Below are 230,686 nucleotides of genomic sequence, written 5' to 3' on the forward strand. Positions count from 1 at the left end.
AGAGTTCAATCCACGAGTGGTAGTGGTTACACCATTGAATACAGTGTAAGTATCCTGTCTTACTTCCTTAATCATAGCTTCGCCAGCTTTTCTAATAAAGGTATTAAAATCAACTCTGCCGGCCATGAGTCTCTTCAGTTCCTCATACACCTTAATAATTTTAAGCTGAGTTTTGACGTTGTACTTTTCCATTGCGCCTAGTCTCTGTCTACGAATACCGCTAGTACCGTATGCGGCATCAGCAACGACAAACTCTGTCTTGTCTTCAGTCCAGAAATCAATATCGTCTCCTAATGCGATATTTCTATAATCTACGAGGTTAAAGAAAAATTCATCGCCAGTAAATCCTTCATGGACAATTATAGGAATGATTTCCTCTACAATATCGAATACAGGATTCCCTCTATGAAATCTTTTAAAGTCTAAATCCTTAGAACCACCATTTAATTCAATTAACTGCTCGACAAGTGCTTCGGAATTTTTGGAAGTATCAGCAAAGTTACTATCTACTCTGCCCTTAATCATATCAGTAGCAAGTTTTAACACTTTTAATTTATCTGCCATTATGTATATTCCTCCTTAATATTTTTATAAAATTAGTCAACCTGAACGGCGTATTTACCATTCACGTAATCAATGATTTTTCCTACGACGGTAGAACCAGAAGTGGCGGTGGAAACTACTTTTAACTTCGTACCAGCCTGTAATTCTACGATACTACCCTCCGCTGGTGTGCCAGTAAATCCTTCGGCAGTAAGAGAGAAGATATCACGAGAGAATAATAGATCGGCTGTACATACTTCACCTGCTTCATTTCTAAATTCTGCAATATTTTTCTTTCTTTCATCGGCCATTACCTCTGGGGTTGTGATAAGAGCCAATTTCGCTACGGGCGTATCAACAGCAGGAGTAGAAGTTGCATAAACTTCCCTTTCACCATCAATCAAATCACCCACAACTACAACATTTCCGTTTTCGATTGCAGCATCAACGCCACTTGGACGGTACTTTACAGAAATTCTTTTAGAACCATCCCATTCGCTTGTCATTTTTTCTCGTGTAACAACACAATAATTTGCCATGTTTTGTTCCTCCTTATTTTCGAACATAAAAATAGAGCGTCTAATGCGCTCATACTATTTGTTTATTTATTGTATTTAGAAGCCAAGATTCCGCCATAGCCATCGTCGGTATTGGTATCTTTCTCTGACACTTCAAAATCTAACTTTACAACATCGCTTTTCTTTTCTGTTGAAAAGTTGGTTGCAATCTTACCAATTAAAGCAAAGCATTTCATCTCAATATCTTCTACGGAAAAGTCCGTATCAGACTCTTTTAATGTTTTGTACTCATCACAATCTGCAAGCTTCTCGTCGAACTTTTCATACAACAATTTTAAATCTGCTTTTCTTCGATCATTCAAAGTATCTTTTTCAAATTTCTGCAAACGTTCTAGTTCACATTTGTCTGCTTCAAAAGCTTCGTAAGTGGAGCGCATCTTTTCAATGGTGGCATATTCCTCCGCGGTAAGCCACTTTACAATCATTGGTTCAAATTCGGTCGTAACAGAGACAAAACTTTCCGAAACGGTATATCCAAATCGTCCCTTCTCATAAGACCATTCTTCGCCGTTATATTCTTCCTTTTCAACATAAACATAAGAATCATCAAAGTCGGCGATCCAAAATCCTAAATAATACTCCAAACTTCCGTTTCCATCTCGCATTTCCTCACGCTTCAGCGCACTTCTCAATAACTCACGTTTTTCATTATATGTTGAAAAACTAGTATATACTTTTGGTGCGTTTCCGTCTTCAATTTCATTGCTAGAATTATTTTCTTTAAAAGACTTTAAATTATCTCTTAATTCAGTTTCTGTCATTGTGTCTGTAATCTCAAAATTAATGTCTTCTCTTTTAACACTAAATTCTTTTAAGACACCCTCAATCTTATCATTGTCCAATATATTATTTTCTCCTTTCTTGGAATTATCTGTTACGGGTGTTTTGTCATTAATACAAGTATTAAACTGTTCCAGCTTTGTTTGTATTTCATTTAAAGCAAAATTGACTTCTATATTTGCACCCTTCATAGCTGGTTCAATATTATTTCCCAGAGCACAGATTCCGTCAAATTCTATTTTAGTAAACACAAAATGATTGTCCTCATCAAATTTTCCAGAATAATTTTCCGTGAGCTCCATACTTGCATCTTTAATAAAATCACGAGTAAAGATGTCGGTATGTTCAATTTTGTTCCAAATTAGTCCATCAACAACTAAGTATGTGCGCTCAACGCCGTCTTCGGTAGTGTGATTTTCATATCTTGGATTGCATGATTCTCCAATAACTCCAAATGGAATACATTTATACGTAACCTTGATAGTACCATGTTCAATACTTAATTCTTGTCTATGATCTGAAAAATCATCGTCCCCATCACTATTTTTTTCTACATAAGCCAGTATGGGGGTGTTACATAGTGTCGGAATGGCTTCATCAACTACTTCTTTATTAAAGATGCTGTTGTTGAGATTCAGACCTAAATGCATCATTTTAATCTTTACTTTTGTAAATCTTGTATCCGCAACTGAATAGTCTTGAACTTTTTCAAAAATAATCGGTATAATTCTATTTACTTCTGACATGATTTCCTCCTTCCCTAAAATCTCAAACCCTTGTTCAGAAGGAAATCATTATTAGAAAAATGCGTATTTACGTATTTTAAAAGTTCCTCTGAAAATAAAAAGGCATGAACTTTATTACCGTTCATGCTGTCAAATGTATATTTAAAACCAAGAGAAGAGAGCAGTACAGCTTTCTTTTGGTCAAATACTAATATTGTATTATACATATAAATACCTATGCCTTCCGATTGTCATCTCGTGACTGCTCACCTGCGGGAGTTAAATCATCGTCATCTTTAGTTGGTCTTCCACCTTCGCCACCAGTATCTGACGGCATAGTATTTGAAGATTTTAATGGTTTCCATTTTGACGTTAAATCTAATATATCTTCCAACAATGTCATGCCATATGTGTCTGCTGGAGAATAGCCAAACAAAGATAAGATTAATGTCTTTGTGGGGGTTCCATAGGTTGATACCTTCAGTAAGTTATCCAGATATTCTTTTTTATTGTAAATAGTACAGTCAAGAATGTTTATCTTAAACTTATATTTTCCAGATTCTCCTTTTAACTTTCTGTTTATTACCCGTTCAATCATTCTATGTACATAGAAAATCAAGCTCTGATCTGAATTCAAACTTGCATTAATAGCGGCGGCAGTAGAGGTATCTCCGGAAAACAAACTACCGTTTACTCCTGCCGAATCCCAAAAGTCCTTTTGTGCCTGGCTATATGCACTAATTTCATTTGCTGTTCCGCTTCGCTCAAACGCATAATCTTTGATATCAGCGATTGACATGCCAATTCCAATGTTTTTTGGTAAAACAGAACTGATCATGTTGTAAAATTTTTCATATTCTTTATAGTCAACCTTATAATCTCCATCATCATTTAGCTCTAATTTCATCATTAAGAGTTTGTAGTTGTCCAATTCTTTCTTACTCTTATCAAGTTGCTTTATATCTTCAATGTCATAAAGGAAAGGAATCAGATTTGCAAACATGGGAATTATATAATCAAGATTATCAGATAATTTTAATGCGAATGAGTTTTCACTATTAAGCTCTTGCCATTTATATTTCTTTCTATTGCTCTTATAAAGAGTATATTTCGTTTGAAATTCTTCTCCGTACATTGATAGTCTTTTGGGATAATTATCGAAGAATCCAAAGTCAAATGAATATCCTAATACACCATCTACAATCGTATTCACTTGGCAATAATTATAAGGCAAAAGTTTTATAAAGTAGCTGTCATTTGTAGAGTACTCATAGCAGTAAGCAATGTCTTCACGGAACATTACATCTATTACTTTTGAAAATTCATTTTTAATGTTCATTACTTCTAGTTTATCTATGATTTTTTTATACTGCTTTTTAAATTGAGTGGCATCAAAATTTTCTTCGTCTAACTTATATGGAAGTACAACATAGGCGAGCATAGACATTTTCCCAAAGTATTCATATAAACGCCTAAAATGTTGAGAACTTCCTGCTAAATACCTGCACACTTCAATCAGTTTTGCTTCATATCTAGAAGGGTTTTCCAACCATCTTAATATATCTTCTCGTTTATACTTCTTAAAAAACTGATTTGCTTGTTGTTCGTTTTCCAAATCACGAAGTATAAGCTTAGCTGTTTTCATATATTGCAAGGCGGATTCAAATTGTAAACGTTGTTTTTCTGTGATTTCTTGTTTTAAAATATTTTGCTCTGGTTTAATATTCACAATATCTGTCTGTGACATTTTGTGGTTTTCCTCCTTTCTCAGTAATTTAGTGTTAATGTGCATATAATTGTGGCGCACGAAATGGGAGAGTGGTGGGAGTAGAGGTGTTTCGCTTCTTTTTCTCCTGGTTGCAAAACTCCATTATATAAAATATACAATATGACAAGGCAGAGAATTTGTCCTTATCTATCTTTCTTACAACTTTCTCAACCGATAAATTACTTCCAGCCATAACCTTTAATTTTAAATTTGTAATTTCCATAAATAGCAATTCGGTGTTTACAAAAGGCAATACATTTTTATCGAAAAATTCCCTCTCTTTATCTGTGAAGTCCTGTTCTTGTTTTCTTATAAGCATATGCAATATTCCACTGTCTACAGCGTTTATAAAATAAGATACAACTTTTGTTTGATAACCTTGTGCTTTCATATCAAATAAGCATTTTTCTGCATTTGAATTTTCAGGTTTGTTATCAGTATTGATAGTATCAAAGCAACCCAAATACTCACCAGTAACTGGATCATATGACTCCAGAAGAAGCTGGTCAACGAGGCCGCTTCCAAGTCCATTGCCATCAACAATTACCATTTTTGCTTTATATTGATTTTTCAACTTCTTAATCATACAGGCTTGATTTTTAAAGTTCATTTTATTTGTTACACCAAGGATATTCACAATTTGTAAATCACAGATTCTTTTGTTTACCGGACTTCGCAGTGCTTTTATTACAACAATAGCTGATTGATTATTATTTGTATTTTCACTACGTGCAACGTCAACTCCAATATAGTATTCATCAGATTCGCGTTGTGCTTCCAATATCGGTTCCTCTAATATTCGAGACGACATAAGCTTATTTACATCAACTAGGGCATTATCTGCACAGCCAACCCATTCTTGCTCATAGTTTTGCGCAAAGAAAATCGGATTTGTATTACGTTTTTTCTTTATAATCTGCGCTTTTGTACTACCCCTACCATAATAACAAGGAAGTCTCCATGATGAACCTAATACAATATCACCACTCAATTCCCTCATACCATTAACCATACGAACACTTCTTGCAAATTCATCTGAACCACGATAGCCGCTTGTAGTAAAGAAGTGTATTTGCTGATTCATTTCTTCGGGATCTATTATTGCGAGGCTACCTACGGTAGTACGACCAATTTCCACTATTGGTTCAAGTGCATCTTCATATAGTGCATTATTAAGTAAAGCTGATTCCTCGATCTTAATTCTGTTTCTACGTCTGCCTTTACTGGTTTGTGCATTGGCAAGATTTGTAATCAATGCCCCGTTATGAAACTTGATAGTCGCATCATTTTTTGAAAATCGTTTATATTCAATTTCATTTTCTAAAAGGGGAAAGTGCTGAAGAATTTCGTTAGTTTTATCTTGTAGAAGTGCTGCACTATTTTCTCTAGTCTGAGCTGTTACTGACATAGTAACATTTGGTGAGAGAGTAGCAACGATGAAATCATCTAAAACCTCTGTATACGTTTTGGCATATCCACGACTAAAAGTTCCATACATACTTTGAAACCTTACATCGCATCGCATAAACACACGTTGATCATAATGGAGCTGCATGTTGCTTTCTTCGCTTTTAAACAGTTCTATGTATAAGTCTGGATACCACCTCGCCCAACTAACAAACTGATAGTAATTCCAAAGATTTTCACCAAACAAGCTGTCATCGGCAATCTCTAAAATACGTTTCTTTTCCTGTTCATATAACAAATTAATCTGCTCATTCGTCATCTGAACCACCTGCTAATTCATCATAATCGTCAGGCATCTTCAAAAACGTTTTTACGGTATTCCTATTATTTGGTGTTGGGTCATTTTTAAATATACCGTATGGATCACCGTTCTGCTTAACATATTCTTCTTTCTTTTTATCATAGAAGGAATAAACATCTTCATACTCGACCTGTGGTTGTCCATTTAATTTCCTCTCGTAATTTACATAGCACATTATTGTAAAATCAACAGAGTCAATAGGTCTATACTTAAACTGTGGCATGATTTTAACCACATCGACGGCTTGCTCCACAGCCTTTACTAATTCGCAAACACTGTTCATACCTTTCTGCAGGTCCGCAGCTGATAATTGTTTAGGAGTTAATTTGCCATTTGCCGCCGCATTTTGTGCTGCATCGTACCATTTTTTTGCTTCATCAACATTTCCCCTTGCCGTTGCGTCTTCTTCTTTAACCTTAAAACGCACGTAGGTTGCCAAGGCTTCCTGGTGAAGGTTTGTTTGTAGCGTATAATTAAGTTTAAGCTTTTCATATTTATCATACATTTTCTTGTATTCTATAGTAGAATAGTCGGCCCCAAAAAGACTTTTTATTTCATCTGTGACTGTAAAATCACCAACATCATATGTGTGCTTATCTTGTTCGCTTTGGTTTATGCTGGTTTCAAGTCTTAGTTTTGCTGCTTGCATACCTGGCTTTCGTACAAAGCCTTCTTTTTCACTATCTCCATAGGATTTTGACTGATATTGACGTAAAGAATTTTGTTTAGTGAAATACAGCCCGATTAATTCTTTTCCGTATAACCTTATATCTTCATCAGATACAAAGTCATGTTCCTTCTTAAATTGCTTAATTGCGATTTCAATTAAATCTTTATAATACGGCTTGTCGATCTGACGAAGAATACTTTTAAACTTTTGCTCATCTATTTCCCCGGATTTATTTAAACTATTTTTTATAATACATTCTTTACACCATGGGGTCTTTCCGTCTCTATGAAGAGGAGATTTACTTATATAAAATTGAGATAATGGCAAACTATCTTCACAAGCTAAACACTTTTTCTTAGTTGATTCATTTTTTGTAGCCAATTTGCCACCACCTTTCTTTTTTATCAATAAAATAAGTCGGCCGTTTTAGCAGTCGACTTTTAAAAATTATGTTCTATTAATTTTCCAATGAAAGCGCAGATTCAACCCAGAGTGGGAGAATGATTATGTTAATTAAAACCTATGACAACATGACTTTCTTTTAATTTGTCAATTTGTTCATAACTTAATCCAGAAAACTCATCAAGGAATAAAATCCTATTTTTTGCCTGTCTTAAACTTAAAACATCTCTATAACTGTAAATTAGTACGTTAAATCCAAACTGCTTACAATTATTCTTTATTCCATACAAACCATTAGTTTTTTCAGATACTACAATACCATTATATTTGTTGCATAGACTCGCTAAAGCATAAGATTTTCCTGTCCCTCTACATTCATCTCCATAGGTACAGATATAAGATTTCCGATTAGCAATACAAGATTCAAACTTTTCAATCCAAACGTTCTTCTTATCTATTGAGTCACAAGTATAATATTCTTTTAGATTTCTAATCTCACCACAATGATTCTGCTCCCATATTTTCAACTGCTTACCGGTGGTGGTTTCATGCTCTGCATACTTTAGTTCCCAGTCATACTCTTTAATAAGTGAAAGTGTATCTTTCAGCAGCCGCATACAACTTAGTGCTTCTGTAAAGTTATTGTTTTCTTGACACTTTGAAAATTTTGTTTGTAGTTTATTAGCATCTTTAATTAATGTTTCTACAGTTTCTTCAAATACATTTTTGTTTTCCATTATTTTTCTCCTAGCGGTAAGTCGCGACCTGTTGTTTTATAATAGAAGAGGGCAGTAGTTACCACCCTCAACTTGCCTTATTATGTAATAATTCATCAATATCAACATCGTTCTCTCTACATATGGAAACTGCCGTACTAATCGCATTTGGCAATTCTGAATCCTCTAACATATTCAATGTTTTTGGTGGTGTCTTTTTACCAGTACTTTTCTGATACTTGGTAATCCTTGAGTTAAGATTAATTCCGTGTTTATACAACAGTTCTTTTTTAAAGTTATTCCATGCCTTACCAAAGTCACCAATAGACGCAGCGTATGCTCTTACTAACGAATTAATCAAAGGTCTATCTGCCCATTCCAATGCTTTCTGAACAAGTAAGTCATTTTCATTGGACAATACCTTGTTTTTATTTTGAAGTCCTTCTATGTTTGAAAGTAATCCTTTTACAAGGTTTTTCTGTTCATCTGGGATATCAGAAAAATACGTATTAACCATCAAATCTACATTGTTAATATAGCCACCGGCTTTCCGAATAGTGGGCAATACATCGTCCATAACCCATGACTCAAATTTTTGTGCATTTTGCAATTTAGATTTCATGATAAGTCTATATACATCACCTTCTGAAATAAACTTTGCTTCTTGCTTTCTGCCTAATGAGTCTATGACGGTATGAAACGTACCGCCATCTTTTTTACAATGCCTCTCAACAGCTTTATGTGGTTGACCATATCCTAACGCTTTAGCGATATCACTGCCACAAAAATATGGTTTATCACCAATAACGACAGTTCTTACTTCTCCAAATTCTTCATTTTTGAAAATTTCCATTTTTGACATAGTATTGTCCTCCTTATTTTTTAAGTTTCTAAGCCGTTATGTGCTTACTAGAAAAATCCTTTTATCTAAACTTTTTAATCGCAGAGTATGAGTAGCTATCCCATACTCTGCAAAGGCTTAGATAGTAGTGGTTAGGATTCCACTAGTAAACACATAATCAAATCTGTAATACTTAATTCTCCATATCAATTTCAAAGCAATATAAAAAGAGCCGCCTTAAAAGACGACTCTCTAAAATTTATAGTGTTCACAAGCAAAAGGTCGGTATTCCCTCTTATTAATACGTACCAATAGTATTAATTTACGGCTCTCCACACTATACGAACAGCGTAAAGCATATGCAACTATCTGTTCTCGGCTTGTACTTCGCCAGTTTTGAATACTTTTATATGGCCTTTATAAAATTATTCTGCTAAAGATGATTGTAATTTTTACGGCATAAGAACCCACTTATGACAAGGAATTACCCTACCTTTGATGTGCCAAGACCCGCACTTACGTTTGCGTCACATCTTCCAATTCTCTATTTCTTACCTCGTTAACCCCTTATACACCAATGCTCCGTCACTCAACGTTGAGAGTAATATTTCTCCTGTTACCATCTTGCCATCAGCATCGACTGCGTAGATCTTTTCGGAATTTGCTACTAACTGAGATGTACACATGGCACCATCAGGCCCTAGATAATACCACGCTTGGCTATACTGATACCATGTATTTATCACCATGATTCCAGCACCATTAAACCAATACCATTTGCTATCAACTTGCGCCCAATCATTGCGGACTGGAAGACCGGTATCTCCGTTATAATACATCCAACCATCTGTAACCTGCACCCAGCCTGACGATTTCTTTACCTCTGTACCTGTCAGTGCCGCTTTGAAGGCTTCCCAGGTATGTTGTGTATGATTATATATAAAGGGATTGGGACAGATTTTTCCGGTAACGTCATAGTGTCGAATTACATGATCCGCCGGGATATCGTACAATTTCATTAGATACTTTGTAAGTTCTATAGCAGAAGAAACGGTGGCGTTCTCAAAGTACCAATCTTTACTTGTATCCGCTTTGCTTCCATTGTTTCTTACACACATTTCAATACTAACGCAATTAACATTTTTTGCAATACCATATAATGAGCCACCACCTGTAGATAACCTTGATCCACCAACAGCCCAACAATATCTTGCAACTGGATCTGGATTATACTGCCAGACATCTCCAGCGAACCCAACAAAAAAATCAGCCGATGCACTTGTTGTAGTCTGCTGATTATAATAATTTACGTTAGCCTTGGCATCGCCGGTGGCCCCAACGTAATGTATAACTATGTATTCTATTTTTCCTGGGCGTACAGATGTATTGTGTGTCCCGAAGTTTGTGTTTTGATTAATATTCATGTTTAACTCCTTTCGATGAGATAGGAGAGTAGTTTGCTCTTCTTGATTTTTGTTTAGGATTTTCCTTTCCTTTGGCATAGGTTTAGAGCCTCACACGCCGACTATTGAGCGCTTTACGCTTGTTGTGAGAAAAATAATATATTTAATTCAATACTATATTTCTTAATAACAATTTGATATAATAAGTATATATCTTATAAGTCATGGAGACGGGTACAATATGAACAAAAGCAATATACCAACATATAAGTGGATTATTTTTTGCATTTTAATTTCCATCATATCTTTTGTAATAGGCTTTTATCGGGGAGAAAAGATATATTTATGGATAATTACTCCGTTTAATAACGCTCAAGGAGAATTTGATTATAGCATCCTATGGACTGCTATCGGTGGAATTGGAACGATTTTTCTTTCTGGAGTTACCATATGGCAAACACAGCGTACAAATCAACGAGAAATAATAGACAAAAATACTGTGAGAATTATTGCTAATAGCGATTTATATTCATCAGGCTCCTTTGATAAAACCAAGCGGCCTTTGATATATAAACCCAGTAACGCAGCAAATGAAATTCTTGTATATAAACAAGATACCATAATTAACATGTTAACCATGTACTTTGAGTACAAGGTCTTTAATGATTGTATTCCTGATGAGTTTTTTATCGAAAATCCAAGATTGTTGTACAATAATGGTGCCGGTAACTTATTGTCTGCAAATGTCAATATCAGCGGTAAGGCAGTAATTGCAAACAAAATGAATCCATTTTTAATTTGCTTTAGAATTGTAGATGATAATATTGACTTATCAAACGATGATTTCTGGTTTTTTTATGAGTTAACATTAATAAAGAAATGTGCAATTGGGTCTGTTGCTACTTCATATGAATGTATAAATGTATTCCATATGACTCAAAATAAGGATAACACTTTATTTTACGACACTGAAATTAGAAACATACTAACTCACCAGAAGAGCAGCGCATACTTGTTGAAATAGCAATGAAAGACGGATTCTATATGAATGCCTCATCTGATTCATCTGACTCGTCATTTTTAATAATGTAGTGGTTTTTTGTGGTTGTTACATCGTTGTGCCCTAATAATTTTTGAGCAACTTCAGCGGATTTCTTTTCATACACGACTAAGTTAGTTGCTCTGCTTTCACGAAATAGATGCGGATGAACCCTACGTCCAACGATTTTTGCAAATAAATTAGTACACCAACCGTTAAAAGTACCTTCTGCAACCTGCCTTACTTCACCTGTTTTTTTAACTTTTATTATGAACATATAGGGGTTATCGTCATCTCCACGAACTTCCAGCCACTTCTTGAATACGTCCATAACCTCTTCGCCAAATTTTAATTTTCTAGGTTTTCCAATAACCGAGGCTCCCTTGCATCGTATAGTGTGAGTTAAATACCTCTTAGAAATTGCCTTGCGCTCAGTTCCATCTTCATCTACTACTGTAATTTCCTTTTCAATAGGAGTGTAATTAATAACTTCCTTTAAAAGTTGTCTTGCTTCAGCTCTACGACAACCCGTTGAATATGAAAACATTAGATAGGCCAATTTTTCCCATTCTTCACGGCTTTCCAATTCCTCACATAAATTAATATACTCATCTGGAGTAAGTGGTTCTTTGGGGTGTACGTATCCAGTTTTAACTACTTTCATTTCTTTTGTAACGAAGGATCTGAATGTAGGATACTCCTCCTCGTACATCATCATGATATAGTTACATATATTGCTAACTGCTGATTTTTTGAATTTAATTGCTGAATCAGACAATCCACGATTTGTTAGCCAATTTAAGTACCTGACAAATTCCTTTTTCTTGATGTCTAAACAGCTTTTGTTTTTAAGATTGTCTTTTACCCAATAGAAGAATATTTTAAGCGCTGATTCATAACCTATTTTTGATTTTATTGAAAGCTCCGCTTGATTTTCTAGATATTCTTTAACCATATCTCGATTAAATTCATTTACCTCTGCCCACATTTCGTCAGTAACGTCATCGCTTCTTTGTGCTATTTTTGTATCCATACATTTATTCACTTCCTTTCATTGCTTCAAATAAAATAAGCCCGTATCCTTTGACAGATACGAACCCACTTATACCAAATTATTATTCTGCATTTTCCTCCTCTTCGAATGTAGTGCCAGGAAACGTCTTCCAACCTCTTACAGAATAGCTATCGCCTGGATGAGACTTACCAGTAGCTGGCCCATACTCAACCATATGATAAAATTTTAAATGGTAATAATGCATACACAACTATCCTGTCGTTTCACGACTTATTGCTGAAATTTGATGCATAAATGATAGAACAAATTTTTTCATGCTTCATATTTTAAATTATAGAAATATAATAGGAGTGATATAATGACAAATTATCCCCCACCTTTTGGAGCACCTACTACTCCTCCTCCAAGAGTTCCTCCCAGAAAACCAAGAAATTCATATATTATTGATTGTATGTTCATGTGTACGTATGTATGGCCATGGATAGGAGATGAGTTTTGGTATTATCCAATTAGTGTACAGCACGGTGCAGTGTCAGGATACCGCTGGACAGGAAGAAATTGGACATTCTTTGGTTTTGATCCAGACTTGATTGATGAAGTAGCATGTGTTCCAGTACCTACACTTTATTAGTTAATAATAGGAAAAATATTAATCGAATGTAATATAAAATAAAGGCATCAAGATTTGCTTGTCCTGATGCCTTTACCATGTCATCATATCAAAAAACTTCATCCAACTTCTCCAAAAGTGTTTCAATAGTAATCATTTCTCCTAATGATACACGCCTATCCTGTCGTTCTTCGAGAACTTCTTTAAGAATCGAAATCTCATCCTCTGTTAGTTTGATTTCCTTAACATAAATGTCGTACACCTAAATCACCGCCCATCAGATTTCTTTTACATTGCTTGAAATCTTAAAGCGGATTTCATCATGTTCTGGCTTAGTCCATGCCTTTCCACCTGCGAGGGCAGCAACACCGGATCTTTCGCCAACGTGCTTTACAGAAAATGTACCAAGTCCAGGGAAAGTAACCTTTTCATTTTTGTTAGAAGCTAAAGTTTTCTTTACCACATCTGCATATGCCGCTAGTATATCGTCAACATTTTTCTGAGGCAACTCGGTAATTCCTGCAATTTCCTTTAATAAGTCCGCCTTGTTCATAATTTATTAAATCCTCATTCTTTCTTAATTTTAGTCAATAAAATAGAAGAGTAGTAAACTCTTCCTTTAATTAGATCACTACATTAAATGTGGAATCCAGCCCACATTCTTTGTCCCATAGGAAGCAAGTACATTTCCTAATTGCACCGACATATCCGGAATTATGATGCCACGCATCTGTTCCTGTTACAGAAGATAAGTTTCTAACTATAACTCCGCCATCTTCAGACACTTGTTCAGAGTGTAGATGACCTAAATGAAATTCCCTGAACCTAGTACGTCCCCATGCTTCAGCAGCTTCCACTTGCATAATTTTTTCTATGCGCTTTTTCTCTTTTTCTCCATGTGAATATCCAATGAGACATTTGCCAAACTCTTTATATTTACGAGGAGAGGTTGATAGATCAACTGTAACATTCTCATTATTATAAAAATAACACCAAACAGACATTACAGCATGATAGCTCGTCATAAAATCATGATTGCCAGGAACACAAAATACTTCGATTGGGGCTTTTAATTCAGAAGACAGCTTTGATATCCCGTCAATTAATAGTGTAACACCATCTTTGAATAAGGTCTGATGCTTTCTATCTGAATCTTGTGGAGTTCCACCTGTGGTTGTTGTAGAAACTGTATCGTAATGAAAAAAATCTTGTCCAATTGGGAAAAAAATCTTTTCAATAGACTCATTTCTTAATCTAGCGACGCAAGTATCAATTACCTTATTAAAGCAATCTCTTGCAATTTGTGTATTATATTCGTCAGATACAATATCCGATGTTGAATATTTACCTAAATGCAAATCCATAATAGGAATTTCCGCTAAAAGACCAGTTTTCTTATTATATCTTTTAATAACTGGAGATGAGTACTCATTAATAAGACTCTCGTAAAAGTCATGAATTTCTTCTATAGATATTTCACTTCTTGGCTTGACTACTATTTTACTAGAGTAAAGTTCCTGGATTCCATCTTGTTTACTGTATACATTCCAAATATTATTTCTGGCTGAAACAAGCTCCCAATCTCTTATATCAAAACCATGTGCTTTTAATAAGCTATTGGGATTTTTTAATTCATCTTCCTTTATTACAATGAGTTTATCACTTGTAAAAGTACCATCTTTATTAATAGACGATTCCGACTTATATGTATTTTGAGCTTTTACAATATCGTTAATGTTTTCAGAAAGTGACCTATTTTTTAGATACTCTGTTCTAAATTGGCCACCGAAAATAGTAGAAGATGACTTCCTAATTGTATCAGCAGCACATTGAATGTCGTATTTATCTTTAATTTCAGACCAGTCTATATCACTTGACCCGTTAAGTTTCATTTCAATATCTTTACACACAGCTTCGTATGCATTAGTGGTTAAGCCATACTTTGCTATTTCTTCTTCGATGTTATACAGTATGTTCACCGCCCTTACTCGTCAAATTCATCTGGATCATCTTCATCAGACTCGATCAATTCGAGATCCTCATCTGATTTGAGCTGAACAGCAAACTCAATTGGCTGGTTTTTAAACGCATTAAGCAAATCGACAACCTTGACTTCCTGTTCAATATCATTTTCATCTGTATATGTAATTACGGCTCCATCTTCTGATAGAACACCTTTTACTGCTAATTTATCAACAATATTTCTCTTGAAAACTAATTTGGATTTTCCCATTCGATTAAATCTTCCTTTCATTCTTGAATTTTCACATAAAAATAGAAGAGTACTATACTCTTCCGAATTATTTTACCTGTCTAATGATTTTAGACTTTCTAATCTTATTTAAATCTGTAATTGCCTTTCTGGATTCAGTTACGTAATATTTCTTGTACCGGCTGTAGGTGTGATGTAGGTCGCCTTCACTACCAAATGAATGCCCTAATCGATGCAACTCAATGCTTTCTGACTTCGTAATTACTACGATTGTAAAAACCTTCTTTCTTAATATGTATTTCCGTATACTACGGGAACTGGCTAAGTAGGAGTTGAACCTACGCCATCCTGTTTAACAGACAGGCGCTCTAACCAACTGAGCTATTAGCCAAGAAGATACCAATGACAACAAAACCAGAATTGTAATGCTGCCATTGGCATGAAAGGATATATGAACTACATAAAAGGTAAATTTCAATTTGAATTACTTGTACTTCCATACATGATATATACGAAGGCAAAAACGCCTATAAATGGCTTAACCACGATTAAAAATAGGATTTTTCTAAATCAAACATTTTTATTCCTATGTTCTTTCATGCGAATTTTTGTTTTGATTCTGTTCACTTCAACACCGCAATTTTCACAATATAACGTTCTATTGTTTGTTTTTTCAATAAGTCTGCCACACATTTTACAGCGTTTGTATTTCTTGTGATCGCGTACATTGTAATATTGCTTTTGATATTTTCTAATTTCTCCGTCAAGACTTCTGTTTATGTATCTAACATAAAAATTATCTTCAGTTAGAAAATCAAATCTACTTAACAATCTTGTCTTATCTTCGTATTCGCCTATGAGTTTACAATTATTAAAACATCTTCGTAAGAACCCCTCAATTAATTCCTTATAGTTTTCCCATGATAATTCCATTTTTTGTCTTTGTAGCTTTTCCTTTAGGTCTATAGATTCCTGTATGGCGTTATCTATGGTAGCTGTAACAGAGTCAGCACCCATATCCTTTATGCTTTCAATCCACTGGAAATATAGATGTTTTGGTGTTTTAAGTAATTCCATGTACTCTTTTGATAAAATTATTTCCTTATCAAAATACCTAGTATAGATATTATTTATTTTTTGCCTAATGATAGAACACCAATTTTCATCTTTTGTCATTGATTTATAGTATTTATACTCAACGCTTGACCAAGCGTTAAATACTTGTCCCATATCTGTTTCCAATAAGCCTTTTCTTACATTAAACTTTATTGATTTTGTGTAAATGCGTCTTTTATTATTGGAAGACCAGATAGAAGAGCAGAACGATTTGAATATTTTGTCCTTTTCTTCTTCTGATCCAGCCTCTTTATAGTCCTCAATTATTTCGTACAAATATGTTTCATTACTATCGTATATATGTATCACCCACCTCAAACTCATAAAATTTACCTAGATATTCATAGGAGTCGTTTGTTTTATAAGGAACTTCTTTTATGGAAATGTTTCTTTTAGGATTTGTATTATTCTTAAGATTTTGAATAATATATTCCCCATATGCAGACCAAGCTAGTGACTTGCTAATAGAAAGACTACTATAAGATACCTTAATTATGTAATTAGCAATTAAATTTTCGTCCATGTTTATATCTTTGGCGATTCTTGATTTAAACTCATCAATCAGAAGACCCATTGGAAAACTATCATGTTTACCAGCCGAGTTATCTCTTACATTTAAATGCTTCCTGATTTCGCTCGCATAATCATTAATGTATCTCCTGCATATCCTCATCACCCTTTTGTTGGATAGATCTAAATCATTATCTATAATCAAACATCTTGTATCAACTAAATTATTAATGTCATTGTCCCATAAAACTCTTTTCTTTTCCCAAGTGCAAATATAATCACATAACTCATTCATGGGGGAAGGAGAGAAGTATGCATTTAGCTTTACCTTGTCTTCTGATTTTTCTATACCTTTATTTTTTTCACGCAATGATAAAAAGGTTTTCATTTTTTTGGGATAATTAAAGAGTAGAAAATATGGTAATTGCTTCATGTACTTTCGCAGTCCACTATTCATATGCCACCTAAATCCGGTTTTGATAAAATCAATCTCTTTACCCTGGAACACTCTTAAAAGAGAAGAATAGTCTGAATATAACTTCTTGATGTCATCATTTACTGCATATCTGTTTTCAATACTTGTGGCGACGTTAGTTATTTCCCCAATACGATTATCTCTTGTCATAACCTCATATTCGATGATATTTTCCTTTGTATATGGCTTTGCTTTTGCAGTCACTTTATCCTCTATATCTAATATTATCGGCTTTTCAATTTTAGAGGATACGAGGATTTTATCTTCGCTCAACAGGAAAATATCCCCATCTGTATCGGCACCCCCCTGTTGTGGCAGAGAGATATCATTCATATTGAACATAACAACATCCTGGTCTTTAAAATGGCTAAACCATTTTGATGTGATTTCGTTCTGAACAATTTTAACCTTATTTACCTCTGATGGGTCAACCAATGGTGATCTAAATGACACACAATCTCCGATATTAAAGTTCCCACTATATAATTCTCTTTCTCCTAAGCAGCCCACCGGCTCCTTACCAACAACATATTGCAAATACCCGTACATATCGCCAACACCAGTATGATAAAATCCAGAGCAATATATTTTTCCAACCTTCATCTCATCAATAGACTTCTTTAGCTTGCGATATATAAATTGCTTGACGGCAGGATCTTTTAACATAACATCATTTATCATAGCAGCTTCTAGATATTTGCTTTCTGGTTCATAATCTTCAGTGTTGTTTATACCCATGAATTTATAGGTATAAAACTTATCACCTTTGATTATTTTTTCAAATAGTTCTGTCGTATATCTTGCCAATTTAATTATTTTACCATCATTGCTATTATCGAGAACATCATAAACACCATCAGTCCCACTGTTATAATAATCTACGTATTTCTTATTCCACAGATCCAGGCACTGCAAATACTGAAAGTTCATGCGCGTATATTTGTTTAAGTGTTTAACATGATGACTGTATTTGCTTATACCAAGGCTAAAACCATATTTGCTAACCGTTTTCATGTATTCAGTCCATGCCTCGTTGCCATATTTTTCTTTGAAAATTTTGTGGCCTTTAAACATAGATGTATTCCAGATACAATCTACATCGTCTATATGATGCCGCTTACCATATATGTCGGTTATGTATTCATATCCCCACTCTCTAAAAATGTCTCTAAATGGAACATATACTGAATAGCCTTTCATGAGTGGAATTCGTACTTGTGAACCGATTGCGTCATAATCAAGACCTATCTGTGAGCTTACTTTTTCCACAAATTCTTTTTCATGGCAACCACTTCCGTCAAAAGGAGAAATTTTAATATCTCGATAGCCTTCCTCAACTTCTCTGGAATTATATTTCTTTATTTTTCCAGTTTCTTTATCCACAAACTCTTTTTCTTTTTCTACCACATACTTAATCCATTGATGTTTGATTATCTTTTCATACTCATCAACTATTATAATTCTTGGCATATAATCTTTGATCAAAGTGCATGAGCTGAATAATAGACACCTTTGAGATTCGTATTTAGAAATAACGCATTCTGTAATCTCAATGTCCATCTGGGTTATCATATATAGTTCATCAAATATCTCATCGCAAACAAAAGCTGTTATTCCATCCTTTCCCTGAGAAGCGGATTTCCCAAAACGAGTATAATGGACACCGTTATATATAAATCCAGTATCTAATATTTGTCGCAAGGCCGATTCTTGCTTTGGATTTTTTTTGGCAACCATAAGGATTATTTCACTTATATGTGTAGATTTTCTACCGCGTAGCTTTTCTATTTGGTCAAACAATAGTGAATCACCTTGTTCTATTAAGTACTCGTTTTCAATTTCAGCCTTTTTATCAATAGAAACATTGAAATCCTGCTTTATTAGTATATTGATTGGTATTTTTACAAGCGTATATTGAGCATTATTGATTGCACCTCACCCCTATCTTAAAAACTTTCTTGTATCCATTACTTGAGTTCTATCTATTATTAATCAACAAACCACACTGGAACCTTACAATCAATCCCTTCAGCTGCTCTATATATTTTATAAGAACTATACCCGTCAACCAGCTCGAAGTCCTCTTTCAAAACAATCTTACTTTCGCAATATCCATTCCTATGGTAGAACTGCCATTTTCTTTTATATTTAGCCGGTTTAATTATCGACCGCCTGAATTGTGGCGTAATATGTATATCACTCAATTTAACCCAGTACTCATATCCAGGTTCATATATACCAACCAACCTCTTTACGAATCTGATAAACCCCTTAATCATTTGCACTTTTCCTCTCTTTCTCTAAAATTTCAAAACCCATATCAAAACATTTCAACTCATACTCATATCTGTCTATGTACTTCTTAAAGAATCCATTTGTGAGAAGATCCGTAGCATACTGAGCCATATCTCGCTTGATGGCTTTCATGTCAAAATCCATTTCGATATTAGCTGCCTCTTCAATGAGATCCCATTTACTCACGGTATTTTCATGTAGTAGGAGAGTAGTGTAGTATTTCTTTTTCTCGTTATCCCACCTCGCCATTGCAATGATTGAATAGCCATTCTGTAAATCAATTGAAACTGTCACATTTGCCTCTGTTTCGTATCTAAGCATATTTAATTTCCTTTCTATACATTAATATTGAATTTTTGAATGTGCGCCTGTTAGGTAAGTATTTCTCCATTGAATGTAGTGAAATTTTCTACGTAATGGTGGTTATTGAAAATTTTGGCTTAAAACTCATTCTACGTTGTTTTGCTCGCCTGGTATTTTCTCATTCGTTCGCCGGCCGCTTGTCTCTGCTCGTCTGACAGCTCCTTTTTCTTTGCCCGAAAACTGATCAATGTTTTGTCTTGAAGTAAATATGTTTTGCCACACTTTGTCTCCTCGATAATGGAATACATTTCAGGACTGGAATTACATAATTTATCTAGTTTGGTAATATAGGTACTGTCAGACGTATAGATCGTCGCAATTTTCTCGTCCCTCATCATATTGATACATACTTCTTGTTCATAAACTGGAACAGAAATTGGCGATTTAAATTCCAATAACTCCTCATTTTCGAAATAATCATCGTTTATTTTCATCATTTTCTCCTTTTGAATTTTTTATTCGTTACATTTATATATTCTCTAACCACACTTCCCAATATCCATCACGATACTTGGTCTTCAACTGTTCTTTACCAAAGTAAAACTTTGCAAGATCCATAATTTGATATATGTAATAACAATAGTCAACCTGCCCGGAACGAATATTACTCAATACATCATTTATGAAAGCACAATATTGCTGCCAATTAGTACAACCATGGTAATCCCCCTTTGTTTCTTCGTTCCACAAGCCTGATTCTTTTGAACCTTTTCCGCCAAGTTTCTTAACCTCTTTTGAATATCCTTGATTAAATAATTTTCTAACATTAAATTCCTTTTGCCATTTTTCATCTGTTAAGGTAGAAGATGGGCGTCCATTTGTATTTGATACAATTTTCATTTCTCTTAATTCTTCAAGTGTCATATTTTTATACTTTCTCTCCTCAATATTTTTAACTTTCTTATTTTCTAGTGATGAATGCAAATTATCGGCATTGATCTGGTTATTAATTCTCTTTTTATTTGGGAGAGTGGTGTTAAAATCTTCTAGTGAAATTTCACCTCCATATGTTCTATGTTTTCTGTTTACGTATGTATTTGTTCCTGTCATGTAATTTGTAATTCTCCTTCTTATATTTAGTTTTTGTGATTATTTCTTGCATCATCGTTGACCGCCTTTCTGGTGAGCCACTGATTGATTTGGTTTCATGTATATATTCTCTGTTTTTACTTTATATCAGTTCGTTTTCCTCCCTTTGATTCATCAAAACTTTCAACACCGTAAATTTCTAACATCTTGCAAAGCGCCCACTCAATTTCCTGTTGATACCCTTCTTTATTAAGAACATAGATATTTGGTACGTTTTTGGGAGGTTTGCTTTTATCCGGTTGTATACTACCTACTTCTCTTTTGACCAACAAGGCATCTCTGTTATTGGTATGGGTAGTAAGATAATCAATACATTGACTAATTGTATCTTTTGACATAGAGAGCTCACGTGCCATACTTTCTATGCTTCTCCAATACGCCTCTGGTTTAGTTTCTGGGTTGAACATGACTTCTGAACCATCTTCATTTTTAGGCCTGGTACCTATGTATGAATTAATATAGAGAAATGCCATAAGTAAACATTCTCTGTTTATGCTTGAATCGTTCAACATAATTACATCAAATTGAGAAGACGTAAGTTTACAAAAATGTCTCGGATAATCGAAGTTTTCTGATATGATTTTTATTTCAATTCCAGTATCATATCCAAGCGAATCAAGGTCTTGTTGAACTTCAATCATCTTATTGTTTATCATGTATTCGAGAACATCTAATATTTCTCCAAATGCTTTTGGTTTTCTACTGGTTGTTTTATAGCCATAGAACTCCAAAATTTTTCTTATAGTAATCCAACTAAAATTTTCATATGAGCGATATTTATCAATTAAGATATATGTAATATAGAATTTGCGGCTAACTCCAAATTTCGTTTTTATGTTTTCCTGTATGTATTCATTTGGAAACCTAGTAAAATATTCTGATTTTGTAATAATATAATCCTCCTTTTATTTAACGAGCGTTCAGCAAACGCTCTTTTTAGAGCCTCTAATTTAATTTAGTCGTTCAGCAAACGTCACTTTTATGTATGTCTACTGAACTGAAATAAGATATAACCATTTAATAAGACAGACAATTGTTTTCGCTTTCAGCTCAAACAGAACGAGGTGCGTGTTTTGTAGTTTTCATATCATCTCTTTATTAATTCTGTAACAAGTATTGCTTCTAGCCTTTTGCAAGTTTGTCCTGGTAGCAAATACGACTAATCCGTCTTTAGAGTATGTAACTCTATCAATATGGTAATCAGACCATTGACTCTGCCACATATCACCTGGCTTTGGAGCTGTGTTTTTTGGTAAAACAGGATGATCAGATGATTGGTAATGATATTGTTGCTGTGGTAGCTCTCTGATATAAAACCTCATAGTGAAATACCTCCTTAATAGGTGCTTTCCAAAATTGTGATTAAGTATCTGATATATAATTCTCTATTTCTATAATGATTCCTTTGATTATTGATTTGTATTTTACCGGTAGCATTAAATAGGAGAGTAGTGGAGTAATATTTGATTCTCTGTTTTAATGTAAAAATACCCCACCATTACAGTGGAGATATTTATGTGTGATTATTAAAAGACCCCACTATCGTTAAGATAATGGGGTTTAGCTATTTATAAAGGTTTTGGCAATTGGGTAATAAACTTTGCCCTTCCGTCTTCGTAATTTATGAGATTTAGTGAATGGTATTGTGGTAACACTTCCATATCTTCTAATGTATATGGTGCTAATTCGTCTTTAAACTCGTTAAAATTAGATTTTCCACTTCCCTTCATAAGCATATAACTTGCCCCTGCGCTTCTTAGGGTTTGGTCAATAATTGAAATCTGACCTAAGTATTGACATGAAAATACAAATTTGTTTCCGAATTTTCTAGTCTGTGGAAGAGTTTCCTGTTCTTTTAACATTTGCATAGCTGTTTTAGCTTGAAATATTTCATCAACAAGTACATGAAATCGTTTTGGCTGATTGTAAATACCACCTCTTACCAGAGTGGCACACCATATTTTCGTGAGCCAATAGGTTACTATTACATTTTTTGAATATGGAGTAGCAAAATATTCTTGCGGCATTTTGACTAAAACTATTTTTCCATCGTCCATTGCCTTGACTAGATCTATATTGTCTTCGCAATTCTTGTTGAACATCATTTTCAGTCGCAAATCTTTCTTTAATAGGTTAATTCTATGATTTATACCGTCTATTTTTGCGTTTCTAGTGCCTATAACGGAGTTATCCTTACTTAGATCATTCAACTCCTTTAAGGCGCTGATTTCATCTGCTAGAATTTCTTGCAGATTCGCAGGTATCTTTTTAATACATATTTCACGATATTCAAAATCGTTTAAACACCTTACCACATCTTTGAGGCTTGCATTTGGATTAAGAAATACAATATTGCTAGCAGAGCTTAGATATCTATCCATACTAGTGGATAAAGGTTCCCCGTCTACATTTAAGGCATCTATAAGCATTTGTACATATAGAGACTTTCTGTTAGATACGTCAAGTAAGTCAAGGTGATTATTTGTTTTGGGCTGTAATTCATTGTATCCAAATCCCTGTGCTTCATATATATTTGACATATCCAATATTATTAATTTGTCTTTAGAGACAATCTTTTCGATCGTTGTTGATAGGTCGCAGTTCTTAATATAATCAATGACAATCGCACCTTCGTCTCTTGATTGAATATTATTTACATAATTACTTATATAAGTAGTCTTACCACTTCCTTGCTCTCCAATTAGTACCAATGGGAAATTGCCCTGGTCGTAATTATCTCTTAGATACGCTTTTGTCTTGCTGCCTTTAAATGTGCAGGTTCCAAGATAGATATACCCACTTTGCAACTTATCTGGTACTTGCGTTTCCAATATATTTGTATGATCTATGCTTTTATATTCATCTAGCAATTCTCTTCCGGGCAGACTAATAAAATTCTGCCCCTCTCTAGGTTGTATTTTGATTGATTCAACCCCTTTGATTCTCGTATCTAGTAAATCTATATCTCGATTCATTTTCCTTGAAATAAGTCGATTATCAGCGTCTAGGCACTGAAAGCTTCCACATATACTTATTGCATTATTGTATTCTCGTTCTTTGTCATTGCTCTCCGATAAGCATAAAATCTGTGCATTTACTATTGTTGATTCGCGCTTTTTGCTCGTGTCGTCGCTCAGAACAATATCCTTCAGACGTTTTTCTATTATATTTGTGGGGCTTAAACTTAAACAGCTTAAAACTGTATCAAAAGCTTTGCTTAATAGCATTAGACCCAATCTAACAATATAAACAGTAGATGCTTTGTTTTTATTAATTGGCAGGTCTTCTTTTAGTTTTTCAATGGTTTTATCATATCTTGCTCTCCAAGATTTTTGATATATAGGGGCAAAATTATAAAATACCCCTACCTTGTCACCGTCCTCCATTATATGTAAAGTGGTTAATAAGCTGTTTAGTAGCACATTATTTCGCTTGTCACATGTTAGACTCATAGCATCATCATTTTTATATGTCATGTAATATTTGGTACACTCCTTGTTAAAAAGAGGTATTTCATCAACTTTAGTGATTGTGATTTTATTGCTCCAAGTATCTATAATCTTATCTTTAAAAAGGTTAAAGTGAGTTTCTGGTACCACAAAATAAAATTGAACATCATTTTTCTCCATGTAAATATAATAGCTAACTTTGGCATTGCACTCAAAGAATAGTTTTTTATTAATGGTTCTTATTTGTTTATCAATACTTTTGTACAGTCCGGCTACTAAGGTAATAAACTTATCTGAATTGTAATTACGGATAGAATTAGACGGTGTAAGCTTTAGGAACACATATTTAGGTCGCTTATATTCAATGTAATCACTAATCTTTATGGAATGTTCTTTCATATTAGTGCACTCCTAATCATTAAAAATAAAAGATATATCAAGAAACATTTCATGCCCAGAGCAAGAGATTTCTTGTCGCCTGTGCAATATACCGTTACAATGCACCAAACGACTACTAATTTACAACCCCAAGTAACAAACGGATTCAAAACATCAAATATGCCATTAACTAGCCATATACCGAAATCTACGAGATTTACTCTAAACGCTTCACCAAACCAGTCAATGGAATTTCCCACTAATCCTTTGTCTGTTCCATCACCACTGGCGATAGAATTAGTATTACTATTCAACATCATAGATATTTTAACTACGAACATATACAAAAATATCACCTACTTACAAAATAAGATTTATGATTAGACTAATAATCCATTGAATTAATGTTAAGAAAGTGGTTAAAACTAATGATAGAACGATTGCGATAACATCCTTATTTTTTATATTAATTTTGTTAATTAAGATACGAGTGAAAACAAATACACCACACAACACAAAAATAAATGATAACATGGCGACCCTCCTATTGGAATTTACTCTGTACTGCGTCTAAAACATTAACGATCGCATATAGACAACCATAGCTTAAGCCACCGTGAATTACGCTTTTAATAACTCCCTGGATATCGGAATTGTTACCATCCTTTATTATGTCGCTTGCCATCTTAATGGCGAATATCCATTTTGCTATGTCGCAAATTGAATAATACATCATTTTAAAAATGTCATCTAATTGATTCATATATAATTTCCTTTCGAAATGAGGTGATCTTAATGGGATATTTAGATTTAGTAATAATCTTTGGTTTAATTAAGTTTTTTGGGACTGTAGCTGGATATTAATAGATTCTTTAGAATAGGTACAAGAAGTACACGCATAATTCGTAAAATTTGCGCATACACATGTCGTGTAGTGCAATCGACGCGAGTTGATGTAATGGAATGACATTCATATGGGGTAAGCCTACCCTTTTGTTATGGCTTGATTACCATAGTTAAATATGTTAATATTAAGAGGCTGATCTACTCGGTTAGCAATAAGGTTTCTCCCTGTGTAATGTTAGCGCATTACATGGGGATTTTTTAATCTAAGAAATTAAGTAATCCTTGGTGCTGTTGCTTTGGTTGTTCCTCTGTGTTTTTTCTTTTGTACTCATCAATGGCTAAATCCTTTAACCATGCACTTGGAGAACTGTGTTCCCAAACAAAGTCATGTAACCATTTTTCATCTGCTTTCCATGTGATCTTGACTGGCTTTAAATCATCGGCCACATGCAACACTCCTTTCTGCAAATTTGAAATAACCTATATTATAGTACCCTATCGCATTAGCGAATTGTGGGTTAACTATCTTATTGACATCTTGGAACCTCTTTCGGAATGCATTATATAACAAGTCAGTCCCGCCACCTACTAGATACATCGGTGTAGTTTCTGTTGGATATTTTAGCTTAATTTCTTCGACTAAAATATCTATGTAATCTTGGAGTAAAGGCTTTAAAAAGCTGAGGTCTTGCTGCACACCTCTAAATTTTAATCCCATTAAGAGTATCTTTTCTGCATATGAATTATCTAGTTTTAGTCCATATCTATTATTGACTATTTCCATAATAGAAGAGTAGAGAGTCCTCATTCCCTTGTACCATGTATCAGATTTAAGTATCTGGGAACTAGTTGCTGTAAATTCTACGAGGCATGGGTCTACCGTTAGTCCTCCAATATCTATTATAATGTACTCGCCAAGAAGCTCTTTCAGTGTGTATAAAGAAGATACTCCTTGTGGACTTACTATGACATCATGTATTTTGAAGCTACAAGGCTTGTTATCGTACGATACAACACATTTATTGTAGCCTAAGATGCTTTCCTTAAGCCTTACCTTTTGTTCCTCATATTGACCGATTGGTAAGCCAGCAACTACGCACAAATCTTTTGCGTCACTCATTACGATATTGTAAATGGTACAAACCTTATTCAATTCAGTATTTGTCTTGTCAACCTCACTCGTCATTTTACCAGATCCAATGTAATAGTTCTTTCCGTCTATCGTAAGTTTTTTAGAGCCAACCACACTAGTATCATTTGTTGAATATGCGCTCCGAAAAATTCGTCCATTGTTATCCTTTGTATGGCTGTAACCTACATCTAGACCTTTAATTAACATGAAAACCCCTTTCGAATATTTTACCTTGTTTTGGCAAATTTTCTCTTGCTCTTTGCTAAATACTATGCAAGGTTTTCGAAAGTAGTACCTAATTGGGGAAAATTTTTCCTAATTTAATTTACTGAAGATTATTCATTTATAGAAGAAAATTGGTAGGGTAGGAGAGTTATATGGACTTAAGAGCGTTTTACTGTAATTGCAATTAATTTAGAAGCAACTTGCTTATATAATTTTTAGATGAACTAAAACCGTACTTCGGTAGATGGGGTAATTTGCGGTGAGAAAACAAGGAAAAGCATTGATTATATTGGGATTAAGGCTGATCTGGGACGAGTGATATTAATGAGATGTGGAGCTGATTTTGGCTAAAATGAGGAAACTTCGGGGAAAGCTTGATAAATCAATGGTTTTTGGAGTTTTAGAGGTGATATTTGAGGATTTTGATGTGATTTTGAATTGTCTGAAAACTTTATAAGTACTGATTTTGTTGGGTTTTGTGGTGATTGTCCCGAAGGTGCTACCGAAGTGATTTTGTTAATTGTTTGTATTCGGAGTTCAATTTTAAACATTTCATGCGGATGGAACTGATAGGAGCTTTTGGAGAGGTAGGAACCATTCCTAAAATGTAAACCTACCCCCACCCATCAGGAATCCCACAAAAGCCTTGTAAATCAAGCAAAAAAGTGAACTTCTGTTATTTCTTCACTTTTATATATTCTTACACCATGACACATAGTATCGATAACTATATGAAACTCATCTGGTTTTGTTGCTTTTACAACGAAATAATAACGTGTGTGGTTAAATTGTATATACAATAATTATTGCCGGTATGTTCGAAAATAAAGATTCATTTATCAATGGATAATAGACTAGTATACTAGTAGTTCATTACCACGCATTCGTATCACATGATACAAGTCATAATCCTAGCTTACCCTTTCAGCCAGTGTAATATCAATCCTTCTGATCTGTTTCCTGGTCTAACTTTAGTCGTTCTTTCTTTTGATATCAATATGCAATTCGCAGCCAACAGCATCACACAATGCAACTAGTGTATTAAGAGTAATATTTCCGGTTTGCCCATTCAATAAATTGCTGACAGTCTGTTTGCTTTTACCCATTCCCTTGGCAATATCCATATTGCTTATATCGTAATCAATTTTTATATGCTCTATCACTTGCATAATGTCATTTATGTTTCCGTCATATATCATAGTATTTCCCCTTTTCATTTATGAATAGTATTGATTATACAATACATTTCATGATATGTCAATATACACAAAAATATAACGATATAAATATCAATCTTTATATACTATTATATCAATATAAGTATTGCAATATCGGTACAGTTATGCTATAATTAAGACAGTTAAGAAATACGAATCACAAACAAGTCAATCGAGAGGTGGTAACAAAAATGAAAAAATCAGAATATGGAATGACACTTGATGAATTATTAGATTCTCCAGAATGGACTTCGCTTATGAATAATTTAAATCATGAGCCACAAATGCAAAAACAGAACCATAATATTAGTTTAGCAGACACGGGCAGATATCCAGAACATATGTATTATTAACATATAATCAAGCCTAAATGACAAGCGTTATGTCAGATGCAACTCCTGACTAGGCTATCAACTGATTAAGATATCAGTTCCCATAATGAACGGACATAGGCTCATGAGTAGCAACGCCTCATAGTTGTGCTACCACTGGTAACTACTCCATTACAAAATTAGCGTGAAATGGGAAGTCCTACGAAAACGGACATTAAAGGCAGGGCGTTGATCTGGATAATCCGACGGCATAGGCAGAACAAAAATGAGTGGCGATAGTGTGTAAGCAGATAAAAAGGGATATATCTGAAAAAGCTGGTATATTCTTAGAGGCTGATATTGTCTATATCGTTCCTATGCATAAACAAATAACAAGCGTGCTTTGTGTCAGTACGAATATGGACTAGAGAATATTTCCTTAGAAACTCTAGGAGACACAACCTCATACAAGTGATGATACTTGCCCCATAAAACGGAAAAGAGCCTGACAGCTACCAACTGTCAAGCCCTAACCAACTACATAATGGGAGGTGATGGAAATGCCAAAAGGCTACTATGTTCCTTCCGGTTACATGGGTTTCATAAATAATAGCTACCAACTATTTGCCACTGAATCCGAGTATCTGGAATACATAAGTTAATCACCAAAGGCGGGAAGCTACCAACTTCCTGCCGATCCCAAAGGGAAACACATCGAAATGTGCCTCACTCCAACAAGTTGAGATTATCACATTTCATGCAATCTGTCAATTCTGGCAGAGAGTTTCCCAAATCAAACAGAGAATTACAACTTAGTAACCTTCCATACCGATTGACTATGCAACACGCTGTCAACCGCTTATCTATAACAATTCTTAGATGGTCCCTATAATGAAACGTCTGACTGATGTGGTACAGACAGGGCATTCGCCTACACGACATTGATAATAGAATAAATCCGCAACGTATGAAATATGTAAACGCTATACCGTAAAGGATAGTAGGAAGAAACCAGAAGACGTTAGGCAGGACGAAACAAACCGCTATAAGGCTATAGGCAAGACGGAGGCAACTACCTATAGAGGCAGATCAAAAGCGGTATATAAAGTAAATAAGCGATAAATTGAATTAGGGCCAGTAGGCTTGTTTTATATAAGAAGCAATATAATTTTATCAGTTATACAATGCAAGCGAAAATACACCATCACAGTATATAGCAAAAGGATTTTGAGGAAGTCGGGCAAAAGCGTAAAGCCTGGATTGGTGGCAAGTAGTAGACATAATCAAAATAGATATGCTTTCCCTGTCTGTGATACCGTATAAAAGCAAGTTGTGTCAGTAGTGCACAAGTATGAAATAATGACTTGCTTTTTCGTTTGCATGAATATCTGATAAAGATAAAATATAATAGGAGGAAAAGATATTCATGAATGCAAATGATTTATTAGAAAGTAAAGAGTTACGAGAAAAATTAGTTGCTAAAGTGGAAATTTTGGATAAGGTTAAAAAGTTACTTCTTATTCCTGGCACAGAGTTAGCAACGGTTAAACAAGTAGCGGACTTTTACGAGGTAGGAGAAGAGGCCATAAAGGCTGTAATCTTCCGTAACCGTAATGAGCTAGAAGAAGATGGATTAAGTTCTATATCAGGCAAGGAAACAAAAGAAATGTTAGGAAGTTGCAACTTGCAACCTCGTAACATGAGAGGTGGTTTCATATTTGAAGGCTTGGAAGATATACGCTTTAATAATAAAAGCAATGTATTTCTTCCTCGTCGGGCAATATTAAGAATCGGAATGCTGCTTAGAGATTCCGAGATTGCAAAGGAAGTCAGAACTCAACTTCTTAATATAGAAGAAAAGGCAACTCCTGAAGTGAAAACCGCCGATATCACAGAAGAACAATCCCTTGCTTTATCCGTTGGCATGGCATATGCTAGTGGCGATCCGGACGCAATTCTGATTGCCACAACTAAAATGATGAACTACAAAAACCGGCACATAGCAAAGCTTGAGGAATCAAAGATAGCATTAGCAAATGGAATTCTTGAATGGGAAGATAGAAGCCGGATCAATTTTGCAGTCAAGAAGATGGCGGCATTCGCCAAGATACCAGTAAGCCAGGCTTGGAATGAGTTATATAAGCAGCTAAAGAACAAGTACCATATTGACTTACCGAGCAGAGGCAAGCAGCCATGGGTGGATCACATTAAGGAAGAAGAATGGAAGAATGTAATTAAAGCTTTTTCTGCACTATGTGAATATTACGAAATTGAACCAAGCGAAATGTTTCACGATTTAAAAATAGAAGTTTAAAAGTAGGACTTGTAACGGTCAAATGTTATGAGTCCATTTTTATTATTAAAAAAGGAAAGAAGGTCATAAAATGAAAACCAAAAACATGATTATCATCGCAGCACTTGTAATTAGTGCTTTTTTCGTCGGTAAGCTTACTAATACGGACACCATCAACATGAATCAAGTTGTTGATATTCAGGCAAGCGAGTATGGAGCACAGATTGTTTTAAGTGACGGTAACGGCTACTATTGGGAGAGATAGCAAAGAAATATCCATTTCATAGGGAGGTAGGACACATGAAAACATTTTTAGATGATTATGAAAATATGGCAACGATTAAAAAGGGTTATGGTTTTCCGTACAAAGGGGCAACGCAAAAGGTGGATGAATTTACATTAACTTTGTATTCATTGTACGATAATTGTAAGATATATTTTCTTTCTATATATGAAACTGAAGAAGATGCAGTCAACAAGTTAAATTCTTTCAGTTGTGGAACATTTAAATAAAGTAAATGAAAACCGAATTTGATTTAGAAAGTAGAGGTGGCAAGATGAATTATTATTTGTTTGGTAACTCCATATTAACGGAGGGTCAGATGCATGTAGTATGGATGGAAAATTACATGGCAGAAAATAAAAATTTTCAGAAGTGGTTACAAACGCAACAAAGAGCATCTTAATAAAGCAGAGTGGAGCAGTCATAATAGACTGCTTTAATGCACCTGACACAAGTCAGACGGTCACAAGTCCGTAAGCATATAGAGGGAGGATCTATAATGGAAAAATTAATTAATATTGGTACATTGAATGGAATATCACACTATGCGAGTTTAAAGGTGGAACGCGATTGTTTTGGACACATTCATAATAAAGAATTATACAGTGTTCAGGGCGGTACTATGGAGTATATAAAGTCTGTGGGAATTAAAAAATGCATACGGTATGTGAATTTCGATTCTATGAAAATTGATATGGAAGATGTATACAAAAATTGTATTTTTACATGGAATGATAGCGAATATATAAATGCGATGGCTGAATAAAAATTCTTATTTTATCCCTAGTCAGAAGCCATTAGAAAATTCTAGTGGCTTTTATAGTGGGAATAAATGAACAAAACAATAAATAACGGAGGTAATTACAATGTCAAATTATTATGATTATAGGGAAGTAAAAGTTATGATAGCGCATAGATTAATGGCTTTAGACGGTTGGAAAGTTTACAATTATTCACCGGATGAGTCGGACAGTATGATAGACTATTATTGCCCTGCCACTTGGGGCGGTGTTGCAGAAAAGAACGGATATGTTCTTTGTGTTGACGTTTATGGAGCCAGAGAGGCAGAAGAAATTAGAAGGTATGACTATACTGGCTTTTCTGAAGATAGAGGCATTATGGACAAAATAAAGAAACTGGAAGCTATGACCGTTGAGCGTGGCGCGTCAGAATCAGAAGAAGCAAGCGCAAAAGTGATGATTGAAAGACTCCAGAAGAAATCCGAAGCAGCGACAGAAAACAAGGAGAAATATATCGTTGTCGGTATGATACCAGGGCATCAGGCACACCCAAATAAATGCAACTGGCATATTGAGAAAGATGGCATTATTATTGCAAAGGGTAATGGTATTTTAAAATATTCTGGAATCTATTATAAAGAGAACTACAAAAAAAGAACAGAAGATGAAATTAGAGAACAGATAAGAAGAACAAATGGCGGTTGTAGTTGGTTTAATGATACAGAGTTAGAAAAGTCAGTTAAATACCAGATGGAAGAGCAGGAAGAAACTTTAAAACTCAAAACAGATTTTGACAAATTCATTAATAAATTAGATACCACGTGCGGAGGACTTCTTGGAGAGGGTGACGGTTTCATTTATGAAAAAGTAACCGTTACAGAATACAAAAAGGAAAACAAAGCAGTTGAAACAGCAAGCGGAGAAGTTAAGGACGGACAATGCTTTATTCTTAAAGGCAGTTTTAATCATAATTGTTATAGGGGACTCGTTTACCGTATTCATGAGAACAAGACCGAAAGAGGATCATATTTTACAGCCTACAAACTAAACGGAAAATTGACAAAAGAATGCACCGGATCAGCTAGTCAAAATAACCGTTGGGGAACCTTTGGAGATAAGTTCCTTAAATGGGTAGAACAAGGACTTATTTCTTTCTGTGAAATACAGGAAGTGAAAGTACCTTATGAAGTAGAAAAGGTATCTAAAAAGAAAGTTACTACATCAAAAAGTACCAGAGCCGAAGAAACGGAGGAACAGCAGAAGAAAGAAACCGATAGCAATATTTATACCTATGAGATACTAGAAGATGTCGACACAAGAGACAGTTCAAATATATGGGTTGTAAAAGTAAAGGATTCTTTAAGTCGTGAGGAATACAAGGAGTTAAATAAGTATATGGGAGATATCGGCGGATATTATTCACGATTTAAACATGGATTTATTTTTAAAGAGAATCCAAGTGATTTATTGAATAACGAATCGGCCACGAAAACGGACGATCAAACAGAAGGTAACCAGGAAGAAAACAGGGAACCAGAGAAACAGAAACTCGTCATTGAATACGATATTACGGAAGATAAAAGCCCATCAGGAAAGATCATCTATTTGGTAAAAGTCAAAAATGAATTATCAAAGGATAATTTTTCAGAAGTCAAACGGAATCTTGCAAAAATACAAGGATATCATAGCAGCTTGAAGGACGGGTTTATTTTTAAATATGATCCAACAGAAAAATTAATTATATAGGAGAAGAAAACAATGTTTACATCGAATGCAGATTTTTACCCAACGCCAGGGCATCTTATTGAAAAAATGCTCTTTTCTTTGGATTTTAATAGGATTAAAAGTATTTTAGAACCAGAAGCCGGTAAAGGTGACATAATAGAAAAGATTAAGAAAAAAGAGGAGTCGATGTCCGACCGTTGGCAGAAGGTTTCCTTTGATATTGATTGTATAGAGCGGGACGAAAACTTACGACTTATTCTTAAGGGGAAGGGCTATCGTCTTGTACACAACGATTTCTTGACCTATGACACGATGAAGGAATACGACCTTATTATTATGAATCCTCCTTTCTCTAATGGCTGCAAACACCTTTTAAAAGCCTTGGAAATGCAGAAGAGAAACGGCGGTGCTGTCGTTTGTCTTCTTAATGCGGAAACACTTAGAAACCAGTGTAACAATGATAGGGTAATGCTTGCTAGACTATTAGAGGAATACGGCGCAGGTATTGAATATATAAAAAATGCCTTTACGGACGCAGAACGAAAGACAGATGTTGAAGTAGCGTTAATTAAGGTACAGCTTCCAGAGGTCAAAAGACAATCGTTTATCTTTGATGGACTTAAGATGACTAAAGAACAACAAGAATACGAGCAGACAGAAAACGCATATCTAGCAGAAAATGACTTATTCAAATCCATTGTAAGTCAATATAATTTAGAGGTAGAAGCAGGTATAAAACTGATTAAAGAATATAATGCAATGTATCCTTTAATAATGACTTCTTTTGGAAAAGATGAAGAGACGGGCGAAACAATACAGAAAGGCGGTTGCATTCTTAGCCTTGATTTATCGACAAATAGGGATAAATACAGCAATAAATTATCAGTAAATGGATTTATTAGGGAAGTACGAGGGAAATATTGGACAGCATTATTTCATAATGAAAAATTCATAGGACAGCTAACGGAAAACTTACAACAAGATTTTTATAATAGGCTTGAAGATTTAAAAGACTATGATTTTTCTTTATATAACATTTATGAATTGAAAATAGAGATGCAGAAGAAAGTCGTTTCTGGAGTAGAGGAAACTATCATATCTTTATTTGATGAATTAAGTCATAAGTATTATTGGGATAAAGACACATCAAGCAATATTCATTATTATAATGGTTGGAAGACAAACAAAAGTTGGTTCATTAATGAAAAGGTCATAATACCCCTTTCAAGTTGGGATTCAATATGGAATCAGTTTAGAATAAACGATTATAAGATCGTAAGAAAATTACAGGATATCGAAAAGTGCTTCAATTATCTTGACGGTGGATTAACTGATGCTATTGACTTAAAAGAAACATTGGAATTCTCACAGGAGTACGGTGAGACAAGGAATATCACTCTAAAGTATTTCAACATAACATTTTATAAAAAGGGAACCTGCCATATTACATTTACTAATCCAGAACTATTAAAGAAGTTCAATATTTTCGGTTCACAGAAAAAAGGCTGGCTTCCTCCTTCTTATGGTAAGAAGCAGTACAAGGACATGACATCAGAAGAAAAGGCTGTAGTAAACGAATTTGAGGGCGAGAAAGAGTATAGCAAGGTAATGAGTGACACTAAGTATTATCTATTCGACGGAAACAGCAGTATAAACTTATTAGAAGACAAGACAGCATAAAAGTCGATAAAAAGTAAGTTTTATTTGCTAAATGGAGGTTGATTTTATGAAAAGAAAAACATATAACAATGTTCTTAAAGCTGGAATACTTATTCAGAAAAAAGGATATGACGAAAAAGAAGCATTGGAACTTGCAGTAAGATTATTTGATAATTTACCAGAAGGAAAGGACGTTGAATTTTTAATTGATAAGGTAGCAACTAAAGAGGAATGGTTAAAGGATCAACAGAAATACGGATATTTATTTCAGGGTGGAATGAAAAGTTATCCAGTTGGGTATTAGGATAAAATGCACGTTTGATGGTGAGCAATCGGAGAATATATACCTGGTTGCTTTTATTATGCTCAAAATTAAGAAGGAGATTGTAATGGAGAAGTTTACAAATAAAGAACTGAAAATTATCAGTAATGGTTTAATAAGCCTTATCGTGAATGCTGCGAAGGCAAAGGGGCTTGTAACTGATACGGTTTCACTAGGCGAAAATGAACAGTAAAAATTATGTTGGTGGAGTTAGTTATTTGCCGTCGGACTGTGAAGACAATCCAAACGAGGTGGAGTTAGATTTATAGATCAAATTATATTTTTCAAAATATGTAAGGTTAAGTTGACAGGGCTATTTTATTGTGATAAAATCTGAATGTAAGGTTAACATTACATATAAGAAGGTGGAATAAACTTAATGAAAAATAAGGTTCGTCAATTACGAGAGGCATTGGGTATGACTCAAGAGCAATTGGGTGAAAAAGTCGGAACTTCAAGACAGGCTATAAATGCAATTGAAACAGAAAAAAATGAGCCTTCAATATGGCTTGCGTATGATATAGCACAAGTATTCAATGTGCCGATTGAAAGTGTATTCTTATTTGAAGAAAGTGAACGAAAATCCCGTGCGGATATCAGTAGGAGGTTTACAGATGGCACTAAGAGAAATTCGACTGTTTGATGATCATGTTTTACGTAAAGTAAGCAAACCTGTTGATATGGTTGATGATCGTATCAGAGAAATTCTTGGCGATATGGCAGAAACAATGTATAGCACAGAAAATGGAGGTGGATTAGCCGCATGTCAAGTCGGAATATTACGCCGTTTAGTTGTAATTGATATGGGTCAAGGCTTATTAAAGTTAGTTAATCCCCAAATTGTTGAATCTGAAGGAGAACAACTGGTTATTGAGGGATGCTTAAGTTGTCCTGGTATATGGGGTAGAGTGCGGAGACCCAAAAGAGTATTGGTTAAGGCACTTAATGAAAATGGAGAAGCCATTACAATTGAGGCTTTTGATGAACTTGCAAAGTGTCTATGTCATGAAACTGATCATTTAGATGGAGTATTATTTACAGATAAAGCAATCGAGTATTTAGACATCAAATAGTTCTCGAATTGAATTGTAGCATGTAACTGCCTTTTAACATAGGGTCTTTAAATGTAGTTAAACCTTCCAATGATAGTGATTGGAAGGTTTTTATACGAATCTTTAGATTTAAAATGAAGTTTTATAGAAATATTAAGCAAATAAAATTGTAATTTGATTGGAGGAAAGTAATAATGGATGTTAAAATTTCTTATTTACCAGTTATTTGTATTTCAATTAGGGAATCAGTGCCAGACCAAATTAAAGTTGATCATGAATACATGATTGACCGTCTATCTATTTGGATTGACAGAGAAGGTGATTCTTATGGCACTGTTTATGATGCGAAAAACAGACGTGTTGGTGAAATGATGTTATCACATTTTAGATGCAAATAAAAAATAGATTTTATCTAAAAGGAAGAAGGCGAATATCATGAAACAATATGTTACGTATATATGTGAAAAGTGTAGCAGAGAATCAAGAAATGCTGATGAGATAAGAGAGTGCGAAGCCTCACATTTAGGTCTTACTATAGATGAAAAGTTAGAATATGATGTTCTACAAGAAATTGTTAGAAGACGAAGCTATACTGTCAGTGTAACCAAAAATGAAAAGACTGATAAAGAATTTGAAGATGCAATTATTGAAATGCTTGCGTTTGAAAGAAAGCATGGAATAATCAAGTAGCTACATGAAAGACAGGATTTATAGGAGGATTTAAAATGAATGAATTATTAAAATATTGTGTAGGAAAATTACACGCTGAAGGCTATAGCGATTATATTCTGTTTAATTTAAGTCTGGCATTAGAAGCTGCTAAACATGGTGATAGTATTCTGGAAGTAGATAAAATGGTAAATATCAGAGATATTACAGGAATATCTCCATCATATGATCTATTCAATTATATTGATTCATATTATGGAGATGTCAGCCTGTTAGAGCTTGGAGAAGACGATAAAAATGATTTAATGAATCTTATAACTGAATATACAAACGGGATTTAGGAGGAAATAAAATGAAAAATCAATTAAGAACGTATTTTAGCATTGGTGCAAATACAACCAGAAGACTCACAAAAAGAGAAATTATTGACGCTATTAATAAAAATTTTCCGAATGACGATGATTGCATAGCAATTGCAACTAATACAGAAGTCAGACAAGAAGACGCGATTATAAAAAATCAATCAATAACTTTTGGTAAAATCATTGACTTAGATTGAGATGCACATTTTATAGCTAAGGAGGATGTATGGAATCGTTTTATATTTTAATAAGAAGTTTTTCTATAGGAGCGTTAATAGGGTATGCTATTTCTCGTTTGACTTGCAGAGGAGAGCATAAAAGGGGAGGGAATTATGATGAATTTGGTAAGAGATACGACAAGTGATTATAGCTGCCCATATAGCTATCGACGCATTGAAAAGCGAAAACAAAGACGAAATTTCATAATATGGAATCGAATCGTAGGAAGCATTTTATTATTGCTTTCTTTTTTTGTGCTCTATATGCTGCCAGACCAGGACGGAAATTGGACATTGACGGCTTTGTTGATAATTGTAAGCGCAGCTTTATTCGTAAAGACAGGAGGATTAAGACATGAGTAAGGCAAGGTTTAGATACGAACGGACAGAAAATGGACAAATCAATATTTACTTTGGAGAACAGTACATAACAACATGCGATGACTTTTCAGAAATTCTTAAATTACATAGGGCTTTATTAAGTGCTTAATACATAGCCTTGTCGGTGATCCGGAAGGATAGACCGTAGCTGTCAAAGGCAAACAAGGCATTCCCGGCAGTCAGAAAGTGATTGCTGCTTACCATAGATAATTAGTGGTTGATCTGGCATAGGTCACTAACCGCACATAATTAGCGGTAGATTTAAAATAGGAGGTGTTTTGTATGGGATATGGAGAATTAGAACAGTGCAAGGACTTTGACAAGCTGAAGGTAGTGTTTGATGATGATATGCTTAGATACTTTGAAGGTCAGCTTAAGGGTTATTTAAACGGATCAGAGGAACGTCCAACGATTGTTTGCTGGTGGGAAGGTATGATGAGCACTGATGATTTTATTGAGATGTGTAGTTAATAGATGAGGTATGGGAGGTTATTATGTTAGAAATTACAAACAAAAATTGGAAATATATTAAAGTAAAAGGAAAGTGCCCACGTTGTGGAAATAAGGTTGCAATTGGTAGTTGCGGGTTTTATGGAGAACCTGGATCATATGAATTTCTTCCGGTGTGTACCAACGAAGATTGTGAAGAATCATATGGATATGGTGGAACAATTAAAATAAGATTCATAAATCATAGAACTGTAAAAATAGATGGATTGTGGGAAACGTAGAGGCAAAGAAACTGTTTGCTTACGAATACAATCGATAGAAGTATGCTTTCATTTGATAATACAGGAGGAAATTACAATGTCAAAAGTAGAATTTTTAGAATTAGACATGGGTATGAGTGAAGAAGCCCTTGTGAAAAAAGCAAAAAGACTAGAAATGGACGGGTATAAATTAACAGGTCAAAGCGGGTATACAATGTTTTATGAGTCAACAGATGAAGAAGATAAAAACGATGTAATTAAAAAACATGAAGAATATATGCAACTTCTTAAAAGTATGGGAATAGATTGCTGATTTAATGGGAGAAAAGTATATGGGAGATCGTAGAGATGACAAAAGAAAAGAAGTTATTCATTTAATATTACAGGAAGATTTTCTTCCGCTGAATATGCAAATTATAAGAGAAGATTCTGAGTTTAGAGCAGCTATGTATGAGATGATAGCGGAAGGAACGCTAAGATTTAGAGACTGTGAAGGTGCTGCTGTTGAATTAAATGAGGCGTAGATTAAAGGAGAAAGAAGTATGAGTGAATATAAGATGGAGTATGTAAAAACCTTAAGAGATGAGGACATGGTATGGATTCAAAAAGATGGTGATGACACTGAGATTAAGCAGCTCATAGGTATTGATTCAGAGCAGAAATATGGAATAGGGGATAGCTTTGTACATGTAAATATTGCAACAAAGCCGAATGATGTATTGAAATGTGAATGGAATGGAAGAACATTTTATTATGTTGTGATCAATCCGGTAGATGATGTTATGGCATTTTGTTATATATTGTATCCAGAGACACAGTAAAGCGCGATTTTATAATAAATGGAGGAGATTATGTTAGCAGTAAATTATAGAGAAGAAGAAAAATACGGATGTCCTAATTTTGGATGTGATAGATGGAGAAGGGATGCCTCCTATATGGGAAATCAACCAGCAGGAACATGTAGATCATGTGGTCTACATTATCAAATATTTGCCGATGGAATAACGGAATCATCTGTTGGTTTTGGGACTGGCAGACAAGATAACAATGGTAAAGATATTATGGAATACCCTAAATTAATTTCGCACCCAAGAAGAGGCATTCCTAAGTGGAATTATGGAATACCAGATGTTCGCCCGGAATATGGTGAATATTGGAGTCCAAGGGGATTGGGATATGATCTAAGTGGATTCGTTAAGTCAAAGCAAGCGGGTGAACGACTATTGCAGCTTGTTATAGAAGTACTTAATAACGAAAATCCTTCCTCTTGGTTGGATTATAGAGAACGAGAACCAGAGTGGATTCAGTTTAAGTTTCAGAAGGAAGAATTTAATTTATCCAAACTGGAAAAGATGGTTTTAGAAAATAATAAGATTATCAACAAGGAAATATTGTTGTCTTGTGCTATATGCCAATAGAAGAGATATTTCAAAGAGTACATGGTAAAAATTAGGCCGGTAGCTGTCAAATGCTACCGGCTGATTTGTTGCATTAAAACAGGCAGATGAAAATGGAGGATATGATATGACTGAATTTATAGAAGTGGATTTACTTGCGAATTTTCCTGCTCGGCAGCTTGGTTTGTATCAAAAGGTGGTAAAAGAATATGGTGATACAACAATCTATATATCTGATGAGGCATATGACATTATGGGGAATAGCTTACAAGGATATTATTCACTAAGAACCAAATCAAACTGTAACAGATCAGGCTTTTGGAAACTGTTTAACAAGTTAAGAAACAATTGAAAGATTACCACTGGATTTCCGGTGGTATTTTATTACCATAAGAACAATCATTTAATTATGATAATTAGGATTTATGAGATGAAAGGGAGTATTGAGGAGGATATTATGAAACAGATTAAAAAATATATCTTTACAAATTTAAGAAAGAATTTCTGTAATCATGAGTTTTATAATCTCGAAGATGATAAAGATCTGATGCGAAAAGATGGCTTTATTTTTCAAACATGCAAAAAATGCGGAAGAAGAATTAAAACTATTAAAATAAATGAAACGTTCTGGTAGGGCTAAGATTTCGATAGCCATCACGTTCCTGAGCGGCTGGAACTGCCGGTGGTAATTAGCTCTAGGACATCCTGGTTTTAACCAGAAAACTGAGATTTTACTGATGAAAGAACTATTTCTTAAAGTAGTATATGATATTGTATCGTGATATAATTAAGAGATAAAGAGCTTAAGTGTAAAATGGAGGAATCTCTATGAGCAACGAACCAGTTATTCATTTTGGTATTGCAATGAAATCCAAATCTCGTGGCTATAGATTGACGCGTGATAATTATGCTACTATATCAAATAAAAGTACACATGGGAAAAATATGCATTATATCCAGGCGTTAAAAGATAATAATCAAAGAATTATTGCATTATATTCAAAAATATATGCCGATGAAGAAGGGCTTGTCTATAGTGAGAGTTGGTGCGAAAAACGCTTAGTTGAAGCAATGCAGAATTATGATCTTAACATGGAGTTTTTTAAGAAATTAGACGCAGTAAAATTTAATAATGAATTAATGAATTTTCTTGAGACTACAGATTTTTTTGAAGTCACTGATTTGAGTAAATTTTCATGTCCAGGATACTATGCAATGGTACTAGGGGAATATAGTCAAATTTATATTGGAACTTCAACAGATATTAAGAGACGGATAGGACAACATTGGTCTGGTGGAAAAATGAAATTAGATAGATTATTATGTGGTGATATGACCAGATCTAAATTATCTATAGATAGTTTTAGAGCACTGGATACAACGAGAATATTTGTTTATCCAACAGACAATACTTTTTATAAAGAAGATCAATTTATTAATTGTATTTCGAATGAGTTTGTTTGTAACAGGATTAAAGGAGGCAATATTGAACTTGGATCACTTGAGGCTGTAGCAAGTATTAAAACCAGAGTTTTAGAATAAGGATTATGATTTACATAAATTTTTATAACAAGGAAGGAGAAGGGTATATGACTGATCACGAAAATGAATTTCATGAAAAGATGCTTTATATTTGCAGAGAGGCGAATAAACAGGGATACAATCCAACGATATTTGCTTCGATGATCAATAAGTATGGTGGTGTTGAAGCTGCTAAAATATTGGTGGTACAAAATGAACCAACCGAGGGATTTTTGCGCTTGTATATGATGAATAGACTGGATTTGACCGCTGAGAGGTTTGTTATTGACAAGGAGTTTTGTGATTTATTTGCTGAAAGAGAAATAAATATTAGCAAAGAGCGATTGAGAAGTTATAATTATAAAGTTGACTAGGAGATAGGAGATAATATCATGGGAGCATTAGCATTTGTCGGATTACTTATAGGTTTGTTTCTATGGGGGAAAGAAAGCGTCACTCCAAACACACCGGCCGAGAACACAAGAGATTTAGACGGGATCATGAGAGATTCTAGTAAATATTCAAAGAAAGAGATGACGAAAAGAATCAACAACGGGCACTACAAATGAATGAATAGAATACATTGCTGACAGCCATCGGATTATGAAAATCTGGTGGCTTTTGTATTATGAAAATAGTATAATGGAGGAAGATTATATGAATGGCTTAGATGGATATAAATTGATTGGTATGTTTGGTTGTGGTAATGAGTATATGGCGGTTATCGAAGCAGCACATGGAACTCATGTAATGTCGTCTAACGACTGGGAGCAGCTAAAAAGAAGCCTAGGTTGGGAGCAGACTCCCACTAGAATGCGTTGTTTCCGAAAAGAAAGAGGCAATGTGGCATAGTAAATTGTTTTAACGGTTTGTAATTGGAGGAATGTTATGAAAATTAAAACATGGCTTGATAGAAAAGGTGATTTAACAATGTCGGAAATTAGACTAGATGAACAGGACTTAAATTACAAAAAGCGTAGGAATATAACAGAAGCAGAACGTGAAGATTTATTTGAAATCGACGGAAGACAAAGATTGAAATGATTATTTGATGGGAGGTAAAATTATATGAAGTTTTTAGTTATTCTTACTTTTACAGACGAGAGTAATACATGGAACTGGTTTAACACAGAAGAAGAAGCCGTTGCTTGGATTAATGGGTACAAGAAAGACTTTTATGGGCAATTTGAAGTATCAGAATTTGTAGAAGTTGACGTGAAAAGGAAAATTACAATAGATTAATAGTTCTATAGTCAAGTGAAAATTTAAAAGAAAGGAAACCTTATGAAAGAGACGTTAGAAAACTTTAGAAAAAATTTTATTAATAGTAATTATGACATTGCAGACATATCGTCTTATGGGGATATTCCTCATGAATTAATGGGAGAGGATGTATATACTTATACTTTTCTTTTTAAAAATGAAGAGATTATGATTAACTATGTAATGAATACATATAATTTATCAAGGGAAGATATTTTAATGCAAATAAAGGAAGAAGAGACACTTCGTGAAGAATATGGAAAAGAAAATTATTTAAGGTCAGTCCAAATAAAGATAGATTTATTTGCGTCAGAATTATTGGACGGAAGTTATATATTGTGGCAAGCTTATTAATATAGAAGATGAAATTTGAGTTTGGTTGAGGAAGGAAGTGTTTTAGTGCAAGAAAGATATAGGCTTATTAAAGATCTGAACACAGAAGATACATGGGAATATGATAAGGGAAATACTACTCTTAAAAAAGGACTCACATGTTATTTAGATGATTGGAATAGATCGCTTACTATTATGTATGATGGGAAGGCTATATGTGACTTTGATAGTAAGATGGCAAACGATTACTTTGAAAAGGTTAATGAAATCTAAGATTCATATAAGAGGAGTGTTAAAATTATATGGGAAAATATATGCAAAACGAGAGTCTTGACATAGCGGTTGGTGCAATTGTCGACGAAGAGATAAAAAAATATAAGCTGAGATTATTAGAGGAGATGTCAAAACATTTTAATAATCCGTATTGCGCAAGTACAGATATTGGAAAAGTGATGTATGAAAAAGAGATCGTGGGTATTATTGATAGGATCAGTTGATATCAAAGGTTCACATGGAGGGGCATAATATGTACATAATTAAAGATAGCAATGAGAGGTATTTTGTGAACTGGATTGGTAGTACTCCGGTTTTTAATGGGGATATATTTTCAGCAAAGGCACTTAACGAGAGTGATGCAAATAAGGCAATAATATCTTTAAAAATGATAGTCAAAGGCAACTACGAAAAAATATTGTGTGACGAGGAATCTATTAAGAAGATGAATAGAGCTAAACCTGAATGGTATCGTCAGCAGATTGAAAAATTGCTAAAGCAATATGAACAGAAATCAAAAGATACCTATGATTCAAATGGAGCGTACTTAATCTACGAGCAGGTTATTGATGAATTGGAATCAATATTAGATGAATGAAACTAGGTTTTCAAAGGGAGGGGGATTTGATGGAGGAACTAAAAAGGCAGTTTACTGAAGATATGAGGCGGCTTTGTATAGAAATAAAAAATGCCAGCCATAATCCATCGAGATTCATACAAATGTTGACTGATGGTGATTCTGTTGAAGTAGTTAAAAGGCTGATTATGAATGAACCAACCGATACATTTCTAAAATTGGCTACAATCCGCAAATTAAATCTGACTGTTGAATATTATGTGGTCATGTCGAAATATCAAGCATTATTCAGTAAAGAAGAAATAATTAAATGCAAAGAAAGATTAGAACTGTACAAATATTAATTAGAATTAATTTGTAAGTACTACATAGGGCATTGGAGAATAATAATCCGGTGCCTTTTATAGTGCTTATAAGGCGGTGAATATAAGGAGGTAGTCAATATGTCAGCTATGCAGGAAAGTCGTTGTATAATGGAAAATAGGAGTGCAGAAGTGATCCAGTATCCTCATATTAAAGCGGATGGAACACCAGATTTGCGTTATGGTTCTAAGCAAAAGGTAGGTACAAGAGAATCTACAAAAATGGAGTGTTTATACGAACGTGATGATATCATTGCAATATATAAGATATTCCAAGACAGAATTGAAAACGCCGCTTCTCTTTCTAAAGAGAAAATCGCTAGACGAAACCTTACGATGTTTGTTTGTGCCATCAATGTCGGCCTACGAGGTGGAGACTTTTGTTCTCTTAAATGGTCTGACATTTTCGATAAAAATTGGGATTACAAAACATCGGCTGATTATGTACCTGAAAAAACGATTAAGAGAGATGATAGTGGAGAAATCGTCAAGGCCAAACACATTGAACTATCCTGGAACGATGATTTTGAAATAGTACTATCTGATTGGTTGTCTTGGTTGAATAACTATGATTCGGAGCAGGAATTTGATACCTACATCTTTAGAAGTCAAAAGGGCGGGAGCATTAACCCGAAAGAGTGGTGGAAGATAATGGAGACCGTAAGAAAAGATGCCGGTATTAAGCAGAAGATAGGGACTCATGGGCTTAGAAAAACAATGGCCTATCAGTATATTACAAATGCACCGGATAAAAGCCAAGCATTATTGGAGGTATCAAGTCAGCTTGGTCATAGTGATCTACGAATTACAGAAAGATATGCATGTTTGGAAAAGAAAAATATTGAGGCTGGAAAACAGAGAATGTCGTTTATATACGGAAAGTAATGTGGTAGAATGGAGGAAAGAAAGTTCATAAAATAAATGGTTAATTTCTAAACAACTTTATTATTTAGGGGGTAAAAAATGAGTAAACCTACTACTGAGAATCCAAAGGTTTTTATTTCATATGCATGGGGTTCAGAAGAATTCCAGGAAAAGGTATTGTCATTTGCGACAGATTTAGTAAATGATGGTATAGATGTTATATATGATAGGTGGTCACTAAAAGAGGGTAATGATACTTACAAGTTTATGGAACAATGCGTAAATGACTCGAGTATCAACAATGTTTTAATACTCCTTAGCCCCAATTATGAGAAAAAGGCAAATGAGAGAAGCGGTGGGGTTGGAACTGAAACGCAAATTATTTCACCAGAGATTTACAATAGAGTGGAACAGGAGAAGTTCTTGCCGGTTGTTTTTGAAGTGGGAGAAAATGGAGAAGTACCCAAACCTACATATTTAAAAGGGTTGCTTCATTTTGATTTGTCTGACGGTGATCGTTATGATACAGAATATCAAAGACTTGTAAAAAGGCTGTACGGAATAGAAATCGTGAAAAAACCAGAGCTTGGCAATAGACCAGCTTGGCTTGAAACTACTGCAACAGTTGGTGTGAAAGTTAGAAATTCATACAGTGTATTAAAGAGTAATTTGGCCAACATCGTTAAAAAAGAGCAGCTAGAGTCATACCTTTCAGATCTAAAGAATAAAATTCTTGAATTCAAAAAAGAAGAAACCTTTCAGGGCGAAATGGGCTACGATGCATACATCGCCTTATACGAAGAAACAAAAACTATACGTGATGAGTTTATATTATTAATGCGTCACATATCATTCGTCGACGATGGAGAAAAATTAGTTGCAACAAAATTTGAAGAAATACATGAAATCTTAATTAGAGAATATGGAATTATAAATGATATTCGAAAAACACTCTTACATGAACTTTTTATTTATGTTATAGCAATTTACTACAAAAGTAAAAACTATGAAGCACTTTCTTATACATTAAATAAAACTTACTTTACTTATGATTTTCAAAATCCCACACAAAGTTTTACTGCGATATACTATAATAATGAGCACTTAGATAATGCAATGAACAAACGAGATAATAAAAAATACCATTCAGGAACAGCGCAGTATTGGATAGATAATATAAATACAGAAATATGTTCGAAAAATGATTTTATATTTGCCGATGAATTATGCTATAATGCATCTATTTTTGCTAATTGTAAGGCTTCATGGCATTGGTTCCCGTTAACATATGTATATGATAATTATAATGCTATGATGAGAAAATTTTCTATAAGATTACAATCAAAAGAACATCTAAGTGAAACTGCCTCCATCTTTGGACATAGTGTTGAATCATTTAAGAGAAAATTTTCTATTATTGAAGCAAATTTTAAAAATGATGATTTTAAATATAACAGATATAGCGGTCATTTTGAATATGCACCTATTCTATGCGAATATATTAAGTCAGAAGAGTTAGGGATATTAAATTAAAACAAATAAAGATTAATTAAAATTTTTACATCGCCTATAATTATTTTAGTAATAAATGTTTCTTAAAAGAACTGTTTCATCAATATGAGAGAAAGACGATAGATTTATTTACTATCGTCTTTCTTTACGTCCTGTTGCATTTTGTCAACATATAAGAGTAATCGACTAACGGTAGGATCATCAGAAACGATAATGTCGTTAGGGGTACATTCTAACTCGCGACAAATCGCCTCAAGAGTATCAAATGAGATGCGAGTTGTTTCGCCTTCGTAAATTTTTTCGGCAGCATCTCGTCCTATTCCTATGGATTTCGCAAATTGATTAATATTAGTTTCTCCAAGTCGTGCGCTGGTGTTATGCGGGAATTTTTCGTCTACTAACTTTTTTAAATTTAATCGCATATTGCTCTGCCCCCTAATTGTATTGTTGAGAGTGTGTTCTTTAACGTGTACTTTTAACATTATATACTATATCACATATTGTAGTATAATAAAATACATTTTTAACAATATACTATTGACAGTACAATGTTAAGATGGTATTATATGTAATATAAAAGTTAATACCGTACATAAGTAACGGAAAGGAGGTAGCGTATGGAAATTAAAAGGATGGAAATCTTCCGTGTTAATCTAAGTGGCGGTGTTGGAAGAGAAGAAAATAAAATCAGACCATGTTTAGTGGTTTCTAATGATATTGGTAATAAATGCTCAGATATAATTACCATTATACCTATAACCTCAACCAAACGTATGCTTCCAACTCATGTATGGATAGAGAAAGATGAAGTAAATGGATTGTTAAATGATTCTATGATTATTGCAGAGCAGCTTAGAACAATAGATAAAAGTAGAATTATAGATTATGTGGGCTGTATTGATTCGAGTGTAATAGAAGAAAAGATAAATAATGCCATTAGAATAGCCTTGTGTGCGTAACGGAGGAAAATATGGAAGAAAAAATAATTTTTTTAACTAAAGATCAACTAAAGAAAATGATAGATGAATCTCCTGTTGACTTAATACCAGTTGCAATTGTTAAAGAAGATGGACGTGATGGTGGGAAGTTTTTAAAGGTATGCAAAGGAAAATGTTACGTTTATGTTGATGAATCTAAGTCGATAACTTGCGAGTTTGGAAATATATTTAATAATATAGCATTGTATAATATAAATCAGTTAGATATCAATAGACTTGCCAGAAATGGGACGGAGGTAAAAAATATATTTTTGCCAAATATAACATAAAAAAGACAAGAATCGAACATATATTCGAAAGACCTTGACATGAACGTATGTTCGATTTATAATCATAACCAGTCACAGTGTTATTGATTAAATAAAAAATCACAGTCCGTTTAGCTTCATTGGTGTTGGCGCACCTCCACAAACAGACTGTGATTCTACACATAACATAAATCAAGGCCAGAAACGGCCAGACTTATGAAACATAGCAGATTACTATGCTTGATTGTATTTTACATAATTTCTTTTTATTAGTCAAGTAATTTCATGTATCAGCGTTTTCTGCTATAGATTCCTCATAAATAAAAGAAGAATTTAATATTGTGACCGATCGGTGTAAGGTGACACAGGGTATTTTGATTATCTTGTGGGTGTGTTCAAGTTGCGCATCGGTTGTTTAACACTGTTGACTCATTAGTATAAAAGGCGGTGGCAAAATGGATTCAATGCAAAAACAGCAATTATTGGACGAGTATGCTTCAAATAACATGGCTAAACTCAGAAAAATTTCATATCCGTTATTCATAAAGTTTGGCGGAATATCAGAAAAAGATCATGATGATTTTTACAGTAAAGCCAATGAAGAGTTATGGAAGGCAACAGAAACTTTTGATGAATCAAAGGGGATTCTGTTTGAAGTCTATTTAAAAGGTTGTCTTGCTAGAAAATTCAAAACGGAGATGACTGGATTAAACAGAGAAAAGCGTAGAGCGGACAGACTATCAGTTTCTATTGATACACCCATTGGTGAAAGTGAAAATGCCACAATTGGCGACCTGTTGGCATCTGACTTTGACATTGAAAAAGAAGCATTGGATAAAATTGGTGTTTCAAACGATGAAAAAGTAGAAAAATATCTCAATGGCTTATCGTCGGTTCAACGGAAAATAGTTGAGATGAAGATGGATAATGCTACTATTTCGGAGATTAAATGCAACTTAAACTTAACAGATGGTCAATATGAAGATCATTGTAGGCAAATAAAGTCTTTTCGTAACACGCAAATATTATTTAGAGATAGAACGGCATGTTCAAAAATTGAGGAGAAGAAAATGGGGCAAACATTTACACAGACACTGGAAAAAAGCAAGCCTGATAGGCTTAGTATCGCGGCCATTATCAAAAAGATTGATAATTATACTATCAGGTTTGATCATCCACTCCAGAGGGAATCAGAGCAATGGAGTCCTGGCATGAAGGGGAATCTGATTTCTGACATTTTACAGGGGAATCCAATTCCTGCCCTTGTATTTGCAGAACAGATAATGAATGGACTTGCTATTATATGGGACTTAGATGGAAAGCAACGCTGCACAAATGCACATTCATTCGTTAAGGGCGGATATAAGATTTCAAAAAATATTAGAAGATGGAATATCGAGTATCAGGCTCAAATTAAAAACGAAGATGGAAGCCCAAAACTTGACGATAAAAGATTCCCTATCAGCGAAAGAAGAGAATTTGATATACGTGGGAAAAAGTTCTCAGATTTACCAGAGGAATTGCAGGACAAGTTTAATGAGTATAACTTTGAAATCGTACAGTATTTAAACTGCTCTAGTGAGGATATTGCTTACCACATCGCACGATACAATGAGGGAAAGCCTATGACGGCTTCTCAGAAGGGTATTACTAGGCTTGGAGAGGAGTTTGCTTCAATGGTCAAGAGTATATCTGGTATGCCATTCTTCAAAGATCTTGGTGGGTATAAAGTGTCAGAAGGAAATAATGGCACTGTGAATCGAGTAGTCGTTGAATCCGTAATGGCTGTCAACTTCTTAAATGATTGGAAAAAGAAGCAAGAGGATATATGCGAATACATGAAAGAAAATGCCACTACTGAATGTTTTGACAATTTTGAGGATATGGTTGGAAGAATCACAAATGTTGGAACAGAAGAGGTCTTCAATATGTTTGATTCTAAGGATTCCTTTATTTACTTTGGATTATACGCCAGGTTTATGGATACCGGATTAGATGACAAGAAGTTCATCGAATTTATGGCTGAATTTAATCAGTCATTACATAGCAAAGAGATCGACGGCGTTTCATTTGATAACTTAAATGGAAAATCAACTAAAGATAAAGCCGTGGTTGTCAGCAAGATAAATCATTTAGAGCATTTGATGAATGATTATTTACATATTGAAAAAGCAAAAGTATCAAAGAAAGAGATTAAAACCACATCTGCCGATTATGTGGACAACTTTTCAAAATCAGACTATGTAAAAGCATGTGTAAGTAGTACAAACGATGATATTTGCAAGGCAGCGATTCAGACATTAGATTTTGTACGTGAAAATTCTGGCTCCGAAAAGACAGAGGAAGATGTAGAGTTATATCTATCTATGCTTGATGAGTGGACATTGGATATAGACTATGACTCTAAGCTAATTAACTTGGACAACCTCTCTTCGCTACTTGGTATTGTGGGATATGCATGTGATCATGAATGTGATGACATTGCGCAGAGCTGGTTTGCGGAGTTTGCAAAGAAAAATAGTACATACATAGTGAATCAAAAAGAGAATTATTTACATATGAGAGATGATTTAGATGGCTTTGCTCAGCTGCTAAAGAAGAGGGCGGTGTAATATGGGTGAATCTATTAAAAATTATGACACTTACATAGAAGGAATGGGGAAATCTTTTCAGGACAAGTTGTTCTTTATGGACAAGATTGATGACATTACAGAGTTGGTTGATTTTGGCTGCGCAGACGGAACGTTAATTGAGCATATGTCAAAAGGGCTACCTGGCGTAAGTCTTATAGGATATGACATTAGTCAAGAAATGATTAAATTAGCAAAAGGTAAGGATAAAACGAGTGGATTGTTTACTAGCGATTTTAATGAAGCTTTAAGTATTGTTAATGCTAATAAATCACTCCTAAATTTATCTAGCGTGATTCACGAAGTTTATTCATACTCTATGCCGTATGCCATTAGTGAATTTTGGAATAGTGTATTTAATTCGGGCTTCCAATACATCGCAATCAGAGACTTTTGTGTTAGCTCTTCTGTAAATCGTAAGGCGGATGTGAATGATTGGGTAAAGGTAATACAAAAAGCAAATGCAAATCTAGTATCAGACTACGAAAGTATATGGGGAAGTATAACTGAGAATAGAAATTTAGTACATTTTCTCATGAAATATCGATATGTTTCAAACTGGGAGCGCGAAGTAAGAGAGAATTATTTTCCTATTACTATGGAAAAGTTGCTAAGCAAAATTCCGACCGATAAATACGAAATTATATATTTCGAGGATTACGTGCTCCCATTTACAGCAAATAAGATAGATGAGGATTTTGGAATTCAATTGCATGATAGTACACATGTAAAATTATTACTCAAGAGAAAGTCCGGTGTGATGAAATATCTCTCATAAATTTAAAAGAGATGAATCTCAAACGGTATTGGCAGTACCTCGATTCATCCCTATTTACAGACCTACTACACATGCCCGAATGAGCAAGATCCCGCATAGGGGAAAAGTGAAGTAGAAGTGGCATTAGCCACGATTGAATTATAGCATGTCGGAAAAATACTGTCAAATTGCGCAGTGATATCAAAGGAGGGTATTCATGAAGAATTGCGATAGAGGTGGACACATTATGATTACTGGAACACATTTCGAAAATGGGCAACACAACAGATATGCGGAATGTACAAAATGTCATGTAAGGATTGACGGTAAAAGAACAAATAACAATGATCTGAGTTTTAGAGATATCCTTTTGATGGCGGCAAGATAAAAACGGAATTTTATTTTGAAAATTAATATAAAAAAAGGAGGGTTATAGGAATTATGAATTCTATCATTAGAGAACTACAAAAATCTAAATTAAAACAGGAAGAAAAAGTAAAGATGTGCGAGTACGAGTTGGCAGTAGTAAAAAAGGGATTGATAGAAGAAATACATAAAGAAACGGAGCTATTAAATAAAGTACTAAAATATAATATGATAGAAATTATAAATTATATCCACAAAAGAGGATTAAAGTGTTCATCAATACAAAATGCGGAAACCATATGGCACGATACTGTTTATAGGGTTTCTGACGATTTCTACTTCGCCGATATAATAGCTAAAGATGGAGAAATCGCAATGGACTTAACTCATATTAATAATGGCGGAGCAGGTACTGGGCTTTATAAAATTGTTAAAAATTTGATTGGTTATGACATATCTCCGTTTTGTGAGAAGGAAAAAGTTAAGTACATAGATTGAACCTTTTATGTGGCGGAAAGGAGGAATGGAAATGATTATACTTTATTTATTGGGTGTTCTGCTAATCATGCTTTTAATCTGTATCTATTTATTATTTAAAAATGAAAATACTTGGAAAAAGCATAATATGGTATTAGAAGCTATCTATAAATATAACATGAATATAATCAGTAATGAAGAATTATATGAAGAAAAATTGATTGATTTTGATTGCATTGAAAGTTATGATAAGACATTTTACAGGCTTTATGACTGGGGACTTAAACGCATTGTTCACAAAGATGTATATGAAAAGATTAAAAATTATCTATAGCGAAGAAATGGTTCTTTTATCGGTAAGGAGAGTGATTATGGTATGGATAAAGATGATTATATTTGTAGATATTTTGAAAATGTGAAAATTTTACGTTATCCGGAAGCAGATGTTTTTGTTAACAGGTGCGAAAGAACTGGAAAACAATTTGATGAGTTCCACGGCCCATGTAAAAATTGTAAATACGATACATCTAAATAAAATAAATTTTTCAATCTAATAATGAAAGGCATAAAGGATGAAGATAAAAATAATTAGCAGAGCGAATGGTAATTGGTACAACATCGGAGAAATCTATGACGTGAGAGACGCTGACAAATATTCTGTTATTGGAGTACAAGTATGGAATTCGCACGAAGACAATAAACACCCAGACGTTGTTATGCATGGAGATTATGAGTATATATAACATGTTGATAAAGGAGAAAATATGACAAGCGACCTAATTAGCAGATCAGTGCTTATAAAAGAAATTGAAGACAATTATGATTGTAACTTTGGAGAAATATTAATTGATCCGAGACATTTTCTTGATTTAGTAGATGAGCAAGGCACGATAGAAATTAAGACAAATAACAAAGAAATTTCGATGAAAATTAATCGTCATGAATCTAATTACGGGAGAGGTGGAAGTTTAGTGGCGGTTTTCCCTCATTGTCCTGTTTGTGACAAATGGTTTCCAATTGGTCATAGGCAAAATTATTGTGATAAATGTGGTCAAAAGTTAGATTTTAAATTATAAAAGAGGGATTTTTAAAGGGAATATGTTTGGGGGTGCGGAAGTTGAAATGAGCTTAGAAGAAGCTATTAAACATTGTGAAGATAAAGCAAGGGAGTTAGGCTGCTCAGAGTGTGCAAAAGAACATTTACAGCTTGCAGACTGGCTAAGGGAGCTTAAACAACTAAGAAGAATGCTATGTAACTGAAATTAATTAATACCTAATCATAGCCAGAGAATTAGTATTTCCCAGAGTACCGGGAGAAAGGAAATCATGGGTAATACAGATGTAAAGAGAAAAGCAATCCCTAAAAAGATACGAAAAAGGGTCTATGAAAAATATAATGGGCATTGTGCCTATTGTGGCTGCGAGATGGAGCTTAGTGAAATGCAAGTTGATCATGTGGAATCTTTATACTGGTATGGCGGAGCTGATGATTTAAGTAATTATATGCCAGCGTGTAGGGCATGTAATTTTTACAAAAGCACTTTGCCGTTAGAAGAGTTTAGAGAACATGTAAAGACTATTCCGGAACGTTTGGAGAAGGAATTTATTTATCGTCTCTCTAAAAAATACGGCATTGTTCACGAAATAGATAAGCCGGTGAAGTTTTATTTTGAGACTGTAACCCCAAAGTTTGATTGCTGAAAGGAGGTATAGAAGTGGAGAATGAAAATTTAAATAAAGCAGTTTGTGTATTACAAGACGCACTGAAATATATGAAAATAAACGATGTAAGGATTGACTCGATAGAATTTAAAATTGGAAGCGATTTTTTTAAAGCAGGTATGCCGAAAAATTATACAGTATCTTATAACTTAGAAATGAACGGTGAACATATTAGAATGGCGGAAGGAAATACATTATGTAGGGGAGATGGCAGGTGTTATGAATGCGGACACTGCTTATAATAAACAGATAAAAAGTTGTTTTCATGTAATTAATATAATATAGGAGGAATGGAATGAGAAAAGAGGTAAAGAGAATAGTATTAATTTCTATAATCTGTGTTTCAGGTTTACTTGGTGGATGCTCTTCTTGTAGTAGAATTGGAAAGTCAATCAGTAGTGACATGGGTGGCGGTTTGAATCGTACTGTCACACTTTATGACTATAATGGCGGTGCAATTAAGTCTTGGTCAGGTAAATTTGATGTTTCAGAAAGTGAAAATGAAGTTTATTTTGATGACCAAAATGGGAAACGGGTGATCCTTCATGGTGGAATCGTGGTAAATGAAGAAAACTAACAATTAAAGTAAAGGGTATTATTTTTTTAATCTTACTGCTATACACGTTATAGAATAATAGGTATTAAAACCATCGGTTCAATGGAGGATAGAAGATGGCAGAATTACAAGTAAAAGATATTAAAAATAGAGAAGTAGTTTATGGTTGTGCCTTTAATATCGACTTTGATAGAAATAGCTGGTATGGAGGGCAGGTAGTACATAATATATGCAAACCTGTTAAAGGTATCGTTAGTAAGTGGAAAGAGCAAGATAATTATCCTAATGGGCAATTTTATATTTTAAAAGCAGATGGTTCTCCTAGAAAGTCCGGTGCAGTTTCAACTAATTCCAGGCACTTTGCTCGTACATATGAGGAGTGTACAGAGATTTATAATCAGCTCATCAGAGATAAGATTGAAAAACTCAGGAAAATTGCAGAAGATTTGGAGAATGAATTGTTGTAGGATAAGACACATAATTTAAGAAAGAAAAGGAGAATTATGAATTTAGAAGACAGTATTAGCGGAGTAATTCAGCAGAAATTATCTGATGGAACCATTGAAAACATCATTACTGTAAAGTTAGAAAAAGGTATTAATGAAGCAATGGAAGATTTATTCAGAAGCTATGGAGATGTAGGTAAGGTAATTAAGGATAAAGTTAAAGAAGTATTGATTCCTGCGATTGAAAAACATGATTTTTCTGATCACATTGTTAAACTAGATACTGTTCTAACGGAAATTGTAAACAGCACAACATTAGTAGAGAATAAAACATTACTTGAAAATTTCAAGGATTTGATGGTTGAAGAAGATATCAAAGAAATCAAAACATCAGATCTCTTTGAAAAATGGTGTGAGTTCGTAGCAAAAGAAGTTAATACTAACGGATTAGAAGTTGATACTTGTGATGGAGAGCCTACATATGAATCTGTGAATTGCATAATGGAAGTAGAGCACGTAGATGGCAGAAGTTGGTCTGATATCAAAAAAGCAAATATTATTTTTGAGTGCGAGCATGATGATAAGATGAATTTTATGATTCCAATTAGTCGGTGGGAGAAATATGATGGAGATAATTGGTCAATCAATTATTCAGTAAATCCAGATATTCAATCACTGAGACATATGAGTCAGTTTGAAATTTTCTTGTTTAGATTAAAGAGGTCGTTTACTAAAATAGTAATTGATTATGAATATTCTAATGAAGATGTTGTTCCTGAAGCAGAACCAGAGGTTAGTTTCAGTTGATTGAATACGACTTTCAATTTTGAACAGAATTTTGAGAAAAGAGGTGAATTAATATATCAACACTGAGAGAAGAAGTTTATAAGAAATTACATCCTATATTAGAAGAGCTGGTTGACTTAGCGTGTGGTCAAATCGAAGCAATTGAAAAAGAGAATATATCCGATAAATCAATTGATTTTGATATAGATATGGTACTCGACCAGCTTGAAGATTATGGAAAATACAAAGGCGTTTTAGAACTTGATGATGACAAGTGCGAGAATTACATTCCCATATCAGTTGCAAAGCAGATTGTAAGAGGCAGAGGATTTGGTGGAGTTCTGGGTTATTTAAAAGAGAATGATGAAATAGTTAAAGACTGTTCAACCTGTAAGAATAACGTGGAATATCCACCGCCACATACTTGTGATATTTGTACAAGTCTTGACCAGGAAAAAGAATATGAGATGTGGGAAGGAAAGGATAACAATGAATGATGATTTAGGAAAGCGGATGAAAGAGTATTATGAGCAGATTCCAAAGACAAGATTGGTGCGACGAATGCCAGTAATTATCCGGATTGATGGAAAAGCATTTCACACCTTTACAAGAGGGTTTAAAAGACCGTTTGATGAACTTTTAATTGAAACGATGCAGGAAACAACAAAGTATTTATGTGAAAATATTCAGGGTTGTGTACTTGGTTATACTCAATCTGATGAAATTACATTAGTGCTTGTGGATTATAAGAAATTTACATCGTCCTCTTGGTTTGATTATGAAGTCCAAAAGATGTGTAGTATTGCAGCGAGTATTGCGACTATGGCTTTTAATAACATTTTCAGCAAAAAGTTGGCAGATAAATACTGGAAAGACCTCACAAGTGAATTGGAAGTATACAATGAGGTTCGCGGAAAAGCTATGTTTGACGCTCGCTGTTTCAATATCCCAAAAGAAGAAGTGACCAATTGCATTTATTGGAGACAGCTTGATTGTAGTAGAAATAGTGTTCAAATGGTAGGCCAGGCTAATTTTAGTCATAAGGAGTTGCAGAAAAAATCTTGTAATGATATTCAAGATATGCTTATAACACAAAGGGGAATTAACTGGAATGATTTTCATACATATCAGAAACGAGGAACTTGTGTAATTAAAAAACAAATCCTAGATCCTAAGTGTGAATTCAATTTAGGAAGCTATTGGGAAATTGATAAAGACATTCCTATATTTAAGGGCGAAGGTAGAGAATATATTGATAAGTTGATTTATGTCGGTGAAGAATGAAACACGTCTTTCATTTAAAGATTATGATTAGGAAGGGAGAAAATATTAGTGAAATTTCCAATTGAAATGTATAAGATTCGAGAAGAAGATATGAAGATTCAAGTACCTTACGAGAGGTGTTTAGAAAAGAGAATTATCGATCATACATGTTCTAAGTGTGGCGGCAAGGGGGTACATAGCAAAACAATTAAAGTTTGGAAAGTTGCGCCTAAAACGGTTACTGTGGAGAAAATCGACAGAAGTTTGGGTGACAACTTCTACAAAGGCGTTCAGACCTCTTATAAGAATGGATTAAGGTACTGGACATGTAATTATGAATTTTATAATGAAGCAGATTTATACTTACATTTTACCAAGAGTGAGGCACAAAAAGAATGTGACAAGAGAAATGAAAGCATTAAGGGGCTTTTGGCTGTCAATAGAAAAAACAACTTAACCCCACCGTCGGTAAAATCCGATTATGGTGCAACCGACGATGATAATCAAATGGAGACTATTGATTCACTCATAAAAAGATTGGCGTATTCAGATCCATGTTTTGCTCAATATTTAAGAGATACTGGATATACTGTATGTAGAATTGAATTTCTTTAAGTACACAATATATAGTGAACAAAAAGACTTGAAACTTCGATTTCCTTGGTTAGTGAGGTGGTAATATAGAAAATATAATAGGAAAAGAAATTGTGAACAATAAAGGAACTTTGATGAAAATAGTTGAGGTGAATTCGTTGGCTGATATAGTTGTAGAGTTTCAGGATGAGTATCACTTTAGAAAAAATACAATGTATATAAATTTTAAACGGGGACAGGTCAAAAATCCATATGATATCACAGTTTATGGTGTTGGCATGGTAGGAGAAGGAGAGTATAAAACTTGGGAACAAGGACACATAACGACCGAGTACAGTACATGGGCAGATATGTTAAGAAGATGTTATTCAGAGAAAATAAAAGATAAACAGCTTTCATATTTCGGAATTGTGACGGTTTGTAATAAATGGAAAGTATATCAGCGTTTTGCAGAATGGTATAGCAGCAATAAATACGAGGTAAACGAAAGGCTTCATCTTGATAAAGATATATTATGCCCCGGTAATAAATTATATTCACCCGATACTTGCTTACTGGTTCCGCAAAGAATAAATATGCTTTTGCTAAACAAGCCAAACAAAAGAGGTTTACCGAATGGCATAAGGAAAGTTAAAAATGGATATATGGCACAGTATGATCAATTTGAGCTGGGTATTTATAATACAGTTGAGGAAGCTTATTCTTATTATGCAAAAGAAAAGGAAAAGAAAATCATAGAGGTAGCTGAAGAATATAAAAATATTATCCCCAAAAAGGTTTATGATTCACTTTTAAAGTATAGGGTTAATATTACATATGATCAAAATTACTGCATTGGTTAATATTCGTTTGGAGAATATAAAAGTGGAGGTGATTCAAGATAAGAGTTTATAAAGAGAGACAATTTCTTGTCTTCGACTATGAAGATGGGAGAACGGTAAAATACGATTTCGCAACAAAACAATCGATTGGAATTAAAGGGAAGCCCGTAACAAAACTGTGTAGTCAACTAAGGGGTTTCACAATGGCTCAATTGTGTGAATGTTGTGATGATAAAAAATATGCAAAGTTTTTAGAGTTTGTTCAGAGAATAGAATCTAAAACGTATTATGGCATTAATAATATTGGAACTATTCTCGATAGGGTGCCATTATATTCAAATTACGAACAATTATTTTCAGCCGGCATTGATGAGATATTAGATAATGGCAGGAGTACTGATATGTTTAAGTATACCATAAATGATATTCCCAAAGCACTTATTAAACTATGTAAGAATCACAGTATTCGGTTATCTAATAATTTGCTTGATTTTTATAAAGTAAATCCCAATGCGCATGTGCTCGCCTATAATTTGGAATACATGAGTTTAACTGATAATGATATTTATAAAGTTTGGTCAACCAATAACTATGATTACGATAGAGAAACCGGATATCATTATTGGTCATATTTCAATAAATTGTTAACCGAATATGGGTACACAGCAAAACCTCTTCTTCTTTATCTGGATCAATTAAAGACATTTGAGGCATTAGATGATGTAAAAACGACATTATCAGAATTATATGATTATGCCAATATGATGAATACAATCAGTCCTAAGTTTGATAAGTATCCAAGGCATTTTTTGACGACACATAAAATTGCATGTCGTAATTATGACAGGCTAAAAAGAGAATTTCCAGAAGATATCTTTAAAAAGAGAATAGATAAGTCATTAGAATTTACCTTTAAAGATTACATATTCATATATCCTGATTCGACAGAGGACATTAAAACTGAGGCGGTAAGACAAAATAATTGTGTGGCTTCATATATAGATAAAGTAATTGATGGGAAATGCCATATTCTATTTATGAGAAGAAAGAATGAGCCAGATGAGAGTCTTGTGACGCTAGAGGTGAGAAATAATTACATAGTACAGGCTAAACGGAGATTTAATGATCCTGTCACGAAAGAGGATCAAGAAGCCATAGACAAGTGGAACAAAAATTTTTCTAAAGGAGAGGAGAAAGCAGCATGATTAAGGGAGACAAAATTAAACTGGTAAAACCAATGGGAGCATTTACGAATGTTGGTGAAGTGTGTGAGGTTACAGATGTTGCGGAAGGCGGTGTTATTAGTTTTAGATTTGGGGGAGTTCATCTAGGCTGTATGTCATATGATGAATACGAAAAATACTTTGCACCTTATGACGAACCTGTGCAGGCTGAAAGGAAATGGACGGAGTGGAGCGAATGTGAAATTGAACATATCGATAAGAATGGAATCTGTGATGTAATCATTGAAACACGTGATAATGGTAAAAAGTATCAGGTGAGAACAGTTGATTTTGATGTTGTTTTAAAAGCAGAAGCAACTTGCTCCCCAACGGATGAGTTTAATTGTAACGACGGATATGATTTAGCAGTTGCAAGGTTGAGAACAAAAATGACAGCATGGGACGCACAGGTGCTTGCAAAATCGATGTGATTTTCTCAATCAAATTCCTGTTTCATCCTGAAAACTGAGGAGGTGAGTGAGATGTTAGAATGGAAGGTTGTAACCGGTGACGAGAAATTGCGAAAAGAAATTCAGAGATGTAAGGATACTTTTGAGAGTTGGTTTAGTAGTTATTGGGCCAAGAAATGCACCAGAGAGAAAATGTTAAGTGTAAATTCACCTGTAGAACATGTTTATTATAAAATATGCAAATCATTTGATGAAGTAAGAGAGAAATACCCATTGGAGGTTACTGAGCGTTGTTCGTCTTGTGGCAAAGATGTTGATGAATGGCTAGAGACATCATTTAGCTTTTGCGATGAGTATGGTTGTGGAATGACTCTTTGTAAAGAGTGTTTAGAAGTATTACATAATAAGATTCATGAGTTCGTAGGTAAGTGACACCCTATCACATTGGTTTGGCGACTGGTGAGATAGACAACACATAATATAAGTTCAATCAATATAAATCCCCATTTGATTATTAAAAACTGAACAGAGAATATCTGTACGGGTGCTGAAATAGCTCACCCTTGGGAGAGTTCGCCCATAAATAGCTATTTTGACATAGATGTTCATTATAGAGTGATTTTCTATGTTCCGCTTGGAGAGACAGGCGTTGAGGTAATAGATGTTTTTATATTTTACATATTTAACATACAAAATTTTATTTAACGGAGGTAATTTATGAAAGAATTAAAAAATGTAGTAACGGTAACAGGTGAGTTGGTAAAAAACAATATTGAAGAATTTCAGACTAAAAAGGGAGAAGACGCAATCGGTGGAAGTCTTGTATTAAGAACTTCCGATGGTAGTGAGCATGAAATTAATTTATTCGCCTATAAGTTCAAGAAAGATGAGAACAAAAATTTCACGTCAGAAGAAAGTTATTTCTATAAGCAGTACAGTGATGCGAAAGAAAATCTCAAGGATATCGAACATTGTTTAGAAGGGGAGAGACCGGCGATTGTATCCATTACAGATGGTTCATTTAGAGTAAATGATTTTAAAGGAAATGATGGAAGAGTAGTATCAACTAATAGAATTTCAGCTAGATTTATTAATAAAATTGAACCAAAAGATTATGATTCGACAGTATTAGAATCAAAGTTTGAAGTTGAAGGAGTGGTAGAGTCAATCAAAGATGAGATTATAAAAGATGTTCCTACTGGTAATTTGGTTGTGAATATGATGGGAATCGGTCAGACTGCTGATGGGTTTGGAAAAGATGCAGTGTATACAGCCGATCATTTAATTCCAATTAAAATGACAGTTGACAAATCTATGGCTGCTCCATTCAGAAGTGCTGGTTATTATGATGGTTGTTATACCAAATTTGTCGGAACTGTAATTAATTCTGTTGAAACAGAAGAACAAATTGAAAAGGTTGCTTTCGGTGATGATATTAAGCACTTGGTTAAAACATATGTACGTAAGAATGAAATTAAATCTGGGACTATGCCAACCACAATTTTTGAGCATGAACTTACCCAGGAAATTGTTGATGCATTAAGAGCAAAGAGAAAAGCCACTATCGCTGAAGTTGCTAGTGGCCAGTCAAGGCAGGAAGAATCACCTTTCAAGCCTGATACGTCTACACCAGCTCCTCAGACTACATACAATCCATTTGCTCAACGTTAACGCAATCAGTAACACATATTAACCCTATCTGGACTTTCCAGATAGGAAACAAAACAAATATAATTAAAGAAGTTAAAGGAGATTTACACCTATATGTATATAAATTTAAATGATTTAACACCAAATAAGGTCTCTGTTAATTTGAATCAGTATTCAATGATTTGGATGGGAGACACTGGTGTTGGTAAAACGACTACTATGATGAAATTCTTAAAGGAATTGGCACCCGAAAAAGAACCGTTCTTCTTGGAATTTGAAGATAGATATCAGAATATTCCAGGCATTATGGCAGTTAAAATTGATACGATGTCCGATTTTAAGTCAGTCATTGGTCAGTTGAGAAATCCAACATTCAGAGAAAAGTTTTCATGTATTATCGTTGATACACTTGACAAATATGAAGAATTTTGTGAAAGATATGTTCTTGAAAACAGGGATGCTGAGATTCTTAAAGATGTAGGTGGGTTTGGTGAAGGATCACTCCGTTTTAAAAGTGCTTTGAGAAACATTGGTGTCATTCAGAGCTTGGGTTATACGGTTCATTCAATTGCTCAGTCTTCTCACAGTAAAGATTTTGACACTAAGAAAGAAAGCGACACATTGAAACTTAACAAGAATACATTTTCCTATTGTAGAGAATCCGCTTATTTAGTGGGCTATATGTTTGCTGACAACAAAGGTGAAAGATACATCACATTTAAGAAGAATGACAAATATCCTGATTTAAAAGATACTTTTGGATTACCTGAAAAGATTAATGTAAAAGAATTAAAGTCAGTATGGACAAAAGCTGTAGAGGATCTTGGTGGTGACTTTACGACTAAAGAAAAGACTATTGATAAGAAAACTGTGGTGGAAAACTTCGAAGAGGTCAAAGCGAAAGGTGTTGAATTAGGTAGTTTGTTATTCTCAAATGGACATGCTGCTGAAGCTACTGCTGTTTTACAAAAGAACCTTGGATTAGATGACAACGGTAACGTAAAAATGTTTGACTCATTAAGAGATAGTCAGATTGATCTTACAAAAGTAATTGTCATGGAGCTTCAGGAATTAGTAGACAAATTTGCAGTCAAATAATGATGGGGAGGATTAATCCTCCTCGCTTTTTAAATAGGGTGGTGAATAATGGCAAGACTAGCGACATGTAAAGGGTGTGGCAAACCACTTCAACCTGGAGAAAAGGTTATACATAATTCAAAATCATATTGTTCTGACTGTTATGCGTCCATAAAAAGATATTCAGAAGAATATAAAAATCTAATAGAATTTATATGCATGAATTTTGAGTTGGATAAGCCGACTGGAATTATGTTTAAACAGATTAAGGAATTTAAGGATGAGTTTAATTATTCCTATGCTGCTATGACTTATACATTGTGGTACTGTAAAGAGATTCTAAATAAAACTCTTGACAAGAAATACGGTATGGGGCTGATAAAATATTACTATGCTGAAGCTAGAGAATACTATGAACAACAAGAACGATTAAAAAATCAAGTTGCAAAATTGGAAAACACAAATGTTATTACTAAGAGAATAAAGCAGTCAAGCTCTAAGAAGAACAATAGCGTTTCGTTAATAAATTTAGAAAAATATTGAATGGAGGTGAGATAAATAGTTTTTAATCAACAAGTAGACAAAAAAGCAATTTTCTTATTATTCGGTTGTTATTGTATAAATCCTAGATTGATATTAGATGAAAAGTTATCTACAAATGAAAATGATTATCCTGAAAACTTTCACAAAATGATATGGGGCGCAATAGCCAATATTGCAAAAAAGGGAAACGTAGAGAAAATTACATCTCTAGATATAGAAAATGAGGTATCATTTTTTGAATCAGCGTCATTGTTGTGGAAAAATAATAATGGTTGGGAATATATAGAAGAAGCTATTAATATGGCCACTGACAAATTGGTAAATGTGGGAAGATATTATGATGATGTAAGAAAATACTCTATTGTCAGAAATGCATCTGAATCATTAAAAATAGATGTTGGTTTTATTTATGATGAGACTGATGACATCAAAATGGAAGAATTTAATAATCTTACAAGTAATGACGTACTTAATGCAATCAATAATAGATTTTTGGATTTTAAATCATTATGGAAAAATGCATTTGGTGATAATTTTTCTTTTCATGTCGGTGATGGTATAAAAAGCAGATTAGAGGAACATAAGCGACAAGAAAATGTTTACGGTTATCCTTTTCAATCAGGATATCTCACTACTATTTTCAAGGGAATGCGAGAGAAAAAATTCATTATTAGAAGTTCTATATCAGGTGGGTCAAAAAGTAGAAATGCTATGGCAGACGCATGTAATATGGCTTGTGATAGAATCTATGACTGGAATAAGCATGAGTGGAAACCAACTGGACAGAAACAGCCAGTTCTATTTATTTCTACTGAGTTGACAAAGGAAGAGATTCAAGATTGTTTACTTGCTCACATAAGCGGTATTGAGCAAGATAGAATTGAAGAATGGAGAGATATAGGCGAAGAAGAAGAATGTGTGTTACGTCTTGCCGCTGAATATGTAGCAGAATCATTGTTATATGGCGAATACATGCCAGATTTTACGATTGATACTATAAGTGAAACCATTGAAAAGTATGTAATAAATTTCAATATAATTGCTTGCTTTTTCGATTATATCAATGATTCACCATCTTTATATGCTTACTATTATGAAAAAACAAAGTCAAGATTAAGAACGGATCAGATACTATTTTTATTTAGCAATTCATTAAAACTCGTATGTAATAAATACAACATTTATCTAGGTTCATCTACTCAGTTGAACGATTCCTATAAAGATGATGCAAATAAAGATGCCGGTGCATTAAAGGGTTCCAAAGCTATCATAGAAAAGGCTGATGGTGGTATTTTAGCACTACCAGTGACACATAAGGACATAAAAAAATTAAAACCAATCTTAGAATCAGAAGGTAGATTTGGGACACTAGTACCCAATATGTCATATTACATATTTAAAAATCGTGGTGGAAAATGGAAATCTATTATTGTGTGGACAAAGATAAATTTAGGTACCATGCGAGAGGTGGACTGTTTTGTAACTGATTACAATTTTGAATTGATTACTGATATCGAAAGAACCGTAATTGATTTTGAATTAGACGATGTGGGTAATGTTGGAATTATAGAGACTGATAATTCTGATGTATCAGGTACCGATTTAGCTACAAAATTATCGAAATAGGGAGGTATAAATGACCGCCCAGGAGATTAAAGAAAAGTTATCTGATGAAGACATAAGAAAATTACTTTTGAAAATGGGGGCAACTTTCTATTATGAGGATGATGACATGTGGATAACAAACACCATATGTCATCATGGAACAAAACCTAAACTTTATTATCACAAAGACTCGAAGTTATTCCATTGCTATACGGAATGTGGGCAAATGGATATTTTTGATGTAGTTATGGGATATAAGGGGTACGAACAGGAAGAATTTCAAAAAGTAATCAATTGGATTTGCATTAAATTAAACATTGATAATTGTGAATATGGATTCGGCAAGCAGGAACAAATTTCTGATTGGGAATTTATTCGAAAGTATAAAAAGAACACGAAGAAGGAATTAGAAACGAAGTCACTTGTTCCATATGATAAAAACATATTGAATATCTTTCAAAAAATGTATTCAAAAGATTGGGTGACAGAAGGAATATCTATTGAAACTATGGAGAAGTACAATGTGCTGTATTCGACATGGCAGCAAAAGATAATTATTCCTCACTTTGATATAAATAATCAACTTATAGGAGTTAGAGGTAGGTCACTAGTTGATGAAGATATTGAGTTGTTTGGAAAATATACTCCATTTAAAGTAGGTAGGAGGTTTTATAATCATTCGCTTGGACAAAATCTTTTTGGACTAAATCATAATATGAAGACGATTCAGCGAAAAAGAAAAATCATGTTAGTAGAAGCTGAAAAATCAGTTTTTCAAACAGATACTATGTTTGGAGATGATAATTTTACGGTAGCGTTGTGTGGAAGTAATTTGACCGATTATCAAAAAAGTATGTTATTAATGCTTGGTGTTAGAGAAGTAATTGTTGCTTTAGATAAGCAATATCAGACTTTGGATTCAGAAGAATGTAAAAAATGGGCAAAACATATAAAAGATAAAATAATAAACAAATTAAGTTCGTATTTTTCGGTTTCTGTAATTTGGGACACAACTGACATGTTGGACTACAAGAATTCTCCTACTGACAAAGGAAAAGACATTTTACTTAAACTGATGGAGAATAAGATTTATGTGGGAACGAATGATTAGGAAGGAGATGATTAATTGAGTTTTAGATATAAGTTATTGGGTAATATTCGTTTTGGAAACGAATTGGAAGATATATTAAGATTGAAAGGAATAAATGACTTATCTTCCTTTCTTAATCCTACATTAGACAATATTGAGAGTGAATTATTGCTTGATAACATTGAGTTGGCTAGAGATGTTTATGTACGGCACATTGTAAATAATGATGAGATAGACCTTCTTGTAGATTGTGATGTTGACGGCTATACTTCTGCGTCGGATATTTATTTGTATACAAAAAGAATAAATCCTAAAGTTAAAATTAATTGTTTTATTCATGAGGGTAAAATTCATGGACTACAAGACAAGATTGATGTAATTTCATCAACAAATAGCAAACTTGTCATCATACCTGACGCTGGAAGTGGTGATTTAAAGGAATGTAAAAAGTTAATTGACATGGGGAAAGATGTAATAATACTGGATCATCACCCAATTAAAGAAGGGAGAGATAATCCGGCAATAGTTGTAAATAATCAATTATCTCCTAGAGTATCAGACAAGGCAATGACAGGAGTAGGTATAACATATAAATTCACTAAATTACTTGATAAGCATTTTAAAGTAGATTATGCAGATGATTACCTGGATTTAGTTGCGCTCGGCATGATAGGTGATCGAGCAGATGTTCTAAATTTACAGACCAGGTATCTGATTAACGAAGGTCTGAAACTTATGAGAAATATGACTGGAAAGAATAAGCTGATAAGAACATTAGTGGAAGCTCAAATGTATGCTATGAATAATAAAGTAACATTGAATAGTGTAGGATTTTACATATGTCCTTTAATAAATTCTATGATTAGATTAGGAACTTATGAGGATAAGAGCATTTTGTTTGAGGCAATGTGTAATTCTGATAAATGTCTTGAAAGAAAAGTACCAGGAAAAGGAATGGTACTGATGAGCATTCAAGAATACACGTTGAGGGCTTGCCAGTCTACTAACAGAAAGCAAAAGAAACTTACAGAGGAGAGTGCAGCTGTTTTATCTGAAAGTATCAATTTATATGGATTAGACAAGCTACCTATTTTGATATGCAACGCTGAAGATAAAGTAGATAGTAATTCCACTGGATTAATCGCTAATAAATTAGCAGATCAATATCAGAGACCATGTTTACTAATGAGAAGAAAAGGTGACATTTGCAAAGGTAGTGGTAGAGGGTATGACAAATGTGAAATACTAGATTTTAACCAATGGTGTAAAGAAACAAAGTTATTTAATAAGGTTGATGGCCACCCAGGAGCATTTGGATGCCAAATTACTTTTGAAAATACAAATAAGTTATTTGAAATTCTTTCTACTATGAAAAGAATAGATGAACCTACATATCACATCTACGGAATATATGAAGCTGATGTCATACACGATCAAATAATTAGGAATGTGGCAAAACATGATGACATATGGGGGAACTCAGTCAGTGAACCTATTTTCCTAATTAAAAATGTACCATGTAATATATACTATTTAAATTTACTTGGTAGTAAACAGAATAAAATTGAGTTTGAGTATCACAATATAAAATTTACAAAGCAAACAAAAGGAAGTTCTTTGAGTTCAGATTATAAGGAATTAATAGCTATTGGAGAAAACATTGAATTTGATATTATCGGCAGATTTTCAATAGATAATAAAAGTGGAAAAATGGCACAGGTTTTAGTAGAAGACTGGTTGTATAGAAAAAGTAACAAGGTACAGGGGTTTGGATTCGGTTAATAAGGAGGAGTTATTTGTTAGATAGAGAGATATACGGATACGACTTTGAGTGCTATTCAAAGATCAATTGGTGGTGCTTGACACTAATCAATAAGGAACAAAGAGATAAACCTATAACAATTATTAATGATAGAAATCAATTAATTGAATTTTTCAACCAACATCGTGACGCAATATATGTCGGATATAACAGTCGACAATATGATCAATTTTTATTTAAAGGTATTTTAGATGGTATGAATCCATCATACATAAATGATCAATTAGTGGAATTTGGAAAAAAAGGTTATCAAATTGTCAGAAATGCAAAAAAGTATCATCTTAATAATTATGATCTGATTTTAAAAGATCGCTCTCTTAAACAGTTGGAAGCCTATATGGGAGATATGATTAAAGAAACAGATGTACCTTTTGATATTGACCGATTACTATCTGAAGAAGAAATTGAACAAATTATTGCTTATAATATTCACGATGTGAAGGAAACGTTACGTGTTTTAGATGCCACGATGGATGACTTTGAAGCTCAGTTAGATATGATTTCTATGTTTGAATTAGACATGGAAATGTTTAATAAAACAAAGGCACAATTAGCTGCTTCTATTCTAGGAGCAGTGGATCAACATACACTCGATGATGAATTTGATATTACCATACCCAAAAATCTAAAAATGCCAGGTAAATATCAATATATTATAGATTGGTACAACAAGCCAGAAAATAAAAGTTATAAATTACCTCTAAAAACAGAAGTTGTGAGTAACAGTACCAGACAGTTAGTTACCGTAGTAGGAGGAGTACCTTGTGTATATGGGTATGGCGGATTACATGGAAGTAAAGATAATGAAATATTTGAAGGCATTTTAGTGACAATGGATGTAGCAAGTTTGTATCCTTCATTAATGATAAATGAGGGGTTTGCCAGTAGGAAACTCAAAAATCCTAAAGACTTTGAAAATATGAGGGATAGAAGATTAGAACTAAAAAAGGCAAAAGATAGTCGCCAGAAGCCTTTGAAAATTGTTATTAATAGTGCGTATGGGATATTAAAAGATATTAATTCTGCCTGTTACGACCCAGTTCAAAGTAATAACGTTTGTATTGCTGGACAACTCTATCTTACTGAATTAGCTGCGAGATTAGAGGACTTATGTGAAATATTGCAAATTAATACAGATGGAATCTACGTAAGGGTAAATACATTGGCAGATGTAGATAAAGTGAAGTCTATTGCAAAAGTATGGGAAACAAGAACTAAACTCGACTTGGAATTTGATGTTTACGAACATGGTCGATTAGTGCAAAAGGACGTAAACAATTATTTATTGATTGACTTAGATGATGGACATTATAAGTGTAAAGGAGCATACGTCAAGAAATTATCTTCTATTGATAACGATTTGCCAATTTTAAACAAAGCGGTAGTTAATTATTTTGTTCACGATATTCCGGTTGAACAAACTATTAGAAGTGCTACTGAATTAATAGAATTTCAGAAAGTTATTAAACTAACTAATTTATATAAGGGTGTTGTATATGGTGAAGGCAAAAAAGTAAAAGTTGATGGTAAAGATAAAATCATGGTGGAAGATGGAATACCTTTAAAAGAAAAGGTGCATCGAGTTTTTGCTTCTATTAGACCAGATGATAAAGGAATTTATAAAGTTAAGATTGAAAAGGGTAAGAAGAGTTATGAGAAAGTTTCGTATACACCAGATAAGTGTTTTATCAATAATGATGATATTCAAGGGGTAACTGTCCCTGACTACTTGGATCTTCAATATTATATAGATGCCGCTAATGATAGAATAAAGCAATTCCTAACGAAAGAAGAAGTTAAAATAGATGAAACACCAAATGTCCTATTTGATTTTATGTGTAACAGCAAAAACTTCTATGAATTTTTAGAAAAGTGTAATTCACATGGAATCACAAAAAAAGTTTTAGAAGGTTATCTGATAGCTGATTGTTGCTCTGTGTATGGAAAGACTCAGAAATTGTTAACATTTAGAGATTATTTTACAGTGTTGTACGGGAAAGAAAAAATAACTGTCACAACACTCGATAAGAAGATTACAGATAATGCAATAAAGCAAATAATTATTCAATGCTCAGAATTATCTAAATCAGGTAAGTCTTATAACAATTTAGATTACAAAAAAGCATTGCAATTAATATTTGACACGTTGAAGAATACTCATATTAATCCATATGAGATTATGGAAATGCAGGTTTCAAAATTCAATGAGGTTAGATACCGCGATGAAACTTTATCAACGAATAGATGGTTTGTACTAAATACAAGAAATGTAGTATCTCCAAATATTATTATTTATAACATGAATAACGGAGAAATAAAGTATCAGAAGGTCAGAAAAGATGTATTTAAAATTCTACCGCTACAAGATGGAGATATCATTGATGTAATTAAAACAGAAAAAGAATTTGGTAAAAAAATTATTGGAAAAGATGATGAGGGATTAAACATAATAGCTGCTGATATTACTAGAGAAGATGAGGTGATTACACAATACGATCTTGTTTTTAGAAATTATGAAAATGGAAAATCTCTTATACCAGAAAGTGAGGTTTGTTAATGGACGAAGAGAAAATTTTGAAATTCGAATGTACTCTGGATTGGATCATATTTCCTAAGTATGTGAAAAAAGTGGAATCTAATGAATTCGCAATATTTCGAGCTAATATCGCTAAAGCATTAGAAAACTGTAGTGAGGAAATGGATCAAATTAAATTAAAGGGAAATACGTGTAGCTTGGAGTTTGGAACAACTTATAAGGTTTTTTGTAAATTAGCAGATGTACATGAACAGTATGGTAATACCTATGAAATTGTATATATAAGCAAATGTATTGATATATCAAGTAAGGATAAACAGAAAGAGTTTTTGAAGAATGTACTAAACGAGAATTTAGTAGATAAGCTATTTGAAGAATATGATGATGTAATTAAACTTTTAGAGGATAGAGACGTTAAATCTTTGATGAAAATTAAAGGAATCGGAAATCAAGTTGCTTTGAAGATGATTGATGAATTTGAGGAGTCCAAAGACTATAGTGCAATTTATATGGAGCTGGGACAGCTGGGTTTAACTCATACATTTATTAAGAGACTTGTTGATTTTTATCATTCACCAGACACGGTAATTGACGTTGTGAGAAATAATCCGTATGACCTCGTTAGGGTAGAGGGCGTCGGCTTCAAAAAGGCTGATGAGGTAGCTTGTAAAGTAGGTGTTGGACAATATGATATTCGTAGAATTAAAGGATTTTTACTACATCATTTAAATGAACAGGGTGAATTAGGAAAAAGTTATCTTAATTACCAAGAATTAATGAAAGCTTTGTACGATACTCTCGGCTTTGTTCCGGAAGAAGTAGTGAACTCAACTGCAAAGTTAATGATTGAAAATAACGATGTAGTTGTTTTGGATAATGGTACTAAAATTGCTTTAAAGAAATTCTATGATTTAGAGAATAGAATTATGTCAGAACTAATCAGATTGCAGATAGGTAAGGTTGAGATCATTGAAGAGGAAAATGAAGAATACGACTCAATTGTTCCTAAGTCCGAATTACATATGGATTATATCCCAAAGTCATTCAATATTGGAAATTGGGAAAGCATTGTAAGCAGAGTAGAAGATGAACAGGGATTTATATTTACAAATGAACAAAGATCTGCCATTAAATTAAGTCTTGATAATCATGTAATGGCGCTTACTGGATTGGCCGGTGCAGGTAAAACTTCTACTGCTAATGGAATATGTTCATTATATGACAATTACAATATCTTGGCTTGCGCATTATCTGGAAAGGCAAGTGTGCGTATTACAGAAGCTACCGGACTTCCAGCAAGTACGATTCATAGAGCATTAGGTTATCAAAATGGTCAGTTCATGTTTAATAAGCTAAATAAATTGGCGGTGGATATTGTACTTATAGATGAAGCTACTATGATCAACGGAACATTATTCTTATCTTTATTAGAAGCAATTCCATCAGGAGCAAAGGTTATTATCATGGGTGACGTTCAGCAGTTGACACCTATTGGAAATTGTCAAGTGTTTGCTGATATTATGGATAGTGATGTATTACCGGTTGTGAAGTTAACTAAACCACATAGACAAGCTCTCATGAGTGGGATTATTCCTACATCTATCAAAGTAGCATCTCAGGAGCAAATTTTTACAAACAGCTTTGATGGAAATGTAGTTTTGGGTGAGTTAAAGGATATGGAACTTGATATTACCGGAAATAAGGAATCTCTCCCGAATAGTATTATAAGACATTTTCAGTGCGAGATGGAGAAATATAAAGACATCATGGAAGTTCAGGTTTGTGTTCCAATGAGATTAAAGGGAGAATTGTCCTGTTATAACATTAACACTAAAATTCAGGATATCTATAATCCTAAGCTTAATGATGGTAATGAGATCGAAATTCTTTTAGAAAAGAAGAAGGAAAATGTAAAAAAGTATTTAATACGAGTGGGAGATAAAGTCTTAAATACTAAGAATAACTACAAATGCATTAACTCTAATGGCGATAACACTCCTGTCTTTAACGGAAATATTGGAATTATTAAAGAAATTGGTGATGATGGATATTGCATTATTGATTTCGTTGGAATAGGAGAAATTGTATTTAGTAAAGGTGATTCGAAAAATTTAGAATTAGCGTATGCCTGTACGGTACATAAAATGCAAGGTAGTGGATTCACTTCAACAATCGTAGGCATGGACAGTAGTAGTTTCATAATGAATAATTCAGAATTATTGTATACAGCGTTAACCAGGGCAAAAAAATATTGCATTCTTGTTGGAAACAACTTTGCTGTAACAAAAGCAATACAAACAAAAGAGGTGAAAACTAAACAGACTTTTTTACGAGATATGTTACTTGAAAATAAATTCAGATTGAAAGAAAAAGAAGAGAAAATAGCTTAGGAGGATTTTATATTGAAATTATATGAATTAACGGGTCAGTTTTTAGAACTAATGGATATGTTGGAAGATGCAGAATGTGACGAACAGATGATAATGGACACTCTTGAAGGAATTGATTTTGAAATTGAAGAAAAAGCCGATGGGTATGCCAAAATCATCAAATCGTTAGAATCAAATATAAAGGGCTTGGATACTGAGTCGGAACGCTTGAATAGTCGAAAAAAGCTATTAGAAAATAGAATTAAATGGTTGAAACAGAATCTTGAAATGTGCATGAGGGTTACAGGAAAGAAGAAATTCACAACTGACTTGTTCTCATTCAACATTCAGAAGAATGGCGGAAAGAGAAAATTAGTCATTGACGTTGATGTAGAAAAAGTTCCCAAAGAATATAGAATTGAGCAGCCTGATGCAATTGACGGAGACTCTATTAGAGAATATTTAAAGGAGAACGGACTTGAAGGACAGGACGGTTCCCTTAACTGTGATTTTGCTCACTTAGATCCACAGGGAGAAAGTTTAAGGATTAGATAGGAGATGTAAAAATAGCAAAGACAGAAGAAACTAAGAATTTAGAATCTGCCATATGGAAAGCAACCAGGAAGCAAGGACTCTTTGGTTGCTTTGAGGTAACAATTGGTTGGTTTGGTAAAGAACGTGTTGATTATATTACATATGACACTAATAGGATATGGCGTTGTTATGAAATAAAAGTGTCCAAAGCCGACTTCCACTCCAAAGCAAAGAAGACATTCGTTGGTCATTATAATTATTTTGTACTGACCAACGAATTGTATGAAGAAGTAAAAGAAGAGATACCAAGTCACATAGGCGTTTATGTTTGTGGAGATTTGGTTAAAAGAGCAAAGAAACAAGAATTGGGCATAGATGAACAAATTCTTAAAGATAGCATGATTCGTTCTTTATATAGGGAATCGGAGAAAATATTGAAGAGTGAAGAACCTAGCATTATCGAGGGTCTACAACGGCAGATTAATTATGAAAAACGTATGTATAAAGAATACTATCGTAAATATTGGGATTTGGTAAAAGAGGTAGAGAATAAATATGGTGTGGGTTGGAATCGATGATCTCATAGGAGGAAAATATTAACAACAAAGATAATTTAATTGATAAAATTCGTAAAAATAATTATGGAACAGAAATGAAAATAATAGCTTATAGAAAACATGATGATATAGATATTATGTTTTTAGATGAACATCATTACATAAAAAGAAATATAACATATAGTAATTTTAAATCAGGACAAGTAAAAAACCCATACGACAGAACATTAGTTGGTGTCGGATATATGGGAGACGGTGAGTATTCTTCAAGAGCAAAGGGAGGAAAGACTAATAGCTCCCAGGAATATATAGTTTGGATAAATATGATGACAAGATGCTATGACCCAAAATATAAAAATAAATATCCTGCTTATTACGGACTAATAACTGTATGTTCTGAGTGGCATAATTTTCAAACTTTTGCGGAATGGTATAACCAAAATAAATATGAAGTCAACGGAAGGTTACACGTTGACAAAGACATTATAGATCCATCTAATACGATTTATCGTCCAAGTAAATGTTTACTTGTGCCGCAAAGAATCAATGAATTATTCCATTATAAACCCAATAAAGATGGTTTACCATCGGGAATATCAGTAACGAAAAATGGAAGATACTCTGCGACTTGGATCGGCAAGAGTTTAGGAACATACTCAACTTTGGAAAAAGCTTATGAAGTATATTCAAAAAATAAAGAGAGAACTATCAAGCAGGTAGCAGATGAATACGTTGATGTAATACCAAGAAGTGTTTACGATGCAATGTATTCATATGTCGTTGATATAAAGAACGATAAAAACTATAAATGTGCTTAACATAAATGGAGGACGTTTAATGACAAACGGAGATTGGGTTAGAAGTATGAATGATGAGCAACTTGCCTTCTTCATAAACATAGGCAGACCAAATTGCAACGATATTTGTGAAGATGCTAAATCAGGTTGCGCTTTTGGATGTAAACATCATTGTGGAGAAGATATTTTACATGGGTGGTTAAAGAGAGAGGTTGGTGCGTAAAAATGTATCAGAACTGTTGTAAAAAGTGTGGTAGTGCTTCGCTCCATACAGAGGTAAAAGGCAATAATACTGGATTATATTGTGATGATTGCGGAGCATGGATTACTTGGCTCAGCAAAAATGAATTAAGAGCATTTGAATATAGTCAGAAGCAAACTAAAACACCATATAAGTCAGAAATGTACGAAGAAGTAAAGCGTAGAATAGGCTTTTATAGAGAAAAGAAAGAGAATAATATTTTTGATGACTTTTATCATTCTCATTTGGACTACATAGAAAAATGTATGGAATATTACGAAGAGAATAATAGGGATTGAAACAGTGGTTTTAAAAGGAGAATAAAATGGTAGAAACTATATGTATGACAATTGTGGCTATCCCTTTGATAATTGGAGTTGTATATACCATAACACGTTGAAAAACGAATATTTCTAAGGAGGATTTTATTGAAAGAGGTAATTGAAATTTTTAAACAGATTCAGGTAACAAGCAGCCTGAACAATAAGAAAGAAATTATTAAAGCTAATAGTAGCAACGAGTTATTTAAGAAGTGTCTCAAGTTCCTTTTAGATACTAACATTGTTACAGGAATTAGTGATGCGAAAATACATAAGCATGTTGAAGTAGAAACAAAATTAGATCCATTATATCTTTGCAAATTCAGCGAATTTCCCCAAGTGATTGATTACTTAAAACTGAATAATACCGGTAAAGATTCTGATATCTATGAGATTCAGGCATTTTTAAGTGGTCACGAAGATGATAGAGAATTTTATGAACAGATGATTACCAAGAAATTCAGACTTGGCTGTGACGCTAAAGTTGTAAATTCTATGATTCCAGGCTTGATTTCTACATTTGATGTAATGCTTGGAACTCCCATTGATAAAGTGAAACTAAAAGGAAATGAGAAGATTTTCTTATCCAGAAAACTCAACGGAACAAGAGCTGCCTTTATTGGTGATAGGATTATGACTCGCCAAGGCAAAGAGTATATTGGGCTGGATCACATTATTAACGATTTGAAGGCAATGGGGCTTTCAGATATGTTCATTGATGGAGAGCTTCTATATAAAAACGAAGAGGGATTATCTGACTCTGAAGCATTTCAGAAAGGCACTGGAATTGCTATGAGTAAGGACAAGGATAAATCTCAGCTCAAACTTGTTGTATTTGATATTTTTCCGTTGGAAGAATTTTGGACAGGCAAATCGGTAGAAACATATGAAATAAGAAGTAAAGGATTAAATTTGCTATCGTTATACATAGACGATTATGGAAGTAAAAATGTTGAAGTTGTGCCAAGGTTTTACGCTGGCACAGACCATTCGCAAATCTGGAAATGGTTGGATCGTGCGGAAGAAGAGGATTGGGAAGGGATTTGTTGCAATCTTGATGCTCCATATGAGTGCAAACGTACTAAATCTCTGATTAAGGTGAAGAAATTCTTCTCAGCTGATTTATTGTGTACAGGCATTGAAGAAGGATCAGGTCGAAACAAAGGAACGCTCGGTGCATTAGTTTGTGACTACAAGGGGTATTCAGTAAATGTTGGCTCTGGATTTACAGATGAACAGAGAAAATATTATTGGCTGAATCCAGATGAGGTAGTAGGACGGATTATAAGCGTTAAATATAAAGAGGAAACGAAGAATAAAGATGGTGGAATCTCAATTCAATTCCCAGTTTTTGAAGCTGTGAGATTTGATAAAACAGAACCCAGTTACAATTAATCTATATGCAAACGGAGAATTACTAAATAGGCAAGGAAATACGAGTTTTATGTGTGTATAAATTATTCGTTATGGATTCAAATCCAACGACCTAAACTAATATTTTGGAGGATAAGTGATGTTATTGAAATTTATTAGAGGTATTATTATTGACAGAAAAAATGGTGGAAAAATACTTGAAAAATACCTTTTTGAGATAGCTGATATATTAAATGGTATGGTTGGCTGCGTAGAGAAAAGACGGAAATGTATGCGGTGTTACTACTATGATAATAAAAAGGATTTTTGCATGTTTAATAGTCAAAATCCCAGATGGAGTAATGGGAAAAATACTCTATGTAATAAATAGTTTAGATCAGTATAAAAGTTTTATTAAAAATGGAGGAAAATGAAAGTAACTAAATTTAGGAATGAAGGAACCGAATACGAACAATGGTTTTGTCCTAACTGCAACAGATGGTTTACGCCATGGCATTTTCATTGCTTTGGAGGTAAAACAGAGACAGATTGTAATCGTTGTGGAGAAGCTCTTGAGACTAAAACCGATGAAGAAATTGCTCTAGAAGTTATAGAATATGAGGATCGGAAGCAAAATGAAACAAGTGGAGGATTCAGTAAAAGAGCCTACGACAATTATGTAACAGGAAGTTGGTAATAGATGCAGATCGAAAAGAATCTGTGTTTCTTAGATAATCACAATAAACCAAAATAACGATTTGGCAGATTGTTATTTTGATAATACAGACATTACACGTAAAAATTTAAGAATAAATAGAAATTAAACTCCGCTTTTATCATTAAATAGGATATAGAGGGGTACTCATTCCGGCTTTTAAATTTATGGATACATGATCTGTATATGTATTAGTACTAGACGTATATTTTATATCGAATTCAACTGGCGCATTAATGCTTTTTCTAACTAAAGTACATTTTCTCCCTTCATCTGGTGGTAAAGTCAACGTTATATAGTCTAACAGATAATCTCCGCCTTCGAAAGCATAGCTGCCAGAATTAAGTAAATCATAGTTACATCTAAAATCTTTTATTGTAGCACAAGATTTTCCTATGTTTTTTACAACAAGATTTAAATTGTCATTATCCGCATATTCGGAATATATGATGAGTATTGGCCTCGTTGATTCTTCAATCATTTTTGAATTTTGGCGCATAGTTTTAATGGAAATAATGATTGAAATTAATCCCAGAAGTAATGCAACCAAAACACTAAATAATTGAATGACATCTGATAGCGTAAAATTCATAAACATACAACCCCTCTTTTTAGTAGATATTATCATACTAATTAAAGCGACGCAACAAGTTTGATAAAAATAAAGATTCAAGGACATTAAAAAAGAGGAATCATTGGATTCCTCTGACGCCTTAGTATACATTCATTGCAAAAACAATAGTGAAAAGTACACTCAGACCTGCTAAAATAAATATTTTAATTTTCAATTTAGCCTCCTTAGAAAAGGAGCCGTTATGTAGTTGAAAACCTTGTCCTACATGCGTAAATTCGTAAATTGTCTTATATTCGTAGATTCTTAAATTGTCTTATATTCGTAGATTCTTAAATTGTCTTATATTCGTAGATTCTTAAATTGTCTTATATTCGTAAATATTGTATGAGTTTTCTGACTACATAAACAGCATGTAGTTTTATAGTTTCATGAATAGCTTAGCATTTTAACAATTAGATGTCAATAAGAACTGATTTTAGAGTGGTTAAAATGAAAATTTGATTGGAGAAAGGAAGAATTATGAAAAACGAAAATTTAAATAAGGCGATTGATGTATTACAAGATGCATTAAAATATATGAAAGAAAAAGATATTAGGATTGATGCAATAGAGTTTAAGATTGATGCTGATAGTTTTGAGACGTATATGCCAAAGAATTATACGGTGTCATATAACCTTAAAATGAATGGGGAGCATATTAAAATGGCAGAAGGAAGTACATTATGTAGTGGAGATGGCAGGTGTTATGAATGCGGACACTGCTTGTAGTCTGGATCGGAGAATAAGATATGGGAGATAACTTACTTGGACTTTCATGACAAGGTAATATCATTATACTCTTTAATGTTAAATTAATAAAGCAAAAAAAAGAGCACCGCGAAATTTTGGGGAAAGCGGTGCCCTAAAAAGAGCTATCTACAGTATAACACTTTAAAAAATTAAAGTGTAGATGTTTGATAAATAATTATTTAGCTGAATAGTGGAAAGGAATGGTATGAAATCGAGAGAAGATGTTGTTTGCAACGGTAAAGCCGCTTTTTACGCTTGTATTTATGACGATTTACGGAATGCCGCTATGGATTGTGGTTGGGCGTTAGGATTACATGGTAGTCTGTCAAGTGATATGGACATTATGGCCATGCCTTGGACGGAGGATGCAAAGTCTGTAGAAGTAATGATCCAAGCATTATCAGACTGCTTTACCGAAAACCCATTTAAAGATATGCACACAATACCACATTATGACAAGCCCAATAATCGTGTCGTTTATACTATGTCTATCTGGAAAGACTTTTACTTAGATATTAATGTAATAAAGGTGAGCTAAAGACGATGATAAACTAAAATATCAAGACGCTCAAAAGGATAATAGATATTTATGGGAGTATTTGCCTTGAAAATGGAGGGGCCGGCAAAATCGGGGGACCCTGCCGGCTGTATGAAAAAAGCTTTATTTAAAAGGTTATTTGCTTTTTTACAGTTATAAATATACTAGGGAGTTGTGGCGGCAATATGACGAATTTATTAAGAGTTTGTTAATCGGGGAATTAGGATTTCTCGGGGTACCGGGAGAAAGGAAAGATATATGAAACCAACAGGTATTATAAGAAGATTAGATGATTTAGGGAGGATTATTTTGCCGAAAGAGATAAGGCGAAAAGTGGGAATAAGAGAAGGTACGCCGATGGAGATATTTGTAACTACAGATGGGGTGCTGCTTAAGAAATATTATCCGGAATCTGAGTTGTACGATGTAGTACGGAATCTTAGTGATGCGGTGGATGATGCTTGTGTAGACTTAGGGGAAGAAATGACAGTAAATATTAGGAAGCACATCAGAGAGATACAGATGCTTCTTAAACCCCAAAATTAGTATTAGTCTAAAAAGGGCGGAAACCCAAAAGCTCCGCCCCTGGGATACACAATACAATCATGATCAGGAAGTACTACAGAACATCATATCATGGAGCAGGGGGAAGTGTAATAAGGAGGTAGCCTTACTGTGAAAGGAGTTTCCCCTACATTTGATAATCTGTTCGTAACAATAATATATGCATTTAAATAAAAAGTGTGAACAAGCTATACATAACCTTCCGGCCTGACTGGTGAGACCGGGAGCGGAGGGAGAAAGAGAGGGACTTTAGAGTGATTAATTCAAAACAAGCGTTAGAAATATTAAAGCAGACTAAGAGATGCAATGACAATATGGTTGCAGATGCAAAAGAAAAAATAGTTTTTAGAGAAGCGTTTGACATTGCCATACAAGCAGTGGAAAAGCAAAATCCTAAAACAGCAACATTCGTTAAAGAGATAATGGGGATTATGGTATTTCAATGCAACACTTGCGGAAGACAGTTTTTTGCAAAGACAAATCTTGCACATTATTGTGTTAACTGTGGGCAAAAGTTGAGAAACGAATAAACTGAGATTTATAAGATAAAAGAGAGGTTTTAAAGATGATTTATACAAGTTATTTTGCGAAGCTAAAGTCTTTACCAGATAACGTAGTCCCTATATCAATTTGTGGCAAGGCTCCTGCTTGGTACAGCGGATTACAATATAAGAAACTTGCTCCGAAATATGGGTTCTTCATGGAATGGAAGGAGAATCATAATAATGAGTATTATATCAGGTGTTACAAGGAACAAGTTACAGATAAGTTAAATCCAAAATTTGTAGTAGAAGAATTAGACAATTTGTTTCTATCATCTGTTTTAGGTATTGATTGTAAAATTGATAGTATGGTGGTTCCTCATATTGCACTTATTTGTTATGAGAAGCCCGCAGATTTTTGCCATAGACATTTGGTGGCTGATTGGTTAAATCAGAACGGATTCAAGTGCGAAGAATATAAATGGGAGAAATGAAAATGAACAAAATGTTAGAAGAGAACGAAGATGGATCAATTGATGTCTTAGACGAGTATGGATATTCAATATATAGAATAGATAAATATGAGATAGGTATTATAGCTTCGCTGGCAAGTAGATTGTTGGAATATGAAACGGCAATGGAAAAGGATAATCTAGTATCAGTCTTGAATGACTTTTTCAGCATTTACACAGATACTTACGCCTACAATCTTACAAGAGACAAGACCGCATTCTCATATGGAACTATGACAATGGAAGACTATGAAGAGTTTACGGAAGAAACAACAACTGATTTAGCAGAATTTATTGTTAACAAGGCATTTTGATGGAAGTGATACATATTTTAGATATTCATGATGAAGCATTTGCCGTAAAAGACAGAGAAGGATATTACTTCATCGGATACAACAAATGGGATAAGCAGCTTAGAAAAGCAAAATTATATCATTCATACAAATATGCTAAAGAAACTTGTGATGATGTGAGATTTATAGCAAGGGATACGTTCATAGTAAGAGTGGGTGTCTTTGAAAATGGAGAGGTGAGTTATGAAAGTTAGTATAGGAGATAAGATTTATATTCCGAATGAAAAGAAACCATATACGGTAAAAGCCAGAGATAGAAGGTATGTTATCTGCACAAAACCATTCAATCCACAAAGAACAGTTTTGTATTTCATAATTGATTTAGAAGCAAAACGTAGATGGCCAGACAATAGAGTATTTTGTTCTGGATATGAAACAGATGAACAGTGTACAGAAAGATTAAGAGAATTACAGAGTGGCAAGATTGAATTGAGTTGGCGAAGAGGTATTTCGTTGGACGTTGATGTGGAATAAATAATTAAATGTATCAATGAAAGTAACGTTTCAATGGAAAATTAAATGATATAGCTATTAAATAAGGTTAGGAGGTAAGGTGATTTGACCGGTCAGTAAAAGTATACTTTGCTCCTAATACATATTGCAAGAAAACAAACACACTAAAGAAGATCTAAAGAGTCTTCAAGCATTGTCGCTTCCTGAAAAAATAGGAGTGACACAAGCAAGGTTAATGGAATGGTATAACAGAAATGACAAACAATGCTATGTTTCATTTTCTGGTGGTAAAGATAGTACCGTATTAGCATATCTGGCAGCACAAGTTTGTGATTTATTTCAGTGTAAATTGGTTCTTTGGTTTTCTGATACAGGTCTTGAATTCCCAGAATTAAGAGAACATGTAAAATCATATGGTGAATTTTTAAAAACTCAATTTCCTGATTTAGATGTAGAGATAATTATTGATACCCCTAAATATACAAGAGGTAAGAAAAAAGGACAAAGAATATTATTTAAAGATGTTGTATTAGAAAATGGATACCCAATTTTGAGTAAAAATGTTAGCAGGCAAATTGGAGATATTCAAAATTTGGGAAATAGTTGTTGGGCTGCTAGATGTTTTGATGGTAGAGAAACAGGCATGTATGATATGAGGAGATGGAATTTTGTATTGAATGCTCCATTTAAAGTGTCTAACAAGTGTTGTGATATTATGAAAAAACGACCAGCGAAACAATTTACAAAAAAATCTGGTTTAAAACCTATTATTGGTACTATGACGTGTGAGAGTAAACAAAGGAAAACGGAATGGTTGCATAATGGTTGTAATGCATTTGACAAGAAGAATCCAACGAGCCAACCAATAAGTTTTTGGACAGAACAAGATGTTCTGGAGTATATAGTCAAATTTAATCTACCATATCCAAGCGTTTATGGTGATATACAGAAAGATGATAGGGGAACTTGGTATACAACAGGTTATTGTAGGACAGGGTGTATGTTTTGTGCATACGGATGCCATTTAGAAAAGGAGCCGAACAGATTTCAAATGTTAAAAAAGACTCATAGGAATATTTGGAATTATTGTATGAAACCAGTATCAGAGGGTGGACTTGGTATGAGAGAAGTTTTGGAATACATAGGAGTAAAAATAGAATAGCACTTGAAATAATACTTTGATTGGAGAATTTAAATGGATGATACGGATTATGAATATAGGCAACTTACTAGAAATGGAAAATGTTGTGCCTGTGGAAGAACTATTTTAGCAAATAAGGATCATGTAATTCACGGATATAATTATAAGTCCAATGGAGGAACGGTTACATTGTGTACCTTTTGTATTACGAATATGAATAAATTGATCAATGATTTTCATATGGAGAAAGGGTGATTCCAAATAAATATAAAGGTCAAAATCAAGCCAGATCTTAATCATTGTAGGTGTTGCGAAGAATTTGCACAATCCTGTAATTCAGTACCACGATGCAGTGAATGTGAAATGAAGTCGGGAATCTGGGTAGATACAATAAAGAGCATTTTTGAAACAAAGGCAGTTGTAGTAGGGGAGAACGGTGAAGTTATTACTTTGCCAACATCAAGATTATGTGGTGTAGACGTTTCCGACTTAATAAAAAGAGGTGATTTTTAAATGGGGTGTCCGGGTATTTATTATAAAAAAGCATTGCAAGCATTTGCACACAGTTTAAATTATATGGGAGATCATAAAAAAGCACAAGAAATGTTTTGTGAAGAAGATACTAATGTATTAGAGAATGAAATTATGTCACATAAAAGTAAACTCCCAGATAACAGATTCTATTTTGATGCTGGTAGGGCATCTGAATATGTTTTAAATGCATCAGATAAAAATGATGAATGTGACGGATTTAACGCATGTCTTGGCGGTCTTTACGACTTTGAATCATGGTTGGAACTTATTGATGAAGACGAGAAATAAAACAAACCTTTCATGTGATAAGGAGAATATATGATTGATGGAAAACTTACACAAAAAGACATTACGCAACACTGCTCTTCTCATTATTGCAACGATCATGATTGTGAATACATGAAAGATTATTGCCGTATACGAGAATTTGCGTTGACAGAATGTAATGAATGTGTGGAAGGACTTTGTAAAAGTTGTAAATATTATAAGTGATAATAAAATCAACATTTTAAAAGGAGAAAACTATATGAGTAATGTAAATGATGAGAAATTATTTCGAGAAATGGCAGGAGATACGGTAAGTAAGGTTAAGTTGGCTGGCATGAGAGCAGGGGCAACTGGTATCCTGGGTGCAGTACTAAACATGTGTAATGAGGGAAAGAGCGTTACTGACATTAAATCGTTTTGTGAAAAGTCATTAAACTTAGAAGGACTGAAAGGGGATAAGTAATATGAGATATATTTCAGATGAGGACTACAAGAGAATTATGAAGAAAATGGTGGATATCGATAAGGTTCAAATCTTTAGTTCTGAAAATGAGTGTTTAGATTACGAAAAGGCTTTAAGTGAAGAAAGACTCAAAAGAGAAAGATTATTTGCTGAAAAGAACAAGCGTAAAGATGAAGTTACGAAGGCATACGATATTTTTACAGAACTATTGAAAAAATATATAGATGATTATGATGAGCCAGTGATATTAAACAATATTACATATCCATTGGACAGACTATTCCCTAGAGGGATTTGGCGACTGTAAAGCAAAGGTTGAAACGGAAGATTCATTTGGAAAGGAGTTAAATGAACTTAGAGGATTTTAAAAAGCATATAGATTTTATTTATGAAAACACACCTGATTATTCTAGGAGTGAAAATGAAGTGGTAATTACATTACATGAGCCTTCAATGCCAGCAAGAGCATATTCAGGTATTAAAAGTATTTGTCAGGGATTTGATTGGGAGAATGGTCAAATAAGGATAGAACCAGAAAAACGTATAGTAAGTCAAAAAAGAAACTATACAGATATTATGAATGTAGTACATAGAGATACCTTTGATGGTAAAGCGAGAATTTATGTTTGTCAAAGATGTGATCAAAAGATAAATAAATCTGATAAATTTTGCAGACATTGTGGGCAGAAATTAGGCGGAGTCGTTGAAGGATGGACTCATAAAAATAATATAACTAGTGAATAGGAGAGATAATGAGCAAAGATAATATGCCTGTATATGCAATCAAAAACTCTGATAGCGAATACTTCATTGGATATAATAAATGGGATAAACATTAGTTGGGCAGAAGAAGTTATGAATGATTTAAGATTTAATGAATTAGAATTAAAAATAGTAAAAGTTGTTATTTATGAGGAGGAATAGATGAAGATATTTTTTGATACAGAATTTACGGGGTTACACAAGAACACAACCCTTGTGAGCATAGGCCTAATTTCAGAAGATAGGCGGACTTTCTATGCTGAATTATCAGATTTCGATTGGAAACAAGTCCATGCAGATAAGAGTAAATTTCTGCTCGATAACGTAGTAAACAATCTCGTGTGTAGAAAAGACGAATTGGAAGAACAGTATATTAGTGGATATAGAATCGGCACAAAGCAAGAGGTTGCTATAATGCTTCGTAATTGGTTAAAGCAATTTGAATCGGTAGAACTTGTTTCAGATGTTTGCCACTACGACATGGTTTTATTTATTGATTTATTTGGTGGAGCATTTGATATTCCAAAAAATGTATGCGCTGCGTGCTATGATATAAACCAAGACATTGCTCGGAAATATGGAATAACTTCAAAGGAAGCATTTGACAAGTCCAGAGAAGATATTTTATATCAGAACTATAAAGATGGTGAAATCAAAGGGGATAAACATAATGCTTTATACGATGCAAAAGTAATTAGAGAATTATACCAGATTCTTAATAATGTAAAATTCGATAAATAAAATTGGGATTTTAAAGGGTAAAAATAGGGAGGTGATTATTATGAAATTGCCAGTAGATTTTGACACTGATATTCCAGTATATGTTCCTAGTTCAGACAACTTGGTCAAGATAACATCAGAATTAATTATGGGATATAATGGCTGGAAACGTGTAGAGAAACTAATCGAAGAGATCCCCTTATTGAAAAATATGTACGAGAATACAATGGAAGACATGTTGAGAAATGGGAATTGTGGCATGGTTTCTTGCTTGTGTTCTACAATTAAAGAGGCTTTCCGTGAATTAAGAGATTTTAAAGAAAATGAATAGAACTGGACTTTCTACGGTAAAATAGGAGGAAATATGGTAGGTAAATATAAGGTAGTTACTTTGTGCGGAAGTACGAAATTTAAAGAATATTTTATTGAAATACAAAAAGCATTAACTTTAGACGGTTATATCGTAATTTCCGTTGGTCTATTTGGACATAGCGGAGATGACGAAGTTTGGACAGAAGGGACAAAAGAAATGCTTGACGATATGCACAAGCGAAAAATTGATATGGCGGATGAAATTTTTGTTATCAACGTTGATGGTTATATCGGTGAAAGTACAAGGTCAGAGATTGAATATGCTATTAAAACAGGAAAAGTTGTAAGATATATGTTTGAGTAAAATAGGAGAAAAAATTGAAATTAAAACACGATTTTGAAGTAAATCAAGTTTGGGTAAGTGAAAAGTATCCAGAAAAGTCATTTTACATCTATCAAATAAATCACCCTGACTACGACGATTCTGAGCTTGAAAATGAAGAATCATTTTATGAGACAGTACTGATTAACAAAAAGCTTTTTGAGCAAATCGTTGAAGATTATCAAGAAAAGCATAATGTTAAAGACAGATCAGTTACATATCCATTTTGTATGTGGAAAGAGGGGCAGATTAACAGCCTCAAACAGTATGTAAGAAAATGGGATTGCAAATTATCTCACAAGGAAGAATTTAAAACTACAGTTTATGAGGGTGGAGAATTTATCGTTGTCGAAGATGAACAGGAAGCATTTAAACAAATATGGAGTAGATATAGCAAATAGAGGGAGGTATTATATTTGAATGTTTATTATGCAGGTATTGGTTCAAGAGAAACTCCAGGAAATATCCTTAGTATGTTCAGAGATATTGGTGAATTGATGGACACAAAGTACGATTTTATATTAAGATCTGGACACGCAGATGGTGCAGACTTAGCTTTTGAACAAGGCTGCGACAGAGTATATGGAGGGAAGGAAATATATCTGCCATGGGCTGGATTTAATGGTTCAAATTCTGATCTGGTGGTAAAAAATGTAGAAGCTTTTGATGTTGCACAAAAGTATCACCCGTACTGGCACAATCTAAAAGAAGGTGCAAGAAAATTACAAGCGAGGAATAGTCATCAGGTTCTTGGACAGGATCTAAAGACGCCATCAAGTTTTGTATTATGCTGGACTAAAAATGGTAAAGGTAGTGGTGGCACCGGACAGGCCATTAGGATTGCAAAAGCATATAATATTCCAGTTTTTGACGCTGGAGGCTATGATAGTATTTTAGATTTTTATGATGGTGTAATGACATTTGCGGATAATATAAGGGCAAGATGAATGTGAAATTTCATATAAGGAGAAAATGTGAAAGTAATAAAATACGGCAATAATTATTTAACAAGAGTCATCTGTCCGAGTTGTAAGTCAGAGATTGAATTTAACAAGTCTGATGAAGGCACTCAAACTACCGGTTGGAATATATTTGGCAAAAGATTATATGAGAAGTACATATGGTGTCCAGTTTGTAAATGTAAGATAACAACTGAAGAAAATGGAATTGAATATTCTATTAAGATTTATGCAAACGGTTGTCATGGACATAGGTAGAAGCAGATAAAAGCATTGTTTCATGAATCGAAAGTGGGTAATTAGTTGGCAGCTTATTACTTACAAATTTACAGACTTACACATTAATTTTCAAGAATTTAATAATCGAATATGGGAGGCAAAGGATATTAAAGGAATTATTTATGCCGAAGATTTGGCGCGGGAACTAATGAAACATCCCAGGGCTTTTGTTTGTGCTGGAAAAAATGGAGCAGATACATACAGAGATGATAGAAAAATTATGAATGTGTTTCTTAGAGATGGGGATACCTTAGTCTTGGATACAGAGAATTATGATGGTAACGGAATATTAAAATACTTTGAAAAGGAAGGTAATTAATTAGTATGAATGAGGTAATTGCAGGATTTGAAATTTTATCAAACATTTCGGAAGGAGGACTCGAAGAACTTAGGCGTATCGAAAAGATAGGTAGAGTTTGCTATAAGTCTGAGGATAAAATTACAGAAGATGGTGAGTCTGCAAAGAAATTTGTGTCTATGCTTATTAAACGTGGGCATGAAGCGATGATTGAGCATTCCAGTTTATCCGTTAAGTTTATTGTTGATCGAGGTGTTTCCCATGAACTCGTAAGACATAGAATTGCTTCCTTTGCTCAAGAGAGTACGAGATATGTTAATTACTCACTTGAAAGGTTTGGTAACGAGATAAACGTAATTGATATCAGAGATGGTATGTTACTTGATAATAAAATGAAGTCTATGGCTTGTGAAGATTTAAATGCAATTATTGATGAATGGGAATCTGCTATGTGTGACGCCGAAAAACACTATCTTAAATTGATTGAATTAGGAGCAACACCACAAATTGCAAGAAGTGTGTTACCGAATAGTACAAAAACAGAAATTACTATCACTGCTAATTATAGAGAATGGCGTAATTTCTTTAAATTAAGAGTTCCTGAGACAGCCCATCCTCAAATGAGAGAAGTTACGATTCCGCTATTAAAGAAGCTAAAGAGTGAGTTGCCGGTTATTTTTGATGACATTGAATTTGGAGGTGAATAAATGAAATGTTTGGACTGTGATGCTTGCAAATATGGCTTTTATAAATCTAAACCGGAAGAGCATGTTTGTACAGGAGTTAAAAAACCATTTGTAATTGAAGATATAAACCATCAGTGTACGGAATATTCAGACAAGAATGATGAATACCATAAGGTAAGTGCTGTACCAGCGAATCAAAAAGAATGGGTAAATCACCCCGCTCATTACGGAGGAGAAAACAATCCATACGAAACAATTAAGGTAATTGAAGCATGGGAGATGGATTTCAATCTAGGAACCACATTAAGATACATAAGTCGCTGTGGCAAAAAGGATTTAAAAGGTGACGTTTTAAAGTCAACTATAGAAGACTTACGTAAGGCTTCATGGTATTTAAATAGAGAAATATCTATGTTGGAAAGAGAATTAGAATCTGTTGGGTATCAAGATTAAAGGAGATAGAAGATGGTTTTCAATGAGAGAATGTTAAGCACATACAAAGGAAAATCTAATGCTATGGGATTCATCAAAGGTCATATTTATGAGATTGAAATTGAGCAGATGAAACATGGATATGAAGTGTCAGTTTTCTACGATACTATACTGAACCATGAATTAAAGCGACTGAATGTACCTTATAGTAGTGAATCAAGCTTGAAATCGAATTGGGACTTATAGGAAGGGATGGAGTGAATGAAACATGTTTGGCTGTGTGGAGCATCTGAAAAGGTCAGTTTCGAAGATGGAGACTGGTGGAGGGAACGTTGTATTGAATGGTTTGAGAATAATTCTGAGTGTTTTAGAGCTTGGAATCCAAATCGTTATTATAATTACCGTGAGCAGCTTCATAAGTCTGATACTGAAATTCGTGACTTTTGCGATAACAGGGTTGAAAAGGCTGATGTAATATTAGTGAATCTTCAGAGTATAAGGCAATCGGTAGGAAGTATTATGGAAATTGCTTGGGCATGGAAAGCAAGAAAGCCAATTATCGGATTCCTGGAAGATGATGAGATTGAGATAGGTGGGAGTACATTACCACTAGATTTAAAGAAAGTATGTCACCCGTTTGTTATTGAGTGTTGTAATAGAATTGATACAGGGTATGATGCAAGATTAGACGCTTTGGAATACATAGAAAAATATTACGGAGAATAATTCATATGAGAAAAGATGAATTTAAAAACAAAAGTCAATCAAATATGACAGCGTGGGATTTAGATTGCCCCCAATTGTATAAACCAAATTGGAGAGGTAAAGCGAAAAGACTATTTAGGAAAATTGCAAGAAAGAAGCTAAAAAGAGAAATTGAAGAGGAGACTTAAATGACATCTGTTTTATTAGTTTGCATAGTGATGCTACTTATATCTAGGATTAAAGAAACACCTTCTATGTTAAGTGAACATCGGTACTATGAAAAGGTAAGGGGTATCATAAAAAATAACGAGAAATTTCTTAATGAGTTGCCATATGAAAAAATGGTTTGCGTTGAGAAGATCGCTAAAGTTGCACCATATCTATATTCTGGTTTTACAATTTTTGTTTATGCCATAGTTGGTATTTCTCTCGATTTACCATTAATCAAATTCTTATCCTTTGTTCAAATTTGTACAGTAGTAATAACTATGCGACTGCAAAGAAATGTAAATCCAATAAGTCTATACATAGATGATTTTCCATTCTACAGTTGGTATTTTTTATTCAATGTAGTACTGAATTACATATATTACCCGTTGGCATGTGTAATGCTGTTGGTTAAATTAATAAATAATTAGGAGGACTGTTTATTGTTAAAAGTAATTAAAAGAGATTGCACAGAAGTAGATTTTAATGAATCAAAAATTTCCAACGCTATTATAGAAGCAATGAAAAATGGAAGTGGGATATTAAACAGGCGCATTGCATTTACAATAGCAAATGAAATATACGAGGAAAATAAGGACAAAGAAGAATTAAGTATTTCTGAGATCGAGTCTATGGTATATGACAAGCTGATTACTAAAAATCAGAGATTGACTGCCAAAGCTTATGAGGGGTATCGCTGCATAAGAGAGTTTCAAAGAGAAAATTGTAATACTATTGATGGCGAAATTGATGAGTTACTCAATGGGTCAAGTGAATACTGGGCAAGTGAAAACTCAAATAAAGATGAAAAACTTGTAACTACACAGAGAGATTATATGGCGGGCATTGTAAGCAAGGATATGTGTAGAAGATATTTACTTCCACCTGAGATTGTACAAGCGAATGATGAAGGTATTATTCATTTTCACGATATGGACTACTTCGGCCAGCGCACATTGCATAATTGCGATTTGGTTAATCTCGAAGACATGTTGCAGAATGGAACCGTCATTAGTGGAACAATGATTGAAAAACCACATAGTTTTTCTACTGCTTGTAATATTGCAACACAGATTATCGCTCAGGTTGCAAGTTGTCAATATGGAGGCCAGACAATCACATTATCACACCTTGCGCCATTTGTTGACGTAAGTAGGCAGAAGCTACGTAAAGAAGTGACTGACGAGCGAACAGAAAACGGTGACTCATTGGATGAAAAAATAATTAATGAAGTTGTTCATAAAAGACTGAGAAACGAAATTAAACGTGGTGTTCAGACAATTCAGTATCAGGTCATTACACTTATGACGACAAATGGACAGGCACCTTTCTTATCAATCAATATGTATCTTAATGAAGTTAAGGACGAACAGACCAAGAGAGATTTAGCTCTAATTATTGAAGAGGTATTAAAGCAAAGACTGCAAGGGGTTAAAAATGAAGCAGGTGTTTGGACTACACCGGCATTTCCTAAGTTATTATATGTACTTGAAGAAGATAACATCCACGAAGAGAGTCCGTACTGGTACCTGACAGAACTTGCTGCAAAATGTACAGCGAAAAGAATGGTTCCAGATTATATTTCAGAAAAGATAATGTTAGAAAACAAAATCGACAAAGATGGAAATGGAAACGTGTATCCATGCATGGGCTGTCGCAGCTTCTTAACTCCGTATGTTGATGAAAATGGAACTCCAAAATATTATGGCAGATTTAATCAGGGTGTTGTAACGGTTTCTCTTCCAGATATTGCATTATCTTCCGATGGTGATATTGACACTTTCTGGACAATTTTTGATGAGAGAATGGAATTATGTCATAAGGCCCTACAGAGCAGACACGAGAGGCTCGAAGGGACATCCTCCGATGTTGCTCCTATATTATGGCAAAATGGTGCACTAGCAAGATTAGAAAAGGGAGAAAAGATTGATAAATTACTCCACGATGGGTATTCGACTCTTTCTCTTGGATATGCCGGACTTTATGAGTGTGTAAAATATATAACCGGATATTCTCATACAGATGGTGGCTGTGGGACAGCATTTGCATTAGAAGTAATGCAGAAACTAAATGATTATTGTACCAGATGGAAACTTGAAGAGCACATTGACTATAGCGTGTACGGCTCTCCGATAGAATCAACTACATATAAATTTGCAAAATGCCTTAAAAAGCGATTTGGTGTTGTAGAAGGAATTACGGACAGAGATTACATCACAAACTCTTATCATATTCCAGTATTTGAAGTAATAGATCCGTTCAAAAAGCTTGAAATCGAAAGCAAATTCCAGAAACTTAGTCCAGGCGGAGCAATTAGTTACGTTGAGTGTGCAGACTTGACAAAAAACACAGAAATCGTTTTAGAAGTAATGAAGTTTATTTATGACCATATAATGTACGCTGAATTAAATACGAAAAGCGACTATTGTCAGGCTTGTGGGTATGATGGCGAAATTAAGATTATTGAAGAAAACGGAGAACTTATTTGGGAGTGTCCCAATTGTGGGAATAGGGATAAATCTAAGATGAATGTTTCAAGACGTACTTGCGGATACATTGGAAGCAACTTTTGGAATCCTGGAAGAACCGAAGAAATCTCCGAAAGATATGTGCACATTGATGATCATGTTATGAAAGGCTGTGATTAAAATTCGATATGCAAAAATAAGAAGTATGGATATATCAAATGGAGAGGGAATAGGTATTTCCCTCTTCACACAAGGGTGCCGTTTTCATTGTAAAAACTGTTTCAATACTGAAACATGGGACTTTAATGGTGGAAAAGAGTGGTCGGAAGAAGTGAAAAAGGACTTTTTAAGATTGGCTGCAGACCCACATATAAAAAGAATTTCACTCTTAGGCGGAGAGCCGCTGGCTGACGAAAACCTCAATGGAGTTCTTGAATTAATCAATGAAATTCGCCTTTCATTTCCACAAAAAAACATATGGTTATATAGTGGATTTACTTGGGAGGAAGTATTTAATGGGTATAGCGAAATTCGTAAAGAAATTATATCAAAATGTGATGTAATGATTGACGGAAGATATGTTGACGAACTGAGAGATATTAGTCTGAAATGGAAGGGCAGCACTAACCAAAATGTGATTGATGTTCAAGAATCTATTAAGCACGAAAGATTGGTCTTGTATTGTAATTAAAGGAGAACATATTGAAAGCAGCTATTAAATTCTTTGAAGACGAGATTTATCAGTTCAATATAGAACTTGGCGGACTACTAGAGAAAGATTACAGAGAGTTTCTAGAAAATAAGAAATCATTTTATGGACTTGCTTCAAAGGCAATTCAGAAACTAAAAGGAGAAGTAAATTTGCAGAAAATCAGAATTAAATATACCAACCAATTATTAGAGAGAATCAATAAGATTAATTTGGGCGATTGGATTGACTTGCGATGTGCTGATGACATTGAACTGAAAGCAGGAGAATTTAGGTTAATTCCATTGGGAGTTGCAATGCAGTTGCCAGACGGATATGAAGCACATGTAGTTCCGAGAAGCAGTACGTTCAAGAATTATGGAATCATTCAGACCAACAGCATGGGAGTAATTGATGAATCATATTGCGGCGATAATGATTTTTGGTTCTTTCCTGCTTATGCACTGAGAGACTCAAGGATCAATTTTAATGATCGTATTTGTCAATTCCGCATTGTGAAACATCAGCCTAGTATTAATTTTGAAGAAGTAGAAGTACTAGACAACAAAGACCGTGGAGGTCATGGATCTACAGGAATTAACTAAATACAATTACTCTGTGTTTGCGCAGACACAGTTTACATAGATAGATAAGGATACCGGTATCCTTCAAATCAAAAATTTGGAGGATTGTAATGAGAAGATTAATAACAGTAGGCATGACATCACTATGTCTCACATTTACTATGCCCATGGCAACATGGGCGAATAATATAGAAGAAACCGTAACAACGGCACAGTTTGAATCAGAATTACCCTATGTAACAGATTTTATATTGAAATATGCCAATCAAGCTGGAGTGAACATTAGAGAAGAACCAAATACGAGATCAAAAATTTTAGGACGTACACTCTTAAACACAACATTTGAAGTTGTACTGGATATTGGTGGTTGGAGCATGATTACCACTGAAGACGGGTATGCATATATAAAGTCAGAATTCTTAAATGATGATGAAATAATGTATACTGATGAAGATTTATATATAATGGCTCACGTAATAGCTGGAGAAGCGCAATTCTGCGATGATTCAGAACAAAAATATGTGGGATCTGTAGTCTTGAATCGTGTGGCTCATTCCGAATACCCAGACACGATTAAAGGAGTGGTATTTGAGAAAAAACAGTATTCCAGTGTAGCTGATGGCAATTATAATCGAAAGCCAACAGAAAGAAATTGGGCAAATGCAAAATGGTTACTTGAGCATGGGAGCATACTTCCTGGATATGTTATTTATCAGTCAAAGGGTAAACAGGGGCATGGTGTGTACTTAAAGACTAAGTGGCACTCGTATTGCTATTAAGAAGGAGATAAATTGACTGTTTCTGAGAAAAAGAAACGTGAATTACATAGAATTTATAATGCGCTTACTGAATATGAATTGACAGCACTTGATGAAAACAAATGGCTTGATTTAGTAGACTGTGGTATAATTGATCCGTACACGATGCTAAAACAAGTTAATATGATTAAAGAAAAGAAAGTGAAATCAGTTCACCCATATGCATTTACACCTTGCTCAGATGGGCGGATTACTACATGGTTAGCTGATGAGACAAAGCCAAAAGGTAGACGGAATGTAAGATCGTCTGATTATGACTCACTAATTGACAAGCTATATGAACATTACTTCGGACATGGACTGCAAGAAAAACAGCTAAAGTTTTGCGATATTTTTGAAGAATGGCTTTCTTACAAGGGGAAGAAGAAAAACAACTCAGACGAAACAATAAAGCAAAACAGAGCAAGTTATCAGAAATACGTTCAGGGAACAGATATTGATAATATGCCATTAGCAAATATCAAAACAATCGATCTTGAGAACTGGGCAATTGATGTATTAATCAATACTCCTATGACCGCAAAGGGCTTTAATACTCATAAGATTGTTGTCACCGGCACCCTTCGTTATGCAAAAAGACTGGGAGTTATTCCAGATGACCCTTGGAAAAAAGAAGAGTTAGAATATACTCATCTATTTAAGTCTACAAGACGTAAACCTTCCGCTGATATGGTGTTTTATCCAGATGAAATAGAAGACCTCATTGAAGAATTTGACAGAGGTTATGAACTAAATGGAAACGTAGCCAATTTAGGTCTTAAGGGTAATTTTGAGTTGGGATTAAGAATAGGTGAATTATGCGCCTTAAAATGGTCTGATATTAACTGGCAAAATGAAACGGTTTTTATTCAGCGAATGGAAGATAGTTCTGGACAAGTCGTTGATTATGTGAAATCTGATGCTGAAACTGGATATAGGGAATTAAATCTGAGTGATGAGCTGATTGATATATTCAAGAAAATCAGGAGAAGTAGTAATATTTTATCCGAGTATGTTTTCCTCAAAGCAGATGGAAGCCGGGCAGATAAAATGGTCTTTGTACATCGTCTTGAAAAAGCTGAGATTACTTTAGGTTGGAAAGAATCTGGGAACATGAAGCGCTCTCACTGTATCAGACGTACCGTAGCAAGCAGAATGAATGCTAATGGTTGGGCATTAGATGAGATTAGACGTTGGCTTGGCCACACTATGACATCTACCACTTTAACGTATATTTATAATCCATATAGAGAGAGTGAAACGCAGAAAAAGGTCAAGAAATTATCGATATTGCACACAAATAAGAGCTGTCAACAAATGTCAACAAAATATGATACTACTATTTCAAAAATAAAAACGCTGGAAGCCTTATAAAATAAGGTTCCCAGCTATTCTCAATCAATCGGAGTAACAGGATTTGAACCTGCGACCTCTCGGCCCCCAGCCGAGCGCGCTACCAAGCTACGCCATACTCCGTTTTCTTGACACATATGGTATTATAGCAGAAAGTTTCCAATTGGTAAAGTATATTTCTTGAAAAATTTTCAAATTTAATATATTATGATAAGGAGACGATTATTTAGGAAGAAAAATAGGTGAAGATAGATGAAGCCAATTGTAAGCTTTGATGTAGATATGACACTTCTGGACCATAAAGACTGGACAATTCCAGCAAGTGCCTTGGAAACTATAGAAAAATTGAGAGAAAATTATACCATCGTACTGGCAACAGGCAGAGACATGGATTCTATTTTCAGCACAGCCATTCGGGATGAGGTAAGGCCAGATGCGATCATCCATCTCAATGGGACGAAGGTGACTGTGGGAGACCAGGTCATTTATGAACATACTTTTGATAAGGTTCTGCTGAAAGAGATTCTAGCCTATGCGGAGAAAACTCCTTACAGCGTTGGAACTACTGTTGGAGAATGGGATTATTATGTTAATCCAGAGGTGGTAAAAAGGCATGATGCAACGCTTTGGGGAGAATGCGGCAGAAGATTTGAAGATCCAGGAAAGCTTGTGGAGCTGGAAGTGAGAACTATGGCCTATATCGGAGATGAGGCTGGTGCAAAAGCCATGGAGGAGCAATTCCCGGATATCCATGTGCATATGTTTGCTGATAAACGGGGAGCAGATGTGGTGGAACGGAAGGCTTCAAAAGCTATGGGACTGATAAGACTCTGCGACTATTTGAAAATACCTCTTACAGAAACAATAGCCTTTGGAGACAGCATGAATGACTACGATATCATTAAAATAGCAGGCAAGGGAATTGCCATGGGCAACGCCATGACTGAATTAAAAAAGGCAGCTGATTACGTTACGGATCCTATTGATCAAGAGGGAATTAAAAATGCCTGCCTGCATTTTGGAATGATCCGGCAGGAGGACTGAAATGGCAGAACATTATGATCTTCTTGTGATCGGCGGAGGGCCGGGCGGATATACAGCTGCTTTAAAAGCCGCCGGTCTGGGACTTAGGACCGCCATTGTTGAGAAGGAAAGACTGGGAGGAACCTGTATTAACAAAGGCTGCATTCCTACAAAGGCCTTGCTACACGCCTCCAGCATATTTGAAGCCCTTCAAAATAGCGATGAATTCGGGGTATCCACAGATTTTATATCATTTGATTTTAAAAAGATGCAGAATTATAAAAAACGTTCCGTAAAAGCGTACCGAAAGGAAGTGGATGAGCTTGTTAAAGCAGCAGGTGTAGCCGTCATTAGCGGAACTGCCACCATACGCCGGGGGCGAACCATAGAAGTGAACGGTCTGGATGGCAAGGATTATTATGAGGCAGATCACATCATCATTGCCACCGGGGCAAAACCGGTGATGCTAAAGATTCCGGGAGCAGACCTTCCCGGGGTGTTGACCAGTGACCGACTGTTAGCTTCTGACACATGGAATTACGATCGCCTTACGATCATCGGAGGCGGGGTGATCGGAGTGGAATTTGCCACTATTTTCAGTGCCCTCTGTTCCCATGTAACTATATTGGAGAATAAAGACCACTTATTAGGACCTATGGATACTGAAGTCTCCCAAGCTCTGGAAGACGAGCTTAAAAGAAAAGGAATCACGATCCATTGCAGGGCAAAGGTTAAGGAAATCAGAGAGGAATCCAATCAGGGATTAACATGCATCTATGAGGTAAATGGAGAGGAACAAACCATCCGCTCCGGACAGATCCTTATGGCAGCAGGGCGGGCTCCTTATCTGGATGGACTGATGGGACAGGATGTGAGCCTTGAGATGGAACATGGTCATCTGAAAGTGGATTCGGAATTTATGACCAGTGAGCCTGGGATTTATGCCATCGGTGATGTGGCAGCTGAAACCAAGCTTGCCCATGTGGCGGCCGCACAGGGAACCTATGTAATAGAAAAGATTGCAGGAGTCGAACATACCATTCGACTTTCGGTGGTACCAAACGGTATGTTTGTAAAGCTTCCTGTGGTGCCGAGCTGTATTTACACGGAACCGGAAATCGCCTCCGTAGGACTTACCAGGGAGGCGGCTATCGCTTGCAGTATGAAGGTGAGATGCGGACGCTACTCCATGAGCGGAAACGGAAAATCCATTATAGCCAGGGAACAGAATGGATTTATCCATCTGGTATTTGAGGAATATTCCGGTACTCTCGTGGGTGCCCAGATCGTATGCCCCAGGGCAACCGATATGATCAGCGAGATGGCAACGGCTATTGCAAACGGCTTAACGGCAGAACAACTTATGCTTGCCATGCGCGCCCATCCTACCTACAGTGAAGGGATTGGGGCTGCTATAGAAAATTATTATGAAACCAAAGGAGAGATAAAGCAATGATTCAGGAAAGACTGGAACAATTAAGAAGACTGATGGCAGAGCATCATATGGATGCTTACATGATTCCAACCTCAGATTTTCATGAATCCGAGTATGTGGGTGAATATTTTAAATGCAGAGAATTTATAACAGGATTCAGCGGATCAGCTGGTACGGCTGTAATTACGAAGGATGAAGCCGGTTTATGGACCGATGGCCGTTATTTTGTACAGGCAGGCAAACAGCTTGAGGGAACCGGAATTACCCTGCAGAGAATGGGGCAGCCTGGAGTTCCTGAGATTGGGGAATATTTAGATCAGGTGCTTCCGGAGGGGGGCTGCCTGGGATTTGACGGAAGAGTGGTAAACTGCCAGCTGGGACAAGACTTAGAAAAGCTTCTGGCGGAAAAACATGTGACCCTTGCCTTTCAGGAAGACTTGGTGGATGTTTTATGGAAAGAACGTCCTCACCAGTCCGCGGAACCGGTATGGATCCTTGAGGAAAAGTATAGCGGAAAATCTTCTGCACTGAAAATAGAAGAATTAAGAAGCCAGATGAAGAAGGAAAAGGCAACTATTCATATCCTTACATCTCTTGATGACATCGCATGGCTTTTAAATATCCGTGGAAATGATGTAGAATGCAATCCGGTAGTGCTTTCTTATGCAATGATAACCCTGGACCGTTTCTATCTTTTCATCAATGAAAAAGTGTTAAAGGATGAAGTAAAAGCTTATTTAAAGAATCTTTCCGTTACAGTATGCCCTTACAATGACATTTACACAGCAGTTTCGCAGTTAAGAGATCAGAAGGTTCTCGTAGAAACGGGTAAGACCAATTATGCCATTGTAAAAAATATTGATAGTTCCAACAGCATTATTGATAAAATGAATCCTACCGCCCTTTCAAAAGCCATGAAGAATCCGGTGGAAGTGGAAAATATGAGAAAAGCTCACATCAAGGATGGCGTAGCCATGGTAAAATTCATCTACTGGATGAAGCAGAATGTGGGAAAGGAAACAATCACAGAGGTCAGCGCTCAGGAGTATCTTGATCATCTGCGTTCCAAGCAAGAGGGGAACCTGGGACTGAGCTTTGATACGATTTCCGCCTATGGTGCCAATGCAGCGATGTGCCATTATAAGGCCACCGCGGAAAGTGATGTGAAGATAGAGCCAAAAGGACTTTATCTGGTGGATTCAGGCGGTCAGTATTATGAAGGAACGACTGATGTGACCAGAACCATTGCGGTAGGTCCGCTGACAGAGAAAGAGAGAGAGCATTTTACTCTTACTGTCATCAGCATGCTGCGTTTGGGAGCTGTGAAATTCCTTCACGGCTGCCGGGGACTGACCCTGGATTATGTTGCACGGGAGCCGTTCTGGAGCCGCGGCATTAATTATGACCATGGAACCGGCCACGGAGTAGGATACTTGCTAAATGTCCATGAGCGCCCTAATGGAATCCGGTGGCGCATGGTACCGGAGCGCCAGGATAACGGTGTTCTGGAAGAAGGCATGATTACTTCCGATGAGCCTGGAGTATATATTGAAGGCAGCCACGGCGTCCGTACAGAGAATCTGATTGTTAGTAAGAAGGCGGAAGAGAATGAGTATGGTCGATTTATGGAATTTGAATTTCTGACCATGGTTCCCATTGATTTAGAAGCCATTGATCAATCCATTATGACCGAACATGATGTAAAGCTGTTAAATGATTATCACAAAGCCGTTTATGAAGCCCTCTCCCCGTATTTTACAGGAGAGGAAGCATTGTGGCTGAAAGAGAATACAAGAACTATTTAGATGATAGAACAAGGCAGAACCGTAGATTACGGTTCTGCCTGTTTTTGATTCTCCGCGTTTGCTTTAAGCCGCAATAATATGGGAAAAACCGCTTCCAGATCTTCTTTACTTAAGTCTCTCATCAACGCAGTGGCTTCCCTTTGAAGAGGCTGTTCTTTTTTTTCCGTTTTAAAAAATTCTATGGGAGTAATTTCAAGATAATCGCAGATTTCAAAAAATTGTTTCATAGATGGCATGGAACGTCCTGAAGAAATTCCCTGGATATAGCTCTTATTTTTTCCCAAATCCAGGCTCATTTGATATTCTGAGATATTTTTTTTCAAGCGAAGCTCCGTGATTCGATTCCTGACAAACTGTTCATCCAACATTATCACCTCTAGGTTAATCATAAAGGATATTCTGTGCAGATGCTACGTATTATATGCGTAATAATGACTGAAAAACAGGTTGCATATACGGATGAAAAGCGTTATCATATACCTAATACGAATGGAAAAGAAGCGGGATGAAGGATTCCGGCAGGTACAGGGGGAAGGATCATGGCAGGTAATTCAGGAAGTCGGTTCGAGAGGTGGAATTCGGTAAACGAGCATGAGTTCTTCCGTTATGGTGAGACGGAGCAAATGTACAGAAATATTAATTTATTTAAAGATACGGTTTTATTTGAGTATTCTTATATGGATAAGAGATTATATCTGTCACCAAATGCCAAAGGACAGATAGATTTCCCAACTTTTGAACGTATTCTTATTAAGCATAGAGACAATGCTCCCCAAGAAGGGGAGATCCGCTCGTTCGAATTTTGTCTGGGAAAAATGGGGGAACCATATCACTGGTGCAGTTGTAAATTAACTGCTCAATGGGAGGAACGGGCAGAATACCCGGTTAAGCTAATTGGAAAGCTTCAGGATATAACCGGATTAAAAGCGAGGGAAGAGCAGTTGTTACTCCAGTCCTTAAAGGATGGGCTCACCGGTTTATACAATAAAATGGCCTTTAAATACCGGGTAGAAGAGAAATTAAAGACCGGCGGATCGGGTTGGCTCTGTATGATCGATATCGATAATTTCAAGGAGATTAACGACTGCTTCGGGCACCTGGCCGGCGACCGGATCTTGATGCAGGTAGGCGGAATGCTCTGCGATATCTATCCGGATCCGGATCTGGTAGGCAGGGCAGGCGGCGATGAGTTCGTTGTTTTCACAACAAAAGATAACGTCCGGGAAAGAGCGGACAATCTGTTGGATAGAGTAGAAAAGATCATACCAGAAGAAAAATGGCACATTTCTGTCAGCATTGGAATTGCTCCCAGTACTGGAAAACGCGGGGAGGATTATCAGAAGTTATTTTCCAAAGCAGATCAGGCTATGTATCAGGCAAAACAGGCGGGTAAAAACCGGATTGCTTTTTTTTTGTGATGATTGATGGTTAAGGAATTGTGGAAGTGGATTATATAGAAGGGGAAGGTGAAATGGGACAGGAGATGTTTATCCTGTCCCATTTTGAATTTTGTTTTTCTTAGTCGACGGGTAAATCTACCAGAGTGTATTCACATTGGATTGCCGGGAGAAACTTGTCCAGAAGATCTGTAGTATTAAACTTTAAGCTGGAGGTATTGATGCAGGGGTGGCAACCAAAGAATTCTTGAGTCTGTACATCCTTATCGATCAACAGTCTGACACGGCGGCTTTTATCGTTCATTAGGCCAAGGACTGAAACAGAGCCTGGGGTGATGTCGAGAAATTCTTCCATGAATTCCGGTTCTGCAAAAGAGAGTCTGGCTGATCCGATTTGCTTAGAAAGGGCAGCGGTACGGAACTTTTTTCCACCGGGCAGCAGTAGGAGATAGAAATCAGTTTTCTGGGAATTGCGAAGAAATAAATTTTTGCAGATTTCTATATTTAACAGAGCATCAACCTCCCGGCAGGCTTCTATGGTGGGAAGTGGGGAGTGATCCACCCGCTGATAGGATATGTTCAATTTATCCAGTAGGTCATAGGTGCGGATTTCCTTGGGAAGACGCCCAGTTTGATCATTGGGACGCCCGTTATAGAGGGTTTCATCCAGGTAAAAGGTATCGTTTGTATGAACCATGAGTTGCACTTCCTTTTGTCTTTTTATGATCTATTATATCTGAGGGGAGAGAAAAATCAAGTATTTTTGAATCTATAGAAGGATTTTAGTGGTTTTGGTGGTGGAGATGTATTATAATAGCTGTGAATAAAAGTGGAAGCTAAGGCCCGGCGGAAAGGTTGGAAAGTGGTTTTATGAGGAGGCCGGGATTTTATTGTGTGAAGGGATTAAAATAGATATGGATTAAAGGTTTGAAAGAGATTAATAATAGGAAGAGATAAAATTTGGAAGAGATAAAAAATAGGTGAGTTTAAAGATAGGAAGGGTAGATGCATATATGATAGATAATCGGTTGAAGAAAGAGAAATTCAGAAATGATAGAATGGTTAAAGGTAGTGATAATGGGAAGATAGAAGGGCAAAAGAGAAAGGAAAGTGGCTGGAGCGGTAGCAAGAACGAAAGTCGAAATGGCAGTAAGGCTGGTAAAAGCATCGGTGGTAGGAGCGATGGTAAGAACGATAGCAAGAACGATAGCAGGTACGGTAATAGGAATGGAAACAGCATCGGCAGCAGGAACGGTAGTAAGACCGATAATAGAAATGGCAGTAGGGACGGCAGTAGTATAGGTGGCAGGAGCGACAGTAAGACCGATAGTAGAAATAGTGGTAGGAATAGTAATAACATCGACAGCAGGAACGGCGACAACACCGGTAGCAGGAACAGCGGCAGGAACGGCGACAACACCGGTAGCAGGAACAGCGGCAGGAACGGCGACAACACCGGTAGCAGGAACAGCGGCAGGAACGGCGACAACACCGGTAGCAGGAACAGCGGCAGGAACGGCAACAACAACGGTAGCAGGAACAGTGGCAGGAACGGCAATAGCACCGACAGCAGGAACAACGGTAGTATTGGCAGTAAGAAAGGGCACAGCGGAAATACGCCTAATAGGACAAGCGGAGTTGAAAAAAAGTCCACTTCCAAATGTCCGGTATCCCGTACATGCGGAGGCTGTCAGCTTTTGGACATGCCTTATGAAAAACAGTTGGAACAGAAACAGAAACATCTGGAAAAATTGTTGAAGCCATATTGCCACGTTGCGCCGATTATTGGGATGGAGAATCCTTATCATTATCGCAATAAGGTTCATGCAGTATTTGACCATGACAAAAAAGGCAATCCGGTCTCTGGCGTATATGAGGTGAATTCCCATAGAGTTGTTCCGGTAGAAAACTGCATGATCGAGGACCAGAAGGCAGATGAGATTATCGGAACTATTAGAGGTATGTTGAAGTCCTTTAAGATACGTACCTATGATGAGGATACAGGGTATGGATTATTGCGTCACGTATTGATACGAAGGGGATTTGCCACAGGAGAGGTCATGGTTGTTCTGGTAACCGCCTCGCCGATTTTTCCTTCAAAGAATAATTTTGTGAAAGCGCTGAGAGAAAAGCATCCGGAGATCACTACAATTATACAGAATGTAAACGGCAGGGATACAAGCATGGTGCTGGGAGATAAGGAACATGTGCTGTTTGGGAAAGGATTCATTGAGGACATTCTATGCGGCTGCCGTTTCCATATTTCTTCAAAATCTTTTTATCAGGTAAATCCGGTGCAAACGGAGATTCTCTATAATAAAGCCATTGAGGCCGCAGGGCTTACTGGTAAGGAACGAGTAGTTGATGCTTATTGTGGGATTGGCACCATAGGTATCGTTGCCAGCAAGCATGCAAAGGAAGTTATTGGTGTTGAGCTAAACCGGGATGCGGTAAGGGATGCAGTGGAAAATGCCAAGATCAATGGTATTAAGAATGTCAAATTTTTCTGTAATGATGCAGGGAAATTCATGGTGAATATGGCGGAAGACGGAGAGCATGTGGATGTTGTGTTTATGGATCCGCCTAGGAGTGGGAGCACGGAGGAATTTATTGATTCGGTGGTAAAAGTGAAGCCGGAAAGGGTTGTTTATGTGTCTTGCGGGCCGGAGACGCTGATTAGGGATCTGGAGTATTTTAGGAAGAAAGGGTATGAGGCGAAGATGGGCTGGGGAGTTGATTTGTTTCCGGCGACGGAGCACGTTGAAACGATAATTCTGATGACGTATTGTGGTTTGGACAAGAAAAAGTAGACTTCGACCACAAGATGTTGTGGTTTAAGGACGATTTTGGGGCAAAAAATGAGCGAAGAAATGCCGTTTTTTGCCCCTTCAAATTAGGCTAAATTATAGATGACATGTAGTATTTTTAACTGATGGCTAAAATATTTAATTTAATATAAGCTAAGTTTTAGAGTGAACTATGAGAAGACAAATTATTTCTAAGTGCATATGGGGGATTTGATAAAGATGGATAAAATTGATAAGTATATAAAAAAATATCAAAAACAAGCATTGGATGTAATTAAAAATTATATGGAAAATGACTCAGAAGGAAAGTGCTTAATAAAACTACCAACAGGTACTGGAAAAACGGGAGTAATGGCTATTGCATCAAATTTAAAACCAAATAATATTTTAGTTATTGTCCCAAATGCTACTTTACCAGTACAAACAGCTTATGAAATAGAAGAAAATTTTTGGGAGAATATAGGATATAAACCGATTTTGATAAAGAAAACATTTTTAATTAAAAGTTCAATAATAGATAACATTGAAAAAGCAAATGATGGTTTAATATATATAGTGACAATTCAAACATTACTTAAAATATTTCTTGAAAATATACGACTGTTTACTTTGATAAAAGAAAATATTGATATTATTTTTTATGATGAGGGTCATCGAGAGCCAGCTCAAGTATGGAGAAATGCTAGTCGAAATCTGAATAAAAAAATGATATTATTTACAGCAACGCCATATAGAAATGATAATTATGTTTTTAATATTGATGAGAAATATAAATATGAATATTCAATGTCGGAGGCAATAGCTAATGGAGATTTGAAAAATATAGTATTTAAGCCAATTCCGGATGATGTTTTTAACAGTCAAAAATCTATAATAGAATTTATTGATAAAATTGCAAGCGACTCTTCTAGAAAGATATTGGTAAGGTATAGAGATGGTAAAAACATAAAAGAACTTGTGGAGTCCTTAAAAAGCAAGTATTTGATTTATGGTTGTCATTCAAAATTATTAAGTGAAGAAAGATTGTTTAGTGAAGGAAGCCAACTAATCGAATATATAAAGAATAAGGAATTTCAAATTTTGGTTCATAATGACATGCTAATAGAAGGAGTAAATATTCCAGAATTAAATACTCTTGTATTTTTTAATTATTTTGAAAATTATAAATCTGTAATTCAACAAATAGGACGAGTTCTTAGAGTTAGTGACATACCAGAAGCTGAAATATATGTTCCAGAATTAAGGCTTAAAGAGGCGATGGAGCAATGGCAATTGTATTTGCTTTCTGAAAAAAATGATGAGGAATATGCATATACGGGTGGTGCATTTAAAGAATCATTTTCATTTGAAAAGAAATCAAATTTATTAAATATCATGCAATTTAAAAAGCAAGCAAATATTTATGTTTCTAAACTATCACATTATAAGGAAATGAAAGAGGAAATACGAAATAGCATTGAAGAATTAGAAACTTTAGAAAAATGGAAAGAAGAGGAACGAGAAGGGAATAATTTTTGGGTTTTATGTTATGAATTAAAAGAACCAAGTAATGTTTTAAAAGAAGCAATTTGGTATGATTCTTCTTTGGAATATGTATCTGTTTATGAAATATTAAATGACGAAAATTATTATTATTTTTATTTTAATACAAGAAGATATGCATTACCGGGTGATTATGATGACTTAAAGCAAGTTGGGATAAAAGAAATATATAATCTAATACCAAATGGTTCTGATGTTAGAAATGTAAGATATACAAGTACAAGTAGTACGCAAAAAGGACCAAAAACCAGAGAAATTTATGGATATTCATTGGAAGGAATTCCTGCAAACCTTACAGAAAAACTTTCATACTGCAGAAATGCTATAGGAAAAATAGAGAACGATGAAAATATAATAGAGCGATATATTAGTACACTTACTGGAAAAGTATCTGAAAGAGAAATATGTAGTTGTGATGAATATTTACTTTGGTGTGAAGATATTTTAAGAACCATGTTAAATAATAGAAGTAGCCAATTTTTTAATAGATTTTCATTTATTACTGATGCTCCTAAAACAAAGGCAACATCTTTGATGCTTCAATTTGGCAGGAATGTTAAATATCAGGAAGAGATATTTTATTTAGATAGCCAATTTTGCGAAATTGAATACGATAAATTTGAGTTTGAAATAAATGGAAACAAAATAAAAGGGAAGATATGTAGGGATTTTAGAGAAAAAACATATATGCTTCTGGATGAGGAAAGAAAATATATTGTTTTAGATACTGATGTAGATGGAAATATTGAAGAACGAGAATTAAATCAATATATAAATAATGGAAAATTTACAGTTTACTATGGGGAAGAGCAAATAATTTATACAAACGGATACTATTTAAAACCAAATATAAAAATTAATTATAGTGATGTAAATGAATATGAATTATGGAATAGTATTTATACGATAAAAGAACTTAATGACTGTAAAAATGAAAAATTAGGTGATAATCCTGCAACTGCATTTAACAATACTGTAAAATGGCCACTGGATAGTGTTTTTGGTGTATTATTGGACGAAATAGAGAAAGTACATACTGAGATTGATTTTCTTGTATGCGATGATATGGGATGTGAGATTGCAGATTTTATAGCATTAAGCACTATACAAAGCAAAGTTGTTTTAATACATTGTAAAGATAAGAAATCGCAGATTAGTGCAAGTGCGTTTCAAGATGTTTGTGGACAAGCAATAAAAAATGTTGAGTATCTGTTAACAACAAATCCAGAGAAATTACCATATGTTGTAACGAGAAATAATAAGTGGAATGAAAAGTGGGTTAGTGAAAATGAACTTTATAAGACAGATAGAATGATTAAAGGTACAGTAGAAAATTTCCTAGATGAATACAAAAAAATTATGCAGAAGCCATATTCGCAAAAGGAGGTTTGGATAGTTACAACGGGGCTATCAAAAAGTAAGCTCAAAGATGAATTAATGAAGGAAAAGCCCAAAGAGCAAATTCCACAATTACTATATATTTTAGGACTAACTCAAGACAATTTGGCGCAAGTTGAAGCACATATGAAAATTTTTTGTAAAGAATGATTGTGTGTATTTTAAATTAACATTATCAAAAAAGCATAATATGATTGCTTGAGAAACATATTTCATAAGATGTAAATAATCGGTAGTAAGAGGTTAAGTTTTTAGGTCAACTTAAATGACCTACAGACTTAGCCTCTTTTTTTATACTCAAAATCAGAAAGAGAGGAAGAAAGATGATGTCAAAATTTTTTATGTATGGTACAGAGCTTCATGAGCTAGAACAATTGATGATGCTCGTACCATATTTTATGCCAAGAAGAAGTGGGGTGATTGTTATGAAGAAGGTAGAAAATAAGAAAGAGCCAGTAGGGTGTCAGGATTGTGTAAGTTCATAGGGGAATGAGGATAACGATACAATTTCATTCCGGCATCATCATGACAGAAGAAGTAGATTATTACGAAGATTAATAGAAAAGTAGAACATGAATATTTTAATAGGAATTATACCTGCCGTAACTGTCACTGCTGAAGTTGCGGTTTTTCTATATGCAGCCGGCAGATGTGTCTGCCAAACCATATCTGTGTTTATAAATTATTTTAAATAAGAAATGGGAAATTTATCATGTCAACAGAAGAATTATATGAATTAATGGAAGATGGAAATCTTGGATATGCCTGTGTTTATAAAAAGGGCGATCAAGGAATGCATACTGATTTTATGTTTAAAATGACAGCAGAGAAAATCGCGAACTTTATTGGACAGAATGCATATACGGCAGACAAGATTATAATGACTGATTTGGGTGACAGACTAATCTGTGAATCAATTTATGGTGGATTTATTATGAATTGTCCGGATCAGAATTTGTGCTGAGAGATTATTCCTCATCTTTCACCTATTCAGCAAGGAGATGCAGAACCCAAGGAATTCACGGTGGCAACCAGAGAAGAGATGGAAGCACTCTGGGATGCCGAAGAAGAGGCAGTAATGCAGGCTGAGATTAGAATGTTGTAATTTGTAATATTACCAATTTTATGGATATTTTTTCTTGTATTACGCCTCCCGTAAGAGTACAATAAGAATAACAATGTTGTTGATATTGTTATTCCTATTGGGAGGTAAGAAAATGCCAACTGTAAATGAATTATTGGAAATCGCTAAAACTGAATTAGCAAATCTTTTACCGGGAGAAGTATTCTTGGTTCGTGATTTGTTCAAAGGATATGAATGGAACCGAATTTCCCGTAGCGACAGATTACTCCTTGGCACCTTGTTTCTCAATTATATTAAAACAGATGATATAGGGATTGTTCCGATAGAAAAGACATCTTCGGGGCAGCAGAGATATAGGGCTTAATAATTTGTAAGGCAAGGAGTAGATTATGGATATAAATTATGAAGAATTAAGAATGTACAAAGACAGGATTAGAATATTTTTTATTATTTATTTCTTTTCAGAGACTTTTAATGACAAGCAATATAAAGATTGTTGTAGAGTATTACATACAGAAGTAAAGATACAAAAATTAGATTTTTTGATAAGAAATCCGGATTATTTGTGTTTTGAATTGTTGGAACAATGCAATAGAAATGATAATGATAAAAAGGAAATCAAGGAAATTATAAAAAACATTTTTTATTCTCATGAGCCACAAATTAGGAGATTAGAAATGGAAAGATTCTTTTTCGGAGCTTATGAAGACATAGATCATGTAATTGCTTTTTTAGTTTCTGTTGGTTTTATAAAATATAAATTTCAGAGAAACAGCGTTCTTAAGTTGACTGAAAAGAGCTATTATGTAACAAATTTGGCAGATGAAAAAATAAGATTAATCATGGATGATGCTCCTTACCTTAAATGGTACACGGAGAGGTGTTTACTAATAAAGCAATATTTTGGAGAATACTCAGGGACACAGCTAAAAAACCTTCAATACAAAATTGAAAGGTATCGTGATACGACATATAAAGAATATATTCAGGATATTGAAGATTTGGTAAGACAAAAATATTATGAAGAGTTTGGAGAAATCTTATGAATAAGGAATTTACTAAAGTAGTTGAAAAACTATATGATAAGTATTCAAATCAATTAACTAAAGAGGAAATTATTGATCTTTTAAATATTGACGATACAGCTGTTGATATACCGCTTTCCACTGGAAAACGATTGATTATAGAATATATTGAATTTAGTGGTGATAAACAAACAGGAGAGCCGATAAGTTTTAAAAAGAGTTTTTCAAGTGGAATAAATATGATTATTGCTGATAACTTGAAAGGTAAATCATCGTTATTCAAAATAATAAAAACTGCTTTAGTGGGTAATGATAGCTATATTAAACCAGATATTAAACAATGGATAAAGTATATTATTCTTGGGTTTAAAATAAATGACAAAAGATACACGATTTCTATGGATTTAGAAAAACGTATAAAAGGCAGATTATACAATTGCCCTTTTGAAGATTATTTGAAAGATAGTGATTTATCAGAACAGTTAATCTTTGAAGCTAATAGCAATATCGAATATGAAAGCCAAATACAAAAATTCTTCTTTAATCAATTTTCATATTTTTCAATGAAGTGGACACAAAAATCACCTTTAAAAGATAGTAATGAATTAATTGAGAGTGGATCGAGTTGGAAAACATATTTTAAAACAATATATCTTGAATCTCGAGATAGCACTTCTTTTTATGGCGGGCAGGAACAAAAAACATTTCAGATGTTGCTTGCACTTGAGCATACACAGTTAATAAATAAATTGACTTTAAAAAATGAGTTAATGCAATCGGCTTTATCTAAACAATTAGATGTTATAGATTCAATCAAAGATGATGTTGAAGTTAGCAATTTGCAAGCAGATCTAAAAAAAATTGATCAATTGCTTAATAATGTAAGAAATTCACAAAACTCCGTGGATTTGATAAATCTTAAAAGTCAAAGAAAAACAATGATACAAGAGATTGGCGAGCTTAATGATAAGTTGTCTACTTTATACAAGCAGCGCAAAGTTTTTATTACCGAAAAAGAGTTGAAAAAAAAGGAACTTGATGGATTTGGTTTTGAATATAATCGCATTTCAAATGAGATTTATAAAATCCAACGATTTATTAATGATATTAATGAATATCTGGAGGCTGGTCAATTTTTTTCTTCATTAGAAATCAAGTATTGCCCTAGCTGCAACCATCAAGTAATCCATTCTAATACTGAGACGGGTAACACTTGTCCATTGTGTCATGAAATTGTTGTTAATGACGATATTGAAAATAAACATAATTACGTTGATAAAGCTGATGAGTTAGAAAAAACTCTACAACAAATGTTACATGAAAAAGAGCTTCTAGGTGAAAAGAAAAAGGTACTGAATGATGAAGTTGAGCGCATAGATGGTCTACTAGAAAGTATACAAAAAGATATCTCAAAATTAGAGGAAAATGATAAAGAAGCTGATTTGGCTGAAATAAATTGTTCCATAGAGAAAATTCAAAATAAGTACGATGATAATTATGAAAAAGATTTAATTGCTCAACAAGCGGTTTTAAAGTTCAGGCTTGTTGAAAAAGAAAAAGATAATTCAAAAATATCTGATGTCGAGAAGCTGCAGGCCACTATAGAAATGCTTAATGATGCTATCATAGATATCGATGATTTGCGTTTTCAAAAGAGCAAAACAATCATGGAAGATTTAAAAAAGTCTTTGTTAAAAGAAATTCATGATTTTGGACTTACCTCAATCACAGAAATTATTATTGATAAAAAGTTTAACATAACTTATGTTCAAAATAATGTAACAGTTAAATTTTCAGAAATAGCAGAAGGTGAACAGTTAAGGGTAAAACTCGCATTTTATCTTTCGCTTATTCAACTTGATATTGAAAAAAATCATGGTAGGCATACACGATTTCTTATCGTTGATAGTCCTAATAAAGAGGAGGGAGATACCGCCTATTTAGAAGGGTTAAAAGAAGTCCTTAATCAGATACAAACAAAATATCATGACCAGTTACAAATTATTGTTGGTACAGCAACTCGTGAATTTTCTGGTGTCGTTAAAAATGAAAAAATATATGGTAAAGGAGAGTACCTTTTCTAATGGAATTTTATAACGATTATGTTCTGAAAGATTTGAAAGCAAAAATTTATTATTGGGATATAATCTTTAGTCAAGAGGCGCAAAATCTTGATGCTGAATCTATACTTCATTTTTTAAAAAATGTTGTTTTGGATAGTAGTGAAACTCTTTTTTGCAAGATGCAAGCACTTAAAGAAATGATTACCTGGACTTTTCAGGATAAGATAAAACAAAGAAAAACCATAAGCTTTTTGCTAGATGACATGGTAAACAATAATGAAGAATTATTAGAATGTTACAGATTAAAATATCTAGCGCTGTTCTATCAAAAAGAAAAAGAGGATATCAAAGATATCATAGTAGGAAAGTGTGATGAAAATAATATATTAATTAAAGCTGAGGCGAAGTATCAATTAGGGATAATAATGTTTTTTGATTCAAATGATATATTAAACAAGAGCGATTTTTTGGTTTCGATACTTAAAACTCAGCAAATATTCAATGAAGTAGCATCAATTGAAGAAAATAGAGTAGATGCAAAGCTATTAAGTTTAATCTGTTCTTATATCTCTAATAGTATTAACTTTGATTTACAGAGAGCTAAAAATATTTATGAGCAAATCAGAGCACTTATTTTTGAAGTAATATTACTTCAGATTGATAATCAAGCAGTCCCATTTTACCTTGGTATAGGATTTAATATTACTAGAATTCACAAAATAATAAGTACAAAGCCTGATAGCTGGATAGATTATAAAAAAGAATTTAACAAACTTTGTTCCGATTTTTATGCATTATCGAACAACTATTACAAGAGTGATAATTTGTATCGAAATTTTTCAGATAGAATAAATGAGCGATTAAAAAAAGAAATAATTGAACCTATATTTAAATACAACTATAAAGCTACCTTATCAAAAATTGAAGTAATAACATCTGAAAATGATATAGGTGAAAATACTGTGGAATTTTTGGAATATTTAAAAGAAATTCTAATCTCTGAAGATATTAAGGCTATTAATAATTATCATGAAGGGATAAAGGAAAATTTTCCTATGCTCACAGAGAATGATTTGGATTCTTTTAAAAGGAGCTTGGATCAATCTAATGTGAGCGAAGCAATTTATAATCTTCTATGTGCAATGCAGAGACTTACACCTACAAAGTTGCTTGATGGCGTTGTTTATTCATGTATTAAATTACAAGCAAATTCTGCATATAAAAACTGTATAGAAGATGTAAGGAATGATTATATAAGAGATCTTTTGCTAGCACAAAAATATCAAGTCAGCGACCAAACACGACAAGGTACATCACAAGAAGGAAAATCTGCTGGTGAAATTGATATACTTATATTAGAAAATAATAAGCCTTATTCTTTGTTTGAAGCCTTGAATTTAGATAGCCTAAATACAAGTTATTTAGACAACCATATTGATAAAATATACAAATATGATACTTTGGGATATCGTTATAACTTCATTGTGTCATATGTGAGAATTAAAGATTTTAACACATTTTGGACAAAATATATAAATCATATTAAAGAGTATAAATACCCACATCCATTGGATAGTGTTGACGAAAATATTGATGATAGATATTGTTATCCCAATCTTAAAATAGCGGCAACATCTCTTATACGAAACGGAATGATAACAACGCTTTATCATATATGTGTCTTAATGCAAGAGTAGTATAAAGAACTAGTGTGTTTAGTCCAATAATATGTAGCTCGTTATCATAAGAACTTTGTAGGAATAATCATGATTTGAGAGGTAGATATAGTGATAATTAATGGTAAACAGTTTGATGATTGGATTGAATCTGATATTGAAGCTATCTTACAGCAAGATACATACCGTGAAAATGACCATATTGATTATAAAGAAACGTTTGCTATATTAGATTGTACTGATAAAGCTGTGAAAAAGAAAAAGCAGGATGAGTTTAGGCATGATATATGTTCATTTGCCAATGGAGAAGGTGGATATCTTATATTTGGAATAAAAGAAGAAAATGGTATTCCAGATAGGATAATTGGAATTTCCATAAATGATAGTGATATAGATAGATTTGAACTAGACCGACGCAATGAATTATCATCTATTTTGCCGTTGGTACCTGTGGTAACATTTAAATTTATTCGTTTGAAATCAGAAAAATATGTTGTAGTGATACAGATAAAAAAAGGTCATTATGGTCCATATCTGTACATGGAAAATGAAGGAATAAATAAATTCTTTATTAGAAGAGGGAATAGAAAACAACCTATGAGTTATACAGAAATCAGAAACAGTTTCATAAAATCAGGTAGGTTGGCAGATGCCATAAAAGAGTTTAGAAAGAAAAAAATAGAAGAATACAAGGAAATCATGGGAGATTCTTCGTATGCGTTATTGCAAGTAATACCTGAAACACTTACAGATACAGAAACATACATAAATATATACGATTTATTATTAGAACAAAAGATATCATTCAACAGTACTTTTCAGGGGTTATGTTATGGACATGCAGTTCCGAATGTGGATGGGGTATGTTATCCCAATTATGATTATGAGAATGGGATATTTTTTCAAGCATATGATAGTGGCATAGTGGAAGTTTATCTAAAACTAACTCCTGTTGTAAGAAATGAAGAAGAATGGATAAATTCACATTCAATAGTCGAAAAGATAACATGTTTATTGCATGGTATTCAGCATTTGTACAATCAGCTAGAAAGAAATGTGAGAGGGTATTTTTCAATCAGTGTTATTGGCTGCCGAGGTCTGTGGAGTGATTATGATTTTGGAACTGATTATAAAGGAATCGTGGACAGAAATGAAATATTAACTATGCCAATAGAAATAAAAGATATTAGTAATAATGATATGATTGTTAATGCAGTTACACAGTCGGAAATTATACTAGCAAATGCCTTAAGTAAACACAGGAGAAAATAGGCATGTGTAAGAGTCTGGATTGGAATATGTAAGAATGAAGGCTTTTATATAGAATTGAGTAAGGAGATAATTTAGTGAAGATTATTTTTGAAAAAGGGATGAAAGTCAGCAAAGTTCTAAAATTACTCAGAAACTTCATGATGGAAGAAGCGGAAGAATATCCTATATTAAAAAATAATATGTCTATTGATATATTATTAAAAAATGATGTGGGACAAATAAATCCTAATAATGAAAGAAAATTTCTTTTCGGTAAGGCTGATTATAATAAAATAGAAATAGAAGAAAAAGAATATGCAGATGAAAGGTTATGTGATGAATGGAAATCTTTTATAAGTGACTATCATTATCTTGAACTGGTTAAGGCTATAGAATCTGATCATAATTATATTGAAACAGCAGATGAGAAAAAAAGAAATCCACAATATGTTGAAAAAAGAGAAAAAATTCTTTTAGAACATGAAAAAGAACTGATAGATGAAAAAGCAAGATTAGAGTCATTAAATAGGTTTATTGATATGGTAAATAAAAATAAAGTAATATATAAATATATTGAATATTCGACAGGAAGATGGACAAAGATAATGATTTTTGAATTAGAAGAAACATATATTTTTGAGTATGACCCAGAGATATATTATGATCATGAGCTAAGAGTTAAAGATAGTGAAAGTAGATTATGCTTTCAAGTATACTCTGATAACGTGGTATATTAAAGAACCTTATAAGAGAGGTCAAATAAGTTATGGAAAGTTTCTGGAATTTCTAAGAAAAGATGATGAAGGAATAGGTATTCATATTAATATTTATGATGCAATTGAAAAGGTTTATGATTTACAACCATGGGAATTGGCCGGAGTGTTAGATGTGTCAATGGGGTAATTGGATATGCCAGAATGCAGAAAACAATAGTAAAAAGAAAAAGACAATTCTCAAGTAGATTACATATTCCAGAAAGTTTTTTTGATAACTTCTCATCAATACAACTTGAAGAGTTAAAAAATGTAAAGAGGAATTTTATGAATTTTATGGTAGTGAAGCAATAGAAAAATTTAAGCAAAATGGTGTTAATGCGATGGATTTAAAAATGGAACAAGATATTGCTAACAGTAAAGTTTTGAATGAAGAATATCGAAAGAATAATCAATATAAGTATCAGTATGAGGGGAAAAATAAAATGTATCATGATTTGTCAGATGATTATAAAGCAAGAGATTATGTGATTGCCATAACATTAAAGGATGGTGATTATTATGGAAAAATTTTTTATGAATATTCTTATGGAGGCTATGGGTTATCTGTCTCAATTATGCAGGATATACTTGGTTTTATAGAGAATCTTAGCTGTGAAGAGATAGATGGATGGAATGAAGAAGGGTTGTTAAATAATAACATTGGTTTAAAATCAGATATTAATTGTCAAGAAATTCATTTTGAATTGAAAAATGAAAGTGGAGATGTGTTAAGGAAGAAAATACCTGAAACTGAGCTGCAAAAATATATTATTGGTTACGAAATGATTAGATGTGATGGACATGGAATGAAAAAGGAACGGAGAAGATGTAGTTCTTGTAAAAATTTTCATTCGATAGAAGGATGTGCAAAAGGAAATTGTTCTGTTAGAGGTGATGTTGTTCAAAGAAGCAGAGTAATATGCGCATTTGATTATGTTCCAATTGAAGACTAATATTCTAATAGAACAGTTATGAAAAGTCTGAAAGTAAAAAGAGATCAATAAGGAAATAGGATTAGATGAGTTGTTGAAAAAATCATTGGAAGAAAACGAGAAGTTAATAAGTGAAATACTGGAACTTAGAAAATCATTGGAAAATGAATATTCTAGGTATTATTGGACTGGCTACTCAGTGAAAGGTTGTGATTTTTGAATATGCTTTCATTATGTTGTTGGATTATGTAATATGTATATAGGGAGAAAGGGTAAAGATAATGAGTTTAAAATCAGATGTTGAGAAAATTTATTCAGATAATACAAATTATTCAAATCCAGGTCAAGCGGTAAATCAAGCTAGTTCTTTAAATGCATTATCGGCTGATTTATATACTGATTCAAAGCGTTTCATTTATGAACTTTTGCAAAATGCTGATGATTCATCTTTGAATGACGAAGGTGTTAAGGTATGGATTAAGATTTTTGGTAAACATTTAGTTGTTGCTCACTCTGGAAAACCATTTTCTCCACGTGACTTACAGGGAATATGTAATATAAACAATGGTACAAAGAAATCGGACTTAACAAAAACAGGTTACAAAGGTATAGGGTTCAAATCGGTTTTTGGACAATCCGAAAACGTTACAATATTTACAAATAAAGAGTACTTCAGATTTGATTCATCGTATACATTCGAATGGAATTGGGATGATTCAATGACAGAATGGGAAAAGAAAAACGATAGAAAATTTCAATTTCCGTGGCAAATAATACCTATATACACTGAAGTTGAAGAAATTGATGAGTCTATCAATCGATTTATAGAAAATATCGGGGCAAATGTTGCCACAATTATTCAAATGAAAAATGCAAAAGAGACGAGTCAGGCTGTTCTAAATTTGTCTCAAAATCTGAATATGTTTTTATTTCTCAAAAATATTTCTGAGATCAATTTTGATGTAAGAGAATCGGTTTCTATTGAAATCAATCGTGACGAGAAGGAGCGAATCACGTTAAAGAACGGTAATGTTTCAAAATCCGATTGGTTGATAAGCACTATTAGCCTAATAGTACCGGATGAGGTAAAGACTGCACTACAAGATGAACGTAATATTCCTGATAAGTTATTGAGTGCAGACTCAATTGAATTAACTTTAGCAGCAAAAGTTGGAAATGATGGAATAACCAGAATTTCTGAGCAGGAGACACTGCTATATTCATACTTGCCAACCGATGAAAGGAAGTACTCCTTGCCGGTGCTTGTTAATGCAAGTTTTTTAACAACTGCTAATCGCGAATCTCTTCACGCTGATTCAAAATGGAACCAGTGGCTATTTAGGACTATTGCTATTGAAATTATTAAGTGGATCTCTAGACTTGTAATTACGGAATACAGTTTTCAAGCATATCAATTAATACCTAAAGAGATTCGATATGATGATCTTGGGAATAAATTTAATGAAGGAATTAAAGAAGCTTTAGAAAAAATTCCTTTCATAATTACTAGAGAAGGCAATTTGGCAAAAATAGAAGATACAATAGTTGATTTTACTTATTTATCTGAGAAAACATTCGTAGGCGAAGAACCTATAAAGAAGTTTATTCATAAGGAAATACAAAATGGTCACGGTCGCTCTAAGCAATTTGTTGAAGATTCGCCTTTTATGTTTGAGTTTAAAAGGCTTGGATCATCGTGCTTTGAGTGGAGGCATCTTCAAACATTCTTCTTATCTCCATATTTTTTTAGTGGGTATACAATTGATAAAAATATAGAGCTAATTAAACATTTAAAAAAACTCTGTGAATCAAATAAGGTTAAAGAAATTACAAAAGAAACGCTCATAAAATTACCATTTATATGGGATCATAAAAATCAAATTAACTATCCATGTAAAGTATGTTTTCCTACTGCCGATGATCAAAACTGGGATAATCCCAATAGCGATTTATCATTTTTGCATAGAGAACTGCAGGTTTGGCTGCTTAAGAATTTAGATGTTAGGCAGTGGTTAGAGAGTCTGGGAGTGCAAGAAAAGACAGATATCACATATATTACTCAGAATATTTTACCTAATATTGAAAGCTATATTACATCTGAGAATGCTTTACAAACTATTTGTGATTTATTCAGTTTGTATAAGAAAGGAAATCTAAGAGAAGACTTAATCGGGAAATTGTCTCGAATTAGACTAATAACTAAAAATGGTTCTTTTAGTCCTGCTGAGGAGTGTTATCTATCGGATTTTTATAAACCAAGATTGGAAATTGAAAAGATAATAGATAAAGATATTTTTGTTTGTGAGACTTACTGTGTTGACGTTCTTGAAAAGGATGAGTGGAGACGGTTTCTTAAAATGTTTGGAGTTCACGAGGGAATAAAAACTATACAATTAGCAAACAAACTTGCACGAAAAGAATTAATTGCAGCAGGGTTTAATGATAGATATTTTGAAACTGATGAAAAAAAATTCAAACCTTTTCAAACTGTTTTTAGTTCCGATAGCTTCAGTGAAGTGACAACAATGAACTTTATTCAACTTACTGAAAACAACCCTAAGTTTGCTTTGAGGTTTTGGACTGATTATATTGAAAATTATTTGCCTAACATTATTAACCTTCCGGCAATAGCATTTTGGGGGCATCACGGGATGCCAGGACAGACAAATGGAAACTCAGTAGAAAACTATATTCCATGGTTTGTTAGGAACATTAAGTGTATACCTACAACATCGGAGAAATGTGAGAGTTCTCCTTTTGTACTTCTTAATACATCGGGAATATTAAATATTTCGGGAAAATATTTAGACGTCTTCAATGGTCCTGAATTATCAAGTGAATGGAGAGCTTTCTTTAATTTTAGAACGAATTTAGAATTAAGGGATTATTTAGAGTTACTTAACAGAATTTCAGTAGATGTTGATGAAAAGGGAAACATCAAAAAAGATAATTACAAACGGGTACAATCAATTTACTCAGCACTATTGATTCAATGTGTTAATTGGAATGAAAATGACATTGCTGATGTTGAAAATTGGGTTATTTCAGGTTGCTTATTAAATACCCAAAATCAATTTTCAGAATGCACTACTATTAAATTTTTTATTGATGGTAACGAAGCAATTTTTCAAGAGCAGTATTGCTTTATTCAACTTAGTGCTGAGAATAAGAATAGTCCATATCTCGAAAAATTATTATTACACTTTAACGTGCAAATATTGAGACAAAGCGAATTTGATCTTATTTGCGCTCAAGAAGAAATTTGTTCTGAATTAATAAATAAATTAAAGATTACGCTTCCTTACTTTAAAAAATGGATAGAGAATGAAGATAGTGATGAAGATACAAAAAACAACTTGGAAAACATAGAAGGTAGACTAGATATACTAAATGTGTTTCAAGCGGAGGAGCTTAAAATTACATATAGCGGCATTGACTTTACTAAAAATGTAAATATCCACTTTAATGAGACGAGCCTTTATGTAACGGATCCTTGGAATTCCAATAGTGTATTATTAAAGCTATCGGATGTCTTATGTAAGTATTTTAAGCTGATTGGACATGAAAAGAAATTAGACTTTTTACTTAGATCTAGTGGTGATGAGATTCAAAAGTATTTTGTCCAAGAAGATATTGAAATTCCATCGGAGTGTTTGATAGTAGATACTAGTATAACTGCTTTAGAGTTTAATGACACACTAACAAAACCGGATGGAGTTGATGACTTTTTTGAGGATTCAACGCCCGATCTGAGTAAGAAAATGTACATAAAATCACTTATCCCAAGGGCTGTATATAATGTACTTAAACACCTTAGTACATTATCTGAATATGATTGTTCATCTGCTTATATGATTTCAGAAAGTGTTATAGGTGGCATAACTAAAAATGGGAATGATATAAAAGTGGTTGCCAGACCTTCAGATAATGACAAAATTAGACTTTTTTATGATTCTGAATTTGATGTTCTTGAATATGTCGATGCAGAACTTTGGTATGAAGATGGAGCTACACCTCCTAAGCAATTTACACTTGGACAGCTACTGAAAATGAAAAAAATAAATAAAATACCAATTAAGCAAATTCAAATTAAGGATCTCGAATTGAATAACCCAAAATCAGAAATATTAGATTTTGATGCAGTGCCATTCTCACCCGAAAAAACAGCACAGACAATTTCAGCGTTTGCTAACAATAAAGGAGGTACTATTCTATTTGGTATAAAGGAATTATCTGCTTTAGAAAATGAGATTGTTGGGTTAAGTACAGATTTCAATGTAGTTGATATAACTAACAAAGCTATCTCAATGCTTAGTCCCACACCTGATGTAAGTTTCGATTGGCTTAAAAAAGGTGAAGAGTTAATATTTGTAATCGAAATAAAAAAGGCAAATGAAGATATACTTTTAAACAATCAAAAGTACATTAGAGAATCCAATATAACTAAGATAGAGAAGTGCAATTCTACAAGTATGTGTACTATAAATAATCCTAGATTCGAAAAGACAATAGCAATAATTATAGCTATTGAAAATTATGCAGTGAGGTCAGATAATCAGGTGGATAATGTGAAGTTTGCTATTAAAGATGCTTCACGGTTTAAAGAAATGCTAATATCCTCAATGGGTGTAGAGCAAGAAAATATTTTCGAATGGAAAAATGAAGAAGCTTTGAAAAGTAACCTTGATTACGAGCTTAAAAGTCTGTTTTATAGTTTGACTGAAAGCGATAGGTTGATTTTTTATTATGTTGGACATGGCTTTCATGATGGAGTGACAAATTATTTGTCAACGTATGATATACATCCGTTTAATATAGCTGAAACAGCAATCTCTTTGCGCAAAATACTTTTAGATCCTTTGCAACAATCTAAGTGTAAGAATGCACTTATATTTATAGATGCATGTGCTAAAAGTTTTGATAATAAAAATGAAAGAAGCCATATTTCTAATATCAATGAAGAAGAGTTTAAAATCATTTCAAGTAACTTTGAGAGCTACTCAATATTTCTTTCATGTAATCCTGGGCAAAGTTCATATTCTTGTGATGATTTGGAAAATGGAATATGGACCTATTTTTTAACGAAAGCGATTACTGAACCAGCGGATGAAGTAGTTCTTAACCATCAATTCATTACGGATAGAAAGTTGGGAGATTACTTATCTCTCAATGTGTCTAGTTATGCCAAAAGTAAGAATAATTGGAATCAAAACCCTAAGACGATACTTGACTCAAGCTATGAAAATGTTATAACTGAAATTAAATAATATGTTTGTTGGCAATAATCATTGAATTTTGAAATTTAAATTTTAAGGTTGGTAGGTGTTTTCGAGAAAAATATATTACCGCTAGGGAACCAATAGGTCTTCACGACATCATTTTTGTCGGTTCAAGGCATTGTGAAGTTTGTGTCGAAATATGTCGTAAATAAAACAGAAATTTTTTGAATCATGTTTAAGAAAGGGGTTGAAAGTATGGATAATAAAATTATTAACCACTAGTAGGTGAAATAAGAAATATTCTTGATACAGCAAGGAGAAATATTGCAAGAGAAGTTAATAACGAATTAATCATTTCCTATTGGAAGATAGGGGAGATTATAATTCGTTACGAGCAAAATGATAGTATTCGAGCTGAGTATGGGGAGCAAACACTAAAACAACTTTCTAAGACATTGACTGCTGAATTTGGGAAGGGATTTTCCCGGTCCAATTTGCAGAATATGAGATCATTTTATATGCATTATGAAAGATGCAGACGCTGTCTGGCAAATTGAGTTGGTCTCATTATTGCGAACTATTAAGTATTACAGAAAAAGATAAACGTGGTTTTTATGAAAGAGAAGCAGTTAACTCAAATTGGTCTGTACGAGAATTAAAACGGCAAATTAATACCTCGTTATATGAACGACTGCTGCTATCTAAAGGTGAGGTAAATAGACAGGAAGTATTAAAACTAGCAACAAATGGAATTGAAATTATAGAACCTAAAGATATTATTAAGGATCCATATGTATTTGAGTTTCTTGGGATACCTGAAGATAAACCAGTATTGGAAAGTGATTTAGAAAAAGCGCTCGTGGAGTAAATTGAAAAATTTCTTCTTGAATTAGGCAGAGGTTTTATGTTTGTAGGAACACAGCAGAGAATAACAATAAATAATACTCATTATTATGTAGATATGGTTTTCTATAATAAACCTTTGAAGTCATATGTTATCATAGAATTAAAAACAACCAAACTTATGCCAGAAGCAGCAGGTCAGTTGAATATGTACTTAAATTATTATGAGAATGAAGTAAATGATGAAAATGATAAAAACCGATAGGTATTATTCTTTGTACAGATAAAGATGCTCTGACTGCTAAAGATGCATTAGGTGGGCTATCAAGTAATATTTTCGCTTCAAAATATACTTATTATATTCCGGATAAAGAACAGTTAATTGCTGAAGTTGAAAAGGTAATTAAAATGTGGCATGAAAAGGAATAATGAAACAGAATAAGAACTTACTATTTATTGGATTTATGACAGGCGTGGAGGAATAACATTTAAGATGGTATATCTGTTGGAAAAGTTTAAGCCGCTAGACTTGGAGTTATAGAGGGAGTTGAATGGGGAAAATATTAGGATCTTGGAGTGGAATGCGGAAATATCTTGAGCAGGAAATGCTTGCAGACAGTTTACATGGACGGGTTCGGTATAACTGTACTACTTATGTTGGCATGGATGGGTGCCATATTTTCGAAGTTTACATTGATAACAAACTGGTGAAACAGTTCTCTTGGGAAACAGTGAATACTTATTTTATTGAAAAAGGATATAAAAAAAATTCAAATCACTCTGGTATAGGCGAATACTGGAATGAGTTTTGGGCACTCATGGATTCTGTTCCAATGCAAGCAAGACAGGAATATACGGATAATGAATTCTGTAAGTCATTGGAGAATTACCGAAATCATAGTATTCAGGACAGCATACAATCTGAAAATCCATTGGAAAGAATGTTTGCTGTTTTAGATATACGAGTTGGTAAAAGAAGCCTCCGAAAGTTGAAAGAAACGATGGAAGAGCAAAGTGAATGGCTTCAACAGTTCTATAGGTTAAGATTAAATGCGGAGAATTATGAAGAATAAGATGCAGACAGGTGTCTGCTGTAGGTAAAATTAATATGGTCAGTGTGATGTTAGCGGTTGGCGTGGCATCCAGCTGCCTGGCGAAAGCCCCAACGGGTATCTTTGTTCTAAAGTATTAGTCAAATTGATGTCTACGCCAAGGGCAAAATACGTTTTTCAGGAATCTGTATTACAGCCTCAACACACTGGAGACGTGCGTTTTATTAACTCGAAAAATGTAGCGAGTTACAATGTAGAAATTGAAATTAGATTATAAGTATTATTGTGCAAAGTCTATACTGGGATAGGCTTTGCATTTTTAATAACATCTATTGACATAGTATAACAACAATGGAATAATATACATATATTAATTTATTTTAAGTGAACAAATTAAACAGGTATTAAGAAAGAGGGGGCAATATGAAAAATAAGATTGAAAAAGGGCAATTAATTATTCCGGTATATTTAAATGAGAAGACAGTTATAGATATGCTTGCAATAATTGAAGATGGTTTTTCTATGGTAAGTGAAGTTAGTTCGTCATTTCAATCTAGCGGAAATACCGAGGTTAAAGTTGGCGGGGGTATCTCAACTAAGGCTATACTTGATAAATTACTGAAAATTCAATTAGAAGGTAGTATTGAAAAAGGAAAGAGCAATAGTGATACTTCAGAAACAAAATTAGAGAAAGTGCATACTAATGTATCGCTGTTATCAAAATTTAGAACAAAATTAATAGAAAATGAATTGATATCATATTGTGCAGGAGCAGATTTAAATATAGCAGATATAAATGCTGGGGATTTTATTGAAATAGAAGGTGAATTGCAGAAAAATCCTATGATTGATATGATGGAAAAAATAATTGACGTTTTTAAAATGATTGAAATTTTTTCAGAGAAGCCCGAATTGGGTAACAAGAAAAGTGCGGCAGTCCAAAAGGCAAATGAAAATGTTACTGTTAAACAGATAAAAAGCTTCTTGGAAGAATTGAAACATTCAGGAACTATTGATTTTATATTAGAAAATGAGAGAGGAACATTGGTACTGTCTGTACAAGAACAATACTTATCTAATGACAACATTTCAGAAATAATAGGTGGACATTTTAAAGTTTTAGGAAAAGTAATAAAAGTTTGTCATAATTCAGAGGACAGTATTAATTTACTTAGAAAGACAACTTTGAACATATTGGATGAAACTAGCCTGAATGAACTTTTATCTGCTTTTAAAAACGATGATTTGCAACAGTATAATTTGCCGAATATTAGGTCTGAAATTAAAGGACCGTCAGCAATTATTATTCCAGTTGCTATTTATGCATAAGCACTAACAGATTTATTTTAGTTGATTTTATACAACGAAGAATGCGAGATTCTCATAAAAAACTTATTATATTGAATTTTGATATTCCACATGATGAAATGCCGCCGTTGGTGCAGGATTGTAGATACATAGATTTTCAAAAGGACGGTTCAATAGAAACATTAATTAATATACTGAAGAAAAGAATGAGTTCTCTAAATAAATAGTGTTATAATAATGTAAAGATGTATATGTTTTGATAACGGCTTTAAGCTGCTTAGAAAATATATACATCTTTTAATTTTATATAACGACAAATAATTATTATCATGATAAAATATAGAATAGAATTAATTAATAGAGCTAATTTATACGACGTTGATAAATTATACTTTTAGGAGAATGAAATGATAGAATTAACAAGTTTAGACGCCATTATGAGTAATCCGGAGCTGATTACACCATCTGTCCGGACTATGGAAACCGTTATTCCGTTTTAAAGGAAACCGACATTTCGGTGTTGGAAACCATTTAAACATAAAAGTCTTATAATGAAATCATGCACCCTGTCGGTGTAAATTCATTATGGGAGGTCACTATCATGACCAAATATCGAGAGATTTTAAGACTACATAGTCTACATCTCAGCCAACAGAGTATTGCAGATAGCTGCAGTGTCTCTAAAAAAACCGTCAACAGTGTTCTTAAGAAAGCCAGCGAATTAAATATTTCATGGCCACTCGATAAGAACCAGACCGACGAAGTCCTTGCTGGAATTCTTTTTCCAGAAAAAGGCAAGCATATCGAAGCATCGAATAAACGTATGCCTGATTATGCTTACATCCGCAAGGAGCTACTCCGCAATGGCGTTAGTAAAAAGCTCCTGTGGACTGAATACATGGAGGATTGCCGATTAAATGGCGATGAGCCTTTGATGTATTCCCAGTTCTGCTATTATATCCAGCAGGATGAGCAGAAACACCGTGCAACCATGCACATCAATCGTAAACCTGGTGAACAGGTGGAAGTGGATTGGGCTGGTGATCCAGCTCACCTCATCGATCCAGATACGGGTGAAATCATAAATGCTTACGTTTTCGTTGGTGTTATGACCTATAGCCAATACGTGTATGCAGAAGCATTCATTGATGAAAAGCAACCTGCGTGGATTAGAGCACATGTTCACATGTATCAGTTCTTTGGTGGTGTTGCTAAGATTCTGGTTCCTGACAACTGCAAAACAGCAGTAATACATAATAATAACTGGAATGATCAACGAATCAATGCCACATATCAGGAAATGGCTGAACACTATGGTACTGCTATTATTCCAGCCAGAGTGCGTGCACCTAAGGACAAGCCAAATGCAGAAGGATCCGTCGGAAATATTTCCACCTGGATTATCGCTGCACTACGTGATGAACAGTTCTTTTCACTTGCAGAATTAAATCGTGTGATACGTCAGAAACTAGAAGAATTCAATAAAAGGCTCTTTCAAAAGAAAGAAGGTAGCCGATTGGAACTCTTCCGCGACGAAGAACTGCCATTGCTGGCTCCCCTACCTGCTACCTCTTTTGAACTGGCGGACTGGAAACAGGCCACTGTTCAGTTCAATTATCACATATCCATTGATGGAATGCTATACTCGGTTCCATATGAATACATTAAACGCAAGGTAGATGTCAGGGTAACAGATACTACAATTGAAATTTTCTACAACCACAACCGCATAGCTTCTCACAAAAGACTTCATGGCAGAAAAGGTCAGTATGATACGATCCTGGAACATATGCCAGAAGACCACCAGAAATATCTGGAGTGGAACGGTGACCGTTTCCGTAAGTGGGGTGAGCGGATCGGTAACAATACGTACAAGGTAGTGGATGCAATCCTTACCTCCAAACGTGTGGAACAACAGACTTATAAAGGCTGTATGGGACTTCTTAAGCTTGCTGATAAATACTCAGTAGAGAGATTAGAAGCTGCCTGTGAAAAGGCTCTCAGCTACACAGCAACGCCTAGCTACAAAAGTATTAAAAACATACTCACCGCGGGGCATGACAAATCTGTTGATACTGATTTTGGAACAAAATCAGCAAACACACAAAACAAGTATGGCATCACAAGAGGTGCCGACTATTATCGGAGGTAAACACTTATGACAAACCAAAGTACGATTGATAAATTAATAGAAATGCGTCTTAGCTCTATGGCAGATGCATTCCGTAATCAGCTAAATGATCCAAAGATGAAAGAAGTTTCCTTCGAAGACCGCTTTGGTATGCTGACCGACATCGAATTCAGCAGCCGTAAGAATAATCGACTGAAAAGACTGATTCATAACGCTGGATTCGACCAGACTGAAGCAAGTATCATGGATATCGATTATACTTCAGGACGCAAGCTGAACAGAGAACTCATAAGGAGACTTGCTGCTTGCGAATATATATCTGAACACCGTAACTTATTTATTACTGGTGCAACAGGTAGTGGTAAGACTTACATGGCATGCGCGTTCGGTATGGAAGCATGTAAGCAGTATTACAATACTAAATATGTACGTCTCCCAGATCTTTTGATTGAGCTGGAGATGTCAAGAAATGAAGGTACATACAAAAAGGTCATGGCGAAATATGCCAATCCACTTCTTCTTATCATTGATGAATGGCTCTTGCTCAAACCAACTGACAATGAACAAAAAGATATATTTGAACTTCTGCATAGGAGACGTAAGAAATCATCTACGATTTTCTGCTCCCAGTATCTGCAGGAAGGATGGTATGAACAGTTAGGTGGTGAATCCAGTCCTCTGGCTGATGCCATTCTGGATCGTATTGTTTATGATGCCTATAAAATTAATATCCAAAGCATTGATCCTTCAAAGGATATCTCAATGCGAGAGGTATACGGACTAGACAAAAACATGAGCGAGTAAACTCGCATAAGGTGGTTCCCATGTTCCGGTCAATCGGTTCCCGATTTCCCGGAACTGCGGTTTCACCGCACAAGAATATTCAGCCATTATAAGTAAGATAATATTTTGTGATGCTATAGAATGTGATGCAAGTATGGGTGCGGATATGATAATCCCTACTTATGAAATTACACCAACAGAATTTTTAGATATCGCTGAAACGGGGCTTAATAGTAATACTTTAAGCGATAAGGTCAATACTGTATCGAATTTAAAAAGAGCAATAGATTGTCAAATAGATATTTTTTTAGAAAGCATTAATTTGAAGAAAATATTCCATAAAAATAATTTGAAATTTGAGCAGAAAACAAAGTTTTTATCTGATATAGGCATATTATCTCCTAAATCAATAAATAAATTAAATAGCATTAGAAATAAGCTAGAACATGAGTACAAAGTTCCTACTATAGGTGACTTGCAAGTGTACTATGAATTGGTATGGTATGTAACAGAGATAATTGATGCAAGATTACTTTCGATACTTACAAATGGTGAAATAAGATATACTCTTTATCATGATAATAAAGAGTATTATATTAGCATCGTATTTGATATAGAAAATTGTAAATTTGCTTTTGAAATGAATATTCTTGTGCGGTGAAACCGCAGTTCCGGGAAATCGGGAACCGATTGACCGGAACATGGGAACCACCTTATGCGAGTTTACTCGCTCATGTTTTTGTCTAGTCCGTATACCTCTCGCATTGAGATATCCTTTGAAGGATCAATGCTTTGGATATTAATTTTATAGGCATCATAAACAATACGATCCAGAATGGCATCAGCCAGAGGACTGGATTCACCACCTAACTGTTCATACCATCCTTCCTGCAGATACTGGGAGCAGAAAATCGTAGATGATTTCTTACGTCTCCTATGCAGAAGTTCAAATATATCTTTTTGTTCATTGTCAGTTGGTTTGAGCAAGAGCCATTCATCAATGATAAGAAGAAGTGGATTGGCATATTTCGCCATGACCTTTTTGTATGTACCTTCATTTCTTGACATCTCCAGCTCAATCAAAAGATCTGGGAGACGTACATATTTAGTATTGTAATACTGCTTACATGCTTCCATACCGAACGCGCATGCCATGTAAGTCTTACCACTACCTGTTGCACCAGTAATAAATAAGTTACGGTGTTCAGATATATATTCGCAAGCAGCAAGTCTCCTTATGAGTTCTCTGTTCAGCTTGCGTCCTGAAGTATAATCGATATCCATGATACTTGCTTCAGTCTGGTCGAATCCAGCGTTATGAATCAGTCTTTTCAGTCGATTATTCTTACGGCTGCTGAATTCGATGTCGGTCAGCATACCAAAGCGGTCTTCGAAGGAAACTTCTTTCATCTTTGGATCATTTAGCTGATTACGGAATGCATCTGCCATAGAGCTAAGACGCATTTCTATTAATTTATCAATCGTACTTTGGTTTGTCATAAGTGTTTACCTCCGATAATAGTCGGCACCTCTTGTGATGCCATACTTGTTTTGTGTGTTTGCTGATTTTGTTCCAAAATCAGTATCAACAGATTTGTCATGCCCCGCGGTGAGTATGTTTTTAATACTTTTGTAGCTAGGCGTTGCTGTGTAGCTGAGAGCCTTTTCACAGGCAGCTTCTAATCTCTCTACTGAGTATTTATCAGCAAGCTTAAGAAGTCCCATACAGCCTTTATAAGTCTGTTGTTCCACACGTTTGGAGGTAAGGATTGCATCCACTACCTTGTACGTATTGTTACCGATCCGCTCACCCCACTTACGGAAACGGTCACCGTTCCACTCCAGATATTTCTGGTGGTCTTCTGGCATATGTTCCAGGATCGTATCATACTGACCTTTTCTGCCATGAAGTCTTTTGTGAGAAGCTATGCGGTTGTGGTTGTAGAAAATTTCAATTGTAGTATCTGTTACCCTGACATCTACCTTGCGTTTAATGTATTCATATGGAACCGAGTATAGCATTCCATCAATGGATATGTGATAATTGAACTGAACAGTGGCCTGTTTCCAGTCCGCCAGTTCAAAAGAGGTAGCAGGTAGGGGAGCCAGCAATGGCAGTTCTTCGTCGCGGAAGAGTTCCAATCGGCTACCTTCTTTCTTTTGAAAGAGCCTTTTATTGAATTCTTCTAGTTTCTGACGTATCACACGATTTAATTCTGCAAGTGAAAAGAACTGTTCATCACGTAGTGCAGCGATAATCCAGGTGGAAATATTTCCGACGGATCCTTCTGCATTTGGCTTGTCCTTAGGTGCACGCACTCTGGCTGGAATAATAGCAGTACCATAGTGTTCAGCCATTTCCTGATATGTGGCATTGATTCGTTGATCATTCCAGTTATTATTATGTATTACTGCTGTTTTGCAGTTGTCAGGAACCAGAATCTTAGCAACACCACCAAAGAACTGATACATGTGAACATGTGCTCTAATCCACGCAGGTTGCTTTTCATCAATGAATGCTTCTGCATACACGTATTGGCTATAGGTCATAACACCAACGAAAACGTAAGCATTTATGATTTCACCCGTATCTGGATCGATGAGGTGAGCTGGATCACCAGCCCAATCCACTTCCACCTGTTCACCAGGTTTACGATTGATGTGCATGGTTGCACGGTGTTTCTGCTCATCCTGCTGGATATAATAGCAGAACTGGGAATACATCAAAGGCTCATCGCCATTTAATCGGCAATCCTCCATGTATTCAGTCCACAGGAGCTTTTTACTAACGCCATTGCGGAGTAGCTCCTTGCGGATGTAAGCATAATCAGGCATACGTTTATTCGATGCTTCGATATGCTTGCCTTTTTCTGGAAAAAGAATTCCAGCAAGGACTTCGTCGGTCTGGTTCTTATCGAGTGGCCATGAAATATTTAATTCGCTGGCTTTCTTAAGAACACTGTTGACGGTTTTTTTAGAGACACTGCAGCTATCTGCAATACTCTGTTGGCTGAGATGTAGACTATGTAGTCTTAAAATCTCTCGATATTTGGTCATGATAGTGACCTCCCATAATGAATTTACACCGACAGGGTGCATGATTTCATTATAAGACTTTTATGTTTAAATGGTTTCCAACACCGAAATGTCGGTTTCCTTTAAAACGGAATAACGGTTTCCATAGTCCGGACAGATGGTGTAATCAGCTCCGGATTACTCATTTGAAATAAGCGATTGGTCTAATAAAGAGATAAACGACAAAAAAAATATATACATAGAAGCACCTTTAAAAAACAAGTCTGATAAAGAAAATTATGTAAAGGCTTTTAGAATATATTTAGCAACTATACATTTTTTTCATGATGACAACTTACAACAATATAAAAGCAATTTAAAAAATATTACTATTCATAATGAATGATATAATATAGAAGTTAAGCAGTTTTTGTTATACTAAATTAGATATTATATGAGAGTTTCCATGCTATAATTGATTATCATGTACTCTGGTCATCAGAATTGCAACAACAAGGCATTGTGAGATTTGTGTCGAAATTTGTCGCACAAAATAACAAACCATAATGTACGCTATAGCCTCTATATGGTAAAATAAAAGGTAGCTACAATAAATTAATTTCTAAGTAATTGATATTACTTGAAAATAGTGGTTTGAATTTCTGTTTATGCCGATAAAGATTTACATCTTAAACAGATGTAATCAAAGCAAATGCATAGAATATATTGAAGAAGTATTGACTCCCAGAATTTTTACAGAATGTTCTGGGAGTCTGTTTTTAATTTTGTACCCAATGCAGTAGAAGAATTAAAACAGCCGAGAAAATATCTAACAGTGGGGAACTTTGAAGTAATCAAAGATGCTTTTATATTTGTACTGTGGAGAAAATTCGAAATGGCACATTCTCTTTTAATCTTGGCTCATTATTATTTCTCAATGATTTTTGAGGTATCTGATTGCATCTACCAGGTGGTATAATTTTCTTATCAAAAATATGGGAAGTGATACCTGTGGTAAAAGAGATTACATAAAAGGTTGGAATAGAAAATAAATTAATTAACATAAATTAGATATTAAGTTGTGGAGATCGGAGAATAATATGGAAATAAAAAGCATACCTTGCTAGAACTGCATGAAACCTTATGCAGCTTTATGTCACATCGGCAATGTAAACCGTTATATGATATATCGCGAAAAGCCGGGGTCAGCCGGGTCTCAGATTAAAATCAGAGGATAATATCGTTGGGATTAAAAGATATAAAACTTTGGAAAAAATGTTCAAGGATTATAGTATTCCGTTTATTAATTTCAAACTCGGAAAGGTAAGTTCAAACAACAGAAATAGTATCACGGTGAGTCATTGGGGAATTAACGAGGGGGAATATGGAGTATCTTAATACACTTTTTCTTTATATTTGTTTTATTAATACCATATATTGCCCCCCTCATGTATAGAACAGGAAAAACCAGAAAAACACCTTGACGGGATATGTGTTTTCGCTTATTATAAAGGAAATATAGTATTTTTAAACTAGGAAAGGTAATAACAAATATGAACTCCATACTTAAATGGGTAAAATTGGAATCTATTATGATCGCAATATTTCAAGTTAAGGCTAGAAGTGCGTCCAAATTTAATAGATTCAAAGTTAACCATATAAGGTTTTTGGAGTATTCAGATTAATATCATTTGTTATTACGGTGATAATTAAAATTAGCAACCCAAAGCTTATTGGCTTTGGGTTTTTTGCGTTCATTTTTAAGTAAAGGGTAAAGGCAGAGTTTAATTATAAGAAAGGTCAGGTAGAGTCATGATAGAATTAAGTATTAATAATTTAACGAAATTTTATGGAGCGAACAAGATATTTGAAACGATATGCTTTGAGGTGAAAACTGGGGAGAGGATTGGGTTAATTGGTAAAAATGGGTGTGGGAAGACTACAATTATGAAGATTATTATGGGCAGGTTTAAGGAAAGTAACTTAAATTTACAAGGGTGGTTTGAGGATACCGGGCAAGTGCAAGTTGGGGAAGCTTCGTATGGGGAGGAGGTTTCAGAAGATTATCAGGCAGGAGAGGTAAATCTTCGTAAAGGGATTAAGGTGGGGTATTTAAATCAGATACCTGTTTACAGTGAGGATACCAAAGCGATTGATGTAATCCGCATGGCTTTTCAAAAAGTCTTTGATTTGAAGAGACGGTTATCAGAGCTTGAAGGGGTGTTTCAGACTTCTTCGGGTGAGAAGCTTGAAAAAGCACTGTTAAGTTACGGACGGCTCACGGAGGAGTATGAGATAGCCGGAGGATATGAGCTGGAAACGAAGATTAATAAGATTACAGAGGGACTTAAAATTAATGATATTTTAAAGCAACTGCCATTTCACAGTTTAAGCGGCGGAGAAAAAACCAGAGTGATTTTGGCGAAGATACTTCTTGAGGAGCCAGATATTCTGCTTCTTGACGAACCTACCAACCATCTGGACTTAGAAACCACAGAATGGCTGGAGGGCTTTTTAAAGGAGTATAAAGGTTCTGTTCTGATTATATCCCATGACAGATATTTTCTGGATAATGTTGCCATGAAAATCGTGGAGTTAGAGTTTAGCCGGGCTAATATTTACATGGGGAATTATAGTTATTATGTACTGGAAAAAGAGAGACGGTTCTTAATTGACTATAGGAATTATATCAACCAGCAGAAAAAGATCGAACAGATGGAGAAACAGATTGAGCGTTACCGTATCTGGGGAAATATGAGAGACAGTGAAACGATGTTTAAACGGGCAAAGGAATTGGAAAAACGTCTGGAAAAGATTGAAGTATTGGATAAACCGGTCCTTGAAGGCAGGAAGGTGCGCCTTAATCAGGATAGCACATACCGTTCCGGAAAAATGGTATTAGAAACCAATCACTTAAGTAAAAGTTTTGGTGATACGGTATTACTAAAAGACATTGATATGAAAGTTTATTATCAGGATAGTGCCTGCATTATCGGGAGAAACGGCTGCGGCAAATCTACCCTGCTTAAGCTGATATTAGGAGAATTAAAACCAGATTACGGTACGGTAAAAATTGGTGCTCAGGTTAAAATCGGTTATCTCCCTCAACAGGTTGTTTTTGAAGATGAAGACCAGACCATACTTGAGTACTTTTCTGGTTTTCACAATATTACTTATGAAGCTGCCAGAAACCAGCTAGCAAGAGTATTATTCTTTAAAGATGATGTCCATAAGAAAATAAGATTCTTATCCGGTGGGGAGAAGAGCCGGTTAAGGTTATGTTCTTTAACCTTTGAAAAAGTGAATTTTATGATTCTGGATGAGCCTACCAATCACTTGGATATTGATTCCAGGGAAGTGCTGGAGGAAACTTTAACCGCATTTGAAGGAACCCTGTTATTTGTATCCCATGACCGGTATTTTATAAATAAAGTTGCAGGTAAAATCATGTCATTTGAAAATAACCATCTTATTACTTATCCGGGAGATTATACGTATTATCAGGAAGAATTGCAAAAGGCGGGAAAATTTGAGGATCAGTCAAACGAAAAGGCTAGAGGTCTAAGCAACCGGTTAAAGGTTTATGAAGATGATAAGCGTTATAAGAAGGAACAGCCCCAAAAGCCATATGAAAAGAAGCCTTCCATTGGGGTAGAAATGAATCAATACAGCAGAACGGATAACAAATCCAGGAAATTGAATACGCAAAAGTCAGATATTCTTGAGAATGAGATTGCAGCCATAGAAGCTGCATTAAAAGCATTGGAACAAGAGATAAATAATAATAATTCCAATTTCGAATATTTACAGGAACTATTCTTAAAAAAAGAAACTATGGAAAAAGAACTGAATTTCGCTTATGATAAATGGGAGAACTATCAGTAATACAGAAAAATTATCACCTAATTCTCGGTGATGGAAATATTAATTAACTTGAAAAGCTTAATATTGCCAGGCGCAATCATTGCAGGTGTGTGATTGAAACAAAAACAGTTGCATCTTTGCAGGAGTCATTAAATTGGTTGGTAACCCGTTGGAGTAATAAGTAAATGCAAGTAGATAAGCTCAAGGCTGCAACGGGTACCTTTTTTCTATAAGTATTAGTCGATATAATGTATACGCCAAGGGCAAAATGCGTTTTTTAAGAATCTGTATTACAGCATCAACACATGTTGAGGTAATAACTCTATTGCAGAAAGCCTGAGGCAGAAGTGCAGAAAAGTTATGCCAATTAGACCTATTAAAACGGAAAAGTAAACAATACAGTAAATAAAGATAGGCATTAGCATAATTGTACCGTAGGGTAAATATACGTTAATGTCTTGTGAGAAGAATGTTCTGTAATACAACTATCTTGAGCAAATGAAAGAAGGTTTGTAATGATTAGACCAGTAATGAAGGATGTCGTCTTCCTGAATCAGAAGTCAGAACCGGCAACGGAAGCGGACAAGCAGGTAGTTCAGGATTTGCTTGATACTTTAAAAGCGAATGAAGCAGGCTGTGTAGGAATGGCGGCTAACATGATTGGTGTCAAGAAGAGAATAATAGCAGTGAGTATGGGTTTTGCTAATGTTGCTATGATTAATCCAGTGATTATAAAGAAGTCTGGCGCGTACGAGACGGAGGAAGGCTGTCTTTCCTTGATTGGAGTTCGCAAGACCACCAGATATAAGGATATCGAGGTGGAGTTTCAGGATATAAATTTCAATAAACTGTGTCAGAAGTATTCCGGATGGTTTGCACAGATTATACAACATGAAATCGACCACTGCGATGGCATAGTGATATAGAAGTATAGGCAATGATGGAAGTTGTAATAGTGAAATAAATACTAGAAAAACGGAATAAAAGGATTTTATGCTTATCATAAGAATCAGGAGGTCAGATCATGTTAGAGACAGGAACAAAAGCACCAGCATTTTCATTGCCGGACCAAAATGGATTGATGCACACGTTGGAGGAGTTCAAGGGTAAGAAGGTTATTTTATATTTCTATCCAAAGGACAATACTCCGGGCTGCACCAAGCAGGCTTGCAACTTTGGAGAGTTGTATCCGCAGTTTCAAGAAAAGGGAGCTGTGGTTCTTGGGGTGAGTAAGGACAGTGTGGCATCTCATAAAAAATTCGAGGAAAAGAATGGACTACCATTTACATTGCTTTCTGATACGGAACTTACCTGTATTCAGGCATATGATGTCTGGCAGGAAAAAATGAATTATGGTAAGGTTAGCATGGGAGTGGTTCGAACCACATATCTCATCGATGAAGATGGGGTAATTGTAAAAGCCTTTGGTAAAGTGAAGGCAGAGGAGAATCCAGCACAAATGCTGGCGCTGTTTTAGGATATGAAGATAATAATTTCTCCGGCAAAGAAGATGAATGAGGATACGGATTCCATTGAGGTTACCGAAATGCCCAGATTTATTAATGATGCTAAAATATTGATGCATAAAATGCAGTCCTTGTCCTTATCAGAGGGAAAAGCATTGTGGAAATGCAATGATAAATTGGCAGAATTAAACTATAAGCGCTACAAAGATATGGATTTGATGCGTAGACTGACACCGGCAATAATCGCATATGAGGGTTTGCAGTATCAGCATATGGCTCCGAAAGTGCTTACAACTAGGGCTCTTTCGTACCTATCAGATCATTTGCGGATTCTGTCAGGCTTCTATGGAATACTTAAGCCCTTTGATGGGGTAACGCCATATCGGCTAGAAATGCAAGCAAAGCTATCCGTGAATGATTGTAAAGATTTATATAATTTCTGGGGAGACCGGTTGTATCATAGTCTAGTGGACGATGACAGAATTATCATTAACTTGGCTTCGAAGGAATACTCACAATGCATCGAGAAATATATCACACCGAAGGATCGATTTATTACGATTGAGTTTGGTGAGCTAGTGGAAGGGAAAGTGAAGCAAAAGGGGACAATATCGAAAATGGCTCGCGGTGATATGGTGCGGTTCATGGCAGAGAATAATATTTCTGATCCGAATGGTATCAAGGATTTCAAGGAGCTAGGATTTGCTTATAGCAAGGAGCTTTCTAGCTACTCAAAATACGTATTCATAATGTGAGGCGAGACGTTATTATGAGCGGTAGAATTCAAGTTTGTGCAATTTAATAATCTTACTTTTAAAAATAACTCAGCTTATGGATGTGATTTCACAAAAGATTTATTGGATGGTTTGATGTACTATTAGTGAATAGAGCGAAAACCATATATATCACTGTGTCTAATTATCTCGGTCATGATGCTCCTTTTGAACTCTCAAAGCAGTAAATGATTTTAATTCGGGTGATAAATCAAAAACAAACTGGATATCTTTGGATGATGAGCCTGGTACATATATTTGGAAATTAGAAAGACAAAATGAAACAATAAATATTAACAATACGAATCGCAAACAATTCCAAAAGATAGAAAACATCTTGAGAAAGAAGAAACATATCGTATCGATTTTGAAACAAATGTAGAATTTCTTGGTTTTGTAAAAGAAGTTGCAACCTCCTTTGAAAAAGCTAAGAAACTGGATGATGAAAGCAAGTATTATGAAAAAGAATGGCGGCACAAGTTTCCAGATGCAGAAGCAAATCCTATTTTTCTGCTGATCGATCAGTGAAGTTTTTGGAGGTAATATCCTGCCGCAAAGGGTTAACAGATACATACGGCATCATTATTGCACACTCAAGGCATATGAAGTTATCGCCGAATTAATCATACTATGTTCTAATGCAATTGTTTTTATTGTTAGTTTATTCTTAAGTGAAGGATTGGGGTCTGGAAATATATGAAAATAAACGTATACACATTAAATTCTTTCGCTAAAACAAAAGAAGGCGGAAATCCAGCAGGTGTTGTTATGAATGCAGATTCATTATCTGAGGAAGAAATGAGAAAGATTTCTGCTGTTCTTGGATTCAGTGAAACTGCTTTTGTATTACAATCAAACGCGGCAGATTTTAAAGTGAGATTCTTTACACCGAATGAGGAGGTAGACTTATGTGGTCATGCTACGATTGCCACCTTCTATGCTATGTCAAGTCTAAATTTGTTAAAACAAGGTAAGTATAAGCAAGAAACCAGAGCAGGAATACTTGGCATTGAAATTCATAACGATAATTTCGTTATGATGGATCAATCCATTCCTGTATTTTCGGAAGTTATAGATAAAAATGAAGTGGCAGATTCCTTGAACATCAGTACTTCCCAAATTACAGAAGACTTATTGGTTCAAGTTGTATCAACAGGGCTTCGGGATATTATGGTTCCTGTAAGAAACATTGAGATTTTAGATGCGATCAGACCGGATATGGAAAAAGTAAAAGAAATCAGCCAGAAGTACAATGCTGTTGGATACCATGTTTTTTCTTTGAAATCATTACATGGTGCTAACGCTTATTGTAGAAACTTTGCTCCCTTATATGGTATCCCGGAGGAATCTGCCACGGGAACATCAAGTGGTGCACTTGGGTGTTATTTGTACCACTATGGAAAAATCAACGAGGAGCAAGCTTCACACATTTTTTTTGAACAAGGTTATTCTATGAAAAGGCCATCTGAAATCCGAGTGTCTTTGGCTATAAAGGAAAATAAAATTTTTGAAGTTAAGGTCGGAGGGAGAGCGATGAATTTAAACATAACGGAAGTCGAAATATAGAATACTTATATAATTACCTGTATTGCTGCACTTTTTTTAAATTCCATATGGCATATTTTCATTCTTGGAGCCATGATTGGTTCTGCACAGGGAGGGATTCAGGCGCTAAGCCGATCTTATTATGCAAATATCATCCCCAAGGAAAAATCCAATGAATTTTTTGGGTTTTATAATATATTCGGTAAGTTCTCAGCAATTATGGGGCCAACGCTGATCTCCCTCACAACAGCAATAACCGGCAATGCCAGATGGAGTACTTTGGGAATTATTCCTCTTTTTTTAATTGGATTAGTGATTATTATGACACTTCCTAAAGAACAAAAATAAGATGAAAGATGATGGAGCTGGAAAAATGAGCAAAGGAAAAGCAAAGCATTTGGTTATGATCTCATATGATGCATTTTCTGAAGATAACTGGGAAAAGGCAAGTCGGCTTCCCAACCTTTCCCGATTAATAAAAAACGGAGCATTCAGTACAAAATTAAAAAGCGTTTATCCGACTCTTACCTATGTAGTGCATACCACTATGATGACCGGCGTTTATCCGGATAAGCATGGAATCTATCATAATACCCCTCTCCAGCCTTTCATTGATGAAGATGAACAGGCGTGGTTCTGGTTTAAAAAAGATATCAAGGCACCTGCTGTGTATGATGCTTTGAGAAAGAGTGAAATGAAATCAGCCGGAATCCTGTGGCCTGTAACCGGAAAGGCCTCCATTCGCTATAATCTTCCGGAGATAAAGGCAATCGGACGTGAGAATCAATCTCTCAAGATCTTAAAAAGTGGAAGTCCATTATTTTGCATGGGACTTGAGAGAAAATATGGAAAATCAAGAAAAGGGATTGAACAGCCTTACCTGGATGATTTTACAGCTATGTGTGGTAAAGACACCATTCTAAGCAAAAAACCGGAACTACTGATGATGCACTTCATTGAACTGGACGATGCGAAGCATCATTATGGGATAGACAGTCCTGAGATTGACAAGGTTCTGATCCGGATGGATGAAAGAATCGGTAAGATTGTCGAGGCAGTCCGGGACGCGGGCATTTTTGAGGAAACGGTTTTTCTGGTGGTGGGAGATCATGGGCAGAAAAATGTAAGGTACAAGGTGAAGCTGAATCAATTGTTAAAAGAAGAAGGCCTTATTTATGAAGAAAAAGGGAAAATGTTCTGGAGAGCCTATATACAGTCTGCAGGAGGGTCTGCCTATTTGCACTTAAAGAAAAATGACGAGAAAGCGAAGCAGCGCGCACTACAGATTCTTCTAAAAGCGTCAGAAGAAAAGAACTTAGGTATTGAGAGGATATATACCAGAGAAGAACTGGAACGTTTTCATGCGTTCCCGGTTTCGGGGTATATGCTGGAAGCAAAGACTGGTTACTGTTTTGATGACAGCCTTACCGGGTCTCTTGTGACTGACTTGGAGAAAGAGAATAGAAAGTATGCAACTCATGGGTATTCACCAGAGAAACCAGAGTATCGATGTGGCTTTGTAGTATCAGGAAATTGTATTAAGGAAGAATACCAGTTGGGAGAAATCCAGATGGTAGATATAGCTCCTACGATTGCAGCAATTCTCGGCATTGATTTCGGTCCTTGTGATGGCAGAGCGTTGGATGAGATATTCAGAATTAATACAAAAGCGTAAAACACCTGGACATACGGAAATGATTGCCGAAATTCTGTCTGTAAGAAGTGACTTTTTTCCAGTTTTACCTTATAATGGGAAGTGATACCTAAGGGTGAAAGCGCCTAATAATGATCGTACATGAATGAAAAACTATATTCCCATATCCTGAAGTTACTCAGCTTGACAGTATATTATTTTTTCTACAAGAGTGCTTGTGAGGCATGTAAAAAACAAAAAAATGGTCAAGTGAAAATATATCAATTTATACAGGCGTGCGAAGTTGAACAACAAAACTCTGTAGCAAACTCTGTAGCGATTTTTTCGTTTTGTTAAGATAATTTGGAACAAAAAATACAATATATGTGACATGCTTGTTCTCTTTTTTACTAGGCCAGATATATTAGAAGTTAGAGCCTATATTTCAAGTAGGCGAATCAGAATGAGCGATAAAGGAGGGATAGTATGGCGCGAACCAAACAGATCAAACCGGAAACACTGTTTTTTCCAAAAAGGCTCATGGAGCGCCTGAATTCTATCAAGGTGTATCCGCTGACTCTAGTGGAGGCGCCCTCCGGTTTCGGTAAGACAACGGCCCTGCGTCATTTTTTCGACTCACAGGTTTCGGGAACCGCACAGATCATCTGGCATACCTTTCCCTCGGAACAGCCGGGTGCTTCGTGGAAAGCTTTCTGCGAGCTGATCGGGCTGTTTGACCCGGACAGTGCCCAGCGGCTAATAGCTGCAGGGCCGCCGGATGAGGATACATTGCCGGAAATTGAGAGGATTTTCCGAAAGCTCCGCTGTCCCGAGGAAACCTATCTGGTACTGGATGATCTTGCTGCATGGAAGCTGCCGAACGCCGGCGCATTTCTGACGGCGCTTTCAGGTCACAGCGGCGAGGCACTTCATGTGGTGGCGGCTGCTCAGTTTCTGTCGGATAAAGTGCGAAGGTTCCTTGTGGAAAACAACTGCTTTTTAATTCTGCGGGAATCGGTTCTTGCCTTTTATGCCGAGGATATCGATGCCTATTACCGGAAAGCCGGTATTTCCCTTACGGTTACACAGCTTGAAGAAGTGATGCGAATCACGGAAGGCTGGGTCATGGCCCTCTATCTCCAGCTTCTGTCCTTTATCGAAAGCGGTCGGTTTGAGGATGTGGGCGGCATACAAAACATGATACGGAATGCCCTGTGGAACCGTCTGTCTGCGTTTGAGCGGGAGTTTCTGACTATGGTTTCCATCTTTCCCCGCTTCTCTCTGGCGCAGGCCACAGCTCTGTCCGGCAAAAGTGCGGAAGAAACAGAGCAACTCCTGAGGGAAAAGAGGGTGTTCGTCCATTTTGATCGGGAGACCCGAAGATTCTACCTGCACACCCTGTTTAAAAATTTTTTGACCGAACAGTTTGAATTGCTGCCAGAAGAAAAGAAAAAAGCAATCTATCTTACCGGAGGCGATCTGGCGGAGAAGGCTGGCGACCGGGTGAATACTCTGCGCTTTTACTATCTTTCCGGCGAGTGGGAGCGCCTGCTCTCCCTGCCGCTGACAAGCTTTGAGATTGCGGACGTGGTGGACGAGCATACAAAGCCCATGATACTCGACATCATGGAGAACACACCCTTTGAAATCAAGCGCAAACATCCTTCTGCCATGGTACCTCTGGCCTTTACTCTGTTTTTTCTGCACGAAAACCAGAAGCTCCTGGCCCTGAAAGAAGAAATCCAGCAGGTCATCGGACAAAGCGACCTTCCTGAGACGCAAAAGAACGCACTGTCCGGTGAAATGGAGCTGCTGCTGTCCTTTCTGGAATACAACCGGATCGATGGCATGAGCGCAAGGCACCGCAGAGCGCTGGAGCTGCTGAACGGCCCCGCCACCCTGATCAGCGTCAAAAGCACATGGACGTTCGGCTCCCCGTCGGTACTATATATGTTCTACCGGGAAAGCGGAAAGCTGGACCATGAGCTTGCGCAGATGGACGATTGCATGCCCGTCTATTACGCTCTGACGGGCGGGCATGGCAGCGGGGCGGAATTCATTATGAGGGCGGAAGCGCATCTTATGCGGGGCGAGCTGATTGAGGCGGAAATTCTCTGTCACAAGGCCATGTTTACCGCCGACAGCAAGCGCCAGAACAGCATTTACCAATGCGGCCTGTTCCTTCTGGCTCGCATCGCCATCCTGCAGGGGGACGAAGCCATGCTGCAAAACGCCCTTGCTGTACTTATGGAACGCTCCCGCCAGAACACCGAGGACTTGTGCCGCTATACACTGGACTTAGCCTGCGGATTTTTGTACCTGATGCTGGAGCGCAGGGACGAGATTTCCCCTTGGCTTGCCGAGGGTGAGATTAATGACAAGCGGCTGGTCATTATGACCCAGCCCTTCGCCCACATTATTTATGGACGTATCCTGCTGGAGCGGCGAGAATATCAAAAACTGCTTGGGGTCAGCGAATTCGGTTTGGGACTGTCCTCCATCTTCCCCAACTTGCTGACACAGATTTACATAAACCTTTACCGGGCGCAGGCCTTTGACGCGATGGGGAAACGCCCCCAGGCTCTGAAGGCCTTAAACAGCGCCTTGGATACGGCCCTGCCGGACGGTATCCTGTTGCCCTTCGCAGAAAATTACGAGGGAATCAAACGGCTGCTGCCCGATGGGGACTGCGACAGCAAAGCCACAGAAAAAATTGCTGCCTTTTCCCGAACCTTAGCCAAGGGTCTTGCGGCTTTTGTAAGAAAAGAACTGACCCCACGGGAAAAGGAGATTTTGGAGTTGCTAAAAAGCGATCTGACGAATAAGCAGATTGGGGAGCGGATGCATTTGTCCCCCAACACCATTCGTAATTTCATCAGCGGAATGCTGGAGAAATGCGGCTTGGCTTCCAGAGAGCAGCTCAAGGAACTGCAGCGCGAAAAATAAAAGTACAATGTACCATATGAAAAGTTTATTCTGCACCTTACAATCAAACTGTAGGGTGTATTTTTATGCCCGCGTCCGAATTGCTACTTTGATTTAGGCAGCGATGCGGTATTCCGTTCCGCTGTAACGGACGGAGCAAAAACTGGTCAAACGGAGCGAGCCTGAGCCTTGATGAAATTATGAATATGTTAACGGACGAAACAGGTTCTGAAAAAAATTTAGAATGGAGGGTGTTATTAAATGAAACAAATAGGAAAAAGAATCGGCAGTCTGCTGCTTTCGGTGTGCATGGTGCTGACTCTTCTGCCAGTATCAGCGTTTGCCGAGGAGGGAATACAGGATTCCGGCGCTTCGTTTAGCGCAAGCGGAGAAATTACGGCCTTTGCATCACTGGTTCCGGAGGTATCCGCACAGACCGTGGAAACCGGCACGGCCGAGGAGGAACTAAACCTGCCGGATGAACTGGCGGTAACCGTCACCACAGGGGCGGCAATTACGGCTGACGTAAGCGGCGATGATATCGCCACGGATAGCGATGCGCAGAAACCCGAAACACAGGAAACGGAAACCACCGTGGCGGTGTCCGACTGGACTTCCAACCCGGCTTATGATGCTGATGCGGCTGGGGATTACACCTTTACCCCAACACTTGACTTGCCGGAAGGGGTAGTCGTTTCGGAGGGCGTGAACGCTCCCAAAATCACCGTGACTGTGTCTGAAGCAATTGTCTCGTCGCTCAAGGGCGGTATTCAGCGCTTCGGCAGCAACCCTGTCACCGGCACAATGGACATTGGTGGTACGACCGTTTCCGATCTCACCCAACCTGCCAACGGCACTGGCTGGAACTGGAACGCCGCCACCGCCACCCTTACGCTGGACAGCGGCTACAGCGGCAGTGATAACGGCATCTATATCGAATGCGGTTCATCCGATAGTATTACTTTGAATTTGACCGGCGACGTCACAATCAACTCGAATTGGTGGGGGATTGACGTTGCAGGCATAAGCGGCGGTTGGGGTGGAAGCCTCACCATCCAAGCAGGTTCCTATACACTTGCTGTGTCAGCCGTTGGCGACGCAATACAGGCACATGAGGGCCTTACCATTGAAAGCGGAACGGTTGTGGCGGATGGAGGAGGTGGTGGGTTGGTCTCTTACTCCGGCGACGTCGCCATCACCGGCAGCGCCAATGTGGCAGCTATCGGCTACACAGATCCCAACGGTCCTACATGGAGTTCTAACGGCATACAAGCAGCAGATGGGAACGTTCTTATCAATACCAGTGGCGTGGTGAATGTAACAGGTGGCAAAGGGGCAATTGTGGCTGGTGGCATCGTCACCATTGAAAGCGGTACAGTGAATGCCAATGGCGGCAGCTTTGCACTGGTTGGCGAGAATAGTGGCATACACATCACTGGCGGTACAATCACTACCAACACTACAGGCATAGCAAACGGCGATATACACGGAGATCTGAATGTAAGCGGTTCCGGTACTGGGGTCACTATAAACGGCGATGTTTTAGCCGGTTTTAGTTCACTCAATGGTGATTTGACGGTGTCCGATGGCACGGTAGTGGTGGTAGGCACAGTGGCGGGGAGCACAACCGTCACGGGCGGTACAGCATCGGTGAATGGGCAGACAATCCCGCCAATGGGAGGCACAGCCACCGGCACCATGGACATCGGCGGACAGAGCGGCTTAAACCTTGGCTCCAATCAAGGCGGCTCAGGCTGGGCGTGGACGGCAAGCACTGCCACTTTGAATCTGGCGAACGATTACACAGGCGAGCCCATCGCCATTAATTGCCAGAACACGGACACCATTTATCTTGTCTATACCGGCAATTCTTCTATCACCAGCAGCGCCGCCAGCACAATTTATTGTAAGGGCAGCCTCAACATCAATGGCAGTGGTGGTATGCTGACACTTGACTCCACCGGAAGCAATAGCGCATATTGCGCCATAGATGTTTATGGAGCATTGACCATCGGCGGCAGTGCGGATGTAAACGCCACATGCGCGGGTTCGGGTACAAGTCCTGCTGCGGTAGTGATATACGGAAAGCAGGGCGTAACCGTCGTCGGCGGCGCAAACGTTACGGCCACCACGACAGGAACCGACGCCAGCGGTATTTGGGTAGAGTTTGGAGATATCGCCATTTCCACCAGCGGCACGGTAACTGCAAATGGCAACGGCGCAGGCAGCGCACTCGCTATGATGAACGGCAGTAAGCTGAATATGAGCGGCGGTAATCTCGCGCTGACCGGCACACCCCTAAAGGGCGTTCAGTTTACAGAAATCGTGATCACCGGCGGCAGCATCACGGTGGACGGAACATTGGTCTATAATACCGTACTGACGCTTTCCGGCATAAGTGCGCCTACGCAGGTTGCGTCAGTCAGTTCCCCCGTGTCCGGCTACGGGATTTCCAGCGAATTCACCAACGCGTTTGGTGAGCTCTGCTTCCTGCTTCCGGCGGGCAGTCAGACTGTCACGCTGCTGGCGGGCGGCAACACCTATACTGGTGCAGTGAATGTCACTGCCGATCATGCGGCTACGGCGACACTGACGATGGTCGGCGCCACACCAACCTACCTTGTTACCGTAGACAGTGGCACGGGTGGTGGCAACTACGCGCAAGGCTTGACCGTTACCATCACGGCAAGTGCCTCGCCACAGGGACAGCGGTTTAAGGAGTGGACGATTACTCCAGCTGTTACCTTTGTGGGCGGTACGAGTGCAGCCAGCGCCACAGCGCAGTTCACCATGCCCGCGCAAGCGGTTACAGTCACTGCGGTCTATGAAAATATCCCGGCAGGAGTTACGTCCGTAACCGGAATTACTCTCAACCAAACAAACGCATCCCTCTACTACAATACAACCCCGAATACCGTTACACTTGCGGCAACGATTACTCCCGCCGATGCGACGGATAAAACCGTGACATGGCAGAGCAGCGACACAGCGGTTGCCACTGTGGATACAAACGGTAAGGTAACGGCAGTCGGAAATGGTACGGCGACCATCACAGCCACCACAGCAGATGGTGGCTACAACGCCTCCTGCACCGTGACGGTAACAACCTATAGCCGCGGCGACGGGGGCGACAGCTCATCCGGCAGCAGTAGTGGCAGTAACAGCACTACAATAAAACCGGAAAAGAAGCCCGATCAGCCTGTTACAGTCTCGACACCCATAACGGCTGCGTCGGGAACTAACGGAACAGCCAACGCTTCCATTCCGGAGAAAGCCATCACCGATGCCATCGTCAAGGCCCAGGACGACGCCAAAGCGCAGGGCAAAACCGCCAACGGCATTTCTGTGGGGCTGGATGTCACCATGCCTCAAGGGGCAACCGCCCTTACCGTAACCCTGACGCAGAACTCCCTGCAAAGACTGGTGAGTGCAGGCGTGGCCAGCCTTGAAGTGAATGGCTCCCCTGTAAAGGTCAGCTTTGAAAAACAGGCGCTGGCGGAAATCCTCAAGCAGAGCAGCGGCGACATCAATATTACTATTGCGCCCAACACACGTCTTTCCGATTCGGCCAAGGTCATGATTGGAACAAGACCGGCGTATAGCATTACCATCAGCTATGTGAAAGACGGCAAAACCGTTAGCATCGCAAGCCTTGGCAGCGGCACAGCAACACTTTCTATCCCTTATACGCTGGCAAGCGGAGAAGCCGTGGGTTATCTTTTTGGAGTCTATGTGGATGCCAACGGCAACCCGGTCCGCGTCGACGGCTCCGCATACGACGCAAACAGCGGAAGCGTCCTGATTTCCACCGGTCATTTTTCAACCTACGGCGTGGGATACATGGCACCATCAGCAAAGTTTACGGATATCGAGAAGCATTGGGCCAAAGAATCCATCGACTACGCGGTAGGACGCGGATTGCTTTCGGGAACCTCTGACACGACCTTTGCACCCGACAACGCCATGACCCGCGGGATTTTGGTAACAGCGCTCGGCAGATTGGCGGGAGTGGACATCGAGCTCTATACCACCAACAGCTTCACGGATGTGACACTCGGCAGCGCTTTCCAGCCCTACATCGAATGGGCGTACAAAAAAGGCATCATTCAGGGCATCGGTAACGGGCAGTTCGCGCCTGACCGGACCATTAGCCGTGAGGAAATCGCCGTAATTATCACAAACTATGCCAAGGCTACCGGCTACAAGCTACCTGTGGTCCGAGAAGCAATCACCTATGCGGACAACGACAGCATCGGCAGCGCTTACAAGGATGCGATTACAGCCATGCAGCAGGCGGGCGTTATGATGGGCAGCGACGGTAACCGGTTCAATCCGAAATCCAGCGCCACTTGCGCCGAGGTTTCGACCATGCTGCACCGATATATCAAGCTTACCATCGCCCCCGACACCGCCCAGGGCTGGACACTGAACGACGCAGGCCAGTACCTGTACTACAGGGACGGCAAAGCCCTTACCGGCTGGTGGGATATCAACATCAACGGCAATAACAAACGCTATTACTTCGCCAAAGACGGCATCATGGTGTTTGGCAAATGGCTGGAGATCGACGGCAAATGGTACTATTTTTATGACGACGGCTCCCTCGCCGTGAACACCTCCATTGATGGCTACGAGGTGGATGAAAACGGCATGAGAAAAACAAAGTAACTCCCGTCGCTGGTATGCGGGAGAAATTTTCTCCCGCTCCAAATAAAAGTTAAGGAGGCAGTTTATTATGAGCCAAAAAGTTACCATCGTCAGCGAGAAACAGCCACAAAAAGGCCAGAATGAAAGGTCAAGTAACAATTTTACCACGGCTGATTTTTCTGAAAATGCTAGGCTGACATTCAGGGCCTACTATGACTACGGTATGCCAACGCAAAAAGAGGCGTCGGACATCGTTTTCGACATTAAGGGCGATAAAACCGGCAAAGACCCTATGTATCTGGATAACATTCGGTCAGGTCATGTGGCGGATAACACGCACCATCGCAACCTGTACATCGCAAACCCACAAAAGGCCACCGGGAGCTTTACGGTAGAGGTTTCCGTTTAAGTCTTGAGGGGGAACTAGAGTAAAATTGCTGCAGTCTGTAACACAATTTGTAATCTCTACTGCAAAAGACACAAATTTTTGTTCATGGGTATAATACGCCTCTGAATAAATATCTATCTGAGATGATCAAGCTAAATGCAGAGCTTAATCAGACCAATGTGGATAGTAATTCCATTAAAAACTGCTAAGACCAAAGCCCTCAGTAAGCTGGGGGCATTGGCCTTAGCAGCTTTTATATTTACTAAATTAAACATCGATATAAGAGAGCTGCCATGCTATAATTGGTATAAAAGTAGACATTTTATTGGGTTTACAAGTTTACATCAATCTTATCAACCCGAAGCTGTTAGGTAAAGAAAATGAAAAATAAATTTGTGTTATAATAATGGGAAGTAAATCATTTTTAATAGAGAGAGGGTATTCTGTGAACTTTTATATAGCATCGAGTTTCAAGAATATTGAACAGGTACGAGAGATTTCTTAAGAAGAAGCAAACTGAAGAGCCGGTTTCTCACTATGCATTGTCCTTTTGGTTTGTATCATCCATGATATTTACGAACAATAAAGACATTAAGGGATTTTACACGGAGGTTAAAATGTTTCGTAATTTTTTTAAAAAATCTGATACAGAAATAATCACAATAAAGCCTCCCGAAACACATCAGACTGAGTGGGGTGGCGACGGCATTGTTTTCTATGTAAAAAACGGAAAAGGTTTACTATCTTCAAAGTATGGTTATTTAGAAGATGCTGCATTGGCTACTTTAGTTTATGGAGACACTCCGCTCATAAAATTCCAAGGGGATGGTCCTTATTTCTGTCCAACCTGCGAAAAACTTGTTGCGGCTGGATATGGGCTCAATATGAGTAATAATAAAATAATATCCGAATTACGGGAGGTTTTGAATCGCCAATTTGTATCATTAGAGGAGTCGTTGGAAAACCTTAAACTATTATTAGGATTATTGTCAACAGGTTATTATGCCCTTGTTGATACGGAGTTGTGCCCCACAAACGGAAATGGGGAGTTTTTCTGGAAATTAAATAATACGCCGACTTATAATAAAGCTTCATGCCCGATATATGGCGGCGATGGTCTGTGGAGTAAGGAAATCCCATACTTTGTTTTGCCTTCTCAACCACCTAGCCTCTATAATCCTCAGCAAGCCGAATTATATAGAAACAAAGATGAATATAGGGCAATTACCTATCATATGGATGGATATCTATGTTCACTAATAGATGGACATCACAAAGTTGTGGCGGCGGCTTTAGACAAGAAAAAAGTCAAATCACTTGTAATTATACCTGCGAGCTTTGTAGCGATGCCATATGATAAGCAGAATTATAATAGTGGAATATCAATAAATGGTGTATTTTTAAATGAAAACGAGATGATTACCCCTGTAAAGGAAGTCTCTAAGTTAATGGAGCTAAATCAGCTGAAAAGAGATGTTACAGAACGATATCTGGCATTAAGGAATGAAGATTTTGATAAAAATTACGAGTGGCCAAAAGAGATATTAGATGCAGAAAAGATTTTCCCGGACGCTGTAACCGTTGCAAGACAGCAATGGGCGGGCGACATATCAGACGAGAGATTAAGCTGTATATTGAGTAATAAGGAAGTTATATCAGATCAAGATGCTTTGAATATTTCATTAGCTTTATTTTATTCGAAAAATCCGCGGTTTAAGGAAATGGCATTTTATTTCTGCAAAAATTATTTCTATGTGTCTGTTTGGTATAAGATTTATGAGTTGCTTGCAGAAATTAAAGATGAAGAGGTTGAGAATTTCTTTGTAGATTATCTTATTGAAAACGATAAGGAGCATCCGGAGATAAAGAATATTATTGATAAACACTTTTTAGCTTGACTTGCAAACTCTTTTTAAGGAGGCAGGATGGCATCTTTTCTGTTATCTTACTATCATATTGACATATAATTAAACAAGGATATATGATGTCTATAAATGAAACAAGAAAGGTATGGTGTTATTATGCAAAAAAGGCCATTTGGTAACACTGGTTTAAACACTTCAATTCTTGGATTTGGTGGATTTCATTTGCTGGAAATTCCAGTAAGCGAGGCGAACTATCTATTAAACCGATATCTGGATGAAGGGGGTAATTATATTGAGACGGCTGCCAGCTATGGGGATGGTGAGTCAGAAAGAAAGATAGGACAATGTGTATCAGGTAGAAGAAAGGAATTCATTCTGGCAACAAAGTCAGGAGAACGTTCCAAGGACGGATTGTTAGCCTCGTTAGAGCGTAGCTTACATAATCTTAATACGAATTATGTGGATCTTCTCATTATGCATGCTGTGGGAACCATGGAGGAGTTGGATCAGATATTTGCTCCCGGCGGGGCATTGGAAGGTGCATTGCAAGCGAAAGAGGAAGGCCGCATTCATCACATAGGAATCTCAATGCATGGGCAGCCCGATGTCTTAATCCGTGCATTAAAGGAATATCCTTTTGAGGCTGTGATGACGACCATTAATTATTATGATCATTTCAACTTCCCCGAGATACAAGAGGTATTGCTACCTTTAGCACACAAGAATAATACTGCCATTATCTTAATGAAACCGGTAGCAGACGGTCTATTGTGGCGCTCTGCTCCGCAGGCGTTCCGTTATGCCTTTAGTCAGCCGGTATCCATTGTCGTTGCAGGTATCAATAATAGAGAATTACTAGAGGCGGATTTACGTTATGCGAATGAATTCAAACCAATGTCAGAGGAAGAGATGGAGGATATATATACGAACTCTACTGAGCTTGGTACCTATGTATGCAGACAATGTGGGAAATGTATGGTTTGCCCAGAGAACATTCCCCTTACTGATATCTTCCTGTATGAGGGCTATTTTGACCGGCAAATGGCGGATGGTATCGTGACCAATGCATCCGATTACGCCTTAAAGGAACGGCTGCGTTTTTGGTTTGGCAATCGAGATATGGCTATGAACCTTTATTCCAAACTGGAGGTTAAGGCTGACAGATGCACCGATTGCGGCAAATGTACGCCGGAATGTCCTTACAACATTGATGTAAGACGTAAGTTAGCAATTGCAGATTATAAATTGGCAAAGAAGGCTATTTTTTAACATTAACTAACCCATCATGGTTTTGGTATGAGGGAGGCAGCCAAAGCAAGAGCATGATGTAGATGGCATGATAGAGAGTCAGCCGGTGAGGGCATCATCCTCACCGGCTGATTGAGCAATTATATCATTGGGCGCCTATCAATAGGCTCTGCCGCTTAAAGCATTCCTGTACCCCTGGCCACTCGCAAGGCGTATACAGGCAATCAAGCAAATCACGAGGTATGTGTTCGCCTATATAGCCAGTACAACCCTTAGATGGGATAGACTTTATCTCTGCATCAATTTAATTTCATTTAGAAATAGCGAATAAACAGCAGTTTTCTTTTTGGTAAAGAAATTAAAATTAGCTATTTTCAATTCTTATTTCTATAGTAACTAATAAAATTTGATATGATAGTAGTAGTACCTGCAGTTAATGATCCAAGTGCCCAAAAAGGTTTCCCTACAAGCACTTGTACAGCTCCAGTAAATAATAAACCAACACCAACACAAACACCGATTGCCGTTCCTATTTTATTGACTTTTTCCGATGGATTTCGTAATTTCTTAGAGTACTCCATCACTGAATTTGTAAACTCTAAAGGTAGTTCCACCGCTCTTCTTGTAGCTTCAAATATCTTATCTTCGTTCATTCATTCAACCTCCATGTAATTAATTTTATTTGATAATGTAAGTAAGACCAGCAAAATAATAACAAGTGAAATGCCCACAACTGGCAAGGAAATAGCAGGATTTGCAGATGCACTAACGGCCGCATTGCCATAAATTCCTGATAATACAAATGCACTGATAAGCGTAATGGAAACTGATCTTTTTAAAAATCCAATTCCCATAGAAAGCAATCCGATTGCTATAATAGCTACCGAAGATTCAAAGGTCATCCTTAATGTTTTCATAAATAAATTATTGGTCATTGTATCTGATACGATTGGTGCAATAGACTCCGTTGCTGCAAATACCAATATAGATATAGACATGCATAACAACATGGAAGTCAATACGATAAAAGACACAATCAGTACTTTAGCTGTAAATATTTTTTTGCGGCTAATGGGGTAAGAAAAGAGCAGTGCCACTCGTTTTCCTGAATATTCTGCAATTACTAATTTAGCGTACATAGTGGCTGATAAGATACCAAAAAGCATGATGCCGATTGCACTGGTAAATCGGAAAATATTTGCGTATGTCATAAATTGCACTTCTTGCTCTATCTGTGCTACATAAGCAACAAAATAGGTAAATACCAATAAAACAATACCCATAACGGCACTACTGATAAAGTAAGGACGTAGATTAATACGCTGCAACTCTAATTTTATAAGTTTCATCATAATGGTTTTCCTCCACTCATCAGGTTAAAGAAATAATCTTCTAAGCTACCCTTGGATTCAGTCTTTATTTGTGCCAAGTTGGATTCACACAAAATCCGACCATCCGCAATTATACCGACTTTATCTGCAACATGCTCTATTTCGCTAATGATATGACTGGATAATAAGATTGTCATACCATTTTGCTGTGTGAGATTCAAAAACAATTCTCTCATATCCTTAATTCCCATCGGATCAAGTCCATTGAGTGGTTCGTCTAAAATAAGAATTTGAGGTTGATGAATCAATGCTCTGGCAATGCCAAGGCGTTGCCTCATACCCAACGAAAATTTTGAGACAGCTTTTTCACCAGTATTAGATAACCCTACCAATTTCAAAACATTATCCGAACTAATACCGGGAACGCCCATATAAGCCAAGTGGATTTCTAAGTTCTTTTTAGCAGAAAGATGTTCGTAAAATGTTGGTGATTCAATTAAGCTCCCTATTTTGGAAAGTAACTTATCTCGATTTCTCAGCATATCAGAACCTAAAATTTCAATACTGCCGGTATCTGGTGTTAATAAACCTGTGAGCATTTTTAAAATAGTGGTTTTTCCTGCGCCATTCTCTCCAAGAAAACCATAGATAGTACCTTGCTCGACACGCATACTGCAATCTGTAATGACCTGATTAGAGCCAAAGGATTTAGCTAAGTGGTTGATTTGTATTGCTGTTTTTAAGTTCATAGTGTCCTCCTTATAAAAACCGACTGTCGGTCTTTATACTTTAAAAAAAAAGGGCTGTTACAAGAACAACCATTTTTTACTGTAAAATCTCTTAATAGGCGCCCATTTTTTCATATCCAGATAGAATAGCATTGATTAGATTGTCGTCAATAATATCTAAACCAAGTAAAGACATGACAGACTGTAAGTAGTGTAATCGTTCCTTTGTCTCTAAATCATTGCGCCCAAACAAAGCGGGGTTTGCCCAATAGTTTAATAGCAACAAAAAAACTTCTGCACAAAAAGCTGGTTGTGTTGTTTTCAGAGAGCCGTCTTTGATACCTTCCTCAATCAATCTGCTTATAATTGGTGCATCCTGTTTTACGCAAGTTTGTAAACCGCTGACCACAAAATAAGGATTGTTTATTTGGGAGGTTAAAACCATATCAAGCGAGTGGGTTTCAAGGTCAGTTCCCAGATGGTAAAGAATTTTTTTAAATTTCTCTTTCGCATTTTTAGCTTTTGTACTTTGAATGATGTCATGAAGCATATCAGTGACATACTGTGCACGTTTTTGCATAACAGCTTCTAAAATTTCCTCTTTCGACTTAAAGTGGTGGTATAAACCGCCTTTTGAAAGATTAAGGGCATCCAGAATGTCCTGTATACTGGTTTGCTCATAGCCCTTTTCAATAAATAACTTTGTCGATATATCGAGTATCCTTTCAAAGGTTTGTTCTGGATATTTATTTCTTCCCATATCTTCCTCCTTATAAACCGACGGTTGGTCTGTAAAGAGATTATAATAAATCTATATGTTTTTGTCAATCCTTTTCTCAGAAATAAATTATCAAATCATACTATTTTCAACTGTTCACTTACCTACTGATGACTTTACAAATATTAAGTTTACTATTCACCAGAGAAACCAGAGTATCGATGTGGCTTTGTAGTATCAGGAAATTGTATAAAGGAAGAATATCAGTTGGGAGAAATTCAGATGGTAGATATAGCTCCTACGATTGCAGCAATTCTCGGCATTGATTTCGGTCCTTGTGATGGCAGAGTGTTGGATGAGATATTCAGAATTAATACAAAAGCGTAAAACACCTGGACATACGGAAATGATTGTCGAAATTCTGTCTGTAAGAAGTGACATTTTTCCAGTTTTACCTTATAATGGGAAGTGATACCTAAGGGTAATTACAAATCAGGGGGGACATAAGATGAAAAATGAGAGAATGCTTAAATCAATGATTGCCAAGTGCCTGGTGTTGGCAATGGGCATTAGTTTTGTGCCTGGGAATATTTGGGCACAATCACGAAACAGCCCAATGTTAAAGGATCAGGTAATTGCTACACCATCCAATGCAGACGAATTTATAGGGGAGGAAGAGGAAGTAGAAATCACGGACGATTATGATTTAGCGACTGATTCTGAAGCCAAAGGAAAGATTCCGGTTGAAAATTTAGTTTTATTAACAAATCCTGTTCCTTTTGAAGAGATAACACTGGATGGACGGGAGTTTTCTACAATCGTTTCGGATAATGTGGCTCCATATTATCACGTGATAAAGTATACTGTGCCTGAAGGTAAGGGTGGTCACTATACAATAGATGCTGAATATATAGATCGTAATTATAAATCATTTAGCTTTTATATTTGTAACGAAGAACAATATGAAACAATATGTAATAAAATTGAAACTAAAGGATATCCGGTTTATGCATCAACACCAACGGAGTGTCTAGCTTACGATAGCTATGCCTCTGTTGGTTATCGTCTGGAGGAAGGGAAGGATTACTACTTTATTTCAGCCCAGCACTATAATGATGATAATGCTTATAATTTGGTTCTGACACGTGACATAGACGTGAATCTCGATTGTTCAGATGCCACAAGTGCAGGAACACAGGCATTATATTCTAAAGGTAGTGAGTGGCATTATTCCAGCAACAGAAATTCAATTTATGGGGAGAGAGACATTACTCGTCCGGAAAAATCTGGGTATCGATTTGAAGGATATTATATGGAGGCGAATGGACAAGGAACACAAGTGATTGATGACCAGGGAGAGATTTTGCCGGAAATGAGTGCACTGTCAGAAGATTGCACAGTGTATGCTCATTGGAAACCATTTAGTCCGGTTTCCTGTCAGGAGATCAAACTGGAAGGGCGAAGATTTTCCATGATTGTATCCGGCGGTGAACGTCCATATTATCAAGCTTTTAAATTTACAGTTCCCGAAGATGGTGGCGGCTCTTATTCATTTTATCAATCCCGTATAAAAGATGAGATTAGAGCGTCCGGCTATATTTGCACGCCAGAGCAATATGAAAGGATGTGCCATAAAATTGAGCAAAATAAATGCTCTATTTTCTCACCGTCACAAACAGATTATCTGATATATGATTATTATTTCTATGGCATTGATTATAAATTAGAGGCTGGAAAGGATTATTACTTTATCTCGGCCGGTAACAGCGATAAAGAAGGTAATTATAAGGTAGTCTTTGAGCGTAATATCACGGTCACTTTCGTAGCGTCAGATGCAGATCAGCCTGGAACTGCTGCAGTTTATTCGAAAGGCGGCAAATGGATTGAGAGGGGCGGTTCGTATTCTAATTTGATAAAAATCAATCGTCCGCAAAAAGATGGCTTTAAATTTGCCGGATATTTTACAGCGGCGAATGGACTGGGGATAAAGGTCATCGATTATGATGGGGAGATTCTTGCGGAAATGTCAGAGTTGAACAATGATGCAACAGTCTATGCCCACTGGGAACGCTTCAGTCCGGTTGAGTATGAAGATATTTTGCTGTCAGATGGCAGATATTCAGTCAATTGCATTGCAGAGAACGCACCGTACTATAAGGTACTTAGATTCAAAGTACCTATAAATGGCGACGGATATTATACCTTCTATTATAGCAGTGATGAAGATGTGCATATGTATGGCTATTTGTGCAATTCTGACCAATATGAAGAATTATGCAGGAAGATAGAGGCTGATGGTTGTGCTCAGCGGTTTCCAAATCCGGAGGATTATTATGTTAGCTACAGTTCTAATTTGAATGTATGTCATCAATTGGAAAGTGGACAGGAATACTTTTTTGTTGCAGCCAGAGATTCAAAGGAGGTTGAAGGCGAATATCAATTAATGTTTAGACGTGACATTGAAGTGGTACTCGATGCGGGAGAGGCAGATTATCAGGGAACTTCAGTGTTATACTCAAGTGGCAATCGATGGAATGAGAATGAAGATCGACAGTGGAAGACTAATGACATAATAACCCCAAGGAGAGAAGGATATCTGTTTGCTGGTTATTTTACGGAAAAAAACGGCCGGGGAAATATGGTAATTGATCAGGATGGCTATATTTACCATGAAAATATGCATGAATTTAAAGATAATACCACGATCTATGCTTTGTGGGAAGATAAAAATCTTGAATTTAAAACAAGTTACCTGACCAATGGAATAAAAGGTGTTTTGTACAAGCATCAACTGGAAATTGCATCTAAAATGACTTTTTTATGGTGGGTAAGTGAAGGAGAACTTCCGGGAGGGCTTTACCTGGATTTCTTTAATGGCTTTATTATTGGACTGCCGACTGAAACCGGCACTAAAACGGTCGTAATAACAGCAGGCAATTCACAGATTAAATTGCACAAAAAATTTACAATCACCATTAATGAGCCGACCCATTCAGACAGTGACGAGGAACATACGGGTACTTGGATCATGGATGAAAACGGCAATTGGCGCTACTACAGCAGCGGCAGCAATTATTATTCAAACGAATGGAAATACCTCGAATACAATGGTACGTCTCACTGGTATTACTTTGGCAGTGACGGCTATCTAATAACCGGTTGGTTTGCTGACAATACCGGAAAATGGTATTATTTAAATCCTGTTTCCAATGGCACCAGAGGTGCGATGCAGACCGGCTGGCTGACAGATACACTGGACGGATACTGCTATTATCTCGATCCACAGACCGGGCAGATGGCAATGGGCTGGGTTAATGTTGAGGGCATTTGGTATTACTTTACCGAGTCAGGAGGAGAATATTCCGGTTGGAAATGGGATGCGGTTGCCGGAGCATGGCAATATGAGAATATCGGAAAACGTCCAACGGGGGCACTGGAACCGGATATGAAGCGAAATTAGTAATCTGATTGGTACAAGACACTTGTATCTCAAAAGATAAAAAGATTTAGTTCAATAAGAAAGCAAGGCAAAGATAATAATCGGAACCTTGCTTTTTTATTGCGATTTTAATCTGGAAGATAAGAGATCTCATTCCTCACGAGTATTTTAAATTGTTTGGCATTATATTATTTTGATAGACTGCTAATTTATTATTTCGCTTATTATACCGGTCTATGAGAAAAGAAAGCCGAAGCAGAAAAAGCGTGTTAATGTCTGTAAGATCTACCCGGCATATTTCCGTGATACGATTTAACCGGTAGACAAGGGAATTTCGATGGATATACAGACTTTCTGAAGTTAATTTAATGTTACACCCCTTTTCTATGTAGACATATAAAGTCTTATACAGCTGCGAACCATTTTCATGGTCATACTGATTGAGTACTGCCAGAGCAGGATGACAGTACCACCCTAATTTATCTGGATTCTTTACTTCCGAAAACAAATCATAAATCTGATAATCTTGATAGAGGTATACCAATTCTTCCGGGTTTAATTTATGGCCCAACTCTAATGCTGCATGTGCTTGTTCATAGTGGCTTACAAAGTTTTCAATGCAGGAAAAAGAGTTACTGATTCCCATTCGTATGTGTTCCTTTTTAGAAAAATATTTCAACATTTCCAGTAACTCTAAGCCTGTTTCTGTATCTTCTTTTAACGGAATAACCGCAACAATCCCGTTATTATGATAAGTAATATGGGTACCGGGAATCTGTTTTTTCAGATTCTTGCATATAAAATTTTTTAAGTACGGTTGTCCAGGATATCTTGAAGGATGAATGAATAGAACCAGCATTTCCGCAGGAAATTGAAGTTCTGTCAGTCTTGGCATGATATCCTTTGATGGCGTTCCGATCAGCATATCATATAATACTTCATGATAAATGCTGTTCTTTTCAAATAAGTCCGATTTGTAGTATGAAATGGTGTAGCTGATAACATGGCTTATTGTACTTAACATTTCGAAATGGGAAGGAAGAAAGTTGTTCTCCCCTTCAATCATCAATAAAAATCCAATCTGGGTTTGATTATGAAAAACTTTACAGCTTAACTTACGGAAAGGGGATTTGTTGCAGGTGACTTCTATAGCAGCTGTAGTCTGGGAAGCGTTGCGTATAGATTTTAGTTCTTTTACTTCATTGATAAATTCATAACAGCAGTATCCCTTCTTTGTATTTTCTATCCAAAGAGGATCGAGGACAGGGATAGATGTAGAATTGGCAATGATTTTAAAGTTCATATCACAGAACAGCAAGGAATTTCCAAGCCTTACAGAGGCAGCATCAATAACGGCTTCAATGTTATGGGTTTTATCAGCGATAGCTGTAAGCTCCTCAAAAATTCCTTTTTGAGTCGCTTCAATCAAAGCTTTTGCATCGTTGAATATGGTAAATAAAGAGTCTTCTGCTACCAAAGCGATATTACTTCCCACAATAGGAAGGGGAGGCGCTGCAGAATTCGTGCGTGCAATTATACATTGAGATGGAATGGATACTAAATTTTCTAATTGTTTATCATAACCAAAGTAAAGTGTATTCCTAATCGTATTAACATGCTTGTTGTCAATCAATGCAACATCCTGTATTTCTAAATCTTCTCCTTGTGATAGGATATCAATGGAATATTCTTCTGAGATTTTTTCTACAAACTTTGTAAATTTCATAGTTCCCCCCAATTTAGAAATGATCTATTTTAAAATCTATTTTTACTATAGTGCACGATAAACAAATTGTCAAATTTTTATCATTCATGGTACACATTGTTAAATTGCTGATTTTAACGTATTCTTATGGCATTATGAAGGTTATCGTTTCATGCAGATAATCTTATATAGGAATATAGTAGGAGGGGAAAAATGTATAACAAATTATTTGAAACGGGGAGAATTGGAAAGGTAACGATTAAGAATCGTTTGGTCATGTCTCCAATGGGATGCGGACTTGCCAACCTTGATGGAACGCCGTCTGAAGACATGATTGCTTTTTACGAAGCAAGAGCGGTTGGCGGTGCAGGAATCATCATACCAGAGATCACCCGTGTCAATGATGCGCATGGAGCAGGGCTTATGAGACAGCTGTCAGTCACAAAAGACAGGCATATCGGACCACTGGCTGAACTTGCGGAAGCAGTACATAAGCATGGAAGTAAGATATTGATACAGCTGCATCATCCTGGACGTGAAACGGTGTCTGCACTTATTGGCGGACAGCCGGTAGTTGCACCGTCCCCGATTCCTTGTAAATTAGTGAAACAGGAGACACGTGCACTTACCATAGATGAAATAAAACAATTGGTTTTGCAGTTTGTTGAAGGTGCTGCCAGAGTTCAAAAAGCAGGTTGCGACGGAGTGGAATTACACGCTGCACATGGATATCTGTTGCATCAGTTTTTGTCTCCTTATACAAATAAAAGGGATGACGAATATGGCGGAAGTTTTGAAAATCGTCTAAGAATGATTATTGAAATTATCGATGGAATACGGAAAGAATGTGGTCCGGATTTCCCGATCGGCGTCCGGTTAAGTGTAGAAGAATTTTTAGATAAGACAGGTGTAACAGAAGAGTATATCCATATTCAGGATGGTATAAAGATTGCCATGGCCCTAGAGCAGGCAGGCATTGATTTTATTGATATCAGCTGTGGATTATATGAAACAGGCATGACCTGCATAGAACCTATTTCTTTCCCTCAGGGTTGGAGACATGATATGCTTTTGGCAGTAAAAAGTCATGTAAAAATTCCTGTAATTGGTGTTTCTGTATTTAGAGAACCTGCAGTAGCGGAAAAATTCCTGGAAGAAGGGGTAGTAGATTTTATTTCCATGGGACGTACCTGGAATGCCGATGAAGAGTGGGGGAAAAAAGTACAGGAAGGAAGAGAAAGTGAGTTACGCAAATGCATCTCCTGTCTGCGCTGCTTTGAAAGCCTGAATGAATATAACGCTGCCGGTTTACCGCCGGAATGCGCACTAAACCCCAGATATGCAAGAGAGCGGAAATATGGGAATCTTGTTCACGATACCAAAGGACATACTGCAATTGTTGTTGGCGGCGGACCGGCTGGAATGTGTGCAGCACAAACCCTTGCTCTTCGTGGAGTCAAAGTCACATTGCTTGACCGTCAGAGTGAACTTGGAGGGACCGTTAATCTGGCCAAGAAACCGCCGTTAAAGGACCGCATGCAGTGGATTGCCGATTACTATAACGGTGAATTGAAACGTCTTGGAGTAGAAGTGAAATTAAATACGGAAGCAACTGCAGATATGATTATGGAATATAAGCCGGATGCAGTCATTCTTGCCACAGGCTCTGCATCTATTATTCCAGGAAAAATCCCCGGAATAAAGGGTGACAACGTATTTACGGTGGAATCGGTGCTGTCAGGAAATTCAGCATTAAAAGGGAAAAAAGTAGCTGTGATCGGTGCTGGGCTTACAGGACTTGAGACGGCAGAATATCTTTGTGAAGAGGGAAATCAGGTCACCATTATTGATATGCTTGATAAGCCTGCTCCAAATGCAAACCATACCAATGTGGCTGATGTCTGTGGACGGCTTGCCAAATCAGGTGCAGATTATTTGCTGGGACATTCCTTAAAAGAGATAAAAGATAACGAGATTGTACTGGAGAGGTTGGAAGATCATGCAGAAGTAAATGTATCTGCCGACGCAGTCGTACTTTCTATTGGATTTAGACCGGATCAATCTTTGGTTTCTGAATTAGAAGCAAAGGGTGCAGAGGTGAAGGTAATAGGAAGTGCCGTAAAAGATGGAACTATCGCACCTGCAGTACGTACTGGTTATGAAGCAGGAAGTGAATTATTTATGGAAAAACAAAAAGCTCCAAGCTTTCGGGTTTCCAAAGATGAATTACCAAACTTCGGCAAGACTTCTCTAATGGATAATCAGGAGGGACTCTACATCAGCTATCTTACTGACCCGGCAGCAATTGCCCGGATACTTCCGCCGCCGTTGAAACCATTTTCTATGCCGGTAGTTACCTTATCCATCTGCCATGTGAATAATCCTACCTTTGCAGATGACTACTACGAAGCTATTTTGGGGGTTTATGCAACTTACGGTGATAAACTTGGCTTATATACGATGGGCCTGGTACTGGGCGGATCCGGAGCTGAAATGGCAGTACAATGCGGCCGTGATAATGGAAGTATTCCAAAGAAACTGGGCGGAGAATTTGTCATTAGAAGAAATGGTGACACGGTAACAGCGGGAGTAACGAGAAGAGGAACACAGCTAGTAGAAGCAACCATGAAAATCGGTGAATATAATAATCCTCTGACCGCGGCGCTCTATCAATTCCCGGCAGCAGGTAAGCAGACATTTGGAGGCGGGTTCTATTTTCATTTCGACCGGATGCCAGATGAAAACGGTGTTTCTCATTTCCTGAACGGAGCATTGCTTATGAATCAATGCGAATATAATTATCAATCATGGGAGCCGGGAATTGTTTCGCTCAATTTAAAATCAAGTATTGATGACCCATGGGCAGAACTTCCTGTTAACACCATAATAGGCGGTGCTTATTCAAAGAACAGTTTGTTAGTACATAAACTTAATTTAGTAGAAAAATTAGAAGCCAATGATGTAATTCCATATTTATTAACCGGACGCTATGACCGTACGGCATTTATGGAAACAGGCCGTATTTAATTCGATTTTTGGGAATATTATTTGTGATCTCAATTGATAAAAGTGAAAGGATGTATATAAATATGGACAATTTTTTTGATTTAACTGGAAAAGTAGCTGTAATAACAGGAGCTAGTTCAGGGCTTGGTGCAGATGCCGCACTAGCCTATGCAAAAGCAGGAGCAGATGTTGCATTACTGGCAAGACGTATTGAAAAGTTAAACGAAGTAAAAGCAGAAATTGAGAAAATAGGCAGAAAGGTAGTTGCAGTTGGATGTGATGTTACAAATGAGGAAAGTGTAAAAACGGCAATGCAAACAGTGCTTGATACCTTCGGTTACATTGATATTTTGTTAAATAATGCAGGAGTTGCTGTTCGTGGCGGTGTAGACAGCATGTCAGTGGAGGATTGGGATAAATCCTTTGATACGAATGTGAAGGGAATCTTTTTAGCAAGCAAATATGTACTTCCGCAGATGAAGGAAAGAGGCTATGGTAAAATTATTAATATTGCATCCGTAAATGCAGTTGTTGCAGATAAGTTTGATGTATTTATCAGACATTCCTATAATTCCTCCAAAGCTGCAGTGGTTGGTTTAACAAGAGGTATGGCAGCTTCCTATGCTAAATATGGTATCACAGTGAATGCCATTGGACCGGCTCTTTTTGAAAGTGAAATGACGAGTGAAACTTTATTTAAGTCAGAAAATTTTCTAAACCAATATAATACATTGAACCCGGCGGGACGTCCAGGAAGAAAAGGGGAATTAAATGGTACGGTACTCTATCTTTCCAGCGATTGTTCCAGTTATGTTCAGGGCCAGTTCATAATCGTAGATGGCGGAGGAGCCCTTGTATAAAAAAAGTGTTTTAATTGATTATCATCGACGGCTCACTCTAATTTCGAACCGGAGTACATTGACCCGATGATGAGGGAGTATTATCCTTGGATTACCTTACAACAAAACAGCGGTATGCACTTTATCAGGTGCATACCGCCTTTTTTTGTAAGCAGCATTTCACGGTCTGCGTACAATTCTTTGTAAACTAACTTGAAATACAGTATAAATAACCGAGAATTTGGGAATTTGAACAGTATGAATCTAAAAATGTATTTCGAATTATAGACAATAAAATCATTTTGTCAGTCATAAAGGAAAGTATGGTTTTATATTTAAAGAATTGTCCCACAAAATCCTTCGGAATTCTAATTTAAGAATATCGGATCATATGAAACCCACAGAGAGTTCTTTATATTACCTCGCCTGCTGTTCGTTCCGGAGATGAAAATTTTACACAAATTTTACCTATAATTAACACAGATAATGCATTTCATATCATTAATTACTGTATAATTAATATTTGCTGCGAGACAAAAAATAGAAATTATAAATATTAAAAATAATAAGAGCTTCTTATTAAAGTTATAATAAGGAGACGATTAGCGAGGGTGACAAATGGATGATCTAATGTTAGAGTCTGGTCAAAGAGCCAAGATAAAAACCGATGCGGTAAACCTTTATTATGGAAACTTCCAAGCTCTGAGGAATGTTACCATGGATATTGCGGAATGTGCTATTACAGCCATTATTGGGCCGTCGGGATGCGGTAAATCTTCACTTCTGCGTCTTTTTAATCGTATGAATGACCCGATCCCAGGAGTTAGGGTAGAGGGAAAAATTTTGCTTGATGATGTTTCTATCTATGATAAGAGTATGGATGTTGTTGCACTGAAAAAAAGAGTTGGTATGGTATTTCAAAAGCCGAATCCATTCCCTATGTCTGTGTATGATAATATGGCTTTTGGCCCAAGGCATCATGGTATAAAACAAAGAGCTCGTCTTGATGAGATTGTGGAGCGGAACTTGAGCCAGGTGGCTTTATGGGATGAAGTTAAGGACAAGCTGAAAGAATCTGCTTTTGATCTTTCTCCGGGCCAGCAGCAACGTCTATGTATTGCCCGTGCATTGGCTGTGGAGCCTGAAGTCCTATTAATGGATGAATCATGTAGTGCTCTTGATCCGGAATCTACAATGCAAGTGGAAGGGTTAATGGAGGAACTGGCTCAAAAATATACAATTATTATTGTAACTCATAGTATGGAACAAGCGGCAAGGGTGTCTCATATGACTGCGTTTATGATGATGGATCATGATAGAGCAGGGACACTGGTCGAATACGCACCAACAGCAGAAATTTTTGCTAATCCTAAGGATAAACGTACCGAGGACTATATTACAGGTCGTTTCGGTTAAAAATTTACAAAACGTGAACTTGTAGTTCTTTAATATATTCTGAGAAATGGAGGAAATCAAACATTAGAGTTTTATCATAGCTGATGATTTTGATGTTTGATTTTTGTGAGAGATATGAGGAAAAAGATTGTAACATGCAAATTATTAAGACGAATAAGAGGTACTATCAGCGCAGTGATATTGACCTTATCTATGGGTATGCTGACTGCCTGCAGCCAAGCACCTGAATCAGCCACGATTATTGCAGGCTCAACTTCGGTACAACCCTATGCTGAGATTCTGGCTGAAGAGTATATGGCTTTAAATCCGGAAGCTGTGATTGATATCCAGGGCGGAGGGTCTTCGGCCGGTATTACAGCAACTCAGACACACAGTGCTAATATTGGAATGTCTTCCCGTGCATTGAAAGATGATGAAAAAAATCTGTGGAATGTAGAAATTGCCAAGGATGGTTTGGTATTAATCGTGAACCCTAGGAATCCGATTCAAAATCTTACTTCAGATCAGATACGCGATATTTACGCTGCCACAATTACCGACTGGAGTCAATTGGGAGGCACAAAGTCAAAGATCAATATCATAGCGCGTGAAGAAGGATCAGGTACAAGAAGTGCCTTTACGGAGCTGATTATGGGGGAAGAAGAGATAACCCCGAAAGCTATCGTCCAGGACTCTAATGGGGCGGTGCGGCAGTTGGTTGCAGATGATCCCAATGCGATAGGATTTATTTCTTTGGGTTTAGTTACAGATGAAGTGAAAGCATTACATTTAGATAGTATCGAAGCAACACGAGAAAATATAATGAATGGCAGCTACAGACTGTCCAGGCAATTTTTGTTTGTGACTGACGGTGAGCCGATCGGATTAGATAAGAAATTCATAGATTTTACCCTTTCTTCAGAGGGGCAAAGATTACTGATTAATGAAGGACTTATTCCATCAGAAGAGGGGGCAGAGAAATGAAAAGTTTTAAAGAAAAATTATCTGAGCGTGTGTTTCTTCTAATTGCTCTTTCGACTTTATCGGTGCTGGCTCTCATCACTGTGTTTATATTTATAAAAGGTATACCTATTATTGCCAAGGTTGGTATAATAAACTTTGTTTTTGGGATGAAATGGGCCCCAAGTCAAGGCGCCTATGGTATTTTCCCAATGATAGTGGGATCTGTATCGGTCACTATAGGAGCGGCAATCGTGGGAGTTCCCATTGCCATTTGCTGCAGTATTTTTTTGGCTGAGTATGCTCCTGCAAAACTTAGAAACATATTCAGACCAGCCATCCAGTTGTTGGCTGCCATACCTTCCGTGGTGTATGGGTTCTGGGGAGTATTGTTCGTTGTACCAATGATACGTAATTACCTGGGTGGGCCGGGCTTAAGCATATTGGCCGGTTCCATCATTTTGGGTATTATGATCCTGCCAACGATCATCAGTATCACCGAAGTATCTCTTCTTGCGCTGCCTCGCCATTATAAAGATGGGGCACTTGCATTAGGGCTGACACAATGGCAAACGATACATTCCTTGCTGTTACCTGCGGCCAAATCAGGTATCGTTGCCGCAGTAATACTAGGTTTAGGCAGGGCAATTGGTGAAACTATGGCAGTAATTATGGTTCTGGGTAATGCTGTCGCACTTCCTGAATCCGTTCTTGACCCTGTCAGGACACTGACTACGAATATCGGTATTGAGATGGGATATGCATCCGGCGAACATCAGCAGGCGCTTTTTGCCACAGGTATTGTATTGTTCGTTATTATCATGATTTTAAATGCTACTGCCCAATACATCACACGAAAGAGGTGAGGTCACTATGAGAATTAACGCGAAAACTTCCGAGAAGATAGCAAAATGTTTGATATGGACAGCTGCTCTTCTTGTTATTGCAATTCTTTTTTCTATAATTGCCCATATACTAATCAAGGGTATACCTATGATCAGCTGGCAGTTTTTAACGGATATTCCGCGGGATATGGGCCGTTCTGGGGGTATTTCTTCCTCCATTGTTGGTACTCTGATTGTGACCGCAGTAGCCGTTATTGTTGCAACACCATTTGGAATTGGAACAGCTATATACCTTACGGAGTACACACGTGAAAGCAGGGTCACCCGCATTATCCGCTTCAGTGCCGAGTCCCTGGCAGGGATCCCCTCCATTGTTTATGGACTTTTCGGTTTTATCTTCTTTGTTATATACTTAAAAATGGGTTGGTCAATTTTATCCGGCGGATTAACCATGGCTATCATGATTCTGCCAACAATCATACGTACATCAGAAGAGGCGATTCGTACTGTGCCACAGCTATACCGGGAGGTAGGTTTCTCTTTGGGACTCACGAAGTGGCAGACAATAACCAGGACGGTACTCCCATCAGCACTCCCTGGTATCGTGAATGGAGTAATTTTGAGTATAGGAAGATGTGTAGCCGAGACAGCTGCTGTTATTTTAACAGCCGGCTCAGCGTTGCGCATGCCTACATCAATCTTTTCCCCAACTCGAACTATGGCAGTACATTTTTATATACTGGCGAGGGAGGGAATATCCATGGATAACGCTTATGGAACAGCAGCGCTCCTGATTATTCTTATTCTTCTGCTTAATGTTGGTTTCAATATGCTGGTCAATCGGTTCATAGCGAAAGGCCGTTAAGAGGTGAAAAATGACACAGACATCAAAAATAGATATAAAAGGATTAAACTTCTATTATCAACAAAAGCAGGTTATTAAAGAACTTAACCTGGAGTTACCTAAAAACCGGATTACGGCTGTTTTTGGTCCCGCCAACAGTGGTATCACAACACTGCTTCGCACATTAAACCGTCTGAGTGATTTGACTGTGGGAGCCCGTCATGAGGGTGAAATACTTTTAGATGGGAAAAACATCTTTGACCCGGACGTTAATGTGACAGAACTGCGCCGCAGGGTAGGGATGGTCTTTGACGTACCAACATCTCTGCCTATGTCCATCTTTGACAATGTCGCATTGGGGCCCCGTATGGGCGGAATGAAATCCAAGTCGGCTGTAGCAGAGGAAGTAGAGAAGGCTCTGCGTATGTCTGCACTTTGGGATGATGTCAAAGATAGACTGGATACTCCTGCTGCCAGGTTATCCGGTGGTCAGCAGCAGCGCTTGTGTATTGCCAGGGTTTTGGCTCTTGAGCCGGAAGTTATTTTGCTGGACAGACCTTGTTCGGCTCTTGACCCAATTTCAACGGCTAAAATTGAGGAATCCTTAATGCAGCTTAAGGAGCAATACACCATTATCATTGCACCACATACCGTTCAGCAGGCTGGGCGTATCGCTGACCGGGTTGCATTCATGCTAATGGGAGATCTAATAGAACAAGGTTATACCCAAGAGGTTTTTTCATTCCCCAAGGATAATCGAACGAATGATTACCTTACCGGAAGATTTGGTTAAAATTTTGTATTTTATAAGTTTAAGTAAAAGGAGATGAGCATATTGGTTAGAGAACGTTTTACACAGAAGATACTTGACGTGAAACAAAAGGTATTAAAAATGGGCGCTCTGGTTGAGAATATTATTGACACGTCAGTGACTGCTATGAAGACACAAGATCTTGATCTTGCAAGGAATGTTTTAAAGAAAGATGACGAAATAGATCAATTAGAACTAGAAATTGAAAAGGATTGTATGATGCTTCTTGCCCTTCAACAGCCTCTCGCCAAGGATTTAAGGACAATTGCATCGGTTCTGAAAATCATAACAGATCTTGAGAGAATGGGAGATAATGCAGTAAACATTGCAGAGGTAATACTTGAAATTGGCGAAGACCCCATTTTGAATTCCCTAAAAGATATTCCAAGGATGGCAGATATTGCTCAGAAAATGTTAAAAATGAGCCTTGATGCCTTTGTAAATGAGGATATTGCCCTTGCACAAAAGGCAGCTGAGAGAGACGAAGATGTTGACAGGCTCTATGAAACCGTTATAAATGATTTCCTTAACATCATCACAGAAAAAAGGGAACTTACAAAACAAGGTACTAAACTTCTATTCTTAGGACGGTATCTTGAGAGGATCGCCGACCATTCTACCAATATATGTGAAAGAACGATATACATGATTACCGGTGAGTTAAAGGAGATAAATTAGAGGCATGCCTCTGATTTATCTCCTTTCAGACTGCTCTGAAAAACAAAAAAATACAGACTAAAAAGGCCCATGTAATAGTGGGCTTTTCCAATATGCGGAAACGATTTTTAATTGAAATAACTTCAACCATATAAAACTCCATTCCGAAAAATGATTTCTCCCCTTGGAAACTATTGGTCCGGTATGATAGCTTCTAAGGTATTTAGATACAAAGACGGATATAGAAGATATTAAGCGGACAGAATAACTAAATAATTATGTTTTCTTTTGTAGTGTCCATGTTGTCAAATAAAAATTAATGAACCGTCTGGTAAGAGGCTAAACTCGCAAATTGAGTTATTCACTTTAGCAATGAAAGGGGAATTCCGGGTTCCATTAATTTTGCAGGAATTTAGATGGTTGGTAAAAAGTATGAAAAAATTGTTATTTGGTATATCTGGTTTGCCGATACATAACGGCACAAAGAAATATAATTATGCAAGTGCCATTCATTATTTGAAGTCTGTGGGATTGGATGCTATGGAACTTCTTTTTGTCCGTAATGTCAATGTAACGGATCGCAATAAGGTGGCGATACTGGAGGCGAAGAATAAGGAAGATTTTTATCTATCTGCTCATGCGTCTCATTATTTGAATTTAAATGCTGATGATGTTGAAATACAGAATCAATCAGTAAAAAGAATAATTGATGCTGCCGGCGGGCTGAGAAAGGTCAACGGAAGGAGTTTGGTATTGCATCCAGGATACTATATGAAAGATTCAAAGAAAGAAACTTATAATACCATTAAGGACAATTTAAGGAAGCTGCCAGACTGCGGAGTCAATTATAGGCTTGAGACAACTGGAAAAGGAACACAGTTTGGTACTTTGGAGGAACTGGTTGCTTTGTGTAAAGAGATTCCTACCTGCAAGCTTTGTATTGATTTTTCACATATCCATGCAAGAACGAATGGAGGACTCAGAAGGTATAATGATTTTGCGGATATTCTTGGATATGTCTGCAAGAATCTGGGCAGGAGCGCAATAGAGGATTTGCATATTCACATGGGAGGTATAAGGTATACCTCAAAGGGAGAAATAAGTCATGCTCCATTAATGGAAAGTGATTTTAACTATAGAGAATGTCTGAGAGCCATTAGGGATTTTAACGTTAAGGGGTGTATAATTGCTGAAGGTCCGTTACTGGAAAAGGATGCTCTGCTCCTGAAACAGACATATGAAAGATTGTAAAGGAGATTGATTGCATGAAAATTGAAATGACAAAGTATCATAGGGTGGTACTCCCTCCGACCGAGACCAGCGTGTTCCACGCCGCGGTAACGGACAAGTTCGGCGTAAACTGGAATGTCGTTGCTGAAGAAGCACCGAAGGAAATGGAGGGGTGAAAATGAATAACGAACGTGTATACAAAATGGAATTTTCTGGCGTCTACCCTCTGTATATTCAAAAAGCTGAGCGTAAAGGACGCACGAAGGCGGAAGTCGATACCGTCATCCAATGGCTGACAGGCTACGATGAACACGGATTACAGTCTCAAATCGAAAAAAATGTTGATTTTGAGACGTTCTTTGCCGAAGCCCCTCAAATAAATCCGAACGCTGCCAAAATCACCGGAGTAATCTGCGGGGTTCTCATCGAGGAAATTGAAGATCCGCTTATGCAGAAGGTACGCTGGTTAGACAAATTGGTGGATGAACTGGCAAAAGGTAAGCCGATGGAGAAGGTGTTGAGAGGCTAGAAGTCGCTTTTGAAAAGAACTATAAAATAAGATTTTTTGTTTCCGTATTGGGAATATATAAAAATATAATAAAAATTGAGCTAGGGCTTGTACCCTAGCTCCTTTGTCTGTAGTTTGAAGCTGGTAAACAATGTTTTACTAGCTTTTTTTGTCACTCTCAGGTACTCATATGTTTAGTTGACAGATACTTGTGTGATTTATTGCGTATTATTTTTGCAACAGACGCCATAGGGTTGTACGGCTGATACCCAAGCGTTTGGCTGCAGCAGTATGGTTGCCCTCGGTTTCGTTGACCACCCGGATAGCGATGTCCTGGCTGATCTCTGAAAGCGTACGGTTTAAATCCAGAGGTGTGGCGGCATTTTCTTTTAAAGAGGAGAAAGCACCAACATGCCGCTCCTTGCGCAGTACCTGACGGACATTTTCGGCGGTGATGATTTGGCTGGTACCCGTAATCGCAAGTTCCCCAATTACTCTGCGGAACTGGGTGTAATTATGGGGCCAATTGTAACTTTGCAGTAGAGACAGCGCTTCCGGATCAGCACCTAAAATCTGCCGGGGCATGTTGACGTTCATATGGCTCAGGCATAGATTCATCAGAGTGGGAATCTGATGGGAGAGCTGACGCAACGGCGGCAGATACAAGGAAAGACAGGAAAGTTTTTCTCGGAAAAGAGCACCTACTTTAGATATATATTCGCCGCTCTGGCAAACACAGGAAATCATTACCCTGTTTCGCTGGCACACATCCATTTCCTTTAGCACAGCGATAAGCTGGTACTGTCGTTCCAAAGATAATACATCCACATTTGCAAAGTATAGGGTGCTGCCTTCGTCTGCCAACGGAGAGTTGTGATGCTCCATAAGAAATGCCCAGCTACGGTCGTTCAGCAGGCTGCAGTTGATGGACACTAAGGGGTTGTTGCGCAGCGGGCCCCTGATGTAAAGCATGCTGACGATGGATTCCTTACCTGTTCCATCCTCGCCTGTGAAGATGACAGGGGCAGTGCTTTGGCTTATTTGATCAATTTCCTGCTGAGAACCCTGGAGATTTCCCGCAAAGCTGAAAATGCTGTTGTAGTAAGCTGCCTCTGCCTCGGCTCGACCGGAGAAACTGATACCCATCTGGTTTGAGGATACCGGCAATTTTCTTTCATCGAAGAAAAAGGCGGTGTATCGCAAAGAGCCGCTGGCAATTTGCCGAACACGAATGGAGTAGCGCATGCCTTTCAGTGAACGGCTGATTCGCTGATCCCCTTCCTCTCCGGATTGGGATAGTTCCTGACGCAGCAATTCCAATAATTCAGGCTTTAAATCTTCCAGTGTAGACAGAAACAAATTTCCCTGACTGTCAAAGACAATCGTATGCCCGATCTGCCCACGAATAAGCTCTCGAAAAAACAAATTTTCATCCCGCAGGTATTGTTGGCTTTCACACAGCAGCAATGCCTGGTTAAAGGCATTTCGGATACTGTCTAACCCGGAGGTGATCAGGAAGGAATTGATACCGAGCCGCTGGGCAGCGGTGTTAACAATCACGTCGCAGAGTATGGTCTCGCACTGTTTATCCTGAAGACTGCGCAGGGTGGGCTCCACCGCCTCAATAGAATCTACTGTATGGATTTCAATGTCACATTCCAGCAATTCGCATAAGGGCAGCACATGGTTTCGAATATCGGCGAAGGAAATCATGGTAGTCTTTTTTTTCAGCCCGCCCGCCAGTTTGATGGCACAGAGAATATCGTACATAGAAATTTCAATCTCGATAACCGGAATGGTTAGCTGCTGCCGCAGCATCTGCGCCGTTGCACCACGGGATATTACCACATCGTAATCTCCATGAAAGTTATTCCGGGCGATGATAAGACCCTGCTCCATATCCCCCACATAGACTGTCAAATCAATCTGGGGATATTCTTTCGCCAGATTGAGCATCTGAATTTTCATTCCCTCATAGGGCGCAATGCCCAAAACACGAATATCATTCTTCATAGGCACCTCAATAATTTGTTTCATATTTAAACGTATTATACCAAGTGCACAAAAATTAAGCAACAAATTTTTCGTATGTTTCAAATATAAACGATTTATAGATTAAAATAACTTGACGAAAGCAGTGATATTTATATAAAATGAATATAAATTCAAAGAAAAGGGGATTGAAAATTTCCGTAATGTACAAAAAAGGAATTAACCCTTCTAAACTGTTTCAAAATGAAACAACAGGAGGTGAATGTATGGTAAAGCTTTTAATCATTGCAGATGACTTCACGGGCGCACTTGACACAGGGGTGCAGTTTGCAGCCAGGGGTGCAGCGCCAGTCGTGGTCACAGATTTAAACTATGAATTCCGATCAATTGAAAAAACAGTAGAAGTTTTAGTTATGGTTGCAGAAACCCGGCATGTGCAGCCGCAGGAGGCCTATGACATTGTGTACAGCATAGTGCATAGAGCATTTCAAGCCGGAATTGCTTACATTTATAAAAAGACAGACTCCGCACTGCGGGGAAATATTGGCAGTGAATTGATGGCACTGATGGACGCAACAGGTATCGACTCCATTCCGTTTCTCCCTGCCTTTCCCAAACTGGGCAGAGTCACCCGGGAGGGGATTCACTATGTCGACGGTGTACCTGTGGACCAGAGCGTATTTGGCCAGGATCCTTTTGAACCGATTTTGGACTCGGCGGTGGCGGATATCCTTGGACAGCAAACAAATGTGCCGGTGTTGATACACCCGCGAAAGGAAGAGCATAAGATTTCAAATGCCGGCATCCAGGTATTTGATGCTGAAACAGATGAAGATTTAAAACACATTGGCAGGGAACTGGGACTGGATCGGCTGCGATTCTGTGCAGGATGTGCCGGGTTTGCGGCAGTGCTTGCAGATATGCTGAATTTGAAGGGGCCTGCCCCGAAGATACCAAAGCTTGAAGATACCCTTTTCATAGCTTGTGGCAGTGTCAATCCAGTAACGATCAGCCAAATGAAGGCGGCACAGGAACACGGCTTTCCGCATGTAAATTTGAACCCTGTTCAAAAACTGGAAGGTCGCTGGGCGGATAGTAAGGCAGCGGTCGGATGTGTTCGTCAATGGCTGGCACAGGCATATGCTAAAAAATGCTTTATTCTTGATGTGAATGACCCGGAAGGGTGTGAGGATACCGATATCTACGCAAGGGAACATAACTTGACAACGGAACAGCTTCGGGTGCAAATTTCGAATAATCTGGCAGCTTTGATTAAGCGAATGCTTGACGACGGTCTGAACGCTACTCTTTTGTGTACCGGCGGCGATACGCTGATGGCGATAATGCAAGCGGTAGGCATTTCGGAGCTTACGCCAATTTGCGAAATGGCAACCGGGGTTGTTTTAACAGAATTTATTTACATAGATAAAACATATCACATTATTTCAAAATCCGGTGGTTTTGGAGATCAGGATCTGCTTATTAAATTAGCAGAAAAGATTTCCTAAAATATCAAAATATGAACTGGAGGTATAAATTATGAACTATCCTACTCTCGCCGGTTTGACTTTAGACGGTCGTATCTACCGCAACGAAGAAATGGGTACTGTGGAATCCATGGTACCTCCCGGCCCTTTTGCCACCTGTCATTCTCCTGCCATGCTGGAACTGCCAAACGGCGATATGCTGTGCTGCTGGTTTGCTGGAACTTATGAAGGAGAAGCCGACGTACATATTGTATGTGCCCGCCTTCCCAAGGGGGCCGAACGATGGACAGAGCCGGTCTCCGTTTCCGGTGACCCAAAGCGCAGCGAGCAGAATCCATCTTTATTCAATGGCCCTGACGGTGCTGTTTGGTGTATGTACACCGCGCAGCTGGACCGCATTGCGGGCAAAGACAACATGCAGTTCACCTCTCAAATCAGATGCCAGAAGAGCTTTGATGGCGGCCTGACCTGGGGCGGCTATGAAACCGTCTTCCAAAGAGAGGGCAGCTTCTGCCGCCAGCCGATTCAGATTCTGAAAAATGGCCGCTGGATTTTTGGCAACTGGCTGTGCACCGACTCTGAAGAAGGTTTGTCCGGTGACCCCAGCGTATTCCAGATTTCTGATGACCAGGGCAAATCCTGGCGTATGGTAGAGATGCCGGGCAGCCGTGGCCGTGTTCATCCTACCGTTGTGGAGCTTGATGATGGGCACCTTGCAGCTTTTATGCGAAGCCGTGAGGCTGACAATGTCTACCGTAGCGAATCTCTGGACTGGGGCGAAACCTGGTCAGAGCCGAAACCGACACCTCTGCCGAACAATAATTCCTCTATTAGTGCTATCCGTACCAAAAGCGGCCGTGTTGCTGTGGCATATAATCCCACCGCCACTCCATCACCTGTTCCAGGCAAAGCTGCATGGCCGGGGCTGCGTTGCCCTGTTGCTGTGGCACTGTCCGAAGACGGCGGTCTTACTTTCCCATTAATCCGCTTGATGGAACGCGGCGAGGGATACATCGGTGAGGAGAATAAAACAAACAACAAACAGTACGAGTACCCTTACCTGATGCAGAGCGCCGATGGCAGACTGCATCTGACATACGCAGCATACACCCGTAAGTGCATTAAATACGTTAGCTTCACCGAAGAAGATGTTATCGGCGCAAAGCGTGAGTTCGTCGGCGTGTACAACCCTACCTCCGGCGAGGGCACAAAATGAGTAACAGCCACAAGGAAGTCTTTTACTAAATGATTACCAGAAGGAGTGATGTCAGATGCAGACTGTATACAATGTAAAATTGCCCCATGCCGTTTACGGCGGCGAAAACTCAATAGACAATATTACCGCAATCCTAAAGAATCATCAAGTTAAACGTGTAGCCATGTTTACCGACAAGGGAATACATGACTCCGGACTGTTTGATTTGCCGGAAGCAGCTGTAAAGGCTGCGGGAGCAGATTACTATGTACTGGACGAGATTCCGCCAGAGCCGTCCTACATAGCCGTGCAGAATATTGTTGATCATTTCAAGGCAAGCGGCGCAGATATGATTATTGCCTGCGGCGGCGGCAGTGTTTTGGATGCAGCCAAGCTGGCCAGCGTGCTTGTAACCGATGAATACGGTGTAAAGGAACTACTGGATGAGCCTGGGCGTGCAAAAAGGTGTGTCCCAACAATTCTGATTCCCACCACCGCAGGCACCGGTGCGGAGGTAACGCCAAATGCCATTGTCGCAGTTCCGGAAAAGGAGCTGAAAGTTGGCATAGTAAATGAAAATATGATTGCCAATTATGTGATTTTAGATGCCCGTATGATTAAAAATTTACCTAGACCGATCGCTGCCGCTACCGGCGTGGATGCCTTAGCTCACGCCATTGAGTGCTACACCAGCAAAAAGGCTAATCCATTTTCAGACACCTTTGCCATGGAAGCGCTTGATCTGATTTTGAACAATATTATCCCTGCCTGTGATGATCCCGAGGCAATGGAAGCGAAGAACAAGATGCAGATTGCTGCATTCTATGCGGGTATTGCAATCACAGCTTCCGGTACCACAGCAGTACACGCCCTAAGCTATCCTTTGGGTGGCAAGTATCACATTGCTCACGGCGTTTCCAATGCTATCTTACTGGCTCCGGTTATGCGTTTTAATGCACCTGTCTGTCAGGAACGTTTTGCACAGGCCTATGACCGCTGCTGCCATGATACCGATACGATCTGCCAGACAACGAATGAAAAGGCAGAATGGTTGATTGAGCAGCTTGAACGGATCGTACGTCATTTAGAAATCCCAACCAGCTTAAAGGAATTTGGCGTTCAACCCGAGGATCTGGATGGTTTAGTAGAGGCCGGTATGCAAGTGCAGCGCTTACTGGTAAATAATATGCGTCTTGTAACTGCAGAGGATGCAAGAAATCTGTACTTAGAAATCCTATGATTATTATGCAAATAAAAAAGGAGAGAGTTATTATGAAGAATGTTGAATTAAAAGGCATTATCCCACCGATTCTGACCCCGATGAATCCTGATGAATCGATCAATCTGAAGGAGCTGGGAAACCAGATTGAACGCATGTTGGAGGGCGGCGTCCATGGTCTGTTCCCGTTTGGAACCAACGGCGAAGGGTACATCCTAAGTGAAAATGAAAAAATTGAGGTTCTTGAAGCTACAATCGATCAAGTAAAGCATCGCGTTCCGGTGTACGCAGGTACCGGCTGCATTTCCACGGCTGATACCATTCGTATCAGCAGGAAAGCACAGGAGCTTGGTGCCGACGTGCTATCCATTATCACCCCCAGCTTTGCACTAGCTTCTCAAAAAGAGCTTTACGACCATTACGTGGAGATTGCCAAGCATGTAGACATTCCAATCGTGCTGTACAACATCCCTGCACGCACAGGCAACAAATTGCTTCCTGAAACCGTTGCAAAGCTGGCGAAAGATGTAGACATCATCATGGGCGCCAAAGACTCAAGCGGTGACTGGGATAACTTACTTGCCTACATCAACCTTACAAAGGGCCTAGACAAAGACTTCCGTGTTTTGTCCGGAAACGATTCACTGATTCTGCCTTGCCTGGAGGCAGGAGGTGCAGGCGGCATCGCAGGATGTGCAAACGTATACCCTCAAGTTCTTGCATCTATTTATGAACTGTTCAAGGCTGGTAAGCTTGAAGAGGCGAAAGCCGCCCAAGACTCCATCGCCTCCTTCCGTGCCGTATTCAAATATGGCAATCCGAACACGGTTGTTAAAAAGGCTGTTTCTTTGCTTGGTTATCCTGTAGGCGACTGCCGCCGTCCATTCAACTACCTATGCGACGAAGGCGCCACCGCACTAAAACAAGTTTTGAAGGAAAACGCCGACAAAGGGATGTGTTAATATGAGTATGAAATTTAAACCTGTGATAGGCATTTCTATGGGAGACCCTTTTGGAAATGGTCCTGAAATAACTGTTCGTGCACTGGCAGATGAGGAAATCTACCAGCGTTGTAAACCCTTAGTAGTAGGCGACGAGACTTCCATGCGTTACGCTCTGAAGGTGGCCGGGATAGTTCACGGCATTCATCTGGAGCTGAATGTGGTATCCACACCCACCGAAGGCAAGTATACCTATGGCACCATCGACTTAATGGATTTGAAGCTGATTCCTGCAGACGAAATTCCGGATACCTCCAGTATGGATGTACCTGAGCCTTTTGGCGTGGGAGCCTGTGCTCTGGGCGGAGAGGCAGCTTTCCAGTACGTTGTAAAAGTTATTCAGCTGGCTCTGGCTGGCCAGATCGATGCTACGGTTACCAATGCTCTGAGCAAGGAAGCCATAAACATGGCTGGCCACCACTACTCAGGCCATACCGAGATTTATGCTGATTACACGGACACCCCTAAGTACACCATGATGCTGGCTCACGGCGATCTGCGGGTCGTCCATGTTTCCACTCATGTGTCTTTACGAGAAGCTTGTGACCGTGTCAAGAAGGATCGTGTCCTGGATTGCATCCGCATTGCCAACGAAGGCTGCAAAGCACTGGGAATTAAAGAACCTAAAATTGGCGTTGCAGGGCTGAATCCCCATTGTGGTGAGAACGGCATGTTTGGCTGGGAGGAAGTCAAAGAAATCCAGCCTGCCATCGAGGCTGCCATGGCTGAGGGCATCATAATCCCTGAAAAGAAGCCTACGCCTCCCGATACCGTGTTCTCTAAGGCACTGGGCGGATGGTATGACATCGTTGTGGCCATGTACCACGATCAAGGTCATATCCCATTAAAGGTGAAAGGCTTTGTTTATAACCGTGAGGAAAAGCACTGGGAGGCTGTCGAAGGTGTGAATGTAACCCTGGGTCTGCCTATCATTCGTGCCAGCGTGGACCATGGCACCGGCATCGACCTTGCAGGCAGCGGCCGTTCCAGTGAGCTGAGCCTGGTCAATGCCATAGATTATGCCATCCTTATGGTTCATGCCAGGAAAGAAGCCTGATATTGTACGGTATATACACTGTACACGCATTTTACCAAACAGAACGATTGAATTGATATAATGTCCCAAATGCAAAAAATAATCCTGTATAATAGAGAGGAGTTCAATCAAATGACTATCCCAATGATTATTGCCATTGCTATCACTGTAATCATGATTATTTTAATCATGACAGAAAAACTTCCGTTCGGTGCACCTCCAATTCTCGCATGTCTGCTAATGGTTCTTTTTGGAATAACCGATATCAAGACTGCTTTCGGCGGTTTTTCTAACGCTACCATTATTATGCTTGCCTCTTTCATGGCAATCGTGGCCGCTCTTCAAAAAACCAGCCTTATTGGTACTTTTAGAAAAACAATTTTGAATATGGCTAACAAAGGTGGATTTAAGGCATATATACTGTTATTTATTATCGTTATGTTGGCTAGCAGTATCTTTGGCACGGGCTCAACAGCATTCTATGTTCTTACTTTAGGTATATTATCTACTATACAGTATACTGACAAGTTACCACGTGGTAAAGTTATTGCTGCTGCTGGTTTCGCAGCTAATCATCCACTAATTCCTGTAAATGTTACATTACAATATGGTATTGTTATTGCTGTTTTAGGAGCTGCTGGTTCAGGTATTACCAGCGTTTCCTTAGCAAAATTCTCTATTGTAAATCTAATACTTTCATTAGCTTATGTAGTATGGGCTTTAATTGGTTATAAAGTTCTACCTAACAAAAATGTTGAAGATACAGAAATTGACGCTAATAAGTCTAAAGAAACAGTTTACGATTTACCAAAATGGAAAGAAAATACAACATATGCAGCCTTTATTGCAGCTGTTGTTGGTATGATTCTTCAAAGTAAAGTTGGCGATGCAGGATATATGATTCCAGGTTTATCTGCATGTCTGATTTTAGCTATCGGTGTTCTGAATTTCGATGAAATTCGTAACAACATCGGTGCTCCAATTATTTTGATGTCTGCTGGAGTCATCGGTGTTGCTGATGCTCTAGGCAGTACAGGTTTAACTGCTTTAGTTGGTGAAACTGTAGCTAATATGCTTGGCACTAATATCAATCCTTTCATCCTGATCTTTGTTTTCTGCATGTTAACAAGTGTACTTGCAACCCTTACAGGATCCACTATAGGCACTGTGTATGTATTTGCACCTATGGCTATTGCTACCTGCATGAGCTTGGGCCTAAATCCAACAGCAGCTGCTGCTGCAATTGTAGTTTCGGGCTGGAATGGCCATTTCTTACCAATTGACGGTATGCCAGCTATGGTAATGGGAATTGGTAAGTACAAGCTAATAGAGTTTTGGAAATACACAATTCCGATGTACTTTATCCGCCTGCTTGCTTTAACTGCCGGAGCTTTGCTATTGTTCCCAATGTAAGATTCTAAATTACTTAAATGAATGGCAAGCAGTGACCAAACGCATTCAATGTGTATCAAAAAAATATCCGACTTTATATGAAACGGATAATCAACTGACATTTTGAGAAAGAGGTATATTATGAATAATAAATTTGAACTGGAGCATATCGGCATCAATACCCCAAATGCTGAGGAGGCAGAAAGACTGGCTCAGATTCTGAGCATGATGTTTAACCTGGAGCCTCGTCATGGACAAAAGTCCGAATTCGGCGGTCCATATTTCGAGTGTATGAAGGCTCCATTCCTGGGGGCAAACGGCCATATAGCTATGCGTACACCTGATTTGACCGCTGCCGCAGAAGAGTTGAAAGAGAAAGGCTTCTCCTTTAACATGGATACAGCAGCATATTCCGAGGAAGGTAAACTTAAGAATGTCTATTTAGACGGTGAGTTTGGCGGCTTTGCCATCCATATTATGCAAAAGTAACGGCAAAACCAATTGAATCAACGCAATGAAATCAACCTCAGTTTTAACTGCACCCCAAAAGTTAGGCATGTGATAACATGTTAGGCGAAAGGGGTGCAGTTTTTTATAGAGGTAACAATTTTCTCGTTTATAGTCATCGAAAAAGGGTATAGGGCATTGCGAGATGCGAATAGAAGATGTTCTGAATTCGAAGGACTTGTGATTATTCAAAAAGATATCAACAGCTTACTTTATTTTTGAGAAGATATTTTTACTGTTTGACATATTTCCTGCAGGACTCTGTGGAGTTTCGCCTGAGCGGATTCGTCACACAGGACTACGATTTTATCTCCGGCGGATAATGTTGTATCTCCCCGGGGAACAAACTCCGCTTCGCCTCTCATAAGTGATACCAGCAGACAGGTTTGGGGCCAGTTGATCTCAGAAACCTTCTGTCCATCTGCATCACTTCCGTGAAATATCATTCCTTCCACCAGTACCTTTTCTGTGCTAAGAGAAGAATGAATTTCCGGTTTCATCTTTGCCAGTAACCGGTGAAGAAGCTGGTCATAGACGGGAGCTGTATGAAGCATATCGGGGATGATATAGGCCACCAGGGAAACCATAGACAGTGTCAGCAAATGAGAGAAACTTCCAGTCATTTCACTGATCAGAATTACCCCGGTTATGGGAGCGCGTACAATGGCAGAAAAACAACCCGCCATTCCCAGAATGATAAAATTGTCCAGAAGTCCGTTTAAGGAATCGGTTACCAATCCGGAGACATGGTAATAAATACTTCCCATCACCGCTCCGATTACCAGAAGAGGAAGAAAAATTCCACCCGGGGCACCGCAGCCAAAGCTTAACATGGAAAAACTGAATTTTGCGATTAGAAGTACGATCAATGCTCCAAGTACCATCTGGCTGCTGGATAGTGTTTCCACTAGAGAATGACCTCCGCCCAAAACATATGGGTAGGTAAAGCCCAGGATTCCGGCAAGTAAAAATGGAATCAGAACCCGGACTGCCTGAAATGGTATTCTCATATACAAATCCTGAGTCATGGAAAGGCAGTTATTATAAAGGACTCCCATGCCTCCCAGGATTATCCCGAAAAGAATCACGTGGCCATAAGTAGATAAAGGCATCATAGTGCTGATCTGAAAATTAAAAGCCGGCTGAAGGCCAAACACATTTCTGGAAACGAAATCAGCCGTAATGGAGGAGGCCATGGTAGATAAAAGCAGTTCCGGCGAAAAATGTTTATGAACCTCTTCTAAGGAGAATAAAACACCAGCAATAGGGGCATTAAATGCAGCAGAAAGTCCGGCACTGGCCCCGCATGTAATTAGAAGTTTCTCCTCTGTCTTGGCTCTTTTTGTCAGGCGTGACAAGCCCTTTGCAGCCATTGCACCCAGCTGTATGCTTGGACCCTCTCTTCCCAGCGACAGACCGCACCCAATGGAAAGAAGACCTCCACCCATCTTAGCGATCAGGACTTTCCACCAACAGGGGTCTAATTCCCCCATCATCTCACCTTCTACCTGGGGAATTCCACTTCCGGATATAAAGGATTCCCATTTCAACAGCATTGCAACAACGAAAGCTGCAACTGTCAAAAAAACAAACCACACTGGTATTACCCATATATGATCTTTCCCATAGTTTAAAACTGTATGAAGCAATTTCTCCGCATAAGTCAGGAGATACCGGAAAAGCACAACAAAAGCGCCTGAAATTGCACCAACAGCAATTCCTTCCAATATTAGAGCATAGCGAAAACTTCGGTAACGATTGATGGTATTCTTTACCGTGTGACATTCAGTCTGCATTGTTATCCCTCCTGTAGCTGTATTTATTTTTCCTGCAAACAATATAAAATTATAGTTCTTATAATTTTTGTTTGCAAGTCAAAAACTGTACTTTTCTCTGTAATGGCTGTTTCAATGAATATTTTATTAATTGATTTATAAACAATTGTAGCTTGAAGTATTGTGGAACTTAGGTAAAACAGCTGAGGCATACATGTTATTTACTTGAAATATATGATATAATTAGGGTGCTGGCCATTACTGAAGGTACTGTTCGTTTCAAGCATGGCTCCGAAAGATTTCTGAGCAGGCTGAGTTCAAGCATTTTCAGCCCAGTTGAGATCATATAGGGCATAGCATTCCGTATATTGGTGTTAACCAAACTCAGTGATGAAATAATAAATTTAAGGTTTGATAAGGAGATTTGTTCGATATGACACGGTTTACTGAGGAAATCCTTGTAATAATAAAGGGAATACCATATGGGAGAGTTATGAGCTACGGACAGGTTGCTAGATTAGCAGGTAATACGAGAGGTGCGAGGCAGGTAGTCAGGATACTTCATTCTATGTCTGAAAAATATAATCTCCCTTGGCACCGAATAATTAACTCCAAAGGCAAAATATCAATTCCGGATAAAAGATATGCAGCTATTCAAAGGGATCTTCTTATATCGGAAGGGGTAGAGGTATCTGAGGACGGATATATAGATATTTCTATATATGGAGCATGAGATCAATGATGCCGTAGCATTTGGCAGCATTTAACCTAAAGCCACATACAGTTCGTAGCTAAAAGTCTACTTATGCAGATTTAAAATTGATAAGCAAAGCACAGCTATAATCATAAAATTAAAAATCAATAGATACATATAAAATGAAAAGGAGTTGACAATATGTCTAAAATGCCGATGATGTTTATAGGCCATGGTTCGCCTATGAACGCAATAGAAGATAATAGCTATACGAGGAGCTGGAGGGAAATAGCGAAGAAAATACCTAAACCTGAGTCAATAGTATCAATTTCTGCTCATTGGTATACGAAAGGCACAAAGATTATGAATGAGGAAAATCCAAAGACTGTTTATGATATGTACGGATTTCCTAAAGAGTTATATGAGATTCCATACAATGTACCCGGTAATCCGAAACTAGCGGAGAATGTAAAAAATTTAATCACCAAACAAAGTGTATTTGATAATTCCTGGGGCATTGACCACGGTACCTGGTCTGTTTTGGTCCATATGTATCCCGAAAGAGATATTCCTGTTTTTCAAATTAGTATCGATGCCTCTGCACCGCCGGAAGTTCATTATCAGATAGGCAAGGAGTTAAAATCCTTAAGGAATCAAGGTGTTCTATTGTTTGGTACCGGAAATATTGTTCACAACCTGCGTATGATTGATTGGGGAATGGACGATAAAGGTTTTGATTGGGCATATAAGTTTGATGATTATATAAGAGAAAATATTGAAAATAGAAATCATGAGAATGTCATAAATTATTTGAGCTTGGGAGAAACAGCAAAATTAGCCGTACCTACGCCGGATCATTTTAATCCAATCTTATATATACTTGGCGCCTACGATAAAGAAGATAAGATATCGACCTATAACAACAGCTGCATGATGGGTTCCTTGTCTATGACAAGCTATTTATTTTCATAGATGGCAACATATATACCACCATGCAATTGCTTCAACTGTATTTTAAATATAAATAGTAATAAATAGAGCAGTATGGTATAGTTAGCCTATGCTAACAGGCTGCTTAAATATATTTTTTTGATAATAGGACAAGAAAGGAGCTTGTAAATGGAGCATAAATTCTATATTAATTCAAAAAATGGATATGCCGCGATGCTAGAGCAATATAGAGCCATGCATGAGCAAATTGGGGAAGCTCGTTTCTTGCCTAACCACGATATAAGGAAGGGTATCGTTTATGATATAAAACCTGAGTATGGCAAGGGAACCATACAAATTTATAATTTGCTCGGTAATGCTATGTTGCTCATTTATGATTTTGTGTTTTATGAGGATATCGTAACAGCATTTGATTTAACCCACAATTATTTCGAGATTGAATACTGTATAGACGGATGCATGTATATAGAAGAAGATAAGGCAGGAGATACTTGCTTTAGTTCAAACAACTTATCCATCTCTTTATCACAGGATATGAAAGGTATCATCAAGCGTTGTGCAGGTCAAAAGTATCAGGGAGTTTCCATAACAGCCAACAGGCATATACTTCCTTCTTATTTTGGAAGCACAGGAATCGATGTATGGAATGATACGATAGAAAAGCTGGAAGACCAGCTTCGCTCGGAGTATTACTTAGGTTTAAACACTCCCCTTGAAATCGCTTCAGCTTTTCTGCAAATATTTAATTGCCGCCTCCCTGCAAAAACCCGCACTTTATTTTACGAAAGTAAAGTTATGGAGATATTATCAATGATCGTATCGAACGAGATTATGAGGTATGATAAGTATGAGCTAACAGCACTCACCCCTTATGAATTACAAAAAATAAAAGAAATTCCTCGGATCTTGCTTGATCAGCCGTTTGAATTACCAAGCATTCTTTCACTATCTAAGAAGTTGGTCATTAATCCTAAAAAACTAACCAAAGGTTTCAAGCTTGTTTATGGAGATACTATTTTTAGCTATCACAGGAGATTTTCGTTACAACAGGCGTCTTCCATGCTGCTGAACACAGAGAAATCGATTAATGAAATTGCCTATGATATTGGATATTCAAGCTCTAGCAATTTCTGTGCAGCTTTTAAAAAGCAATATGGTATTACCCCATTAAAATATCGGGAATCCTCATTGCTGCGTAATGCAGAATAAGTTTTCTCGTTAAATAATTTAAAAGTGTCGTACTTAAACCACAGGTTCATACTTGTGGTTTTTGTTTTACCCATATTCTTTTATCGATGAACTTTCTCTCAACATAAATTGGCATCGCAAGCAATATAGTTCACAAGCGTTTATGCGGTACAATATACTGCGAGTTAGCCAAAACTAACTTACTTTAATACAGGAGGGACATTTATGCTTAAAAAACTAACATCTATTTTATTGGCGATTATCTGTTGTACCGCATTGGCAGCTTGCTCTGAACAGTCAACAAACGAAAAGGAAGCTTTCGATCCAGTATCAACCAACCAGACGAATACCCCACAGCAGGACGGTTATTATCCTCTAAAATTCACTATTTATGACGATAAAGGAAACGAAGTTCAGCAAACCGTTGCTGAGGAACCAGAGAGAATTGTCGTGATTGGGCAAGGCCTTGCAGAGTTAATGATTCACTTTGGAGAAAAGGACAGGATTGTAGGACTGGCCTATTTAGACAAATCCTATTCCCAATATGAGGAACAGGTAAGTAAGCTTCCGCTGCTCACGGATACGTGGCCTTCTAAAGAATCTATTATCGCACTGGAGCCGGATTTAATTGTTGCAATGTCTTCGACATTTACCGATGAACGTCTTGGGGATATTTCGTTTTGGAATGAGAGAGGAATTCCCGTTCTTACAGGTATTAACTATACCATGGGCCGTACAATTAACAGCGTTTTTGACGACATCAACAATTTGGGAAAGGTACTAAATATTAAAAATAAGACTGATTCCTTTATAGAGGATCAAAAAGCTAGAATTAAAATGATCCAGGACAAAGTCACACAGTCAAATAATAAACCACGGATTTTGCTTTTTGCTGGCGGTCAAAAGGATACTTATTACTATTACGGTCCTACCCTCTGTGTCATTGATGAAATGGTAGAAGGCGCAGGCGGTGAGTACATAAATGTATCAGAGGATACTTATGTGGAAATGTCCACTGAATCAATCCTTTCCATTAATCCTGATAAAATTATAGTCACTGAGTTCCAGAAGTCCGACAGAGACGCAGCAAAGCATTTATTACTTGATAATGTAGTCTTAAAAAATGTCACCGCTATTAAAACGGGGAGTGTCATGGTGGCTGATTATACGAATGCTATTCGTGGCAGCCTTAATCTTGCGGATTTATATGAGGATGTTGCAGAGTTTATTCATCCTGAATTGTTTAAGGAGGAATAAGGATGGTTTCAATACAAAAAGCAGAACAAAAGAAGACCTTACAAACCTTTAAAAGTGGCTTACATAAGCAATCTGCATTTTCAATCATTTTTATTATTTTGCTCGTTGCTGTCGCTGCATCGGTTGTAATTTCAGTATCTATTGGCCAAGTATCGATCCCCTTTCAACAATCCTTTCAGATATTGATACATCAATTGACTGGCTGCCAAATCGGTGATGCTAGTGATTTGGTGAACAGTATGTTTGTAGATATCATTTGGCAAATCCGATTTCCCAGGGTTTTGTTGGCAATGATTGTGGGGGCTGGGCTGGCACTTTGCGGAGTAGTAATGCAGGCTTCCGTACAAAACCCCTTGGCCGACCCCTATCTATTAGGAATTTCATCAGGAGGAGCTTTAGGAGCAACGTTCTCAATTATGTTTGGATTTGGATCAGGAGGAATAGTCGGAAAATTAGGTGTTGCGTCATGGGCATTTATTGGTGCATTTAGTGCTGCGGTACTTGTAATGGCCCTTGCCAGTATTGGAGGAAAAACATCTTCTGTCAAGCTGGTTTTAGCAGGAACTGTAATTAATGCCCTATGCAGTGCTTCTTCAAACTTTATCATTTATTTTGCGAAAAACTCAGAGGGTATACGTTCTGTATCCTTTTGGACGATGGGAAGTCTTTCTTCAGCGGAGTGGGAAACTTTGCCTCTTGTATCTGCGGTGGTAATTGCAGCAATCGTCTTTTTCCTATTCCAATCAAGAGTAATGAACACGATGCTAATGGGAGAAGAAACCGCAGTCACCTTGGGGGTTAATTTAAACTTTTACAGACGGCTGTACATGGTGATTTCCTCCGTGGTAACAGGTGTTCTGGTTTCCAGCTGCGGGATTATTGGGTTTGTAGGTCTTATCATTCCTCATATTGTACGAAGCATTGTAGGGTCAGATCATAAGCGGTTAGTTCCTACGGCGATTCTTTTCGGAGGTTTATTTATGATGTGGACAGATATTTTTGCCCGAACAGTAATTCCAAATGGAGAAATGCCAATAGGTATCGTTACTTCACTTTTTGGTGCACCTGTATTTATGTATATACTGATTAGAAAAAGCTATGGATTCGGAGGAAGATAATTGGATTTAAAAGTAGATCACGTATCAGTCACCTTATCGGGTGCCGATATTGTAAAAGACATTAGCATGAAAGTGGATAATAAACAGTTTGTTGGAATTGTTGGGCCAAATGGGTGTGGAAAATCCACCTTGTTGAAGAGTATTTATAAAGTTATCAAACCGCAGAAAGGCTTTGTCTTTTTAGGAGATAAGGATGTTTTAAAATCATCTGCGCGTGCTATCTCAAAAGATTTGGGTGTAGTAGGGCAATTTAATGAATTGAGCTTTGATTTTACTGTCCGGGAGATGGTGATGATGGGAAGAACACCGCACAAACATTTTATGGTATCTGACAATATAGAGGATTATAAAATTGTTGCTGATGCGTTAGAAAGGGTTAACTTGGCTAAGTATGCGGACAGAAACTATCTAACTTTATCCGGGGGCGAAAAACAACGAGTAATACTAGCAAGGGCAATTGCTCAAGAGCCTGAATTTCTAATCCTTGATGAGCCGACCAATCACCTGGATATTAAATATCAGCTTCAGATTCTATCTATTGTGAAATCATTAAATATTGGTGTTCTTGCAGCTCTGCATGATCTTTCTATGGCATCTGTTTACTGCGATATTCTTTACGTTGTTAAAGACGGACAGATCATAGCTTCAGGAAAGCCAAAAGAAGTGCTAACAAAAAAACTGATAAGACAGGTTTTTGAAATAGATTGTGAGATTTACTCCAATCCGATTACTGGTGATTTGGCAATCGCATATCTGTCCTCTAATAATAAGCGCTAGGAGGGAATAAAAAGATGGAACTTGATATGACAAAAGGTAATCCATCACGGATTATTCTAAAATTTTTCATTCCGTTGTTTATCGGAGATTTGCTTCAACAATTTTACAGTATTATTGATGCAATTGTAATAGGGAAATTTGTAGGTACAGATGCATTTGCAGCAGTTGGTTCTTCCAGTGCTGTAACTGTGTTTATAACATCTATTTTGCTGGGACTTGCTATGGGTGCTTCGGCGATTTTTTCCCAACTCTATGGAGGCGGGCAGTACGAGGAACTGAAAAAAACGATTTCCACTGCCTTAATTTTTTTGTTTTGTGTAAGCGTATTGATTACGGTTGTAACATCAGTCTTTTTACCACAGATAATAGCCCTTTATCAAATGCCTGAGAAAACTGCTGTCTATGCTGCCGACTATTTAAAATATGTTTTTTATGGTTTTATTTTTGTTGGTATGTATAACGCATTTTCTTTTCTATTACGGTCATTTGGGGACTCGAAAACGCCATTATATTTTTTAATTGCCTCTTGTATATCAAATCTCATTTTAGACTTGATCTTTGTAGTGGTGTTTCACATGGGGACTGCAGGTGCGGCGATTGCCACGCTTCTTACACAGGGGTTTGTCGCTATTGGCTGCGGTATCTATACAATAAAGCGGATGCAATTTTTAAAGTTCAAGCGGGAAGACTTCAAATTCAGCACGTCTGCATTTAATAAGATCGCAACTTTCTCCATATTGACAGCATTGCAACAGTCAATTTCCAGCTTCGGAATGATGCTTATTCAGGGGTTGGTTAATACCTTTGGCTCAACGGTTATGGCTGCATTTGCAGCTTGCTCAAAAATCGACTCTGTCGCCAATGCCCCTTTGCAAGATCTGGGTAATTCCTTTTCTACATATACTGCACAAAATGAAGGTGCTGGAGAAACAAAAAGAATTCGCGAGGGGTTTCATGCAACTTCAAGGATCATTATAATCTTATCGGCAATCATCAGCATTGTTGCATTTATATTTGCCCCAAACTTAATCACTCTTTTTGTAAATAAAAATGCAACAGAGGTAATCGCTGTCGGTGTTGGATATCTTAGAATTGTATCCATATTTTATGTATTACTTGGCTTTATTGTTATGTTTTATGGATTTTTCAGGGGCCTTGGAGCCATTAAAGTATCAATCTTGATGACCATAGTATCACAAGGATTGCGAGTATTGCTGGCCTATACATTAGCACCGATCAGGGGCTTCTCGGGCGTTTGCTGGGCGATTGTTGTAGGATGGTTTTTGTCGGACTTATTAGGATTTTATATGTATAAGAAAGTCATGTTGCAAAAGTCCAGTTAGTTTAGAAAGGTATACCCACAAAATAAGAAAACTTATAGTTCCGAAGCACAATTGCATATTATTTCCAATAGGAGTAAAATTATGGAAATGATGTATATTTATCATACTTTTACGATAAGTAATGGTGTAGTAAATCACATTTTCTGAAAAATATCAATAATAGGGGGCGCTTAGTGATGAAGCGAAGAGTAATAGGGGTACTTTTGACATTTGTTCTAGTTCTATCAGGCTGCAGCGTAAGACAGATTGATAACACGGATAAAACAAACGAGAATACGGCAGCCGCATCAGATAATAAGGTAAGCAGCACTTCGGCGGAGAATATTCTTGCAAGACTAACCTTGGACCAAAAAGCTGCCCAGATGGTTCAGGGAGCAGTATACAACATTTCGGAAAATATGATGAAGAAGAACTGCTATGGCAGCATTCTTTCTACATTTGGTGAGAGTTCCCTGAATGCGTCGGAATGGAAGAATCTGATCCTTAAATATCAGAAAGCTGCCATGAGTTCAGAGGCGGGCATTCCTTACATATATGGTAATGATGCAGTACACGGGGTTAATACTTGTGAAGGAACGGTCATATTTCCACATAATATAGGTATCGGTGCTGCTAATGATAAAGAGCTAACCTATCAAATGGGGTTAGCAGTAGCGAATGAAGCAAAGTTAACGGGCATGCTGTGGAGTTTCTCCCCTTGCTTATCAGCAGCGCAGGATCCGAGATGGGGGCGTACCTATGAAAGTTATTCCTCGGAAACAAGTATCGTTACGGAGCTCGGTACATCGTATGCGAAGGGGTTAAACGATGGAGGAATTCTTCCTTGTGCAAAACATTTCTTTGCAGATGGCAATGTTTTGTATGGAACAGGTGAAACCCTGGATGGGGAGAAACGGTTAATCGACCGTGGTGATGCTCAGCTGTCAGATGCAGAAATCCAGGATTTATTAAAGGTTTACCAGGCTATGATTGATGCCGGTGTCAAGATCATTATGATCAGCCACAGCAGTTTAAACGGAATTAAGATGCATGCAAATGAGAAATATATATCCATGTTAAAAAATGATATGGGATTTAAGGGCTTTCTCATAAGCGATTGGGACTCAATACATAACATACCGGGTGACAACTTAAAAGAGCAAACGATTACAGCTATCAATGCCGGGATTGATATGTTGATGGAAGATTCCCAATATGAGGAATGCCGGAAATATATCGTTGAAGCAGTAAATGAAGGCAATATTTCCATGGACCGTGTGAATGATGCTGTCAGGCGAATCCTTACAGTAAAAGATGAGATGGGAATCCTGGATGACCCGATGATGGAGAAGGTAACATCTGAGGTGAGCAGTGTAGGTTCACAGGAATACCGGGATTTGGCAAAAACATTGGTGGAAGAAAGTCTAGTCTTATTAAAGAATGATAACTCAATACTACCGATTAAAAAAGGAACAAAGATATTCGTAACAGGACCCGCCGCAAATGATGTCGGAGTTCAGTGTGGCGGTTGGACGATCACCTGGCTTGGCAGTTCGGATGCAGAAAACAACGGTCGTAAATGGATTCCGGAAGGAAAAACCATACTGGACGGACTGAATGAACGTTCAAACGAATATGACCTGACAATTATCACTGACCCGGAAAAAGCAGCGGATGCCGATATGACATTACTGTGTCTGGGAGAAAAACCGTATGCTGAATGGAAAGGTGACAGTGCTGATATCAGCATTACCAAAGAGCTTGGTCTCGATGACAATGCCAATGCAATCGACCTAGCCAAAAGCCTGGGGCATCCGACTGTAACCTGTATTGTAGCAGGAAGAAATGTAATTATTAGCGATTATATGAAACAGTGGGATGGGATTGTTATGTGCTACTTACCTGGAAGTGAAGGCGACGGCATAGCGAATGTGCTTACAGGAAAGAGCAGCTTTAAAGGAACTTTACCGATGCCTTATTACTCAACGGTTGAGGACATCAGGACGGATAACGTAATGTTTCCGGTGGGATATGGATTAAAGTATTAGAAACTACTGGACATTAGAATATGAGGATCAGATAGAAAGGATGGATTATTCCTCCTTCATTCATGCTGACGCCTTAAGTCAAGATAAGGAGGGAATATGTGTATTGAATTTGGCATGCCTACTTTAATTGAACTGACAGACTTAGAGGAAAATGCTAAGCTATGTAATAACCTTGGTTTAAAGTTTATTGAGTTGAATATGAATTTACCACAATTTCAAATAGAGAACTTGAAAGAAACAAAGATATTTCAAGATATATCCAAGGAATACGGAGTCTATTACACAATCCACTTAGATGAAAATCTGAATATTTGCGATTTTAATCAAGCAGTGACTAAAGCGTATCTGAATACGGTTACGCAATCTTTAATGATTGCAAAAGAACTAGAAATTCCCGTTTTAAATATGCATATGAGTCGAGGGGTATATTTCACACTTCCAGATCAGAAAATATTTCTATTCGAAAAATACCGAGATATTTATTTAAGGGACATTCAATATTTCAAAACTATATGTGAAGATCTGATTGGTGGGGACAAAATCAGTATAACCATAGAAAATACAGAAGGCTATACTGCATTCCAGAGAGATGCAATTGATATTCTGCTTGAAAGTCCTGTTTTCGCTCTGACGTGGGATATTGGACACTCTCATTCTGCTGCTGATGTTGATGAAAAATATATTTTGCAAAATGAGTGTAAATTAAAACATTTTCATATACACGATGCCAATGGAAAACAAAATCATCTGACTCTTGGCGAAGGAAAAATTAATTTACTCGAAAAGCTTAGTATTACCAAACAGAATCATTGCAGATGTGTGATTGAAACAAAAACAGTTACATCATTGCAAAAGTCATTAAATTGGTTGGAGACCCATTGGGAGCAATAATCTTTCAGTCAATGGATACCAGAGGGATATGACTTTCACTTGAAGATAAAGGCTCTTCATACTTACAATTTCATAAGATATAAACAGAGGGATCGGTTTTATATAACTTGATTCCTCTATTTTATTTCAGTCAAAATAAGAAATAAGAAATTCATTTGGCAAAGTCCGGCACACACAAATATCTGGGCATTTTACCATACGGAATCTCAAAACAAAAGGTAATAAAAGCCTGGTCGAAACAAGAAGGAAACTGTGCGAAACATATTTCTTAAAAGTAAATTATTGTATGCATTGTCAATAGCAGAGAAGAAGCTGAATGTATTAAAATTATTTTAGTAAATAAAATAGAAGACAAAATAAGACGTGAGTGAAAGTGAACTCACGTCTATCTTTATAAAGAAAAGAATTAAGCTTTAATAGCCCAACGTAATTTTGCACATCGAGCGCGCCCATTGGAATTGCATTCGGCTGCTGATGGTCGAATTGCCTCAGGAGCAATTTCCTTATAGATCCCTTCCCGATAGAAGCGCTTAAAAGATTTCTTAACAAGGCGGTCTTCCCCGGAATGAAAGGTTAGGATCGCAACACGCCCGCCTTCCGCCATTGCAGCAGGAAGTTTTTCTAAGAATGTATACAACACTTCAAATTCATTGTTGACATCTATTCGCAACGCCTGAAAACATCTTTGACAGGATTTTTTTACTTCATCGTTTCTTTCCTTTTCTGGAATGAATTTCAATGCATCTTTGATGATTTGCTGGAGCTGATTTGTTGTTAAGATATCTTCTCCTTTTTTTATTGCTGAGATAATGGCACGAGAGATTTCTGCGGAATGTGGCTCGTCCGCATTTTCTAGTAACATACCATGTAATTCGTCTTGTGAAATAGTTTTAAGACGATCCGCAGCAGAGATGCCTTTCGATGGATTTAGCCGTAAATCTAACGGTCCCTCTGTTTTAAAAGAAAATCCTCTATCAGGATTGTCTATTTGCATGGAAGAGACACCTAAATCTGCCAATATAAAATCCAATGGTCCTGATTCAGGAGTAATTTGATCTATATTTGAAAAGTTTGTTTGCTTGACCGTTAAAATTTCCGGGCCATAACCTAAGCGTTCCAAACGCTCCCTGGTTTTCGGTAATTCGATAGGGTCTACATCAGTAGCATACAAGTGCCCCTTGGAATCTAGACATTTAAGCATCTCTAACGTGTGACCACCATAACCTAATGTTGCATCTAATCCAGTTTGTCCAGGAGTAATTTGTAAGATATCTAATATTTCTTTTACACAAATGGAGCGATGCATACCAGCAGGAGTATTTCCCTTTTGAATGACCTTTGCCACTGCATCAGCATATAACTCTGGCTGCAGTTCCTTATATTTATCTTTAAAGGCCTTTGGGTGAGTGCCTTTATATCTGGGACGACGCTGATGTTTTTGCTCTTGATTATCCATTTTTACTTCCACCTTTTAAATATCTATTTTTTATCTATGATCCAAAGCGTCCGTGATGCTGACGGCTTTAAATATTCTTACACATTACATGATATCAAATGCATGTCATAATAGCAAATGCATAATAAAAGAATCTGTAGGAAAAATCAAGCCTATAAAGTATGGGAGTTATTAAAACAGTAGTTATTGCATTAAACGGTATTCTCATGTAAAATGGGTAAGCAGATTTTGAATTGAAAGAAAGGTTTAAATATGGATGTTAGAAAGTTTCATAATTATATAATCAGCGAGGATATCGTAAAGGCACTTAATGGTCTGGAGTATGAGATCCCTACGGAAGTCCAGGCTAAAGTCATTCCAGCCGCTTTGGAAGAAAATGATCTAATCGTCAAAGCCCAGACGGGCAGCGGCAAGACTGCCGCATACGTAATTCCGATATGTGAACGAACGGAATGGCTTGAAAATAAGCCACAAGCGCTTATTTTAACTCCAACAAGAGAACTTGCTGTTCAAGTAAAAGAGGATTTTACTAATATAGGTAGATTTAAACGAATAAAAGCAACAGCAATCTATGGAGGTCACCAGTTTTCTATCGAGAAGGCAGAGCTGAAGCAAAAAACACATGTAGTTGTTGGCACACCAGGGCGTGTTATGGATCATATTAAGAAAGGTACGTTACCTTTAAATAAAATTAACTGCTTAGTCATTGATGAAGCGGATCGAATGCTGGATATGGGATTTATTGAACAGGTAGAAGCAATTATGAACGAACTTCCCAGAGAGCGGATGACAATGTTATTTTCTGCTACGATGTCCGATGAAGTGAAAAGTTTATCATTAAATTATATGAAAGATCCTATCAATATAGATGTCAGTGAGGCAGATATCGTCACAGCTGATATTAATCATTTTATTTATATCACGGATGAAGAAGATAAATTTGATTTACTCACAGATGTCATGATTATAGAAAAACCAGATAGCTGTATCATCTTTTGCAGCACAAAGGACCGAGTGGATATGGTATGCGAACGTCTGAATGATTTAGGCTATCCCTGTAATAAAATGCATGGCGGAATGGAACAGAAGGATCGTTTATCTGCAATGAACAGTTTTAAAAGGGGAAAATACCGCTATTTAGTAGCCACAGATGTGGCTGCCAGAGGAATAGATATAGAGAATATTTCTCTGGTTATTAACTATGACATCCCCTTGGATGAGGAAAACTATGTCCACCGTACAGGCAGAACAGGGCGTGCAGGGCGAAAAGGGAAAGCCACCACCTTTGTTGTTCCGACACAAAACAGATATTTACATGACATTGAAGAACTGATCGGGTTTAAAATTCAGGAAATAACGAAACCTGCCAAAGAGGAGGTAGCCATTCAGAAACCTTCTTTTGATGAAAAAATGAATACAACTCCTAAGATTAAAAAAATGAAAAGTGATCAATTAAATAAAGATATAATGAAGTTACGCTTCAATGGCGGAAAGAAAAAGAAGCTTAGAGCAACTAATTTTGTTGGAGTCATATCCAATCTAGAAGGTGTTAAGGCAGAAGATATCGGAATAATAGCGATACAAGATACCCTTACCTATATAGAAATACTAAACGGGAAAGGTCCATTGGTACTGGAAGCAATGAAAAATACAATGATTTGCGGAAAACAATTGAAGGTGACGAAGGCAGTGGATAAAATTTAAAGTAATCTGCCTATTCCTGTCTGCAGACGTACTTCCATGCGAAAGAAACGTTCTAAAAAGTAAATCATGTGATAAGACAACCATATGGAAATGAACTTGAGATTGGCTAATTATTTGGTCAATCTCTTTTCATTTATAAGCTTGATCTCAGGAAAAATGGCTTTGTTGTATTAATTTTTTCGTGTCCACATTTACATAAATTTCGATGAATTTCAGAAAATTATCATAAAATTTCGTCCAATTGCATAGAAAACTGCACAGAACCATTTACGCTAGAATAAACTGAATTGAGAATGAAAATGTGTTGCAAATCGAGCAGTTTGCAGGAGTTTATATGGACAATATCAGCTATAGTGATGAAGCAATGACAAGTGCAGGATTACCTTATGATAATATAAATTGGTATAATATTGCGGGTCAGCCTTTTGGTACTGCCTCAAGATTTAATGTTATTGTATTTAACGATGCCAATAACATTATAGATATTGAAGGGCCTGTAGCAATAGGCGGAAGTTTTTACAGCCCAAGAGGGTTGAGTGTTGGCTTTGTCAGTAAAGGAAATAAAGCAGTCAGCTACTCCCCGGATTTAGTTCGCTTTTTAGTTGGCGGCAATGTATCGATGGGCGGCCCTTTGGTTGTGATCGGCCATGTGGTTGTGGGCGGTGGATTCAATGCAGCCAAGGGAAGTACCTATTTAATTGGAAAAGATGGTATGAATGATGGGATACAAGAACTGAAATTCCTGTATCAGGCCAATGGAGGCAGCCAATATTGGACACCATCGGATAAAGGTGATCATTATGTGGTTCCCAGTTATGATGTACCAAGATTTATACCCGCGAGCAGGATAGGTGCTAATATACCTAGATTTTTTAGCGATGCCAGGGAAAGCATCGGATTCTACAAAGAATGTATTGAATCTATAACTCCAAATGGAACAGTAGTGGATAATAATTACGAGTGGATTTTAAGGGGCAATGACCCTGTACAGAATGTTTTCCTTATTGATGTAAGGCCAAATGGTTTAATCAATAAAGGAATACGTGCAGAAGTTCCACAAGGAAGTACCGTTATTGTAAGGCTTAGAACAGGAGCAAATGCCCATTTGCAATACGGTGTTTATGGGGAAAGAAGTAAGGCTAATCAGACATTGTATGTGTTTGAGGATGCAACTAATATTTATATGGAAAAATCCTCCGATATTTGGGGAAGTATATTGGCACCACAGGCGATGTTCCATGCGCATCCGACTGGCGGCCATGTAAGCGGCAATGCTGCCTTAGGATCTTTTGCCGTAAATGCTGAGAGCGGCTTTGAATTTCATTTTTACCCCTTTGTTGGAGGCGTAATATGTCCAGCTGCAGCACCAGCCCCTGTGGCACCGGCTCCGGAGGTACTACCGGCTAGGGAAGAACAGCCTGTTCCGGTGTGTCCGGAATGCCCAACTTGTCCGGCACCAATACCATGTCCGGTACCACCACCATGTCCGGCACCAATACCATGTCCGACACCCCCACCATGTCCGACACCTCCACCTTGCCCTGTGCCGGAACCCTGCCCAGCATGCCCGGTACCGCCACCTTGTCCAGCACCGCCACCTTGTCCAGTACCACCGCCTTGTCCCGCACCGGAACCCTGCCCAGCATGTCCGACACCCCCACCTTGCCCTGTGCCGGAGCCCTGCCCAGCGTGTCCAGTACCAGAACCATGCCCAGCGTGTCCGGTACCAGAACCCTGCCCAGCGTGCCCGGTACCACCACCATGTCCAGCGTGTCCAGTACCAGAACCATGCCCAGCGTGTCCGGTGCCGCCACCGTGTCCACCATGTCCGGTACCAGAACCCTGTCCTGCATGTCCTCCGTGCCCGATCCCAGAGCCATGCCCAACCTGCCCAGAACCGGAAACGGTATTTATTCCAGTTCCAATACCAATTCCCGCAGAATGTCCGGAACCGGAACCCTGCCCTGTTTGTGAGGAATGCCTGATTAAACCCTGTATTATTTCAGGATGTATCTGGGGCTGTTGCTGCAATAGCTTCCATGATTGGGATGTAAAATTATATGAGAGATGCAACGACATCGATACGTTACTGTGCTGTGTACAGATATGCGGTTGTGGATGCTTTGAGTTTACAGTTCCTTATGAAGGCTTTTATATCTTAAAAGTAAGGATGTCTGATAACTGCTGCAAGGCATTCCGCTGCAAACCAATCATTACGTTGGATAATGTTGGCGTAGCCTGTTTTATGATTGATTGATTGATGTTATATCAATTTGCTGTGTATTAAATTTTATCAGAACTGCTGCAAGTGGGTTGTATCTAATTGCAGCAGTTTTTTTTTGCATTGGTAAAAGGTTGGTTTCAATGGCAGATGAAATTTGACACGGTATTCACTCTTGACAAAATATGGAGATAGGAGTAATATTTGTATATGTCTAAACGACATATATAAACTGAGATTTCATAAAGGAGTAAATGAATGATAGAGTTGATTATTTTAGGATTTTTATCTTATAATCATCCTTTCACCTTATACGACATAAAAAAGGGAATGGAAAGAAGCACTGAATATTTTGCCAGTACAAGTCAAGGCGCAATCCATCCAGCTTTAGTGAAGCTTGAGAAGAATGGATATGTAACTTCAAAAGAAGAAGTTAAGAATAACAGGACAAAAAAGTTATATAGAATTACTGATGCTGGAAGAGAGCGATTTAGCATGTTAATGAGACAGGATTTTGGTCCGGATAAGTATAAGTCCACCCAATTGTTAAAGATGTTTTTCTTCAATGAGTTAACCAAAAATGAACGGTTGGAATCAATTAACACCCATATTAAGAACTTTAGAGATATGCATCAAGATCTCGTTACCATCAGAGAGGAAGGAAATCTGCGGCTTGAGGAAAATGGGCTATCTTTAGAAAGCTGCAAGCCGGCAAAATATGAGAATGATGCTCTTGAGTTTGGCCTTGCATATACCAGCTTTGCGATTAAGTGGTTTGAAGACTATTTCATAAGAATTGAGGAGGAGTCATGAAAATAACAATTTTTGATTTGGGGAAAAACATAAGTAATGAATCACCGGCTCAAGAAATAAAGAAATATTATAAGGATACGAACAAAGAAACGGATGTAATAGTCTATGATTCTATTGATACCGAAATAAAGGACTGTATTGGATGCTGGAGTTGTTGGTGGAAGACCCCTGGAAAATGTGCTTTGAACGATGATGCGTATAAATTGTATAAGGATTATATAAATAGTGATGAAGTGGTTATTTTATTTCATACAGAAAATGGCTTTATTGATGGAAAGGGAAAAACATTTCTGGATCGATTAATACAACATTATTTACCATACATTAAAATAAAAAATGGGGAATGCGTTCACTTGAAACGATATGATAAATATCCTGTTATAAACTTCTATTTTGAGAAAGATGGGTTAAGTAATGAGGAAGTAAAAGTCATAAAGGGCTATCTTGCTCGAATGGCATATCATTTTCAGAGTTCTTGTAAAGAAATTATATATGAAAACAAAAGCATACGAACAACTAACATAGAAATTGCAAAACCTTTGGAAGAGGCTCTGTCTAAAGAAGTTTTGGAAAGAAAAACGAACGGTAAATGGGTAATTTATAATGGATCGCCAAGAGGGGACCATTCTAACAGTAAGCTGATTATTGAAAAGATAATTATGGGGATGAAGGCACAGGGAGTAGAAAATGTAGAAGTTAGGAATCTGATAAATATAAGAGAACAGAAAAATTGGGCTGAGAATTTTAGTTCCGTTGAAAATAATTTATTCGTTTTTCCGCTTTATGTTCACGCTATGCCGGGGGCAGTAATGAAATTTTTTGAACAGCTTAAACCAATTAACAAGAAAGAAGTACATATGGCGTTTTTAGTTCAGTCCGGTTTTCCAGAGACTAGCCAGTCGTACTATTTGAGACCATATCTTGAATTAATTACTAAAAGGTTAGGGGTTTCCTTCGACGGAACAATTATAAAAGGCGGTGTGGAAGGTCTTCAAATGAAACCAGAAAAAGCCAACAAAAAGTTCTATGATCAAATGGAGCAAATAGGCAGAACGTATGCCGGTAAGGGAATTATGGATTTAAGCTTGAAAAAAGAATATGAAAAATCGGAATACCTATCAAAAGGTACTCAAATACTATTTTCTATATTCTCATTAACCGGATTAACAAACTACTATTGGGATTTCAATCTTAAGAAGAATGGTGCTTATGAAAAAAGATTTGCGAAACCATACACAGATTGAACGCAAGGGAGGCATAGATTGATGCGAGAGTATTTTATAAAAACAGATTATTTGGATCATCCAAGAAAAAATTGTTGCAAATAGTTATGTTCTATAGTAAACTAAAACCATTAATTTGAAGGGAAACGTACTATGAATACATTATACATGAACAGCTTAAGACGTAGAGAAAGACGTAAGCTCTTGTAACTGATGCAAAGATAATCCGCATGGTTGCAAGATTATACGTCTTGTTTCTATGCGGGGATGTTCATAGTTTATAGCAGAACCGTAATTGATTTAGCATATGCTGATCTATTGCGGTTCTTTTTTATTTTATAAAATAATAAAATAGGAGGTTCCAATATGAAAGAAAAAATATGCAAATGTATAGCAAATACCCTGGGAAACTTGAGTGAGTATGAGGTGATGAAGTTAATAGAAATTCCTCCCGAAGATAAAATGGGAGATTTTGCTCTTCCATGTTTTTCTTTTTCAAAAGTCCTACGCAAGAATCCCACAATAATTGCAAAGGAACTGAAAGGAGCAATGCAGGAAGTACAGGGAGAACTGGGAATTGAGAAGTTAGAGGCGGTAAACGGTTACTTAAATATATTTATGAATCGCACAAAATATATACAATATTGGATTGATAAAATGAAGGAACCTGAATTCGGAATCGTGAAAAACGGGTCAGGAAAAACTATATGCATGGATTATTCCTCCCCTAATATAGCTAAGAATTTCCACGTTGGTCATTTACGTACCACGGTAATTGGTAACTCTTTGTATCGGATTTATGAAAAATTGGGATATAAGGTTGTTCGCATTAATTATTTAGGGGATTGGGGAACGCAGTTTGGAAAACTAATTGTTGCTTATAAAAAATGGAGCGATGAAGCAACTGTTAAGGAAAAAGGAATTGAAGAATTACTTCGTATTTATGTGAAATTTAATACAGAATCGGAAAAGAATCCTGAATTGGTCGATGAAGCCCGGCAATGGTTTGTAAAGATGGAACAGAATAATGAAGAAGCGATTGAGATATGGAAATGGTTTAAAGAAATAAGTTTGCTTGAATTTACCCGTGTATATGAATTACTGGGAGTTTCTTTTGATTCTTATGATGGGGAGAGCTTTTATCGTGGTAAGGTTCCTTCCTTAGTAGAAGAATTAAAGAATAAGGGATTATTAAAAGAGAGTCAGGGAGCAAATATCATTGATTTATCAGATTATGATATGCCTCCATGTTTAATAACAAAAAGTGACGGTGGTTCTATCTATCATTCCAGGGATATTGCTGCCATTCTGTATCGAAAAGAAAATTATGGTTTTGATAAATGTCTGTATGTCACAGGTGTGGAACAAAGTTTACATTTTAAACAGGTATTTAAAGCAATAGATGTGATGGGGTATGATTGGGCGGATACTCTTATTCATGTGCCCTATGGCTTAGTAAGCCTGGAGGGAGAAAAGTTATCTTCCCGTAATGGCAATATTATTTATGCTGAGGATATTTTGAATGAAGCAATTGAACGTGCGTATCATTTAATAGAAGATAAAAACCCCGATTTGCCGGATAAGGAAGAAGCAGCAAATAAAGTTGGTGTTGGTGCTATTATTTTTCATGATTTATTTAATCAAAGAATTAAAAACGTGGATTTCTCATGGGAGGATGTATTAAGCTTTGATGGGACAACAGGACCTTATGTTCAATATACCTATGCGCGTGCAAAAAGCATAATAAAGAAAAACAAAGATGTTGTTGAATATGAAAGGATAGATTGTAATGTATTAACTGAAGATATGGGCTATGCACTGATAAAGGCCCTATCCGGCTATGAAGAAGCAATAGAAAAAGCGGCAGAGCGTTATGAACCCTCTGTGATCGCAAGATATTTAGTATCTGTTGCGACTTCATTTAATCGGTTTTATCATGAATGTCCAATTCTACAGGCCGAAGAGAAGACAAAACAAGCGAGATTAATTCTTGTAGATTTGGCTCAAAGGATGATCTTGGATGCTTGTAGTTTACTTGGGGTGTCATGTCCGGAAGAAATGTAGCTACAAAGTGTGAGTACACTGGATTATTAAAATCATACCTGCATGATTCTCTTGCCCGCAAGGCTCATCACGCCGAGCAGCCTCCATGCTGCCCGGCGTTTGATCCTATTGACCCAGGGATTCTTATTTCTTATTATCCCTGGACCTAAATGGCTTAAAGAATGCACGAATATCCTCGGCCAGTGCTTCGGGTTCCTCCATGGCAGTAAAGTGTCCGCCGCGAGGCATTGTAGTCCAGCGGGTTATATTTAAATTTTGCTCAGCCCATTTTCTGGGTGGCAGCAAGACGTCAGCTGGAAAAAGTGCAATGCCTGTTGGCACCTCTATGCGTCCCATCAAAGGCAAAGAATGCACGTTCTCATAATACATATTTGCTGATGATCCTATTGTATTTGTAACCCAATAGATCATTATATTCGTTAGTAGTTCATTCTCGCTAAACTTTTGTCGAAGGTCGCCGTTACAATCGCTCCATGAACGGAATTTTTCAATAATCCAACCAGCCAATCCGACCGGTGAGTCGGAAAGTCCGTAGGAAATGGTTTGAGGTTTTGTTGATTGAATTGTCATATAGGCTCCCTCATTGGAAATCCATTCCTGCGCATTTCTTTTATATTGCAGTTCTTCTTCCGAAAGATCCTCTTGGTCTTTCGTATATACGAGATTTCTGATTATTCCAATGTCTGTCAGGTGAATTCCGTATAGAAGCTCCGGATGGTTTAAGGCTAAATATCTCGTGACACCAGATCCCATATCTCCACCTGCAGCAGCGAATTTTTCATAGCCAAGTTTTTCAGTCATTAGTTTAGACCAAAGCTCAGAAACGCTACAATTGTTCACACCGCCATGCTCAGGACGACTGGAAAAACCAAATCCAGGTATGGAAGGGACGATTACATCGAAAGAGTCTTCCGGGTCACCGCCGTAGCGGGCCGGATCCGTGAGAAGAGGGATAATCTTCCGGTAGCGCAAATAACTGTCAGGCCAGCCGTGAGTAAGAATAATCGGCAAAGGGCATAGTCCCTTACCGCGTTCGTGAATGAAGTGCACCGTGATACCATCGATATAACTTTGAAACTGTGAAAAGCAGTTCAATTCAGCTTCTTGTGCCCGCCAATCATAATGATCCCGCCAATACGTAATCAGAGATTTTAAATAGCTGATATCAGTCCCTCGCTCCCAGCTGGTATTTACTAATTGATCTGGCCAGCGAACATGCTCCAGCCTGTATTTTAGGTCATCAAGTGTTTCCTTAGATACTTGGATATGAAAACGTTCGACATCCATAATTCTTCTCCTTTCATTTATAGGATCATGCAGGTGTTTTTGCCATAATTTGATGAAGATTTTATATGTTTAAAGTGTACCATTTAAAAAATATGATACAATGAGAGAAATGAAGTTTTTAACTATACAATCTGCAGAGAGGGAGGAGACTGCAATGCCTCAAATTGACCGCCATAAAAATCGGATTGTAAATATTGAATTTGTTACTGCCGAGGATTTAGAAACTCTTCCATATAAGGAGCGCTTTACAATTATTTTTATTACAAACGGAAGTATCACAGGTATATTGAACGACCGCCCAATGAAAGTATCTGCACCAGGCGTTTTATGTTTATCGAATAAAGATACAATAAGAATATCTGACAAAAACAGTGTTTCAGCACAATCCTTCAGCTTTCATAAGGATTTTTTGAACAGTACACGGTTATCCGAAAAGCTGGACAACACTTCAACGAATCTGAGAATACAAACCGGTCTTTCGCTTTTTCGAAGAGATCATTCACAAACCGGGGTACCTCTAGTAACTGCTAATGCATATCCGAAATTATTTGAATGGTTTTTTGTGCTTGGTACAGAAGTATTTGCACAAAGCGATGCACTTTGGGTATGCCGGATAAAAAAGTACCTGATACAAATACTGGGCCTGCTTGAGAATTTAAATCGCCAGGCGGAACAATCACCCGTTGATTTAGTTTTAGAATATATTTACACGAATTATTCAAATAAAATTATATTGGAGGACTTAACCAGCTGTGCACACTTAAATCGGGTATCTTTAAATGAAATGTTTAAAGAGAGATGCGGCTGTACAGCAATGGGCTATTTACAGTTGTACCGAATGCAAGTCGCAGGGGACCTTCTGGTCCACACAGACATGAGTCTGAATGAAATTGCACGTTCCACAGGATTTGAATATGACACTTATTTTATAAAACAGTTTACTGCTAAAAGAGGGGTATCCCCTACATCATATCGGAATATTTGCCGTGAACATGCCGCATCAATATAGGGGTATTTGGATTGCTGTATTCTTAAAAATTCTTCTGCATAAAAGACCAGTGATAAGTTCCGACAAAAAATCCTTTTAACGGGCTTTTTATCTTTTTTATCTCTTTAAATCCTAACCTGGAATAAAGGCTTTTTGCAGGATTATCTTCAGCAACCGCTAATGACCAAGAAGTATAGCCTCGATCCCATAATGCCTGTTCCGCGTATTGAAGCAGCTGCTTGCCAATACCTTTCCCACGTAATGTGTCACTAACTGCAATGTGTTCTATATAGCATTCATTTGGTGTATTAGCATCTAGGAGCAACATTTTAAAAAAAAGCAGTATGGTATTCATGACACCATACCTTTTGCATAAGGAAATAATCGGTATTCGCTTATTTCCTTTTTCTTTTTTTCCGCAGCGTATTAATATCACTCCAACAATAGTTTGATTTTGTTTTGCAACAAAATGGAGATAGGCGGGATCACCGGCTTTCAAATCCCAAGAAGCATATATCATATCTTTTATATCGTGAACACTTAAATCTTGACGATGGCAAAACTTGCTTTTAAAAGAATGAACTAATAAAGCAATTACGCTTTCGAAATCTTTATCTTGATACTCTTCAATCGTAATATGATCCATGACAAGCCTTCCTTTACAAACGTTTATTTAGGTACTATACTTACCATAAACCCTTGAGCAGCTCAAGAGTCAATAGTTCGATTTTATTTTTGGGAGGGCAAGATGCGCGGATTGTTACGGATTGGACAAGTAAGCAAATTGTATGGTATATCTTTGGATACTTTGCGTCACTATGATCGAAAGGGGTTGCTTGAACCAATCGTTGATTCCCAGAGCGGTTACCGGTATTATTCTTTGGAGCATCTGGATATTCTGGAAATGATTCTGGTAGGAAAATTCACTGAAATCCCTCTGGATCAAATGAAAGAAAAAATAGATTCGGAAAGTATTAATGGATATATGTCCATGATGCAAGAGCAGAGCAGCCGTATCTATGAAAAACAAAAGATATTAAACCAGCTTGGGCAATACACTGAGGGTATGTTGGAGCTGCTGCAAACGATCGCTGAATTTCAAAATGATTATAGCTTTTCTTCCGTTGCCATTAATAAAGAGATGAATTTGACTATTTACAACGTGGATTTACAAACACTGCTGGGTGAAAATACAATCTCGCATCAAATAGATGGCATGGAATCGTTTGAGCAATGGTTCTGTTATTATGTTGAGGTAAATGGAATAATTGTAGAAAACGGCGAGACAATCGGGCTTTCCGTTCTTGACAATATGATAAATACGAACATATTGCAAAGGAGTTTAGAATTTGCATCAAAATCTGATTTTGTATCACGACATCACATAGCCGGTTGTTACGGAAGCATTTCATTTTGGGGAACTCAAAAAGATTTAATGGAATACCTATATGAATTATGTCGTCATTTTAATTTGCGCGATACCGTTCTGTTAATTAAATTTCGATTTGCGTTGCCTCATAAAAGTATGGAACATGAGTACTTTGTAGAAATTTACTTTCCACATAACCCAGCATAATCCTAATTATGTGTTGGAATCAGATTTTTAGGAGTGGAAATAAAAGGCAGAGATATTGTATAATGAGCTTGAGATGATTTGCATGAATAAAGGAGTTCATAATGAAGCATCTTTTCTGAGTTGAATTCCAATTGGAAGGGAGATATTTAAATGGAGTGTAAAATACGGGAATGGCAGATAGAGGATGCCGAAAATTTAGCATCAGTGATAAACAACAAGAAAATCCAGGATAATCTAAGAGATGGGATACCTTATCCCTATACCGTTGAAGATGCGAAAGAATACATTACCTCTATGTTGTCGGCGGACAAGGATGCGACATACACATTTGCAATTACGGTAGATGATAAAGCGATTGGAAGCATTGGAGTGTTCCGCTGTAACAACATTCATTTCAGAAGTGCTGAAATGGGTTATTATATAGCAGAATCCTATTGGGGTAAAGGAATTGGTACAAATGCAGTGAAGCAGACCTGTAAGTATATTTTCGAACATACGGATATCATACGGATTTTTGCAGAACCCTTTGCTTATAATACGGCATCTTGCCATATTCTTGAAAAGGCAGGTTTCCAGTGTGAAGGTATCCTGAGAAAGAATGCAGTAAAAAATGGGGTTATTCTCGATATGAAAATGTACGCACTGATTAAAGAGGATTAAAATCAGATATAACACGATCCATACTTTATATTAGGAAGGTGAATCCATGGGACATATTACAAGCAAAGATGCCTATAAGAATTTAGAAGAAAGAATCAATTGGTTTACACAAGGGGCTCCGCCAACGGAAAGCCTGTATAAAATTTTGCAAGTTTTATATACAGAAAAAGAAGCCAAATGGGTCGCATTATTGCCGGTTCGTCCATTTACAGCTAAAAAAGCAGCTAAAATCTGGAACACCAGTGAATGGAAAGCAGAAGCTTTTTTAGAGCATCTTTGTGAGAAAGCATTACTTGTGGATTCATTTTATAATGGGGTACGTCAATTTGTAATGCCGCCGCCAATGGCCGGATTCATTGAATTTGCATTGATGCGTACAAGAGGCGATATTGATCAGAAATATTTAAGTGAATTGTATTATCAATACATGAATGTAGAGGAAGATTTTGTTAAGGATTTATTTTTTGCAACAGAGACGTATCTTGGACGAGTCTATGTTCAGGAGCCGGTTCTGACAAGTGAAAACACAATTCATATTTTGGATTATGAAAGAGCCAGCCATATTATTGAAGATGCAGATTATATAGGCCTTGGAACCTGTTATTGCAGGCATAAGATGCTGCATGCAGGCCACCCATGTGAAATAAATGCTCCGTTAGATGTTTGCCTCACTCTTGGAAATGTGGCCCGTTCTCTTGCAGAAAATGGGCAGCATGCAAGATTAATTGATAAGAAAGAAGCAATGGATGTATTGGAGCGTTCTTATTCAGCGAATCTGGTTCAAATTGGTGAAAATGTTCGTGAAGCCCCGGCTTTTATCTGCAATTGCTGCGGTTGCTGCTGCGAAGCCCTGCAGGCAGCAAGAAAATTCAGTCCAATGCAGCCTGTGGCAACTACAAATTATATACCTAAGATTTCAGAACAATGTATAGGATGTGGTAAATGCGCAAAGGTATGTCCGGTATTGGCGATATCCATACAAAAAAGCAAAGAGGGGAAAGCAATCGCTCAGGTGGACGAGGAGGTATGTCTTGGCTGTGGTGTATGTGTGCGAAGCTGTCCTAAAAATGCCATTGAATTAGTGCGAAGAGAGGTACAAGTCATTACACCGGTTAATAGTACCCATAGGTTTGTGCTGCAAGCAATCGAAAAGGGAACTCTCCAAAATCTCATATTTGATAATCAGGCATTTGCCAATCATCGTGCGATGGCAGCAGTACTTGGTGTTATTCTTAAATTACCCCCATTAAACCAGGTAATGGCCAGCAAACAGTTTAAATCTATATATTTGGATAAATTGCTATCAAATAAGAGCACTAAAAGGTCGTAAAATGTATACAGAAATAATGAGGATTCATTTCAAGATATAGCTTACAAAAATCAAGAGGCTAAGTTTTTAGGTCTGCTTTATGGACCTGTAAACTTAGCCTCTTTTTACAAAGATGCAGAAAGCATAATCTAAAGCAACATGAGCGAACAAGTGCAATAAAAGCATATTGATCCCAGAACCCCGGATATTATGTTTAGAAAGGCGGTTAAAGGCAAGATTGACTGCATAAACACATAATCTAACAGTAGATGATCAAGAGATATTCAATAAGTTTAAAGAATTATAGAATATCTAAGGAAAAAAATGACACGAAAGAGCATATGGTGGATTTTTATTATCAAATGGGCAGGATTAATTAATATATTTAAAAGGATGATTCAATATATTTAACAGATAAATAAATTATTTTAATATTATTATTAATATTATTGATGTTTCTATTGACATATTTAATTTTCGGTCGTATATTATAATCAAATACTAATCAGGAAGGTGAAAATATGAAATACAAAGCTCCGGGTAAATGTCCCGTATGCGGTGAGAAGCTTTCCATAACCAAGCTAAGCTGTCCCAGGTGCTCTACAGCCATCGAAGGCGATTTCCAGCCTTGCGAATTTTGTCGTCTTCCAGGAGAAGATCTCGAGTTTGTCAAAGTATTCATAAGATGTCGCGGTAATATCAAGGATGTTGAGAAAGAGCTGGGTATCTCTTATCCTACGGTCCGTGGTAAACTGGATTCAGTCATAAGAGGTCTTGGGTATGAAGTATCATCAAAAGAGTTGGTTAAGGAAAGTGAAGATAAAACAGCCGCCAGAAATGAAATTCTTGATCAATTATCGAAGGGAGAAATCTCCCCGAAAGAAGCAACGGAACGGATTAAAAATCTATAATTATAGGAGGGTCAGTCAATGAGTGAACAGCAGAAAATACTGGAAATGATAGAAAAAGGGCAGATTACCGCTGCCGAAGGGATGGAGCTTTTGGAAGCCCTGAATGCGACAAAAGTAACAGAACCGATTCAAAAGGGTGAAATCGTAACAACTGCAAAACGAAATTATAAGTTCCTTAAGGTAAAGGTTACGTCGGATAACAATTCCGTTAATGTAAATGTAAATATACCGTTACGCCTGCTGACCACGATCAGTGAAATTGCTGATAAGATGACTACTATGGTTCCTGCGGATGCCAGAAGAGAGATGGAAGCAAAGGGTATCGATATTTCCAGCATAGATTTTGCAAAGATTATTGAGGAAATCATAAATGGTTCCCTGGATGACCCGAATATTGTTGATGTAGAAGCTTGGGATGAAAGCCACAATTCAATGGTAAAGGTAAGAGTTTATGTCGATTAGGGGCTGTCGTTTTCTGTGGATCAAGCTCCGGATTGAGAACAGAAGGTTAATACGTATTCCCTTTCCAATCCCCTTGTATATCTTTCAGGAATTATTGGACTGTTTTCAGGACTTATTGACAGCCACATGTATTTTTATACCGAAAGTACCTGATCAGGGTTCGTCCGCCTCAATTACCATGTATTCAGTAAAAGAACTTGTTATCATGACTAAAAAAATACTGGATTCTTTGGCTGGGGATGAACCATATGATCTTGTCGATATTACAACTGACGAAGTCAAAGTTTTAATTAAAATCAGGTAGAGCATGTCAATTGGAGGTAATAATGTCGAAACTGTTCATAAAATATATATCTATCATAATAGCAATATATCTGCTGTCATTGGTAATACCCTCGATTTATATTGGCAGTATCTCAGCGCTTCTTATTATGGGATTGGTGCTGTTAGTGGTAAACTTTATATTAAAGCCGATTCTGTTATTGATTACATTACCGGTCAGCTTGCTGACCTTAGGATTATTCAGCTTTATTGTAAATGCCTGGACGATCATGATTGCAGATCATTTTGTAACAGGTATCAGTATGGGCGGCTTTCTTAATTCACTGCTTGCCGCTTTTGTCATCGTTATCGTTAACCATATGCTAAAGGATAGAAATTAGGTGTCAAATAAAGAGGATACTCCAAAGATAACCTTGGAGTATCCTCTTAAACAATTATTAATCAATAGTCAGTTTATGAATGATCTGCTGGTGCTGGGGATATTTTGCAATCAGCTCATTTCTTTTAAATAACTCAAAATCTCTAAATTCAAATCCTGGCGATACCATGCAGCCAACCAAAGCATATCCTTCATGATTCATAGCGGAACCAAATATATAATTTTTCGGTACTAATATTTGAGGCTTTTCACCATGTTCGATGTCAAGGCCAAGCTGTTCAGTAATTAACTCTCCTTCTGGGCTAATCATATAAATCGTCAGCGGAGAACCTGAATGATAGTACCACATTTCATCAGATTTAAGTCTGTGAAAATTAGATACTTCTCCGTCCCTAAGTAAAAAATAAATACTTGTCCAAAGGATTCGTGATCCCTCAAAGTCAACCTTTAAATCATTTGAGGTTATATTTTCTTCGGACGCATAAATCTCCTTATAAAATCCGCCTTCCGGATGCGGTGTCATGTTCAAGTTCTTAATAAAGTAATCTGCGGTATTCATAGTGTTACTCCTTTCAAATTTTCCTTATTTTATTATATCTTATTATTGGGATATGTAAATTTAATTCCATAAATTTTATGCATTTAAAAGCTTTTTTGTTTCACTGTACCACGTTACTCCGCTTCATTATTTGAAGTTGCCTCTGATAAGGAATTCCGGTACTTGAGCGGAGTCATACCGTAGTGACGCTGAAATATCGTAATGAATTTACTGCAGTTAAGGTAACCCACCTGCTTTGAAACGCAGGATACGGAGAGAGAAGATTCACTTAGGAGATTGCAGGCAATGGACATACTAAGAGTACATTAGTATGGCAGTATAGGAGGTGTTTGTATCATTGACTTTCTTTATTTCTAAGGATAAAATTAAGGTAACCACCCGCAAAGAACATAGAAAGGAGCAATTTATGTTATTCGACATTTTAAAATCAAGGAGAAGCATTAGAAAGTTTCAAAACAAGGAAGTTGAAAAAGAAAAAATCGATGTAATTCTTAAAAGTGCCCTTCTGTCTCCATCATCCCGGTCCATCAGGCCCTGGCAGTTTATCGCCGTCACCGATGCGGAGTTAATCCGCCAGCTCTCTCTTTGCAGAGAACCGGCTTCTCAGTTTTTATCAGGTGCTCCTTTGGCAATCGTAGTATTAGCGGATAAAGCTTCAAGTGATGTGTGGATCGAAGATACATCCATAGCGGCAACGATTATTCAATTAACGGTACAGGATTTAGATCTTGGGTCGTGTTGGATTCAAGTAAGAGAAAGATTCCATACAGAGCAGGAGACAGCAGGAGATTATATAAGAGAATTGCTGGAAATACCTGAGCAATATCGTGTTGAATGTATGATTGCCATTGGCTATCCTGCAGAGGAGAAAAAGCCATATGAAGAAAGTACACTGCTATATCATAAGCTTCATTACAACAAATTTTGATTCTAAATAAAACAGGCTATTGCCCCCAAAAAGACCTCTTGTCGTAGGATTAGAATACGACAGGAGGTTTTAGTTATGCTTAAAAGCTTTATAATATTGGTTACATACGAACAAAAACAGGCCTGATATTGATATTATTCGATGATATATGCACTTAGAATCTCACCGTAATAAGCGGTATGAAAATCTTTGTTTGCGCCGTGGAATGAACTGTCTACATCCTGTGGGTAAAATGCGTTTCTGTAATCTTCGGTAATTTCATGCTCATCTTGCTTTTGCTTATATACAACCCTGCACTCAAGTGTTAAAGGAAGTTCCTTAATAGCCGGAACAGAAATAGCATTGGGTGTTTCAAGCGTCAGATTAAGTTCTTTAATTTTATCAATGGAATGACCGGATTTTGTCCCGCAGACCCCCAGGATCTTTTTGTTAAAATCGCCGTATGGTATATTTATCGTAAATTCCGGATTCTTTTCCAGCTGAAGTTTTGTAAAGCGATTTTCTCTAACGAAAACAGTAAAGATCGGTTTTGACCATTCAATTCCCAGAGTACCCCAGGAAATTGTCATGGAATTCACCTTGTCATCTGTCTTTGTAGTCAGCAAAACGCCTGTTTTTAGCGCTTTCATGATCTCATTTGTATAATCAAATACTTCAATCTCTCTTTTCATTGAATTATCCTCCTTGTCATTTATATTTATAATATTATGATAGGATCATTATATTAGCAAGTATGCACTTTTAGGTTAGATACTGTAAAAAAGGAGAGTGATAGCTATTATACCCAGCTTTCAGGGTCAGCGATACCAGTCTTGAACTTTTCTAAAAACAGCCCCACATGATATCCGTCAGCCACAGCATGGTGAACGGTAATCGATAGAGGCATATATATTTTCCCCTCTCTATCAAAAAATCGCCCTGCCTGTATTACAGGAAAATAATTATTGATATCAGCATAAGGTACCGGCGTGTAGCTTGTAAATTTTATCCATGGCAGCATACCTATCATAAAGCTATTCTGCGGTGGAGTATCAGGCTTAGCCAATATCCCATGGTTATCTGCATATTTATATTGATCTTCCATGTAATTGTGATAGAAAACCTCGAAATTCGGGTCATACTCCGTCCACATATTTGACATCGTCTTGTCATCTTTATGGAAGCATGCATATGAGGGATGCAAAACCTCATAATAACCCAGCTGTTCATTTAACTTGGAGATACGAAATTCCTGCTGCTCAGCGATTAGTTTTGACGCCAGATATAAATAAGCGGGGAAGAACTTTTTGTTTTGCTTTTTCATCATGTTGTAGGTGTTGGTAATGTCTGCTTCCACACTAATGGAAAACCCGGTAGGTAACATTTTCGTGAAATAATAAAAATATTGTTTCCTATCCCAGTTATCAAAATCAATGGGATGAAATGCAGTATTTAATCGTAATTCTTTATCTGTTTTATTCGGCAGATCGGTCTTTGGTTTCCAATAACGTGATCCGTTTGGCTCACGGCATAATAAACCATTATCAATAAGTTCCCGCCTGAGTATGAAATAATCTCCGAAAGTATGCCAATCTTCACAGATGGTGTTTACTTCTTTTTCTGTATAATTTTGGTTTGATTCAAATTTTTCCGCCAGATAACGGAGGGTCGCAACTCTGACGGATTGCTTTTGTGGTAATTGCGTAATTTTACCCTGATCATCAAGAAATTTATCTATTTTAATTTTATCCATATTCATTTTCTCCTTTTCAATGAAATTCTCTCCCCACGAACTATTGTAGTCCTAGATTTTTGGCTTTTCAATAAACGCTCCGTAGAGTTCTTCCATTATTGCAATATAAGTTGACAATATAGTCTAATTAGACTAAGATAAAAATGTATAAATGAATTCGATTAAATTGCTATCGTACGATACTGAAAAAGAGGGTAAAAAATGGTTAAATCATTTTTAATGCTAGGACAGTCTAATATGGCTGGCCGGGGATTTATTGACGAAGTATCCCCTATTTATAATGAAAGAATACAGATGCAGCGCAATGGCAGATGGCAGATGATGACGGAACCCATCAATTATGACCGTCCTGTTTCAGGAATAAGCCTTGCAGCATCCTTTGCAGACGCATGGTGCCAGATCAATGAGATGGATATCATTGGATTGATTCCTTGCGCGGAAGGCGGAAGCACCCTTGATGAGTGGGCTATCGATGGGGTACTTTTTAAACATGCGGTGAATGAAGCTAAATTTGCAATCCAGAATAGTGAGCTGACGGGAATTTTATGGCATCAGGGTGAAAGTGACAGTAACAACGGGAATTACAACGTTTATTATAAAAAATTACTTTTAATCATTGAAACTCTAAGGAAAGAATTGAATTCTCCCAATATTCCTATGATCATTGGCGGGTTAGGAGATTTCCTTGGCAAAGAAGGGTTTGGAAAAAGCTGCACAGAATATCATTATATCAATCAAGAGTTGCAGAAATTTGCCTTTGAGCAAGACAACTGTTACTTTGTTACTGCTGAAGGTTTAACTTCTAATCCGGATGGGATCCATATTGATGCAGTTTCGCAAAGAAAATTTGGTCTAAGATATTTTGAAGCATTTGATAAAAGGCAGCATATCATGGAGCCATTGGTGAATGAAAATGAGCTGATAAAACGAATCGACACCAGGACTCATACAAAAGCTGAAAGGATCCATATCAAAAGCAAGGATTTTGCATTAGGAAAAATATCGTTTGAGGAATTCCAATCTCAAATCACACAAATCAGTAATGATTAACTTTTTTATGAGGAGGCAAATTTTTTGATTCCGCTGTTAATATTAGGCTTGTTAAAGCAAAACCCAGGTTCTTATGGTTACGAACTATTAGCTCTAATGGAAGATAATCATTACAAATATATCGTGAACTTTACGAAAGGATCCTTTTATTACAATCTTCAACAATTAGAAGAAAAACAACTTATTAAAAAGATTGATGTCGATAAGAGCGATTGCACCAGAGAAACCCACAATTATATTATTACTGAATTGGGAAATAAAGAATTTGAAAAATTAATGTTTCAGTTTGGTTCGAAAACAGAGTATGTAAATTTATCATTTTATACTACGATGTTGTTTGCCAATGAATATAAGACGGAGGATTTTATACAATTAATAGAAATGCAGATTATGCAAACGAGAGAGAAGATCACTTTATTAAAAAAATCCCTTGAACAAGATTATGAGAACCCTGTCTATTTTAAACACATGTTGAAAAATTCACTTGCTCACCATTTGGTAAATGTTGAATGGTATGAAGGACTGTTAAATGAAATTATGTTGAAATAGAAACACATATTCAGTATAATATTGTTAATACACCAACGGGTGGGAGGATAGGCCATGAATAAAGAAGAACAGGTCTTAGCGGAATTCTGGGACTTATTTAATAAGAAGATTTGGCTTGATGCATATAAGATGAAAGAAAGCCTTAAAGAATATAAGCCTTCTGAAATCCATTGCATTGAATACATCGGAAAAAGTGAAGATTCCAACGTGACAAAGCTTGCAGAGACCTTTTATATGACCAGGAGTGCCATAAGTAAAATAACGAAAAAACTCATAGAAAAAGGCCTTATTGATAGCTATCAGAAGCCGGATAACAAGAAAGAAATTTATTTTAGGCTTACGGAACAAGGGAATGCTATTTACAAAGTCCATGAGAAACTGCACAAAGAGTTCCAGGATCGGGATAAGGCGGTATTTGAACATATATCGGAAAAGCAATTAGACAGTATGATTGGTTTTGCGGAAAAATATAATAAGCATTTGGATGCAGAAATAAATAAACTGGGAGTAGATCTTAAGTCGGAATGCTTTGATAAATTATAATTGTGCCATAATAAAACTACATGCAGCCCAACTCTATTGAGAGCGGGCTGTATTTTTTATTGCTGTTTTTTGTTGACAGGGACACAAAAAAGTGATAAAGTATGTTTCCGAGGACACAAAAAGTGCCGCGAAAGGAGAATAAACTATTATGCAAACGAAAGCCATATTATCGAAAGATTTTATACTTGTAGCAATCGGTCAGATCATTTCCTTGTTTGGAAATCAGATTCTAAGGTATGCGCTTCCTCTTTACCTGTTAAATCAAACGGGCTCGTCTGTTTTGTTTGGGACAATTCTGGCCAGCTCTTTTATTCCTATGCTTATCCTGTTTCCCATAGGAGGAATCATTGCTGACCGTGTGAACAAAAGAAACATCATGGTGATTATGGATTTTAGCACAGCACTGCTTATTACCCTGTTTTGTCTGATGGTAGGGAAGATAGATGTTGTTCCGCTTATGACAATTACAATGATAATCCTGTACGGTATACAGGGCGCATATCAACCGGCGGTAAAGGCAAGCGTACCTGTTCTGGTGGATACAGAAAATATTATGCAGGCCAATTCCATTGTTGATTTAATAAGCTCACTGGCCGGTATGGTCGGGCCGGTAATTGGCGGTATATTATTTTCCATTGTTGGGTTAGCGCCCATTCTATATGTAAGTATCGGCTGCTTTTTCGTGGCTGCCGTAATGGAAATCTTTATCCATATTCCATTTAAAAAAAGGCAGGCAGAAGGAAATATAATCATTACTGGTTTTAACGACTTAAAAGAAAGTTTTGGTTTCATGTTTAAGGAGCAGCCGATTTTGTGGAAGCTGTCATTAATTTTTGCTTCGATCAATCTTTTCTTGACTTCTCTGGTTTTAATAGGAGTCCCAGTTCTGATTACGCAGCATCTGGGATTTGCTCCTAATACTGCCAATCGGTTATACGGATTTGCACAGGGTATCATCGCTGCCGGATGCATATTAGGAGGTCTGCTCGCCGGAGTATTTTCTAAAAAACTAAAATCAAAGACGAGTCCATTCCTCTTAATGGGCTGTGCACTTTCTATTCTTTTAGGAGGGATTGCACTTCAGGTTCTAAAAGGGCCGATGACGATTTATATCGTTTTGCTTTTGGGATGTTCTCTGATGTTGGTATTGTCAACATTATTCCAAATACAGGTAATGACATATCTGCAGATATTAACACCAAAAGAATTAACCGGGAAAGTCATTTCTTGTGTTATGTGTATTTGTATGTGTACGAATCCTCTTGGACAGTTCCTCTATGGTATTGTGTTTGAAAAGATAGGAAGCAGTACATACCTTCCTTTTTATATAGCTGCCTTGATCATGTTAGGAATTAGTGTCTTTACCCGCCCCATGTTCTATGGAATGGATCAGCCTGGTCTTAACGAGCATCAATCTCGCGGATGAGGTTGACCATTTCAATGGCTCCAACCGCACAGTCAAAGCCTTTGTTGCCGGCTTTGGTGCCTGCACGCTCGATGGCCTGCTCGATGTTTTCTGTAGTCAGCACACCAAACATAACAGGAATATCACTGCTTAAGGATATACTGGCAATGCCTTTGGACACCTCATTGCACACGTAATCGTAGTGAGATGTGCTGCCGCGAATGACTGCACCAAGGCAGATCACCGCATCATATTTCCCGCTTTTTGCCATTTTAGAGGCAATTAGCGGAATCTCAAAGGCTCCGGGAACCCATGCGATGTCTATGCTCTCATCACTGACCTCATGGCGCTTTAATCCATCCAAGGCACCGCTTAATAATTTTCCGGTTATGAATTCATTGAAACGTGCAGCAACAATGCCGATTTTAATATCCTTTGGTACGAGTTTTCCTTCAAATGTTTTCATTGTAAGCTCTCCTTTAGAAATGTATTAATAGTTCAATATATGGCCCATTTTTTCCTGCTTGGTTTTTAGATAAAACAGATCATTTGCATTTGCATCCATCTGGATGGGGATTCGCTCAGTAATCTCTATCCCAAAGCCGGAAAGCTGATAGACTTTGTCCGGATTGTTCGTGAGCAGGCGCAATGTCTTTACTCCAAGGTCACGCAGAATCTGCGCACCGATAAAATACTCCCGCATATCCCCGTCAAAACCAAGTGCGAGATTAGCCTCCAGAGTATCCATACCCTTATCCTGAAGGGCATAGGCCCGCAGTTTATTGATCAGTCCAATCCCCCGGCCTTCCTGACGCATATAAAGCAGAATTCCGCGGCCTTCCTTCTCTATTTGTGTCATGGCTGCCGCAAACTGTTGGCCGCAATCACAACGCTCGGAGCCGAACGCATCACCGGTGAGGCATTCGGAATGAACACGGCATAAAAGATTTTGACCGTCACCGATCTCACCCTTTACAAGTGCCACATGATGCTCGCCATTTAACTTATTGATGTACCCATAAACCTTGAAATTACCGTATTTTGTCGGAAGATCAGCGCAGGTGGCCTGATCAACAAGCTTATCTTTTCTTTTGCGGTATTCCTGTAATGCTTTTATGGTAATTATCTTAAGCCCCCACGTTTCTGCCAGTGCGATCAATTGCGGTGTGCGCATCATGGTTCCGTCCTCCTGCATGATCTCACAGCACAAACCGCATTCCTTTAAGCCGGCCAGCCGCATGAGATCAACCGTAGCTTCGGTATGTCCGTTTCGCTCCAGAACGCCGTTTTTTCTTGCCAGAAGAGGGAACATATGACCAGGACGGCGAAAATCTTCCGGCCTTGCGTTGTCGTCCACGCATTTCATGGCAGTAAGACTTCGTTCTGCTGCTGAAATTCCGGTGGAGGTATCGACATGATCGATGGATACGGTAAAGGCTGTCTCGTGGTTATCGTTGTTATCAGAGACCATTTGAGGGAGCTTCAGTTTTTTACAAAGCTCTGCGCCCATTGGCATGCAAATGAGACCTTTGCCATGGATTGCCATAAAATTCACATTTTCCGTGGTAGCAAACTCAGCGGCACAAATAAAATCTCCTTCGTTTTCCCGATCTTCATCGTCTGTTACCAGAACAATTTTTCCTTGCTGAAGATCATCCAGTGCCTCTTCGATGGTGTTATATTGAACCATTATGATTCCTCCTAAAATCCATATTTTGTTAGAAAGTCGGCGGTGATATTATGTTTGGATTGCTGAATGCCCATCAGCCGTTCCACATATTTACCGATACAGTCATTCTCAAGATTGACCGTATCACCGACACGTCTGTTTGACAACGTAGTGATTGATGCAGTATGGGGGATGATAGAAACGCGGAAGCAGTCCATTTCAACAGCTGCTACTGTAAGGCTGATTCCGTCGATAGCCACAGAACCCTTTTCAACGATGTACCGCAGAATGCCAGGGGCGGTTTTGATCGTGTACCAAACGGCATTATCATCTTTCTGAATGGCAGAAACCGTTCCGGTGCCATCGATATGGCCTGAAACAATATGTCCCCCAAATCTTCCGTTTGACGGCATTGCACGTTCCAGATTGACAGGGCTTCCCTTTTGTAAGCTTCCAAGAGAGGAGCGGTTAAAGGTTTCGTGCATAACATCAGCAGTAAATCCGCCTTGAGAAAAGGCTGTAACCGTGAGACATACACCGTTGACCGCGATGCTGTCCCCTATGTGGACATCCTGCATGACTTTCTTTGCCTGAACAGAGATAGAAGAGGACGCTGCACCTTTGCGGACGGTTTGTATTTTGCCGATTTCTTCTATGATACCTGTGAACACCTGATTACCTCACTTTCCAATAAAATATCTTCCTCAAACCATGAGATTGCTGGCTTGCTTAAATGAAAAGCCTGGTCGGGGCTATCTATGCCAAAGCCCATTACTGGGGTTTTTCCGCAGCCTCCAAACAGTTTAGGGGCAATGTAGGCCTGTACTTTGTTGACGATTCCGCATTGCAGGGCAGACCAGTTTAACATACCGCCTCCTTCTAGTATCACACTGTCAATGTTTCTTTCACCCAGAGCTGTCATAAGGCAGTTCAAATCAATATGTCCTTCTTTTTGAGGGAGTACCAGGATGTCACAGCCTGCTTCCAGATACGGGCGATGCTTTTCTTGATCCGTATTTGCCGTAGCAAGGAGAGTGGCAGCAATTCCGGTGGTGGTAACAAGCTTTGCACTTAAGGGCGTTTTTAGATGGGTATCACAGACAATGCGGAGCGGATTTCTGCTATTCTCCAGCCGACAGGTCAACAGCGGGTCGTCCGCAAGGACAGTACCAACCCCTGCCATAATGGCAGAATAGCGGTGCCGGTCCTCATGAACCCGTCTTCGCGCCGCTTCACCGGTAATCCATTGGGATTTTCCGGTGCGTGTTGCAATTTTCCCATCCAGTGTCATGGCGTACTTCATGATCACATAAGGGGTTCCGTTTTGGATGTAGTGAAAGAAAATCTGGTTTAGTGCATCGCATTCATCTTTTAGTACTCCTTTTGTGACTTCAATTCCACAGGAACGTAACAGCTCAATGCCTTTCCCCCCTACCAGTGGGTTCGGGTCACAGGAGCCGATTACCACACGGCGGATACCACTCTCTAAAATCGCATCGGTGCAGGGGGGCGTCATGCCAGAATGGCAGCAAGGCTCCAGAGTCACATACATGGCCGCCCCTGCTGGCGATGTTTTGCAGTTAGCCAGAGCATTGCGTTCCGCATGAAGTTCCCCGTATTTCTGGTGATATCCCTGTCCGATGATCTCACCGTCTTTCACAATCACCGCCCCCACCATGGGATTTGGACTTGTAAAACCACATCCTTTCTTTGCAAGCTGTAAGGCAATTCTCATGTATTCCGTATCAGTCATACAACACCTCCAAAAAACAAAATGCCTTGAACAAAGTTGTTCAGGGCATATATAAATCACGTGTACAAATGGGTATATTTTACAATAAAAAAACTCTGGAACAAAAAAATGGTTCCAGAGCGAATTTACATATACACAGAAATACTGTGACTTATCATCTTCTTTTTTCCAGACTATACTGTCGGCTTCGGAATCACACCGAATCATGCCTTGCGGCTCGTGGGCTTTACCACCGGTAGGGAATTGAACCCTGCCCTGAAGATTTTATTCAATTAAGAGTCATTATACTACGTGTTTTTCATTTGTCAACTGTTAATATTATGCTCACGCATTGGAGATATTTCTAAGTAGCCATTCACAAAGTCTGTAAATGAGTTACAGAATGTCTTTTCCCACCTTGTTCGTAATTTTATTTTTACACGCCCTAACCCATTGACAAATCAGTAATTAAGCTTTGTTTCAGGGAACATCCCCGCTAAATATTATGTCGTTTAATGCAATATACACAATAATAAATAATAAATAAAACTCATTGACATCAAAATACACAACTGCTATAATAGGTTTAACGTTAAATCAACAATACATAACATGCTGCGGGGTAAGTTTAACGTAAAACTATATAGAAACATATCAAAGGAAGGGGAAGATTTATGAAAAAAATGAAAAGGCTTGTCAGTATGCTCATATGTATACTGCTAGTCGCAACAACGTTAGTTGGATGCAAAAAAAACGAAACATCTGCAGTGGGAGCAACTACAGAGGGAGTGACTGCAGGGGTACCTGCGGCGGCGCCTGCTGAAAAATTCCAGATTAAGCTTGGTATCTGGCCGGAAGATACATTAACTGACGATGTTAAGCTTCATGAAGGATATGTAAAAACCTTCAATGAGAAGCACCCTAACGTAGAAGTGATTCCTGCATATTACAAATACGCGACGGATACATTCGTATCCTTAGCAGAATCAGGAAACCTGCCTACTATTTTTGATACATGGTTTACAGAGCCGCAGAAGTTAATTAATGGAGGTTTTGTGGCTGACATAACGGATGAATTAAAGGCCAGAGGCTGGGACACAGCAATGAATCCTTCTATCCGTGATATGCTTTCCAAAGATGGCAGGATCTATGGACTTCCCCGTGATGGATACGCACTTGGTTTGATGCTTAATGTTGAGCTTTTTGAAGAAGCCGGCTTGATTGATGCCAATGGATATCCCCAGTATCCCAAGACTTGGGCTGAACTTGCTGAGACAGCTAAGACAATCAAAGATAAGACAGGTCAGGCCGGTTTTTGCCTTTTAGCGAAAGACGGAGCAGGCGGCTGGCACTTCAGCAACATTGCCTGGGGATTTGGTGCAACGTTTACACTTGAAAAAGACGGAAAATATGTTGCGAATGTAAACAGTCCTGAAGCAATTGCTGCTATGGATTATGTAAAATCTTTAAAATGGGATTATGACGTACTTACTGCCGATCCTACCAATGAAGATTGGGGAACGGGTTTTGGTGCATTGGGAACCGGAACAGCTGCTATGTATATGGCGGCAAACGATGCAGTAAACCAGCCTACACAGGTTAATGGTCTTCCTGTTGATAAGTTATCTATCGTTCCTATTCCTGCAGGGCCGAAAGGACAGTACTCCTTATCTGGTGGTACTCCATATATGTTCTCAAAAGACGCAACACCGGAACAGATTAATGCAGCGCTTGATTACCTTGAGATTATGGGGAAAGCGCCAGTTGCCACAGAGGTAGCGATTGCCGGCATGAAAGCGGATGATCAGAACAAAGTTAACAACAATGTACCTGTAATTCCTCGTTTCCCCTGCTGGGTAGATCAGAAAGTTCTGGATGCGGAAAAGGCAGTAACAGAAGAATACAGTAACGTTGATATGAAGCTTTATAACGACTATTTTAATATTATCAAAACAAGTGGCAATTTAAGAGCAGAAGAACCCGGTTCTGCACAGGATCTATATGCGGAACTCACAAAAGTTCTTCAGGCAGTTATCACAGATAAGAATGCGGATATTCCTGCACTTATGAAAACAGCAAACGATAATTATCAAGAGATGTTAGACCAAAAGGTCAACAAATAAATATAGCAAATAGGCTGATGGGGATCTTTTGCAAGATGCCCATCAGCTTTGATAAGACATTTAGAACATAAGGAGGGAAGATAACGTGGCTGAAACTAAGCATAATCCGCCAAATAAGACAAGGCGGACAGGATTTAAAAAAAGAGATCTGACAGGATGGTTTATCATGCTGCCTACAATCCTGCTATTTGCATTTTTCGTATGGGAGCCATTGATTGAAAGCATCCGACTCTCTCTTTATACCGCGAAAGGGATTCGTCTCCAGGAGTTCGTAGGCCTTCAAAATTATGCAAAAGTTTTGAAACACCCGGACTTTCTTGCGGCTTTTTCCAATACATTTGTCTATATTTTATGGTCCATAATTATCGGGTTCTTTGTACCTATCGTACTGGCAATTCTGATAACAGAAACAACATTTTTTAAGAGCTTTTTCCGAGTTGGCATATATTTTCCGAATGTCATGCCGGGTCTTGCCATGGTTTTGATGTGGGGGTTCTTTTTCCGTCCCGGCAATACCGGAGTTTTAAACATTATTTTAGAGAAAATCGGGATAGCACCGCAGATATGGCTTACAAATCCAAAGTGGACGATCCCTTTAATTGTAGCTGTTATGACTTGGAAAGGTGCCGGGTCTACTGCATTTATTTATATGGCAGGTATAACTAACATTAACCCTGAACTTTATGAAGCAGCTACCATAGATGGTGCAGGAATTTTAGAACGAATGCGCTATATTACTATTCCAAACATTTTTGCTCTAGGTAAGACATTATTGATTTTGCAGATTATAGCGGTATTTCAGATTATTTATGAACCACTGGTTATGACCAATGGTGGGCCAAATAATGCAAGTATTTCAATTATGCAATTGGTATACAATTATGCCTTCAAGGATTTTAATTATCCGATGGCGGCTGCGTTATCCGTTATGATGAGCATTGTTTTAATCATTCTGAGCGGCATGTATTTTAAATTTACCGCATCAAAAGAAGATTAGGGGGGATTTGAATGTTATTTGACAGTTATAGAAGAAAAGAAGACGGAGTCGTCCGTTTTTATGACCTTCATTCCAAACGCACCAGAACATTGCTTATCCTTATTTATTTGCTGTGTATTGGCATTGTTATTGCCTCTTTGTTTCCCCTTGTCTGGGTATTCCTGGCGAGCTTTAAGGATATTAAGGAATTTAGAAGAAGCGCAACAATTCTGCCTTCCAATTTTAATTTTAGTACATATGTAAAAACGTGGAATGATTTAAAGTTCGGTAAGTTTTATATTAATTCTTTCATTTCTGTAATAGGCAGTGTTGTAAGTGCTGTTATTTTTAATGGCCTGATCGCTTATGTACTTGGCATTATAAAACCCAAGGGACATAAAATCGTCTTCGGACTGGTTATGTGGAGTCTTTTGATTCCTGCTACAACCAGTGTAGTTGCTTTATTTGTCAACATTAACAGAATCGGATTAAATCAATCTTTTTTACCGCTTTGGCTGTCGTTTGGAGCCAATGCATTTTATGTGATTTTATTGAAACAGTTCTTTGAAAGTCTGCCTAAGGAATTAATTGAGGCAGCCAGGTTAGACGGATGCAGTTACTTAAAGACATTTGCAAGAGTCGTACTTCCCCTGTCAAAGTCCATTGTTATGGTAGTCGTTATCTTTGCAATTAATGCAGCCTGGTCTGATTTCCTTCTTCCTTACCTGGTACTTAACGGGTCCGGGAAGGAGACGGTGATGGTAAGACTGTTTATGTTTCGTACATCCAATGCAACGGATGTAGAAATATTACGGGCAGTAGCATTCTCAATTATACCTCCTATCATTTTATTTACAGTATTTCAGAAACAGATAACAGAAGGTGCGGCAGCAGGAGCAATAAAGGGGTAGAATATGGCAAAATCAGCAGATATTTATTATAAGGTACACCCGTGGAAAATTACCGAAGAAGGATTTAACAAGGATTATGCATTAGTTTCTGAATCGATCTTTTCGCTGGGTAATGAGTACATGGGGACCAGGGGCAGTTTTGAGGAAGGATATTCCGGCAACAGCCTCACCGGAAATTATTTTAACGGCATTTATGAAAGTATACAGCTTGAGAAATCAAGCTATAAAGGAATTGTTGACAAAACAGATTTCATTGTAAATTCTGCAGACTGGTTATATACCCGAATCGAAGCCGATGGAGAATTATTAGATTTAAACACAGTAAAGTTTAAAGACTTCTATAGGGAATTAGATTTAAAAAGTGGTATTCTGACCAGATCCTATATATGGGTATTAGCAAATGGAAAAGAAATAAAATTTGAATTCACACGCTTTCTGTCGATGAAAGAGGCAGAGACCGCAGTTCAGAGAATTACAATAACTCCTCTTAACTTCTCCGGAGAAATAATGCTTCATTCCGGTATTGATTTTACCCAGATCCATCATATGACTGGGCGTAATATGTGGAAGGTCGTGTCAGGATCAGCAGATGAAAGTACCATCAGTATGCTTGGAAATACCATCGGTACGGATCTGTCTCTTTTGGTGAGCTGTAAGTTTCTTTGCGATTACATAAAAAAAGAAGATGAACAGGAAGAGAAGCAATACATCAGAAGATTCACACTTTTGGTTGAAGAAGGGAAAACATTGGAATTTACCAAAATTATCAGAAATATCAGCCGAAAGGGGAAATCGGATTCTGATAAGAAAGCATTTGAAAAGAAGTGTGAAGAGAATGCGGCGGTTTTAAATGCATTGACCTATAGTAAATTAAAAAGTGAAACAATTGCATGGTGGGATAGGGCATGGCAGGAATCTGATATAGAGATAAAGGGAGATGAGCTGAATCAGCAGGGGATCAGATACTGTATATTCCAGATGCATCAGACTTATCATGGCGCTGATAAAGGAACGATTATAGGGGCGAAAGGATTGACAGGAGAAGCTTACAGCGGCAATACATTCTGGGATACAGAAGCTTATTGCCTGCCTTTCTATATCTTTAATAACCCACAGGCAGCAAAGCATTTGCTGGAGTTCCGTTACCTGACACTTTCAGAAGCTATGGACAGAGCAAAAGATCTTGACTGTGAAGGCGCCTTTTATCCCATAGCTACGATAACGGGAAGAGAATGCTGCACACTCTGGCAGCATGCAAGTCTGCAGCTGCAGGCATCCACAGCGGTAGCTTACGGTTACTGGCATTATGAAAATATTACAGGCGACAACCAGTTTATATTTGAAAAAGGTCTTCCGATTCTGATCGAAGTCAGCAGAATGTTAGCTTCCAGAGGAGATTGGAGCGGCGATGGCATCCGTTATGGATTCTATGGAGTTATGGGGCCGGATGAGTTCCAGATGATGGTGAATCATAACTGCTATACCAATTATATGGGTAAAAAGACTCTGGAATATACTTTGGATGTATTAAAAAGATGCTCTGAAATGGCACCTGAAATTTATGATGCTGCCATTCGGGACCGGGGCCTGACAGAGAAGGAAACTGAGAAGTTTCGTATGATAGCAGAGAATATGTACATTCCTTATCAGGAAGAAACAGGGATTTTTGAACAGCACGAGGGATATTTTAATCTTCCACATATTGACATTGATCAGATATCCATGGAGGAATTCCCGCTTTATCACCACTGGACCTATGACAGGATATACCGGAATAACATGTTAAAGCAGCCAGATGTCTTAATGATGATGCTCCTTTACAATAAAGATTTTACCAAGGAACAATTAGAAAGTAATTATGATTACTATGAGCCAAAATGTATTCATGAAAGCTCGCTTTCCCCTTCTGTACACTCCATTTTGGCTTCTCAGCTTAAAAAAGAGGAGGAAGCATATAAATTCTTCGGATTTGCTACCAGAATGGATCTGGACAACTATAACAGAAATACGGGGGAAGGCCTGCATACCACCTCCATTGCAGCAGCCTGGATGAATATCGTATATGGATTCGGAGGAATGAGATCGGACGGGAAAGAACTTTCCTTCGCGCCTTCTCTGCCGAAGCAGTGGGAAGGATACTCTTTTCGGGTGCATTGGAAAGGAGATATCTTATTCGTAGCCATTGACAAGGATCATATGAGAATATCCTCGAAAAAGGGCAGCGGCATTAAGATCCTGATTTATGAAAAAGAATATACCATAGGTCAGGAAGAAGTGGTAGTTCCTGTAATCCGTTAGGTGAGGAGCCGCCCTATGGCGGCTCCTTTCACTATATTTTTGCTGCTCGGGCGGTAGATTGAGAGGAATGGTACATGATTAGCTGGAAGATCGAAGAGAGTGGATATGATTCCCGGAAGGCAATCAATCTGGGTAATAAATTTCTAACCGGCAATGGTTATATGGGGATCAGAGGAACATTGGAGGAGTACACAAAAGAACAGTTTCCTGCTGTGAATCTGGCTGGTATTTACGATCAGACAGGAAATGGCTGGAGAGAGCCTCTAAATGCTCCCAACGGTTTATATACCAGACTTCTGATAGAAGGGGATGAATATAGCCTGCCTGAAAAGGATTGGATGTCCCATAAGATGACTCTGAACTACAGGTATGGACTATTCGGCCGTGAGACTGTATTTCAGACGAAAAAAGGAAACATATCGTTACAGACCGAAAGATTTGCAAGTATGGAAGAAAAACACCTGATCGTCTTAAAGACAACGCTTACTCCTTCCTTTGACGGAGAGGTGGAGGTTATAACAGGGATTGACGCTGATGTCTGGGACATTAACGGTCCTCACTATGACAGCGTAGATACCGGTTCTTTGAATGAATGCCTGTATGCATTGGGTACTACCCATGAGAACCAGGATCAGGTGGTCGTGTTTGAGACCGTTGGGCTTCCAGGAAAGACGGATCAGATGGTCAGCAGTGATGACCGGAAAGTAACGCGGTATATCAACATACCGGTAAAAGCTGGTGGGCAGTACAGCTTATATAAATACATAGCTGTTTATACCAGTAAAGACTGTAAGAACTATAAGGCAGAAGCAAAAAAGCTTGTACTAAAGGCCAAGGAAGCCGGATATGAACAATTGCTTTCAGATCATAAAAGCAACTGGGAAGAGAAATGGAAGGTCTCCGAAGTTTCTATTGAAGGAGATGATGAGGCAATGGAAGCTCTAAACTATTCTCTTTACCATCTTCACAGCATTGCACCTAGACACTCTGAAAGTCTGTCCATTGCAGCCAGAGGGCTATCAGGTCAGACTTATAAAGGAGCGGTATTTTGGGATACCGAGATGTTTATGCTGGACTTTTTCCTCTTTACAGAGCCCCAAGTAGCGAAAACCTTGTTAAAATACCGCATTGATACGCTTCCCGGTGCCCGAAAGAAGGCTGAGAGTTATGGGTTTGACGGCGCCTTTTATGCCTGGGAGAGTCAGGAAGGCGGATATGATGCCTGTTCTGATTACAATGTAACAGATGTATTTACCGGCCGTCCAATGAGAACTTATTTCAAGGATAAGCAGATCCATATATCGGCAGCAGTGGTTTACGGCATTATGCGTTATACCTTATTTACCGGGAAAAGAGATTTGCTCTCAGAAGGCGGGGCGGAAGTGATATTAGAATGTGCCAAATTTTACTACAGCCTTTTAATCAGGAGAATCAAAGAGGAGCGTTATGAGCTTTGGGATGTAATCGGTCCAGATGAGTACCATGAGAGAGTAAACAATAATGCATATACCAATCGAATGGCGAAGTATACCTTTGATGCAGCGGTTGAAGTATTAAAAGAAAAGATGGCAGAAGGAAATGAAAATTCTGCACAGAAGAAAGAACTGCTTGAGAGACTGGAGGATGCAGCAAAACATCTTTACATTCCTGAACCTGATGAAAAGACCGGTATTATTGAACAGTTTGACGGCTACGAGCTGCTGGAAGAAGTTTCAATTGCCGAGGTGAAGGAAAGACTTCTGCACGAAAAAGAATACTGGGGAGGAGCTTATGGTGTGGCATCCCATACCAAGATTATAAAGCAGGCGGATGTTGTTACCATGATCAATTTATTCTCCAATGAGTATGATGTTGATACGCTTTATAAAAACTGGTCTTACTATGAACCCAGGACGGAACACGGCTCTTCCTTAAGTGCCTGCATGTATTCCATGCTTGCCTGCAAATGCGGTATGGCGGATAACGCTTATCCCTTCTTTATCAAGTCAGCCGTAGCAGATCTTTTAGACGGCGGAAAGCAATGGGCCGGACTTATCTATATCGGCGGAACCCATCCGGCAGCCAGCGGCGGAGCTTATATGACTGCTGTGGAAGGGTTTGCCGGTCTGCGGATCGAGGACGGAGAGCTTAAAGCGTCCCCCCGGCTTCCGGCCGCCTGGAACAAATTAAGCTTTAACGTTTATTATCAGGGAGATTTGTATCAGATTATTGTAACAAAGGAAGAAGCACAAGTAAAAAAATGTCAGAGTGATATCACACTTTCTCTTTCAACAAGATGAATCGGAAGAATGATCTCATTGTTTTCAATCGGTTTGTTGTCAAGTTTATCCATAAGGAAGTAAACAGCCAGTTTGCCTTTTAAAGGAGCATCCTGATGAATGGTGGTAAGCCTTGGTGATGTAAGCTGGCACAGGTTAATATCATCAAAGCCTATGACGGAAAAATCTTCAGGAACTCTTTTGCCAGCTTGTGTAAGACCTGACATGATTCCTGCGGCCAAAATATCTGCTGTAGCAAATATGGCTGTCAGATCATTTCTGGCAGCCAATTGTGTGCCAAGGGTTATGGTTGTTGCCGTATCAAGCTCTTGTTCGAATACCAGGTCTTTACGAAAAGGAATGGAAGCATCCGCCAGAGCGTTTTTATAGCCCTGAAAACGTTCGTAAACAACGCCCTTTTTTCTGATGGTAGGAGAGGCAAATGCGATATCTTTATGACCTTTGTCTATGAGATATTTGGTGGCGGTATATCCACCGTCATAGTCCTGAAGGCCTACATTACAAATATTCGGATGAGTTACATAGCTGTCGATTAGTACCACAGGTATTTTAAGATTGGTAAGTGCTTCAAAAAATTCATCCTGGAATACACCGGTACAAAAAAGGCCGTCAACATTCCAGTTAAGAAGAAAATTCATTAAATCCGAAGTGGTTTCCACGGTACGGAGCATTAAATAATATCCGTTTTCCCTTAAGGTTTTTTCAATGGAACCTATGAAGGCGGAATGAAAGGGATCTTCCACAATACTTTCTTTTTTATTTGAAGTAAGGTGACTGATCATCCCGATAACCTTAGAGGAACTTGACACCAGAGCGCGGGCAGACATATTCGGAACATAACCCAATCGATCGATGGCTTCATTAATAAGGGTAATGGTCTCTGTTGATACCCGTCCCGCCCTTCCATGAATTACATTGGAGACGGTGGTGCAGCTTACCCCTACAGCCTGTGCAATATCCTTTATTGTGGCCATTTTTATGTTCCTTTCTTTCGCAAGTTTAATGTTAAACTGAATTAGTAATAGTTTAGCATAATTGAAGGGGAATGTACAGATTAAATGAGTGTCCCAAAGAGCAGGCAATGTAATTTAAAAAAATATTATAGGGAGAGGTAATTATGATTCACGGAGTGATTTTTGATTTAGACGGAGTCCTGGTATCCACAGACGAATTGCATTTTAAGGCCTGGAAGATGCTGGCAGAGGAACTTGGTATTGATAGATTTACAAAGGAAGATAACAAAAAGCAAAAAGGTGTCAGCAGAATGGAATCTCTTGAAGTGGTATTAAGTAAGGGAAATAAAAAATATACCCAGGAAGAAAAGGAAGAGTTCGCTGAGAGAAAAAACAATTATTATAAAGAACTTTTAGGGGAGCTTGATGAGCAGGCCATTCTTCCTGGGGCTGTAGAGTGTTTAAAAATGTTAAAGAGCAAAGGGATATTAATCGGTGTAGGCTCAGTGAGCAGGAATGCCCCTTTGATTCTAGAAAAAACAGGAATTCTTCCTTACATTGATAAGGTAAGCTGTGGACTTGATATTACAAGGTCTAAACCGGATCCTGAAGTTTTTGAAGTTGCAGCAAACAAACTAGGTTTGAATTTTGAGGATTGCCTGGTGGTAGAGGATTCATTGGCGGGGATTGTAGCTGGTAAGGAGATACATATGAAAACCCTTGGAGTGGGACCGGAGCATGCACAGCTACGGGCAGATTATGCAGCACCCGGACTTGCGGCAGACATTGACTGGAAAGGGATTTTAGGAGCATAAGGGATTGAAATACCGATACACATAGTCAAACCTCCAACTGATGTAAGATAGAATTACTCAGTTTGGAGGTGTTTTTATGGGACGAATTTGTCTGACTGGGTGATTTAATGGCAAAACCGGGCGGTGTTTATTGTAAGAGAATGTTGACACCAACCGGTATGTCTGCTTTAATTGTAATGTAAACTAGCTATTATTTAAGTACGCATATAAATATACAATACTGGTATAAAAGTATAGTACATGCAAAAAGGAGAGTGTGAATGAGTTTTTCGTGTATTTCAAAAGCTGAAGATTTGGAGAATACAGGATTTAGTTATACCTTATCTCTGATCAATGGAAAATATAAAATGGTAATCTTATATTGTTTGAAGGAGTTTGAAGTAGTAAGATATAATGAAATGAGAAAGTACATCAAAACGATCTCATATAAGACTTTGAGTACAATGCTGAAAGAATTAGAAGCTGACGGGCTTGTCCACCGGGAGGAATATCCACAAATTCCGCCTAAGGTTGAATACAGCTTAACCGAACGGGGCAAATCCTTGATTCCAATTCTTGATATCATGTGTAATTGGGGAAATACCAACCGTACGACATGACAAGGAATTTCAATAAGAACTTTAAATAGTTTTACATATCATGGGAGAGGCGAGTGTGGACATACAATTTAGAAAAGGAACGGTAGAATATTTAGATGGTTGTATAAAAGCGATGGAAAATTCATCGATGTGTACGGCTTATTTTCAATCGGAAGAGAGCAGAAAGAATGCAGTGATGGAAGGTATAAATAGAGGAACTTTGTATGTGGTTCTGTGTAGCGGTGAATGCGCCGGATTTGCATATTTTATACCGGAAGGTGCCTTTCACGCATATCATTACCTGCACCTCATTGCCATTAAAGAGGAATACAGGGGAAAAGGGATAGGAAAGAAATTACTGGAATTTATAGAAGATATGCTTTTTAAAAGCAGAGATAAAATATTTTTATTGGTTGGTGATTACAATCCAGATGCAAAGATTTTTTATGAGAAATTAGGATATAAGTACCTGGGAACGATTCCAAGCCTTTATCGAAAAGGGATAGACGAATTTTTAATGATGAAGGTATATGAAGAGGGAGAGTAATTCAGGCAAAATCTCATGACATGTGGAAGCTGTAGCGCTCAGTATTTATAGATTATAAGGGTAATAATTCAGCAGTCTTTAGGTCCGGCTTGCTTAAGAAGGTTAATTGTTTATAATTTCAGCTTGGAACTTCAACATGA

The 230,686-nt window shown here is 37.2% G+C and carries 249 protein-coding genes, 2 tRNA genes, 2 pseudogenes and 1 riboswitch (2 of these 254 running past the window's edge); of the genes and pseudogenes, 197 read left to right on the forward strand and 56 right to left on the reverse strand.

The annotated features are described in order from the left end of the window. From ACHZES_RS22205 to ACHZES_RS22245, 9 genes are all read right to left on the reverse strand, one after another. Window positions 1-564: the 5' portion of a hypothetical protein gene (locus ACHZES_RS22205; RefSeq protein WP_395546718.1), read on the reverse strand. Its footprint begins 438 nt before the window's first position; the window shows 564 of its 1,002 coding nt (coding positions 1-564); its start codon is at window positions 562-564; the stop codon falls past the left edge of the window. Between the two features lie 32 nt (window positions 565-596). Next, entirely contained in the window at window positions 597-1,082 is a 486-nt protein-coding gene (locus ACHZES_RS22210) for a hypothetical protein (protein WP_395546721.1), read from the reverse strand. 62 nt (window positions 1,083-1,144) lie between these two features. Then, complete coding sequence (locus tag ACHZES_RS22215; protein ID WP_395546722.1) at window positions 1,145-2,647, reverse strand: hypothetical protein; 1,503 nt, start codon at window positions 2,645-2,647, stop codon at window positions 1,145-1,147. 214 nt (window positions 2,648-2,861) lie between these two features. Continuing rightward, entirely contained in the window at window positions 2,862-4,373 is a 1,512-nt protein-coding gene (locus ACHZES_RS22220) for a hypothetical protein (protein ID WP_395546723.1), read from the reverse strand. Window positions 4,374-4,407: 34 nt separating this feature from the next. Next, window positions 4,408-6,120, reverse strand: coding sequence for a hypothetical protein (locus tag ACHZES_RS22225; protein WP_395546724.1), 1,713 nt, complete (start codon window positions 6,118-6,120; stop codon window positions 4,408-4,410). Beyond that, window positions 6,110-7,213 carry a hypothetical protein gene (locus tag ACHZES_RS22230; RefSeq protein ID WP_395546725.1) on the reverse strand — a complete coding sequence of 368 codons (1,104 nt, stop codon included), beginning with the start codon at window positions 7,211-7,213 and terminating at the stop codon, window positions 6,110-6,112. Before ACHZES_RS22230 ends, ACHZES_RS22225 begins: the two co-directional genes overlap by 11 nt. A gap of 128 nt (window positions 7,214-7,341) precedes the next feature. Beyond that, window positions 7,342-7,971 carry a hypothetical protein gene (locus tag ACHZES_RS22235; protein ID WP_395546726.1) on the reverse strand — a complete coding sequence of 210 codons (630 nt, stop codon included), beginning with the start codon at window positions 7,969-7,971 and terminating at the stop codon, window positions 7,342-7,344. A 67-nt stretch (window positions 7,972-8,038) separates the two neighbouring features. Next, window positions 8,039-8,812 carry a Bro-N domain-containing protein gene (locus ACHZES_RS22240; protein ID WP_395546728.1) on the reverse strand — a complete coding sequence of 258 codons (774 nt, stop codon included), beginning with the start codon at window positions 8,810-8,812 and terminating at the stop codon, window positions 8,039-8,041. A 530-nt stretch (window positions 8,813-9,342) separates the two neighbouring features. Further along, entirely contained in the window at window positions 9,343-10,215 is an 873-nt protein-coding gene (locus tag ACHZES_RS22245; RefSeq protein ID WP_395546729.1) for an N-acetylmuramoyl-L-alanine amidase, read from the reverse strand. Between the two features lie 220 nt (window positions 10,216-10,435). Here ACHZES_RS22245 and ACHZES_RS22250 point away from each other — a divergent pair, with 220 nt between their 5' ends. Then, window positions 10,436-11,218 (forward strand): hypothetical protein, encoded by a 783-nt coding sequence (locus ACHZES_RS22250; protein ID WP_395546730.1) that lies wholly within the window; start codon window positions 10,436-10,438, stop codon window positions 11,216-11,218. 16 nt (window positions 11,219-11,234) lie between these two features. Here the strand turns inward: ACHZES_RS22250 and ACHZES_RS22255 are convergent, their stop codons facing one another. Further along, on the reverse strand, window positions 11,235-12,266 hold the full coding sequence (locus tag ACHZES_RS22255; RefSeq protein WP_395546732.1) for a tyrosine-type recombinase/integrase: 1,032 nt from the start codon (window positions 12,264-12,266) through the stop codon (window positions 11,235-11,237). 340 nt (window positions 12,267-12,606) lie between these two features. On the opposite strand from ACHZES_RS22255, the gene ACHZES_RS22260 reads away from it, so the two are divergent. Beyond that, the gene (locus tag ACHZES_RS22260) at window positions 12,607-12,879 is read left to right on the forward strand and encodes a hypothetical protein (RefSeq protein WP_395546733.1); all 273 of its coding nucleotides are present in this window, start codon (window positions 12,607-12,609) and stop codon (window positions 12,877-12,879) included. Between the two features lie 88 nt (window positions 12,880-12,967). On the opposite strand, the gene ACHZES_RS22265 is transcribed toward ACHZES_RS22260, so the two are convergent. The 19 genes from ACHZES_RS22265 to ACHZES_RS22355 form a co-directional block, all read right to left on the reverse strand. Then, complete coding sequence (locus ACHZES_RS22265) at window positions 12,968-13,120, reverse strand: hypothetical protein (protein WP_395546735.1); 153 nt, start codon at window positions 13,118-13,120, stop codon at window positions 12,968-12,970. Between the two features lie 15 nt (window positions 13,121-13,135). Then, the gene (locus tag ACHZES_RS22270; RefSeq protein ID WP_395546736.1) at window positions 13,136-13,411 is read right to left on the reverse strand and encodes an HU family DNA-binding protein; all 276 of its coding nucleotides are present in this window, start codon (window positions 13,409-13,411) and stop codon (window positions 13,136-13,138) included. A 70-nt stretch (window positions 13,412-13,481) separates the two neighbouring features. Further along, on the reverse strand, window positions 13,482-14,837 hold the full coding sequence (locus tag ACHZES_RS22275) for a hypothetical protein (protein WP_395546737.1): 1,356 nt from the start codon (window positions 14,835-14,837) through the stop codon (window positions 13,482-13,484). A gap of 5 nt (window positions 14,838-14,842) precedes the next feature. After that, a complete protein-coding gene (locus tag ACHZES_RS22280) occupies window positions 14,843-15,091 on the reverse strand; it encodes a hypothetical protein (protein WP_395546739.1) in 249 nt (82 codons plus the stop codon). 296 nt (window positions 15,092-15,387) lie between these two features. Next, window positions 15,388-15,461: transfer RNA gene (locus ACHZES_RS22285), tRNA-Asn, on the reverse strand. A gap of 179 nt (window positions 15,462-15,640) precedes the next feature. Beyond that, the gene (locus tag ACHZES_RS22290) at window positions 15,641-16,462 is read right to left on the reverse strand and encodes a hypothetical protein (protein WP_395546740.1); all 822 of its coding nucleotides are present in this window, start codon (window positions 16,460-16,462) and stop codon (window positions 15,641-15,643) included. A gap of 13 nt (window positions 16,463-16,475) precedes the next feature. Continuing rightward, window positions 16,476-18,971 (reverse strand): hypothetical protein, encoded by a 2,496-nt coding sequence (locus ACHZES_RS22295; protein ID WP_395546741.1) that lies wholly within the window; start codon window positions 18,969-18,971, stop codon window positions 16,476-16,478. Window positions 18,972-19,159: 188 nt separating this feature from the next. Then, window positions 19,160-19,450, reverse strand: a complete 291-nt coding sequence (locus ACHZES_RS22300; protein WP_395546742.1) for a hypothetical protein — start codon at window positions 19,448-19,450, stop codon at window positions 19,160-19,162. Further along, a complete protein-coding gene (locus ACHZES_RS22305) occupies window positions 19,443-19,787 on the reverse strand; it encodes a hypothetical protein (RefSeq protein ID WP_395546745.1) in 345 nt (114 codons plus the stop codon). Before ACHZES_RS22305 ends, ACHZES_RS22300 begins: the two co-directional genes overlap by 8 nt. 131 nt (window positions 19,788-19,918) lie before the next feature. Further along, a complete protein-coding gene (locus ACHZES_RS22310) occupies window positions 19,919-20,266 on the reverse strand; it encodes a hypothetical protein (protein ID WP_395546746.1) in 348 nt (115 codons plus the stop codon). 31 nt (window positions 20,267-20,297) lie between these two features. Beyond that, window positions 20,298-20,879, reverse strand: coding sequence for a hypothetical protein (locus tag ACHZES_RS22315; RefSeq protein WP_395546748.1), 582 nt, complete (start codon window positions 20,877-20,879; stop codon window positions 20,298-20,300). A gap of 116 nt (window positions 20,880-20,995) precedes the next feature. Beyond that, entirely contained in the window at window positions 20,996-21,559 is a 564-nt protein-coding gene (locus ACHZES_RS22320) for a hypothetical protein (protein ID WP_404820273.1), read from the reverse strand. A gap of 441 nt (window positions 21,560-22,000) precedes the next feature. Further along, window positions 22,001-22,240 carry a hypothetical protein gene (locus ACHZES_RS22325; RefSeq protein ID WP_395546750.1) on the reverse strand — a complete coding sequence of 80 codons (240 nt, stop codon included), beginning with the start codon at window positions 22,238-22,240 and terminating at the stop codon, window positions 22,001-22,003. Window positions 22,241-22,486: 246 nt separating this feature from the next. Continuing rightward, on the reverse strand, window positions 22,487-24,766 hold the full coding sequence (locus tag ACHZES_RS22330; RefSeq protein WP_395546752.1) for a hypothetical protein: 2,280 nt from the start codon (window positions 24,764-24,766) through the stop codon (window positions 22,487-22,489). Further along, on the reverse strand, window positions 24,763-25,086 hold the full coding sequence (locus ACHZES_RS22335; RefSeq protein WP_395546753.1) for a hypothetical protein: 324 nt from the start codon (window positions 25,084-25,086) through the stop codon (window positions 24,763-24,765). Before ACHZES_RS22335 ends, ACHZES_RS22330 begins: the two co-directional genes overlap by 4 nt. Before the next feature lie 203 nt (window positions 25,087-25,289). Next, on the reverse strand, window positions 25,290-25,508 hold the full coding sequence (locus ACHZES_RS22340) for a hypothetical protein (protein ID WP_154520416.1): 219 nt from the start codon (window positions 25,506-25,508) through the stop codon (window positions 25,290-25,292). A 341-nt stretch (window positions 25,509-25,849) separates the two neighbouring features. Further along, on the reverse strand, window positions 25,850-26,038 hold the full coding sequence (locus ACHZES_RS22345) for a hypothetical protein (protein WP_395546754.1): 189 nt from the start codon (window positions 26,036-26,038) through the stop codon (window positions 25,850-25,852). Further along, entirely contained in the window at window positions 26,028-26,930 is a 903-nt protein-coding gene (locus tag ACHZES_RS22350) for a hypothetical protein (RefSeq protein WP_395546755.1), read from the reverse strand. The genes ACHZES_RS22345 and ACHZES_RS22350 overlap by 11 nt, the downstream gene beginning before the upstream one ends. Before the next feature lie 989 nt (window positions 26,931-27,919). Next, window positions 27,920-28,147, reverse strand: a complete 228-nt coding sequence (locus tag ACHZES_RS22355; protein WP_395546757.1) for a helix-turn-helix domain-containing protein — start codon at window positions 28,145-28,147, stop codon at window positions 27,920-27,922. A 209-nt stretch (window positions 28,148-28,356) separates the two neighbouring features. Here ACHZES_RS22355 and ACHZES_RS22360 point away from each other — a divergent pair, with 209 nt between their 5' ends. The 38 genes from ACHZES_RS22360 (at window position 28,357) to ACHZES_RS22545 (ending at window position 47,013) form a co-directional block, all read left to right on the forward strand. Next, a complete protein-coding gene (locus ACHZES_RS22360) occupies window positions 28,357-28,518 on the forward strand; it encodes a hypothetical protein (protein WP_395546759.1) in 162 nt (53 codons plus the stop codon). Window positions 28,519-29,902: 1,384 nt separating this feature from the next. Continuing rightward, window positions 29,903-30,790 (forward strand): hypothetical protein, encoded by an 888-nt coding sequence (locus ACHZES_RS22365; protein WP_395546761.1) that lies wholly within the window; start codon window positions 29,903-29,905, stop codon window positions 30,788-30,790. Window positions 30,791-30,860: 70 nt separating this feature from the next. Next, window positions 30,861-31,034, forward strand: a complete 174-nt coding sequence (locus ACHZES_RS22370) for a hypothetical protein (RefSeq protein ID WP_395546762.1) — start codon at window positions 30,861-30,863, stop codon at window positions 31,032-31,034. A gap of 35 nt (window positions 31,035-31,069) precedes the next feature. Continuing rightward, window positions 31,070-31,282 carry a hypothetical protein gene (locus ACHZES_RS22375; RefSeq protein WP_395546763.1) on the forward strand — a complete coding sequence of 71 codons (213 nt, stop codon included), beginning with the start codon at window positions 31,070-31,072 and terminating at the stop codon, window positions 31,280-31,282. Between the two features lie 5 nt (window positions 31,283-31,287). After that, window positions 31,288-31,455: a hypothetical protein gene (locus ACHZES_RS22380; protein WP_404820274.1), complete on the forward strand. Its 168-nt coding sequence runs from the start codon at window positions 31,288-31,290 to the stop codon at window positions 31,453-31,455. A 96-nt stretch (window positions 31,456-31,551) separates the two neighbouring features. After that, complete coding sequence (locus tag ACHZES_RS22385; RefSeq protein WP_395546764.1) at window positions 31,552-31,818, forward strand: hypothetical protein; 267 nt, start codon at window positions 31,552-31,554, stop codon at window positions 31,816-31,818. Between the two features lie 100 nt (window positions 31,819-31,918). Beyond that, the gene (locus tag ACHZES_RS22390) at window positions 31,919-33,538 is read left to right on the forward strand and encodes a hypothetical protein (RefSeq protein ID WP_395546765.1); all 1,620 of its coding nucleotides are present in this window, start codon (window positions 31,919-31,921) and stop codon (window positions 33,536-33,538) included. A 12-nt stretch (window positions 33,539-33,550) separates the two neighbouring features. Next, entirely contained in the window at window positions 33,551-35,197 is a 1,647-nt protein-coding gene (locus ACHZES_RS22395; protein WP_395546766.1) for a DUF4942 domain-containing protein, read from the forward strand. Between the two features lie 46 nt (window positions 35,198-35,243). Next, window positions 35,244-35,480: a hypothetical protein gene (locus ACHZES_RS22400; protein ID WP_395546768.1), complete on the forward strand. Its 237-nt coding sequence runs from the start codon at window positions 35,244-35,246 to the stop codon at window positions 35,478-35,480. A gap of 85 nt (window positions 35,481-35,565) precedes the next feature. Next, window positions 35,566-35,691, forward strand: coding sequence for a hypothetical protein (locus ACHZES_RS22405; RefSeq protein ID WP_395546769.1), 126 nt, complete (start codon window positions 35,566-35,568; stop codon window positions 35,689-35,691). Between the two features lie 186 nt (window positions 35,692-35,877). Next, complete coding sequence (locus ACHZES_RS22410) at window positions 35,878-36,141, forward strand: helix-turn-helix transcriptional regulator (RefSeq protein WP_158415457.1); 264 nt, start codon at window positions 35,878-35,880, stop codon at window positions 36,139-36,141. Beyond that, the gene (def, locus tag ACHZES_RS22415) at window positions 36,113-36,571 is read left to right on the forward strand and encodes a peptide deformylase (protein WP_158415456.1); all 459 of its coding nucleotides are present in this window, start codon (window positions 36,113-36,115) and stop codon (window positions 36,569-36,571) included. The genes ACHZES_RS22410 and def overlap by 29 nt, the downstream gene beginning before the upstream one ends. Window positions 36,572-36,744: 173 nt before the next feature. After that, the gene (locus tag ACHZES_RS22420; RefSeq protein ID WP_395546770.1) at window positions 36,745-36,948 is read left to right on the forward strand and encodes a hypothetical protein; all 204 of its coding nucleotides are present in this window, start codon (window positions 36,745-36,747) and stop codon (window positions 36,946-36,948) included. A gap of 37 nt (window positions 36,949-36,985) precedes the next feature. Further along, entirely contained in the window at window positions 36,986-37,240 is a 255-nt protein-coding gene (locus ACHZES_RS22425) for a hypothetical protein (RefSeq protein ID WP_395546772.1), read from the forward strand. A 35-nt stretch (window positions 37,241-37,275) separates the two neighbouring features. Then, window positions 37,276-37,560 (forward strand): hypothetical protein, encoded by a 285-nt coding sequence (locus ACHZES_RS22430; protein WP_395546773.1) that lies wholly within the window; start codon window positions 37,276-37,278, stop codon window positions 37,558-37,560. A gap of 11 nt (window positions 37,561-37,571) precedes the next feature. Beyond that, window positions 37,572-37,778, forward strand: a complete 207-nt coding sequence (locus ACHZES_RS22435; RefSeq protein ID WP_395546774.1) for a hypothetical protein — start codon at window positions 37,572-37,574, stop codon at window positions 37,776-37,778. A 376-nt stretch (window positions 37,779-38,154) separates the two neighbouring features. After that, window positions 38,155-38,289, forward strand: coding sequence for a hypothetical protein (locus tag ACHZES_RS22440; RefSeq protein WP_395546775.1), 135 nt, complete (start codon window positions 38,155-38,157; stop codon window positions 38,287-38,289). A 173-nt stretch (window positions 38,290-38,462) separates the two neighbouring features. Continuing rightward, window positions 38,463-38,651 (forward strand): hypothetical protein, encoded by a 189-nt coding sequence (locus tag ACHZES_RS22445; RefSeq protein ID WP_395546776.1) that lies wholly within the window; start codon window positions 38,463-38,465, stop codon window positions 38,649-38,651. A gap of 23 nt (window positions 38,652-38,674) precedes the next feature. Further along, window positions 38,675-38,911, forward strand: a complete 237-nt coding sequence (locus tag ACHZES_RS22450) for a hypothetical protein (RefSeq protein WP_395546777.1) — start codon at window positions 38,675-38,677, stop codon at window positions 38,909-38,911. 76 nt (window positions 38,912-38,987) lie between these two features. Continuing rightward, window positions 38,988-39,203: a hypothetical protein gene (locus ACHZES_RS22455; RefSeq protein WP_395546778.1), complete on the forward strand. Its 216-nt coding sequence runs from the start codon at window positions 38,988-38,990 to the stop codon at window positions 39,201-39,203. Window positions 39,204-39,222: 19 nt separating this feature from the next. Next, a complete protein-coding gene (locus ACHZES_RS22460) occupies window positions 39,223-39,414 on the forward strand; it encodes a hypothetical protein (protein ID WP_395546779.1) in 192 nt (63 codons plus the stop codon). Between the two features lie 18 nt (window positions 39,415-39,432). Beyond that, window positions 39,433-39,711, forward strand: a complete 279-nt coding sequence (locus ACHZES_RS22465; protein WP_395546780.1) for a hypothetical protein — start codon at window positions 39,433-39,435, stop codon at window positions 39,709-39,711. Window positions 39,712-39,741: 30 nt separating this feature from the next. Then, window positions 39,742-40,308, forward strand: a complete 567-nt coding sequence (locus ACHZES_RS22470) for a hypothetical protein (protein ID WP_395546781.1) — start codon at window positions 39,742-39,744, stop codon at window positions 40,306-40,308. 106 nt (window positions 40,309-40,414) lie between these two features. Then, window positions 40,415-40,639, forward strand: a complete 225-nt coding sequence (locus ACHZES_RS22475; RefSeq protein WP_395546783.1) for a hypothetical protein — start codon at window positions 40,415-40,417, stop codon at window positions 40,637-40,639. A gap of 105 nt (window positions 40,640-40,744) precedes the next feature. Then, on the forward strand, window positions 40,745-40,921 hold the full coding sequence (locus tag ACHZES_RS22480) for a hypothetical protein (protein ID WP_395546784.1): 177 nt from the start codon (window positions 40,745-40,747) through the stop codon (window positions 40,919-40,921). A 194-nt stretch (window positions 40,922-41,115) separates the two neighbouring features. Continuing rightward, window positions 41,116-41,829 (forward strand): GIY-YIG nuclease family protein, encoded by a 714-nt coding sequence (locus ACHZES_RS22485; protein ID WP_395546785.1) that lies wholly within the window; start codon window positions 41,116-41,118, stop codon window positions 41,827-41,829. A gap of 47 nt (window positions 41,830-41,876) precedes the next feature. Continuing rightward, complete coding sequence (locus ACHZES_RS22490; RefSeq protein WP_395546786.1) at window positions 41,877-42,182, forward strand: hypothetical protein; 306 nt, start codon at window positions 41,877-41,879, stop codon at window positions 42,180-42,182. A gap of 18 nt (window positions 42,183-42,200) precedes the next feature. After that, a complete protein-coding gene (locus tag ACHZES_RS22495; protein ID WP_395546788.1) occupies window positions 42,201-42,377 on the forward strand; it encodes a hypothetical protein in 177 nt (58 codons plus the stop codon). A 34-nt stretch (window positions 42,378-42,411) separates the two neighbouring features. Continuing rightward, window positions 42,412-42,660, forward strand: a complete 249-nt coding sequence (locus ACHZES_RS22500; protein WP_395546789.1) for a hypothetical protein — start codon at window positions 42,412-42,414, stop codon at window positions 42,658-42,660. Between the two features lie 36 nt (window positions 42,661-42,696). Next, window positions 42,697-42,852 (forward strand): hypothetical protein, encoded by a 156-nt coding sequence (locus tag ACHZES_RS22505; protein ID WP_395546790.1) that lies wholly within the window; start codon window positions 42,697-42,699, stop codon window positions 42,850-42,852. A gap of 24 nt (window positions 42,853-42,876) precedes the next feature. Then, on the forward strand, window positions 42,877-43,050 hold the full coding sequence (locus tag ACHZES_RS22510; RefSeq protein WP_395546792.1) for a hypothetical protein: 174 nt from the start codon (window positions 42,877-42,879) through the stop codon (window positions 43,048-43,050). Between the two features lie 42 nt (window positions 43,051-43,092). Beyond that, window positions 43,093-43,425: a hypothetical protein gene (locus ACHZES_RS22515; protein WP_395546794.1), complete on the forward strand. Its 333-nt coding sequence runs from the start codon at window positions 43,093-43,095 to the stop codon at window positions 43,423-43,425. Between the two features lie 15 nt (window positions 43,426-43,440). Then, entirely contained in the window at window positions 43,441-43,677 is a 237-nt protein-coding gene (locus ACHZES_RS22520) for a hypothetical protein (protein ID WP_404820275.1), read from the forward strand. 29 nt (window positions 43,678-43,706) lie between these two features. Next, window positions 43,707-43,901, forward strand: coding sequence for a hypothetical protein (locus ACHZES_RS22525; RefSeq protein ID WP_395546798.1), 195 nt, complete (start codon window positions 43,707-43,709; stop codon window positions 43,899-43,901). Window positions 43,902-43,930: 29 nt separating this feature from the next. Continuing rightward, window positions 43,931-44,275, forward strand: coding sequence for a hypothetical protein (locus ACHZES_RS22530; protein WP_395546799.1), 345 nt, complete (start codon window positions 43,931-43,933; stop codon window positions 44,273-44,275). A 29-nt stretch (window positions 44,276-44,304) separates the two neighbouring features. After that, a complete protein-coding gene (locus tag ACHZES_RS22535; RefSeq protein ID WP_395546800.1) occupies window positions 44,305-44,598 on the forward strand; it encodes a hypothetical protein in 294 nt (97 codons plus the stop codon). 99 nt (window positions 44,599-44,697) lie between these two features. After that, window positions 44,698-45,501 (forward strand): tyrosine-type recombinase/integrase, encoded by an 804-nt coding sequence (locus ACHZES_RS22540; protein WP_395546801.1) that lies wholly within the window; start codon window positions 44,698-44,700, stop codon window positions 45,499-45,501. A 78-nt stretch (window positions 45,502-45,579) separates the two neighbouring features. Then, the gene (locus ACHZES_RS22545) at window positions 45,580-47,013 is read left to right on the forward strand and encodes a toll/interleukin-1 receptor domain-containing protein (RefSeq protein ID WP_395546802.1); all 1,434 of its coding nucleotides are present in this window, start codon (window positions 45,580-45,582) and stop codon (window positions 47,011-47,013) included. 104 nt (window positions 47,014-47,117) lie between these two features. Here the strand turns inward: ACHZES_RS22545 and ACHZES_RS22550 are convergent, their stop codons facing one another. Beyond that, on the reverse strand, window positions 47,118-47,414 hold the full coding sequence (locus ACHZES_RS22550) for a helix-turn-helix domain-containing protein (protein ID WP_395546803.1): 297 nt from the start codon (window positions 47,412-47,414) through the stop codon (window positions 47,118-47,120). A 195-nt stretch (window positions 47,415-47,609) separates the two neighbouring features. Between ACHZES_RS22550 and ACHZES_RS22555 the strand changes: the two genes are divergently transcribed. The 37 genes from ACHZES_RS22555 to ACHZES_RS22735 all read left to right on the forward strand — a co-directional run bounded on the left by ACHZES_RS22555 (window position 47,610) and on the right by ACHZES_RS22735 (window position 77,480). Further along, a complete protein-coding gene (locus tag ACHZES_RS22555) occupies window positions 47,610-47,951 on the forward strand; it encodes a type II toxin-antitoxin system PemK/MazF family toxin (protein ID WP_395546804.1) in 342 nt (113 codons plus the stop codon). A gap of 11 nt (window positions 47,952-47,962) precedes the next feature. Beyond that, window positions 47,963-48,259 carry a hypothetical protein gene (locus ACHZES_RS22560; RefSeq protein ID WP_395546805.1) on the forward strand — a complete coding sequence of 99 codons (297 nt, stop codon included), beginning with the start codon at window positions 47,963-47,965 and terminating at the stop codon, window positions 48,257-48,259. A 434-nt stretch (window positions 48,260-48,693) separates the two neighbouring features. Then, window positions 48,694-50,850, forward strand: a complete 2,157-nt coding sequence (locus tag ACHZES_RS22565) for a DUF262 domain-containing protein (protein ID WP_395546807.1) — start codon at window positions 48,694-48,696, stop codon at window positions 50,848-50,850. 1 nt (window position 50,851) lies between these two features. Further along, complete coding sequence (locus tag ACHZES_RS22570; protein ID WP_395546809.1) at window positions 50,852-51,646, forward strand: hypothetical protein; 795 nt, start codon at window positions 50,852-50,854, stop codon at window positions 51,644-51,646. Window positions 51,647-51,842: 196 nt separating this feature from the next. Further along, window positions 51,843-52,013: a hypothetical protein gene (locus tag ACHZES_RS22575; protein ID WP_395546811.1), complete on the forward strand. Its 171-nt coding sequence runs from the start codon at window positions 51,843-51,845 to the stop codon at window positions 52,011-52,013. Window positions 52,014-52,066: 53 nt separating this feature from the next. Further along, window positions 52,067-52,489 carry a hypothetical protein gene (locus ACHZES_RS22580; RefSeq protein WP_395546813.1) on the forward strand — a complete coding sequence of 141 codons (423 nt, stop codon included), beginning with the start codon at window positions 52,067-52,069 and terminating at the stop codon, window positions 52,487-52,489. A 31-nt stretch (window positions 52,490-52,520) separates the two neighbouring features. Then, a complete protein-coding gene (locus ACHZES_RS22585) occupies window positions 52,521-52,802 on the forward strand; it encodes a hypothetical protein (protein ID WP_395546816.1) in 282 nt (93 codons plus the stop codon). A gap of 42 nt (window positions 52,803-52,844) precedes the next feature. Next, window positions 52,845-53,003, forward strand: coding sequence for a hypothetical protein (locus ACHZES_RS22590; protein ID WP_395546817.1), 159 nt, complete (start codon window positions 52,845-52,847; stop codon window positions 53,001-53,003). Between the two features lie 229 nt (window positions 53,004-53,232). Next, entirely contained in the window at window positions 53,233-53,544 is a 312-nt protein-coding gene (locus tag ACHZES_RS22595; protein ID WP_395546818.1) for a hypothetical protein, read from the forward strand. 250 nt (window positions 53,545-53,794) lie between these two features. After that, entirely contained in the window at window positions 53,795-54,169 is a 375-nt protein-coding gene (locus ACHZES_RS22600; protein WP_395546819.1) for an HNH endonuclease, read from the forward strand. A 14-nt stretch (window positions 54,170-54,183) separates the two neighbouring features. Next, window positions 54,184-54,432, forward strand: a complete 249-nt coding sequence (locus ACHZES_RS22605) for a hypothetical protein (RefSeq protein ID WP_395546820.1) — start codon at window positions 54,184-54,186, stop codon at window positions 54,430-54,432. 53 nt (window positions 54,433-54,485) lie between these two features. Next, the gene (locus ACHZES_RS22610; RefSeq protein WP_395546821.1) at window positions 54,486-54,767 is read left to right on the forward strand and encodes a hypothetical protein; all 282 of its coding nucleotides are present in this window, start codon (window positions 54,486-54,488) and stop codon (window positions 54,765-54,767) included. 95 nt (window positions 54,768-54,862) lie between these two features. Beyond that, window positions 54,863-55,213: a hypothetical protein gene (locus ACHZES_RS22615; protein ID WP_395546822.1), complete on the forward strand. Its 351-nt coding sequence runs from the start codon at window positions 54,863-54,865 to the stop codon at window positions 55,211-55,213. Window positions 55,214-55,249: 36 nt separating this feature from the next. After that, entirely contained in the window at window positions 55,250-55,999 is a 750-nt protein-coding gene (locus ACHZES_RS22620; protein ID WP_395546823.1) for a hypothetical protein, read from the forward strand. A 188-nt stretch (window positions 56,000-56,187) separates the two neighbouring features. Beyond that, window positions 56,188-56,475 (forward strand): hypothetical protein, encoded by a 288-nt coding sequence (locus ACHZES_RS22625; RefSeq protein WP_395546824.1) that lies wholly within the window; start codon window positions 56,188-56,190, stop codon window positions 56,473-56,475. Next, the gene (locus ACHZES_RS22630; protein ID WP_395546926.1) at window positions 56,462-57,262 is read left to right on the forward strand and encodes a tRNA(His) guanylyltransferase Thg1 family protein; all 801 of its coding nucleotides are present in this window, start codon (window positions 56,462-56,464) and stop codon (window positions 57,260-57,262) included. The genes ACHZES_RS22625 and ACHZES_RS22630 overlap by 14 nt, the downstream gene beginning before the upstream one ends. Before the next feature lie 48 nt (window positions 57,263-57,310). Further along, window positions 57,311-57,856: a hypothetical protein gene (locus tag ACHZES_RS22635; RefSeq protein ID WP_395546825.1), complete on the forward strand. Its 546-nt coding sequence runs from the start codon at window positions 57,311-57,313 to the stop codon at window positions 57,854-57,856. Between the two features lie 92 nt (window positions 57,857-57,948). Next, window positions 57,949-58,677, forward strand: a complete 729-nt coding sequence (locus ACHZES_RS22640; RefSeq protein ID WP_395546826.1) for a hypothetical protein — start codon at window positions 57,949-57,951, stop codon at window positions 58,675-58,677. A gap of 182 nt (window positions 58,678-58,859) precedes the next feature. Next, entirely contained in the window at window positions 58,860-59,861 is a 1,002-nt protein-coding gene (locus tag ACHZES_RS22645) for a PcfJ domain-containing protein (protein WP_395546827.1), read from the forward strand. Then, complete coding sequence (locus ACHZES_RS22650) at window positions 59,858-60,310, forward strand: hypothetical protein (protein ID WP_395546828.1); 453 nt, start codon at window positions 59,858-59,860, stop codon at window positions 60,308-60,310. Before ACHZES_RS22645 ends, ACHZES_RS22650 begins: the two co-directional genes overlap by 4 nt. Window positions 60,311-60,361: 51 nt before the next feature. Beyond that, window positions 60,362-60,721: a hypothetical protein gene (locus ACHZES_RS22655; RefSeq protein WP_395546829.1), complete on the forward strand. Its 360-nt coding sequence runs from the start codon at window positions 60,362-60,364 to the stop codon at window positions 60,719-60,721. A gap of 285 nt (window positions 60,722-61,006) precedes the next feature. Next, window positions 61,007-61,960, forward strand: coding sequence for a hypothetical protein (locus ACHZES_RS22660; protein WP_395546830.1), 954 nt, complete (start codon window positions 61,007-61,009; stop codon window positions 61,958-61,960). A gap of 93 nt (window positions 61,961-62,053) precedes the next feature. Continuing rightward, complete coding sequence (locus ACHZES_RS22665; RefSeq protein ID WP_395546831.1) at window positions 62,054-63,037, forward strand: AAA family ATPase; 984 nt, start codon at window positions 62,054-62,056, stop codon at window positions 63,035-63,037. Between the two features lie 48 nt (window positions 63,038-63,085). After that, on the forward strand, window positions 63,086-63,559 hold the full coding sequence (locus tag ACHZES_RS22670) for a hypothetical protein (RefSeq protein ID WP_395546833.1): 474 nt from the start codon (window positions 63,086-63,088) through the stop codon (window positions 63,557-63,559). An 87-nt stretch (window positions 63,560-63,646) separates the two neighbouring features. Next, window positions 63,647-65,185, forward strand: a complete 1,539-nt coding sequence (locus tag ACHZES_RS22675) for a DnaB-like helicase C-terminal domain-containing protein (protein ID WP_395546834.1) — start codon at window positions 63,647-63,649, stop codon at window positions 65,183-65,185. Window positions 65,186-65,195: 10 nt separating this feature from the next. Further along, window positions 65,196-66,275, forward strand: coding sequence for a hypothetical protein (locus ACHZES_RS22680; RefSeq protein ID WP_395546835.1), 1,080 nt, complete (start codon window positions 65,196-65,198; stop codon window positions 66,273-66,275). A 15-nt stretch (window positions 66,276-66,290) separates the two neighbouring features. After that, entirely contained in the window at window positions 66,291-68,036 is a 1,746-nt protein-coding gene (locus tag ACHZES_RS22685; protein WP_395546837.1) for a DHH family phosphoesterase, read from the forward strand. Between the two features lie 14 nt (window positions 68,037-68,050). After that, complete coding sequence (locus ACHZES_RS22690; protein WP_395546838.1) at window positions 68,051-70,633, forward strand: hypothetical protein; 2,583 nt, start codon at window positions 68,051-68,053, stop codon at window positions 70,631-70,633. Beyond that, window positions 70,633-73,002 carry an AAA family ATPase gene (locus ACHZES_RS22695; protein ID WP_395546839.1) on the forward strand — a complete coding sequence of 790 codons (2,370 nt, stop codon included), beginning with the start codon at window positions 70,633-70,635 and terminating at the stop codon, window positions 73,000-73,002. The genes ACHZES_RS22690 and ACHZES_RS22695 overlap by 1 nt, the downstream gene beginning before the upstream one ends. Window positions 73,003-73,014: 12 nt before the next feature. Further along, on the forward strand, window positions 73,015-73,536 hold the full coding sequence (locus ACHZES_RS22700; RefSeq protein WP_395546840.1) for a siphovirus Gp157 family protein: 522 nt from the start codon (window positions 73,015-73,017) through the stop codon (window positions 73,534-73,536). A 179-nt stretch (window positions 73,537-73,715) separates the two neighbouring features. Further along, window positions 73,716-74,093: a hypothetical protein gene (locus ACHZES_RS22705; RefSeq protein WP_395546841.1), complete on the forward strand. Its 378-nt coding sequence runs from the start codon at window positions 73,716-73,718 to the stop codon at window positions 74,091-74,093. A gap of 74 nt (window positions 74,094-74,167) precedes the next feature. Next, entirely contained in the window at window positions 74,168-74,890 is a 723-nt protein-coding gene (locus tag ACHZES_RS22710) for a hypothetical protein (protein WP_395546843.1), read from the forward strand. Window positions 74,891-74,909: 19 nt separating this feature from the next. After that, on the forward strand, window positions 74,910-75,092 hold the full coding sequence (locus ACHZES_RS22715) for a hypothetical protein (protein ID WP_395546845.1): 183 nt from the start codon (window positions 74,910-74,912) through the stop codon (window positions 75,090-75,092). After that, complete coding sequence (locus tag ACHZES_RS22720; RefSeq protein WP_404820277.1) at window positions 75,065-75,409, forward strand: hypothetical protein; 345 nt, start codon at window positions 75,065-75,067, stop codon at window positions 75,407-75,409. Before ACHZES_RS22715 ends, ACHZES_RS22720 begins: the two co-directional genes overlap by 28 nt. 129 nt (window positions 75,410-75,538) lie before the next feature. Further along, entirely contained in the window at window positions 75,539-76,825 is a 1,287-nt protein-coding gene (locus ACHZES_RS22725; protein WP_395546848.1) for a hypothetical protein, read from the forward strand. Between the two features lie 118 nt (window positions 76,826-76,943). Next, complete coding sequence (locus tag ACHZES_RS22730; protein WP_395546850.1) at window positions 76,944-77,174, forward strand: hypothetical protein; 231 nt, start codon at window positions 76,944-76,946, stop codon at window positions 77,172-77,174. Between the two features lie 39 nt (window positions 77,175-77,213). Next, window positions 77,214-77,480 (forward strand): hypothetical protein, encoded by a 267-nt coding sequence (locus tag ACHZES_RS22735; protein WP_395546851.1) that lies wholly within the window; start codon window positions 77,214-77,216, stop codon window positions 77,478-77,480. A gap of 142 nt (window positions 77,481-77,622) precedes the next feature. On the opposite strand, the gene ACHZES_RS22740 is transcribed toward ACHZES_RS22735, so the two are convergent. After that, window positions 77,623-78,096: a hypothetical protein gene (locus ACHZES_RS22740; RefSeq protein WP_395546852.1), complete on the reverse strand. Its 474-nt coding sequence runs from the start codon at window positions 78,094-78,096 to the stop codon at window positions 77,623-77,625. A 495-nt stretch (window positions 78,097-78,591) separates the two neighbouring features. On the opposite strand from ACHZES_RS22740, the gene ACHZES_RS22745 reads away from it, so the two are divergent. The 31 genes from ACHZES_RS22745 to ACHZES_RS22895 all read left to right on the forward strand — a co-directional run bounded on the left by ACHZES_RS22745 (window position 78,592) and on the right by ACHZES_RS22895 (window position 95,821). Beyond that, on the forward strand, window positions 78,592-78,840 hold the full coding sequence (locus ACHZES_RS22745) for a hypothetical protein (RefSeq protein ID WP_395546853.1): 249 nt from the start codon (window positions 78,592-78,594) through the stop codon (window positions 78,838-78,840). A gap of 226 nt (window positions 78,841-79,066) precedes the next feature. Further along, window positions 79,067-79,399, forward strand: a complete 333-nt coding sequence (locus ACHZES_RS22750; protein WP_395546855.1) for a hypothetical protein — start codon at window positions 79,067-79,069, stop codon at window positions 79,397-79,399. 309 nt (window positions 79,400-79,708) lie between these two features. Continuing rightward, window positions 79,709-79,945: an AbrB/MazE/SpoVT family DNA-binding domain-containing protein gene (locus ACHZES_RS22755; RefSeq protein ID WP_404820278.1), complete on the forward strand. Its 237-nt coding sequence runs from the start codon at window positions 79,709-79,711 to the stop codon at window positions 79,943-79,945. Between the two features lie 272 nt (window positions 79,946-80,217). Next, entirely contained in the window at window positions 80,218-80,493 is a 276-nt protein-coding gene (locus tag ACHZES_RS22760; RefSeq protein WP_395546857.1) for a hypothetical protein, read from the forward strand. Window positions 80,494-80,528: 35 nt separating this feature from the next. Continuing rightward, window positions 80,529-80,939, forward strand: a complete 411-nt coding sequence (locus ACHZES_RS22765) for a hypothetical protein (protein WP_395546859.1) — start codon at window positions 80,529-80,531, stop codon at window positions 80,937-80,939. Between the two features lie 2 nt (window positions 80,940-80,941). Further along, window positions 80,942-81,271: a hypothetical protein gene (locus tag ACHZES_RS22770; protein WP_395546860.1), complete on the forward strand. Its 330-nt coding sequence runs from the start codon at window positions 80,942-80,944 to the stop codon at window positions 81,269-81,271. Further along, complete coding sequence (locus tag ACHZES_RS22775; RefSeq protein WP_395546861.1) at window positions 81,271-81,504, forward strand: hypothetical protein; 234 nt, start codon at window positions 81,271-81,273, stop codon at window positions 81,502-81,504. Before ACHZES_RS22770 ends, ACHZES_RS22775 begins: the two co-directional genes overlap by 1 nt. Then, complete coding sequence (locus tag ACHZES_RS22780; protein WP_395546862.1) at window positions 81,494-81,784, forward strand: hypothetical protein; 291 nt, start codon at window positions 81,494-81,496, stop codon at window positions 81,782-81,784. The genes ACHZES_RS22775 and ACHZES_RS22780 overlap by 11 nt, the downstream gene beginning before the upstream one ends. 124 nt (window positions 81,785-81,908) lie before the next feature. Then, window positions 81,909-82,925, forward strand: a complete 1,017-nt coding sequence (locus ACHZES_RS22785; RefSeq protein WP_395546863.1) for a phosphoadenosine phosphosulfate reductase family protein — start codon at window positions 81,909-81,911, stop codon at window positions 82,923-82,925. A gap of 555 nt (window positions 82,926-83,480) precedes the next feature. Then, window positions 83,481-83,726, forward strand: coding sequence for a hypothetical protein (locus tag ACHZES_RS22790; protein ID WP_404820279.1), 246 nt, complete (start codon window positions 83,481-83,483; stop codon window positions 83,724-83,726). Between the two features lie 238 nt (window positions 83,727-83,964). Then, window positions 83,965-84,168, forward strand: a complete 204-nt coding sequence (locus ACHZES_RS22795; RefSeq protein WP_395546867.1) for a hypothetical protein — start codon at window positions 83,965-83,967, stop codon at window positions 84,166-84,168. A 1-nt stretch (window position 84,169) separates the two neighbouring features. Further along, window positions 84,170-84,475, forward strand: a complete 306-nt coding sequence (locus ACHZES_RS22800; RefSeq protein WP_404820280.1) for a hypothetical protein — start codon at window positions 84,170-84,172, stop codon at window positions 84,473-84,475. Window positions 84,476-84,516: 41 nt separating this feature from the next. Continuing rightward, window positions 84,517-84,912, forward strand: a complete 396-nt coding sequence (locus ACHZES_RS22805; RefSeq protein ID WP_395546869.1) for a hypothetical protein — start codon at window positions 84,517-84,519, stop codon at window positions 84,910-84,912. Between the two features lie 33 nt (window positions 84,913-84,945). Next, a complete protein-coding gene (locus tag ACHZES_RS22810; protein ID WP_395546870.1) occupies window positions 84,946-85,092 on the forward strand; it encodes a hypothetical protein in 147 nt (48 codons plus the stop codon). After that, complete coding sequence (locus tag ACHZES_RS22815; RefSeq protein WP_395546871.1) at window positions 85,093-85,671, forward strand: 3'-5' exoribonuclease domain-containing protein; 579 nt, start codon at window positions 85,093-85,095, stop codon at window positions 85,669-85,671. It abuts the gene before it with no gap. A 40-nt stretch (window positions 85,672-85,711) separates the two neighbouring features. Continuing rightward, window positions 85,712-85,981, forward strand: coding sequence for a hypothetical protein (locus tag ACHZES_RS22820; RefSeq protein WP_395546872.1), 270 nt, complete (start codon window positions 85,712-85,714; stop codon window positions 85,979-85,981). A 33-nt stretch (window positions 85,982-86,014) separates the two neighbouring features. Then, entirely contained in the window at window positions 86,015-86,326 is a 312-nt protein-coding gene (locus ACHZES_RS22825) for a hypothetical protein (RefSeq protein WP_395546874.1), read from the forward strand. A gap of 14 nt (window positions 86,327-86,340) precedes the next feature. After that, the gene (locus ACHZES_RS22830) at window positions 86,341-86,745 is read left to right on the forward strand and encodes a hypothetical protein (RefSeq protein ID WP_395546875.1); all 405 of its coding nucleotides are present in this window, start codon (window positions 86,341-86,343) and stop codon (window positions 86,743-86,745) included. Between the two features lie 15 nt (window positions 86,746-86,760). After that, on the forward strand, window positions 86,761-87,291 hold the full coding sequence (locus ACHZES_RS22835) for a hypothetical protein (protein WP_395546877.1): 531 nt from the start codon (window positions 86,761-86,763) through the stop codon (window positions 87,289-87,291). Between the two features lie 27 nt (window positions 87,292-87,318). Continuing rightward, window positions 87,319-87,561 carry a hypothetical protein gene (locus ACHZES_RS22840; RefSeq protein ID WP_395546880.1) on the forward strand — a complete coding sequence of 81 codons (243 nt, stop codon included), beginning with the start codon at window positions 87,319-87,321 and terminating at the stop codon, window positions 87,559-87,561. A gap of 22 nt (window positions 87,562-87,583) precedes the next feature. Next, complete coding sequence (locus tag ACHZES_RS22845; protein ID WP_395546881.1) at window positions 87,584-87,901, forward strand: hypothetical protein; 318 nt, start codon at window positions 87,584-87,586, stop codon at window positions 87,899-87,901. Window positions 87,902-87,906: 5 nt separating this feature from the next. Then, window positions 87,907-88,587, forward strand: a complete 681-nt coding sequence (gene thyX, locus ACHZES_RS22850) for an FAD-dependent thymidylate synthase (protein WP_395546883.1) — start codon at window positions 87,907-87,909, stop codon at window positions 88,585-88,587. After that, a complete protein-coding gene (locus ACHZES_RS22855; RefSeq protein WP_395546884.1) occupies window positions 88,588-89,019 on the forward strand; it encodes a DUF3310 domain-containing protein in 432 nt (143 codons plus the stop codon). A gap of 12 nt (window positions 89,020-89,031) precedes the next feature. Next, entirely contained in the window at window positions 89,032-89,244 is a 213-nt protein-coding gene (locus ACHZES_RS22860) for a hypothetical protein (protein ID WP_395546885.1), read from the forward strand. A 15-nt stretch (window positions 89,245-89,259) separates the two neighbouring features. Further along, entirely contained in the window at window positions 89,260-89,724 is a 465-nt protein-coding gene (locus ACHZES_RS22865) for a hypothetical protein (protein WP_395546886.1), read from the forward strand. Window positions 89,725-89,729: 5 nt separating this feature from the next. Further along, window positions 89,730-89,891: a hypothetical protein gene (locus tag ACHZES_RS22870; RefSeq protein ID WP_395546888.1), complete on the forward strand. Its 162-nt coding sequence runs from the start codon at window positions 89,730-89,732 to the stop codon at window positions 89,889-89,891. Between the two features lie 462 nt (window positions 89,892-90,353). Continuing rightward, a complete protein-coding gene (gene nrdD, locus ACHZES_RS22875) occupies window positions 90,354-92,558 on the forward strand; it encodes an anaerobic ribonucleoside-triphosphate reductase (RefSeq protein ID WP_395546890.1) in 2,205 nt (734 codons plus the stop codon). Further along, a complete protein-coding gene (gene nrdG, locus ACHZES_RS22880) occupies window positions 92,551-93,069 on the forward strand; it encodes an anaerobic ribonucleoside-triphosphate reductase activating protein (RefSeq protein ID WP_395546891.1) in 519 nt (172 codons plus the stop codon). Before nrdD ends, nrdG begins: the two co-directional genes overlap by 8 nt. Window positions 93,070-93,239: 170 nt before the next feature. Further along, entirely contained in the window at window positions 93,240-93,671 is a 432-nt protein-coding gene (locus ACHZES_RS22885) for a dUTP diphosphatase (RefSeq protein WP_395546928.1), read from the forward strand. A gap of 89 nt (window positions 93,672-93,760) precedes the next feature. Then, window positions 93,761-94,429 (forward strand): cell wall hydrolase, encoded by a 669-nt coding sequence (locus ACHZES_RS22890; protein ID WP_395546893.1) that lies wholly within the window; start codon window positions 93,761-93,763, stop codon window positions 94,427-94,429. Between the two features lie 12 nt (window positions 94,430-94,441). Further along, a complete protein-coding gene (locus ACHZES_RS22895; protein ID WP_395546894.1) occupies window positions 94,442-95,821 on the forward strand; it encodes a tyrosine-type recombinase/integrase in 1,380 nt (459 codons plus the stop codon). Window positions 95,822-95,849: 28 nt separating this feature from the next. Here the strand turns inward: ACHZES_RS22895 and ACHZES_RS22900 are convergent. After that, window positions 95,850-95,923 (reverse strand) — tRNA-Pro (locus ACHZES_RS22900). Window positions 95,924-96,052: 129 nt separating this feature from the next. Between ACHZES_RS22900 and ACHZES_RS22905 the strand changes: the two genes are divergently transcribed. Genes ACHZES_RS22905 through ACHZES_RS22915 form a run of 3 tightly spaced genes read left to right on the forward strand, consistent with a single transcriptional unit; the run spans window position 96,053 to window position 100,063 of the window. Next, window positions 96,053-96,844: a Cof-type HAD-IIB family hydrolase gene (locus ACHZES_RS22905; RefSeq protein WP_395546895.1), complete on the forward strand. Its 792-nt coding sequence runs from the start codon at window positions 96,053-96,055 to the stop codon at window positions 96,842-96,844. A gap of 1 nt (window position 96,845) precedes the next feature. Continuing rightward, window positions 96,846-98,279, forward strand: coding sequence for a dihydrolipoyl dehydrogenase (gene lpdA / locus ACHZES_RS22910; RefSeq protein ID WP_038279890.1), 1,434 nt, complete (start codon window positions 96,846-96,848; stop codon window positions 98,277-98,279). Then, window positions 98,276-100,063, forward strand: coding sequence for an aminopeptidase P family protein (locus tag ACHZES_RS22915; RefSeq protein WP_395546896.1), 1,788 nt, complete (start codon window positions 98,276-98,278; stop codon window positions 100,061-100,063). The genes lpdA and ACHZES_RS22915 overlap by 4 nt, the downstream gene beginning before the upstream one ends. 26 nt (window positions 100,064-100,089) lie before the next feature. Here ACHZES_RS22915 and ACHZES_RS22920 read toward each other — a convergent pair whose 3' ends face one another. Continuing rightward, on the reverse strand, window positions 100,090-100,428 hold the full coding sequence (locus tag ACHZES_RS22920) for a helix-turn-helix domain-containing protein (protein WP_154523985.1): 339 nt from the start codon (window positions 100,426-100,428) through the stop codon (window positions 100,090-100,092). 174 nt (window positions 100,429-100,602) lie between these two features. Between ACHZES_RS22920 and ACHZES_RS22925 the strand changes: the two genes are divergently transcribed. Further along, complete coding sequence (locus ACHZES_RS22925; RefSeq protein WP_395546897.1) at window positions 100,603-101,481, forward strand: GGDEF domain-containing protein; 879 nt, start codon at window positions 100,603-100,605, stop codon at window positions 101,479-101,481. Between the two features lie 100 nt (window positions 101,482-101,581). Here ACHZES_RS22925 and ACHZES_RS22930 read toward each other — a convergent pair whose 3' ends face one another. Beyond that, a complete protein-coding gene (locus tag ACHZES_RS22930) occupies window positions 101,582-102,157 on the reverse strand; it encodes a prolyl-tRNA synthetase associated domain-containing protein (protein WP_154523863.1) in 576 nt (191 codons plus the stop codon). Window positions 102,158-102,698: 541 nt separating this feature from the next. Here ACHZES_RS22930 and rlmD point away from each other — a divergent pair. From rlmD to ACHZES_RS23020, 18 genes and pseudogenes are all read left to right on the forward strand, one after another. Beyond that, window positions 102,699-104,270 carry a 23S rRNA (uracil(1939)-C(5))-methyltransferase RlmD gene (rlmD, locus tag ACHZES_RS22935; RefSeq protein WP_404820400.1) on the forward strand — a complete coding sequence of 524 codons (1,572 nt, stop codon included), beginning with the start codon at window positions 102,699-102,701 and terminating at the stop codon, window positions 104,268-104,270. A 216-nt stretch (window positions 104,271-104,486) separates the two neighbouring features. Then, window positions 104,487-107,357: a DEAD/DEAH box helicase gene (locus tag ACHZES_RS22940; protein WP_395546898.1), complete on the forward strand. Its 2,871-nt coding sequence runs from the start codon at window positions 104,487-104,489 to the stop codon at window positions 107,355-107,357. Window positions 107,358-107,530: 173 nt separating this feature from the next. Further along, window positions 107,531-107,692 (forward strand): hypothetical protein, encoded by a 162-nt coding sequence (locus ACHZES_RS22945; protein ID WP_395546899.1) that lies wholly within the window; start codon window positions 107,531-107,533, stop codon window positions 107,690-107,692. Between the two features lie 227 nt (window positions 107,693-107,919). Continuing rightward, a complete protein-coding gene (locus ACHZES_RS22950) occupies window positions 107,920-108,171 on the forward strand; it encodes a hypothetical protein (protein ID WP_395546900.1) in 252 nt (83 codons plus the stop codon). 253 nt (window positions 108,172-108,424) lie between these two features. After that, window positions 108,425-108,655, forward strand: coding sequence for a single-stranded DNA-binding protein (locus ACHZES_RS22955; protein WP_395546901.1), 231 nt, complete (start codon window positions 108,425-108,427; stop codon window positions 108,653-108,655). Between the two features lie 25 nt (window positions 108,656-108,680). Continuing rightward, window positions 108,681-109,337 (forward strand): hypothetical protein, encoded by a 657-nt coding sequence (locus tag ACHZES_RS22960; RefSeq protein WP_395546902.1) that lies wholly within the window; start codon window positions 108,681-108,683, stop codon window positions 109,335-109,337. Next, window positions 109,334-111,400 carry a hypothetical protein gene (locus tag ACHZES_RS22965; RefSeq protein WP_395546904.1) on the forward strand — a complete coding sequence of 689 codons (2,067 nt, stop codon included), beginning with the start codon at window positions 109,334-109,336 and terminating at the stop codon, window positions 111,398-111,400. Before ACHZES_RS22960 ends, ACHZES_RS22965 begins: the two co-directional genes overlap by 4 nt. Next, complete coding sequence (locus ACHZES_RS22970) at window positions 111,400-113,076, forward strand: hypothetical protein (RefSeq protein ID WP_395546906.1); 1,677 nt, start codon at window positions 111,400-111,402, stop codon at window positions 113,074-113,076. Before ACHZES_RS22965 ends, ACHZES_RS22970 begins: the two co-directional genes overlap by 1 nt. A gap of 90 nt (window positions 113,077-113,166) precedes the next feature. Continuing rightward, window positions 113,167-114,327, forward strand: coding sequence for a helix-turn-helix domain-containing protein (locus ACHZES_RS22975; protein WP_395546907.1), 1,161 nt, complete (start codon window positions 113,167-113,169; stop codon window positions 114,325-114,327). 74 nt (window positions 114,328-114,401) lie between these two features. Beyond that, complete coding sequence (locus ACHZES_RS22980; RefSeq protein WP_395546908.1) at window positions 114,402-115,043, forward strand: hypothetical protein; 642 nt, start codon at window positions 114,402-114,404, stop codon at window positions 115,041-115,043. 359 nt (window positions 115,044-115,402) lie between these two features. Next, window positions 115,403-116,014, forward strand: a complete 612-nt coding sequence (locus ACHZES_RS22985; protein ID WP_395546910.1) for a hypothetical protein — start codon at window positions 115,403-115,405, stop codon at window positions 116,012-116,014. A gap of 260 nt (window positions 116,015-116,274) precedes the next feature. After that, window positions 116,275-121,260, forward strand: a complete 4,986-nt coding sequence (locus ACHZES_RS22990) for a sacsin N-terminal ATP-binding-like domain-containing protein (protein ID WP_395546911.1) — start codon at window positions 116,275-116,277, stop codon at window positions 121,258-121,260. A 242-nt stretch (window positions 121,261-121,502) separates the two neighbouring features. Next, window positions 121,503-122,484, forward strand: a pseudogene (locus ACHZES_RS22995) (YhcG family protein). A gap of 122 nt (window positions 122,485-122,606) precedes the next feature. Further along, window positions 122,607-123,128 (forward strand): hypothetical protein, encoded by a 522-nt coding sequence (locus tag ACHZES_RS23000; RefSeq protein WP_395546913.1) that lies wholly within the window; start codon window positions 122,607-122,609, stop codon window positions 123,126-123,128. A gap of 402 nt (window positions 123,129-123,530) precedes the next feature. Next, a complete protein-coding gene (locus ACHZES_RS23005) occupies window positions 123,531-124,436 on the forward strand; it encodes a hypothetical protein (protein ID WP_395546914.1) in 906 nt (301 codons plus the stop codon). Between the two features lie 580 nt (window positions 124,437-125,016). Beyond that, a complete protein-coding gene (istA, locus tag ACHZES_RS23010; RefSeq protein WP_395549405.1) occupies window positions 125,017-126,567 on the forward strand; it encodes an IS21 family transposase in 1,551 nt (516 codons plus the stop codon). A gap of 6 nt (window positions 126,568-126,573) precedes the next feature. Further along, window positions 126,574-127,350, forward strand: coding sequence for an IS21-like element helper ATPase IstB (gene istB / locus ACHZES_RS23015; protein WP_395549404.1), 777 nt, complete (start codon window positions 126,574-126,576; stop codon window positions 127,348-127,350). A 133-nt stretch (window positions 127,351-127,483) separates the two neighbouring features. Beyond that, a complete protein-coding gene (locus ACHZES_RS23020) occupies window positions 127,484-127,990 on the forward strand; it encodes a hypothetical protein (RefSeq protein ID WP_395549410.1) in 507 nt (168 codons plus the stop codon). A gap of 62 nt (window positions 127,991-128,052) precedes the next feature. Here the strand turns inward: ACHZES_RS23020 and istB (ACHZES_RS23025) are convergent, their stop codons facing one another. Further along, window positions 128,053-128,829: an IS21-like element helper ATPase IstB gene (istB, locus tag ACHZES_RS23025; protein WP_395549404.1), complete on the reverse strand. Its 777-nt coding sequence runs from the start codon at window positions 128,827-128,829 to the stop codon at window positions 128,053-128,055. 6 nt (window positions 128,830-128,835) lie between these two features. Then, entirely contained in the window at window positions 128,836-130,386 is a 1,551-nt protein-coding gene (istA, locus tag ACHZES_RS23030) for an IS21 family transposase (protein ID WP_395549405.1), read from the reverse strand. 1,770 nt (window positions 130,387-132,156) lie between these two features. Between istA (ACHZES_RS23030) and abc-f the strand changes: the two genes are divergently transcribed. The 12 genes from abc-f (at window position 132,157) to ACHZES_RS23090 (ending at window position 150,719) form a co-directional block, all read left to right on the forward strand. Continuing rightward, window positions 132,157-134,229, forward strand: coding sequence for a ribosomal protection-like ABC-F family protein (gene abc-f, locus ACHZES_RS23035; protein ID WP_395547686.1), 2,073 nt, complete (start codon window positions 132,157-132,159; stop codon window positions 134,227-134,229). 494 nt (window positions 134,230-134,723) lie between these two features. Beyond that, window positions 134,724-135,134 (forward strand): peptide deformylase, encoded by a 411-nt coding sequence (locus tag ACHZES_RS23040; RefSeq protein ID WP_395547685.1) that lies wholly within the window; start codon window positions 134,724-134,726, stop codon window positions 135,132-135,134. A gap of 98 nt (window positions 135,135-135,232) precedes the next feature. Continuing rightward, window positions 135,233-135,685 (forward strand): thioredoxin-dependent thiol peroxidase, encoded by a 453-nt coding sequence (bcp, locus tag ACHZES_RS23045; protein WP_395547684.1) that lies wholly within the window; start codon window positions 135,233-135,235, stop codon window positions 135,683-135,685. A 3-nt stretch (window positions 135,686-135,688) separates the two neighbouring features. Next, a complete protein-coding gene (gene yaaA, locus ACHZES_RS23050) occupies window positions 135,689-136,429 on the forward strand; it encodes a peroxide stress protein YaaA (protein ID WP_395547683.1) in 741 nt (246 codons plus the stop codon). A gap of 714 nt (window positions 136,430-137,143) precedes the next feature. Continuing rightward, entirely contained in the window at window positions 137,144-138,013 is an 870-nt protein-coding gene (locus ACHZES_RS23055) for a PhzF family phenazine biosynthesis protein (protein WP_395547682.1), read from the forward strand. 60 nt (window positions 138,014-138,073) lie between these two features. After that, window positions 138,074-138,340, forward strand: a complete 267-nt coding sequence (locus ACHZES_RS23060) for an MFS transporter (RefSeq protein WP_404820402.1) — start codon at window positions 138,074-138,076, stop codon at window positions 138,338-138,340. A gap of 25 nt (window positions 138,341-138,365) precedes the next feature. Continuing rightward, window positions 138,366-139,667: an alkaline phosphatase family protein gene (locus ACHZES_RS23065; RefSeq protein WP_395547681.1), complete on the forward strand. Its 1,302-nt coding sequence runs from the start codon at window positions 138,366-138,368 to the stop codon at window positions 139,665-139,667. Window positions 139,668-140,111: 444 nt separating this feature from the next. Beyond that, window positions 140,112-142,571, forward strand: coding sequence for a LuxR C-terminal-related transcriptional regulator (locus ACHZES_RS23070; RefSeq protein ID WP_395547679.1), 2,460 nt, complete (start codon window positions 140,112-140,114; stop codon window positions 142,569-142,571). Between the two features lie 240 nt (window positions 142,572-142,811). Then, window positions 142,812-147,218 carry an S-layer homology domain-containing protein gene (locus ACHZES_RS23075; protein ID WP_395547678.1) on the forward strand — a complete coding sequence of 1,469 codons (4,407 nt, stop codon included), beginning with the start codon at window positions 142,812-142,814 and terminating at the stop codon, window positions 147,216-147,218. Window positions 147,219-147,285: 67 nt separating this feature from the next. Then, window positions 147,286-147,606 (forward strand): hypothetical protein, encoded by a 321-nt coding sequence (locus tag ACHZES_RS23080; RefSeq protein ID WP_395547677.1) that lies wholly within the window; start codon window positions 147,286-147,288, stop codon window positions 147,604-147,606. A gap of 596 nt (window positions 147,607-148,202) precedes the next feature. Next, complete coding sequence (locus tag ACHZES_RS23085; protein ID WP_404820282.1) at window positions 148,203-149,483, forward strand: hypothetical protein; 1,281 nt, start codon at window positions 148,203-148,205, stop codon at window positions 149,481-149,483. Window positions 149,484-149,606: 123 nt separating this feature from the next. After that, complete coding sequence (locus ACHZES_RS23090; protein ID WP_404820283.1) at window positions 149,607-150,719, forward strand: aldo/keto reductase; 1,113 nt, start codon at window positions 149,607-149,609, stop codon at window positions 150,717-150,719. 353 nt (window positions 150,720-151,072) lie between these two features. On the opposite strand, the gene ACHZES_RS23095 is transcribed toward ACHZES_RS23090, so the two are convergent. The 4 genes from ACHZES_RS23095 to ACHZES_RS23110 all read right to left on the reverse strand — a co-directional run bounded on the left by ACHZES_RS23095 (window position 151,073) and on the right by ACHZES_RS23110 (window position 153,517). Further along, the gene (locus ACHZES_RS23095) at window positions 151,073-151,351 is read right to left on the reverse strand and encodes a hypothetical protein (RefSeq protein WP_395547674.1); all 279 of its coding nucleotides are present in this window, start codon (window positions 151,349-151,351) and stop codon (window positions 151,073-151,075) included. Then, the gene (locus ACHZES_RS23100; RefSeq protein ID WP_038279862.1) at window positions 151,352-152,050 is read right to left on the reverse strand and encodes an ABC transporter permease; all 699 of its coding nucleotides are present in this window, start codon (window positions 152,048-152,050) and stop codon (window positions 151,352-151,354) included. Beyond that, a complete protein-coding gene (locus ACHZES_RS23105) occupies window positions 152,047-152,778 on the reverse strand; it encodes an ABC transporter ATP-binding protein (protein ID WP_395547673.1) in 732 nt (243 codons plus the stop codon). The genes ACHZES_RS23100 and ACHZES_RS23105 overlap by 4 nt, the downstream gene beginning before the upstream one ends. A gap of 91 nt (window positions 152,779-152,869) precedes the next feature. After that, entirely contained in the window at window positions 152,870-153,517 is a 648-nt protein-coding gene (locus ACHZES_RS23110) for a TetR/AcrR family transcriptional regulator (RefSeq protein WP_395547672.1), read from the reverse strand. Between the two features lie 466 nt (window positions 153,518-153,983). Here ACHZES_RS23110 and ACHZES_RS23115 point away from each other — a divergent pair, with 466 nt between their 5' ends. Further along, complete coding sequence (locus ACHZES_RS23115; RefSeq protein ID WP_395547671.1) at window positions 153,984-156,935, forward strand: hypothetical protein; 2,952 nt, start codon at window positions 153,984-153,986, stop codon at window positions 156,933-156,935. Between the two features lie 136 nt (window positions 156,936-157,071). On the opposite strand, the gene ACHZES_RS23120 is transcribed toward ACHZES_RS23115, so the two are convergent. Beyond that, window positions 157,072-158,640 (reverse strand): PucR family transcriptional regulator, encoded by a 1,569-nt coding sequence (locus ACHZES_RS23120; protein WP_395547670.1) that lies wholly within the window; start codon window positions 158,638-158,640, stop codon window positions 157,072-157,074. Between the two features lie 192 nt (window positions 158,641-158,832). On the opposite strand from ACHZES_RS23120, the gene ACHZES_RS23125 reads away from it, so the two are divergent. The 11 genes from ACHZES_RS23125 to ACHZES_RS23175 all read left to right on the forward strand — a co-directional run bounded on the left by ACHZES_RS23125 (window position 158,833) and on the right by ACHZES_RS23175 (window position 169,735). After that, window positions 158,833-161,646 (forward strand): acetoacetate decarboxylase family protein, encoded by a 2,814-nt coding sequence (locus ACHZES_RS23125; RefSeq protein WP_395547669.1) that lies wholly within the window; start codon window positions 158,833-158,835, stop codon window positions 161,644-161,646. A 62-nt stretch (window positions 161,647-161,708) separates the two neighbouring features. Continuing rightward, window positions 161,709-162,485, forward strand: a complete 777-nt coding sequence (locus ACHZES_RS23130) for an SDR family NAD(P)-dependent oxidoreductase (protein ID WP_154521188.1) — start codon at window positions 161,709-161,711, stop codon at window positions 162,483-162,485. Window positions 162,486-163,082: 597 nt separating this feature from the next. Next, on the forward strand, window positions 163,083-163,880 hold the full coding sequence (gene pstB / locus ACHZES_RS23135; protein ID WP_084719565.1) for a phosphate ABC transporter ATP-binding protein PstB: 798 nt from the start codon (window positions 163,083-163,085) through the stop codon (window positions 163,878-163,880). 105 nt (window positions 163,881-163,985) lie between these two features. Further along, window positions 163,986-164,843, forward strand: a complete 858-nt coding sequence (locus ACHZES_RS23140) for a phosphate ABC transporter substrate-binding protein (RefSeq protein WP_404820403.1) — start codon at window positions 163,986-163,988, stop codon at window positions 164,841-164,843. Then, complete coding sequence (gene pstC, locus ACHZES_RS23145; protein ID WP_038279849.1) at window positions 164,840-165,685, forward strand: phosphate ABC transporter permease subunit PstC; 846 nt, start codon at window positions 164,840-164,842, stop codon at window positions 165,683-165,685. Before ACHZES_RS23140 ends, pstC begins: the two co-directional genes overlap by 4 nt. A 7-nt stretch (window positions 165,686-165,692) precedes the next feature. Then, window positions 165,693-166,529, forward strand: a complete 837-nt coding sequence (gene pstA / locus ACHZES_RS23150; RefSeq protein WP_038279847.1) for a phosphate ABC transporter permease PstA — start codon at window positions 165,693-165,695, stop codon at window positions 166,527-166,529. 10 nt (window positions 166,530-166,539) lie between these two features. Beyond that, window positions 166,540-167,301, forward strand: a complete 762-nt coding sequence (locus tag ACHZES_RS23155; RefSeq protein WP_038279845.1) for a phosphate ABC transporter ATP-binding protein — start codon at window positions 166,540-166,542, stop codon at window positions 167,299-167,301. A gap of 33 nt (window positions 167,302-167,334) precedes the next feature. Then, window positions 167,335-167,997, forward strand: a complete 663-nt coding sequence (gene phoU / locus ACHZES_RS23160) for a phosphate signaling complex protein PhoU (RefSeq protein ID WP_404820285.1) — start codon at window positions 167,335-167,337, stop codon at window positions 167,995-167,997. A gap of 411 nt (window positions 167,998-168,408) precedes the next feature. Beyond that, window positions 168,409-169,227, forward strand: a complete 819-nt coding sequence (locus ACHZES_RS23165) for a TIM barrel protein (RefSeq protein ID WP_395547666.1) — start codon at window positions 168,409-168,411, stop codon at window positions 169,225-169,227. A gap of 14 nt (window positions 169,228-169,241) precedes the next feature. Continuing rightward, window positions 169,242-169,382 carry a hypothetical protein gene (locus ACHZES_RS23170; protein WP_395547665.1) on the forward strand — a complete coding sequence of 47 codons (141 nt, stop codon included), beginning with the start codon at window positions 169,242-169,244 and terminating at the stop codon, window positions 169,380-169,382. A 2-nt stretch (window positions 169,383-169,384) separates the two neighbouring features. Further along, on the forward strand, window positions 169,385-169,735 hold the full coding sequence (locus tag ACHZES_RS23175) for a DUF2200 domain-containing protein (protein WP_154521181.1): 351 nt from the start codon (window positions 169,385-169,387) through the stop codon (window positions 169,733-169,735). Between the two features lie 207 nt (window positions 169,736-169,942). On the opposite strand, the gene ACHZES_RS23180 is transcribed toward ACHZES_RS23175, so the two are convergent. Beyond that, on the reverse strand, window positions 169,943-171,727 hold the full coding sequence (locus ACHZES_RS23180; protein ID WP_395547698.1) for a PrpR N-terminal domain-containing protein: 1,785 nt from the start codon (window positions 171,725-171,727) through the stop codon (window positions 169,943-169,945). Window positions 171,728-171,972: 245 nt separating this feature from the next. On the opposite strand from ACHZES_RS23180, the gene ACHZES_RS23185 reads away from it, so the two are divergent. The 7 genes from ACHZES_RS23185 to ACHZES_RS23215 all read left to right on the forward strand — a co-directional run bounded on the left by ACHZES_RS23185 (window position 171,973) and on the right by ACHZES_RS23215 (window position 179,525). After that, window positions 171,973-173,214 carry a four-carbon acid sugar kinase family protein gene (locus ACHZES_RS23185; protein WP_395547664.1) on the forward strand — a complete coding sequence of 414 codons (1,242 nt, stop codon included), beginning with the start codon at window positions 171,973-171,975 and terminating at the stop codon, window positions 173,212-173,214. A gap of 31 nt (window positions 173,215-173,245) precedes the next feature. Then, a complete protein-coding gene (locus ACHZES_RS23190) occupies window positions 173,246-174,409 on the forward strand; it encodes an exo-alpha-sialidase (RefSeq protein WP_395547663.1) in 1,164 nt (387 codons plus the stop codon). A gap of 55 nt (window positions 174,410-174,464) precedes the next feature. Then, the gene (locus tag ACHZES_RS23195) at window positions 174,465-175,628 is read left to right on the forward strand and encodes an iron-containing alcohol dehydrogenase (RefSeq protein ID WP_154521175.1); all 1,164 of its coding nucleotides are present in this window, start codon (window positions 174,465-174,467) and stop codon (window positions 175,626-175,628) included. 32 nt (window positions 175,629-175,660) lie between these two features. Next, on the forward strand, window positions 175,661-176,569 hold the full coding sequence (gene dapA / locus ACHZES_RS23200) for a 4-hydroxy-tetrahydrodipicolinate synthase (protein WP_038279817.1): 909 nt from the start codon (window positions 175,661-175,663) through the stop codon (window positions 176,567-176,569). A 7-nt stretch (window positions 176,570-176,576) separates the two neighbouring features. Then, the gene (gene pdxA, locus ACHZES_RS23205; RefSeq protein ID WP_395547697.1) at window positions 176,577-177,665 is read left to right on the forward strand and encodes a 4-hydroxythreonine-4-phosphate dehydrogenase PdxA; all 1,089 of its coding nucleotides are present in this window, start codon (window positions 176,577-176,579) and stop codon (window positions 177,663-177,665) included. Between the two features lie 69 nt (window positions 177,666-177,734). Next, entirely contained in the window at window positions 177,735-179,057 is a 1,323-nt protein-coding gene (locus ACHZES_RS23210; protein ID WP_404820286.1) for an SLC13 family permease, read from the forward strand. 120 nt (window positions 179,058-179,177) lie between these two features. Then, window positions 179,178-179,525 carry a VOC family protein gene (locus tag ACHZES_RS23215; RefSeq protein ID WP_395547661.1) on the forward strand — a complete coding sequence of 116 codons (348 nt, stop codon included), beginning with the start codon at window positions 179,178-179,180 and terminating at the stop codon, window positions 179,523-179,525. Between the two features lie 230 nt (window positions 179,526-179,755). Here the strand turns inward: ACHZES_RS23215 and ACHZES_RS23220 are convergent, their stop codons facing one another. Further along, the gene (locus ACHZES_RS23220; RefSeq protein WP_395547660.1) at window positions 179,756-181,339 is read right to left on the reverse strand and encodes a ClC family H(+)/Cl(-) exchange transporter; all 1,584 of its coding nucleotides are present in this window, start codon (window positions 181,337-181,339) and stop codon (window positions 179,756-179,758) included. A 412-nt stretch (window positions 181,340-181,751) separates the two neighbouring features. On the opposite strand from ACHZES_RS23220, the gene ACHZES_RS23225 reads away from it, so the two are divergent. The 9 genes from ACHZES_RS23225 to ACHZES_RS23265 all read left to right on the forward strand — a co-directional run bounded on the left by ACHZES_RS23225 (window position 181,752) and on the right by ACHZES_RS23265 (window position 191,564). Beyond that, on the forward strand, window positions 181,752-182,051 hold the full coding sequence (locus ACHZES_RS23225) for an MGMT family protein (protein WP_395547659.1): 300 nt from the start codon (window positions 181,752-181,754) through the stop codon (window positions 182,049-182,051). Between the two features lie 162 nt (window positions 182,052-182,213). Then, window positions 182,214-182,984 carry a 4,5-DOPA dioxygenase extradiol gene (gene ygiD, locus ACHZES_RS23230; protein WP_038279805.1) on the forward strand — a complete coding sequence of 257 codons (771 nt, stop codon included), beginning with the start codon at window positions 182,214-182,216 and terminating at the stop codon, window positions 182,982-182,984. 147 nt (window positions 182,985-183,131) lie between these two features. Continuing rightward, window positions 183,132-184,172, forward strand: a complete 1,041-nt coding sequence (locus ACHZES_RS23235) for a helix-turn-helix domain-containing protein (RefSeq protein ID WP_395547658.1) — start codon at window positions 183,132-183,134, stop codon at window positions 184,170-184,172. A gap of 204 nt (window positions 184,173-184,376) precedes the next feature. After that, window positions 184,377-185,408, forward strand: coding sequence for an ABC transporter substrate-binding protein (locus tag ACHZES_RS23240; protein ID WP_395547657.1), 1,032 nt, complete (start codon window positions 184,377-184,379; stop codon window positions 185,406-185,408). Window positions 185,409-185,410: 2 nt separating this feature from the next. Next, on the forward strand, window positions 185,411-186,526 hold the full coding sequence (locus tag ACHZES_RS23245; RefSeq protein WP_395547656.1) for a FecCD family ABC transporter permease: 1,116 nt from the start codon (window positions 185,411-185,413) through the stop codon (window positions 186,524-186,526). Beyond that, window positions 186,527-187,303: an ABC transporter ATP-binding protein gene (locus tag ACHZES_RS23250; protein ID WP_395547655.1), complete on the forward strand. Its 777-nt coding sequence runs from the start codon at window positions 186,527-186,529 to the stop codon at window positions 187,301-187,303. Between the two features lie 14 nt (window positions 187,304-187,317). Further along, window positions 187,318-188,646 (forward strand): MATE family efflux transporter, encoded by a 1,329-nt coding sequence (locus tag ACHZES_RS23255; RefSeq protein ID WP_395547654.1) that lies wholly within the window; start codon window positions 187,318-187,320, stop codon window positions 188,644-188,646. A gap of 176 nt (window positions 188,647-188,822) precedes the next feature. Beyond that, window positions 188,823-190,673: a glycoside hydrolase family 3 protein gene (locus ACHZES_RS23260; RefSeq protein ID WP_395547653.1), complete on the forward strand. Its 1,851-nt coding sequence runs from the start codon at window positions 188,823-188,825 to the stop codon at window positions 190,671-190,673. Window positions 190,674-190,769: 96 nt separating this feature from the next. Continuing rightward, the gene (locus ACHZES_RS23265) at window positions 190,770-191,564 is read left to right on the forward strand and encodes a sugar phosphate isomerase/epimerase (protein ID WP_154521162.1); all 795 of its coding nucleotides are present in this window, start codon (window positions 190,770-190,772) and stop codon (window positions 191,562-191,564) included. Between the two features lie 406 nt (window positions 191,565-191,970). Here ACHZES_RS23265 and rsmH read toward each other — a convergent pair whose 3' ends face one another. After that, window positions 191,971-193,020, reverse strand: coding sequence for a 16S rRNA (cytosine(1402)-N(4))-methyltransferase RsmH (rsmH, locus tag ACHZES_RS23270; RefSeq protein ID WP_395547652.1), 1,050 nt, complete (start codon window positions 193,018-193,020; stop codon window positions 191,971-191,973). Between the two features lie 252 nt (window positions 193,021-193,272). Here rsmH and ACHZES_RS23275 point away from each other — a divergent pair, with 252 nt between their 5' ends. Beyond that, window positions 193,273-194,724 (forward strand): DEAD/DEAH box helicase, encoded by a 1,452-nt coding sequence (locus ACHZES_RS23275; protein ID WP_395547651.1) that lies wholly within the window; start codon window positions 193,273-193,275, stop codon window positions 194,722-194,724. A gap of 364 nt (window positions 194,725-195,088) precedes the next feature. Then, window positions 195,089-196,006, forward strand: a pseudogene (locus tag ACHZES_RS23280) (collagen-binding domain-containing protein); the annotation flags it as partial. 121 nt (window positions 196,007-196,127) lie between these two features. Here the strand turns inward: ACHZES_RS23280 and ACHZES_RS23285 are convergent. Continuing rightward, entirely contained in the window at window positions 196,128-196,433 is a 306-nt protein-coding gene (locus ACHZES_RS23285; RefSeq protein WP_404820407.1) for a hypothetical protein, read from the reverse strand. On the opposite strand from ACHZES_RS23285, the gene ACHZES_RS23290 reads away from it, so the two are divergent. The 4 genes from ACHZES_RS23290 to argS all read left to right on the forward strand — a co-directional run bounded on the left by ACHZES_RS23290 (window position 196,414) and on the right by argS (window position 201,045). Next, window positions 196,414-196,698, forward strand: coding sequence for a hypothetical protein (locus tag ACHZES_RS23290; RefSeq protein WP_404820408.1), 285 nt, complete (start codon window positions 196,414-196,416; stop codon window positions 196,696-196,698). The two genes, ACHZES_RS23285 and ACHZES_RS23290, sit on opposite strands and share 20 nt — an antisense overlap. A gap of 505 nt (window positions 196,699-197,203) precedes the next feature. Further along, window positions 197,204-197,758, forward strand: a complete 555-nt coding sequence (locus ACHZES_RS23295) for a PadR family transcriptional regulator (RefSeq protein ID WP_051835097.1) — start codon at window positions 197,204-197,206, stop codon at window positions 197,756-197,758. Then, window positions 197,755-199,002, forward strand: coding sequence for a hypothetical protein (locus tag ACHZES_RS23300; protein WP_395547650.1), 1,248 nt, complete (start codon window positions 197,755-197,757; stop codon window positions 199,000-199,002). Before ACHZES_RS23295 ends, ACHZES_RS23300 begins: the two co-directional genes overlap by 4 nt. A gap of 345 nt (window positions 199,003-199,347) precedes the next feature. Then, window positions 199,348-201,045, forward strand: coding sequence for an arginine--tRNA ligase (argS, locus tag ACHZES_RS23305; RefSeq protein WP_395547649.1), 1,698 nt, complete (start codon window positions 199,348-199,350; stop codon window positions 201,043-201,045). A 123-nt stretch (window positions 201,046-201,168) separates the two neighbouring features. Here argS and ACHZES_RS23310 read toward each other — a convergent pair whose 3' ends face one another. After that, entirely contained in the window at window positions 201,169-202,332 is a 1,164-nt protein-coding gene (locus ACHZES_RS23310; protein ID WP_395547648.1) for an epoxide hydrolase family protein, read from the reverse strand. A gap of 100 nt (window positions 202,333-202,432) precedes the next feature. Here ACHZES_RS23310 and ACHZES_RS23315 point away from each other — a divergent pair, with 100 nt between their 5' ends. Then, a complete protein-coding gene (locus tag ACHZES_RS23315; protein ID WP_395547647.1) occupies window positions 202,433-203,341 on the forward strand; it encodes a helix-turn-helix domain-containing protein in 909 nt (302 codons plus the stop codon). A 22-nt stretch (window positions 203,342-203,363) separates the two neighbouring features. Here the strand turns inward: ACHZES_RS23315 and ACHZES_RS23320 are convergent, their stop codons facing one another. Beyond that, window positions 203,364-203,966: a GNAT family N-acetyltransferase gene (locus ACHZES_RS23320; RefSeq protein WP_395547646.1), complete on the reverse strand. Its 603-nt coding sequence runs from the start codon at window positions 203,964-203,966 to the stop codon at window positions 203,364-203,366. Between the two features lie 102 nt (window positions 203,967-204,068). Here ACHZES_RS23320 and ACHZES_RS23325 point away from each other — a divergent pair, with 102 nt between their 5' ends. The 6 genes from ACHZES_RS23325 to ACHZES_RS23350 all read left to right on the forward strand — a co-directional run bounded on the left by ACHZES_RS23325 (window position 204,069) and on the right by ACHZES_RS23350 (window position 208,900). After that, window positions 204,069-204,896, forward strand: a complete 828-nt coding sequence (locus ACHZES_RS23325; protein WP_154521144.1) for a MerR family DNA-binding transcriptional regulator — start codon at window positions 204,069-204,071, stop codon at window positions 204,894-204,896. A 150-nt stretch (window positions 204,897-205,046) separates the two neighbouring features. Beyond that, complete coding sequence (locus ACHZES_RS23330; RefSeq protein WP_154521142.1) at window positions 205,047-205,556, forward strand: GNAT family N-acetyltransferase; 510 nt, start codon at window positions 205,047-205,049, stop codon at window positions 205,554-205,556. A gap of 46 nt (window positions 205,557-205,602) precedes the next feature. Beyond that, window positions 205,603-206,886, forward strand: a complete 1,284-nt coding sequence (locus tag ACHZES_RS23335; protein WP_154521140.1) for a 4Fe-4S dicluster domain-containing protein — start codon at window positions 205,603-205,605, stop codon at window positions 206,884-206,886. Between the two features lie 500 nt (window positions 206,887-207,386). Next, window positions 207,387-207,776, forward strand: a complete 390-nt coding sequence (locus ACHZES_RS23340) for a DUF2089 domain-containing protein (protein ID WP_038279777.1) — start codon at window positions 207,387-207,389, stop codon at window positions 207,774-207,776. Between the two features lie 18 nt (window positions 207,777-207,794). Continuing rightward, window positions 207,795-208,238: an SHOCT-like domain-containing protein gene (locus ACHZES_RS23345; RefSeq protein WP_038279775.1), complete on the forward strand. Its 444-nt coding sequence runs from the start codon at window positions 207,795-207,797 to the stop codon at window positions 208,236-208,238. Window positions 208,239-208,564: 326 nt separating this feature from the next. Further along, window positions 208,565-208,900 (forward strand): phage holin family protein, encoded by a 336-nt coding sequence (locus ACHZES_RS23350; protein ID WP_038279770.1) that lies wholly within the window; start codon window positions 208,565-208,567, stop codon window positions 208,898-208,900. Between the two features lie 57 nt (window positions 208,901-208,957). On the opposite strand, the gene ACHZES_RS23355 is transcribed toward ACHZES_RS23350, so the two are convergent. Both ACHZES_RS23355 and ACHZES_RS23360 read right to left on the reverse strand, forming a co-directional pair. Then, window positions 208,958-209,458 (reverse strand): cupin domain-containing protein, encoded by a 501-nt coding sequence (locus ACHZES_RS23355; RefSeq protein ID WP_038279767.1) that lies wholly within the window; start codon window positions 209,456-209,458, stop codon window positions 208,958-208,960. A 113-nt stretch (window positions 209,459-209,571) separates the two neighbouring features. Further along, the gene (locus ACHZES_RS23360) at window positions 209,572-209,751 is read right to left on the reverse strand and encodes a helix-turn-helix domain-containing protein (RefSeq protein WP_395547645.1); all 180 of its coding nucleotides are present in this window, start codon (window positions 209,749-209,751) and stop codon (window positions 209,572-209,574) included. Window positions 209,752-209,864: 113 nt separating this feature from the next. Between ACHZES_RS23360 and ACHZES_RS23365 the strand changes: the two genes are divergently transcribed. Then, window positions 209,865-210,386: a nitroreductase family protein gene (locus ACHZES_RS23365; RefSeq protein WP_395547644.1), complete on the forward strand. Its 522-nt coding sequence runs from the start codon at window positions 209,865-209,867 to the stop codon at window positions 210,384-210,386. Between the two features lie 134 nt (window positions 210,387-210,520). Here ACHZES_RS23365 and ACHZES_RS23370 read toward each other — a convergent pair whose 3' ends face one another. Together ACHZES_RS23370 and ACHZES_RS23375 are read right to left on the reverse strand one after the other, a co-directional pair. After that, window positions 210,521-211,057, reverse strand: a complete 537-nt coding sequence (locus ACHZES_RS23370; protein WP_395547643.1) for a flavin reductase family protein — start codon at window positions 211,055-211,057, stop codon at window positions 210,521-210,523. A gap of 107 nt (window positions 211,058-211,164) precedes the next feature. Continuing rightward, on the reverse strand, window positions 211,165-212,118 hold the full coding sequence (locus ACHZES_RS23375) for a CatA-like O-acetyltransferase (RefSeq protein WP_395547642.1): 954 nt from the start codon (window positions 212,116-212,118) through the stop codon (window positions 211,165-211,167). A 201-nt stretch (window positions 212,119-212,319) separates the two neighbouring features. Here ACHZES_RS23375 and ACHZES_RS23380 point away from each other — a divergent pair, with 201 nt between their 5' ends. The 4 genes from ACHZES_RS23380 to ACHZES_RS23395 all read left to right on the forward strand — a co-directional run bounded on the left by ACHZES_RS23380 (window position 212,320) and on the right by ACHZES_RS23395 (window position 215,686). Beyond that, the gene (locus ACHZES_RS23380) at window positions 212,320-213,168 is read left to right on the forward strand and encodes a sialate O-acetylesterase (RefSeq protein ID WP_395547641.1); all 849 of its coding nucleotides are present in this window, start codon (window positions 212,320-212,322) and stop codon (window positions 213,166-213,168) included. Window positions 213,169-213,192: 24 nt separating this feature from the next. Beyond that, window positions 213,193-213,717, forward strand: coding sequence for a PadR family transcriptional regulator (locus ACHZES_RS23385; RefSeq protein WP_395547640.1), 525 nt, complete (start codon window positions 213,193-213,195; stop codon window positions 213,715-213,717). Between the two features lie 54 nt (window positions 213,718-213,771). After that, window positions 213,772-214,260, forward strand: a complete 489-nt coding sequence (locus tag ACHZES_RS23390) for a MarR family winged helix-turn-helix transcriptional regulator (protein ID WP_395547638.1) — start codon at window positions 213,772-213,774, stop codon at window positions 214,258-214,260. Between the two features lie 148 nt (window positions 214,261-214,408). Beyond that, the gene (locus tag ACHZES_RS23395; RefSeq protein ID WP_395547637.1) at window positions 214,409-215,686 is read left to right on the forward strand and encodes an MFS transporter; all 1,278 of its coding nucleotides are present in this window, start codon (window positions 214,409-214,411) and stop codon (window positions 215,684-215,686) included. Here the strand turns inward: ACHZES_RS23395 and ribE are convergent. The 4 genes from ribE to ribD are packed head-to-tail and all read right to left on the reverse strand — an operon-like array spanning window position 215,661 to window position 219,087. Then, on the reverse strand, window positions 215,661-216,131 hold the full coding sequence (gene ribE / locus ACHZES_RS23400; protein ID WP_154521126.1) for a 6,7-dimethyl-8-ribityllumazine synthase: 471 nt from the start codon (window positions 216,129-216,131) through the stop codon (window positions 215,661-215,663). The two genes, ACHZES_RS23395 and ribE, sit on opposite strands and share 26 nt — an antisense overlap. 24 nt (window positions 216,132-216,155) lie before the next feature. Then, window positions 216,156-217,355, reverse strand: coding sequence for a bifunctional 3,4-dihydroxy-2-butanone-4-phosphate synthase/GTP cyclohydrolase II (locus ACHZES_RS23405; RefSeq protein WP_395547636.1), 1,200 nt, complete (start codon window positions 217,353-217,355; stop codon window positions 216,156-216,158). Window positions 217,356-217,366: 11 nt separating this feature from the next. Beyond that, a complete protein-coding gene (locus ACHZES_RS23410; RefSeq protein ID WP_395547635.1) occupies window positions 217,367-218,005 on the reverse strand; it encodes a riboflavin synthase in 639 nt (212 codons plus the stop codon). Beyond that, the gene (gene ribD, locus ACHZES_RS23415; RefSeq protein ID WP_154521122.1) at window positions 217,987-219,087 is read right to left on the reverse strand and encodes a bifunctional diaminohydroxyphosphoribosylaminopyrimidine deaminase/5-amino-6-(5-phosphoribosylamino)uracil reductase RibD; all 1,101 of its coding nucleotides are present in this window, start codon (window positions 219,085-219,087) and stop codon (window positions 217,987-217,989) included. The genes ACHZES_RS23410 and ribD overlap by 19 nt, the downstream gene beginning before the upstream one ends. A 152-nt stretch (window positions 219,088-219,239) precedes the next feature. Next, window positions 219,240-219,354: riboswitch (FMN riboswitch) on the reverse strand. A 386-nt stretch (window positions 219,355-219,740) separates the two neighbouring features. Here ribD and ACHZES_RS23420 point away from each other — a divergent pair. From ACHZES_RS23420 to ACHZES_RS23440, 5 genes are all read left to right on the forward strand, one after another. Beyond that, window positions 219,741-221,189, forward strand: coding sequence for an ABC transporter substrate-binding protein (locus tag ACHZES_RS23420; RefSeq protein ID WP_395547634.1), 1,449 nt, complete (start codon window positions 219,741-219,743; stop codon window positions 221,187-221,189). Between the two features lie 85 nt (window positions 221,190-221,274). Continuing rightward, a complete protein-coding gene (locus ACHZES_RS23425) occupies window positions 221,275-222,186 on the forward strand; it encodes a carbohydrate ABC transporter permease (RefSeq protein ID WP_395547632.1) in 912 nt (303 codons plus the stop codon). 11 nt (window positions 222,187-222,197) lie between these two features. Next, window positions 222,198-223,076: a carbohydrate ABC transporter permease gene (locus tag ACHZES_RS23430; RefSeq protein WP_395547630.1), complete on the forward strand. Its 879-nt coding sequence runs from the start codon at window positions 222,198-222,200 to the stop codon at window positions 223,074-223,076. A gap of 3 nt (window positions 223,077-223,079) precedes the next feature. Further along, entirely contained in the window at window positions 223,080-225,374 is a 2,295-nt protein-coding gene (locus ACHZES_RS23435; protein ID WP_395547628.1) for a glycoside hydrolase family 65 protein, read from the forward strand. 74 nt (window positions 225,375-225,448) lie between these two features. After that, window positions 225,449-227,653 carry a glycosyl hydrolase family 65 protein gene (locus tag ACHZES_RS23440; RefSeq protein ID WP_395547626.1) on the forward strand — a complete coding sequence of 735 codons (2,205 nt, stop codon included), beginning with the start codon at window positions 225,449-225,451 and terminating at the stop codon, window positions 227,651-227,653. On the opposite strand, the gene ACHZES_RS23445 is transcribed toward ACHZES_RS23440, so the two are convergent. Further along, complete coding sequence (locus ACHZES_RS23445; protein ID WP_038279730.1) at window positions 227,617-228,627, reverse strand: LacI family DNA-binding transcriptional regulator; 1,011 nt, start codon at window positions 228,625-228,627, stop codon at window positions 227,617-227,619. The genes ACHZES_RS23440 and ACHZES_RS23445 overlap by 37 nt on opposite strands. A 143-nt stretch (window positions 228,628-228,770) precedes the next feature. Between ACHZES_RS23445 and pgmB the strand changes: the two genes are divergently transcribed. From pgmB to ACHZES_RS23465, 4 genes are all read left to right on the forward strand, one after another. Continuing rightward, complete coding sequence (pgmB, locus tag ACHZES_RS23450) at window positions 228,771-229,421, forward strand: beta-phosphoglucomutase (protein WP_395547624.1); 651 nt, start codon at window positions 228,771-228,773, stop codon at window positions 229,419-229,421. 260 nt (window positions 229,422-229,681) lie between these two features. Then, window positions 229,682-230,020 carry a helix-turn-helix domain-containing protein gene (locus ACHZES_RS23455; RefSeq protein ID WP_025233921.1) on the forward strand — a complete coding sequence of 113 codons (339 nt, stop codon included), beginning with the start codon at window positions 229,682-229,684 and terminating at the stop codon, window positions 230,018-230,020. A 55-nt stretch (window positions 230,021-230,075) separates the two neighbouring features. Then, on the forward strand, window positions 230,076-230,546 hold the full coding sequence (locus ACHZES_RS23460; protein ID WP_038279723.1) for a GNAT family N-acetyltransferase: 471 nt from the start codon (window positions 230,076-230,078) through the stop codon (window positions 230,544-230,546). 136 nt (window positions 230,547-230,682) lie between these two features. Then, window positions 230,683-230,686: the 5' portion of a hypothetical protein gene (locus ACHZES_RS23465; protein WP_395547622.1), read on the forward strand. It continues 593 nt past the right edge of the window; 4 of the gene's 597 nt are visible here — the first part of the coding sequence; the start codon lies at window positions 230,683-230,685; its stop codon lies beyond the right edge, outside the window.

The sequence above is a fragment of the Lacrimispora sanguinis genome, from assembly GCF_044987295.1.
Classification (GTDB): domain Bacteria; phylum Bacillota; class Clostridia; order Lachnospirales; family Lachnospiraceae; genus Lacrimispora; species Lacrimispora celerecrescens_B.

Coding starts and splice junctions, on each gene's coding strand:
- ACHZES_RS22210 (WP_395546721.1), bottom strand. CDS start 1,082: ATGGCAAATTATTGTGTTGTTACACGAGAAAAAATGACAAGCGAATGG.
- ACHZES_RS22215 (WP_395546722.1), bottom strand. CDS start 2,647: ATGTCAGAAGTAAATAGAATTATACCGATTATTTTTGAAAAAGTTCAA.
- ACHZES_RS22220 (WP_395546723.1), bottom strand. CDS start 4,373: ATGTCACAGACAGATATTGTGAATATTAAACCAGAGCAAAATATTTTA.
- ACHZES_RS22225 (WP_395546724.1), bottom strand. CDS start 6,120: ATGACGAATGAGCAGATTAATTTGTTATATGAACAGGAAAAGAAACGT.
- ACHZES_RS22235 (WP_395546726.1), bottom strand. CDS start 7,971: ATGGAAAACAAAAATGTATTTGAAGAAACTGTAGAAACATTAATTAAA.
- ACHZES_RS22240 (WP_395546728.1), bottom strand. CDS start 8,812: ATGTCAAAAATGGAAATTTTCAAAAATGAAGAATTTGGAGAAGTAAGA.
- ACHZES_RS22245 (WP_395546729.1), bottom strand. CDS start 10,215: ATGAATATTAATCAAAACACAAACTTCGGGACACACAATACATCTGTA.
- ACHZES_RS22250 (WP_395546730.1), top strand. CDS start 10,436: ATGAACAAAAGCAATATACCAACATATAAGTGGATTATTTTTTGCATT.
- ACHZES_RS22255 (WP_395546732.1), bottom strand. CDS start 12,266: ATGGATACAAAAATAGCACAAAGAAGCGATGACGTTACTGACGAAATG.
- ACHZES_RS22260 (WP_395546733.1), top strand. CDS start 12,607: ATGACAAATTATCCCCCACCTTTTGGAGCACCTACTACTCCTCCTCCA.
- ACHZES_RS22270 (WP_395546736.1), bottom strand. CDS start 13,411: ATGAACAAGGCGGACTTATTAAAGGAAATTGCAGGAATTACCGAGTTG.
- ACHZES_RS22280 (WP_395546739.1), bottom strand. CDS start 15,091: ATGGGAAAATCCAAATTAGTTTTCAAGAGAAATATTGTTGATAAATTA.
- ACHZES_RS22300 (WP_395546742.1), bottom strand. CDS start 19,450: ATGATTAAGGGGTTTATCAGATTCGTAAAGAGGTTGGTTGGTATATAT.
- ACHZES_RS22305 (WP_395546745.1), bottom strand. CDS start 19,787: ATGCTTAGATACGAAACAGAGGCAAATGTGACAGTTTCAATTGATTTA.
- ACHZES_RS22310 (WP_395546746.1), bottom strand. CDS start 20,266: ATGATGAAAATAAACGATGATTATTTCGAAAATGAGGAGTTATTGGAA.
- ACHZES_RS22315 (WP_395546748.1), bottom strand. CDS start 20,879: ATGACAGGAACAAATACATACGTAAACAGAAAACATAGAACATATGGA.
- ACHZES_RS22320 (WP_404820273.1), bottom strand. CDS start 21,559: ATGATTGAAGTTCAACAAGACCTTGATTCGCTTGGATATGATACTGGA.
- ACHZES_RS22325 (WP_395546750.1), bottom strand. CDS start 22,240: ATGAGGTTTTATATCAGAGAGCTACCACAGCAACAATATCATTACCAA.
- ACHZES_RS22330 (WP_395546752.1), bottom strand. CDS start 24,766: ATGAAAGAACATTCCATAAAGATTAGTGATTACATTGAATATAAGCGA.
- ACHZES_RS22335 (WP_395546753.1), bottom strand. CDS start 25,086: ATGTTCGTAGTTAAAATATCTATGATGTTGAATAGTAATACTAATTCT.
- ACHZES_RS22340 (WP_154520416.1), bottom strand. CDS start 25,508: ATGAATCAATTAGATGACATTTTTAAAATGATGTATTATTCAATTTGC.
- ACHZES_RS22350 (WP_395546755.1), bottom strand. CDS start 26,930: ATGTTAATTAAAGGTCTAGATGTAGGTTACAGCCATACAAAGGATAAC.
- ACHZES_RS22355 (WP_395546757.1), bottom strand. CDS start 28,147: ATGATATATGACGGAAACATAAATGACATTATGCAAGTGATAGAGCAT.
- ACHZES_RS22360 (WP_395546759.1), top strand. CDS start 28,357: ATGAAAAAATCAGAATATGGAATGACACTTGATGAATTATTAGATTCT.
- ACHZES_RS22365 (WP_395546761.1), top strand. CDS start 29,903: ATGAATGCAAATGATTTATTAGAAAGTAAAGAGTTACGAGAAAAATTA.
- ACHZES_RS22370 (WP_395546762.1), top strand. CDS start 30,861: ATGAAAACCAAAAACATGATTATCATCGCAGCACTTGTAATTAGTGCT.
- ACHZES_RS22375 (WP_395546763.1), top strand. CDS start 31,070: ATGAAAACATTTTTAGATGATTATGAAAATATGGCAACGATTAAAAAG.
- ACHZES_RS22380 (WP_404820274.1), top strand. CDS start 31,288: ATGAAAACCGAATTTGATTTAGAAAGTAGAGGTGGCAAGATGAATTAT.
- ACHZES_RS22385 (WP_395546764.1), top strand. CDS start 31,552: ATGGAAAAATTAATTAATATTGGTACATTGAATGGAATATCACACTAT.
- ACHZES_RS22390 (WP_395546765.1), top strand. CDS start 31,919: ATGTCAAATTATTATGATTATAGGGAAGTAAAAGTTATGATAGCGCAT.
- ACHZES_RS22395 (WP_395546766.1), top strand. CDS start 33,551: ATGTTTACATCGAATGCAGATTTTTACCCAACGCCAGGGCATCTTATT.
- ACHZES_RS22400 (WP_395546768.1), top strand. CDS start 35,244: ATGAAAAGAAAAACATATAACAATGTTCTTAAAGCTGGAATACTTATT.
- ACHZES_RS22405 (WP_395546769.1), top strand. CDS start 35,566: ATGGAGAAGTTTACAAATAAAGAACTGAAAATTATCAGTAATGGTTTA.
- ACHZES_RS22410 (WP_158415457.1), top strand. CDS start 35,878: ATGAAAAATAAGGTTCGTCAATTACGAGAGGCATTGGGTATGACTCAA.
- def (WP_158415456.1), top strand. CDS start 36,113: ATGGCACTAAGAGAAATTCGACTGTTTGATGATCATGTTTTACGTAAA.
- ACHZES_RS22420 (WP_395546770.1), top strand. CDS start 36,745: ATGGATGTTAAAATTTCTTATTTACCAGTTATTTGTATTTCAATTAGG.
- ACHZES_RS22425 (WP_395546772.1), top strand. CDS start 36,986: ATGAAACAATATGTTACGTATATATGTGAAAAGTGTAGCAGAGAATCA.
- ACHZES_RS22430 (WP_395546773.1), top strand. CDS start 37,276: ATGAATGAATTATTAAAATATTGTGTAGGAAAATTACACGCTGAAGGC.
- ACHZES_RS22435 (WP_395546774.1), top strand. CDS start 37,572: ATGAAAAATCAATTAAGAACGTATTTTAGCATTGGTGCAAATACAACC.
- ACHZES_RS22440 (WP_395546775.1), top strand. CDS start 38,155: ATGAGTAAGGCAAGGTTTAGATACGAACGGACAGAAAATGGACAAATC.
- ACHZES_RS22445 (WP_395546776.1), top strand. CDS start 38,463: ATGGGATATGGAGAATTAGAACAGTGCAAGGACTTTGACAAGCTGAAG.
- ACHZES_RS22450 (WP_395546777.1), top strand. CDS start 38,675: ATGTTAGAAATTACAAACAAAAATTGGAAATATATTAAAGTAAAAGGA.
- ACHZES_RS22455 (WP_395546778.1), top strand. CDS start 38,988: ATGTCAAAAGTAGAATTTTTAGAATTAGACATGGGTATGAGTGAAGAA.
- ACHZES_RS22460 (WP_395546779.1), top strand. CDS start 39,223: ATGGGAGATCGTAGAGATGACAAAAGAAAAGAAGTTATTCATTTAATA.
- ACHZES_RS22465 (WP_395546780.1), top strand. CDS start 39,433: ATGAGTGAATATAAGATGGAGTATGTAAAAACCTTAAGAGATGAGGAC.
- ACHZES_RS22470 (WP_395546781.1), top strand. CDS start 39,742: ATGTTAGCAGTAAATTATAGAGAAGAAGAAAAATACGGATGTCCTAAT.
- ACHZES_RS22475 (WP_395546783.1), top strand. CDS start 40,415: ATGACTGAATTTATAGAAGTGGATTTACTTGCGAATTTTCCTGCTCGG.
- ACHZES_RS22480 (WP_395546784.1), top strand. CDS start 40,745: ATGAAACAGATTAAAAAATATATCTTTACAAATTTAAGAAAGAATTTC.
- ACHZES_RS22485 (WP_395546785.1), top strand. CDS start 41,116: ATGAGCAACGAACCAGTTATTCATTTTGGTATTGCAATGAAATCCAAA.
- ACHZES_RS22490 (WP_395546786.1), top strand. CDS start 41,877: ATGACTGATCACGAAAATGAATTTCATGAAAAGATGCTTTATATTTGC.
- ACHZES_RS22495 (WP_395546788.1), top strand. CDS start 42,201: ATGGGAGCATTAGCATTTGTCGGATTACTTATAGGTTTGTTTCTATGG.
- ACHZES_RS22500 (WP_395546789.1), top strand. CDS start 42,412: ATGAAAATCTGGTGGCTTTTGTATTATGAAAATAGTATAATGGAGGAA.
- ACHZES_RS22505 (WP_395546790.1), top strand. CDS start 42,697: ATGAAAATTAAAACATGGCTTGATAGAAAAGGTGATTTAACAATGTCG.
- ACHZES_RS22510 (WP_395546792.1), top strand. CDS start 42,877: ATGAAGTTTTTAGTTATTCTTACTTTTACAGACGAGAGTAATACATGG.
- ACHZES_RS22515 (WP_395546794.1), top strand. CDS start 43,093: ATGAAAGAGACGTTAGAAAACTTTAGAAAAAATTTTATTAATAGTAAT.
- ACHZES_RS22525 (WP_395546798.1), top strand. CDS start 43,707: ATGGGAAAATATATGCAAAACGAGAGTCTTGACATAGCGGTTGGTGCA.
- ACHZES_RS22530 (WP_395546799.1), top strand. CDS start 43,931: ATGTACATAATTAAAGATAGCAATGAGAGGTATTTTGTGAACTGGATT.
- ACHZES_RS22535 (WP_395546800.1), top strand. CDS start 44,305: ATGGAGGAACTAAAAAGGCAGTTTACTGAAGATATGAGGCGGCTTTGT.
- ACHZES_RS22540 (WP_395546801.1), top strand. CDS start 44,698: ATGTCAGCTATGCAGGAAAGTCGTTGTATAATGGAAAATAGGAGTGCA.
- ACHZES_RS22545 (WP_395546802.1), top strand. CDS start 45,580: ATGAGTAAACCTACTACTGAGAATCCAAAGGTTTTTATTTCATATGCA.
- ACHZES_RS22550 (WP_395546803.1), bottom strand. CDS start 47,414: ATGCGATTAAATTTAAAAAAGTTAGTAGACGAAAAATTCCCGCATAAC.
- ACHZES_RS22555 (WP_395546804.1), top strand. CDS start 47,610: ATGGAAATTAAAAGGATGGAAATCTTCCGTGTTAATCTAAGTGGCGGT.
- ACHZES_RS22560 (WP_395546805.1), top strand. CDS start 47,963: ATGGAAGAAAAAATAATTTTTTTAACTAAAGATCAACTAAAGAAAATG.
- ACHZES_RS22565 (WP_395546807.1), top strand. CDS start 48,694: ATGGATTCAATGCAAAAACAGCAATTATTGGACGAGTATGCTTCAAAT.
- ACHZES_RS22570 (WP_395546809.1), top strand. CDS start 50,852: ATGGGTGAATCTATTAAAAATTATGACACTTACATAGAAGGAATGGGG.
- ACHZES_RS22575 (WP_395546811.1), top strand. CDS start 51,843: ATGAAGAATTGCGATAGAGGTGGACACATTATGATTACTGGAACACAT.
- ACHZES_RS22580 (WP_395546813.1), top strand. CDS start 52,067: ATGAATTCTATCATTAGAGAACTACAAAAATCTAAATTAAAACAGGAA.
- ACHZES_RS22585 (WP_395546816.1), top strand. CDS start 52,521: ATGATTATACTTTATTTATTGGGTGTTCTGCTAATCATGCTTTTAATC.
- ACHZES_RS22590 (WP_395546817.1), top strand. CDS start 52,845: ATGGATAAAGATGATTATATTTGTAGATATTTTGAAAATGTGAAAATT.
- ACHZES_RS22595 (WP_395546818.1), top strand. CDS start 53,233: ATGACAAGCGACCTAATTAGCAGATCAGTGCTTATAAAAGAAATTGAA.
- ACHZES_RS22600 (WP_395546819.1), top strand. CDS start 53,795: ATGGGTAATACAGATGTAAAGAGAAAAGCAATCCCTAAAAAGATACGA.
- ACHZES_RS22610 (WP_395546821.1), top strand. CDS start 54,486: ATGAGAAAAGAGGTAAAGAGAATAGTATTAATTTCTATAATCTGTGTT.
- ACHZES_RS22615 (WP_395546822.1), top strand. CDS start 54,863: ATGGCAGAATTACAAGTAAAAGATATTAAAAATAGAGAAGTAGTTTAT.
- ACHZES_RS22620 (WP_395546823.1), top strand. CDS start 55,250: ATGAATTTAGAAGACAGTATTAGCGGAGTAATTCAGCAGAAATTATCT.
- ACHZES_RS22625 (WP_395546824.1), top strand. CDS start 56,188: ATGGTACTCGACCAGCTTGAAGATTATGGAAAATACAAAGGCGTTTTA.
- ACHZES_RS22645 (WP_395546827.1), top strand. CDS start 58,860: ATGGCTCAATTGTGTGAATGTTGTGATGATAAAAAATATGCAAAGTTT.
- ACHZES_RS22650 (WP_395546828.1), top strand. CDS start 59,858: ATGATTAAGGGAGACAAAATTAAACTGGTAAAACCAATGGGAGCATTT.
- ACHZES_RS22655 (WP_395546829.1), top strand. CDS start 60,362: ATGTTAGAATGGAAGGTTGTAACCGGTGACGAGAAATTGCGAAAAGAA.
- ACHZES_RS22660 (WP_395546830.1), top strand. CDS start 61,007: ATGAAAGAATTAAAAAATGTAGTAACGGTAACAGGTGAGTTGGTAAAA.
- ACHZES_RS22665 (WP_395546831.1), top strand. CDS start 62,054: ATGTATATAAATTTAAATGATTTAACACCAAATAAGGTCTCTGTTAAT.
- ACHZES_RS22670 (WP_395546833.1), top strand. CDS start 63,086: ATGGCAAGACTAGCGACATGTAAAGGGTGTGGCAAACCACTTCAACCT.
- ACHZES_RS22680 (WP_395546835.1), top strand. CDS start 65,196: ATGACCGCCCAGGAGATTAAAGAAAAGTTATCTGATGAAGACATAAGA.
- ACHZES_RS22695 (WP_395546839.1), top strand. CDS start 70,633: ATGGACGAAGAGAAAATTTTGAAATTCGAATGTACTCTGGATTGGATC.
- ACHZES_RS22710 (WP_395546843.1), top strand. CDS start 74,168: ATGAAAATAATAGCTTATAGAAAACATGATGATATAGATATTATGTTT.
- ACHZES_RS22715 (WP_395546845.1), top strand. CDS start 74,910: ATGACAAACGGAGATTGGGTTAGAAGTATGAATGATGAGCAACTTGCC.
- ACHZES_RS22730 (WP_395546850.1), top strand. CDS start 76,944: ATGTTATTGAAATTTATTAGAGGTATTATTATTGACAGAAAAAATGGT.
- ACHZES_RS22735 (WP_395546851.1), top strand. CDS start 77,214: ATGAAAGTAACTAAATTTAGGAATGAAGGAACCGAATACGAACAATGG.
- ACHZES_RS22740 (WP_395546852.1), bottom strand. CDS start 78,096: ATGTTTATGAATTTTACGCTATCAGATGTCATTCAATTATTTAGTGTT.
- ACHZES_RS22745 (WP_395546853.1), top strand. CDS start 78,592: ATGAAAAACGAAAATTTAAATAAGGCGATTGATGTATTACAAGATGCA.
- ACHZES_RS22750 (WP_395546855.1), top strand. CDS start 79,067: ATGAAATCGAGAGAAGATGTTGTTTGCAACGGTAAAGCCGCTTTTTAC.
- ACHZES_RS22765 (WP_395546859.1), top strand. CDS start 80,529: ATGATTTATACAAGTTATTTTGCGAAGCTAAAGTCTTTACCAGATAAC.
- ACHZES_RS22770 (WP_395546860.1), top strand. CDS start 80,942: ATGAACAAAATGTTAGAAGAGAACGAAGATGGATCAATTGATGTCTTA.
- ACHZES_RS22775 (WP_395546861.1), top strand. CDS start 81,271: ATGGAAGTGATACATATTTTAGATATTCATGATGAAGCATTTGCCGTA.
- ACHZES_RS22780 (WP_395546862.1), top strand. CDS start 81,494: ATGAAAGTTAGTATAGGAGATAAGATTTATATTCCGAATGAAAAGAAA.
- ACHZES_RS22790 (WP_404820279.1), top strand. CDS start 83,481: ATGGGAGATCATAAAAAAGCACAAGAAATGTTTTGTGAAGAAGATACT.
- ACHZES_RS22795 (WP_395546867.1), top strand. CDS start 83,965: ATGAGTAATGTAAATGATGAGAAATTATTTCGAGAAATGGCAGGAGAT.
- ACHZES_RS22800 (WP_404820280.1), top strand. CDS start 84,170: ATGAGATATATTTCAGATGAGGACTACAAGAGAATTATGAAGAAAATG.
- ACHZES_RS22805 (WP_395546869.1), top strand. CDS start 84,517: ATGAACTTAGAGGATTTTAAAAAGCATATAGATTTTATTTATGAAAAC.
- ACHZES_RS22810 (WP_395546870.1), top strand. CDS start 84,946: ATGCAATCAAAAACTCTGATAGCGAATACTTCATTGGATATAATAAAT.
- ACHZES_RS22815 (WP_395546871.1), top strand. CDS start 85,093: ATGAAGATATTTTTTGATACAGAATTTACGGGGTTACACAAGAACACA.
- ACHZES_RS22820 (WP_395546872.1), top strand. CDS start 85,712: ATGAAATTGCCAGTAGATTTTGACACTGATATTCCAGTATATGTTCCT.
- ACHZES_RS22825 (WP_395546874.1), top strand. CDS start 86,015: ATGGTAGGTAAATATAAGGTAGTTACTTTGTGCGGAAGTACGAAATTT.
- ACHZES_RS22845 (WP_395546881.1), top strand. CDS start 87,584: ATGAATCGAAAGTGGGTAATTAGTTGGCAGCTTATTACTTACAAATTT.
- thyX (WP_395546883.1), top strand. CDS start 87,907: ATGAATGAGGTAATTGCAGGATTTGAAATTTTATCAAACATTTCGGAA.
- ACHZES_RS22855 (WP_395546884.1), top strand. CDS start 88,588: ATGAAATGTTTGGACTGTGATGCTTGCAAATATGGCTTTTATAAATCT.
- ACHZES_RS22860 (WP_395546885.1), top strand. CDS start 89,032: ATGGTTTTCAATGAGAGAATGTTAAGCACATACAAAGGAAAATCTAAT.
- ACHZES_RS22865 (WP_395546886.1), top strand. CDS start 89,260: ATGAAACATGTTTGGCTGTGTGGAGCATCTGAAAAGGTCAGTTTCGAA.
- ACHZES_RS22870 (WP_395546888.1), top strand. CDS start 89,730: ATGAGAAAAGATGAATTTAAAAACAAAAGTCAATCAAATATGACAGCG.
- ACHZES_RS22890 (WP_395546893.1), top strand. CDS start 93,761: ATGAGAAGATTAATAACAGTAGGCATGACATCACTATGTCTCACATTT.
- ACHZES_RS22905 (WP_395546895.1), top strand. CDS start 96,053: ATGAAGCCAATTGTAAGCTTTGATGTAGATATGACACTTCTGGACCAT.
- lpdA (WP_038279890.1), top strand. CDS start 96,846: ATGGCAGAACATTATGATCTTCTTGTGATCGGCGGAGGGCCGGGCGGA.
- ACHZES_RS22915 (WP_395546896.1), top strand. CDS start 98,276: ATGATTCAGGAAAGACTGGAACAATTAAGAAGACTGATGGCAGAGCAT.
- ACHZES_RS22925 (WP_395546897.1), top strand. CDS start 100,603: ATGGCAGGTAATTCAGGAAGTCGGTTCGAGAGGTGGAATTCGGTAAAC.
- ACHZES_RS22930 (WP_154523863.1), bottom strand. CDS start 102,157: ATGGTTCATACAAACGATACCTTTTACCTGGATGAAACCCTCTATAAC.
- ACHZES_RS22940 (WP_395546898.1), top strand. CDS start 104,487: ATGGATAAAATTGATAAGTATATAAAAAAATATCAAAAACAAGCATTG.
- ACHZES_RS22945 (WP_395546899.1), top strand. CDS start 107,531: ATGATGTCAAAATTTTTTATGTATGGTACAGAGCTTCATGAGCTAGAA.
- ACHZES_RS22950 (WP_395546900.1), top strand. CDS start 107,920: ATGTCAACAGAAGAATTATATGAATTAATGGAAGATGGAAATCTTGGA.
- ACHZES_RS22955 (WP_395546901.1), top strand. CDS start 108,425: ATGCCAACTGTAAATGAATTATTGGAAATCGCTAAAACTGAATTAGCA.
- ACHZES_RS22960 (WP_395546902.1), top strand. CDS start 108,681: ATGGATATAAATTATGAAGAATTAAGAATGTACAAAGACAGGATTAGA.
- ACHZES_RS22965 (WP_395546904.1), top strand. CDS start 109,334: ATGAATAAGGAATTTACTAAAGTAGTTGAAAAACTATATGATAAGTAT.
- ACHZES_RS22970 (WP_395546906.1), top strand. CDS start 111,400: ATGGAATTTTATAACGATTATGTTCTGAAAGATTTGAAAGCAAAAATT.
- ACHZES_RS22985 (WP_395546910.1), top strand. CDS start 115,403: ATGGATTTAAAAATGGAACAAGATATTGCTAACAGTAAAGTTTTGAAT.
- ACHZES_RS22990 (WP_395546911.1), top strand. CDS start 116,275: ATGAGTTTAAAATCAGATGTTGAGAAAATTTATTCAGATAATACAAAT.
- ACHZES_RS23000 (WP_395546913.1), top strand. CDS start 122,607: ATGGGGAAAATATTAGGATCTTGGAGTGGAATGCGGAAATATCTTGAG.
- ACHZES_RS23005 (WP_395546914.1), top strand. CDS start 123,531: ATGAAAAATAAGATTGAAAAAGGGCAATTAATTATTCCGGTATATTTA.
- istA (WP_395549405.1), top strand. CDS start 125,017: ATGACCAAATATCGAGAGATTTTAAGACTACATAGTCTACATCTCAGC.
- istB (WP_395549404.1), top strand. CDS start 126,574: ATGACAAACCAAAGTACGATTGATAAATTAATAGAAATGCGTCTTAGC.
- ACHZES_RS23020 (WP_395549410.1), top strand. CDS start 127,484: ATGGGTGCGGATATGATAATCCCTACTTATGAAATTACACCAACAGAA.
- istB (WP_395549404.1), bottom strand. CDS start 128,829: ATGACAAACCAAAGTACGATTGATAAATTAATAGAAATGCGTCTTAGC.
- istA (WP_395549405.1), bottom strand. CDS start 130,386: ATGACCAAATATCGAGAGATTTTAAGACTACATAGTCTACATCTCAGC.
- abc-f (WP_395547686.1), top strand. CDS start 132,157: ATGATAGAATTAAGTATTAATAATTTAACGAAATTTTATGGAGCGAAC.
- ACHZES_RS23040 (WP_395547685.1), top strand. CDS start 134,724: ATGATTAGACCAGTAATGAAGGATGTCGTCTTCCTGAATCAGAAGTCA.
- bcp (WP_395547684.1), top strand. CDS start 135,233: ATGTTAGAGACAGGAACAAAAGCACCAGCATTTTCATTGCCGGACCAA.
- yaaA (WP_395547683.1), top strand. CDS start 135,689: ATGAAGATAATAATTTCTCCGGCAAAGAAGATGAATGAGGATACGGAT.
- ACHZES_RS23055 (WP_395547682.1), top strand. CDS start 137,144: ATGAAAATAAACGTATACACATTAAATTCTTTCGCTAAAACAAAAGAA.
- ACHZES_RS23065 (WP_395547681.1), top strand. CDS start 138,366: ATGAGCAAAGGAAAAGCAAAGCATTTGGTTATGATCTCATATGATGCA.
- ACHZES_RS23070 (WP_395547679.1), top strand. CDS start 140,112: ATGGCGCGAACCAAACAGATCAAACCGGAAACACTGTTTTTTCCAAAA.
- ACHZES_RS23075 (WP_395547678.1), top strand. CDS start 142,812: ATGAAACAAATAGGAAAAAGAATCGGCAGTCTGCTGCTTTCGGTGTGC.
- ACHZES_RS23080 (WP_395547677.1), top strand. CDS start 147,286: ATGAGCCAAAAAGTTACCATCGTCAGCGAGAAACAGCCACAAAAAGGC.
- ACHZES_RS23085 (WP_404820282.1), top strand. CDS start 148,203: ATGTTTCGTAATTTTTTTAAAAAATCTGATACAGAAATAATCACAATA.
- ACHZES_RS23090 (WP_404820283.1), top strand. CDS start 149,607: ATGCAAAAAAGGCCATTTGGTAACACTGGTTTAAACACTTCAATTCTT.
- ACHZES_RS23095 (WP_395547674.1), bottom strand. CDS start 151,351: ATGAACGAAGATAAGATATTTGAAGCTACAAGAAGAGCGGTGGAACTA.
- ACHZES_RS23100 (WP_038279862.1), bottom strand. CDS start 152,050: ATGATGAAACTTATAAAATTAGAGTTGCAGCGTATTAATCTACGTCCT.
- ACHZES_RS23105 (WP_395547673.1), bottom strand. CDS start 152,778: ATGAACTTAAAAACAGCAATACAAATCAACCACTTAGCTAAATCCTTT.
- ACHZES_RS23110 (WP_395547672.1), bottom strand. CDS start 153,517: ATGGGAAGAAATAAATATCCAGAACAAACCTTTGAAAGGATACTCGAT.
- ACHZES_RS23115 (WP_395547671.1), top strand. CDS start 153,984: ATGAAAAATGAGAGAATGCTTAAATCAATGATTGCCAAGTGCCTGGTG.
- ACHZES_RS23120 (WP_395547670.1), bottom strand. CDS start 158,640: ATGAAATTTACAAAGTTTGTAGAAAAAATCTCAGAAGAATATTCCATT.
- ACHZES_RS23125 (WP_395547669.1), top strand. CDS start 158,833: ATGTATAACAAATTATTTGAAACGGGGAGAATTGGAAAGGTAACGATT.
- ACHZES_RS23130 (WP_154521188.1), top strand. CDS start 161,709: ATGGACAATTTTTTTGATTTAACTGGAAAAGTAGCTGTAATAACAGGA.
- pstB (WP_084719565.1), top strand. CDS start 163,083: ATGGATGATCTAATGTTAGAGTCTGGTCAAAGAGCCAAGATAAAAACC.
- pstC (WP_038279849.1), top strand. CDS start 164,840: ATGAAAAGTTTTAAAGAAAAATTATCTGAGCGTGTGTTTCTTCTAATT.
- pstA (WP_038279847.1), top strand. CDS start 165,693: ATGAGAATTAACGCGAAAACTTCCGAGAAGATAGCAAAATGTTTGATA.
- ACHZES_RS23155 (WP_038279845.1), top strand. CDS start 166,540: ATGACACAGACATCAAAAATAGATATAAAAGGATTAAACTTCTATTAT.
- phoU (WP_404820285.1), top strand. CDS start 167,335: ATGAGCATATTGGTTAGAGAACGTTTTACACAGAAGATACTTGACGTG.
- ACHZES_RS23165 (WP_395547666.1), top strand. CDS start 168,409: ATGAAAAAATTGTTATTTGGTATATCTGGTTTGCCGATACATAACGGC.
- ACHZES_RS23170 (WP_395547665.1), top strand. CDS start 169,242: ATGAAAATTGAAATGACAAAGTATCATAGGGTGGTACTCCCTCCGACC.
- ACHZES_RS23175 (WP_154521181.1), top strand. CDS start 169,385: ATGAATAACGAACGTGTATACAAAATGGAATTTTCTGGCGTCTACCCT.
- ACHZES_RS23180 (WP_395547698.1), bottom strand. CDS start 171,727: ATGAAGAATGATATTCGTGTTTTGGGCATTGCGCCCTATGAGGGAATG.
- ACHZES_RS23185 (WP_395547664.1), top strand. CDS start 171,973: ATGGTAAAGCTTTTAATCATTGCAGATGACTTCACGGGCGCACTTGAC.
- ACHZES_RS23190 (WP_395547663.1), top strand. CDS start 173,246: ATGAACTATCCTACTCTCGCCGGTTTGACTTTAGACGGTCGTATCTAC.
- ACHZES_RS23195 (WP_154521175.1), top strand. CDS start 174,465: ATGCAGACTGTATACAATGTAAAATTGCCCCATGCCGTTTACGGCGGC.
- dapA (WP_038279817.1), top strand. CDS start 175,661: ATGAAGAATGTTGAATTAAAAGGCATTATCCCACCGATTCTGACCCCG.
- pdxA (WP_395547697.1), top strand. CDS start 176,577: ATGAAATTTAAACCTGTGATAGGCATTTCTATGGGAGACCCTTTTGGA.
- ACHZES_RS23210 (WP_404820286.1), top strand. CDS start 177,735: ATGCAAAAAATAATCCTGTATAATAGAGAGGAGTTCAATCAAATGACT.
- ACHZES_RS23215 (WP_395547661.1), top strand. CDS start 179,178: ATGAATAATAAATTTGAACTGGAGCATATCGGCATCAATACCCCAAAT.
- ACHZES_RS23220 (WP_395547660.1), bottom strand. CDS start 181,339: ATGCAGACTGAATGTCACACGGTAAAGAATACCATCAATCGTTACCGA.
- ACHZES_RS23225 (WP_395547659.1), top strand. CDS start 181,752: ATGACACGGTTTACTGAGGAAATCCTTGTAATAATAAAGGGAATACCA.
- ygiD (WP_038279805.1), top strand. CDS start 182,214: ATGTCTAAAATGCCGATGATGTTTATAGGCCATGGTTCGCCTATGAAC.
- ACHZES_RS23235 (WP_395547658.1), top strand. CDS start 183,132: ATGGAGCATAAATTCTATATTAATTCAAAAAATGGATATGCCGCGATG.
- ACHZES_RS23240 (WP_395547657.1), top strand. CDS start 184,377: ATGCTTAAAAAACTAACATCTATTTTATTGGCGATTATCTGTTGTACC.
- ACHZES_RS23245 (WP_395547656.1), top strand. CDS start 185,411: ATGGTTTCAATACAAAAAGCAGAACAAAAGAAGACCTTACAAACCTTT.
- ACHZES_RS23255 (WP_395547654.1), top strand. CDS start 187,318: ATGGAACTTGATATGACAAAAGGTAATCCATCACGGATTATTCTAAAA.
- ACHZES_RS23260 (WP_395547653.1), top strand. CDS start 188,823: ATGAAGCGAAGAGTAATAGGGGTACTTTTGACATTTGTTCTAGTTCTA.
- ACHZES_RS23265 (WP_154521162.1), top strand. CDS start 190,770: ATGTGTATTGAATTTGGCATGCCTACTTTAATTGAACTGACAGACTTA.
- rsmH (WP_395547652.1), bottom strand. CDS start 193,020: ATGGATAATCAAGAGCAAAAACATCAGCGTCGTCCCAGATATAAAGGC.
- ACHZES_RS23275 (WP_395547651.1), top strand. CDS start 193,273: ATGGATGTTAGAAAGTTTCATAATTATATAATCAGCGAGGATATCGTA.
- ACHZES_RS23285 (WP_404820407.1), bottom strand. CDS start 196,433: ATGGTTCTGGTACTGGACACGCTGGGCAGGGCTCCGGCACAGGGCAAG.
- ACHZES_RS23295 (WP_051835097.1), top strand. CDS start 197,204: ATGATAGAGTTGATTATTTTAGGATTTTTATCTTATAATCATCCTTTC.
- ACHZES_RS23300 (WP_395547650.1), top strand. CDS start 197,755: ATGAAAATAACAATTTTTGATTTGGGGAAAAACATAAGTAATGAATCA.
- argS (WP_395547649.1), top strand. CDS start 199,348: ATGAAAGAAAAAATATGCAAATGTATAGCAAATACCCTGGGAAACTTG.
- ACHZES_RS23310 (WP_395547648.1), bottom strand. CDS start 202,332: ATGGATGTCGAACGTTTTCATATCCAAGTATCTAAGGAAACACTTGAT.
- ACHZES_RS23315 (WP_395547647.1), top strand. CDS start 202,433: ATGAGAGAAATGAAGTTTTTAACTATACAATCTGCAGAGAGGGAGGAG.
- ACHZES_RS23320 (WP_395547646.1), bottom strand. CDS start 203,966: ATGGATCATATTACGATTGAAGAGTATCAAGATAAAGATTTCGAAAGC.
- ACHZES_RS23325 (WP_154521144.1), top strand. CDS start 204,069: ATGCGCGGATTGTTACGGATTGGACAAGTAAGCAAATTGTATGGTATA.
- ACHZES_RS23330 (WP_154521142.1), top strand. CDS start 205,047: ATGGAGTGTAAAATACGGGAATGGCAGATAGAGGATGCCGAAAATTTA.
- ACHZES_RS23335 (WP_154521140.1), top strand. CDS start 205,603: ATGGGACATATTACAAGCAAAGATGCCTATAAGAATTTAGAAGAAAGA.
- ACHZES_RS23340 (WP_038279777.1), top strand. CDS start 207,387: ATGAAATACAAAGCTCCGGGTAAATGTCCCGTATGCGGTGAGAAGCTT.
- ACHZES_RS23345 (WP_038279775.1), top strand. CDS start 207,795: ATGAGTGAACAGCAGAAAATACTGGAAATGATAGAAAAAGGGCAGATT.
- ACHZES_RS23350 (WP_038279770.1), top strand. CDS start 208,565: ATGTCGAAACTGTTCATAAAATATATATCTATCATAATAGCAATATAT.
- ACHZES_RS23355 (WP_038279767.1), bottom strand. CDS start 209,458: ATGAATACCGCAGATTACTTTATTAAGAACTTGAACATGACACCGCAT.
- ACHZES_RS23360 (WP_395547645.1), bottom strand. CDS start 209,751: ATGTCCATTGCCTGCAATCTCCTAAGTGAATCTTCTCTCTCCGTATCC.
- ACHZES_RS23365 (WP_395547644.1), top strand. CDS start 209,865: ATGTTATTCGACATTTTAAAATCAAGGAGAAGCATTAGAAAGTTTCAA.
- ACHZES_RS23370 (WP_395547643.1), bottom strand. CDS start 211,057: ATGAAAAGAGAGATTGAAGTATTTGATTATACAAATGAGATCATGAAA.
- ACHZES_RS23375 (WP_395547642.1), bottom strand. CDS start 212,118: ATGGATAAAATTAAAATAGATAAATTTCTTGATGATCAGGGTAAAATT.
- ACHZES_RS23380 (WP_395547641.1), top strand. CDS start 212,320: ATGGTTAAATCATTTTTAATGCTAGGACAGTCTAATATGGCTGGCCGG.
- ACHZES_RS23390 (WP_395547638.1), top strand. CDS start 213,772: ATGAATAAAGAAGAACAGGTCTTAGCGGAATTCTGGGACTTATTTAAT.
- ACHZES_RS23395 (WP_395547637.1), top strand. CDS start 214,409: ATGCAAACGAAAGCCATATTATCGAAAGATTTTATACTTGTAGCAATC.
- ribE (WP_154521126.1), bottom strand. CDS start 216,131: ATGAAAACATTTGAAGGAAAACTCGTACCAAAGGATATTAAAATCGGC.
- ACHZES_RS23405 (WP_395547636.1), bottom strand. CDS start 217,355: ATGGTTCAATATAACACCATCGAAGAGGCACTGGATGATCTTCAGCAA.
- ribD (WP_154521122.1), bottom strand. CDS start 219,087: ATGACTGATACGGAATACATGAGAATTGCCTTACAGCTTGCAAAGAAA.
- ACHZES_RS23420 (WP_395547634.1), top strand. CDS start 219,741: ATGAAAAAAATGAAAAGGCTTGTCAGTATGCTCATATGTATACTGCTA.
- ACHZES_RS23430 (WP_395547630.1), top strand. CDS start 222,198: ATGTTATTTGACAGTTATAGAAGAAAAGAAGACGGAGTCGTCCGTTTT.
- ACHZES_RS23435 (WP_395547628.1), top strand. CDS start 223,080: ATGGCAAAATCAGCAGATATTTATTATAAGGTACACCCGTGGAAAATT.
- ACHZES_RS23440 (WP_395547626.1), top strand. CDS start 225,449: ATGATTAGCTGGAAGATCGAAGAGAGTGGATATGATTCCCGGAAGGCA.
- ACHZES_RS23445 (WP_038279730.1), bottom strand. CDS start 228,627: ATGGCCACAATAAAGGATATTGCACAGGCTGTAGGGGTAAGCTGCACC.
- pgmB (WP_395547624.1), top strand. CDS start 228,771: ATGATTCACGGAGTGATTTTTGATTTAGACGGAGTCCTGGTATCCACA.
- ACHZES_RS23455 (WP_025233921.1), top strand. CDS start 229,682: ATGAGTTTTTCGTGTATTTCAAAAGCTGAAGATTTGGAGAATACAGGA.